Origin of the sequence: Geodermatophilus siccatus, from assembly GCF_900103785.1 — a bacterium.
Taxonomy (GTDB): Bacteria; Actinomycetota; Actinomycetes; order Mycobacteriales; family Geodermatophilaceae; genus Geodermatophilus; species Geodermatophilus siccatus.
Genome location: NZ_FNHE01000002.1, coordinates 170,775 through 401,460, shown reverse-complemented (window position 1 = coordinate 401,460; position 230,686 = coordinate 170,775). Strand labels below are relative to the sequence as shown.

General features: G+C 74.3%; 197 protein-coding genes, 1 tRNA gene and 2 pseudogenes (2 of these 200 only partly in view). 109 read left to right on the top strand and 91 right to left on the bottom strand.

What is annotated here, in order from left to right:
- The 10 genes from sbnA to BLS21_RS05040 all read left to right on the top strand — a co-directional run.
- On the top strand, positions 1-970 hold the 3' portion of the coding sequence (gene sbnA / locus BLS21_RS05090) for a 2,3-diaminopropionate biosynthesis protein SbnA (protein WP_091214661.1). It extends 68 nt beyond the left edge of the window; 970 of the gene's 1,038 nt are visible here — the last part of the coding sequence; the start codon falls outside the window, past its left edge; the stop codon is at positions 968-970.
- A gap of 79 nt (positions 971-1,049) precedes the next feature.
- Complete coding sequence (locus BLS21_RS05085) at positions 1,050-3,914, top strand: Pls/PosA family non-ribosomal peptide synthetase (RefSeq protein WP_091214658.1); 2,865 nt, start codon at positions 1,050-1,052, stop codon at positions 3,912-3,914.
- A gap of 14 nt (positions 3,915-3,928) precedes the next feature.
- Positions 3,929-6,448 (top strand): non-ribosomal peptide synthetase, encoded by a 2,520-nt coding sequence (locus BLS21_RS05080; protein ID WP_091214656.1) that lies wholly within the window; start codon positions 3,929-3,931, stop codon positions 6,446-6,448.
- 967 nt (positions 6,449-7,415) lie between these two features.
- Positions 7,416-8,927 (top strand): carboxylesterase/lipase family protein, encoded by a 1,512-nt coding sequence (locus tag BLS21_RS05070; protein WP_091214651.1) that lies wholly within the window; start codon positions 7,416-7,418, stop codon positions 8,925-8,927.
- A gap of 236 nt (positions 8,928-9,163) precedes the next feature.
- Positions 9,164-9,865, top strand: a complete 702-nt coding sequence (locus BLS21_RS05065; RefSeq protein WP_175479425.1) for a Crp/Fnr family transcriptional regulator — start codon at positions 9,164-9,166, stop codon at positions 9,863-9,865.
- Between the two features lie 285 nt (positions 9,866-10,150).
- The gene (locus tag BLS21_RS05060; protein ID WP_139177018.1) at positions 10,151-10,747 is read left to right on the top strand and encodes an RNA polymerase sigma factor; all 597 of its coding nucleotides are present in this window, start codon (positions 10,151-10,153) and stop codon (positions 10,745-10,747) included.
- A gap of 150 nt (positions 10,748-10,897) precedes the next feature.
- Positions 10,898-14,071, top strand: coding sequence for an ATP-binding protein (locus tag BLS21_RS05055; RefSeq protein ID WP_217635988.1), 3,174 nt, complete (start codon positions 10,898-10,900; stop codon positions 14,069-14,071).
- A gap of 105 nt (positions 14,072-14,176) precedes the next feature.
- On the top strand, positions 14,177-14,521 hold the full coding sequence (locus BLS21_RS05050; RefSeq protein WP_091214640.1) for a hypothetical protein: 345 nt from the start codon (positions 14,177-14,179) through the stop codon (positions 14,519-14,521).
- Between the two features lie 311 nt (positions 14,522-14,832).
- Positions 14,833-16,845 (top strand): S41 family peptidase, encoded by a 2,013-nt coding sequence (locus tag BLS21_RS05045; RefSeq protein WP_091214637.1) that lies wholly within the window; start codon positions 14,833-14,835, stop codon positions 16,843-16,845.
- A 257-nt stretch (positions 16,846-17,102) separates the two neighbouring features.
- Positions 17,103-18,245 (top strand): patatin-like phospholipase family protein, encoded by a 1,143-nt coding sequence (locus BLS21_RS05040; RefSeq protein WP_091215133.1) that lies wholly within the window; start codon positions 17,103-17,105, stop codon positions 18,243-18,245.
- 103 nt (positions 18,246-18,348) lie between these two features.
- Here BLS21_RS05040 and BLS21_RS05035 read toward each other — a convergent pair whose 3' ends face one another.
- From BLS21_RS05035 to BLS21_RS05020, 4 genes are all read right to left on the bottom strand, one after another.
- Positions 18,349-18,639 (bottom strand): hypothetical protein, encoded by a 291-nt coding sequence (locus tag BLS21_RS05035; RefSeq protein ID WP_091214635.1) that lies wholly within the window; start codon positions 18,637-18,639, stop codon positions 18,349-18,351.
- A gap of 65 nt (positions 18,640-18,704) precedes the next feature.
- On the bottom strand, positions 18,705-19,847 hold the full coding sequence (locus tag BLS21_RS05030) for a M14 family metallopeptidase (protein WP_091214632.1): 1,143 nt from the start codon (positions 19,845-19,847) through the stop codon (positions 18,705-18,707).
- A 289-nt stretch (positions 19,848-20,136) separates the two neighbouring features.
- A complete protein-coding gene (locus tag BLS21_RS05025; RefSeq protein ID WP_091214628.1) occupies positions 20,137-20,982 on the bottom strand; it encodes a MurR/RpiR family transcriptional regulator in 846 nt (281 codons plus the stop codon).
- 4 nt (positions 20,983-20,986) lie between these two features.
- Positions 20,987-21,799, bottom strand: a complete 813-nt coding sequence (locus BLS21_RS05020) for a class II glutamine amidotransferase (RefSeq protein WP_281241903.1) — start codon at positions 21,797-21,799, stop codon at positions 20,987-20,989.
- Positions 21,800-21,908: 109 nt separating this feature from the next.
- Here BLS21_RS05020 and BLS21_RS05015 point away from each other — a divergent pair, with 109 nt between their 5' ends.
- The 4 genes from BLS21_RS05015 to BLS21_RS05000 all read left to right on the top strand — a co-directional run bounded on the left by BLS21_RS05015 (position 21,909) and on the right by BLS21_RS05000 (position 27,233).
- Positions 21,909-23,279, top strand: a complete 1,371-nt coding sequence (locus BLS21_RS05015) for a type I glutamate--ammonia ligase (protein ID WP_139177017.1) — start codon at positions 21,909-21,911, stop codon at positions 23,277-23,279.
- Between the two features lie 68 nt (positions 23,280-23,347).
- Positions 23,348-24,790: an APC family permease gene (locus BLS21_RS05010; RefSeq protein ID WP_091214618.1), complete on the top strand. Its 1,443-nt coding sequence runs from the start codon at positions 23,348-23,350 to the stop codon at positions 24,788-24,790.
- Positions 24,790-26,091 (top strand): aspartate aminotransferase family protein, encoded by a 1,302-nt coding sequence (locus tag BLS21_RS05005; protein WP_091214615.1) that lies wholly within the window; start codon positions 24,790-24,792, stop codon positions 26,089-26,091. The genes BLS21_RS05010 and BLS21_RS05005 overlap by 1 nt, the downstream gene beginning before the upstream one ends.
- 2 nt (positions 26,092-26,093) lie before the next feature.
- The gene (locus BLS21_RS05000; protein ID WP_245700067.1) at positions 26,094-27,233 is read left to right on the top strand and encodes an amidohydrolase family protein; all 1,140 of its coding nucleotides are present in this window, start codon (positions 26,094-26,096) and stop codon (positions 27,231-27,233) included.
- Positions 27,234-27,304: 71 nt separating this feature from the next.
- Here BLS21_RS05000 and hutI read toward each other — a convergent pair whose 3' ends face one another.
- From hutI to BLS21_RS04970, 6 genes are all read right to left on the bottom strand, one after another.
- Complete coding sequence (hutI, locus tag BLS21_RS04995; RefSeq protein ID WP_091214609.1) at positions 27,305-28,489, bottom strand: imidazolonepropionase; 1,185 nt, start codon at positions 28,487-28,489, stop codon at positions 27,305-27,307.
- Positions 28,486-29,841 carry a formimidoylglutamate deiminase gene (locus BLS21_RS04990; RefSeq protein ID WP_091214606.1) on the bottom strand — a complete coding sequence of 452 codons (1,356 nt, stop codon included), beginning with the start codon at positions 29,839-29,841 and terminating at the stop codon, positions 28,486-28,488. Before BLS21_RS04990 ends, hutI begins: the two co-directional genes overlap by 4 nt.
- Complete coding sequence (locus BLS21_RS04985) at positions 29,838-31,028, bottom strand: allantoate amidohydrolase (RefSeq protein WP_217635987.1); 1,191 nt, start codon at positions 31,026-31,028, stop codon at positions 29,838-29,840. The genes BLS21_RS04990 and BLS21_RS04985 overlap by 4 nt, the downstream gene beginning before the upstream one ends.
- On the bottom strand, positions 31,025-32,689 hold the full coding sequence (gene hutU, locus BLS21_RS04980; RefSeq protein ID WP_091214602.1) for a urocanate hydratase: 1,665 nt from the start codon (positions 32,687-32,689) through the stop codon (positions 31,025-31,027). Before hutU ends, BLS21_RS04985 begins: the two co-directional genes overlap by 4 nt.
- 27 nt (positions 32,690-32,716) lie before the next feature.
- Positions 32,717-34,255: a histidine ammonia-lyase gene (gene hutH / locus BLS21_RS04975; protein ID WP_091214599.1), complete on the bottom strand. Its 1,539-nt coding sequence runs from the start codon at positions 34,253-34,255 to the stop codon at positions 32,717-32,719.
- Positions 34,256-34,453: 198 nt separating this feature from the next.
- Positions 34,454-35,782: an MFS transporter gene (locus tag BLS21_RS04970; RefSeq protein ID WP_091214595.1), complete on the bottom strand. Its 1,329-nt coding sequence runs from the start codon at positions 35,780-35,782 to the stop codon at positions 34,454-34,456.
- 139 nt (positions 35,783-35,921) lie between these two features.
- On the opposite strand from BLS21_RS04970, the gene BLS21_RS04965 reads away from it, so the two are divergent.
- Positions 35,922-36,791 carry a PaaX family transcriptional regulator gene (locus BLS21_RS04965; protein ID WP_091215129.1) on the top strand — a complete coding sequence of 290 codons (870 nt, stop codon included), beginning with the start codon at positions 35,922-35,924 and terminating at the stop codon, positions 36,789-36,791.
- A 15-nt stretch (positions 36,792-36,806) separates the two neighbouring features.
- Here the strand turns inward: BLS21_RS04965 and BLS21_RS04960 are convergent, their stop codons facing one another.
- A complete protein-coding gene (locus tag BLS21_RS04960; protein WP_091214592.1) occupies positions 36,807-37,274 on the bottom strand; it encodes a MarR family winged helix-turn-helix transcriptional regulator in 468 nt (155 codons plus the stop codon).
- A 94-nt stretch (positions 37,275-37,368) separates the two neighbouring features.
- Between BLS21_RS04960 and BLS21_RS04955 the strand changes: the two genes are divergently transcribed.
- The 10 genes from BLS21_RS04955 (at position 37,369) to BLS21_RS04910 (ending at position 49,494) form a co-directional block, all read left to right on the top strand.
- On the top strand, positions 37,369-38,958 hold the full coding sequence (locus BLS21_RS04955; RefSeq protein ID WP_091214589.1) for an acyl-CoA synthetase: 1,590 nt from the start codon (positions 37,369-37,371) through the stop codon (positions 38,956-38,958).
- Entirely contained in the window at positions 38,955-39,791 is an 837-nt protein-coding gene (locus BLS21_RS04950; protein ID WP_091214586.1) for a crotonase/enoyl-CoA hydratase family protein, read from the top strand. Before BLS21_RS04955 ends, BLS21_RS04950 begins: the two co-directional genes overlap by 4 nt.
- Positions 39,788-41,755, top strand: coding sequence for an acetoacetate--CoA ligase (locus tag BLS21_RS04945; RefSeq protein WP_175479423.1), 1,968 nt, complete (start codon positions 39,788-39,790; stop codon positions 41,753-41,755). The genes BLS21_RS04950 and BLS21_RS04945 overlap by 4 nt, the downstream gene beginning before the upstream one ends.
- Positions 41,752-42,696: a 3-hydroxyacyl-CoA dehydrogenase NAD-binding domain-containing protein gene (locus BLS21_RS04940; RefSeq protein WP_091214583.1), complete on the top strand. Its 945-nt coding sequence runs from the start codon at positions 41,752-41,754 to the stop codon at positions 42,694-42,696. Before BLS21_RS04945 ends, BLS21_RS04940 begins: the two co-directional genes overlap by 4 nt.
- Positions 42,697-42,722: 26 nt before the next feature.
- Complete coding sequence (couO, locus tag BLS21_RS04935) at positions 42,723-43,592, top strand: 4-hydroxyphenyl-beta-ketoacyl-CoA hydrolase (protein WP_091215125.1); 870 nt, start codon at positions 42,723-42,725, stop codon at positions 43,590-43,592.
- 176 nt (positions 43,593-43,768) lie between these two features.
- Complete coding sequence (locus tag BLS21_RS04930) at positions 43,769-45,271, top strand: MFS transporter (protein ID WP_091214580.1); 1,503 nt, start codon at positions 43,769-43,771, stop codon at positions 45,269-45,271.
- Positions 45,272-45,311: 40 nt separating this feature from the next.
- Complete coding sequence (locus BLS21_RS04925; RefSeq protein WP_091214577.1) at positions 45,312-46,586, top strand: aromatic ring-hydroxylating dioxygenase subunit alpha; 1,275 nt, start codon at positions 45,312-45,314, stop codon at positions 46,584-46,586.
- Between the two features lie 14 nt (positions 46,587-46,600).
- A complete protein-coding gene (locus tag BLS21_RS04920; RefSeq protein ID WP_091214574.1) occupies positions 46,601-47,611 on the top strand; it encodes a PDR/VanB family oxidoreductase in 1,011 nt (336 codons plus the stop codon).
- A complete protein-coding gene (locus BLS21_RS04915; protein ID WP_091214572.1) occupies positions 47,608-48,399 on the top strand; it encodes an IclR family transcriptional regulator in 792 nt (263 codons plus the stop codon). Before BLS21_RS04920 ends, BLS21_RS04915 begins: the two co-directional genes overlap by 4 nt.
- A gap of 126 nt (positions 48,400-48,525) precedes the next feature.
- Entirely contained in the window at positions 48,526-49,494 is a 969-nt protein-coding gene (locus BLS21_RS04910) for an MsnO8 family LLM class oxidoreductase (RefSeq protein WP_091214569.1), read from the top strand.
- 14 nt (positions 49,495-49,508) lie between these two features.
- On the opposite strand, the gene thrS is transcribed toward BLS21_RS04910, so the two are convergent.
- Positions 49,509-50,744: a threonine--tRNA ligase gene (gene thrS / locus BLS21_RS04905; RefSeq protein WP_091214566.1), complete on the bottom strand. Its 1,236-nt coding sequence runs from the start codon at positions 50,742-50,744 to the stop codon at positions 49,509-49,511.
- Between the two features lie 893 nt (positions 50,745-51,637).
- Between thrS and BLS21_RS04895 the strand changes: the two genes are divergently transcribed.
- From BLS21_RS04895 to BLS21_RS25500, 3 genes are all read left to right on the top strand, one after another.
- The gene (locus BLS21_RS04895) at positions 51,638-53,710 is read left to right on the top strand and encodes a DEAD/DEAH box helicase (protein ID WP_245700062.1); all 2,073 of its coding nucleotides are present in this window, start codon (positions 51,638-51,640) and stop codon (positions 53,708-53,710) included.
- A 170-nt stretch (positions 53,711-53,880) separates the two neighbouring features.
- Positions 53,881-55,107: a phosphoglycerate dehydrogenase gene (gene serA, locus BLS21_RS04890; protein ID WP_175479422.1), complete on the top strand. Its 1,227-nt coding sequence runs from the start codon at positions 53,881-53,883 to the stop codon at positions 55,105-55,107.
- A 244-nt stretch (positions 55,108-55,351) separates the two neighbouring features.
- The gene (locus BLS21_RS25500) at positions 55,352-55,879 is read left to right on the top strand and encodes a DUF1707 SHOCT-like domain-containing protein (protein ID WP_217635985.1); all 528 of its coding nucleotides are present in this window, start codon (positions 55,352-55,354) and stop codon (positions 55,877-55,879) included.
- Between the two features lie 99 nt (positions 55,880-55,978).
- On the opposite strand, the gene BLS21_RS04880 is transcribed toward BLS21_RS25500, so the two are convergent.
- Positions 55,979-59,125, bottom strand: a complete 3,147-nt coding sequence (locus BLS21_RS04880) for a M14 family metallopeptidase (protein WP_091215119.1) — start codon at positions 59,123-59,125, stop codon at positions 55,979-55,981.
- Positions 59,126-59,460: 335 nt separating this feature from the next.
- Entirely contained in the window at positions 59,461-60,939 is a 1,479-nt protein-coding gene (locus tag BLS21_RS04875) for an amidase (RefSeq protein ID WP_091214558.1), read from the bottom strand.
- A 203-nt stretch (positions 60,940-61,142) separates the two neighbouring features.
- Here BLS21_RS04875 and BLS21_RS04870 point away from each other — a divergent pair, with 203 nt between their 5' ends.
- Both BLS21_RS04870 and BLS21_RS04865 read left to right on the top strand, forming a co-directional pair.
- Entirely contained in the window at positions 61,143-62,012 is an 870-nt protein-coding gene (locus tag BLS21_RS04870; RefSeq protein ID WP_091214556.1) for a patatin-like phospholipase family protein, read from the top strand.
- A gap of 1 nt (position 62,013) precedes the next feature.
- On the top strand, positions 62,014-63,117 hold the full coding sequence (locus tag BLS21_RS04865) for a lysophospholipid acyltransferase family protein (RefSeq protein ID WP_091215117.1): 1,104 nt from the start codon (positions 62,014-62,016) through the stop codon (positions 63,115-63,117).
- 58 nt (positions 63,118-63,175) lie between these two features.
- Here the strand turns inward: BLS21_RS04865 and BLS21_RS04860 are convergent, their stop codons facing one another.
- Positions 63,176-63,475, bottom strand: coding sequence for an antibiotic biosynthesis monooxygenase family protein (locus BLS21_RS04860; RefSeq protein ID WP_091214553.1), 300 nt, complete (start codon positions 63,473-63,475; stop codon positions 63,176-63,178).
- A gap of 286 nt (positions 63,476-63,761) precedes the next feature.
- Between BLS21_RS04860 and BLS21_RS04855 the strand changes: the two genes are divergently transcribed.
- Positions 63,762-65,708, top strand: a complete 1,947-nt coding sequence (locus BLS21_RS04855) for an acyl-CoA dehydrogenase family protein (RefSeq protein WP_091214551.1) — start codon at positions 63,762-63,764, stop codon at positions 65,706-65,708.
- Between the two features lie 164 nt (positions 65,709-65,872).
- On the top strand, positions 65,873-66,013 hold the full coding sequence (locus BLS21_RS24990) for a hypothetical protein (RefSeq protein WP_175479421.1): 141 nt from the start codon (positions 65,873-65,875) through the stop codon (positions 66,011-66,013).
- A 133-nt stretch (positions 66,014-66,146) separates the two neighbouring features.
- Here the strand turns inward: BLS21_RS24990 and BLS21_RS04850 are convergent, their stop codons facing one another.
- Both BLS21_RS04850 and BLS21_RS04845 read right to left on the bottom strand, forming a co-directional pair.
- The gene (locus tag BLS21_RS04850) at positions 66,147-67,646 is read right to left on the bottom strand and encodes a flavin-containing monooxygenase (protein WP_091214548.1); all 1,500 of its coding nucleotides are present in this window, start codon (positions 67,644-67,646) and stop codon (positions 66,147-66,149) included.
- Positions 67,647-67,747: 101 nt separating this feature from the next.
- A complete protein-coding gene (locus BLS21_RS04845) occupies positions 67,748-68,563 on the bottom strand; it encodes an alpha/beta fold hydrolase (protein WP_091214546.1) in 816 nt (271 codons plus the stop codon).
- Between the two features lie 196 nt (positions 68,564-68,759).
- Here BLS21_RS04845 and BLS21_RS04840 point away from each other — a divergent pair, with 196 nt between their 5' ends.
- Complete coding sequence (locus BLS21_RS04840; RefSeq protein WP_091214543.1) at positions 68,760-69,647, top strand: AraC family transcriptional regulator; 888 nt, start codon at positions 68,760-68,762, stop codon at positions 69,645-69,647.
- Positions 69,648-69,782: 135 nt separating this feature from the next.
- Here the strand turns inward: BLS21_RS04840 and BLS21_RS04835 are convergent, their stop codons facing one another.
- The 3 genes from BLS21_RS04835 to BLS21_RS04825 form a co-directional block, all read right to left on the bottom strand.
- On the bottom strand, positions 69,783-70,805 hold the full coding sequence (locus BLS21_RS04835; RefSeq protein WP_091214540.1) for an adenosine deaminase: 1,023 nt from the start codon (positions 70,803-70,805) through the stop codon (positions 69,783-69,785).
- A gap of 115 nt (positions 70,806-70,920) precedes the next feature.
- Positions 70,921-71,826: an SCO6745 family protein gene (locus BLS21_RS04830; protein ID WP_091214538.1), complete on the bottom strand. Its 906-nt coding sequence runs from the start codon at positions 71,824-71,826 to the stop codon at positions 70,921-70,923.
- 71 nt (positions 71,827-71,897) lie between these two features.
- Positions 71,898-72,218, bottom strand: a complete 321-nt coding sequence (locus BLS21_RS04825) for a putative quinol monooxygenase (RefSeq protein ID WP_091214535.1) — start codon at positions 72,216-72,218, stop codon at positions 71,898-71,900.
- Between the two features lie 141 nt (positions 72,219-72,359).
- Between BLS21_RS04825 and BLS21_RS04820 the strand changes: the two genes are divergently transcribed.
- The 3 genes from BLS21_RS04820 (at position 72,360) to BLS21_RS04810 (ending at position 75,356) form a co-directional block, all read left to right on the top strand.
- Complete coding sequence (locus BLS21_RS04820) at positions 72,360-73,526, top strand: DUF3500 domain-containing protein (protein ID WP_217635983.1); 1,167 nt, start codon at positions 72,360-72,362, stop codon at positions 73,524-73,526.
- 132 nt (positions 73,527-73,658) lie between these two features.
- Positions 73,659-74,546 (top strand): beta-keto acid cleavage family enzyme, encoded by an 888-nt coding sequence (locus BLS21_RS04815; RefSeq protein ID WP_091214532.1) that lies wholly within the window; start codon positions 73,659-73,661, stop codon positions 74,544-74,546.
- A gap of 105 nt (positions 74,547-74,651) precedes the next feature.
- Complete coding sequence (locus BLS21_RS04810; RefSeq protein ID WP_091214529.1) at positions 74,652-75,356, top strand: RraA family protein; 705 nt, start codon at positions 74,652-74,654, stop codon at positions 75,354-75,356.
- 105 nt (positions 75,357-75,461) lie between these two features.
- Here the strand turns inward: BLS21_RS04810 and BLS21_RS04805 are convergent, their stop codons facing one another.
- From BLS21_RS04805 to fxsT, 3 genes are all read right to left on the bottom strand, one after another.
- Positions 75,462-76,532 carry a DODA-type extradiol aromatic ring-opening family dioxygenase gene (locus BLS21_RS04805; protein ID WP_091214526.1) on the bottom strand — a complete coding sequence of 357 codons (1,071 nt, stop codon included), beginning with the start codon at positions 76,530-76,532 and terminating at the stop codon, positions 75,462-75,464.
- A 202-nt stretch (positions 76,533-76,734) separates the two neighbouring features.
- Positions 76,735-77,616, bottom strand: coding sequence for an alpha/beta fold hydrolase (locus BLS21_RS04800; protein WP_091214524.1), 882 nt, complete (start codon positions 77,614-77,616; stop codon positions 76,735-76,737).
- 281 nt (positions 77,617-77,897) lie between these two features.
- Positions 77,898-81,119, bottom strand: coding sequence for an FxSxx-COOH system tetratricopeptide repeat protein (fxsT, locus tag BLS21_RS04795; protein WP_091214521.1), 3,222 nt, complete (start codon positions 81,117-81,119; stop codon positions 77,898-77,900).
- Between the two features lie 504 nt (positions 81,120-81,623).
- Between fxsT and BLS21_RS24495 the strand changes: the two genes are divergently transcribed.
- The 6 genes from BLS21_RS24495 (at position 81,624) to BLS21_RS04770 (ending at position 87,353) form a co-directional block, all read left to right on the top strand.
- The gene (locus tag BLS21_RS24495) at positions 81,624-81,749 is read left to right on the top strand and encodes a lasso RiPP family leader peptide-containing protein (protein WP_139177016.1); all 126 of its coding nucleotides are present in this window, start codon (positions 81,624-81,626) and stop codon (positions 81,747-81,749) included.
- 253 nt (positions 81,750-82,002) lie between these two features.
- Positions 82,003-83,823, top strand: coding sequence for an asparagine synthase-related protein (locus tag BLS21_RS04790; RefSeq protein ID WP_175479420.1), 1,821 nt, complete (start codon positions 82,003-82,005; stop codon positions 83,821-83,823).
- On the top strand, positions 83,810-84,064 hold the full coding sequence (locus BLS21_RS04785) for a lasso peptide biosynthesis PqqD family chaperone (protein WP_217635982.1): 255 nt from the start codon (positions 83,810-83,812) through the stop codon (positions 84,062-84,064). Before BLS21_RS04790 ends, BLS21_RS04785 begins: the two co-directional genes overlap by 14 nt.
- Positions 84,061-84,522 (top strand): lasso peptide biosynthesis B2 protein, encoded by a 462-nt coding sequence (locus BLS21_RS26395; RefSeq protein ID WP_091214513.1) that lies wholly within the window; start codon positions 84,061-84,063, stop codon positions 84,520-84,522. The genes BLS21_RS04785 and BLS21_RS26395 overlap by 4 nt, the downstream gene beginning before the upstream one ends.
- Positions 84,515-86,332, top strand: coding sequence for an ABC transporter ATP-binding protein (locus BLS21_RS04775; protein WP_091214510.1), 1,818 nt, complete (start codon positions 84,515-84,517; stop codon positions 86,330-86,332). The genes BLS21_RS26395 and BLS21_RS04775 overlap by 8 nt, the downstream gene beginning before the upstream one ends.
- Before the next feature lie 520 nt (positions 86,333-86,852).
- Positions 86,853-87,353 (top strand): phosphohydrolase, encoded by a 501-nt coding sequence (locus BLS21_RS04770; RefSeq protein ID WP_091214507.1) that lies wholly within the window; start codon positions 86,853-86,855, stop codon positions 87,351-87,353.
- Positions 87,354-87,644: 291 nt separating this feature from the next.
- Here BLS21_RS04770 and BLS21_RS04765 read toward each other — a convergent pair whose 3' ends face one another.
- On the bottom strand, positions 87,645-88,595 hold the full coding sequence (locus BLS21_RS04765) for an alpha/beta hydrolase (RefSeq protein ID WP_091214504.1): 951 nt from the start codon (positions 88,593-88,595) through the stop codon (positions 87,645-87,647).
- Between the two features lie 142 nt (positions 88,596-88,737).
- Here BLS21_RS04765 and BLS21_RS04760 point away from each other — a divergent pair, with 142 nt between their 5' ends.
- The gene (locus BLS21_RS04760) at positions 88,738-89,415 is read left to right on the top strand and encodes a GntR family transcriptional regulator (RefSeq protein ID WP_091214502.1); all 678 of its coding nucleotides are present in this window, start codon (positions 88,738-88,740) and stop codon (positions 89,413-89,415) included.
- 95 nt (positions 89,416-89,510) lie between these two features.
- Here the strand turns inward: BLS21_RS04760 and BLS21_RS04755 are convergent, their stop codons facing one another.
- Complete coding sequence (locus BLS21_RS04755) at positions 89,511-91,148, bottom strand: flavin-containing monooxygenase (protein ID WP_091214499.1); 1,638 nt, start codon at positions 91,146-91,148, stop codon at positions 89,511-89,513.
- 501 nt (positions 91,149-91,649) lie between these two features.
- Here BLS21_RS04755 and BLS21_RS04750 point away from each other — a divergent pair.
- Complete coding sequence (locus BLS21_RS04750) at positions 91,650-93,266, top strand: amidase (RefSeq protein WP_217635981.1); 1,617 nt, start codon at positions 91,650-91,652, stop codon at positions 93,264-93,266.
- A gap of 283 nt (positions 93,267-93,549) precedes the next feature.
- Here BLS21_RS04750 and BLS21_RS04745 read toward each other — a convergent pair whose 3' ends face one another.
- The 3 genes from BLS21_RS04745 to BLS21_RS04735 are packed head-to-tail and all read right to left on the bottom strand — an operon-like array spanning position 93,550 to position 96,657.
- The gene (locus BLS21_RS04745) at positions 93,550-94,608 is read right to left on the bottom strand and encodes a ferritin-like domain-containing protein (protein WP_091214496.1); all 1,059 of its coding nucleotides are present in this window, start codon (positions 94,606-94,608) and stop codon (positions 93,550-93,552) included.
- Positions 94,609-94,618: 10 nt separating this feature from the next.
- On the bottom strand, positions 94,619-96,451 hold the full coding sequence (locus tag BLS21_RS04740) for a hypothetical protein (protein ID WP_091214494.1): 1,833 nt from the start codon (positions 96,449-96,451) through the stop codon (positions 94,619-94,621).
- Positions 96,448-96,657, bottom strand: a complete 210-nt coding sequence (locus BLS21_RS04735; RefSeq protein ID WP_091214491.1) for a hypothetical protein — start codon at positions 96,655-96,657, stop codon at positions 96,448-96,450. Before BLS21_RS04735 ends, BLS21_RS04740 begins: the two co-directional genes overlap by 4 nt.
- A 139-nt stretch (positions 96,658-96,796) precedes the next feature.
- Between BLS21_RS04735 and BLS21_RS26390 the strand changes: the two genes are divergently transcribed.
- A complete protein-coding gene (locus BLS21_RS26390) occupies positions 96,797-97,126 on the top strand; it encodes a tyrosine-type recombinase/integrase (RefSeq protein WP_425431579.1) in 330 nt (109 codons plus the stop codon).
- Between the two features lie 167 nt (positions 97,127-97,293).
- Here the strand turns inward: BLS21_RS26390 and BLS21_RS04725 are convergent, their stop codons facing one another.
- On the bottom strand, positions 97,294-98,091 hold the full coding sequence (locus BLS21_RS04725; protein ID WP_091214486.1) for a MerR family transcriptional regulator: 798 nt from the start codon (positions 98,089-98,091) through the stop codon (positions 97,294-97,296).
- Positions 98,092-98,169: 78 nt separating this feature from the next.
- Here BLS21_RS04725 and BLS21_RS04720 point away from each other — a divergent pair, with 78 nt between their 5' ends.
- The 5 genes from BLS21_RS04720 (at position 98,170) to BLS21_RS04700 (ending at position 103,063) form a co-directional block, all read left to right on the top strand.
- Positions 98,170-98,523, top strand: a complete 354-nt coding sequence (locus tag BLS21_RS04720; RefSeq protein WP_091214483.1) for a nuclear transport factor 2 family protein — start codon at positions 98,170-98,172, stop codon at positions 98,521-98,523.
- An 89-nt stretch (positions 98,524-98,612) separates the two neighbouring features.
- Positions 98,613-99,362, top strand: a complete 750-nt coding sequence (locus tag BLS21_RS04715) for an alpha/beta fold hydrolase (protein WP_091214480.1) — start codon at positions 98,613-98,615, stop codon at positions 99,360-99,362.
- A gap of 90 nt (positions 99,363-99,452) precedes the next feature.
- On the top strand, positions 99,453-100,361 hold the full coding sequence (locus BLS21_RS04710) for an NAD-dependent epimerase/dehydratase family protein (RefSeq protein WP_091215111.1): 909 nt from the start codon (positions 99,453-99,455) through the stop codon (positions 100,359-100,361).
- A gap of 257 nt (positions 100,362-100,618) precedes the next feature.
- The gene (locus BLS21_RS04705) at positions 100,619-101,419 is read left to right on the top strand and encodes an alpha/beta fold hydrolase (protein WP_091214478.1); all 801 of its coding nucleotides are present in this window, start codon (positions 100,619-100,621) and stop codon (positions 101,417-101,419) included.
- 396 nt (positions 101,420-101,815) lie between these two features.
- Positions 101,816-103,063, top strand: a complete 1,248-nt coding sequence (locus BLS21_RS04700) for a DUF4032 domain-containing protein (protein WP_091214475.1) — start codon at positions 101,816-101,818, stop codon at positions 103,061-103,063.
- A gap of 361 nt (positions 103,064-103,424) precedes the next feature.
- Here BLS21_RS04700 and BLS21_RS04690 read toward each other — a convergent pair whose 3' ends face one another.
- The 4 genes from BLS21_RS04690 to BLS21_RS04665 all read right to left on the bottom strand — a co-directional run bounded on the left by BLS21_RS04690 (position 103,425) and on the right by BLS21_RS04665 (position 109,121).
- On the bottom strand, positions 103,425-104,819 hold the full coding sequence (locus tag BLS21_RS04690; RefSeq protein ID WP_091214470.1) for a cytochrome P450: 1,395 nt from the start codon (positions 104,817-104,819) through the stop codon (positions 103,425-103,427).
- 51 nt (positions 104,820-104,870) lie between these two features.
- Positions 104,871-105,458, bottom strand: coding sequence for a TspO/MBR family protein (locus BLS21_RS04685; protein ID WP_281241902.1), 588 nt, complete (start codon positions 105,456-105,458; stop codon positions 104,871-104,873).
- A 641-nt stretch (positions 105,459-106,099) separates the two neighbouring features.
- Positions 106,100-107,020: a phosphotransferase gene (locus BLS21_RS04680; protein ID WP_091215109.1), complete on the bottom strand. Its 921-nt coding sequence runs from the start codon at positions 107,018-107,020 to the stop codon at positions 106,100-106,102.
- A gap of 919 nt (positions 107,021-107,939) precedes the next feature.
- Positions 107,940-109,121 carry a serine hydrolase domain-containing protein gene (locus BLS21_RS04665; protein ID WP_091214459.1) on the bottom strand — a complete coding sequence of 394 codons (1,182 nt, stop codon included), beginning with the start codon at positions 109,119-109,121 and terminating at the stop codon, positions 107,940-107,942.
- A 482-nt stretch (positions 109,122-109,603) separates the two neighbouring features.
- Here BLS21_RS04665 and BLS21_RS04660 point away from each other — a divergent pair, with 482 nt between their 5' ends.
- Positions 109,604-110,545, top strand: a complete 942-nt coding sequence (locus BLS21_RS04660) for a DUF1996 domain-containing protein (RefSeq protein ID WP_175479418.1) — start codon at positions 109,604-109,606, stop codon at positions 110,543-110,545.
- Positions 110,546-110,779: 234 nt separating this feature from the next.
- On the opposite strand, the pseudogene BLS21_RS04655 reads toward BLS21_RS04660, so the two are convergent.
- The 3 genes and pseudogenes from BLS21_RS04655 to BLS21_RS04645 form a co-directional block, all read right to left on the bottom strand.
- Positions 110,780-111,247: pseudogene (locus BLS21_RS04655) on the bottom strand (transposase); the annotation flags it as partial.
- A gap of 284 nt (positions 111,248-111,531) precedes the next feature.
- On the bottom strand, positions 111,532-112,566 hold the full coding sequence (locus BLS21_RS04650) for a methyltransferase (protein WP_139177014.1): 1,035 nt from the start codon (positions 112,564-112,566) through the stop codon (positions 111,532-111,534).
- A 325-nt stretch (positions 112,567-112,891) separates the two neighbouring features.
- A complete protein-coding gene (locus BLS21_RS04645; protein WP_091214452.1) occupies positions 112,892-113,512 on the bottom strand; it encodes a hypothetical protein in 621 nt (206 codons plus the stop codon).
- A 358-nt stretch (positions 113,513-113,870) separates the two neighbouring features.
- On the opposite strand from BLS21_RS04645, the gene BLS21_RS24985 reads away from it, so the two are divergent.
- The gene (locus tag BLS21_RS24985) at positions 113,871-114,032 is read left to right on the top strand and encodes a site-specific integrase (protein ID WP_175479417.1); all 162 of its coding nucleotides are present in this window, start codon (positions 113,871-113,873) and stop codon (positions 114,030-114,032) included.
- Between the two features lie 281 nt (positions 114,033-114,313).
- On the opposite strand, the gene BLS21_RS04640 is transcribed toward BLS21_RS24985, so the two are convergent.
- Positions 114,314-114,673: a hypothetical protein gene (locus BLS21_RS04640; RefSeq protein ID WP_091214450.1), complete on the bottom strand. Its 360-nt coding sequence runs from the start codon at positions 114,671-114,673 to the stop codon at positions 114,314-114,316.
- A 939-nt stretch (positions 114,674-115,612) separates the two neighbouring features.
- Between BLS21_RS04640 and BLS21_RS04630 the strand changes: the two genes are divergently transcribed.
- On the top strand, positions 115,613-117,844 hold the full coding sequence (locus BLS21_RS04630) for a malate synthase G (protein ID WP_091215107.1): 2,232 nt from the start codon (positions 115,613-115,615) through the stop codon (positions 117,842-117,844).
- Between the two features lie 783 nt (positions 117,845-118,627).
- On the top strand, positions 118,628-119,074 hold the full coding sequence (locus tag BLS21_RS04620; protein WP_091214444.1) for a hypothetical protein: 447 nt from the start codon (positions 118,628-118,630) through the stop codon (positions 119,072-119,074).
- Positions 119,075-119,311: 237 nt separating this feature from the next.
- On the opposite strand, the gene BLS21_RS04615 is transcribed toward BLS21_RS04620, so the two are convergent.
- Both BLS21_RS04615 and BLS21_RS04610 read right to left on the bottom strand, forming a co-directional pair.
- Positions 119,312-121,207 (bottom strand): L-lactate permease, encoded by a 1,896-nt coding sequence (locus tag BLS21_RS04615; RefSeq protein WP_245700061.1) that lies wholly within the window; start codon positions 121,205-121,207, stop codon positions 119,312-119,314.
- A gap of 147 nt (positions 121,208-121,354) precedes the next feature.
- Positions 121,355-121,439: transfer RNA gene (locus tag BLS21_RS04610), tRNA-Leu, on the bottom strand.
- Positions 121,440-121,525: 86 nt separating this feature from the next.
- Here BLS21_RS04610 and BLS21_RS04605 point away from each other — a divergent pair.
- Positions 121,526-122,854, top strand: a complete 1,329-nt coding sequence (locus BLS21_RS04605; RefSeq protein ID WP_091214436.1) for a M20/M25/M40 family metallo-hydrolase — start codon at positions 121,526-121,528, stop codon at positions 122,852-122,854.
- Positions 122,855-122,860: 6 nt separating this feature from the next.
- Here BLS21_RS04605 and BLS21_RS04600 read toward each other — a convergent pair whose 3' ends face one another.
- Positions 122,861-123,733 (bottom strand): LysR family transcriptional regulator, encoded by an 873-nt coding sequence (locus tag BLS21_RS04600; RefSeq protein WP_091214433.1) that lies wholly within the window; start codon positions 123,731-123,733, stop codon positions 122,861-122,863.
- A gap of 82 nt (positions 123,734-123,815) precedes the next feature.
- On the opposite strand from BLS21_RS04600, the gene BLS21_RS04595 reads away from it, so the two are divergent.
- Complete coding sequence (locus tag BLS21_RS04595; protein WP_091214430.1) at positions 123,816-124,514, top strand: aspartate/glutamate racemase family protein; 699 nt, start codon at positions 123,816-123,818, stop codon at positions 124,512-124,514.
- 7 nt (positions 124,515-124,521) lie between these two features.
- On the top strand, positions 124,522-125,331 hold the full coding sequence (locus BLS21_RS04590) for an SDR family oxidoreductase (protein WP_091214427.1): 810 nt from the start codon (positions 124,522-124,524) through the stop codon (positions 125,329-125,331).
- Positions 125,332-125,334: 3 nt separating this feature from the next.
- On the opposite strand, the gene BLS21_RS04585 is transcribed toward BLS21_RS04590, so the two are convergent.
- Both BLS21_RS04585 and BLS21_RS04580 read right to left on the bottom strand, forming a co-directional pair.
- Entirely contained in the window at positions 125,335-125,904 is a 570-nt protein-coding gene (locus tag BLS21_RS04585; protein WP_091214425.1) for a class I SAM-dependent methyltransferase, read from the bottom strand.
- A 101-nt stretch (positions 125,905-126,005) separates the two neighbouring features.
- Complete coding sequence (locus BLS21_RS04580; protein WP_245700059.1) at positions 126,006-126,248, bottom strand: DUF5703 family protein; 243 nt, start codon at positions 126,246-126,248, stop codon at positions 126,006-126,008.
- 85 nt (positions 126,249-126,333) lie between these two features.
- Between BLS21_RS04580 and BLS21_RS04575 the strand changes: the two genes are divergently transcribed.
- Positions 126,334-126,600, top strand: a complete 267-nt coding sequence (locus BLS21_RS04575) for a hypothetical protein (protein WP_091214419.1) — start codon at positions 126,334-126,336, stop codon at positions 126,598-126,600.
- A 41-nt stretch (positions 126,601-126,641) separates the two neighbouring features.
- On the opposite strand, the gene BLS21_RS04570 is transcribed toward BLS21_RS04575, so the two are convergent.
- Both BLS21_RS04570 and BLS21_RS04565 read right to left on the bottom strand, forming a co-directional pair.
- The gene (locus BLS21_RS04570) at positions 126,642-128,252 is read right to left on the bottom strand and encodes an alpha/beta fold hydrolase (RefSeq protein ID WP_091214417.1); all 1,611 of its coding nucleotides are present in this window, start codon (positions 128,250-128,252) and stop codon (positions 126,642-126,644) included.
- 195 nt (positions 128,253-128,447) lie between these two features.
- Positions 128,448-130,070, bottom strand: coding sequence for an alpha/beta hydrolase (locus tag BLS21_RS04565; RefSeq protein ID WP_091214413.1), 1,623 nt, complete (start codon positions 130,068-130,070; stop codon positions 128,448-128,450).
- A 196-nt stretch (positions 130,071-130,266) separates the two neighbouring features.
- Here BLS21_RS04565 and BLS21_RS04560 point away from each other — a divergent pair, with 196 nt between their 5' ends.
- Positions 130,267-131,028 carry a DUF2470 domain-containing protein gene (locus tag BLS21_RS04560; protein WP_091214410.1) on the top strand — a complete coding sequence of 254 codons (762 nt, stop codon included), beginning with the start codon at positions 130,267-130,269 and terminating at the stop codon, positions 131,026-131,028.
- Here BLS21_RS04560 and BLS21_RS04555 read toward each other — a convergent pair.
- The gene (locus BLS21_RS04555; protein WP_091214408.1) at positions 131,025-132,983 is read right to left on the bottom strand and encodes an AAA family ATPase; all 1,959 of its coding nucleotides are present in this window, start codon (positions 132,981-132,983) and stop codon (positions 131,025-131,027) included. The two genes, BLS21_RS04560 and BLS21_RS04555, sit on opposite strands and share 4 nt — an antisense overlap.
- Positions 132,980-133,960 carry an aldo/keto reductase gene (locus tag BLS21_RS04550; RefSeq protein WP_091214405.1) on the bottom strand — a complete coding sequence of 327 codons (981 nt, stop codon included), beginning with the start codon at positions 133,958-133,960 and terminating at the stop codon, positions 132,980-132,982. The genes BLS21_RS04555 and BLS21_RS04550 overlap by 4 nt, the downstream gene beginning before the upstream one ends.
- A 185-nt stretch (positions 133,961-134,145) precedes the next feature.
- On the opposite strand from BLS21_RS04550, the gene BLS21_RS04545 reads away from it, so the two are divergent.
- Positions 134,146-134,979 carry an undecaprenyl-diphosphate phosphatase gene (locus BLS21_RS04545; protein ID WP_091214403.1) on the top strand — a complete coding sequence of 278 codons (834 nt, stop codon included), beginning with the start codon at positions 134,146-134,148 and terminating at the stop codon, positions 134,977-134,979.
- 66 nt (positions 134,980-135,045) lie between these two features.
- Here the strand turns inward: BLS21_RS04545 and BLS21_RS24980 are convergent, their stop codons facing one another.
- Positions 135,046-135,189 carry a hypothetical protein gene (locus tag BLS21_RS24980; protein ID WP_175479416.1) on the bottom strand — a complete coding sequence of 48 codons (144 nt, stop codon included), beginning with the start codon at positions 135,187-135,189 and terminating at the stop codon, positions 135,046-135,048.
- A gap of 127 nt (positions 135,190-135,316) precedes the next feature.
- On the opposite strand from BLS21_RS24980, the gene BLS21_RS04540 reads away from it, so the two are divergent.
- The 4 genes from BLS21_RS04540 (at position 135,317) to BLS21_RS04525 (ending at position 138,016) form a co-directional block, all read left to right on the top strand.
- On the top strand, positions 135,317-136,018 hold the full coding sequence (locus BLS21_RS04540; RefSeq protein WP_091214400.1) for a histidine phosphatase family protein: 702 nt from the start codon (positions 135,317-135,319) through the stop codon (positions 136,016-136,018).
- 48 nt (positions 136,019-136,066) lie between these two features.
- Positions 136,067-136,618 (top strand): DUF3090 family protein, encoded by a 552-nt coding sequence (locus tag BLS21_RS04535; RefSeq protein ID WP_091214397.1) that lies wholly within the window; start codon positions 136,067-136,069, stop codon positions 136,616-136,618.
- Between the two features lie 19 nt (positions 136,619-136,637).
- Positions 136,638-137,393, top strand: a complete 756-nt coding sequence (locus tag BLS21_RS04530) for an SCO1664 family protein (RefSeq protein WP_091214394.1) — start codon at positions 136,638-136,640, stop codon at positions 137,391-137,393.
- Between the two features lie 236 nt (positions 137,394-137,629).
- On the top strand, positions 137,630-138,016 hold the full coding sequence (locus tag BLS21_RS04525; RefSeq protein WP_091214392.1) for a VOC family protein: 387 nt from the start codon (positions 137,630-137,632) through the stop codon (positions 138,014-138,016).
- A 9-nt stretch (positions 138,017-138,025) separates the two neighbouring features.
- On the opposite strand, the gene BLS21_RS04520 is transcribed toward BLS21_RS04525, so the two are convergent.
- Positions 138,026-138,742 (bottom strand): maleylpyruvate isomerase family mycothiol-dependent enzyme, encoded by a 717-nt coding sequence (locus BLS21_RS04520; protein ID WP_091214389.1) that lies wholly within the window; start codon positions 138,740-138,742, stop codon positions 138,026-138,028.
- An 85-nt stretch (positions 138,743-138,827) separates the two neighbouring features.
- Between BLS21_RS04520 and mshC the strand changes: the two genes are divergently transcribed.
- Entirely contained in the window at positions 138,828-140,126 is a 1,299-nt protein-coding gene (gene mshC / locus BLS21_RS04515) for a cysteine--1-D-myo-inosityl 2-amino-2-deoxy-alpha-D-glucopyranoside ligase (RefSeq protein ID WP_091214386.1), read from the top strand.
- Positions 140,126-141,154, top strand: coding sequence for an HD domain-containing protein (locus BLS21_RS04510; protein ID WP_091214383.1), 1,029 nt, complete (start codon positions 140,126-140,128; stop codon positions 141,152-141,154). Before mshC ends, BLS21_RS04510 begins: the two co-directional genes overlap by 1 nt.
- Positions 141,155-141,356: 202 nt before the next feature.
- Here BLS21_RS04510 and BLS21_RS04505 read toward each other — a convergent pair whose 3' ends face one another.
- On the bottom strand, positions 141,357-142,220 hold the full coding sequence (locus BLS21_RS04505; protein WP_091214380.1) for a PAC2 family protein: 864 nt from the start codon (positions 142,218-142,220) through the stop codon (positions 141,357-141,359).
- Positions 142,221-142,334: 114 nt separating this feature from the next.
- Between BLS21_RS04505 and metH the strand changes: the two genes are divergently transcribed.
- Positions 142,335-146,141: a methionine synthase gene (gene metH / locus BLS21_RS04500; protein WP_091214378.1), complete on the top strand. Its 3,807-nt coding sequence runs from the start codon at positions 142,335-142,337 to the stop codon at positions 146,139-146,141.
- Positions 146,134-146,844: an HAD family hydrolase gene (locus BLS21_RS04495; RefSeq protein ID WP_091214375.1), complete on the top strand. Its 711-nt coding sequence runs from the start codon at positions 146,134-146,136 to the stop codon at positions 146,842-146,844. Before metH ends, BLS21_RS04495 begins: the two co-directional genes overlap by 8 nt.
- Here the strand turns inward: BLS21_RS04495 and BLS21_RS04490 are convergent.
- The 3 genes and pseudogenes from BLS21_RS04490 to BLS21_RS04480 form a co-directional block, all read right to left on the bottom strand.
- A complete protein-coding gene (locus BLS21_RS04490) occupies positions 146,841-148,019 on the bottom strand; it encodes an amidohydrolase family protein (RefSeq protein WP_091214372.1) in 1,179 nt (392 codons plus the stop codon). The genes BLS21_RS04495 and BLS21_RS04490 overlap by 4 nt on opposite strands.
- 40 nt (positions 148,020-148,059) lie before the next feature.
- Positions 148,060-148,371: pseudogene (locus BLS21_RS04485) on the bottom strand (GNAT family N-acetyltransferase); the annotation flags it as partial.
- 157 nt (positions 148,372-148,528) lie between these two features.
- Positions 148,529-149,623: a RecB family exonuclease gene (locus tag BLS21_RS04480; protein WP_245700058.1), complete on the bottom strand. Its 1,095-nt coding sequence runs from the start codon at positions 149,621-149,623 to the stop codon at positions 148,529-148,531.
- A gap of 93 nt (positions 149,624-149,716) precedes the next feature.
- Here BLS21_RS04480 and BLS21_RS04475 point away from each other — a divergent pair, with 93 nt between their 5' ends.
- The 9 genes from BLS21_RS04475 to pafA all read left to right on the top strand — a co-directional run bounded on the left by BLS21_RS04475 (position 149,717) and on the right by pafA (position 158,684).
- The gene (locus tag BLS21_RS04475; RefSeq protein WP_281241901.1) at positions 149,717-150,655 is read left to right on the top strand and encodes a tRNA (adenine-N1)-methyltransferase; all 939 of its coding nucleotides are present in this window, start codon (positions 149,717-149,719) and stop codon (positions 150,653-150,655) included.
- Between the two features lie 206 nt (positions 150,656-150,861).
- Positions 150,862-152,586: a proteasome ATPase gene (gene arc / locus BLS21_RS04470; protein ID WP_245700057.1), complete on the top strand. Its 1,725-nt coding sequence runs from the start codon at positions 150,862-150,864 to the stop codon at positions 152,584-152,586.
- A 275-nt stretch (positions 152,587-152,861) separates the two neighbouring features.
- On the top strand, positions 152,862-154,367 hold the full coding sequence (gene dop / locus BLS21_RS04465) for a depupylase/deamidase Dop (protein ID WP_091214364.1): 1,506 nt from the start codon (positions 152,862-152,864) through the stop codon (positions 154,365-154,367).
- Positions 154,368-154,468: 101 nt separating this feature from the next.
- Positions 154,469-154,678 (top strand): ubiquitin-like protein Pup, encoded by a 210-nt coding sequence (locus BLS21_RS04460; protein ID WP_012948748.1) that lies wholly within the window; start codon positions 154,469-154,471, stop codon positions 154,676-154,678.
- 175 nt (positions 154,679-154,853) lie between these two features.
- Positions 154,854-155,237: an endonuclease domain-containing protein gene (locus BLS21_RS26385; protein WP_091214361.1), complete on the top strand. Its 384-nt coding sequence runs from the start codon at positions 154,854-154,856 to the stop codon at positions 155,235-155,237.
- 96 nt (positions 155,238-155,333) lie between these two features.
- Positions 155,334-156,176 (top strand): proteasome subunit beta, encoded by an 843-nt coding sequence (prcB, locus tag BLS21_RS04450; RefSeq protein WP_091214359.1) that lies wholly within the window; start codon positions 155,334-155,336, stop codon positions 156,174-156,176.
- Between the two features lie 5 nt (positions 156,177-156,181).
- Positions 156,182-157,045, top strand: a complete 864-nt coding sequence (gene prcA / locus BLS21_RS04445) for a proteasome subunit alpha (protein ID WP_091214356.1) — start codon at positions 156,182-156,184, stop codon at positions 157,043-157,045.
- A 55-nt stretch (positions 157,046-157,100) separates the two neighbouring features.
- Positions 157,101-157,244 (top strand): hypothetical protein, encoded by a 144-nt coding sequence (locus tag BLS21_RS24975; RefSeq protein ID WP_175479415.1) that lies wholly within the window; start codon positions 157,101-157,103, stop codon positions 157,242-157,244.
- Positions 157,245-157,325: 81 nt separating this feature from the next.
- Positions 157,326-158,684 carry a Pup--protein ligase gene (pafA, locus tag BLS21_RS04440; protein ID WP_091214354.1) on the top strand — a complete coding sequence of 453 codons (1,359 nt, stop codon included), beginning with the start codon at positions 157,326-157,328 and terminating at the stop codon, positions 158,682-158,684.
- Between the two features lie 132 nt (positions 158,685-158,816).
- On the opposite strand, the gene BLS21_RS04435 is transcribed toward pafA, so the two are convergent.
- Positions 158,817-159,917: a DUF3866 family protein gene (locus tag BLS21_RS04435; RefSeq protein ID WP_091214350.1), complete on the bottom strand. Its 1,101-nt coding sequence runs from the start codon at positions 159,915-159,917 to the stop codon at positions 158,817-158,819.
- A 107-nt stretch (positions 159,918-160,024) separates the two neighbouring features.
- Here BLS21_RS04435 and BLS21_RS04430 point away from each other — a divergent pair, with 107 nt between their 5' ends.
- From BLS21_RS04430 to tatC, 5 genes are all read left to right on the top strand, one after another.
- Positions 160,025-161,008 (top strand): helix-turn-helix transcriptional regulator, encoded by a 984-nt coding sequence (locus BLS21_RS04430; RefSeq protein WP_091214347.1) that lies wholly within the window; start codon positions 160,025-160,027, stop codon positions 161,006-161,008.
- A complete protein-coding gene (locus BLS21_RS04425) occupies positions 161,005-162,000 on the top strand; it encodes a helix-turn-helix transcriptional regulator (RefSeq protein ID WP_175479414.1) in 996 nt (331 codons plus the stop codon). The genes BLS21_RS04430 and BLS21_RS04425 overlap by 4 nt, the downstream gene beginning before the upstream one ends.
- Before the next feature lie 10 nt (positions 162,001-162,010).
- Entirely contained in the window at positions 162,011-162,205 is a 195-nt protein-coding gene (locus BLS21_RS04420) for a hypothetical protein (protein ID WP_091214345.1), read from the top strand.
- An 81-nt stretch (positions 162,206-162,286) separates the two neighbouring features.
- Positions 162,287-162,613: a Sec-independent protein translocase subunit TatA gene (gene tatA, locus BLS21_RS04415; protein WP_091214342.1), complete on the top strand. Its 327-nt coding sequence runs from the start codon at positions 162,287-162,289 to the stop codon at positions 162,611-162,613.
- Between the two features lie 20 nt (positions 162,614-162,633).
- On the top strand, positions 162,634-163,620 hold the full coding sequence (gene tatC / locus BLS21_RS04410; protein ID WP_091214339.1) for a twin-arginine translocase subunit TatC: 987 nt from the start codon (positions 162,634-162,636) through the stop codon (positions 163,618-163,620).
- A gap of 122 nt (positions 163,621-163,742) precedes the next feature.
- Here tatC and BLS21_RS04405 read toward each other — a convergent pair whose 3' ends face one another.
- Positions 163,743-165,128 (bottom strand): FAD-dependent oxidoreductase, encoded by a 1,386-nt coding sequence (locus BLS21_RS04405; RefSeq protein WP_091214335.1) that lies wholly within the window; start codon positions 165,126-165,128, stop codon positions 163,743-163,745.
- Positions 165,129-165,470: 342 nt separating this feature from the next.
- On the opposite strand from BLS21_RS04405, the gene BLS21_RS24970 reads away from it, so the two are divergent.
- The 3 genes from BLS21_RS24970 to BLS21_RS04395 all read left to right on the top strand — a co-directional run bounded on the left by BLS21_RS24970 (position 165,471) and on the right by BLS21_RS04395 (position 169,203).
- A complete protein-coding gene (locus BLS21_RS24970; RefSeq protein ID WP_175479413.1) occupies positions 165,471-165,629 on the top strand; it encodes a hypothetical protein in 159 nt (52 codons plus the stop codon).
- 96 nt (positions 165,630-165,725) lie between these two features.
- Positions 165,726-168,581: a DEAD/DEAH box helicase gene (locus BLS21_RS04400; protein WP_091214332.1), complete on the top strand. Its 2,856-nt coding sequence runs from the start codon at positions 165,726-165,728 to the stop codon at positions 168,579-168,581.
- Positions 168,582-168,609: 28 nt separating this feature from the next.
- Positions 168,610-169,203, top strand: coding sequence for a DUF4333 domain-containing protein (locus BLS21_RS04395; RefSeq protein ID WP_091214330.1), 594 nt, complete (start codon positions 168,610-168,612; stop codon positions 169,201-169,203).
- Positions 169,204-169,222: 19 nt separating this feature from the next.
- Here the strand turns inward: BLS21_RS04395 and BLS21_RS04390 are convergent, their stop codons facing one another.
- A complete protein-coding gene (locus tag BLS21_RS04390; protein WP_091215099.1) occupies positions 169,223-170,140 on the bottom strand; it encodes a 5'-3' exonuclease in 918 nt (305 codons plus the stop codon).
- 66 nt (positions 170,141-170,206) lie between these two features.
- On the opposite strand from BLS21_RS04390, the gene BLS21_RS04385 reads away from it, so the two are divergent.
- The 3 genes from BLS21_RS04385 to BLS21_RS04375 are packed head-to-tail and all read left to right on the top strand — an operon-like array spanning position 170,207 to position 172,974.
- On the top strand, positions 170,207-171,364 hold the full coding sequence (locus tag BLS21_RS04385) for a M24 family metallopeptidase (protein ID WP_245700055.1): 1,158 nt from the start codon (positions 170,207-170,209) through the stop codon (positions 171,362-171,364).
- Positions 171,339-171,821, top strand: a complete 483-nt coding sequence (locus tag BLS21_RS04380; protein WP_091214328.1) for an Lrp/AsnC family transcriptional regulator — start codon at positions 171,339-171,341, stop codon at positions 171,819-171,821. The genes BLS21_RS04385 and BLS21_RS04380 overlap by 26 nt, the downstream gene beginning before the upstream one ends.
- 34 nt (positions 171,822-171,855) lie before the next feature.
- Positions 171,856-172,974 carry an Rv2578c family radical SAM protein gene (locus BLS21_RS04375; RefSeq protein ID WP_245700053.1) on the top strand — a complete coding sequence of 373 codons (1,119 nt, stop codon included), beginning with the start codon at positions 171,856-171,858 and terminating at the stop codon, positions 172,972-172,974.
- A 380-nt stretch (positions 172,975-173,354) separates the two neighbouring features.
- On the opposite strand, the gene BLS21_RS04370 is transcribed toward BLS21_RS04375, so the two are convergent.
- Positions 173,355-174,212, bottom strand: a complete 858-nt coding sequence (locus BLS21_RS04370; RefSeq protein ID WP_091214325.1) for a hypothetical protein — start codon at positions 174,210-174,212, stop codon at positions 173,355-173,357.
- A gap of 147 nt (positions 174,213-174,359) precedes the next feature.
- Between BLS21_RS04370 and BLS21_RS04365 the strand changes: the two genes are divergently transcribed.
- Both BLS21_RS04365 and BLS21_RS04360 read left to right on the top strand, forming a co-directional pair.
- Positions 174,360-175,511 (top strand): carboxylate-amine ligase, encoded by a 1,152-nt coding sequence (locus BLS21_RS04365; RefSeq protein ID WP_091214322.1) that lies wholly within the window; start codon positions 174,360-174,362, stop codon positions 175,509-175,511.
- Positions 175,512-175,546: 35 nt separating this feature from the next.
- On the top strand, positions 175,547-176,404 hold the full coding sequence (locus tag BLS21_RS04360; protein ID WP_091214319.1) for a lysophospholipid acyltransferase family protein: 858 nt from the start codon (positions 175,547-175,549) through the stop codon (positions 176,402-176,404).
- Positions 176,405-176,492: 88 nt separating this feature from the next.
- Here BLS21_RS04360 and BLS21_RS04355 read toward each other — a convergent pair whose 3' ends face one another.
- On the bottom strand, positions 176,493-177,020 hold the full coding sequence (locus BLS21_RS04355; RefSeq protein ID WP_091214316.1) for a GNAT family N-acetyltransferase: 528 nt from the start codon (positions 177,018-177,020) through the stop codon (positions 176,493-176,495).
- Positions 177,021-177,152: 132 nt separating this feature from the next.
- Between BLS21_RS04355 and BLS21_RS04350 the strand changes: the two genes are divergently transcribed.
- From BLS21_RS04350 to BLS21_RS04335, 4 genes are all read left to right on the top strand, one after another.
- A complete protein-coding gene (locus tag BLS21_RS04350) occupies positions 177,153-178,676 on the top strand; it encodes an amidohydrolase (protein WP_091214313.1) in 1,524 nt (507 codons plus the stop codon).
- 246 nt (positions 178,677-178,922) lie between these two features.
- A complete protein-coding gene (gene lnt, locus BLS21_RS04345) occupies positions 178,923-180,542 on the top strand; it encodes an apolipoprotein N-acyltransferase (RefSeq protein ID WP_091214311.1) in 1,620 nt (539 codons plus the stop codon).
- Positions 180,539-181,327 carry a polyprenol monophosphomannose synthase gene (locus BLS21_RS04340; protein ID WP_091214308.1) on the top strand — a complete coding sequence of 263 codons (789 nt, stop codon included), beginning with the start codon at positions 180,539-180,541 and terminating at the stop codon, positions 181,325-181,327. Before lnt ends, BLS21_RS04340 begins: the two co-directional genes overlap by 4 nt.
- A 42-nt stretch (positions 181,328-181,369) precedes the next feature.
- Positions 181,370-181,891, top strand: a complete 522-nt coding sequence (locus BLS21_RS04335; protein WP_091214306.1) for an FxsA family protein — start codon at positions 181,370-181,372, stop codon at positions 181,889-181,891.
- Positions 181,892-182,112: 221 nt separating this feature from the next.
- Here BLS21_RS04335 and BLS21_RS04330 read toward each other — a convergent pair whose 3' ends face one another.
- The 4 genes from BLS21_RS04330 to BLS21_RS04315 form a co-directional block, all read right to left on the bottom strand.
- On the bottom strand, positions 182,113-182,457 hold the full coding sequence (locus BLS21_RS04330; RefSeq protein ID WP_089304327.1) for an RNA polymerase-binding protein RbpA: 345 nt from the start codon (positions 182,455-182,457) through the stop codon (positions 182,113-182,115).
- A 203-nt stretch (positions 182,458-182,660) separates the two neighbouring features.
- A complete protein-coding gene (locus BLS21_RS04325; RefSeq protein ID WP_091214303.1) occupies positions 182,661-183,392 on the bottom strand; it encodes a thymidine kinase in 732 nt (243 codons plus the stop codon).
- 73 nt (positions 183,393-183,465) lie between these two features.
- Entirely contained in the window at positions 183,466-184,818 is a 1,353-nt protein-coding gene (locus BLS21_RS04320) for an MFS transporter (protein ID WP_091214300.1), read from the bottom strand.
- Between the two features lie 125 nt (positions 184,819-184,943).
- Positions 184,944-185,720, bottom strand: a complete 777-nt coding sequence (locus tag BLS21_RS04315; protein ID WP_175479412.1) for a glycerophosphodiester phosphodiesterase family protein — start codon at positions 185,718-185,720, stop codon at positions 184,944-184,946.
- 154 nt (positions 185,721-185,874) lie between these two features.
- Between BLS21_RS04315 and BLS21_RS04310 the strand changes: the two genes are divergently transcribed.
- Entirely contained in the window at positions 185,875-186,297 is a 423-nt protein-coding gene (locus BLS21_RS04310; RefSeq protein ID WP_245700051.1) for a hypothetical protein, read from the top strand.
- 19 nt (positions 186,298-186,316) lie between these two features.
- Here the strand turns inward: BLS21_RS04310 and BLS21_RS04305 are convergent, their stop codons facing one another.
- The 3 genes from BLS21_RS04305 to BLS21_RS04295 all read right to left on the bottom strand — a co-directional run bounded on the left by BLS21_RS04305 (position 186,317) and on the right by BLS21_RS04295 (position 187,683).
- Positions 186,317-186,562, bottom strand: coding sequence for a hypothetical protein (locus BLS21_RS04305; protein ID WP_139177013.1), 246 nt, complete (start codon positions 186,560-186,562; stop codon positions 186,317-186,319).
- Positions 186,563-187,066: 504 nt separating this feature from the next.
- Positions 187,067-187,441 carry a type II toxin-antitoxin system VapC family toxin gene (locus BLS21_RS04300; RefSeq protein ID WP_091214292.1) on the bottom strand — a complete coding sequence of 125 codons (375 nt, stop codon included), beginning with the start codon at positions 187,439-187,441 and terminating at the stop codon, positions 187,067-187,069.
- Complete coding sequence (locus tag BLS21_RS04295) at positions 187,438-187,683, bottom strand: type II toxin-antitoxin system Phd/YefM family antitoxin (protein WP_091214289.1); 246 nt, start codon at positions 187,681-187,683, stop codon at positions 187,438-187,440. Before BLS21_RS04295 ends, BLS21_RS04300 begins: the two co-directional genes overlap by 4 nt.
- A 141-nt stretch (positions 187,684-187,824) precedes the next feature.
- Between BLS21_RS04295 and BLS21_RS04290 the strand changes: the two genes are divergently transcribed.
- Positions 187,825-188,187 carry a VOC family protein gene (locus BLS21_RS04290; RefSeq protein ID WP_245700049.1) on the top strand — a complete coding sequence of 121 codons (363 nt, stop codon included), beginning with the start codon at positions 187,825-187,827 and terminating at the stop codon, positions 188,185-188,187.
- Positions 188,188-188,193: 6 nt separating this feature from the next.
- Here BLS21_RS04290 and BLS21_RS04285 read toward each other — a convergent pair whose 3' ends face one another.
- From BLS21_RS04285 to BLS21_RS04250, 9 genes are all read right to left on the bottom strand, one after another.
- Positions 188,194-188,838: a LysE family translocator gene (locus BLS21_RS04285; RefSeq protein ID WP_091214284.1), complete on the bottom strand. Its 645-nt coding sequence runs from the start codon at positions 188,836-188,838 to the stop codon at positions 188,194-188,196.
- Between the two features lie 272 nt (positions 188,839-189,110).
- A complete protein-coding gene (locus BLS21_RS04280) occupies positions 189,111-190,286 on the bottom strand; it encodes a putative glycoside hydrolase (protein WP_175479411.1) in 1,176 nt (391 codons plus the stop codon).
- 211 nt (positions 190,287-190,497) lie between these two features.
- Positions 190,498-191,598 (bottom strand): glycosyltransferase, encoded by a 1,101-nt coding sequence (locus tag BLS21_RS04275; protein WP_091214278.1) that lies wholly within the window; start codon positions 191,596-191,598, stop codon positions 190,498-190,500.
- Positions 191,595-192,725, bottom strand: coding sequence for a glycosyltransferase family 4 protein (locus BLS21_RS04270; protein WP_091214275.1), 1,131 nt, complete (start codon positions 192,723-192,725; stop codon positions 191,595-191,597). The genes BLS21_RS04275 and BLS21_RS04270 overlap by 4 nt, the downstream gene beginning before the upstream one ends.
- Positions 192,726-192,765: 40 nt before the next feature.
- Positions 192,766-194,202 carry an oligosaccharide flippase family protein gene (locus BLS21_RS04265; protein ID WP_139177012.1) on the bottom strand — a complete coding sequence of 479 codons (1,437 nt, stop codon included), beginning with the start codon at positions 194,200-194,202 and terminating at the stop codon, positions 192,766-192,768.
- A gap of 55 nt (positions 194,203-194,257) precedes the next feature.
- Positions 194,258-195,274 (bottom strand): YveK family protein, encoded by a 1,017-nt coding sequence (locus tag BLS21_RS24485; RefSeq protein WP_139177011.1) that lies wholly within the window; start codon positions 195,272-195,274, stop codon positions 194,258-194,260.
- A complete protein-coding gene (locus tag BLS21_RS04260; RefSeq protein WP_091214269.1) occupies positions 195,271-196,380 on the bottom strand; it encodes a glycosyltransferase in 1,110 nt (369 codons plus the stop codon). Before BLS21_RS04260 ends, BLS21_RS24485 begins: the two co-directional genes overlap by 4 nt.
- Positions 196,381-197,556, bottom strand: coding sequence for an O-antigen ligase family protein (locus BLS21_RS04255; protein WP_217635976.1), 1,176 nt, complete (start codon positions 197,554-197,556; stop codon positions 196,381-196,383). It lies immediately after the preceding gene.
- A gap of 92 nt (positions 197,557-197,648) precedes the next feature.
- Positions 197,649-199,049 (bottom strand): sugar transferase, encoded by a 1,401-nt coding sequence (locus BLS21_RS04250; protein WP_245700046.1) that lies wholly within the window; start codon positions 199,047-199,049, stop codon positions 197,649-197,651.
- 324 nt (positions 199,050-199,373) lie between these two features.
- Here BLS21_RS04250 and BLS21_RS04245 point away from each other — a divergent pair, with 324 nt between their 5' ends.
- On the top strand, positions 199,374-200,078 hold the full coding sequence (locus tag BLS21_RS04245; protein WP_091214259.1) for a M50 family metallopeptidase: 705 nt from the start codon (positions 199,374-199,376) through the stop codon (positions 200,076-200,078).
- Positions 200,079-200,150: 72 nt separating this feature from the next.
- Here BLS21_RS04245 and BLS21_RS04240 read toward each other — a convergent pair whose 3' ends face one another.
- Positions 200,151-202,514, bottom strand: a complete 2,364-nt coding sequence (locus BLS21_RS04240; protein ID WP_091214256.1) for a glycoside hydrolase family 65 protein — start codon at positions 202,512-202,514, stop codon at positions 200,151-200,153.
- Positions 202,511-203,245 (bottom strand): HAD family hydrolase, encoded by a 735-nt coding sequence (locus BLS21_RS04235; RefSeq protein ID WP_091214253.1) that lies wholly within the window; start codon positions 203,243-203,245, stop codon positions 202,511-202,513. Before BLS21_RS04235 ends, BLS21_RS04240 begins: the two co-directional genes overlap by 4 nt.
- A gap of 173 nt (positions 203,246-203,418) precedes the next feature.
- On the opposite strand from BLS21_RS04235, the gene BLS21_RS04230 reads away from it, so the two are divergent.
- Entirely contained in the window at positions 203,419-203,964 is a 546-nt protein-coding gene (locus tag BLS21_RS04230) for a YbhB/YbcL family Raf kinase inhibitor-like protein (protein ID WP_091214251.1), read from the top strand.
- A gap of 111 nt (positions 203,965-204,075) precedes the next feature.
- Positions 204,076-205,212 carry a serine hydrolase gene (locus BLS21_RS04225; protein WP_175479410.1) on the top strand — a complete coding sequence of 379 codons (1,137 nt, stop codon included), beginning with the start codon at positions 204,076-204,078 and terminating at the stop codon, positions 205,210-205,212.
- 7 nt (positions 205,213-205,219) lie between these two features.
- Here the strand turns inward: BLS21_RS04225 and BLS21_RS04220 are convergent, their stop codons facing one another.
- Positions 205,220-206,026: a GNAT family N-acetyltransferase gene (locus tag BLS21_RS04220; RefSeq protein WP_091214248.1), complete on the bottom strand. Its 807-nt coding sequence runs from the start codon at positions 206,024-206,026 to the stop codon at positions 205,220-205,222.
- A gap of 123 nt (positions 206,027-206,149) precedes the next feature.
- On the opposite strand from BLS21_RS04220, the gene coaA reads away from it, so the two are divergent.
- Positions 206,150-207,112, top strand: coding sequence for a type I pantothenate kinase (gene coaA / locus BLS21_RS04215; RefSeq protein ID WP_091214246.1), 963 nt, complete (start codon positions 206,150-206,152; stop codon positions 207,110-207,112).
- A gap of 540 nt (positions 207,113-207,652) precedes the next feature.
- Here the strand turns inward: coaA and gcvP are convergent.
- The 13 genes from gcvP to BLS21_RS04150 form a co-directional block, all read right to left on the bottom strand.
- Positions 207,653-210,664, bottom strand: a complete 3,012-nt coding sequence (gene gcvP, locus BLS21_RS04210; protein ID WP_091214243.1) for an aminomethyl-transferring glycine dehydrogenase — start codon at positions 210,662-210,664, stop codon at positions 207,653-207,655.
- Between the two features lie 118 nt (positions 210,665-210,782).
- Entirely contained in the window at positions 210,783-211,355 is a 573-nt protein-coding gene (locus BLS21_RS04205) for a MerR family transcriptional regulator (RefSeq protein ID WP_091214241.1), read from the bottom strand.
- A gap of 441 nt (positions 211,356-211,796) precedes the next feature.
- The gene (locus BLS21_RS04200) at positions 211,797-212,291 is read right to left on the bottom strand and encodes a bifunctional nuclease family protein (protein WP_091214238.1); all 495 of its coding nucleotides are present in this window, start codon (positions 212,289-212,291) and stop codon (positions 211,797-211,799) included.
- A 121-nt stretch (positions 212,292-212,412) separates the two neighbouring features.
- Entirely contained in the window at positions 212,413-213,138 is a 726-nt protein-coding gene (ftsR, locus tag BLS21_RS04195) for a transcriptional regulator FtsR (RefSeq protein ID WP_245700044.1), read from the bottom strand.
- A gap of 135 nt (positions 213,139-213,273) precedes the next feature.
- Positions 213,274-213,786: an oxoglutarate dehydrogenase inhibitor Odhl gene (odhI, locus tag BLS21_RS04190; protein ID WP_012948792.1), complete on the bottom strand. Its 513-nt coding sequence runs from the start codon at positions 213,784-213,786 to the stop codon at positions 213,274-213,276.
- A 275-nt stretch (positions 213,787-214,061) separates the two neighbouring features.
- Positions 214,062-214,466 carry a glycine cleavage system protein GcvH gene (gene gcvH / locus BLS21_RS04185; protein ID WP_091214236.1) on the bottom strand — a complete coding sequence of 135 codons (405 nt, stop codon included), beginning with the start codon at positions 214,464-214,466 and terminating at the stop codon, positions 214,062-214,064.
- Between the two features lie 52 nt (positions 214,467-214,518).
- Entirely contained in the window at positions 214,519-215,427 is a 909-nt protein-coding gene (locus tag BLS21_RS04180) for a DUF881 domain-containing protein (RefSeq protein WP_091214234.1), read from the bottom strand.
- Positions 215,424-215,756 carry a small basic family protein gene (locus BLS21_RS04175; RefSeq protein ID WP_091214231.1) on the bottom strand — a complete coding sequence of 111 codons (333 nt, stop codon included), beginning with the start codon at positions 215,754-215,756 and terminating at the stop codon, positions 215,424-215,426. Before BLS21_RS04175 ends, BLS21_RS04180 begins: the two co-directional genes overlap by 4 nt.
- Positions 215,757-215,758: 2 nt before the next feature.
- A complete protein-coding gene (locus BLS21_RS04170; protein ID WP_091214228.1) occupies positions 215,759-216,694 on the bottom strand; it encodes a DUF881 domain-containing protein in 936 nt (311 codons plus the stop codon).
- Positions 216,691-217,341: a cardiolipin synthase ClsA gene (gene clsA, locus BLS21_RS04165; protein ID WP_091214225.1), complete on the bottom strand. Its 651-nt coding sequence runs from the start codon at positions 217,339-217,341 to the stop codon at positions 216,691-216,693. Before clsA ends, BLS21_RS04170 begins: the two co-directional genes overlap by 4 nt.
- A 210-nt stretch (positions 217,342-217,551) precedes the next feature.
- Positions 217,552-219,621, bottom strand: coding sequence for an elongation factor G-like protein EF-G2 (locus BLS21_RS04160; protein WP_091214224.1), 2,070 nt, complete (start codon positions 219,619-219,621; stop codon positions 217,552-217,554).
- Between the two features lie 5 nt (positions 219,622-219,626).
- Positions 219,627-219,824: a DUF1918 domain-containing protein gene (locus BLS21_RS04155; protein WP_091214221.1), complete on the bottom strand. Its 198-nt coding sequence runs from the start codon at positions 219,822-219,824 to the stop codon at positions 219,627-219,629.
- A gap of 70 nt (positions 219,825-219,894) precedes the next feature.
- Positions 219,895-220,779 carry an alpha/beta fold hydrolase gene (locus tag BLS21_RS04150; protein ID WP_091214218.1) on the bottom strand — a complete coding sequence of 295 codons (885 nt, stop codon included), beginning with the start codon at positions 220,777-220,779 and terminating at the stop codon, positions 219,895-219,897.
- Positions 220,780-220,847: 68 nt separating this feature from the next.
- On the opposite strand from BLS21_RS04150, the gene BLS21_RS04145 reads away from it, so the two are divergent.
- Positions 220,848-221,051 (top strand): hypothetical protein, encoded by a 204-nt coding sequence (locus tag BLS21_RS04145; protein WP_091214215.1) that lies wholly within the window; start codon positions 220,848-220,850, stop codon positions 221,049-221,051.
- A gap of 302 nt (positions 221,052-221,353) precedes the next feature.
- The gene (locus BLS21_RS04140) at positions 221,354-221,614 is read left to right on the top strand and encodes a hypothetical protein (protein WP_091214213.1); all 261 of its coding nucleotides are present in this window, start codon (positions 221,354-221,356) and stop codon (positions 221,612-221,614) included.
- A gap of 27 nt (positions 221,615-221,641) precedes the next feature.
- On the opposite strand, the gene BLS21_RS04135 is transcribed toward BLS21_RS04140, so the two are convergent.
- Both BLS21_RS04135 and BLS21_RS04130 read right to left on the bottom strand, forming a co-directional pair.
- Positions 221,642-221,923 carry a hypothetical protein gene (locus BLS21_RS04135; protein ID WP_091214210.1) on the bottom strand — a complete coding sequence of 94 codons (282 nt, stop codon included), beginning with the start codon at positions 221,921-221,923 and terminating at the stop codon, positions 221,642-221,644.
- Between the two features lie 146 nt (positions 221,924-222,069).
- Positions 222,070-222,792, bottom strand: a complete 723-nt coding sequence (locus BLS21_RS04130; RefSeq protein ID WP_281241909.1) for a GntR family transcriptional regulator — start codon at positions 222,790-222,792, stop codon at positions 222,070-222,072.
- A 229-nt stretch (positions 222,793-223,021) separates the two neighbouring features.
- On the opposite strand from BLS21_RS04130, the gene iolC reads away from it, so the two are divergent.
- From iolC to BLS21_RS04095, 7 genes are all read left to right on the top strand, one after another.
- Positions 223,022-223,984, top strand: coding sequence for a 5-dehydro-2-deoxygluconokinase (iolC, locus tag BLS21_RS04125; protein WP_217635975.1), 963 nt, complete (start codon positions 223,022-223,024; stop codon positions 223,982-223,984).
- Positions 223,977-224,915 carry a class I fructose-bisphosphate aldolase gene (locus tag BLS21_RS04120; RefSeq protein ID WP_217635974.1) on the top strand — a complete coding sequence of 313 codons (939 nt, stop codon included), beginning with the start codon at positions 223,977-223,979 and terminating at the stop codon, positions 224,913-224,915. The genes iolC and BLS21_RS04120 overlap by 8 nt, the downstream gene beginning before the upstream one ends.
- An 82-nt stretch (positions 224,916-224,997) precedes the next feature.
- Positions 224,998-225,909, top strand: a complete 912-nt coding sequence (gene iolB, locus BLS21_RS04115) for a 5-deoxy-glucuronate isomerase (protein ID WP_091214204.1) — start codon at positions 224,998-225,000, stop codon at positions 225,907-225,909.
- Positions 225,906-227,855: a 3D-(3,5/4)-trihydroxycyclohexane-1,2-dione acylhydrolase (decyclizing) gene (gene iolD / locus BLS21_RS04110; RefSeq protein WP_091214202.1), complete on the top strand. Its 1,950-nt coding sequence runs from the start codon at positions 225,906-225,908 to the stop codon at positions 227,853-227,855. The genes iolB and iolD overlap by 4 nt, the downstream gene beginning before the upstream one ends.
- Before the next feature lie 30 nt (positions 227,856-227,885).
- Positions 227,886-228,878, top strand: coding sequence for a sugar phosphate isomerase/epimerase family protein (locus BLS21_RS04105; RefSeq protein WP_091214198.1), 993 nt, complete (start codon positions 227,886-227,888; stop codon positions 228,876-228,878).
- A complete protein-coding gene (locus tag BLS21_RS04100) occupies positions 228,875-229,963 on the top strand; it encodes a Gfo/Idh/MocA family protein (RefSeq protein WP_091214195.1) in 1,089 nt (362 codons plus the stop codon). The genes BLS21_RS04105 and BLS21_RS04100 overlap by 4 nt, the downstream gene beginning before the upstream one ends.
- Positions 229,960-230,686: the 5' portion of a sugar phosphate isomerase/epimerase family protein gene (locus tag BLS21_RS04095; protein WP_091214193.1), read on the top strand. It continues 230 nt past the right edge of the window; the window shows 727 of its 957 coding nt (coding positions 1-727); its start codon is at positions 229,960-229,962; the stop codon falls past the right edge of the window. Before BLS21_RS04100 ends, BLS21_RS04095 begins: the two co-directional genes overlap by 4 nt.

The following is a 230,686-nucleotide window of genomic DNA, read 5'->3' as shown; positions in this document are numbered from 1 at the left end:
CGGGCGATCGCTGTTCCTCAAGTGCGAGGGCTTCAACTTCGCCGGGTCGGTCAAGGTGAAGGCTGCCACCCGGATGGTGGAGCTCGCCGAACGCCGCGGCCTGTTGCGGCCCGGATCGGTCCTGGTGGAGTCCTCCTCGGGCAACCTGGGCGTGGCCCTGAGCATGATCGCGGCCAGCAAGGGCTACGGGTTCCGGTGCGTGACCGACTCCCGGTGCAACCTGTCGACCAGGCTGCTGATGGAAGCGCTGGGGGCCGAGGTGCACATCATCACCGAGCCCCACCCGGTCACCGGCCTCCTCGGGGCGCGCATCGAGTACGTGCAGGCACTGTGCGCCTCCGACGACCGGTACGTCTGGCTCAACCAGTACGACAACGTGGGGAACTGGGGAGCCCACTACGAGACGACGGCGCCCGCGATCGCCCGCCAGTTCCCGGAGCTGGACGTCCTGTTCGTCGGAGCGGGCACGACCGGCACCCTGATGGGCTGCGCCCGGTGGTTCTCCGACCACCGTCCCTCGGTGCGCGTCGTCGCCGTCGACGCGGTGGGCTCGGTCTCCTTCGGTGCGCCGCCGGCCCGCCGGATGATCCCCGGCCTGGGCATGGGGGTGCGCCCCCCGATGCTCGACGAGTCCGTCGTCGACGACGTCGTCTGGGTCGAGGAGGCCGACACCATCCGGACCTGCCACCAGCTGGCCCGGCGCGGCTTCCTCTTCGGCGGCTCGACCGGGACCGCGGTCAGCGGCGCGGTGGACTGGCTGACCCGCCACGACGCGGAGGGCCTCACGGCGGTCACCATCGCGCCGGACCTCGGTGAGCGGTACCTCGACACCGTCTACCAGCGCACCTGGGTCCAGGACCTCTTCGGCGAGGACGCGCTCCGTCCCGACGAGGGAGCCGCGGTCGAGCGGGCAGTGCCCCGGCCGCGGCAGCCTGAGTCCCCGTCGCCCGCCCTGTCCGCCCTGCGGTGAGACGGCAGCGGCACGGGTGACGGCACACCCCCGGGCACGTGCCCGGACCTCTCCTCCACCGACGCAAGGAGCTCAGCACGTGGGACGCCCGATCGAGGTCCGGACGGCCGCCCCTGCAGCGGTCCCGGCCGTCCACGACGCGCAGGCCGCCACGACCGGGGACGTCCAGGCCGTCCTGGCCGGGCTGCTGGCCGACCTGCTGGGCGTCGAGCGGGTGCCCGCGGACAGCCACTTCTTCGAGGACCTGGGCGCCGACTCGATGGTGATGGCGCGCTTCTGCGCCCGGGTCAGGAAGCGCCCGGACCTGCCCGCGGTCTCGATGAGGGACGTCTACCAGCACCCGACCGTCTCCGGGCTGGCGACGGCCCTCGCGCCGGTGCCGGCTCCGAGGCCCCCGACCGGCGCACCGGTCGAGACCGAGCTGGCCGCCGTCCTGGCCGAGGTCCTGCACGTGGACTCGGTGCCGGTCGACAGCCACGTGTTCGACGACCTCGGCGCCGACTCCATGGTGATGGCCCGGTTCTGCGCCCGCGTCCGCAAGCGGCCCGACCTGCCCTCCGTCTCGATGCGGGACGTCTATGCCCACCCGACGGTCCGCGGCCTGGCGACGGTGCTCGGCGCACCCCCGCCGGCCCCGGCCCCGGCCGCGGCGCCGGTCGCCGCGGCACCGGCGAGCACGCTCCGCTGCGGCCTGGTCGGGTCGCTGCAGGTCCTGGTCTTCCTCGGGTACCTGTACGCCGCCGCGGTCGTCGCCGACCTCGGCGTCGACTGGATCTCCGGGGGCGGGGACCTGGTCTCCCAGTACCTGCGGGCGGTCGCGTTCGGCGCCATGACCCTCGGCGGCACGGCGATCACCCCGGTCGTCGCGAAGTGGGTGCTGATCGGCCGGTGGAGGCCGCAGGACTTCCCCGTCTGGAGCCTGGCGTACGTCCGCTTCTGGGTGGTCAAGACGCTCGTCCGCAGCAGTCCGCTGCTGCTGTTCTTCGGCGGCTCACCGCTGCACGTGCTGTACCTGCGGGCCCTCGGCGCGAGGATCGGGCGCGGCGTCACGATCCTCGCCAAGCAGGTGCCCGTCGCCACCGACCTGCTCACGATCGGGGACGACACGGTCATCCGCCGGGAGTCGGCGTTCCCCTGCTACCGGGCGCACGCCGGGCTCATCCAGACCGGTCCGGTCACCATCGGCCGGGACGTGCTGGTCGGCGAGGCGACGGTGCTGGACATCGACACCTGCATCGGCGACGGCGCCCAGCTGGGCCTGCGTTCCACGCTGCAGCGCGGCCAGACCGTGCCCGCCGGCGAGCACTGGCACGGGAACCCGGCGCAGCCGACCGAGGTCGACTACAGCGTGCTGCCGCCGGCTCCGTGCGGCACCCGCAGGCGGGCCGTCTACTCGCTGATGCAGGTGCTGTCCGTCGTCCTGGTGACCCTGCCGCTCGGCATCGGCGGCATCTCCGTGCTGCTGGTCCTGTGGCCGGGGATCGGCACGCTGCTCGACGCCGGTCCGCTCGCGTTCACGGACCCGTCGTTCTACCTCCACGCCGCGGGGATCTCCGCCGTCCTGTTCGCCGGCGGGCTGCTCCTCGGCCTGCTGGCCGCGACGACGGTCCCCCGCGTGCTCGACCTCGGGATCAGGCCGGACCGGGTCTACCCGCTGTACGGCTTCCACTGGGCGCTGCACAGGGGGATCTCGCGGCTGACCAACCGCAAGTTCCTGACCGGTCTGCTCGGCGACAGCTCCTACATCGTGCACTACCTGCGGTGGATCGGGTACGACCTGTCCGAGGTCGTGCAGACGGGGTCGAACTTCGGCACCAACGTGACCCACGAGAGCCCCTACCACGTCACCGTCGGCACCGGGACGATGGTCGCCGACGGGCTGACCGTCGTGAACGCCGACTTCTCGGCGACGTCCTTCCGCGTCTCCCGGGCGTCGATCGCGCCGCGCAGCTTCCTCGGCAACGGCATCATCTACCCGCCGCAGTCCCGGATGGGGGAGAACTGCCTGCTCGCGACCAAGGTGCAGCTCCCGATCGAGGGACCGGTACGCGAGAACGTCGGGCTGCTCGGGTCGCCGGCCTTCGAGATCCCCCGGTCGGTCGAGCGGGACAGCACCTTCGACCACCACAGCAGCGCCGAGGAACTGCCGGGCCGGCTGGCCGCCAAGAACCGCTACAACCTGCGGACGATGGGGCTGTTCCTGCTGCTCCGGTGGAGTTCCTACCTCGGGATCACGCTGATCGGGCTCGCCGCTGCGCAGCTGCACCACAGCATGGGTGCGGTGTCGATCTTCACGGCGGAGGTCGGCGCCCTCCTGTTCACCGTCGTCCTCGGCGTCCTCGTGGAGCGGGCGAACCTGCGGTTCGGCCGGTTGCGACCGCAGTTCTGCTCGATCTACGACCCGTACTTCTGGTGGCACGAGCGCTACTGGAAGCTGATGTGGAACCCCGCCCTCTTCAACGGCACGCCGATGAAGGGCTTCATGTGGCGGCTGGTGGGGGTCCGCGTCGGTCGCCGGCTGTTCGACGACGGGGCCGACATCCCGGAGCGGACGCTGGTCACCATCGGCGACGACTGCACCCTCAACGCGCTGACCTGGCTGCAGGCGCACTCGCAGGAGGACGGCGCCTTCAAGTCCGACACCATCACCCTGGGATCGGGCGTCACCCTGGGCCCGTCGGCCTGGACCCACTACGGCGTGACGCTGGGCGACGGCGCCGTGCTCGCCGCCGACTCCTTCCTGATGAAGGGCGAGGAGATCCCGCCGGGCGGGCACTGGGGGGGCAACCCGGCCCGCGCGCTGCCGGAGACCCCGGTCGCCCCGCCGGCCCGCGCCGATCGCCCCACCGCGCCGCCGCCGCGGACCGGTGCCCCGACCCCCGTGTCCTCGTCCGGCGGACCGCATCCTGCGGCCGCCCGAGCCCTGACCCGGGCCCTGCAGTGAGGGAGACCCACCCGATGACCACGGCACCGACCGAGGCCGGCCCGGCCTCCCGGCGCGGAGTGTTCCCCGCCGGCGGCTCGACCGCGATCCCACGGTGGACCCGCGACCCTCGACCGGGCGTCGCCCGGCTCGACACGACCCTCCCCGGCAGCCTCGCGGTCGGGCTGCGCCGCCGGGCCGGCGAGCTGGGGGTGCCGCTGCGGTCGCTGTTCCTGGCCGCGCACGCCCGGGTGCTCGGCGCACTGTCCGGGGAGGCCGACGTCGTCACCGGTGTGGTGACCCGCACCGGGGACGACCCGGTGCCGTGCCGGCTGTCGAGCGACGCCGGGTCGTGGCGGCGGCTGGTGCGCCACGTGGCCGAGGTCGAGGCCGGGCTGCGGGTGCACCGGGGCGTCCCGCCGGACGACCTGCGACAGGAGCTGGACCTGACCGGTCCGGTGCCCGACGTGGTCATCGACCTCGGCGCCGAGGGCGACCTCGGCGGGGACGCCGTCCTGCGGGTGGGCATCCTCGGGGACGGGACACGCCTGGCGCTGCGGTACCGCGAGGACGTCCTCGACGCCGGCGCCGCCGCCCGGATCGCCGGGTACCACCGTGCGGCGCTGTCATCGCTCGCCTCCGACCCCGACGCCGAGCCCGGAGCGGCGGGCCTGCTCTCCGCGGCCGAGCTGCGGTTCCAGCTCGACGGACTGGCCGGGCGGCACCGCGAGCTCCCCGGCCGCGCGGTGCACGAGCTGTTCGAGGAGCAGGTGCGGCTGCGCCCGGACGACGTCGCGGCCGTGCACGAGGACGAGGAGCTGACCTACGGCGAGCTCGACGGCCGCGCCAACCAGGTCGCCCGCGCCCTGCTGGCCCGGGGCCTGCAGCCCGAGGACGTCGTCGCGGTGGTCACCGAGCGCGACCTGGACTGGCTGACCGCCGTGCTGGCCGTGTTCAAGGCCGGCGGCGCGTACCTGCCGGTCGAGCCGCACTTCCCGGCCGACCGGATCGCCCGGACCCTCTCCCGCGCGGAGTGCCGGCTGGTGCTCACCGAGCCGGGCAGCACCGCCTCCCTCGACGCGGCCCTCGAGGAGCTGCCCGACGTCGAGGTGCTGCGGGTCGGCGCGGCCGTGCAGGAGGGCCACCCCGACGGGGACCTCGGCATCGCGGTCGCCCCCGACCAGCTCGCCTACGTCTACTTCACCTCCGGCTCGACCGGCGAGCCCAAGGGCGCGATGTGCGAGCACGCGGGCATGCTCAACCACCTCGTCGCCAAGATCGACGACCTCCGGATCGGCGAGGGGCTGACCGTCGCCCAGGTCGCCCCGCAGTGCTTCGACATCTCGCTGTGGCAGCTGGTCTCCGCGTTGCTGGCCGGCGGGCGGACCCTGATCGTCCCGCAGGAGGTGGTCCTCGACGCCGAGCGCTTCGTCGACCGGATCGTCGAGGGCCGGGTCGGCGTCCTGCAGGTGGTGCCGTCCTACCTCGAGGTCGTGCTGACCTACCTGGAGGCGCACCCCCGTGCGCTGCCGGACCTGCGCTGCGTGTCGGTCACCGGGGAGGCGCTGAAGAAGGAGCTCGTGCAGCGCTGGTTCGCCGCGCAGCCGGACATCGCGCTGGTCAACGCCTACGGGCTGACCGAGACCTCCGACGACACCAACCACGCGGTGCTGCGGTCGGTGCCCGACACCGACCGGGTGCCGCTGGGCCGGCCGATCGCCAATGTCGAGGTGCGGGTGGTCGACGAGCACCTGGTGCCGGTGCCCCTGGGCGCGCCCGGGGAGATCGTCTTCTCCGGCGTCTGCGTCGGCCGCGGCTACGTCAACGACCCCGAGCGGACCGCGGCCGCCTTCGTGCCCGACCCGTACCGTCCGGGCCGGCGGCTCTACCGCAGCGGCGACTCCGGGCGCTGGCTGCCCGGCGGCGAGCTGGAGTTCCTCGGCCGGCGGGACAGCCAGGTGAAGATCTCCGGCTTCCGGATCGAGATCGGCGAGATCGAGAACACCCTGCTGCGCGTGCCCGGCGTGCGCGACGGCGCGGTCGTCGTCGCCGAGGGCCCCGACCGCAGCCGGCACCTGGTCGCCTTCTACGCCGCTCCCCGGCCGATCGAGGCGGACGCGCTGCGCACCCGGCTGGCCGCGACGCTGCCGGGCTACATGGTGCCGCGGACCTGCCACTGGCAGGCATCCCTGCCGCTGACGCCCAACGGCAAGATCGACACCAAGGCGCTCACCGCGCTGGCCGGCGAGCTCGCCCCGACCGAGGCGGACCCCGCGGCGCTGCGCACGCCGACCGAGCAGCGCGTGGCCGCCGCCTGGGCGCAGGTGCTCGGCATCCCGGCCGACCGGATCGGCCGGCGGGACTCCTTCTTCGACCGCGGCGGCACGTCGCTGTCGGCCGTGAAGCTCGCGGTGGCGCTGGACCGTGCCGTCACGCTCAAGGACCTCGTCGGCCACCCGGTCCTCGCCGACCTGGCCGCGCTGGTCGACGAACGGACCGGCACACGACCGGTTCCCGACCCGATCGCCTCCCGGGACACGGGAGGGACGGCGTGACGTCGTCCCCCGCCCGGGCGGGTCGTCGTGACGCACCCTGGTGCAGGTCCGGGATGACCGGTGACGAGCCTCGGCCCGAGGGCGACTGCCCGGCCCTGGTGTCGTCGGAGTTCGAGGACGTCGTCAGCCGACTGGAACGGAGCCACGGCATCCCGCTGTGCCCCGAGGTGGCCCGGTGCAGCCCTCCCGTGGAGCTCGTGGCACCCATCCACCGTCGGTGACGTCCAGCGGATGAGCCGACCGCGCCGCGGACGGTCGCCTGGCGCGGCCGGCGACGCGCGAGGCGTCAGCCCCCTCGTCGCCGGGGGGTCTCCCCCCGCTGGAGAACGGGGGCTCCTCGCGGCAGGGCGGGGGTCAGCGCCATGTCAGGTGGGTCCGGGCCCGGCGATCCTCGTCCCAGGAGCACCACAGGCCACCGCCGGCCTCGTCCACCCGAGAGCCGTACAGACCGGGAGGGGATCGTGATGAACACCTACGACCCTGCAGACAGCATCGTCTACGTGCACATGGCTCCGGAGTCCGACCCGTGGAGCCGCCCGGTGGTCCAGACGCAGCGGTGCACCACGCTCCCGACCGGTTACGCGAACCAGTCCCCGCGGACCCGGTTGCGGACCGACTCCAGGTCGGTCGGGATGCCCTCCCGCCGCTCTCGTCGGAGCGCGTGACGCGGAAGCCTCCGGGATGACCGGCACGGGGCGAACGACACGACGGATGCACCGAGGACGAGCCCGGTGCCCGTGGTGCCCAGGCGGAGGAGCACCCGGTCGGTCAGGTGGGCGGTCCCGCCGACCTCCTCGGCCAGCGCCGTGACCGGGGAGACGAGACCGGCGCCACCAGCAGCAGCCAGAACGGCGGCGAGGACGGGACGAGCACGCGACAACGCCCGTCCTGCAGGCGGGGAGGACGTCGTGGCCGGGCCGCCGGGCGGTTCCCCGGTGCGCACTCGACGGGGGCTAACGTCCGCGCTGTGACGGCGACGACACCGACGGTCCAGACCTCCGGCGGCGCGGTGCGCGGCACCACCCTCGACGGCGTGCACGCGTTCCTCGGCATCCCCTACGCGGCCCCGCCCTTCGGCCCCCGGCGGTTCGCCGCGCCCCAGCGACCCGAGCGCTGGGACGGGGTCCGGTCGGCCACCGAGTACGGACCGACGGTGCCCAAGCCGCCCTACGCGCCGCCGTACGACGTCCTGCTGCCGGAGCCGCAGATCCCCGGCGAGGACTGCCTCAACCTCAACGTCTGGACCCCGGACCCGGGCGCGTCCGGGCTGCCGGTGTTCGTGTGGATCCACGGCGGCGCCTTCGTCAACGGGTCGGGCGCGGTCCCGGTCTACGACGGCACGGCCTTCGCCCGCGACGGCGTCGTGTGCGTGACGATCAACTACCGGCTCGGCGTCGACGGCTTCCTGCACTTCGCCGACGACGGTCCGGCCAACCGCGGCCTGCTCGACCAGGTGGCCGCGCTGCGCTGGGTGCAGGAGAACATCGCGGCCTTCGGCGGCGACCCGGCCAGGGTCACGATCGGCGGTGAGTCGGCCGGCGCGATGAGCGTGGGCTCCCTGCTGGCGATGCCCTCGGCGCGCGGGTTGTTCCACCAGGCCGTGGCGCAGAGCGGCGCCGGCCACCACGCGCTGACCGCGGCCACGGCGACCAGGATCGGCGGCTACGTCGCCGAGCGGCTGGACGTGCCGGCCACGCGGGAGGCGCTGGCCGCCGTCCCCGTCGGAGAGCTGATCGCCGCCCAGCAGGGGCTGGCCCGGGAGGTCGCGGTCATGCCCGACCCCGGCCGCTTCGGCGAGGTCGCGGTCAACCTCCTGGCCTTCGAGCCGGTGGTCGACGGCGACCTGCTGCCCGACCTCCCGATCCGGGCCGTCGCGGACGGGTCGGCCCGCGACGTCGCCGTCCTCGTGGGCGCCAACCGCGACGAGCAGCGGCTGTTCCTGGTGCCCAACGGGGTCGTCGACCTGGTGACCGACCAGGTGCTGCACCTGACCGTCGCCGGGTACGGGCTGCCGGCCGACCGGGCGCTCGAGGTCTACCGCGCGGCTCGCCCCAGGGGGACGCCGGGGGACCTGCTGGCCGACATCGCCACCGACTGGTACTTCCGGCTGCCGGCGATCCGGCTGGCCGAGGCGGTGACCCAGCAGGGCGGGGCCGCCGGCGGGCGGGCCTGGGTGTACGAGTTCTCCTGGCCCTCGCCGCAGTTCGGTGGTCGGCTCGGCGCCTGCCACGCCCTCGAGCTCGGCTTCACCTTCGACACGCTGGAACACGAGGCGCACGGCGCGCTGATGGGCGACGCCGCCCCGCAGGAGCTGGCCGACGCGATGCACGGCGCGTGGGTCCGCTTCGTCACCGACGGCGACCCCGGCTGGGCGCCCTACGAGACCCGGCGCCGGCCGGTGCAGGTCTTCGGTGAGCAGGTACGGGTGGTCGACGACCCGAGGGGTTCCGAGCGCGCGCTCTGGGACGGGATCCGCTAGGTGTACCGACCCGGGACATCGGTCACCCGGCGGGTGCGCGGGTCGTCCGCGCGATGCCGCCGGGCGCCGACGGGTCGGCCTCGGACGATGCTCCGGACGCGGCACGGGCGACCTCGTCCAGCCACGTCCCGGTGGCAGATCCCTCACCGTGCGTGAGTCGAGGGCGGGTCCGCGACCCCGGATCGGCAGTACCGTGCTCCGGTGGACGGGCCGTCCCCGGGGCCGGAGATCGCGTCGTGAGGCCGCACCTCAGCCTCGACCAGGCGGCGGAGGTGCTCGGGTCGACGCAGGTCTTCGGCGCGCTCGACCGGCGCTCACTGCTCGATCTGGCCGCGGGCAGCAGGCAGCGGACCTACGGCCGGGGGCAGTACCTCTGGTACCAGGGTGATCCCGGAGACCACCTGGTCGTGGTCTGCACGGGCCTGGTCAAGGTCGTGCTGACGTCGGAGCAGGGCGACGAGATCGTGCTCGTCACCCTGGGCCGGCACGAGACCGTCGGCGAGCTCGCCATCCTCGACGGTTCACCGCGCTCGGCATCGGTCATCGCCGTCGAGCCGACGACCGTGTTGATGCTCACGCGGGCGGCGGTGCTGGAGACGATGGCCGCCCATCCGGCGGTCCTCGACGCCGTCCTCCGCTCGCTCGGGCAGCTGGTCCGCCGGCTGACCGAGCAGACCGGCGGCCTCGTCTTCCTCGACCTCGCAGGCCGTGTCGCGAAGGTCCTGCTCCAGCTCGCACAGCGCCATGCGCGGGACGACCAGCACACGGTGCTCGACGTCGGGCTGTCGCAGTCCGACATCGCCGCGATGGTGGGAGCGACCCGACCCGCGGTCAACCGGATCCTGCAGCTCTTCGCGGCCCGGGGCCTGATCTCGGTGGACGGCCGCGTGATCGTCCTCCGTGACCCCTCCGCGCTGCGCCGCCGCGCCGGCATGTGACGCACCCGGGCCCGTCGTGGCCGAGGCGGCGTCCGGTGCCCGGGCGGCACCGACGTGCCTGTCATCCGGATGACAGCCGGCGTGTCCGCGGGCTGGCAGCCCGGCGCAGGCCCCGGCCATAGCGTCCTCCCCGCAGCCGGACCCGGTGCAGCGCCACGACCACCACGACGGTCACCCGATCGGTCGTGGGAGGCCGGCGGAACTGCGCCCAGGCTGTTCACCCACCCAACGATCCGCTGATCGCCCCGCATCGTGCGGATCCGTCGAGAACGGGACTGCTGCGTGATGGCCACACAGCTCTGCCGCACGACTGCGCACGCCGCCCGCGGATGCGACAACGCCACGTTGCTCGCACAGGTGGCGGCGGGCGACCAGTCGGCCTGGAGACGACTGATCGACGAGTACGACGGCCTCGTCCGGTCCGTTGCCGCGTCGTTCCGCCTCCAGACGGCGGACGTCCACGACGTGGCGCAGACGACCTGGCTGCGCCTGCTCCAGAACGTGCGGACCATCCGCGACCCCGAGCGGCTGGCGGGATGGCTCGCGGTCACCGCGTCGCGGGAGTCCTTGGCGCTCCTGCGCCGGTCCGCTCGGCTGCGCCCGCTGCCCATGGTCGACGAGACGCCGGATGCCACGGCCGGTCCGGAGGAGGACGTCATCGACCGCGACGAGGCACGGGACCTGTGGGCCGCCGTGGCCGAACTCCCGCCGCGGCAGCAGCGTCTGCTCGTCGCACTCTTCCGGGACGAGCTGGACTCGTACAACGACGTCGCCGCCAGGTGCGCCATGCCCGTCGGCAGCATCGGCCCGACGCGGGCACGCGCACTGTCCCGCCTCCGGAGCAAGCTCGCCGACCGCGGCCTGGGTCCGGCCGTCGCCTGAGCCGGTCGGCCCGCCGTCGCCGTTGGGGGGCGGTGCCCTGGTCGGGCCGTGTCGCTTCGCAGGGGCACCCACCGCGGGGACAGCGCGCCGATGGGGTCCCGGGTCCTCGGACCCCTTGAAGCCAGGGACGACAGCGGTAGCGTCGTCTCGGTGGCGGCTCCCCTCGCTCCGGCCGGGCCCGGAGCGAGGCCGCCCGCACCGGACGTCCGCAAGACGGTCACGATCCTCTTCGCCGACCTCGTCGACTCGTCCCGGTTGAGCCTCACCCTCGACCCGGAAGCGCTCCGGAACCTGCTCGCGCGCTACTTCGGCGAGATGAGCGCCATCGTCGGCAAGCACGGCGGAACCGTGGAGAAGTACATCGGTGACGCGATCATGGCGGTGTTCGGCGTACCGACCCTCCACGAGGACGACGCCCTGCGTGCGGTGCGGGGAGCCATCGAGATGCGCGACAGGCTCACCGTCCTCAACCGCGATCTCGAGGCCGGCTGGGGTGTCCGGTTGGCCAGCCGGATCGGCGTCAACACCGGCGAGGTCATCGCCGGCGACCACCGGCAGGGACACCTCTTCGTCACCGGAGAGGCCGTGAACGTCGCCAAGCGCCTCGAGGAGGCGGCAGCGGCGAACGAGATCCTGATCAGCAGGTCGACGCACCAGCTGGTGCGCGACGCGGTCGACGTCGAGCCGAGCGGGCCACGCGCACTCAAGCACGGAGCGGTCGTCGACGCCCTGGTCGTCAGGCACGCCCGCGCGCACGCCCCCGGCCTCGCGCGCCACTTCGAGTCACCGTTCATCGGGCGACAGGGCCCCCGCTCGGTGCTCAGGACCGTGTTCGGCGGGGCGGTCAGCCAGGGGAGTTGCCACGTGCTGACCGTGCTCGGCGACGCCGGCGTGGGGAAGTCGCGGCTCGTGCGGGAGTTCACGGCCGAACTCGGCGACGACGTCGTGGTCCTGCACGGTCGCTGCCTGCCCTACGGCGAGGGGATCACCTACTGGCCCCTGGCGGAGATCGTCCGGGGGATCGCCCGGGCCAAGGGTCTGGAGCCCGATGAGCAGTCCGCGGCCACGATCGCGGCGCGGCTCGCCGCGGAGGAGCTCGCCGGGGAGGAGAAGGCCCAGCTGATCGCCCAGCGCGTGGCCGAGACGCTCGGGCTCGGCAGCGCGGGGGGAGGGACGAGCGAGGAGACCTTCTGGGCGGTCCGGAGGCTGTTCGAGGCACTGGCGCGAGCGGGGCCGCTCGTCGTCGTGGTGGACGACCTCCACTGGGCCGAGCCGACCTTCCTCGACCTGGTGGAGCACGTCGCCGACTTCTCGCGCGGGTTCCCGATCCTGCTCGTCTGCATCGCCCGGAGGGACCTGCTGGAGATCCGCCCGGGTTGGGGGAGCCGCAAGCCGAACACGACGTCGATCGCGCTCGAGCCACTGAGCGAGGCGGAGTGCCGCGAGCTGGTGTCCAACCTGCTGGGCCGCGCGCCCGTGCCGCCCGCCGCCGCCTCCGTGATCGCGGGCTCGGCCGAGGGCAACGCGCTCTTCGCGGAGGAACTCGTGGCGATGCTCGTCGACGACGGGCTGCTCGTGCGCGAGGACGACCGCTGGGTCGCCCCGGCGGACCTCTCCGAACTCCCCGTTCCCTCGACGATCCACGCGCTCCTCGCCGCGCGCCTGGAGAGCCTCCCGGCCGACCAGCGGGCGATCCTGACGACCGCAGCGGTCGAAGGGGTGGTCTTCCACCGGGGTGCCGTCGGCGAGCTCGCCCACCCCGCGCTCGACGCGGCGCTCGAGGACGGCTTGCAGACGCTGGTCCACCGGGACCTGATCCGCCGGAACGCGGCGGACTTCGCCGGCGAGGAGGCCTACCGCTTCCGGCACGGGCTGATCCGCGATGCCGCCTATCGCTCACTGCCGAAGGGCGATCGGGCCGACCTGCACGAGCGCTACGCGGGCTGGCTCGAGGCGATGGCCGACGACCGCTCGCGCTCGCGCGAGTTCGAGGAGATCGTCGGTTACCACCTCGAACAGGCCTTCCGGTACCGGGTCGCGGTCGGATCGCTCGACTCGCGTGCCGCCTCGCTCGCCACACGGGCGTCCGAGCGTCTCGAGGCGGCAGGACGACGAGCGCTCGCTCGCAGCGACCTGCCTGCGGGGATCGGCCTGCTCGAGCGCGTGACGGAGCTGCTCCGGACCGAGGACCCGAGGCGGCCGCTGGTGCTCGCCGAGCTCGGCGCCGCGATGATCGAGTCCGGCCGGCTGGCCCAGGCCGGGCGCGTGCTCGACGAGGCGGAGCGGCTGGCCGCGGCCGGAGACGACACGTGCACGGCGTCGCACGTGCTGGTCCAACGGCAGTTCCTGCGGCTGCTCCACGTCGAGGAGGGCGGGACCGAGGAAGCCGCTCGGACGATGGCCCTGGTGATCCCGGTCTTCGAGCGGTGTGCGGACGACCTCGGCCTGTGCCGCGCACGGCGGCTCGAGGCATGGCTCCACTGGAACGAGGCTCGTGCCGAGGCGGCAGCAGCGGCGTGGGAGCGCGCGGCCGCGCATGCGCGCGAGGCAGGGGATCGTCATGTGCGGAACGAGATCCTGACGTGGGTCGCGTCCTCGCTGTGGTTCGGTCCGACACCCGCCGACGAGGGTGTGCGCCGCTGCGAGGCGATGCGCGAGGAGGTGCACGAGAGCCCGGAGTCCGAGGCGGCGATCCTCCGTCACCTCGCCGGCCTGCACGCGATGCTCGGTCGCTTCGACCTCGCCCGCCGGCTGCTGGCGACGAGCAACGCCGCCTACGCGGACCTCGGCCTCACCCTGAACGCGGCGACCTCCCAGAACGAGGCCGTCATCGAGCTGCTCGCGGGCAACCCGGCGGCGGCCGAGGAGAGCCTGCGCACGGGATGTCGCGCGCTCGAGGAGATGGGGGAGCGCATGTTCCTCCCGACGACCGCCGCCTTCCTCGCGCGAGCGGTCTTCGACCAGGGGCGCGACGTGGAGGCCGAGGAGCTCGCGGGTCTCAGCGCCCGACTGGCCGGGCCCACCGACCTGCTGTCGCAGGTCCTCTGGCGCGGGGTCCGCGCGCGCGTGCTCACCAGGCGTGCCGAACTCCAGGAGGCCGAGGCGCTGGCGCGCGAGGCGGTGGCACTCGCCGGGGCGACCGACTTCCTCAACCACCGGGCCGACGCGCTGCTCGACCTGTCACACGTGCTCGAAGCCTCCCGCAGAGCCGACGAAGCCGTCACCGCTGCCTCGGAGGCGCTGCGTCTCTATGGGGTGAAGGGGAACGTGATCGCCGCGGCCGCGACCCGACGGCGGCTCGAGGAACTCGGCAAGAGGACATGATGGCCATGCTGTGCGCGGGGTCCACTGCGTACCGGCACACCTGTGAGCCGCGGGGCTCGGATTGGCGGTGACGCGATGGCGTCAGCCGGAGGCAACTTCAACCGGGTGCTGACGATCGACGCGGGGAGAGGCGTCTGGCTCCGCGGTCCTCTCGAACTCGAGGACGACCAGACGCTGCGGAGGATGTACATCTGGCTCTGGCAGTCGAACCGTGACGGGACGGGGGCTGCCGCCACAGCCGTGCTGGACGATGCCGACTTCGACAGCGAGGCCGCCCGGAGGCAGGGTGGTGCGGAGTGGAAGACGATGGCGCAGTCCGAGTACGGCGAGTTCCGGGTCGGGCCTGCGACCGGGATGGCGCTGGCGATCCTGAGACGAGCAGATGGATCGACGACTCCGTACTGGTGGTCCGACAGCAACGTCCGTCTGGAACGAGGCGTGAGGTACTGATGGGGCCCCACCACCGCTGAGCGCACCCGACGGGCGGGACCGGAGCCGGGGGGCGACGCGCTGCGCCGGGTCGTGGCCGACCTCCTCGGGACCCCGTCGGCCGTCTCCGCACGGGCATGCCCGAGGCCCCGTCCGGCTCGACGACACGCAGTCCCGGAAGACCGCCGCTGGAGACGCCCCCGCCGCACGTCCTGCCCGGGTCGAGCGCCCGGGGACGGTCCGGTGACGTCTGCGTGACGGGTCTCTTGGTCTGCTGCTGCCGGGCGGCCGTCCGACCTCCGGCCGCGATGCCACGGGAGGAGCCAGGAACCATGACCACGAGCACCCGCGTCGAGGTGCTGGCGCCACGGCGTCCGCTGGACGACCTCGTCGCCGACGAATCCCTGCCCGCCGACCTGACCGTGCAGGTCGGCAACGCGGGGGCGCCGATCGCCGACTCGGTGCCGCTGCAGGAGTTCGTCGCCTCGGCCGGCAACCTCAGCCACGCCCAGCGCATGACGATCGTCCAGCAGGCCCTGCTCCTGCTCGAGGGCAACTACGTGCACCTGCCCCTGAAGGCGGCCATGCACGCAGTGAACCCGGTGCAGCGGCTGCGGCTGCTGCGGGCCCGGCTGGGGCAGCAGACCGACGCGACGATGGCGCCGGAACGGGACTTCCACCGGGAGGTGTTGAGCATCTTCCACTCGGTGCGCGACCTGCACACCAACTACGTGCTGCCGGCCCCGTTCAGCGGGAAGATCGCCTACCTGCCGTTCCAGGTGGAACGCTGCGTGGACGGCGGGGCGGAGAAGTACATCGTCAGCCATCTGGCGCAGGGCGTGAGCACCGCGACGTTCACGCGCGGTGTCGAGATCACCCACTGGAACGGTGTGCCGATCGCCCTGGCCGCGGCCGTCAACGCCGACCGGTTCGCCGGCAGCAACCGGGCGGCCCGCCTGGCGCGGGGGATCGATGCCCTGACCCTGCGCTCGCTGCGGCTGCACCTGCCCCCGGACGAGGAGTGGGTGACCATCACCTACCTGGACGCCGGCGGGGTGCGCCACGAGCTGCGCCAGCCCTGGCTGGTCGGGCCCAACCTCCCGCCCATGGCCGACGCCGACGCCCCGACCGTCGCCGCCGCCTCGCGGGGGCTGGACCTGTTCGCCGACGAGATCAGCCGCGCCCGCGCGCTGCTGTTCGCGCCGCAGGCCGTGGACCAGCAGTTCTCCGACGTCCAGGCCGAGGTCGAGACCGAGCCGGCCGAGGCAGGGGCCGAGCTCACCACGACCATGCCGTTGTTCTTCCGGGCACGCAGCGTCGTGACCCCCTCGGGCACGTTCGGCCACGTGCGGATCTTCTCGTTCGACGTCGAGGACGCGCTCGTCGAAGCCTTCGTCGACGAGTTCGTGCGGCTGATCGGGCTGCTCCCGCAGGACGGGCTGGTCCTCGACGTGCGCGGCAACGGGGGTGGGCACATCCACGCCAGCGAGTTCCTCCTGCAGACGCTGACGCCGCGGCCGATCACCCCGGAGCCGGTGCAGTTCATCTGCACCCCGCTCAACCTGGCCGTCGTGCGCCAGCACAAGGACAACCCGAGCGGCATCGACCTGGGGCCGTGGTTCCGGTCCATGGAGCAGGCCGTGGAGACCGGGTCGGCCTTCTCCTCGGCGTTCCCGATCACCCCGGTCGAGGGCGCCAACCGCCGGGGACAGCAGTACTGCGGCCCGGTGGTGCTCGTCACCGACGCGCGCTGCTACTCGGCGACGGACATCTTCGCCGCCGGCTTCCAGGACCACGGGATCGGTCCGGTGCTCGGCGTGGACGACAACACCGGGGCGGGCGGCGCCAACGTGTGGACGCACAGCCTGCTCAAGCGGCTGCTCGAGCTGCCGCAGCCGAACCCGGAGAGCCCGTACCGGGCCCTGCCGAACGGAGCCGCCATGCGGGTCTCCATCCGGCGGACCCTCCGCGTGGGCGAGCTGGCCGGTACCCCGGTGGAGGACCTCGGCGTCGTGCCGGAACACCGGCGCGAACTGACCCGCCGCGACGTGCTCGAGGGCAACCTCGACCTGCTCAACGCTGCGGGGGCGCTGCTGGCGGCGATGCCTGGGCGCGCTCTGCGGCTGACGTCCTCGCTGGACGGCGGCGGCACGCTCACCCTGCAGGTGACGACGGCGGGCATCCAGCGCCTCGACGTCTACGTCGACGGCCGGCCACGGGCCAGCACCGACGTGGCGGACGGCACCTCGACCGTCACCGTGACCGGGGTGGCCGGCGCCGACGTCGTCCGGGTGGAGGGGCACGCCGGCGGGGAGCTGGTCGCCGCGCGCACCCAGCAGATCTGACCGGCATGCCGCCCGCGTCCCCTCCGCCGACGCTCCGGCGCCGGGTGCCCCACCGGCCGGAGGGGGGTGGGGTTCGAGCGCGGCCGTGCGACGTCGTACTCGGCCTGCGGCGTCCGGACGCGGACCGAGGTCGACACCGACCTCGGTCCGCCGGCCCGCCGCCGCCGGCGTGACGTCGACGGCGGCGGGCCGGTCGCCGACCTCGTCCACCGAGGACGTGGACACAGCCGATCGCGAGGACCTGTCCCGAGGTGACCATGACCGACACGACGCCGGAGACGGAGCGGCAGCGACGGGTCGTCCTGGCGTGCCAGGGCGGCGGGAGCCACACGGCCTTCACCGCCGGTGTGCTCACCGAGCTGCTGACCGATTCCCGGAGCGAGATCCGCGCGTTGAGCGGCACCTCCGGTGGCGCCGTCTGCGCGCTCCTGGCCTGGTGCGGCCTCCTGCGGGGTGACCCCCGGGACGGCGTGGACCGACTCGCCGCGTTCTGGGACGACAACACCACGCGCGGCCTGCCCGCGGCGTCGATCGAGGCCGCCGTCATGACCACGCTGCGGCTCGCCGGAAGGGTCGGGCTGGTCTTCGAGCCCAATCCGTACCTGAACCCCTTCGAGGCGCACCAGGCGTTCCTGCGCCTGCTCGAGCGGCACGTGCCCTTCGACGAGATCCGACCGGAGGACATCGACCCGTCGGCACCACGGCTGCTGGTGAGCGCCGCGGACGTGCGGACGGGGGAGTTCCGGGTCTTCCGCAGTCACGAGCTCAACGGCCACCCCGCCGACTGGATCACGAGCAGGGTCATCCTCGCGTCAGCCGCGGTCCCCACCCTGTTCAGAGCGGTCCCGCTGGGCGCCGGGTCGTACTGGGACGGCCTCTTCGCCCAGAACCCGCCGATCCGCGAGCTCGTCGACGCGGGACGGGTCCCGGAGCGCGACGGCACACCCGGGTCTGCTCCGGACGAGGTGTGGGTGATCCAGATCAACCCCGATGAGCGAGCCGGCGAGCCGAAGCGCTCGGACGACATCAGGGACCGACGCAACGAGCTGGCGGCGAACATCTCCTACCAGCAGGAGGTCTCCCACATCGGTCACCTGAACAAGCTCATCCAGCAGGGGATGCTCACCGAGGAGGCGCTCGCGCGGTACCGCCTGGTCAAGATCCGCGCGATCACCATGAGCGACGCGGTGGCGGCCGGACTCGACTACGAGTCGAAGATGTCCCGCAGCCCCGGGTTCATCCACGACCTCATCGCTCATGGGCGCGAGCGTGGCAGGGAGTTCCTCGACCACCTCGAGTCACCCGACGCCGATCGGGCGACGGCTCTCCGGAACCGCGACATCTGGGGCCGGTGGACGGCCCGGACACCTCCCTACGTCGGGGAGCGGCCACGCTCGTGATCGCCGTCGGTGTGCTGCGGTGTCGTGGCGGCGCTGCACGCGACGCCTCCCGGTCGATCGGCCCCCACGCCCCTGGGCGGCCACCACCCTCCTCCTGCCGTGGTCACCGGGTCCGCTCGTCGTCCTCCGGTGGCGCCCCTCCGCCGTCCTCGGCCGGTGGTCGGGTCTGCATCCGTGTCACGTAGTCCGCCACCGTGGCCCAGCGGTCGACCCGGGCCAGCCGCCGCCGCTCCAGCTCGCCGAGCCGGCTCTCGGGCGCGGCGACGACGAGGAAGTCGGCGTGGCGTTCCCAGACGTCGAGTCCCAGGGACATGCCGAGCAGCTCCGCGACGCTGCTGCCTGCCTCCGGCACCACGCGGGCGACCACCGGCTCGTCGCCCCTGCCCGCGTTCACCGGCCCTCGGCCGCGGCCGACCCCGTCGCGGCGCTGCCGGTGCGATCCGGGGGAGCCACGACCGGTCAGCGCTCCGGCCGCTCGAGGACGTGCTGGATGAACCCGAACGCCGCGGGCCGGTTCTCCTCCCAGCAGGGCTGGATCTCGCTGGACGGCACGATGAACCCGCCCTCCTCCGCGGAGGCCGGGCGCAGCTCGATGGTCAACGACACCGCGTCGTACTCGCCGTAGGTCCAGTCGCTGCTGTCACCCGCCGTCGGGTACAGCTCCGAGGACTGCTGCGCGACGTAGGTCCTGCCGTGCACCTTCCGGATCAGCTGCTCCATGTCCTGGGCCAGATCCCGGTGCTCGGCGAAGTCGTCCCGGTCCGCGATCGGCTCGGACGTGTAGCCCCACGGGTACAGGATCAGCTGCGAGTAGCTGTGGTAGCTGAGGACGCCGCTGAAGCGCTCGCGGGCGACGAGGTCCCGCACCGCGCGCACCTCGGGCTCGGAGAAGGCCCGTGGGCCGACGTACGTCTGGTCGGACGGGACGTGGCTGGAGGTGTTGATGTCCAGCGAGCCCCACATGTAGCCGTAGTTGCGGTTGGGGTCGACGCCGACGCTGCCGTCCCGGTTCGGGCGCCGGTTCTTGCGCCACAGCCGGTGGTCGACGCGCGTGTACTCGTGGCCGTCCGGGTTCACCATCGGCGCCACCCAGACCTCGCCCTGCTGCAGCCACCGCTGCACGGGGTCGGACGAGGAGTTCTCGAGCAGGTGCTCGGCCAGCAGGTAGGGGACCTCGACGGCCAGCCACTCCCGCGCGTGGTGACAGCCGAGGACGGCGACCTTGCGGGTGCTGTCCCGGCGCTCGCCGATGCGCAGGGCCCAGAGCGGGCGGCCCTCCACGCTGCGCCCGATCTGCTGCAGCTCGGCGATCTCCGGGTGCTCCTCGGCCAGGCGCCGCATGTCCTCCTCCAGGCTCGCCACCGAGTGGTAGCCGGTCGCGGCGGCGTCGGTGGCGAAGGCCGACAGGTAGGGCTCCAGCATCTGCACCTGCTCGACGCCGTACCCCATCGCCTCCAGCCGGGCGGCCTGGGCCTCGTCGGCCTGGAGCACCAGGTGGTCGGGCTTGACCTCCCACACGTCCAGCCCGAGGGGGGCGGTGAGGAGCCGGGCGAGCGGAGCCCGCGGGCCCGTGGACGTGACTCTCGCGATCAGGCTGGCCATCGGTCTCTCCTGACTCCGTCGACGGGGTGCCGGCGCACGGTGCGCACACCCCGGCCGGACGGGGAGCCCGTCCGCTCGAGCCCCACCCGGCGCGGAGCCGCAGCACCGTGCGCGTGCACGCAGTAGAGGCCGACCACGTCGCGCCAGATACAGGGCAGCCCCATGTGCGGCGGGCCCGGACCAGGTGCGCCGACACCTGCCGCTCCCGACCCGCACGCACACCGGGGTGGAGCTGCCTGTGCATGGGGCCGCGCCGACGGTCGAGGAGCTGCCCCTGGCCGTGCTCGCCTCAGGCCAGCACCTCGTGGGCGCTGGCCGCCTCCCACCGGCGCATGCGCTCGACGGCGGCCGGTCCGAGCCGGTCGAGGACGGCGTCCACCAGCAGCTCGGTGAGCACGAAGGCGGCCGCGGCGGAGTCGAAGGCGCCCGTGGAGCGCACCGAGGTGGGCAGGACGACCTCGGCCGCCTGTGCGACGGGGGAGAGCCACTCGTCGGTGACGCAGACGATGTGCGCACCGGCGTCGGCCAGCTCGGTCGCGCGCTCCACCGTCGACGTCTGGTACCGCCGGAAGTCGTACACGACGAAGACGTCCCGCCGGTCGGCGTCGATCACGTCCGCCGCGTCGATCGTCTGCCCGTCGTCCGGTGCCGAGACGTTCGTGCGGATCTGCCGCAGGTGGCGCGCGAGGTAGCCGGCCAGGTGGCCGGAGAACCGGCCGCCCACGGCCCTGACCCGCATCCGGGGGTCGGCCAGGAGGGTGACCGCGGCGTCGAGCTCGGCGGTGGGGATGGCGGTCAGGGACTGCGTGATCGAGGCCGTCGCGACCTGGACCCCGCGGTCGAGCCAGTGGCCCTCGGCACGGTCGGCCCGGCTGTCCTCGTAGAGCGACAGGGGGGACGCCACGCGTTCGGAGAGCTCGTCGAGCAACGCCTGCTGCAGAGCGGGGAACCCCGAGTGGCCGAGGCTCCGGGCGAAGCGGACGACCGTCGGCGGGCTCACCCCGGCCGCCGCCGCGAGCTCGGCGCTGGTGCCGAGCGCCGCCCGGGGGTAGTCGGCGAGCAGGACCCGGGCGACCCGTCGCTCCTGGGGGCTGAAGGACGACAGGTCCGCCTTCAGGGCGTCACCGATGGACACCTGGTCACCGTCCAGAGGTCACGATCCGGGGCTCGAGCACCTCGACCTCGCGGGAGGCCAGGTCGATGGCCAGGATGCTGTCGCTGGGGACCGGCGTCCACCCCTCGTCCGGCAGACCGCTGGAGATCACGTGCACCGCGGTGGGGGAGACCCGGTACGCCATGTCGAAGTACGCGGCGGCGTGCCCGTGCGGCATGGCGTCGTCGGACCCGAACAGCTCCCGGAGGTCGTCGAGCGGGGTCGCCGCCTGCGTGTTGACGTGCACCGCGTACAGGTGCGTCGGGGTCAGGAAGAGCGCGTTGAGACTGGCCTCGGGGAAGTGCTCGTGCAGCAGCCCGACCGCGTGGACCAGGCCGGCCCGCTCGTCCCCGTGCGCCTCGATGCACTGCAGGACGAGACGGAAGTAGCGCTCGCTGTCGGTGGTGCCCCGCAGCCGCGCCCGGCCGGCCTCCGACAGCAGGCCCTCCAGCGCGTCGACCGGCGAGATGCTGCCGTTGTGCGCCAGCGCGTGGGTGCCGTCGCTGAACGGGTGCGTGTTCATGGGGTGGACGGCGAGCCCGTCCGTGGCCCAGCGCAGGTGCACCAGCCCGGCCGAGCCCAGGGCCTGCCCCGCCAACTCGGAGTAGGCCGGGTCGTCAGCGGCCGACATGGGGGAGGTGGCGGTCTCGATCCCGGTGCCGCCCGGCCGGGACCACGCCATCCCCCAGCCGTCCCCGTGCAGGGCGGACAGCGAGGTGAAGGTCTGGAACCCCTCGGCGCCGAGGCTCTCCACCGCGGACTCCGGCCCCTCGGACACGTATCCCAGCAACCGACACACGTCGACAACACCCCTTCTCAACGCCGTTGGAGACCCGGTATAAAGGCGCGGCTGTGTAACAGAGGTTACATCGGCATGGAGAATTGCCCTCACGAAACGGACGCGTCAAGTGCCAGTGGTCCCTCCGACCGAGTCGTCGGTCCACCGCCGTGACATCGACGTGCACGCCGAGCGGCTCCGGGAGGCCGGCCTGCGCACCCTGACCGGGGTCGTGAGCGACAGCGGCGGGGTCATCCGGGCCAAGACCGTCCCGGCGCGGCGGATCGAGTCCTTCGCCCGTTCGGGCATGGGCGCCTCGCTGACGTGGCCGGTCTTCTGCGTCGACAACGGCATCGCGATGACCCCTGAGGTCGGCGTCGTCGGGGACCTGCGGCTGACCGCGGACCTCGAGCGGGCGGTCGTGCTGGACTCCGGGTTCGGCTGGGCTCCCGCGGACGTGCGGGACCAGGACGGCGAGCTGTCCCCGTACTGCTGGCGCAGCGTCGCCCGGCGCCAGGTCGACCGGCTGGCGGCGCTCGGCCTCGAGGCACTGGTCGGCCACGAGCTGGAGTTCGGCCTGCTGGACGAGGCCGGGCGGCCGCTGGGGGAGCGCGACGGCTGGCCCTGCTACGGCGCCGGCGTGTACAGCGCGCTCAGCGGGTTCGCCGCGGACGTGTGCGAGCGGCTGGACGCCGCCGGTGTCCCGGTCGAGCAGATCCACGCCGAGTACGGGCTCGGGCAGTTCGAGCTCTCCCTGCCGCCACGCGACCCCGTCCGCGCCGCCGACGACGTGCTCCTCGCCCGTGCCGTCCTCGGCCGGGTCGCCCGGGAGCACGGGCTCCGGGTCACCTTCTCCCCGGTGCCCTTCCCCGGCGGCTCGGGCAACGGCGCCCACATGCACGTCTCCCTCACCCGGGACGGCGTCCCGCTGCTCACCGGCGGTCCGCTCGACGAGGGCCTGACCGCCGAGGGCGCCTCCGCCGTCGCCGGGATCGTCCGCGACCTGCCCGGCGGCATCGCCGTGCTGGCCGGCACCGTCGTCTCCGGGGAGCGCATGCAGCCGGGCCACTGGTCCGGGGCGTCGGCCTGCTGGGGCGTCGAGAACCGCGAGGCCGCCGTCCGCCTGCTGCTCGCCAACAACGGCAACCCCCACGGCGCGAACGTCGAGGTCAAGTGCGTGGACGCCGGCGCCAACAGCTACCTCGCGACCGGCCTGGTCCTCGGCTTCGCCGCCGAGGGCATCGAGCGGGGGCTGGACCTGCCCCCTGCCGTCGACGTCGACCCGACGCAGCTGTCCCCGGAGGAGGCGCGGGCGGCAGCGGTGGTGCCGCTCCCGAGCGACGCGGCCACCCGCATCGAGCTGTTCGCGCGCAGCGAGGCGGCGCGCGCCGTCCTGGGCCCGGAGCTGCACGCCGCCGTCCTCGCCGTCCGCGAGTACGAGGCCGCGCTGTTCCAGGGCGAGGACGCCCACGCGCAGACCAGGTTCGCCTGGTCCTCCTGAGATCCCGTCGTCCCGGAGCACCCGCCCGCACCACACCGGCGCACCACCCGTCCGAAACGAGGAGTGTCATGGCCAAGCGGAAGCTGCGACTGTGGGAGGCGCTCGCCCTCTCACTCGGCCTCATGGGTCCCACGCTGGCCATGGCCGGCAACGGCCAGGGGATCATCGGCACGGTCGGCAAGGCCGTCCCGCTCGTGTTCCTCCTGGGCTTCATCGGCGTCGCGCTGGTCGCCTACGGGTTCATCCGGCTGACCCAGCGGTACAACCACGCCGGCAGCGCCTACGCGCTGGTGGGCGCGACGCTCGGGCCGCGGGCCGGCTTCGTCGCCGGCTTCGCGCTGTTCGGCACGTACCTGTTCTTCACGATCTGCACGGCGGCGGTGTTCGGGGCCTTCCTCAACGCGCTGCTCGCGTCGCTCACCGATGAGGGCACCAGCCTCGGCTACGGCATCGCGGCCGTCCTCTGCCTGCTCGTCACCGGCTACATGAACACCCGCGACACCACGACGGTGTCGCGCTCGCTGCTCGCCATCGAGGGCGTGGGCATCGCCGCCATGCTGGTCCTGGTCGTCGCCGTCCTCGGCCAGGGCGGCGCGGAGTCGACCGGCGTCGACCTCTCCACCTTCACGCCGGACGGCATCGGGCTCGGCGCCGTGCTCGCCGCGGTCGTCGCCGCCTTCCTCTCCTGGGCCGGCTTCGAGGCCTGTGCCGCGCTGGGCGAGGAGACCGACGACCCCCGCCGCAACATCCCGCGCGCCCTCTTCGGCTCCGTCCTGCTCACCGGCGTGCTGTTCGTCGTCGTCATGTTCGCCCAGACGATCGGCTTCGGCACCGACGAGGAGGGCCTGGCCGCCTTCCAGGGCTCCGGGAACACCCTCGGCGACCTGGGCGAGGGCTTCGTCGGTCACTGGTTCGCCCTGCTGCTGCTGGGAACGGCGGTGCTGTCGGCGTTCGCCTCGAACCTCTCCTCGGTGATGGCCTCGGCGCGGCTGGCGATGGCGCTGGCACGCGACGGCTTCGGTCCGCGCCAGTTCGCCCGGATCGACCCGACGCACCGGATCCCGCGCAACGCCGTCCTGGCCATGGCCGGTGTCGGCATCGTCGTCAACCTGGTCACCTGGCTGACCGGCTGGCCGGTCATGGGCACCGGTGACGCCGCCATCGACGCGTACTTCTTCTTCGCCGTCGTGGGGGCGACCTGCCTGCTGTTCGCCTACCTGCTGGTCGAGCTGGCGGTGTTCGCCGCGTGGCGCAGGGGTCAGGTCACGCTCAACCCCGCCGAGCTCGTGCTCCCGGCGCTGGGCGGCCTGTTCATCGTGGTCGTCATCGTCTACAGCGTGAAGGACGCCAGCGGCCTGTCGCCGGCCTTCGTCGCCATCGGCTGGGTCGTGCTCGGCCTCCTGGTCGCCGCCTTCGCCGGCGGCCTCGCCCAGCGGATCGGCGCCTCGCTGACCCGGGAGCTCGAGGACGTCGACAGGGACGCCACCTTCGCCGACACCGAGGCCCGCTGATGCACCGGACCGCACAGCGGCTGTACGACCGCGACCGGGTCGTCGCCGGGGTCGAGAAGCTGCGCTTCTTCCCGCTGGCACTCGAGTCCGGGCAGGGGTCGTGTCTGGTCGAGGCCGGCGGACGCCGGCTGCTCGACCTGTCGGCGACCTGGACCGCGTGCGGTCTCGGGCACGGCCACCCGGCGGTGAGGGACGCCCTGCTCCGGGCGGCGGCGGCGCCGCCCGGAGCGGGTGCACTCAGCGCCGTCCACGAGGACGCCGTCGCGCTGGCCGAGGAGCTGCTCGAGCTCACCCCCGGCACCGGGGACCGGCGGGTGTACCTCGGCCACGCGGGATCCGACGCCAACGACGTGGCCATCCGCAGCGCCGTCCACGCCACCGGCCGCCCCGCGGTGCTCGCGTTCGAGCACAGTTACCACGGCGGCATCGGGGTGGCGATGAAGGCCTCGGGCGTGCACGTCGAGGCCGGCAGCGTCGCCGCGGACGAGCAGGTCCGCTTCACGCCCTACCCGGATCCGTACCGGGAGCCCGAGCGCCACGACCAGGTCCTCGTCGCCCTCGACGAGGCACTGGCCGGCCAGGACGTCGCCTGCCTGGTGGTCGAGCCGATCCTGTCCGACGGTGGCCTGGTCGTCCCGCCCGACGGCTTCCTGGCCGAGGTCGCCGCCCGGTGCGCGGCGGCCGGCACCCTGCTGATCTGCGACGAGGTCAAGGTCGGCCTCGGCCGGCCCGGGACGTGGCACGCGTTCGAGCACGACGGGATCACCCCCGACATCGTCACCTTCGGCAAGTCGCTGGGCGCCGGGGTGCCCATCTCGGCGGCGGTCGGCCCGGCCCCCGTGCTCGACGAGCCCGGTGCGTCCGCGCTGCTGACCCAGGCGGGCAACCCCTACAGCACCGCCGTCGCCCGGGCGGTGCTCGCCACGTACCGGGCGGAGGGCCTGGTGGAGCGGGCCGCGCAGGCCGGCGAGCGGCTCCGCCAGGGCCTGCGGGAGGCGACCGCGCACCTCGACGTCGTGGGGGACGTGCGGGGGCGCGGGCTGGCCGTCGGCGTGGACCTCGTGACCGACCGGGCCGGCCGCGGCCGCGACCCCTCGCTCGCGGCCAGGGCCGTCTACCGGGTGTGGGAGCTCGGTGGCGTCGTCTTCTACGTCGGCGGCAACGTCCTCGAGGTCACGCCGCCGCTGGTGATCACCGACGACGAGGTGGACCGCGCCGTCGAGCTGCTCGCGCAGGGCATCGAGGACGCGGCCGCCGGCCGGGTCAGCGACGCCCAGGTCGCGCCCTACGCAGGATGGTGACCGTGGACCAGCACGCACAGCCCGGACCGCTGGACGAGGTGGTGGCCGGCCTCCCGCTCGTCGACCACCACGTGCACGGCGCGCTGCGGGCGGCGGTCGACCGACCGACGTTCGAGTCGATGATCACCGAGGGGCCCAGACCGCACTCGGCGGGGACCGCGTTCGACTCGCAGGTCGGCTTCGCCATCCGGCGCTGGTGCGCCCCACTGCTCGGCCTGCAGCCGCACGCGCCCGCGGAGGAGTACTGGGCGCGCCGGTGCGAGCTGGGGGAGGACGAGGTCAACCGGCGGCTCCTCGGAGCGGCCGGCACCGACACCTACCTCGTCGAGACCGGGTACCTCGGGGACGCCGTCCTGACGCCCGCGGAGCACGCCGAGGCCGCCGGCGCGGCCGCGCACGAGGTCGTCCGGCTCGAGACCCTGGCCGAGGGGCTGCTCGGGGAGGTGGACTCGGGACGCGCCTTCGTCGCCGAGTACCCAGCGGTGCTGGAGGAGGCGACCCGCGCGGCGGTCGGCACCAAGAGCATCATCGCCTACCGCGCCGGCTTCGACGTCGACCCGGCACGCCCCGGCGAGGCCGAGGTCGCCGGGGCCGTCGACCGGCTCCTCGGCTCCGCGTCCGGCCGGGTCCGGGTCGAGGACCCGGTGCTGCTGCGCCACCTGCTGTGGTGCGGGGTCGACCGCGGCCTGCCCCTGCAGCTGCACAGCGGCTACGGCGACCCCGACCTGGACCTGCACCGGGCCAACCCGCTGCTGCTCATGCCCTGGCTGCGCCGCGTGGAGCCGACCGGCGTCCCGGTGATGCTGCTGCACAACTACCCGTACCACCGCGAGGCCGGCTACCTGGCCCAGGCCTTCGACAACGTCTACTTCGACGTCGGCCTCGGCCTCTTCTACTCCGGCAGCCAGAGCGCGCAGATCGTCGCCGAGTCGCTCGAGGTCGCCCCCTTCACCAAGCAGCTGTACTCGTCGGACGCCTGGGGGCCCGGCGAGCTGCACCTGCTCGGTGCGCTGCTGTGGCGACGGGGCATCAGCCGGGTGGTCGGGCAGTGGGTGCAGGACGGGGAGTGGGCGCGGTCCGACGCCGAGCGCGTCGTGCACCTCATCGGCCACGAGAACGCCCGGCGGGTGTACCGGCTCTGATCCGCCGCTGAGCCGCGACGCCGACCGCCGCACCCCGGTGCCCACGGGTCCCGGCGGCCGGCGGTCGCACCTCAGGGGTCGGTCGACGGCCCGCTGTCGTCCGTCGCGAGTGCCCGGGCGAGGGGCACGCCGGGGCGGTAGGCCAGGTACCGGTGGGACGGCGCGTCGAGGACGGCCAGATCGGCCCGCGCACCGGGACCGAGGTGCCCGACGTCCGGCCGCCGCAACGCCGCCGCGCCGCCCGCGGTCGCCGCCCACAGCGCCTCGGCCGGGGTCATCCCCATCTCGCGGACGGCGAGCGCGATGCAGAACGGCATCGACGACGTGAAGCTGGTGCCCGGGTTGCAGTCGGTGGCCAGGGCCACCGGAACGCCCGCCGACAGCAGCCGCCGGGCGTCGGGATAGGGCGAGCGGGTGGAGAACTCGGCGCCGGGCAGCAGGGTCGCGACCGTGCTGCCATCGGCGAGGGCGTCGACGTCGGCGTCGGTCAGGTGGGTGCAGTGGTCGACGCTGGCCGCGCCGAGCTCCACCGCGAGCCGCACACCCGGGCCCGCCGAGAGCTGGTTGGCGTGCACCCGCGGCTGCAGACCCCGGGTGAGCCCGGCCTCCAGCACGACGCGCGCCGCGTCGCCGTCGAAGGCGTGCGGCGAGGCCGGCTCGCAGAAGACGTCGATCCACCGGGCGAAGGGGGCGCACGCCGCGAGCATCGGCCCGGTGACCAGGGCGACGTAGTCCTCGCGGCGGCCGGCGTACTCGGCCGGCACCACGTGCGCGCCCAGGAAGGTGGTCTCGGCCGTGACCTCCCCGGCCAGCCGCAGGCAGCGCGCCTCGTCCTCGACGGTCAGCCCGTAGCCGCTCTTGACCTCCGCGGTCGTCGTGCCCTGGCGACGCATCTCCGCCACCAGACCGCGCAGCCGGCCGCGGAGGGTGTCGTCGGAGGCGGCGCGGGTCGCGGCGACGGTGGCCGCGATGCCCCCGCCGTCGTAGCGCGCGCCCGACACCCGGGCCTCGAACTCCGCGGCCCGGTCGCCGGCGAAGACCAGGTGGGTGTGGCTGTCGACGAAGCCCGGGACGACCGCGCGGCCACCGACGTCGATCGACGCATCGGCGGCCGGCGCCCGGCGTCGCGGCCCGGTCCAGGCGACGGCGCCGTCCGCCACGACCACGGCCGCGTCGGCGACCGGGCCCAGCGGGCCCGGTCCCCGGGAGGGGTCGTTGGTGACCAGTTCGGCGATGCCGGTGACCAGCGTGCTCATGCGTCGGCCCAGAGCGGGTCGATCGCCGAGGCGAGGAGGCGGCCGACGTCGCCCAGCCCGTGCCTGCCCTCGGCGACGACGACCCGGCCGTCGACGACCACGGTGTGCACGTCCGCGGCGGCCGCCACCATCGGCAGCTGGGCCGGTGCGCAGCCGGCCGTCCGCGGGCTGTCCAGCCGGACGGCGACCAGGTCGGCCCGCCGGCCCGGGGCGATGCGACCGGCATCGGGCCAGCCGAGGGCGCGGTGCCCGTCGACGGTGAGCGCGGCGACGAGCCCGGCCGGGGTGAAGCGACCACGTTCGGAGCTGCGCAGCCGCTCGTGGTGCTCGAGCAGCTGGGCCTCGGCCAGCAGATCGGTGACGACGTGCTGATCGCTGCCCAGGCTGAGCGGCGAGCCGGCGTCCCGGAGCTCCCGGAGGGGGGCCATCCCGTCGGCGAGGTCGGCCTCGGTGCTCGGGCAGGCGCAGACCCCCGTCCCGGTGCGCCCGAGCGTCGCGACGTCGTCCGGGGTGAGGTGGACGGCGTGCACGACGGTGGTCGACGGACCGAGGACCCCCTGCTCACGCAGCAGCCCGGTGGGCGTCGTGCCGTAGCGGGCCAGGCAGGCCTCGTTCTCCGCGGGCTGCTCGGAGAGGTGCACGTGCAGGGGGCGCCCGGCGGCGGCGTGCACGACCGTGGGCAGCTGCGCCGCCGGTACGGCTCGCACGGAGTGCACGGCGGCTCCGACCCGGACGCCGTTCCGCTCCGGGAGCAGCTCGATCCGTGCGGCCCAGCCCTCGGCGTCCCCGTCGGAGAACCGGACCTGGACCTCGTCGAGGGGCAGGTGCCCGCCTCCCTCGAGGCCGCCGGCGAGGTAGCAGGCGTCGAGCAGGGTCAGCCGGATGCCGGCGTCGGCCGCCGCCTGCACCAGCCCCTCCGCCATGGCGTTCGGATCGGCGTACCGGCCGCCGCCGGGCGGGTGGTGCAGGTAGTGGAACTCGCCGACGCAGGTGATCCCGGCGAGCGCCATCTCGGCGTAGGCGGCGCGGGCCAGGGCGAGGTGCCGGTCGGGGTCGAGCCGCGCAGCGAGGCCGTACACGCGCTCCCGCCAGGTCCAGAACGTGCCGGCCCGGTCGTGGGTGCGTCCGCGCAGGGCCCGGTGGAACACGTGCGAGTGCGCGTTCGCCAGACCGGGCAGCACGACGCCGCGCAGCCGGGAGTCGCCGGGGGACGCGACCGGCGTGCACGTGACGTCGGTGATCCGCCCGGCGTGCACGACCACCCGCACGCCGGCCACGACCGCGTCCGCGAGCCAGGCGCGCTCGCACCAGAAGGCCGTGCCGGGCCCGGGCGTCGGCGCGCGCCCGCTCACACCAGTGCCTCGACGGCCCGGGCCAGGGCCTCGACACCGGCGAGGCAGTCGTCGCGCTCCGCGTGCTCGGCGGGGGAGTGGGACACCCCCGTGGGGTTGCGGACGAACAGCATCGCGGAGGGGACGCCGGCTGCGGCCAGGATCCCGGCGTCGTGCCCGGCGCCGGTGTCGAGCAGCGGTGCCGGTCCCCGGTCGCCCCCCGCGGCGGCCGCCACCACGTCGCGCAGCTCCGGGTCGAAGACGGTCGCCGGGGTCCAGGACTCCTCGACCGGGTCGATCCCACCCGAGGCGCCCACCTCGGCCACCACCGCCCGCACGGCGGCCTCCGGCAGGCCGCGGGCGTCCAGCCACGCCGTCACGGCCGAGGGGATCGCGTTAACCGCGTTCGGGGTGACCAGCACCTTCCCGACGGTGGCGAGGACGCCGTGCGCCGCCGCGGCGTCCCGTGCGGCCCGGATGACGGCGGCGAGCGGCAGCAGCGGGTCGCGGCGGTCCTCGAGACGGGTCGTGCCGGCGTGGTCGGCGCGGCCGGGCAGGTCCAGCCGCCAGCGCCCGTGGGGGCGGATCGCGGTGGCGATCCCGACCGGCGCGTCGCCGTCGGCCAGCCCACGGCCCTGCTCCACGTGCAGTTCGAGGAACGTGCCGATCCGGCGCAGGGCCTCGTCGTCGCGGTCGAGGCTGCCCGGGTCCCCACCCGCCGCGGACACCGCCTCGGCCAGCGTGGTCCCGTCGTCGTCGGTCAGCCGCCGCGCCCGGTCGGGGTCGAGCGCGCCGGTGAGCAGCCGCGACCCGGCGCACGCGACGCCGAAGCGGGCCCCCTCCTCGTCGCTGGAGCAGACGACGCCCAGCGGGCGCCGCGGCGAGAGGCCGCGGGCCCGGACCAGGTCCAGCGCGGCGAAGGCCGACACCACGCCCAGCGGTCCGTCGAACGCGCCCCCGTCGGGGACCGAGTCCAGGTGGCTGCCCATCACCAGGCCCGGTCGTCCGGCGTCCGGGTCCGCCGTCCAGGCCCAGAGGTTGCCGGCCCGGTCGGGCACGACGTCCAGCCCGCGCTCCGAGGCCTCGCCGCAGAACCACTCGCGCAGCGCGGCGTCGGTGCGCGTCCAGGCGTACCGGCGGTAGCCGCCGGTCGCCGGGTGCCGGCCGACCGGTGCCAGGTCCGACCACATGGCGTCGAACCCGCTCACCCGCCCGGCTCCTCCGCCATCGGGATCCGCAGGCCCCGCTCCTCCGCGACCTGCGCGGCCGCCTCGTAGCCGGCGTCGGCGTGCCGGAGCACGCCCGTGCCGGGGTCGTTGCGCAGCACCCGCGCCAGCTTCCGGGCGGCCAGCTCCGTGCCGTCGGCGACGCTGACCTGGCCGGCGTGCAGCGACCGGCCCATGCCGACGCCGCCGCCGTGGTGGACCGACACCCAGGTCGCGCCGGACGCGGTGGTGACCAGCGCGTTGAGCAGCGGCCAGTCGGCGATGGCGTCCGATCCGTCGGCCATGGCCTCCGTCTCCCGGTAGGGGGAGGCGACGGACCCGGCGTCGAGGTGGTCACGGCCGATGACGATCGGTGCGCTGATCTCCCCGGAGGCGACCAGCTCGTTGAAGCGGAGGCCGGCGGCGTCGCGCTCGCCGTACCCGAGCCAGCAGATCCGGGCCGGCAGGCCCTGGAAGGCGACCCTGTCCCGGGCGGCCCGGATCCAGCGCTGCAGGTGGTCGTCGTCCGGGAACAGGTCGAGGACGGCGCGGTCGGTCGCGGCGATGTCGGCCGGGTCCCCGGACAGGGCGACCCAGCGGAAGGGACCCTTGCCCGCGCAGAACAGCGGCCGGATGTAGGCCGGTACGAAGCCCGGGAAGGCGAACGCCCGGTCGCAGCCGCCCTGGCGGGCCTCGTCCCGGATCGAGTTGCCGTAGTCGAAGACCTCGGCCCCGGCGTCGAGGAACCCGACCATCGCCTCGACGTGCCGGGCCATCGACGCCCGGGCCCGGTCGGTGAACTCCTCCGGCTTCGCCTCGGCGTAGCCGTGCCAGTCGTCGGGGTCGACCCCTTCCGGCAGGTAGCTGAGCGGGTCGTGGGCCGAGGTCTGGTCGGTGACGACGTCGACCTCGACCCCGCGGCGCAGGAGCTCGGGGACCACCGTGGCGGCGTTGCCGACCAGCCCGACCGACAGGGCCCGCCGGTCGCGCCTCGCGGCCAGGCAGCGCGCGACGGCGTCGTCCAGGTCGGACGCCACCTCGTCGAGGTACCGGTGCTCGACCCGCCGGTGCAGCCGCGTCGCGTCGACGTCGACCACCAGGCAGACGCCGCCGTTCAGGGTCACCGCCAGGGGCTGGGCACCGCCCATGCCGCCGCAGCCCCCGGTCAGGGTGAGCGTGCCGGCGAGGGTGCCGCCGAAGCGCTTCGCGGCGACGGCGGCGAACGTCTCGTAGGTGCCCTGCAGGATCCCCTGGGTGCCGATGTAGATCCAGGAGCCGGCGGTCATCTGCCCGTACATGGTCAGCCCGAGGTGCTCGAGGCGTCGGAACTCCGGCCAGGTGGCCCAGTCGCCCACCAGGTTGGAGTTGGCGATCAGCACCCGGGGCGCCCACTCGTGCGTGCGCAGGACGCCGACCGGCCGGCCGGACTGGACCAGCATCGTCTCGTCGTCGGCGAGGGTCGTCAGCGTGCGCACCATGGCGTCGAAGCTGCGCCAGTCGCGGGCGGCACGACCGGTGCCGCCGTAGACGACCAGGTCGTCGGGCCGTTCGGCCACGTCGGGGTCGAGGTTGTTCTGCAGCATCCGCAGCGGCGCCTCCGTCTGCCAGCTGCGGGCCGTGCGGGTGGTGCCGCGCGGTGCCCGTACGGGTCGTGCTCCGTCCATGAGGGGCTCTCCTCGTCTCGGCGCAGGTCAGCTCAGGGGCAGGTCGGTGGCCCGGAGCAGGGCTCCGTCGGCCACCAGGTCGACGACGGCCTCGATCTCCGGGGCCAGGTGCCGGTCCGGTCCGGGCCCGTCGACGCCGGCCGCGCGGACGGCGTCGCGCACCGCGGCCGTGGCCCGGGCCGGTCGCAGCGGGGCCCTCAGGTCGAGGGCGCGGGCCGCGGTCAGGATCTCGATGGCGAGCACTCGGGTGAGGCCGTCGATCGCGCGCCGCAGCTTGCGGGCGGCGGCCCACCCCATGGAGACGTGGTCCTCCTGCATCGCCGAGGAGGGGATGGTGTCGACGCTGGCCGGGACGGCGAGCCGCTTGAGCTCGCTGACGATCCCGGCCGCGGTGTACTGGGCGATCATGTGCCCGGAGTCGACCCCCGGAGCGTCGGCGAGGAACGGCGGCAGTCCGTTGCTGCGGGCCACGTCCAGGAACCGGTCGGTGCGTCGCTCGCTCATGCCGGCGACGTCGGCGGCCGCGATCGCGAGGAAGTCGAGGACGTAGCCGACCGGCGCGCCGTGGAAGTTGCCGTTGGACTCCACGCGGTCGTCGAGGGTGATCACCGGGTTGTCGATGGCCGCGGCGAGCTCGCGGCCGGCGACCGCGGCGGCGTGGGCGAGCGTGTCGCGGGCCGCGCCGTGCACCTGCGGCGCGCAGCGCAGCGAGTAGGCGTCCTGCACCCGCGTGCACCCGGGCCCGCGGTGACTGGCCACCACGCCGCTGCCGCTCAGGAGCATGCGCAGGTTGGCGGCCGAGGCGGCCTGCCCCGGGTGCGGGCGCAGCGCCTGGAGGTCCGCGGCGAACACGGCGTCGGTGCCGAGCAGGGCCTCGACGCTCATGGCCGCGGCGACGTCGGCCGTCGTCAGCAGGCGGCGCAGGTCGGCGAGGGCCAGGACCAGCATGCCGAGCATGCCGTCGGTCCCGTTCACCAGCGCGAGCCCCTCCTTCTCGGCCAGCTCCACCGGCTCGATGCCGTGCTCGCGCAGGGCCTCCGCGGCCGGGCGGAGCGCACCGGCGCCGTCCCGGACCCGCCCTTCCCCCGTGAGGGCGAGCGCGACCGAGGCCAGCGGGGCCAGGTCGCCGGAGCACCCGAGCGAGCCGAACTCGTGCACCACCGGCGCGAGTCCGGCATCGAGCACGGCCGCGTAGGCTTGGGCGGTCTCCGGCCGGACGCCGGTGCGGCCGGTCGCGAGGGTGGACAGCCGCAGCAGCATGAGGGCCCGGACGACCTCGCGTTCGACCTCGGGACCGGATCCCGCGGCGTGGGAACGGACGAGGCTGCGCTGCAACCAGCCGCGCTGCCCGACCGGGATGTGCAGGGTGGCCAGCGCCCCGAACCCGGTCGACACGCCGTAGTGCGGCCGGTCGTCCCCGGCCAGGGCGTCGACGACGGAGCGGCTCCGGGCGATCTCCGCGAGGGCCTCGGCGGTCAGGCGGACGCCGCACCCGTCCCGGGCGACGCGGACCACGTCCTCGGGCCTGAGCGGGCCGGTCCCGACGGCCACGCGTTCGGGAGGCATGGGGCCATGGGACACCGGAACCGCCGGGCCGCCTAGACCTGTCGGCCCGCTCGACGTCGGCCGCCGCAGCGACCGTGGCCCGGTCCTCGGGGGAGTGGCGGGAGGGCCCGGTGGCGGGACGCCGGCCCCACGCGCAGCGGCCGGACCCGGGACCCGGGTCCGGCCGCTGCGTGCGGGAGGCTCAGCCGGCTGCGGACCTCAGCGCGCGAGCACCCGGTCGGTGGACGGCTGCTGCTCCGGATCCGTGGTGAGGTCGGCACCGGCGGTCTCCCGCAGGGCCAGCAGGCAGCCGACGGTCACCAGCAGCGACGCCGCGATGATCGACGAGACGGTGAGGGTGCTCCCGCCCCCGCTGAGCACCGAGGCGAAGACGACCGGGGCCAGGCCGGCGCCGGTCCCCGCGATCTGGTAGCCCAGCGAGGCCCCGGTGTAGCGGGCCCGGGTGCTGAACAGCTCGGTGTAGAGCGCCGCGAGCGGGCCGTACATGGCCGCGTGCACGACGCCCTGGCCGACGACGACCGCGACGGTGAGCAGGAAGGCCGAGCCGCTGTCGATCAGCGGGAAGAGCAGGAAGCTCCACACCGCCATCGCCAGCGCGCCGGTCAGCACGACCGGGCGGCGGCCCAGCCGGTCGGAGAGGGCCGAGAAGCCGATGATGCCGGCGACGGCCGCGATCGAGGACAGCGTCAGGGCGTTGAGGACCGTCTGCCGCGGGAAGCCGGCGCCCACCGCGTAGGCGATGACGAAGGTCGTCAGCGTCCCCTGCGCGACGAACGCGCCGAAGCCGACGCCGATCGACAGCAGCAGGTTGCGCGGGTGCTTGCGCAGCACCTCGAACAGCGGCGGCCGGGCCGGCGCGTCGCTCGCCGCCTCCACGAAGACCGGCGTCTCCTCGACCTTGGCCCGCACGAAGAGGCCGACGGCCAGCAGCACGGCGCTGAGCAGGAAGGGGATCCGCCAGCCCCAGGCGAGGAAGCCCTCCTCGCCGGTCGCACCGGCGGCCAGGGCCAGCACCACGGTGGAGAGGACCATGCCGCTGGGGGCTCCGGCGTTGGTGAAGCTCGCCCACAGGCCGCGCCGGGACGTGGCGTGCTCGGCCGACATCAGCACCGCGCCGCCCCACTCGCCCCCGACCGCGATGCCCTGCGCGACGCGCAGCAGCACCAGCAGGACCGGGGCCCAGACGCCGATCGTGGCGTAGGACGGCAGCACGCCGATCAGCACGCTGGCCACGCCCATCAGCGCCATCGTGAGGATCAGCATCCGCTTGCGGCCGATGCGGTCGCCGAAGTGGCCGAAGACGGCACCGCCGAGCGGCCGCGCGAGGTAGCCGGTGGCGAGGGTGCCGAAGCTGGCGACCGTGCCGGCCAGCGGGTCGAGGTCGGAGAAGAAGACCTGGTTGAACACGACCGCGGACGCCGTCGCGTAGAGCAGGAAGTCGTAGTACTCGATCACGCTGCCGAGGTAGCTGGACAGCACGGCGCGGCGGAGCTGGAGCCGGGCGTGGCGCTGCTGGGGAGGAGTCATCTGCAGTGGCCTGTCTGGGGAGGGGCGGAGACGGCGGTCGTCCGGAGTCACATGGGTCACATGCGGGAGTGAGACTAGGCAGAACCGTGCCCGCCGTCAACGAACTGCCCAACATCGCTACGGATCTACAGTGATCGACATGGCGGTGCCAGGCGTCGATGCGCCGGAGGACGAGGACCGGGAGCCGGCCGGTGCGCCGCGCCCCCAGTCGCTGCTCCTGACCTTCTTCGGCGGCTACGTCCTCGGCCGCGGCGTGGCCGTCTCCACCGGCAGCGTCCTGGAGGTGCTCGGCCGCGTCGGCGTCTCCGAGCACGCCGTCCGCTCGACGCTGAGCCGGATGGCCCGCCGCGGCCTGCTGCGCCGGGTGCGGCAGGGCCGCCAGGTGTACCTGGGGCTGACCCCGCGGTCGCGCGAGGTCCTGCGGGACGGCGAGACGCGCGTCTGGCGGGTCGGCGCGGTCAACACCCGCTGGGACGGCGCCTGGACCCTCCTCGGGTTCTCCCTGCCCGACGCGCAGCGCAGCCAGCGGCACGAGCTGCGGTCCCGGCTGCTGTGGGCCGGGTTCGGCCCGCTCCAGGGCGGGCTCTGGGTCGCGCCGTCCGGCGCCGACGTCTCCGCCGTGGCCGGGGACCCGGGCCTGTCCGCCCACATCCGGGTGTTCACCGCCCGCGCGCTGCCGCCGACGGACGTCGACGCGATGGTGCGCGACGCCTGGGACCTCGACGCGATCGCCGCGCGCTACCGCGGGTTCCTCGAGCGCTGGGAGGTGCCCGAGCGGCGCCCGGAGCTCCCCGACGCCCTGGCCTGGCAGCTGGCGCTGCAGACCGACTGGCTGCGGGTGATCCGGCAGGACCCGCGGCTGCCGGTCCAGCACCTGCCGGAGGGGTGGCCTGCCGAGCGGGCCCAGCGGCTGTTCCTCGGCCTGCACGCCGAGCTCGACGACGAGGCGCGGGCGGTCGTCGCCGACGTCCTCGACGTCGTCCCGGACGACGCGCCCGCCCGGAGCTGACCCGGCGTCGGCCGGTCAGCGCGCCGGCTCGGCGGCCAGCGCGGCCCGGGCGCGGTTGAGGTGGTCGGCGAACGCGGCCCGCTCGTCGGCGGTGAACGCGGACACCATCCGCTCCTCGAGCCCGCGCACCGGCTCGTCCAGCCCCGCGAGCAGCTCCGCGCCCGCCCCGGTCAGGCTGATCAGCAGCCGGCGGCGGTTGCCCGGGTCCGGCCGCCGCTCGATCAGCCCGCGGCGCTCCAGGGCGGTCACCAGCTCGCCCATGGCCTGTGGCGTGACGAACGAGTTGCGGGCCAGCTCGGCCGTCGTCAGCCCGTCCCGCCTGGCCAGCACGGTCAGCGCCGTGTACTGCAGCACGGTCGTGCCCGACACCCGCAGCAGCTCGTCGAGGTGGGCCCGCACGGCCAGCTCCACCTGCTTGACCGCGTAGAGCAGGGACGGCGTCCGCGGTCGCGCGGGCAGCGCATCCGCCGGTCGTGCCGCCATCGGTCCCACCTCCGTCGCTCGTGGACCGAGGCTACCGCAGATAGAAGGAACCCTGTTATCGTTTCGGCCACACCCACCCCAGCGGAGGACCGTGATGGAGACTGCGATCCGGCAGGCGCCCGTCGCCGGCCTGGGCGGCTGGCCGGCCCGGCGGGCGCGCATCGCCCCCGACCGGACGGCGCTCGCCGACCCGCACCGGACGCTGACCTACGCCCAGCTCGCCGACCGCACCGCGCGGCTCGCCGGCGCGCTGGAGCGCCTCGGCGTGCAGCGCGGCGACCGGGTCGCCTACCTCGGGGTCAACGCCGTCGAGGTCTTCGAGACCTTCTTCGCCACCTGGCTGCTGGGCGCGATCGCCGTCCCGCTGAACTACCGGCTGTCCGGCCCCGAGATCCGCTACATGCTCGAGGACTCCGGCGCCTCGGTCCTCGTGCACAGCGCCGACACCGACGCGCTCGTCGACGCCGCCGCGCCGCTGCCGGCCGGGGTGCGCGACGTCGTCGCGGTGCACCCGGCGAGCTGCCCGGCCGGCGGCCGGGACTACGGGGCCGAGGTCGCCGCCGGCCCCGCGCTCGCCGAGGAGCCCTCCGTCGGCCTCGACGACGCGGCGCTCATCCTCTACACGTCGGGGACGACGGGCCGCCCCAAGGGCGCCGTCCTCACGCACGGCAACCTCACCTGGAACACGATCAACTACCTGGCGCACGTCGACGTGCTGAGCACCGACCGCGCGCTGTGCATCGCCCCGCTGTTCCACTGCGTCGGCCTGGGCCAGGTCACGCTGCCCACGCTGTTCAAGGGCGGCAGCGTCGAGCTGGTCCCGAAGGCCGACCCCGGCGTGGTCCTCGAGCGGGTGTCCGCGGCGCGGATCACCAGCTTCTCCGCCGTCCCCACGATGCTGCAGATGATGTGCGAGCACCCGGCCTGGGACACGGCCGACCTGAGCTCGCTGGCCGTCGTGCAGTACGGCGGGTCCCCGGTCCAGGAGCGGGTCGCCCGCGCCTGGCTGGACCGCGGGGTGCGGCTCCTGCAGGGCTACGGCATGACCGAGGCATCCCCGGGCGTGTACATGAGCACCCACGACGGCACCGCGGCCCACCCGACGGCCGTCGGGGTGCCGCACTTCTTCACCGACGTGGCCCAGCTGCGCGACGGCCGGCCGGAGCCGGTGGGCGGCGAGCCCGCCGAGCTGCTCGTCCGGGGGCCGCACGTGTTCCCCGGCTACTGGGGCCGGCCCGAGGAGACCGCCGCGAGCTTCGTGGACGGACAGTGGTTCCGCACCGGCGACGTGCTGCGGGTCGACGAGGACGGCTGGGCGCACGTCGTCGACCGGGTGAAGGACGTCTTCATCTCCGGTGGGGAGAACGTGTACCCGGCCGAGGTCGAGGCGGTCGCCGTCCAGCTGGACGAGGTGGCCGGTTGCGCCGTCGTCGGCCTCCGGGACGAGCGCTGGGGCGAGGTCGGCGTCGGGTACGTCGAGCTCCGCGACGGCGCCACCCTCACCGAGGAGCAGCTGCGCGCCCACCTCGAGGCCCACCTCGCCCGCTACAAGGTGCCCCGGCACCTGGTCGTCGTGGGCGAGCTCCCGCGCAACGCCACGGGGAAGATCCGCCGGGTCGAGCTGCGCACCCGCGCCGCCGACGAGCACGCCGTGGTGTCCCCGCGGCCGGAGGGAGTGTCATGAGCCAGGCCGCCGAGACCCCGCAGGGGCTGCCCGCGCCGTCCGACGACCAGGTGCGGGCGCTGCTGCCGCCGTCGCTGCAGGTGGAGCGGCACGGGGAGGTCGCCGTGCTGCGGCTGACCCGCGCCGCCAAGCGCAACGCCCTGAACGATCCCACCGTGCTGGGCATCGAGACGTTCTTCAGCACCCCGCCCGCCGGCGTGAAGGCCGTGGTCCTCGACGCTGAGGGCGACCACTTCTGCGCCGGGCTGGACCTGTCCGAGCTGACCGAGCGGGACGCCTTCGAGGGCCTGGAGCACTCGATGATGTGGCACCGCGCGTTCGCCCGCCTGGAGCGCGGCCGGCTGCCGGTCGTCGCGGTGCTCAAGGGAGCGGTGATCGGCGGCGGGCTGGAGCTGGCCTCGGCCGCGCACATCCGGGTGGCCGAGCCGAGCGCGTTCTACGCCCTGCCCGAGGGGCAGCGCGGGCTGTTCGTCGGCGGCGGCGCGTCGGTGCGGGTGCCACGGCTGATCGGCGTCCACCGGATGGCCGACATGATGCTGACCGGCCGGGTGGTCGGCGCCGACGAGGGGCAGGCCCTGGGCCTGTCGCACTACCTGACCGGGCCCGGCGGGGGCCTGGCCAAGGCGCTGGAGCTGGCCCGCGCGATCGCCGCCAACTCCCCGGTCACCAACTTCGCCGTGCTCCAGGCGCTGCCGCGGATCGCCGAGGCCAACCCCGCCGAGGGCTACCTCATGGAGTCGCTCATGGCCGCCGTCGCCACCGGCAGCACCGAGGCCAAGGAGCGGATGCAGGCATTCCTCCAGGGCCGGGCCGGGAAGGTGCAGGGGCGGTGAGCGGGCCGGAGCTGCTGCGCCCGCCGGCGGACGACGTCCGCGAGACCACCGAGATCGGCCGCTTCCTCGGCTGGCTGGAACGCGAGCGCGGGCTGCGCTTCGACGGCTACGCCGACCTGCACCGCTGGTCGGTCGAGGACCTCGAGGGCTTCTGGTCGGCCGTCGCGGCCTTCTTCGACGTCCGGTTCGCCACGGCACCGGAGCGGGTGCTGGGCCGGCGGGAGATGCCGGGCGCCGAGTGGTTCCCGGGCGCGACGCTGAACTACGCCGAGCACGCCGTCGGCCTGCTCGACGGCTCCGACGCCGACGAGGTCGCGGTGGTCGCGCACTCGCAGACCCGGCCGCCGGTCGAGCTGACCTGGGGGCAGCTCCGGGAGCAGGTCGCCCGCGCCCGCGCCGGCCTGCAGCGGCTCGGCGTCGGCCGCGGGGACCGGGTCGTGGCCTACCTGCCCAACACGCCCGAGACCCTGGTCGCCTTCCTCGCCACCGCCAGCCTCGGTGCGGTCTGGGCCAGCTGCGCCCCCGAGTTCGGCGCCCGCAGCGTCGTCGACCGCTTCGGCCAGGTCGAGCCGACCGTGCTGCTGGCCGTGGCCGGGTACGGCTACGGCGCCAAGGACGTCGACCGCCGCGAGCAGGTGGCCGAGATCCGGGCCGGGCTGCCCACCGTGCGACACGTGGTGCACGTCCCCTACGGGCCGGACGCCCTGCCCGACGCGGTCGGCTGGGACGAGCTGCTCGCCGGACCCGCCGAGCTCGCCTTCGACCCGGTGCCGTTCGCGCACCCGCTGTGCGTGCTGTTCTCCTCCGGCACCACCGGCAGGCCCAAGGCGATCGTGCACGGCCACGGCGGGATCCTGCTGGAGCACCTGAAGAACCACGGCCTGAGCTGGGACCTGCGCGCCGGCGACCGGATCCTCTGGTTCTCCACCACCGCCTGGATGATGTGGAACGCGCTGGTGTCGGCCCTGCTGGTGCGCGCCTCGATCGTGATGGTCGACGGCAACCCGCTGCACCCGGACCTGCGCTGGCAGTGGCAGCTGGCCGCCGAGACGGGGGCCACGCTGATGGGCGCCAGCCCCGGCTACCTGATGACCTGCCGCAAGGAGGGCGTGCGACCGGCCGAGGAGTTCGACCTGTCCCGGATCCGGCAGCTCGGCGCCGCCGGCAGCCCGCTGCCCGCCGAGGGCTACCACTGGGTGCACGAGCACCTCGGCCCCGGCGTGCTGCTCAACGTGGGCAGCGGCGGCACCGACGTCTGCAGCGGGATCGTCCAGGGCAGCCCGCTGCAGCCGGTCTGGGCCGGCGAGATCTCCGGGCCCTGCCTGGGCGTGGCCGCGCAGGCGTTCGACGAGGAGGGCAACCCGGTCGTCGGCGACCTCGGCGAGCTGGTGATCACCGCGCCGATGCCCTCGATGCCGGTCGGCTTCTGGGGGGACGACGACGGCAGCCGCTACCGCGCCACCTACTTCGCGGACTACCCCGGCGTCTGGCGGCACGGGGACTGGATCCGCTTCTCCGAGGTCGGCAGCTGCGTCATCGCCGGCCGCTCCGACGCCACCCTGAACCGCGGCGGCGTCCGGCTGGGCACCGCGGAGTTCTACCGGGTCGTCGAGGAGCTGCCCGAGGTCGTCGACAGCCTCGTCGTGCACCTCGAGGACCCGGCCGGCGGCAACGGGGAGCTGCTGCTCTACGTCCAGCTGCGCGACGGCGTCGAGCTCGACGACGACCTGCGCCGCCGGATCGCCGGCGCGCTGCGCACGGCGCTGTCCCCGCGGCACGTCCCGGACGGCGTCGTCGCCGTCCCGGCGGTCCCGCGCAACCGCACCGGCAAGAAGCTCGAGCTCCCGGCCAAGAAGATCCTGCTCGGCGCCCGGCTGGACGACGTCGCCAGCCGCGACGTGCTCGCCGAGCCCACGTCGCTGGACACCTTCGTCCGGCTCGCCGCGGCGCGGAGGCCGTCGTGAGCACCGGGGGAGTGGAGCGCGTCGCGGTCGTCGGCACCGGGGTGATCGGCGCCAGCTGGGCCGCGCACTTCCTCGCGCACGGCCTCGACGTCACCGCGACCGACCCCGGACCCGGCGCGGAGGAACGGCTGCGCGCCGACGTCGCCGCCCACTGGCCGGTGCTGGAGCGGCTCGGCCTGGCCGAGGGTGCCTCGACCGACCGGCTGGCCTTCACCGCGGACGCCGCCGAGGCCGTGGCCGACGCCGACTTCGTGCAGGAGAACGGCCCGGAGCGCGAGGACGTCAAGCACGCCCTGTTCGCCGTGCTGGACGTCGCCGCCCGGCCCGGTGTCGTCCTCGCCAGCAGCTCCTCGGGCCTGCTGCCCAGCGTCATCGCGCGCGGCTGCCCGCGGCACCCGGAGCGCGTGGTGATCGGCCACCCGTTCAACCCGCCGCACCTCATCCCGCTGGTCGAGGTGGTCCCGGGGGAGCGCACCTCCCCGGAGGCCGTCGAGCGGGCGATGGCGTTCTACGCCGCCGTCGGCAAGCGGCCCATCCGGCTGCGCCAGGAGCTGCCCGGCCACGTCGCCAACCGGCTCCAGGCCGCCCTGTGGCAGGAGGCCTACTCGCTCGTCGAGCGCGGCGTGGCGACCGTCAGCGACATCGACACCGCGATCTCGCAGGGCCCCGGCCTGCGCTGGGCGGTCCTCGGGCCGTTCCTCAACCAGCACCTCTCGGGCGGCCCCGGCGGCATCGCGCACGTGCTCGAGCACCTCGGCCCGCCGACCGAGCGCTGGTGGCGCGACCTCGGCCGGGTCACCCTCACCCCCGAGCTGGTGCAGCAGCTGGTGGCCGGGGTCGACGAGGAGCTCGCCGGCACCGACGAGGCCGACCTGGTCGCCCGCCGCGACGCCGTCCTGGACGCCCTGCTCGCCGCCAAGGCCGACAACGGCCTGACCTGACCGGGAGGACCCCCGTGACCACCACCCTGGACCCCGCTGCCCTGGACGCCATCGACGTGCACGTGCACGTGGAGCAGGACGCGCACGGCTGCTTCTCGCTCGACCGGGAGCTGATGGACGCCTCGGCGAAGTACTTCCGCGCCGACCAGGACCGCACCCCGACCGTCGCGTCGATCGCCGAGCACTACCGCGCCCGCCGCACGGCCGCCGTGGTGTTCACCGTCGACGCCCCGGCCGGCACGGGGCACCCGGCGCTGTCCAGCGAGGAGATCGCCGATCAGGCCGCCGAGCACCCCGACGTGCTCATCCCGTTCGGCTCGGTCGACCCGCACGCCGGCAAGGCGGCCGTCGCCCGCGCCCGGCGGCTGGTGACCGAGCACGGGGTGCGGGGGTTCAAGTTCCACCCCAGCCTGCAGGCGTTCGAGCCCAACGACGTCCGCTTCTCCCCGCTCTACGCGGCCCTGGAGGAGCTCGGCGTCCCTGCGCTGTTCCACACCGGGCAGACCGGGATCGGCGCCGGCCTGCCCGGCGGGCGCGGCATCAAGCTGCGCTACTCGGATCCGATGCTGCTCGACGACGTCGCCGCCGACTTCCCGGGCCTGACGATCGTGCTGGCCCATCCGTCGGTGCCGTGGCAGGACGAGGCGATCTCGATCGCCACCCACAAGGCCAACGTCTACATCGACCTGTCCGGGTGGTCGCCGAAGTACTTCCCGCCGCAGCTGGTCCGGGCCGCCAACACCCTGCTCAAGCGCAAGGTGCTGTTCGGCTCGGACTTCCCGGTCATCACCCCGGACCGGTGGCGCGCCGACTTCGAGGCGCTCGAGATCAAGGACGACGTCCGCCCGCTGATCCTGAAGGAGAACGCCCTCCGGGTGCTCGGCCTCACCGGCTGAGCGGGAGGCACCCCGGCGGCCCCCGGTGCGTCGTCCGCGCTCGGGACGGACACCCGGCCGAATACGTCTTCCACCACACGGAAGTGGCGTACACCCGCGGCGGTGTCCTGCGTCACTCTTTCCCCTCCATCGGTCGCCGATCCGTGGCGACGTCCTCGGTCGGGAGGGAGCGGCACATGGCGTCAGGGAGTTCCGAGAGCGACACCGCCCGGGAGGAGCAGCTGCTCGACGCCGGCCGTGACGACCACCCCGTCGTGCCCTACCGGGCACTGTGGGCCGTGCTGCTGCTCGGCTGGGTGGTCAGCTACGCGGACCGGACGGTCACCGGCCCGGTCATCGCGTGGATGATCCAGAACCAGGCGGGCTTCATCGGCGACGCGTCCAACCCGGCGACCCTGGGCGGCCTGGTCGGCTCGATGTTCTTCCTGGGCTACATGCTCACCCAGTACCCGGGCGGGCGGCTCGGCGACCGGTTCGGGCACCGCGAGATGATCATCGTGTCGCTGCTGGCGGCCGGCGTCCTGACCGTCGTCTCCGGCCTCATGGCCGGGCTGGTGGCCTTCGTCGCGGCCCGCGTGCTCACCGGGCTGGGCGAGGGCGTCTTCTACTCGAACGACCGGACCCTGATCATCGCGCACACCCCGGCGGCCCGGCGCACCCTCGGCCTGGGCATCGTGATCACCGGCCTGTCCATCGGCCTGACCGTGGGGATCATCCTCACGCCGATCCTCATCGACTGGGGCGCCTCCCTGGGCATGGGCGACGGCGCCTGGCGGATGCCGTTCTTCGTCTTCGCCGCCTTCACCTTCGTCGTCGCCACGGTGGCGTTCGGGTTCTTCCGGTCCCGGCTCGGCGGCGCGCTGCGGCTGGGCCCGCCGTTCCTGCGGCTGATCCTGTTCTCGGCCCCCACCTTCGTCGTCATCGTCGCGCTGTTCCTCATGGCCGAGAGCTTCGAGTGGCCGGAGTGGCTGACCGCGACCATCGCGTCGGTCATCGCCCTGGTCTACATCGGGATCATCGTGCGCAGCGTGCAGCGGTCCGGCCGCGGCGCCGCCCTGCTCAACCGCAACATGTGGCTGATCTACGTCGCCTACATCGCGATCCTCTGGAACCTCTGGTTCTTCAGCTTCTGGTCGGTGCAGATCGTGCGCGAGGCGGCCCAGAGCAGCCTGCTGGCCGCCGCGCTGACCGCGGCGTTCAACGCCGGTGCCGGCATCCTCGGCTTCCCCGTCGGCGGCTGGCTCGCCGACCGCGCCGTCCGCCGCGGCCGCGGCCGGAAGCCGCTCGCGCTGGTCTGCACGGCCGTCTACTCGGTGCTCGTGCTCGTCTTCGGCTGGAGCATCTCCGGCGGGGAGGGCGACCAGCTGCCCTCGCTGGCGCTGCTCGGACTGCTGCTGTTCAGCTCCGGTGTCTTCTTCAACGCGCTGCAGCCGATCGTGCAGGGCATGACCGGCGACCTGGTGCCCCCCAGCGAGCGCGGCTCGGCCTTCGGCATGCTCAACCTCGTCTCCGAGATCGGCGCCGTGCTCAGCCCGGTGGTCAGCGGGATCCTCCGGGACGCGACCGGCAGCTGGGCTCCCGGGGTCTACGTCGCCGCCGGGATCATGATCGTCTCCTTCTTCCTCTACGCGATGGTCCGGGAGTCCCCGGCCCACCACGAGGACCCCATCCCCGCCTGACCGCCCCCGACCCCTCCGAGACCTCTGAAGGGACCCCGACATGACCGGTTCGACCTCTCCCGCCTCCATCGGCCGCCCGACCGGGCACGCCTCCTTCCGCTCGTTCCCGCTCAACGCCTGGTACGCGGCGGCGTGGGACCACGAGGTGGGGCGCAACCTGCTGGCCACGACGGTCGCCAACCGGCCGATCGTCCTTTACCGGACCACGGGCGGCCGTCCGGTCGCGCTGGCCGACGCCTGCTGGCACCGGCTGGCGCCGTTGTCGATGGGCAAGCTGCGCGGCGACGACGAGATCATGTGCGGCTACCACGGCATCTGCTACGACCCCGACGGCCGGGCCACCTTCATGCCGGCGCAGGAGACGATCAACCCGAGCGCCTCGGTGCACTCCTTCCCGGTCGTGGAGCGGCACCGCTACGTGTGGGTCTGGCCCGGCGACCCGGCGCTGGCCGACCCGGCCCTGGTGCCCGACCTGTACTGGAACGAGCACCCCGACTGGGCCGGCGACGGCAAGACGATCCACGTCAACTGCAGCTACCAGCTCATCGTCGACAACCTCATGGACCTCACGCACGAGCAGTTCGTGCACGGCTCGAGCATCGGCCACGACGCGCTCTCGGAGTCGGAGTTCACCGTGACCCACACCGACCGGACGGTGACGGTGACCAAGTGGATGCTGGGCATCGAGCCGCCGCCGTTCTGGAAGCGCAACCTGCAGGACCGCTTCCCCGGCTACGAGGGGCCGGTCGACCGCTGGCAGATCATCCGCTACACCGCCCCCTCGACGATCGCGATCGACGTCGGCGTGGCCAAGGCCGGGACGGGCGCACCCGAGGGCGACCGCAGCCAGGGGGTCACCGGCACGGTGATCAACACGATGACGCCGGAGACCGACAACACCTGCCACTACCTGTGGGCGTTCGCCCGCGACTGGTGCCTGGACAAGCAGGTGATCACCACCCGGCTGCGCGAGGGCGTGTCCAACGTCTTCTTCGAGGACGAGCTGATGCTCGAGGCCCAGCAGCGGGGGATCGAGGCCAACCCCGACTACGACTTCTACAACCTCAACATCGACGCGGGCAGCATGTGGACCCGCCGGATCGTGCAGCGCATGATCGACGCCGAGCTCGGCTCGGACACCGGGGCGGTGGGGGCCGTGGCCGGGCACGCCGCCGCCGCGATGGCCGAGGTCACCGCCGCGGCCAACGCCGAGCCGCCGGGGGACGGCGGAGCCGGCCAGGCGGCCGAGGTGGCCAGTGGCGTGGCCCGTCACCGGGAGCAGCCGACGGCCGGCCTCATGGGCCGCGGCCTGTAACCGGAGCGACCGACATGGCAGCCACGAGCGCCAAGCGGTGGGGGCGGGCGCGGGTGATCGACGTCTGCGAGGTCGCGCAGCACGTCCGGCGGATCGTGCTGGAGCCCGAGCAGCCCGACGTGCCCGCGCCCCCCGGCAGCCACATCGACATCGGGGTCTACGTCAACGGCCGCGCCGACGTCCGCTCGTACTCCGTCGTGGGCATGAGCGGCTACGGCACCGAGCTGGTGCTCGGCGTGCAGCTGGCCCGGCAGAGCCGGGGCGGCTCGGCCTTCATGCACGGCCTGCGCCGGGGGCAGGAGGTGTCGATCACCCAGCCGCTGCAGAACTTCCCGCTCAACTACGGCAGGCCCGGGTACGTGCTGGCCGCCGGGGGGATCGGCGTCACCGCTCTGGTGGCCATGGGCAGGGCGCTCAAGACCCGCGGCGCGGACTACCGCTTCGTCTACGGCGCCCGGTCGCGGGGCCTCATGGCGTTCCTCGACGAGCTGGTCGCCGAGCACGGCGACCGCCTCGACCTGCGGATCGACGACGAGGGCGGCTCGCTCGACGTCGGCGAGCTCGTCGCCGGCGTCCCCGACGGCGGGGAGCTGTACGTCTGCGGTCCCACCCCCATGCTCGACGCGATCAAGGCCGCCTGGGCCCAGGCCGGACGGCGCCCGGCCGACCTGCGGTTCGAGACGTTCGGCAGCAGCGGCCGGTTCGCCCCCGAGGCGTTCACCGTGCGCATCCCGCGGCTGGGCCTGGAGACCCTCGTGCCGCACGACGTGTCGATGCTCGAGGCGCTGGAGGCCTGCGGCGCGGACATGATGTTCGACTGCCGTCGCGGCGAGTGCGGCCTGTGCGAGGTCAAGGTCCTCGACGTCGACGGGGTCATCGACCACCGCGACGTCTTCCTCAGCGACGAGCAGCACCGGGTGGGCGACCGGCTGCAGTGCTGCGTGTCGCGCGTGGTCAGCGCCCGCACCGGGGGGTTGGCCGGCGGCGACGGGCGGCCGGGGGTCGTCTCCATCGACGTCCCGTGACCAGCGGCCTGCGCGCCGGTCCGCTGCCGGCGCGACGGACGGCGGGCGGCAAGCTGCTCGCCGTCCTCGACGCCTTCACGCGGGAGCGGCCGGCACTCACGCTGTCGGAGATCGCCCGGGCCGTCGGCGTGCCGCTGTCCACCGCCCACCGCCTGGTCGGGGAACTGTGCGCCTGGGGCGGCGTCGAGCGGGACGAGGACGGCCGCTACCGGGTGGGCCTGCGGGTGTGGGAGCTGGGCGCCCTCGCGCCACGCGGTCTGGGGCTGCGCGAGGTGGCGCTGCCGTTCATGGAGGACCTCTACGAGGTCACCCACGAGAACGTGCAGCTCGCCGTGCGCGACGGCACCGAGGTGGTCTTCGTCGAGCGGATCGCCGGGCGCTCGGCCGTCGGTGTGCTCACCCGGGTCGGCGGCCGCTTCGCCCTGCCTCCGACCGGGGTCGGCCTGGTGCTGCTCGCCCACGCCCCGGCCGAGGTGCAGGAACGCGTGCTGGCCGAGCCGCTGACGGCCCACACCCGGCACACCATCACCGATCCGCGGCGGTTGCGCCGGGTGCTCGCCGAGGTCCGCCGGACCGGCATGGCGATCAGCGACCGGCAGGTCACCGAGGACGCCGTCTCCGTCGCCGCACCGGTCGAGGTCAGCGGCGCCGTGGTGGCCGCGTTGTCCATCGTCGTGCGCGGGAGCTCCCCGGCCGCCGTCCGCGACTTCGCGCCCGGCGTGCGGGCTGCCGCCCGCGGCATCGGCCGCACCCTCGCCTCGCCCGGCGCGGGCTGGCGGGCTCCCTGACGGCCGTGTCCGCGGGGAGTGCCGGCGGCTGTCCGCAGCGACGACCGCGCTCGACGTGTCCCGGGCGATCGCGCGCCGCCGCCCCCCGGCCGGAAGCCGGGCGAGGGGTCCCGGGTTGGCCCCGGTGTGAGGCTCTCGCTGCTCGACCGCTCCCGGACCCGCGCCGGCTCCCCCGAGGGGGCCGCGCTGACGCACACCGTGGAGCGGGCGGTCGCGGCGGAACAGCTCGGCTACCACCGGTTCTGGGTGGCCGAGCACCACGGCGTGCCCGGCGTCGCGTCCGGGGCGCCGGCGGTGCTGCTGGCGGCCGTCGGGGCGCACACGGCGACGATCCGGCTCGGGTCGGGCGGGGTGATGCTGCCGCACCACCAGCCTCTCGTCGTGGCCGAGCAGTTCCTGATGCTCGCCGCGCTGTACCCGGGCCGGGTGGACCTCGGCCTGGGCCGCTCGCTCGGCTTCACCGCCCCGGTGCGCCGTGCCCTGCGCCGCTCCGGCGAGGCGCCGGACACGTTCGCCGACGACGTCGTCGAGCTCCGCAGCTACCTCGAGCGGACCGCACCGGTCACCGCCCGGCCGGTCATCGAGGCGCCGGTCCCGCTCTTCGTGCTCGCCACCGGCCGCGGGGTCGAGGTCGCCGCCCGGCTGGGCCTCCCGGTCGTGCTGGGCGGCCCGGTGCTCGACCGGCCGGACCTGGGGGACCTGCTCGCGGGCTACCGACGGAACTTCCGTCCGCACCGGGACGGCCGCCCGCACGTCACCGTCGCGCTCGACGTGCTGGTCGCCGACACCGATGCCGAGGCCCGCGAGCTGGCGCTCCCCGAGGTCTGGGCGATGGTCGACTCGCGGCGCACCGGCGTGTTCGGCGCCCTGGAGCCGGTGGCGGCCATCCGCGACCAGCGCTGGGACGACCAGGTCGCCGGCCGGGTCGAGCGCGGCCTCGACGCCGTTCCCGCCGGCAGCCCGGGGACGGTCCGCCGCCGCCTCGAGCAGCTCGCCGAGCGCACCGGGGCCGACGAGCTGCTGGCCACCGGTTCGACCCACGACCGCGCGGCGCTCGCCGACTCCGACGCCTCCCTCGCAGCGCTGCTGGCCTGAGCGGACCGGACGGGTCAGCCGGCCACGGTCCGGTCGCGACGGCGGGCAGCGATCTCCCCGACCAGCCGCTCGACCAGTTCGGGCACCGGGAGGCAGGACCGGCCCGATGAGCCGGGCGCGGACACGGTGACCGCGTCGTCCGCGGCCTCCGCGTCGCCCACCACCGCGACGTATGCCGCCCGCCGGTGGTGTGCCTCCTTGATGCGGACCGACAGCGAGCCACGTCCGGACAGCTCCGCGCGGATGCCCGCCCTGGCGAGTCGGGTCACCACCGAGCGCGCGGCAGCTCCGTGCGCCTCCTCGCTGACCGGCAGCACGCGGACCTGCTCCGGGGACAGCCAGGTGGGGAAGCGACCGTTGCCGCCGTCCAGGAGGATGGCGGTCATCCGCTCCATCGAACTCAGCAGCCCCCGGTGGACCATGACCGGGCGGTGCCTCCGGCCGTCCTCGCCGACGTAGTGCAGGTCGAACCGCTCCGGCTGGTTGTGGTCGACCTGCACGGTGGAGAGGGTCTCCTCGCGGCCGCGGTGGTCCACCACCTGGACGTCGATCTTCGGACCGTAGAAGGCGGCCTCACCCGGCGCGACGTCGTGGTCGAGGCCGGTGGCGTCCAGAGCGGCACGGAGGTCGTCCTCAGCGGTGCGCCACTGCTCGTCCGACCCCAGGTAGCGGCCGCCGGGTCCGCGGACGGAGAGCCGGAACCGGTGGATGTCGATGCCGAGCACCTCGTAGCAGTGCCGGATCGCGTCCAGTGCCAGACGCACCTCGTCCACGACCTGGTCGGGACGGCAGAAGGAGTGCGCGTCGTCGAGGTTGATCTGCCGGACCCGGCTGAGCCCGACCAGGACGCCGGACAGCTCGCTGCGGAACATCGAGCCGATCTCCGCCAGCCGCACCGGCATGTCCCGGTAGCTGTGCGGGCGGGCCGCGAACACCTGGGTGTGGTGCGGGCAGTTCGCCGGGCGGAGCACGAGGCTCTCCCCGCCCACCCGCATCTCCGGGAACATGTCGGCGGAGAACTTGTCCCAGTGTCCCGAGCGTTCGAACAACTCCCGCTTGCCGAGCACGGGGGTGAACACGCGGCGGCACCCCGACGCGAGGGCCTGTTCCACGGCGAACCGTTCCAGCTCGGCGCGTACGACGGCGCCGTCGGGCAGCCACAACGGCAGCCCGGCACCCACCGAGGGGGAGGTATCGAAGAGATCCAGGGCACGTCCGAGACCGGAGTGCTCGGCAGGGCTGGGGGACATCTCGGTTCCTCTCACGAGGGGAACCGACCGCCGACAGCACACCCGGGGTTGGCTCCCCGGGACTGGTAGCGCGCTGCTACGCGAGACGCCGGAGGACCTCCGACGTGGTCGTCTGCTGCAGCGCGATGAGCACGTCGCCGACCATGACACCCGGAGGTCCGAGGAGCAAGGGCATTACCCGGGCGGCCCACGGGAGGCTGCCCGATGACGACCCGGGCACGAGGCGAACGGCGGACGCGCTGTACCTGCACCCCGCCACCGTGGGGCTGCGGCCGAGGACGACCGGGGAGCTCGTGGGCGTCTCCCTCGGACGACCCGAGGCCCTCCTCCAGCTCCGGGCAGCATCCGTGGCCGAGCACGCGGTCGGCTCCACGCGACCGCAGCACGTCGTCCCGGACCGGCGGCGAGCCGCGGGCACGGCGGCTGCGGGCGCGCCGCGCCACCGGCGACCGTCACCCGGCTGCTCGGCGGTGGACGTGAGATGCTGCTCGGGCGCCGAGCGGTGGACGTCGGGAATCATGCGCTCCCGCTCGCGTTGACACGATCGAGGCACCGACCACGAGAACCGGACCGGTCGCCTGAGGACGACCGTCTCCGTGCCGTGGTCACCGGCCCGCCCACCGGCGGCCCCGGGTCCCCGTAGCAGGCCTGTCCGGGCCAGCGGCGTCGATCCTCGGGGATCCGCGAGCCGGCTCGGCGTTCGGAGCACCAGGCCCTCCGTTCGGGACGTCCCTCGTTCTGTCCGCGGGACCGTGCGGCATGCTGCCGCGGCCACCGTGCCCGGCATCCCAGAGGAGGAGTTCGTGGTCCGACCAGGCCAGCGCCAGACCGGCGCTCGCCGTACCGCCTCGCGGAAGCAGCGACGCGTCCACCACCGCGGCGACGTCGTTTCGGTGCTCGCCCGCACCGTCCGTGAGGTCGAGGCGGCCGCCCGGCGCGGCCGCGTCACGTCTGCCGTGCGCACGACGTTCCAGGCCGTCGCCCTGCTGCTGCGCGAGGAGCGCGCCCGCGTCCGCGCGGCGGCCGGCAGCGACGGTCATCGAGCCGAGCAGCTCAAGCGCCTGGACGGCATCGCGACCGTCCTCGCGACGACCGCCGTCCGGGACGCCGGGCTGCTGGCGCTGCTCGCCGAGGACGCCGTCGTCTCCGACGCGGCCCGCTCGCTCGCGCGGGAGATCCTGCGCGACCTCGGCATCGAACCGGCGGCCGAGGAGATCATGCCGGCGGAGACCGCGACCGCTCCCGCCGGCACGGAGCGTCGGGTCGTGCCGCAGTCGGTGGTCTCCCGGCAGCTGGCGAACCCCTTCCTCGCCCCCGACTTCTCCGCCGTCCCGCAGCGCACCGCCCGCCCGCGCCGCCTGGCCGGCTGGGAGCTGCTCGGCCCGTTGCTGAGCTCGTTCGAGCGCGCCGCCGGAGGTGCCCCGGCGTGCATGGCGCTCCCGGTGCCGACGGCACGGTTCACCCCGGCGGGCCGGGAGCTGATGCCGCACCAGGGGCAGCTGGTCGCCGCAGCCGCTGCCGGCCACCGGACCTTCCTGCTCGCCGACGAGCCGGGGCTGGGCAAGACGGCCCAGGCACTGCTCGCCGCGGAGGCGGCGAACGCCTACCCCCTGCTCGTCGTCGTGCCGAACGTCGTCAAGACCAACTGGGCCCGTGAGGCGGCCCGCTGGACGCCCCACCGCGCGACCACCGTGGTGCAGGGCGACGGCGAGACGGTCGACGGCTTCGCCGACGTCGTCGTGGTCAACTACGAGGTGCTGGACCGCCACGTGGGCTGGCTCGGCGACTTCGGCTTCCGCGGGATGGTCGTGGACGAGGCCCACTTCATCAAGAACAAGACCTCCCAGCGCTCCCAGCACGTCCTCGCGCTCTCCGACCGCATCCGGTCCCGCACCCCGCGGCCCCTGCTGATGGCGCTGACCGGTACCCCGCTGATCAACGACATCGAGGACTTCCGGACCATCTGGCAGTACCTGGGCTGGATCGACGACAGCAAGCCCCTCGACGAGCTGATGGAGGCGCTCGACGACACCGGCCTGACGCCCGCCGACCGGGGTTTCCACGCGGCGGCGCGCCAGTGCGTGATCGACCTCGGCATCGTGCGCCGCCGCAAGGTCGACGTGGCCGCCGACATCCCCGCCCGCCGCATCGCCGACCTCCCCGTCGAGCTGGACGGACCTGTCGGCCGGTCGATCCGGGCGGCCGAGCGGGACCTCGCCCGCCGGATGACGGCGCGGTACGAGACCGCGCTCGCGCACCGGTCCTCCGACGCCGTCGTCGACGGCATCGACGGTGGCATCGACATGGACATCGTCCGCCGGGTGGCCCGGTCGGAGCTGAAGGAGGCGGCGTCCGCGCAGTCCGGCGAGAACGTGTTCACCATGCTGCGGCGCATCGGCCTCGCGAAGGCCGAACTGGCCGCGGACTACGCGGCGCAGCTGGCCCGCAGCGCCGGCAAGGTCGTCTTCTTCGCCAGGCACGTCGACGTGATGGACGCCGCCGAGGAGGCCTTCGCCCGGCAGGGGGTGCGCTTCTCGTCGATCCGTGGCGACCAGACCCCCACGGCGCGGCAGGCGAACATCGACGCCTTCGTGGGCGACCCGGACGTCGCCGTCGCGGTGTGCTCGCTGACCGCGGCCGGCGTCGGGGTGAACCTGCAGGTGGCCTCGAACGTCGTGCTGGCCGAGCTGTCCTGGACCGACGCGGAGCAGACGCAGGCCATCGACCGCAGCCACCGCATCGGGCAGACCGAGCCGGTCACGGCGTGGCGCATCGTCGCCGCGCAGACCATCGACGCCCGGATCGCCGAGCTGATCGAGAGCAAGGCGGGTCTGGCCGCCCGGGCGCTGGACGGGTCCGACGAGGAGGTCTCCGCGTCGGCCGACGTGCAGCTCGAGGCGCTGGTCGCGGTGCTGACCGATGCGCTGCGTGCGTCGCACGGACGAGGGGACGCCCCGGGTTCCTGAACGGGCGCGGTCCCGGGCGTGCGGGGGCCCGCTGTTCCGGTCCCGTCGCGACGGCCGGCCGGTGCGTGCCTCGTGCCTGTATCTCGGCGCGGACATCCGCCTCCTAGAGGGGGAGTTCGCAGGGCCGAGGCGGTCCCTGCGGCAGTCGGACCGAGGCAAGGAGGCCTTGCATGACCGTCCCGGTGTCCCCACGTCCGGTGCGGGCCCTGTTGGTCGAGGGTGTCCACCCGATCGCGGCCGACCTGCTGGCCACGTGCGGCGTCGCCGTCGAACAGGTGGACCGTGCCCTGGACCCCGGAGAGCTGGTCCGACGGCTGCACGGGGTGCAGGTGCTGGGACTGCGCTCGGGCACGCAGGTGACCGCCGACGTCCTCGCGCAGGCCCCGGACCTGCAGGTGGTCGGAGCCTTCTGCATCGGGACCAACCAGATCGACCTGCAGGCGGCCACCGCGCACGGGGTGGCGGTGTTCAACGCCCCGTTCTCGAACACCCGCAGCGTGGTCGAGCTCGCGGTGGCCGAGATCATCGCGCTCACCCGCCGCCTGACGGTGCACGACGACGCCATGCACACGGGGATCTGGCGCAAGTCGGCGAAGGGCAGCCACGAGGTGCGCGGACGGCGGCTGGGCATCGTCGGATACGGCAAGATCGGCAGCCAGCTCTCGGTGCTCGCCGAGGCGCTCGGCATGCGGGTGTCCTTCTTCGACACCGCGGACCGCCTCGCGCTCGGCAACGCCCGCCGGTGCGCGACGCTCGACGAGCTGCTCGCCGACTCCGACGTGGTGTCGCTGCACGTCGACGGCCGGCCCGGCAACAGCGGCATGTTCGGCGAGGAGCAGTTCGCGGCCATGGTGCCCGGCGCGCTGTTCCTCAACCTCTCCCGCGGCTTCGTCGTCGACCACGCCGCCCTCCGCCGGCACATCGACAGCGGTCACCTGGCCGGCGCCGCGGTCGACGTGTTCCCGGACGAGCCGGCCGCGGCCGGTGACCCGTTCGAGTCCGACCTCCGCGGGCTGCCCAACGTGATCCTCACCCCGCACGTCGGCGGCTCCACCGAGGAGGCGCAGCAGGACATCGGCCGGTTCGTGGCCACCAAGCTGATCGGGTACCTGCAGCACGGCACCACCGGGCTGAGCGTCAACCTGCCCGAGGTGCAGCCGGCCCGCCCGGCCGGGACCGTGCGCCTGGTGCTCCTGCACCGCAACCAGCCGGGCACGCTGGCCCACGTCAACGAGCTGCTCGCCGGTGGCGACCTGAACGTCGAGCAGCAGGTGTTCGCCACCTCCGGGCCGGTCGGCTACGTGGTCACCGACGTGCGCGGCCCCCTCGCCCCGGCCGTGGTCGACCGGATGCGCGGCATGCCCGAGACCATCCGGGTCCACGTGCTGCCCGGCTGAGTGCCGTGGGCCGGATCGGACCGTCGCGGCCGGCACGGGCGGTGCGGCCGGCGGGTACCCGGCAGCCGCTCCGGGCACCGGCGGGCGCCTGAGGACACGGAGCGGCACGAGGCCCCTGCGTGGCGCACCCGTCGCGCGGGGCCTCGTGTCGTCGCGGACCCGCGCGCGCCGGGACCCGCCCCGTGCCCCGGGCGCGGGTGCAGGCTGTGGCCCTCTCCGCGTCGCCTCCCCGGGAGGAGCAGCCATGCCACCCCTCATCGACCCGGACAGCGCGGGCAGGTCCGCACCGCGGGTGCGCGCGTCGGACGCCGACCGGCTCGCCACCGTCGAGCGCCTGCAGGACGCGGTGGCCCGCGGCCTGCTCACGCCGGACGAGGGCAGCGAGCGGATGGCCGACGCCTTCGCCGCCGTCCACCTGACCGACCTCGCCCCCCTGACCGACGACCTCCCGCCGGCGCCGCCGGAGCGCACCCCGCCCGGCTGGCGGGCGCTCGGGACGCTCGCGGTCGAGCAGGTGCGGGCCTCCCTGGCCACCGCCACCACCGGCCGGCTGCGTCCGGCGCGGGTGGCGGTCGTGCTCCTCGTCACCGCGCTCTTCCTCGTCCTCGTCGGCGCACTGAGCGGGGTGGCGCTGTCCGACAGCGGTGGCGGCGGGGGCGGCGGCGACTCGCACGGGGGCTGGGAGCACCACCCCTGGGACGACCACCACCCCTGGGACGACCACCCCTGGGACGACCACCCCTGGGACGACGACGAGTGGGGCGACGACTGAGCTGCTCGGCGGTCCGCAGCCGTCCGGGCACCGGTCACCCGGGAGCACCGCGACCTCCGGTCGTGCCCGTCGTCTCCCCGACGCCGGGGTGCGGGGATCTCAGCCCGCCGTCGCAGCCCCGGTGATGAGGCTGCGCACGATCCCCCCGAGGAGTGCTGCCCGGGCTGCCGGGTCGGGCACCTGCTCGATCCCGAACCCGAGCAGCACGGTGTCCTCGGTGGTGATCGCCGCGCCGACCTGTGACTGCGCCCGCACGAAGTCCCCGACGTTCGGCGGGCTGCCCTCGGGCGCGCCGGGCACCGTCCACGGCCCGAGGTCGGTCTCGAAGCCCTGCGGCTCGACGGCCGTGCCACCGACCACCAGCCGCGTCTGGTCCACGAACACCCCGGCCCCGCCCGTGGACGGGTCGGTGACGTAGCTGATCGCCACCTCGACCTGCCCGCCCGCGTAGGCGGACAGGTCGAAGCCGACCTGCTGCCAGCCCTCGGAGGTACCGGTGATCCGGTTCCACACCCCTGTGGTCCCGGTCGGCCGGCAGGGGGCGCCGCCGGTCAGGTAGTGCGAGAGGAACGGGTGGCGCTCCAGCAGGACCCCGACCTCGCACGCCGTCGGCGGCTCGCTGTCGCTGAGCCCGCCGACCTCCGGCAGCGTCGTCCACGCGTCGGTGCCGACGGGGTGGGCCTCGACGATGACGTTGTCGTAGCCGCTCTCCACGTCGTGGGACAGCGCGAACTGCAGCGTCGGCGTCTGCGCCGCGGGAACGTCCGTGAGGTCGACGGTGCGGGTGAGCCTCATGTACGAGTTGTCGGCGTGCGCCGCCGCGGCGAACCACTCGCCCTCGAAGGTCTCGAGGTTGCCCGGCGGGCCACCCCGGTACTCGCCGGACACGGCACTCGCGAACTGCGGGAACCGGTCCGGGGGCAGGACGGCGCTCGTGGGGAGGAACGTCCCGGCCTCGTCGATCGGGTTGCTCGGCGTGGCCCCCAGCTCCGTGCTGGTGCCGCGGATCGGCGTGCCCGTCCCGTCCAGGAACTCCGGTGCCGACCGCGGCGACCGGGTGAACGCGCCCAGGTAGTACTGGACAAAGTCGTCCTTGAGCAGCAGGCAGTCGCTCAGCGGGTCGACCGTCACCACGCAGTCCTGGTCCGGCGCGCCGTCCAGTCCGAAGTAGATGCCGCCGAGCCCGGTGCCGAGCACGCCGTGGTAGGCCGCCGTCTCACCGGTGAGCGTGAGGGTGCCGCCTCCGTTGAGGTAGTCGCGGACCGCGAGGGTCAGGTACTGCTGCCGCTCGGCGACGGCCGCGTCCTCCAGCGGTGCGCCGAGGACATCGGTGACGACGTCCTCGGCGTCCTGGGTCAGCCGGTTGTCGCCGAGGTACCAGACCACGCTGTCGAAGTGGCCGAGCACCCCGAGGTCGTGCGGCACCCCCTGGGCGGACACGTCCCACACGGCGGAGCCGAGGCCGGCGTCGGCGAGCGCGTCGACGTACTGCTGCGCGTACCGGGGTGCGGTGGTGGCCCCCGGCTCTCCGGGGTTGTAGCCCTCGTAGTCCTCGTTGGCCAGCACCAGGACCGACCCGCCGTCGTGTGCCACGGTGTAGCTGAACCGCTCGCTGCTCACCGGGCCGCGGCCGGGCCGCACGCCGGTGAACCACACCTCGACGTCCTGTCCCACGCGTGCGCCGCTGACGTCCCCGCGGAACTCCGCGTAGTAGGTGTCGCCCTCGTCCCCGTAGCGCTCGCCGCCGCCCCACTCGCGCACGGTCGCGCGCTGCTCGGGCCCGCCGTCGACCCGGTAGCGCAGCTCGAGGTCGCGCAGGTCGCGCCGCGCTGTGACGGCGACCGGCTGCGGGGTCCCGTAGGAGACGGGGAAGGGGTCGAGCACGAAGTCCGGCACCGTGCGGCCCACGACCGACACCGGGTTCGACGGGTCCTGCGCCGACCGGGCCACGGCCAGGGCGAAGGGGAGGTTCTTGTCGAACTCCGCCTGGACCAGCGGCTCGGAGTCGGGGAACTCGAACACGCTCCCGCAGGCGCCGGGCTCGAAGGCGTCGCCGGGGTCGGCCGCGCTGGCCGTCTGGCACGTCGCCATCTCCGGGGTGAAGGCGAGCGTGCCGTACGCCTCCTGGGCGTGCTCGGTCGTCTCGCCGTTCGTGGTGTACAGCTCTGCGGAGATGTCCGGGTCGTAGCCGGGCACCGCGGGATCGGCGTCGTCGCCGGCCATCGCCTCGTAGACGACGTCGTCGGGCGTCGGGGTGGCGACCTGCCAGCCGGTGCCGTAGAGCAGCAGCTCGGCCGCGGAGTGGTAGTTCACGAGGAACTCGAAGCCCACCCGGCGCATGAGCCCGTCGAGGGCGCGCGTCTCGGGTTCGGACGCCGGCGCCGGACCACGGTGGACGTCGCTGTCCGGCGACGGGGACGAGCCCTCGTTGTCGTAGCCCCAGCGGGTCGGGAAGTTGCGGTTGAGGTCGACGCCGTCGACCGCGGTGATCACGCCGTCGCCGTCGTTGTCCCGCAGGTTCTTGCGCCACAGCCGGTCGGTGGTGAACGTGTGGTCGTAGCCGTCCGGGTTCGCCACGGGGACGAACCACAGCTCGGTGCGGTCCAGCAGCCCGCGGAGTCCTGGGTCGGTGCGGGAGCCGTCGAGGACGTGGCGCATCAGCCGCCGGGTCATCTCCGGGGTGATCCACTCGCGGGCGTGCTGGGTCGAGACGTACAGCACCGCGGGGCGACTGCCGTCGGGCGTCCGTCGGGCATCCGCGGTCACCTTGAACGCGAGGATCTCCTGCCCGGTGACGGAACGGCCGATCACGACCTGCTCCACCAGGTCCGGGTGCGCCTCCGCGAGCGCGACGAACTCCTCGCGCAGCCCGCCCGCACCGCTCCACGGACGGAACACACCGGCCGTCGCCGCAGCGGTCTGCGCGGTGGCCGTCCGGGCCCGCAGCGGCACGCCCTCCGCCATCAGGGCGTCCGCCCTGCGCTCGCCGAGCACGACCTCCACCCGTACCGAACCGGGTGCACCACCGGGCGCGGTCAGCACCTCCCGGCGGTCGAGCCCGCTGTCCAGCACCAGGGCCAGCTGCTCGGGCGTCAGCTCGCCCGTGTAGGCGACCGCGCCCTCGCCGCCGGCCGAGGGCGCGGCGCTCGCGGCGGTCCCCGTGCCGGTGAGTCCCCCCAGCACGAGCAGCAGGACCAGGAGGGCGGGAACGGGCCCGCCGCGAGGGCGTTCAGCGCCAAGCACCATGTCGACCGTCCAGACCACGAGGCAGGGGAGCGGGACCCGATAGCCCGTCACAGCGTCCGCGCGGAACAGCACGTCCATCCCTCACCCACGCGCGAGCCGGGGCGGGGCGGGAGCGGCTCCGGGGCGTGCTGCCGCAACGGCCGCGCCCGGTCACGAAGCGTGACGAGTGGGCGTGGTGGTGCTCGACCCGGGGGCGACCCCGAGGGGTCCGCCGGGCGAGCTCGAGTCGCCGCTGGCTCAGCGAGCCCGAGACCTCGGACGGTCGGACGGATCCCGGTGGTCGCGACGCCTCCTGGTGGGCGCCTACGAGGTGTCGGGCACTCCAGCGCGGCGGATCACGCGAGCGGACGGTGGGCGCAGCGGGCGTAGGCGTCGTGCCAGGGCCGGAGGCGTTCGTAGGCCGCGCTCGCGGCGAGCACGTCGGCGTCGCCGTAGCGGCGGCCGATCAGCTGCATGCCGACCGGCAGCCCGTCGACGTCCCCGGCGGGGACCGAGGCGGCCGGATGGCCGGAGAAGTTGACGACGTAGGTGAGGCACCAGCCGATGAGCGGGTCGACGTCCACGCCCTCGATGTTCCTCGGGCCGACCGTGTTGCCGTCGTCGGCGTTGTCGACGGGCAGTGCCGCGAGGGTCGGGGTGACCAGGAGGTCGTGGGAGCGCAGCACCTGCTGGATCCGGTCGTAGACGGAGGTGCGCTTCCGCTGGTCGCTGAGCACGTCCTGCGCGCTCAGCCGGTAGCCCTCGTCGACCCAGCGCAGGTACTCCGGGGGGAAGTCGTCCCGGTGTTCGCCGAGCAGGTCGATGCCCTGCGCCGTGAGTCCCTCGAGGCCCTCGATGTTGAGCGGCATGATCAGACGGCACCACAGGTCGCTCAGCTCGCGCTGGTCGTGGTCGAAGGTGAGGTCGACCTGCTCGACGGTGGCGCCCGCGTCCTCGAACGCCCGCACTGCTCGCTCCACGACGGCGGTGACCCGGTGGTCGACCGGGTAGACGCCGAAGTCGGGGGTGAAGGCGATCCGCCAGCCACTGATCGACCGGCGCGTGGCTCCCGCGAAGGAGGCGGGGTCGTCGAGGGCGAAGGGGTCCCGGTCGTCGTAACCGGCGAGCACGTCGAGGGCGAGGGCGGCGTCGTCCACGGTGCGGGTCAACGCCCCCTCGAACAGGAACGGGTTGATCGAGCCGAAGGCGTTCGGCCGCGCCGTGTAGGGCACGCGGCCGAAGGAGGCCTTGTAGCCGTACAGGCCGCACCAGGAGGCGGGGATGCGGATGGAGCCACCGCCGTCGGTGCCCTCGGCCAGGGGCAGCAACCCGTCCGCGACGGCGGCAGCGCTCCCGCCGGAGGAGCCGCCGGTGTTCTTCGTCGTGTCGAAGGGGTTGCGCGAGGGGCCGAACAGGTAGTTGTCACACGTCCCGCGGAACCCCATGACGGGGCTGTTGGTCTTGCCGACCAGAACGGCGCCGGCGGCCTCCATCCTCTCCGCGTACGTGCAGTAGGCGGGGACGCTGAAGTCCCTCAGCGCGCGTATCCCGCCGAACGTCGCCGGCCATCCGGGCTTGAAGTCGAACAGGTCCTTGATGGCGGTCGGGACCCCGTGCAACGGGCCGAGCGCCTCGCCGGACGTGACCGCCTGCTCGGCCCTCCGCGCCTGCTCGCGAGCCTCGTCGAACGCGGTGAAGACGAGTGCGTTCAGGCTGGGGTTCCGCGCCTCGATGCGGGCGATGACGGCGTCGACGACCTCGACGGGGGAGAGGTCACGGCGTCGGATGCGGGCAGCCAGCTCGGTGGCGGTGGCGTAGGCAAGGTCGTCGGACATCGTCGTCCGCCCCCTCGTCGTCTCGGCACGTCGAGGGGCCGGAGTCTGCCGAGCCTCGTCGGCCGCGACAAGGTCCGGGCGCCGGTCGACGAGGCCGGAGCCGTCGGTCCACCGCCTCGCGGACGCCCGCGCACTCTCCGGCTGCCGGGAGCGGGCGCCCCGTCGGGCTGCTCCCGTCCTGCCGTGGGTGGCACGATGCGGCCATGGCCTCGCCGCGGGTGCCTGCCGGGCGGGGCAGCACGGCATTCGTCCTCGGTGGCGGGGGAGTGCTCGGCGCGGCCGAGGTGGGGATGCTGCAGGCGCTGCTCGAGCACGGCGTGCGCCCCGACCTGGTCGTGGGCACGTCGGTGGGCGCGATCAACGGGGCGCTCGTCGCCGCAGACCCCACCCCGGGCGCGGTCGACCGGTTGCGCGCCGTGTGGGGGGAGGTGGCCTCCCGGCGGGTCTTCGCCGGATCCGCGCTGGGCCGTCTGGGCACCCTGGCGCGGACCCGCACCCACCTGCACCCGCGCGAGCCCCTGCGGGACCTGCTCGAGGCCCACCTGCCGGTGCGGACCTTCGCCGAGCTGCGCGTTCCCTTCCAGTGCGTCGCGGCCAGCATCGAGCGGGCCGCCGAGCACTGGTTCACCGACGGCGACCTGGTCGACGCGGTGCTCGCCTCCTGCGCCGTCCCCGGGCTGCTGCCGCCGGTGGAGATCGACGGCGAGCACTACCTGGACGGAGGACTGGTGCACAGCATCCCCGTGGGCCGGGCGGTCGCGCTCGGCGCCGACACGGTCTACGTGCTGCACGTCGGGCGGATCGACCGTCCGCTGCGCCCGCCGGCCCGGCCGTGGGAGGTGGCCGCGGTCGCCTTCGAGATCGCCCGCCGGCACCGGTTCGCCGCCGACCTCGCCGCGCTGCCGCCGGGCGTCACGGTGCACGTGCTGCCCGCGGGGGACCCGGCTCCGCCCGGCGCCGGCAACCTGCGCTACCGCGACTTCTCCGCCGTGCCCGCCCGGATCGAGCGTGCGCACGCCGCCGCCCGCGAGCACCTCGGCCGGATCGCCGCGTCCCGGGACGGGGCGGTCTGAGGTGCTGCCCCCACGCCGCGTGCGCCGGGTCGCCGGTCCGCTGCTCGTCGGCGCGCTGGTGGTCGCCGTCGTCCTGCTGCCCGTGCTCGCGGTGGTCGCGGTGCTCGCCTCGGTGTTCCTGCCCGGGCGGCTGCGCGCGCTGCGGCTGCTGTGCTTCGGCCTGGTGTACCTCGGGCTGGAGGTCGCCGGGCTCGTCGCCGCGGCGGTGCTGTGGGTGGCCAGCGGCTTCGGCCGCCGCGTTCGGACCCCGGCGTTCCGGCAGGCGCACTACACCGTGCTGCGCCTGCTGCTCGACGCCCTGATGCGGGCGGCGCAGCGGCTGTTCGCCCTGCGGCTGGTCACCGACGGCGAGTCCTGGTCGCCGCTGGACGACGGGGTGCCCGGGTCGACCAACGCCATGGTCGTGCTCTCCCGGCACGCCGGTCCGGGCGACTCGTTCCTGCTCGTGCACACGCTGATGAACCGCGACCACCTGCGCCAGCCGCGGATCGTGCTCAAGGACGTGCTGCAGCTGGACCCGTTGATCGACGTCTACCTCAACCGGCTGCCCAACCACTTCGTCTCGTCGGACCCTGCGGTGGGGTACACCTCGGAGGAGGCCATCGCCGACCTCGCCCGCGACCTGGGGGAGGAGGACGCGCTGCTGATCTTCCCCGAGGGTGCCAACTTCACCCCGCGGCGCAAGGTCCGGGCTCTCCAGCGACTGCGCGACCGTGGGCTGGTGTCCGCGGTGCGCCGGGCCGAGGCGATGCGGCACCTGCTGCCGCCGCGTCCAGGTGGCGTCGTCGCGGCGCTGCAGTCAGCCCCGCACGCCGACGTCGTCCTCGTCGCGCACACCGGACTGGAACACCTGAGCACGGTCCGCGACCTGTGGCGGAGCCTGCCCATGGACAAGACCCTGCACCTGCGCTGGTGGTTCATCCCGGCCGCCGAGGTGCCGCGGGACGAGGCGCAGCTGACCGACTGGCTGTACCACTGGTGGGAGACGATCGACGCCTGGATCACCACGACCTCCGCCGCGGCTCAGCCGGCGCGCGGCGTGCGGAGGGCCGGTGTGCCGCGGAGCCCCGACGTGGCCGGCGCGACCGGGAGCGAGCCGTCGTAGTCGGCGCTGGTGGCGTCCGCCCGGAGTCCTCCACCGGGGGCCGGGGGGACCGGGCGGGTCAGCGGTGACGTGCGTCCGCGACGACCTCGAACCACTCCGTCCGGCTCTGCTCCTCGAGCCGCTCGAGCGTCGACCGCTGTTCGAGGAACGCGGGGTCGTGGTGCCAGGCCTCCCAGTCGTCCCGGCTCTGCCAGGTGCCGACGATGACCCGTGTGTGGGGTTCCTCCGTCGGGGTGAGCAGCTGTCCCGAGACCCAACCCGGCCGGTCCTGCGCGGACTCGAACCGGTTCCGCACGGCCGCGTCCCACTCGTCCTCCCCGCCCGGACGCAGCCGGGTGGTCGTCACCACGGTCATCATCGAGAACTCCCCTGCTGGACGGTCGCCTGATCGGTCAGTCTCGTCCGTCGGTCGTCCCGCCGCACCCGCCGGACGGGCGGCCGGGGCACAGCGCGCCACCTGCCCACGTGCGACCGACGCCGCCGCGCCGCCCCGTCCTCGCCGCGGCGTAGGGGGGCCGGGCGTCGGCAGCGGGTACAGGCCCGCGGAGCAGCGCGCCACGACCGCGATGGCCACGGCCTCGGGGCGGTTCTGCGCTGCGCCGTCGCCTGTTGCCGGGCGGGAAGGTGGCGGGCGATCCTCACTCATGGCGTCGAGTCCGTCGTACGAGCAGTCGAAGCAGGTCGCCGAGGCCAGCCGCGAGACGGAGTGGACCAGGCCGTCGTTCGGCAAGGAGCTCTTCCTCGGCAGGTTCCGCCTGGACCTGATCCACCCGCAGCCCGAGCTCGATCAGGCCCAGGTCAGGAAGGGGGAGGCATTCCTCGAGCGCCTCCGCGTCTTCCTCACGGAGCGCGTCGACCGGCAGCGGATCGAGCGCGAGGCGAGGATCCCCGCGGACGTCATCCGGGGCCTCGCGGACCTCGGCGCCCTCGGCATGAAGATCCCCGAGGAGTACGGCGGGCTGGGGCTGAGTCAGGTCCACTACAACAAGGCGCTCGCCATGGCGGGGACGTGGCACTCGTCGATCTCGACCTTGCTGTCCGCGCACCAGTCGATCGGCCTCCCCGAGCCGCTGCGTCTGTTCGGCTCGGAGGAGCAGAAGCGCGAGTGGCTGCCCAAGCTCGCCGAGGACCACGTCTCGGCGTTCCTGCTCACCGAGCCGGACGTCGGCTCCGACCCAGCGCGCATGAGCACGACCGCGATCCCGACCGAGGACGGCACGGGTTACCGGATCAGCGGCACGAAGTTGTGGGCGACCAACGGCGCGATCGCCGACGTCGTGGTGGTCATGGCCGTCGTCCCGAAGTCAGACGGCCACCCGGGCGGCATCACCGCCTTCATCTGCCCGTACCACCGGGACGGCATCACCGTCGAGCACCGCAACGAGTTCATGGGGCTCAGGGGCATCGAGAACTCGGTGACGCGCTTCGACGACGTCTTCGTCCCGAACTCGGACGTCGTCGGCGGCGAGGGCAAGGGTCTGCGGATCGCGCTCACCACGCTCAACACCGGCCGCCTGTCGCTGCCGGCGTTCTGCCTGTCGGCGGTCAAGTACTCGCTGAAGATCGCACGCGAGTGGGCGGCCGAGCGCACGCAGTGGGGCAAGCCCATCGGCGAGCACGACGCGATCGCGCAGAAGCTCGCCTGGCTGACGGGCACCGCCTTCGGCCTGGAGGCGATGCTCGACGTGTCGAGTCGCCTGGCCGACGACAAGCGCAACGACATCCGCATCGAGGCCGCGCTCGCGAAGCTCTACGGGTCGGAGCTCGGCTGGATCGCCGTGGACGAGATGGTCCAGATCCGCGGCGGCCGCGCCTACGAGACCGCCGAGTCCCTCGCCCGACGCGGCGAGAAGCCGGTGCCGGCCGAGCAGATGCTGCGCGACATGCGCATCAACCGCATCTTCGAGGGCTCGACGGAGATCATGCACCTGCTGATCGCCCGTGAGGCGGTCGACCGGCACCTGAAGGTCGCGGGCGACGTGGTGTTCGGCGACTCCGGCCTGGCCGGCAGGGCGAGGGCCGCCGCGAGGGCCGCCGCTTTCTACGCCTCGTGGTTCCCGACGCTGATGACGGGCGCCGGCCAGCGTCCACGCTCCTTCTCCGAGTTCGGGGACCTGGCCGGACACCTGCGCTACGTCGAGCGCCACTCGCGCAAGGTCGCGCGGTCGACCTTCTACGCGATGGCCCGCTACCAGGCGCGCCTCGAGCAGAAGGGCCACCTGCTCGGCCGGATCGTCGACATCGGCGCAGAGCTCTACGCCATGGCGTGCGCGTGCGTCTACGCGGACACCGTCGCGCGCGGGGACCCCCGACGCAGGCAGGAGGCCTTCGAGCTGGCCGACCTGTTCTGCTGCCAGGCCCGGCGTCGGGCCGACCGGCTGTTCACGGAGCTGTGGGCCAACGACGACGCGGCGCAGTACGAGGTGGCCCAGCAGGTGCTGAGCGGCCGCTACGGGTGGTTCGAGCAGGACGTGCTCGACCCGGCGGGCGATGGCCCCATGATGCCGCTGCGCACACAGCCGGCGGCCGAGCAGTTCGAGGACGAGCGGGCCGGGACCACGCCGGAGGTGGAGACCGCGGCCGCGCAGTAGCGGAGCCTCACGCCTGGGCGGTGAGCCCCGGGGCCTCGGCGCCTGTTCTCCGCCGCCGACAGAGTCAGGAGCCGACGTCCACGGTCCCTCGGCCGCACGCCGTCCGGCGGCCACGACCTCCCGGAGTGCCTGGCCGTCCCGGGACGGACTCGTACTCCCCGCCGGTGGACGGCGGGTACGAGGCCGAACACATCCCGGGCGCGGAATCCCGCCCCATCCCGACGATCCGAGGACACCTGGCTCCGTTCAACCCGGAGGACCAGGAGTTCATCGACGGCGCTCTCGGGGAGCTGTTCGAGGACTGACACCTGACAGCTCTGCGCACGGGCGGAGGTGGGGCCCGCCGACGCGTACCAGGACCACGCCGGACGCCGTCGTCCACGCCGGGGCCGTGCCGCTCGGTTCCGGGAGTGCCGGACCGAGCGGCACGGCTCCCGGTCAGGCGGTTGCGGGCACCAGTTCGTAGTCGCTGAGGTCGAGGTCGGCGGTGCGCGCCCGGTAGTCCTCGACGCTGCCGGACCAGTTGTTCGTGATGCGGCCGTCCGGCGTCTTGTACCAGCTGTTGCAGTTCCCGGCGAAGGAGCTGTTCCGGAGCTCGTCCTGCAACTGCGCGTTGTAGTGCTCGAGCACCTCGGGCTTCAGGTCCAGTGCAGCACCCTTCTGCTGGGCGGCCTGAACGGCCTTGAGCACGTAGTCGAACTGGCACTCGAGCATCGCGATGATCGAGTTGTGGCCGAGGTTGGTGTTCGGGCCGTACAGGATGAAGAGGTTGGGGAACCCGGACACGGTCATCCCGAGGTAGGCCTCTGGAGCCTCCCGCCATGCATCCCGGAGTGAGACGCCCTCGCCGCGTCGCGGCGGCCAGCTCCTCGGGGAGCGGCCGATGATCTCGACGTGGCCGATGAACGACAGCGTCTCGAAACCGGTGGCGTAGATGATCACGTCCATCTCGTGCAGCCGGCCGTCGGCCGTCCGGACCCCGGCGGCCTCGATGCGGTCGATCCGCTCGGTGACCAGGTCGACGTTGTCGCGCATGAGCGCCGGGTAGAAGGTGTCGGCGATCAGCAGCCGCTTGCAGCCGATCGGGTACTTCGGCCAGAGCTTCTCGCGCAGCTCGGGGTCGGGGACCTGGGACTCCAGGTGTTCTCGGGCGAGCCGGGTGAACTCCTGGGCGACCGGGTTGTCCTCCAGCTTCATCGCCCCGATCCAGCCCTCGTGCTCCCAGTAGAACCCGTCGCGGCTCTCCCGCAGCTTGGCCGGGTCCTCGAGGAACATCCGCCGCTCCTCCTCGGTGTAGGGGCGGTCCAGCCGGGGGACGCAGTAGTTCGGCGTCCGCTGGAACACCGACAGGTGCCCGGCGACCTCGGCGACCTCGGGGATGAACTGGACGGCGCTGGCGCCGTTGCCGATGCTGGCCACCCGCTTGCCCGTCAGGTCGACGTCGTGCCGCCACCTCGCCGAGTGCCACGAGATGCCGTCGAAGTGCTCCCGGCCCTCGATGCCCTTGAAGCTGGGCCGGTTCAGCTGCCCCCACGCCGCCACGAACGCCCGCGACCGCACCTGCTCTCCGGTGAGGGTGGTGATGAGCCAGTGCCCGCTGTCCTCCAGCCACACCGCCTCGGTCACCTCGGCGTTCAGCCGGATGTGGTGGTTCAGGCCGCGCCGGGCGACCAGCCGCTCGATGTTGGCCTGGATCTCCGGCTGCAGGGCGAAGACCCGGCTCCAGTCCGGCTGGTCGTCGAAGGAGAACCAGTAGAGGTGTGACTGCACGTCGCAGCTGGCGCCGGGATAGCTGTTGTCCCGCCAGGTGCCGCCGACGCGGTCCTCCTTCTCCAGGATGACGAAGGACTCCTCGCCGGCCATCTTGAGCTTCATGCCCATGCCCAGCCCGGCCAGGCCGGCTCCCAGGATGGCGACCTCGTAGACCTCGGTGTCCATGGGTTCCCCTTCTGTGTCGTGCTCGTGCGGAGCGGGTCCACTGCTGGATGGGTGCCCTCGATCTCGGCGGTGGGCGTCTGCGTCGCCGGACGGGGCGGCTGTCAGTCCTCGAGGGGGTGCTCGGTGAGGAAGTCGTTGACGACGCCCACCAGGTCCTCCGGCCGTTCCAGGTGCAGGCAGTGGCTCGAGCCGGGCCCGGTGAGCAGTTCGTAGCGAGCGCCGGGGATCCGGTCGGCCACCGCCTCGGCCTGCCACGGTGGGGTGAGCAGGTCCTGCTCACCCACGACGACCAGGGTGGGCGCGGTGATGCCGCCGAGCCGGTCGAGCGTGTCGTGTGCCAGGTCCGCGTCCCACTGCTCCGTCGTGACCGCCATCTGCTCCTCGTCCTGCGGGAAGAAGGGCGCCATCGGTTCCAGGAGCTGCAGGAAGTCGGGGTGGTCGAGGATCTGCGGTGAGAAGGCGAGTCCGGCGGCCGTCAGCGCTGCCTCCATGTCGCGGGTCGCGTAGGGGTGCCGCAGGGCGGTGAAGACGCTGCGCTGGAAGCCGTCGCAGCGGCCCCACGTGGCGTAGAGGACGGCTGTGGCGACCTGCTGCGGGTGGGCGAGCGCCATCTCCTGGGCCACCGCCGAGCCGAGCGACCAGCCGAGGACGTGCGCCTTCGGCACCTCCAGGGCCTCCAGCAGGGCCGACGCGTCCTCGGCCATGGACGCTGCGGTGATGGGTCCCTCGCCGCGTTCGCTGCCGCCGAGTCCTCGGTTGTCGAAGGCGATGACCCGGAACCGCTCGGCGAGGCGCGGGACCGCCTCCGCCCACAGCCCGATCGCCCCCGACGTCCCCATGACCATCAGGAGCGGCTCTCCCTCCCCGGTGATCTCGTGGTGCAGGCCGACACCGGTACGGACGCGGGTGAGGGGCATGCCACGACCATGCCCCTCGATCCCCGGCCAGGGCTTGAAGCCCGGGTGGCCCGGTTTGAAGGAACGTGCGGGGGAGCGGGCCGCACGTCGGCTGCCCGACGGGGCAGCGGATCGGCGACTGTCGTGACCTGCGTTCCCGGACCTACTCTCTGAGCAGGTCGTCGGCGTCGATGCCGGGCGGACCGGGAGGCCCACCATGGCGCAGCAGTTGATAGCCCCCGACCAGCTGCCGGCCTGGGTGCCCGGACGGCTGACCGTCCACAGTCCCGACGTCGGCTGGGACGGGTTGTCGGTCCGCGGGTACCGCTACGGGCCGTCGGACGTCGTCGTGCCGCCACTGCGCGACTACACGATCGTCGCCTACCGGCGGGGCACCACCCCGATGCGCCGGTGCGTGCGCGCGAGCTGGGCGGCCGAGGACCTGCGCCCGGGCGACGTCTCGCTGCTCACCCGCGCCGCCGGATCCCACTGGGTGTGGCCCCGGGACATCGAGGTCGTGCACGTCTACCTGACCCACGCCGAGCTCGCCGCGACGTGTCGCCAGATGTACGAGCGGGACGTGGACGACATCGAGCTGCACGACACCGTCAAGGCCGGCGACCCGGCGATCCACCGCACCGTCATGCAGATCGCCCGGGAAGCCGCCCAGGGCGCCGCCGGCAGCAAGCTGATGGTCGACTCGCTGTCCTGCCAGCTCGCCGTGCAGCTCCTGCGCAATCACGCGCACGTCCTCTTCCGGGAGACCGGCGGCTCCGACGGGCTCACCTTCGCGCAGGACCGTGAGGTCCGCGACTACATCCACGACCACCTCGCCGAGACCATCTCCCTGGACGACCTCGCCGCCGTCGCCGGGCTGAGCCGCTTCCACTTCACCCGAAAGTTCCGCACGACGATCGGCACGACCCCGCACGCATTCGTCCTGCAGCAGCGTGTGGAGCGCGCCCGCACACTGCTGGAACGCACCGGTACCTCCCTCCTCGACATCGCAGCGAACTGCGGTTTCGCCGATCAGCCGCACCTGACCCGCGAGTTCAAGAAGCGGGTCGGCGTCACGCCGGGCCGGTACCGGAGCCGACAGCGGTGAGGGCTCGTGCGAGCTCGCGAGCGGGCGAGTGGGGCGCAGGACGGATCGAGGAGCGTGCACGGCCCGAGTGGTGACCCACCTCAGGGGGCAGGAGAGGGCGGCGGGTCCGCCACGTGCACCACGAGGGCGACGCCGTCAGGGCCGGCTCGCCGCCAGGGCGGCCAGGTGCTGCGCCTTGTCCGCCTCGGGCAGGAAGCTCGCGCGGAAGCTGTTCTCGGCCAGCCGGCGCCGGTGCTCGGGGGTGAGTCCCAGGGCGCGCGAGGCGGCGACGACGTTGTCGTGGAGGTAGCCGCCGAAGTAGGCCGGGTCGTCGGAGTTGACCGTGGCGACCAGGCCCTCGTCGAGCATCCGGCGCAGCGGGTGCTCGACGAGCCGGTGGACGCAGCGCAGGGCCACGTTGGACAGCGGGCACACGGTCAGCGGCACCTGTTCCTCACGCAGCCGGGCCACCAACGCGTCGTCCTCCAGGCTGCGGATGCCGTGGTCGATCCGCTCCACCCCGAGCCTGTCCAGCGCCGACCGGACGTAGTCGGGCGGGCCCTCCTCACCGGCGTGCGCCACGCGGCGCAGGCCCTCGTCGGCGGCACGGGCGAAGACCCGCTCGAACAGCTCGGGTGGCCGGCCGAGTTCCGCGCTGTCGAGTCCGACGCCGATCACCAGGTCGCGGTACGGCAGCAGTCGCGGCAGCAGTTTCTCGGCCTCGGCCGGATCGCGGTCGCGGAGGAAGCAGGCGATCAGTCGAACGGTGACCCCGTGCCGCTCCTCGCCGCCGCGGCACGCCTCGTCCAGGCCTTCCAGGACGGCCTCGAGCGGGACCCCGCGGGCCAGGTGTGCCTGCGGGTCGAAGAACACCTCGGCGTGCCGCACCCCCTGCGCGGCCGCCCGGGCCAGGTAGGCCTCAGCGAGGTCGGTGTAGTCCTGCGGCTGCCGGAGGACGGCGGTGAGCTCGTAGTACAGGTCGAGGAAGGACTGCAGGTCGCGGAAGTCGTAGGCGCGCCGCAGCTCGTCCAGGCCGGCGAAGCGCAGCGGCACGCGGTTGCGGGCGGCCAGCGACAACGCCAGCTCGGGCTCCAGCGTGCCCTCGATGTGCAGGTGCAGCTCGGCGGTGGGCAGCGGCGCCGGGTCGGCCACCGCATCCGGCCTGCTCGACGGCGCCATGGCCGGGAACGTAGCGGGACGGGACCCGGCGCACCACGGTCGCCGTCTGCCCGGATGCCGGTCGACCCCGGCGCGCCGGGCCGTCCTCCAGCGCGGCGGCGCCGGGTGCCGCGGATCAGCCGCTGATCCGCTTGTAGACGTCGGGCGGAGCCGCGCCGCCGGTGACGATCGCCGCCGACCACTCGTCGAGCTGCCGGGTGAGCGTCGGCAGCTCGGGGCCGATCGCGTCCAGGACCGGCGCGAGTGCGGCCTCGGTCTGCTGCTCGATGCCGTCGCGCAGCCGCCGTCCCCGCTCGGTCAGCGCCCCGTCGGCGACCAGCCCGCGCCGCACGAGGTCGGCGTCCGCCTCGGCCATCGCCTCGGCCGACCAACCGCGGGTGCCCGCGTACTCGGTGTGCGCCCAGCCGACCCAGTACTCGGTCATCAGGTTCATCTGCACGCCGGTGAGGTCCGCGGCGACGCCGGCGGCCAGGTGGACGTCCCCCCGGTACTCGCGCAGCATCACCGCGGCGTGCCAGAGCTGGCCGAGGGGGTCCTCCGGCCAGGGCAGCGACACGAGGCCGGCGAAGAGCGGGCGGCCGACCAGGTGCCGCGCGGCGACGTCGGTGCCGCGGCGCAGCGCAGCGGCCGCGTCCGTCACGTCGGCGTCCGGGAGCAGTGCGCGCAGGGACTCCACCGCTCCCCGCTCACGTGCGGCGAGCACGGCGTCGCGGCTGGCCCTGCTGCGCGCCTCCGCGTAGAGCCCGGTGACGAGCCCCGGCTCGAAGACGCCGAAGGCCGCGACGACCACGGGAGCGGTCGGCTCGCCCATCGGCGCGGCTCGCGCCCAGACGTAGCCGGTGAGGAAGTCCAGCCCCAGGGCGGACAGCCGCTCGTTGAGCTGCCGGCCCCAGATGCTGATGGTCGCGATCGGCTCCGCGGCGTCGCGCAGCCTGCGGGCGGGGGTGTCGGGGACCCCGGCAGGAGGCCGTTCGGAGTCCGGGGGAGCGAGGAAGACCTGCTGCGCCTGGGCGAAGTCCACGCCGGGATGGTGCCCTGTCCAGCCGGGCGCGACCATGCGCCCAGCGCCGGGCTCGCCGCCCGGGCTGCCGGTCAGGCGATGCGGCGCACGCGGTTGACCGACAGCCCGCTGTCGTCGAGCAGCTCGGGGATCCGGGCGGCGAAGTCGCGGAGGTGCGGCGCGTCCAGGTGGGCGTCCAGGTCGGTGCCGGACTCCCAGTTCTCGTAGAAGAAGAAGCGGTCGGGGTCCTCGATGCTCTGGTGCAGGTCGTAGTTGACGTACCCCTGCTCCCTGCTGGTGGGCTCGACCAGCGCCTCCAGCGCCGCGCGCAGCTCGTCCCGCTTGCCAGGGGCCGCACGCATGGAGGCGATGACGGTGAGCAGGTCGCGCCGATCATCAGTGGGAGTGGGCACGGGTCACCTCCGAGGGATCCGGTGGCCGCTGGCAGGGCGAGAGGTGGTCGACCTTAGGGCCGGGACGCCGACGCCGCAGGCCGGGACGGAGCAGCGCCGCTGCTGCGGCGGGCTGACGGGTCGCGGGGCTAGATTGCGGCCGTGACTGCTGCTGGGAGCGTGGCCGACGGCGTCCCCGCTCACGACGTGGCGCACCGGATGGCCGAGGCGGCCGGCGCCTGGTTGGACGGCCTGGACGCCGAGCAGCGACGGATCGCCGTCGGGGCGGCGCCGGGGGACGACCCCTCGGACGCCGAGCGCCGGCGCTGGTTCTACACCCCCACCGACCACGGCGGCCTGACCTTCCACGCCCAGCAGCCGGCCCAGCAGCGGGCGGCGATGCGGCTCGTCGCCACGGGGTTGTCCACGCCCGGCTACGTCACGGTGGCGACGATCATCGGCCTGGAGAACGTGCTCGACCAGGTCGAGGGCTTCGTCACCCGGTTCGACCGGGAGCGCGGCCGCGACCCCGGCCTGTACTACCTGCGCGTCTTCGGCGAGCCGGGCGGCAGCGGGGTGTGGGGCTGGCGGTTCGGAGGACACCACGTCTCGCTGAACAACCTGGTCGTGGACGGCGCGCTCGTCGCGACGACGCCGTGCTTCCTCGGTGCCGACCCCGCCACGTCGCCGTTGCTCGGCGGTGCGGTCAACCGGCCGCTGGCCCGCGTCGAGGACCTCGCGCGGGACCTGGTCCGCTCGTTGCCACCGGAGCTCGCGACCCGTGCCGTGCTGCTGCCGAAGGCCCCGCCGGACCTGGTCACCGCCAACCGCACCGTCGTGTCCCCGGGGGACCGGGTCGTCCCGCTCGCCGGCATCTGGCGGGACGAGCGGTTCCCGGACGCCGGCGAGCAGGCCAAGCTGCAGGCCCTGAGCGACGCGATCGACGAGGCCGCCGGCTACGAGGACGCCGACCACGCGGCCGTCGAGTACACCGCCGAGCCGCGGGGCGTGCCGGCGTCCGAGCTGGACGCCGAGCAGCGCGGGATGCTGCGGGCACTCCTGGGGACCTACCTCGAGCGCGTGCCGCCCGAGGTGTCCCCGGTGCGTCGCTACGACGACGAGGCCGCGCTCGACGCCGTCCACGTCGCCTGGGCCGGTCCGACGACCCCCGGGGCGCCGCACTACTACCGCGTGCAGGGACCGCGCCTGCTGGTCGAGTGGGACAACACGCAGCGCGGCGCCAACCACGCGCACTCCGTGTGGCGCGATCCCGGCTCCGACTTCGGCCTCGACGTGCTCGCCCGGCACCGCGCGGCGCACCACGGCTGACCCGACGTGCCCGTGGCGTGCCCCGGCCCGGCGATGCGCTGGAGCGGCCGCGGCGGGGCCCGGCGACCGTGCGGGCCGCGGCCGGCCCGCCGACACTGAGGCCCGACGGCTGCCGAACACGGTGGAGGTGCCATGGCCGAGGGGGTGTGGCTGGAGGCGGCGCTGAACGGTCCGTGGACCCGGCAGCGGCAGCCGGGGATCCCGGTGACCCGGGCGGAGATCGTCGAGCAGGCGGTCGCCTGCGCGGACGCCGGAGCGGCGATCGTCCACCTGCACGCCTACGACGAGGGCTCCGGCCGTCCGAGCGAGGCGTACGACCTCTACGCACCGGTCTTCGAGGCGGTCCGCAGCCGCCGCGACGTCATCTGCTACCCCACCGTGCCGATGGGCGCGCGCCCGTCGCAGGGACGGGCCGAGGCCCGGGCGCGCTACGAGGTGGTGGAGCGGTTGGGCCGGGCCGGCCTGGTCGAGTGGAGCGTCGTGGACCCCGGATCGGTCACCCTGGCGACCTTCGCGGAGCTGCGCGACGGCGAGGACGGCTTCCTCTACGCCAATTCGGCCTCGGACGTGCGCACCGGGCTGGAGCTGTGCGGCGAGCACGGCCTGGTGCCCAGCTACGCCGTCTACGAGCCGGGCTTCCTGCGCACCGGCGCGGCCCTGCGTGCCGCCGTCCCCGGCTCGCCGAGCCCGGTCTACCGGTTGATGTTCTCGACGGCGTTCACCTTCGGCCTGCCGCCCACCGAGTGGGCGCTGGACGGCTACCTGCGCCTGCTCGACGCGTCGGATCCCGGGGCACCCTGGATGATCGCCGGTCTCGGCGTCGAGCTCGACGGGCTCTGGGACGTCGCCATGGCGCGCGGCGGCCACCTGCGGGTCGGGCTGGAGGACGCACCCCTCGGCTGCACCAGGACGAATGCGGAGATGGTCGCCGAGGCCTGCCGCGCCGTGCAGCGGGCGGGCCGGCCGCTCGCCACCGCCTCGGAGGTCCGCCGGGCCACGGCCGGGGCAGCGCGGGCCTGACGAGAGGGAGGCACCGACGATGACGACCACCGCCGTGGGGCTGACCGTCCCGGGCAGTCCGGCGGCCCCGGGGACCATCGACACCGCGCAGTCGGAGGACGTGGCATGAGCAGGTGGCACGCGCAGCAGTGGACGGTGGTCGAGGCGATCGAGCGCCCGCCGGCCGAGGCGGTCACGGCCCTGGCGGGGTTCGCCACCACCCAGATCGCCGACTGCGGTGGCCCGGTGGGGGTGGTCGGGCCCGGGCTCGGCCGGATCGCCGGGGGAGCGGAGTTCTGCGGCCCCGCGGTCACGGTCTGGACCAAGCCGGGGGACATCCTCTTCGTGCTCAAGATGCCCGACCTGACCCGCCCCGGCGACGTGGTCGCCGTCGACGGTGGTGGCAGGGCGGACGCCGCCGTCCTCGGCGACATCGTCGCGGGAGCCCTCGCCAGGAGAGGCGTCGTGGGCGTCGTCGTCGACGGGGCGGTGCGCGACGTCGAGGGGATCGACGAGGTCGGCCTCCCGACGTTCGCCCGCGGCACCCATCCCGCCACGGGGTCCAACGAGGGGCCGGGGGCCATCAACGTCCCGGTGCAGGTCGGCGGGGTCGTGGTGCGTCCCGGTGACGTGGTCCGCGGGGACGCCAGCGGCGTCGTCGTCGTCCCGCGGGAACACCTCGACACCGTCATCGCCATGACCCGTGCGGTCGAGCAGCGGGAGATGGCATGGCGGCAGGCCGTGGCGGACGGCGTCAGCATCGCGGCGGCGACCGGGGCGGACGCCGTCATCGCCGAGCGGGGCGACGCAGCCGCGACTCCACTCCCGTGACGACGCCCGCGGCCGCGCTCCCGCTCCCCGTCCGCCGGCACGTGCACCCCGCCCGGGGGGAGCCGCCGACCGCTCCGCGGCGCTGCTCCAGGAGTGGGCAGCCCCTCACTGAGGTCGGTCGAACACCGCGAAGCACTTGTTGGAGTTGAAGACGTCCGTCTCGACGAAGGTGGACCAGCTCGGCGTGCAGCCCAGCTCGGCCATCGCCCCCAGCAGGCAGAACCAGTTGAGCACCTCGTGCTGGCCGGCGGCGACGACGTCCTCCGTGGTGACCTCGAGCCAGGAGCCGTAGTCGCCGGCTGCCAGTGCGGCGTAGAGCTCCCGGTCGGCGGCCGTGTCCGGGCGCAGGTGCCAGTTCTCGTCCACGAGGAAGGCGTGCGACCAGCTCGACGACGCCACGAGTGCCACTCGATGCGGCCCGTCGCGCAGCGCGGCGGCCAGTGCACCACCGAGCGCGTAGCAGCGGGCTGGGCTGGGACCTGGCGGGTCGAGTCGCTCGCCCGCGATGTCGGCGCAGCGGACCCTGCCGCCCTTGCGGGCGATCACGTGCCGGCCGTAGCAGTTCACCGCGATCGGCACCACGGGATAGGGGAACCGGGTGCCGGCGTGCTCGTAGTCGAGGAAGAGCTGGGTGTTGACGAAGGCGTGCGGGAACGGGGCGTCTGCGGGCTTGCGGTAGGCGTAGGCCACGTCGAAGCCGGCCTCGAGCAGGGCCGCGGCGATCTCGCGGCCGATGTCGGGCGCGCCGCGCACGGTGAGGGTCAGATCGCCGGGGAGACCCCAGGCGTTGGGCTTGCCGCGGGCGGCCGACCTGGCCAACGGCCGGACCTCCAGGTCGTCGTAGGCCAGCACGCAGAACGCCGGGACGAGTTCCTCCCGGAAGATCTCGTACTGGTCGTCGCCCCAGACCACCACGACGTCCGGGGCGAACGCGTCCAGCGCAGCCCGGCAGCGGGCGAGACCCGCGCACAGCGCGGCGCGGTGCCGGGCCGCCGCGGCCGTGCCTCCGTCGGCGCCCCACTCGGTGCGCATCAACTCCGGCCACGACGTCGGCTCCTTGCGCTCGGCCGGGATGTCGGGATCGGACAACGTCCACCGCAGGACGTCGGCCATGTCCTCGTCGGTCCCGATCAGCGGCGGGTAGTGCGTCAGGCCGATGCCCAGGATGTCTGCCACGGCGGGTTCTCCTGTTCGATCCGAGGGTCTGTGTGCGCCGCCTGTTCGCCGGGCGACGCGAGAGGTGGCTCAGGAGCGCGGACGTCGCACCGGCGGTCCTCTGCGCGAGTGGGTGGTCCCGGCTGGGCAGGACCGCGTCCGCCACTGCCCTGTCTCGACGGGGGCACCTGAGCCGGCTGGCAGGTCGCGGCGGTGCGGGTGCTCAGACCCGCGTGACGAAGTCGGCGATGAGCGCGGCTGCGCGCTCCGGCTGCTGCACGTGCAGCAGGTGGTTCGCGTCGGGCAGCGTCGCCCGCTCCACCCGTGGCAGCCACGAGCACAGCAGCTCGGCACCCGCACGGAACACCGGCAGGGTGCCGGACCCGAGGACGTGGAGCGCCGGACGGACGACGGCCGCCGCCTGTTCCGCTCCGAACCGCCACGCGGGAGCCGAGGGGACGTCGGAGTCGAACGCGGCGGCCGCGTCGACCACCGCCTGCTCCGGCGCGCCAGGGACCGTGCGGCTCATGTCCTCCCGCCAGTCCGGGCCACCCACGAACGACCAGAAGCCGTCGACCGCTGCGGCGTCGTCGCCGGCCCGGTGCAGCGCGACGAAGCGACCCAGCTCGCTCCGCAGGGGTCCTTTGTCGGGCTCGCGGAACACCGCGGGTTCGAGCAGGACCAGACTGCTCACCACCTCCGGGTGGTCGACGGCCGCCTGCAGGGCCACGCAGCCGCCGTAGGAGTGGCCCACGAGGTGCGCTCTCGGAACACCGAGCGCCGCCAGCAGGGCCACGCAGTCGGCGGCGTGCTCCTCGATCGAGGTGCGGCGACCCTGCCGGGGACCGCTCCCGCCGTAACCACGGCGGCGGTAGCGGATGAGCCGGTGGGTGCCGGCGGACGCCAGCTCCTCGACCACGGGTGCGAAGGTGTCCGCCACGCCGAGGCCGTGGATGAACACGACCGCGTCCCCCGACCCCCGCACGTCGGCCTCGAGCTCCGCCACGCCGGCCGTGACCCGCTCCATCGTGCGCACCGGCACCCCGGGTGGTTGCAGACCCGCCCGCCCCGGGTGCAGGTCCGGGGTGCGAACTCCCTCGGTCATGCTCTCGCTCCTTCCGCGTCGTCGGACCGGTCGCGGTCCGCAACGGTCCGGAGACGGAGGTCGCGAGGAGTGGCGTGAGGGGTCTCTCGCTCCGGCCCGGGACCTCCGTCGTCGGGGCCCAGCCCGACGACAGGACGGTCGCTGCTCCCGATAGCGGTCGGCTTGCGGAGTGGTTGCGGTCGGCGTCGAGCCCCGTCGGGACGACGCCACGACCTGCTCCTGGACCTCGAGGCTCCGTCCTGCCTCGCGGTCGCCGGGGCGGGGGCGAGCAGCTCCCCGACTCAGGGCTCGGTGCGGGGACGGGGGGCAGCGCTGGCGGCCTCGGTGAGGTACGGGGTGGTCGGGTGGTCCGGGCCGAGCACCCGGCAACAGCGCTGCAGGGTGGCCTGACCCAGGGTGCCGGCGGGCTCGGCGTCGCCGAGCCGGGCCAGGGCGACGGTCAGGGCGGTCGCCGCCCACAAGGCGATCACGTGGTCCGGGTCGAGCACCCGGTGACAGCGTCCGAGGGTGTCCTGGCCGAGGGTGCGGGCGGGCTCGACCTCGCCGAGCCGGGCCAGGGCGAGGGTCAGGGCGGCGGCCGCCAACAGGGTCGTCGCGTGGTCCCTGCCCAGCGCCCGGCGGCAGCGCCGGAGGGTGTCCTGGCCGAGGGTGCGGGCGGGCTCGACCTCGCCGAGTTGGACCAGGGCGAGGGTCAGGGCGGCGGCCGACCACAGGGTCCTCGCCTGGTCCGGGCCCAGCACCCGGCGGCAGCGCCGCAGGGTGTCCTCGCCCAGGGCACGGGCGGGCCCGACGTCGCCCACCTCGACCAGAGCGCGGGCCAGGACGGTCGCCGCGTGCAGGGTGGTGGGGTGGTCCGGGCCCAGCACCCGGCGGCAGCGCCGCAGGGTGTCCTCGCCCAGGGCACGGGCGGGCCCGACGTCGCCCACCTCGACCAGAGCGCGGGCCAGGACGGTCGCCGCGTGCAGGGTGGTGGGGTGGTCCGGGCCCAGCACCCGGCGGCAGCGCCGCAGGGTGTCCTCGCCCAGGGCACGGGCGGGCCCGACGTCGCCCACCTCGACCAGAGCGCGGGCCAGGACGGTCGCCGCGTGCAGGGTGGTGGGGTGGTCCGGGCCCAGCACCCGGCGGCAGCGCCGCAGGGCGTCCTCGGCCAGGGGACGGGCCGACCCCACCTTCCCCAGCCCGAGCAGGGCGTGGGCGAGGACGGTCGCCGCGTGCAGGGTGGTGGGGTGGTCCGGGCCCAGCACCCGGCGGCAGCGCCGCAGGGCGTCCTCGGCCAGGGCGCGGCCCGGCTCCACCTCGCCCAGCTGGACCAGGGCACGGGTGAGGCTGCTGGCGGCGCTCAGCGTGTCGGGGTGGTCCGGGCCGAGCTCCTGCCGCCAGTGGTCGAGCAGCTGCTCGGCGACGGCTCGGCTGCCGGAGCTGTCTCCGCGTGCTTGCAGGTGGCGGCTGAGGTCCAGGGCCAGTCGTCGGCCGCCGGGATGGTGAGCACTCAGTGGGGCGGTGGCCAGTACGTGCGCGGCGAGCCGGGCGTAGGCCGCCCGGCTGACCGGATCCTCCGGGTCGCCCGGGGAGGCGGCGGCGAGCAGCGCGACCACGTGGTGCGTGGTGGTCTGCAGCCGCTCGGCGGGCAGCTGGCGGCGGATGACCGCCTGCACGAGCCGGTGCACCTGGAAGCCGTCGGGGGAGCGGCGGGCCAGGGAGTACCCGACCAGCGCCCCGACGGTGTCGGCCAGGGCGTCGGGGTCGGCGGCGGCGCTGCGCAGCGGCTCGTCCAGCAGCTCCGGGTGGTCGCCGAAGAGGGTCAGGGGGACGGGTTCGGGCGCCAGGTGGGCGGCCAGCTGCAGCAGCTGCACGGCGGCCGGGTCCTCGTGGCGCAGCCGCTCCAGCGACAGCTCCCAGGTGGTGTCGAGCCGCCCGGCATAGCCCACCACCTCACCGCGGTGGAGCAGATCGGCGCGGTGGGCGCGGAAACGGCGCAGGTAGTCCGCCGCCGGTAGCGCGGTCTGCTCCAGGTAGGCGGCGGCCTGCGCCGCGGCCAGCGGCAGGTCGCCGAGTTCGGCGGCGAGGGCGTCGGCCGACTCGTCGTCCAGCCCCGGGATCCGGGCCCGCAACAGCGCGATGGTCTCGGTTCGGGCCAGCACGTCGACCTCCAGCCGCCCGCCGAGGGCGCCCCAGCCGGGGGAGCGGGAGGTGATGAGCACGTGTCCTGGCCCGCCGGGCCGGAGATCGGCGACGTCGGCCGGCCGCTCGGCGTTGTCGAAGACCAGCAGCCAGCGGGTCCGATGACGCAACTCCGCGAGCAGCCGGTCCACCGTGTCGGCGACCGTGGTCCCGGCCGGCACGTCCAGCCGAGCGGCGAGGACGGCCAACTGGTCGGGGATGAGCACCGGCTGCTCGGCGTCGATCCACCACACCAGGTCGTAGTCGGCGGCGAACCGGTGCGCGTACTCGAGCGCCAGCTGGGTCTTGCCCACTCCGCCCATCCCGTACAGGGCCTGCACCACCAGCGTGGCCCCACCGGCGCCCAGCCGTCGGCGCAGCTCGCGGAGCATGCCCTCCCGGCCGGTGAAGCGCGGATTGCGGGCCGGCACGCGCCACACCCGCGGCAGGGCGCCGGGGAGCCCCGGCCGGCCGCCGGACCCCGGCGGGCACCACGGCTCCCGGCCGGCCGGGTCGTCGTCGGCCTGACGGGGTCCTGCTCCGGCGAGAGAGGGGTCCTGGGTCAGGACGGCGGTCTCCAGGCGGCGCAGCTCGGGGCTGGGGTCGATGCCGAGCTCGTCGGCCAGGGTGGCCCGCAGCTGCTGGTAGGCGCCCAGCGCGTCGGCCTGGCGCCCGCAGCGGTAGAGAGCGGTGATCCGGTGGGCCCACAGCCGCTCCCGCAGCGGCTGGGCCCGGCACAGCAGCTCCAGCTCACCGACCAGCTCGGCGTGCCGGCCGCAACCCAGATCGGCCTCGATGCGGGCCTCCACCGCGGCCAGTCGCGCCTCCTCCAGCCGGGCTGACTCGGCTCGCAGCGCCGCACTGCCGGTCTCGGCCAGCCGGTCGGCCCGCCACAGCGCCAGCGCCTCGCCCAGCGCGGCGGCCGCCGCCTGAGGGCGCCCGGCCGCCAGCTCCGCTCGCCCCCGGGCGTTGAGCCGTTCGAACAGCTGCGTGTCGACCTCTGCGCCGGCGAGGAGATAGCCCGGCGCCCGGGTCAGCACCACGTCCCGCGCCCCGGCTCCGGCCAGCGCCTTGCGCACCCGCGCCACCAGGACCCGCAGCGACGCCTCCGCCGAGACCGGGGGTTCGGGACCCCACAACGCCTCGATCAACGTCTCCGCCGGCACCACGCGTCCGGCGTGCAGCGCCAGCAGCACCACCAGGGCGCGCTCCTTGCGCCCGCTGATGGCGACGGGGGTCGCGTCGCAGAGTACCTCCAGCGGCCCCAGCACCCGGATGCGGACCGGCCCGGATGGTGAGGCGGACGGTTCCTGGCGGCACGGCGACGGGGAGGGAGCGGTCATCGCGACGGGGCCTCCAGCGGTGTGCCGCAGGGATCCTGCAGAACAGACCCCGGCGGCGACCTGCTGATACCTGCTGGGCCGGATCCCGCCGGGCTGCGCAGGGGCCGGATCGCGCTCCGGTGCCTCGATCGAGGTCGACGCGGAGAGGCACGTGGTGGCCTCGTGCGCGCCAGGACCGCTGACAATTCCTCCGGCCGGCTGCACTCCTTCCGGGAACGTCACCATGCGGCTCCTCCGGTGTTCTCCGAATGGCTGGAGAACACGTCGCCACCGAGGTGGCCATCCCTACCGTCTCGGGGGAACAACCCGTCGACCACGGTAGGGCCATCTCTAGACTTCACGGTGACCGAGGTCCGCGGTGTTGACAGTCGGTGGCCATTGATCGATCGTCATCCTCCCGAGAGGAAAAGGGTGCGAACCCGAATCAATCCGATCGAGGCCCGAATCCACTGTGCATTCCTCTCGGGCAGGACCGGGCCGGGTATCCAGAAGGGAGGGAAGAACATGTACGAGACGCCGACGCTGGTCGAGACCGGGTCGTTCGCCGATCTGACGCGCGCCCCCAAGCGGAAGCGCGGCCATGACCACCGCTGCAAGAACCGTCGTCCGAAGGGCGGGCACGGCTACTGATCGCCAACCCCTCCCCACCCGGTGGGGAAGGGAGCGCAGGTGGGCGCCTGACTGTTCCGGTCCGCGGCGTCGCAAACCGCGGACCGGAACGGCGCGATCCGGCATCACCGGCGTGTGAGCAGGAGGCGGCATGAACAACACTGCGCCATTCCATGGGGAACCGCGCCCGCATGCGGCCGAGTGGTTCCTCGCATTACCTGACAGCGTGGCCGGCTGCGAGATCCTGGCGGTGCTGCCGCCCACGGCCTGTCGCGTGGACCATCCCTCCGGGCGCCCCTGGCTCATCGGCCACTGGGACGTACGCGATCTGCGGGTCGCGAGCGCCGGACGGGTCCGGATCGCGGTCCTGGGAGCGTGCGCCGCAGAGGTTGCCGCGCTCGAGAGAACTGCAGCGCGAATCCACGACGTCACCGATCTCGCGGCCGCGTTCGCGCGCATCCCGGGGAGCTTCCACCTGCTCGCCTCGGTCGATGGGACCACTCACGTGCAGGGCACGCTGTCCGGAGAGCGGAGGGTCTTCTGCGCGACGATCGCCGGGGTCACGGTGGCCGCCGACCGCGCGGACGTGCTCGCGACGCTCACCGGCGCCCGGCTCGACGAGGGCCTCCTGGCCGCGCGGCTCCTCCTGCTGGGCGACACGTTGCCGAGCATCACGACGAGCCACTCCCTGTGGCAGGGGGTCGCCGCGATCGCCTCCGACAGCTACCTGCGCGTCGCGCCGAGCGGGCACGGCAGCGTCGGCACCCGCTGGACCCCGCCCGACGCCGACCTGGGCCTCGACGAAGGCGCCCTCGTGCTCCGGCAGGCGCTGGACGCAGCCGTCACTGCGCGTCGCTCGAGCGGACGGGTGCTCGGCTCCGACCTGTCAGGGGGGCTGGACTCGACATCGCTGTGCTACCTGGCGGCGGCCGGCGGGCGGCCGTTGACCACCTTCACCTCCGACACGGGCGACCCCCGCGACGACGATCCGATGTGGGCGGATCTGGCAGCCGAGGGGATCCCGCACGTGCAGCGGCTCGTCGTCTCGGCATCGGAACTCCCGCTGCACTACACCGGGATCACGGGACCGGCAGAGCCGCTGGACGAGCCGCACCCCGACATCGTCGACCAGGCCGCCGAGCGTGCGGTCGCCGCGCTGCTGAGGGAGCGGGGCGTGGAGTTGCGCCTGAAGGGGGAAGGCGGGGACGAGTTGCTCGGCGACTCGGAGAGCTACCTCCCCGGCCTGGTGCGCCGTCGGCCACTGCTCGCGCTGTCACACCTCCGTGCCTTCCGCGCGTTCGGCCGCTGGTCCTGGCGGACGACCGTACGAGCGCTCCGTCCGCCCGACCCGCGAGAACTGCTCCAGCGGAGCGCCCGGTGCCTGCGTGCCGGACTCGTCGACACGAGGGACCTGCCCAGGGACGACCGAGCGCCGGTGGCGGCGAGCCTCCCGGCATGGGTGACCCCGAGAACCGTGGAACTGGTGCGCAGCCGCATGCTCCGGGCCGCCGACGAGTTCCGGGTGCTCTCGCGGGACGCCGCCCAGGACGAGCTCCTGCGGGGAGCCGTCGAGACGGGGCAGAAGATCCGTCGCGCCGCCCAGTTCGCGGCGTCGATCGGACTGCCGGTGAGCAACCCGTTCCTCGACGACGCCGTCCTCGAGGCGTGCCTCGCGGTACGTCCTGAGGAACGTGCCCACCCGTGGCGGTACAAGCCACTGCTGACCGCGGCCATGCGCGGGGTCGTTCCTCCCCGCTCCTTGGCACGGGTCAGCAAGCCGGACGGCACGAGCCTCGTGCTCCGAGGCATCCGCGAGAACCGGGAGGAGCTGGTGGCACTCTGCGAGGACTCGCGCCTCGCCCGGCTCGGGCTGATCGACGCCGGCGCCCTGCGGACCGCTTGCTCCACGTCACTGTGGACGTCGGAGGACGTCCCGGTGGCCTTGTCGGACACGTTCGCCTGCGAGCGGTGGCTCCGCGACCTGGAAGAGCTCCGGTCCCCGCAGGAACGCATCCCCGCGCACCCTCCGCGGCTCGCCCGAGGGCCGCACCAGGCACAGGACGGAGACGTGGACCATGCCCATGCGGCTACGTGAGGCGGTGTCCCTGGTGGCGACCGACGACGGTGCCGTCCTCCTGGACCAGGATGCCGGTCGGTACTGGCAGGTGAACCGGACGGGGTTCCTGGTCCTCAGCACCCTCCTCGGCGAGGGCGACCGCGACGACGCCGTCGAGGCGCTCGTGTGCCGGTTCGGTGTCGGTGCAGAGCACGCCAGGAACGACGTGTCCGGGCTCGTCGCGCAGCTGACCGCGGCGCGGCTGCTGGTGGCGTCATGAGCACCGGGCGCGACGCGGAGCACGCCTCCCGGCACCGGTGGGCTCCACGAGCTGCGGTGGTGCTCGGCAGGCTGCTGTCCCGCCTGCCGCCGCGTCGCCTCTCGGCGACCTTGACGGTCCTCCGGCGGGGAGCGCGGCCTGCCACGTACGAGCAGGCGAGCAGAGCGCGGGCGGCCGTCGTCCGCTCGAGTCCGACCTGCTCGGCGAACGGCTGCCTGCCCCGGTCGATCGCCACGGCGCTGCTGTGCCGTGTCGAGGGGGCCTGGCCGACCTGGCGGGTGGGGGTCGTGACCGGACCGTTCGCGGCGCACGCGTGGGTGGAGGCCGAGGACCGCATCGTCGACGAGCCGCCGGGCGTCGAATCCTTCCGGGTCCTGATGACGGTCCCCCCGGAGCCCGTGGGGCCCGGGGGGAGCGACCCGATGGCCGACCGGCGGCGCGGACACGGCAGTGCTTAGACGCCAGCGGGAACGCCCGGAACCCGTCGACGGCGCTGACGCCCGACCGGGCACGCCCGAGGCCGTCGACGACCCCGGCGCGGACGACCCCGACCAGGAACGGCTCGAAGCCGGCCTCAAGGCCCTCCTCGCCGTCACCAGAGGCCACCGGAAGGGCATCGCCCAGGCTCTCCTGCTCGCGCTGGCCAGCGGTGGCCTCGGCCTGCTCGAGCCCCTGGTGGCGATGCAGGCGATCGATGCGTTCTCCGCCGGCCGGCCCATCGGGCTGCTGCTGGCCCTGCTGGCCGCGGTCTTCCTGCTCGAAGCCGCCGTCGAGGCACTCGCTCGGTACCGGCTGGAACGCTCCGGTGAGGACATCGTCCTCGGCCTGCGGCTGCACCTCATCGACCGACTCCTGCGGCTCCCCCTGAGGACGTACCACCGGCAGCGCATCGGGGACCTGATGTCCCGGGCCACCAACGACACCACCGTGCTGCGTGATGCGATCGCCTACGACCTCGTCGACTTCCTCACGGGGGTCTTCGTGATCGTCGGTGGCGTCGCGTTGATGGTGTGGATCGACCCGGTCCTGTTCCTCCTCGTCTTCGGCATCGTCGCGGCGATGGGCGGCCTCACGCTGTTCGTCCTGGCGGGCATCCGGTCCGCCGCCGAACAGGCGCAGAGCAGCCTGGGGGCGATGGCCGCCGAGATGGAGCGCGCGCTGAGCGCCATCCGCACGGTTCGTGCGATGCGAGCGGAAGACCGGGAGTGCCGTCGGATCGGCGAGCGGGCGCGGGCGGCCCGCTCCGAGAACCTCCGGGTGGCGAGGCTCGAGGCGATCGCCGAACCGGTGGTCAGCTTGTCGGCCAACGGGTCGCTGATCGCCGTACTGGTCGTCGGCGGTATCCGGGTCGCCAGCGGCCACACGACGATCGCGGATCTCGTCGCCTTCCTGTTGTACGTCACGTACATGGCGGGGCCGATGTCCGCCCTGTTCGAACTCCTCGCGACCCTGCAGAAGGGCATGGCCGCGCTGCAGCGGGTCAACGACGTCGCGAAGCTCCCGGTGGAGACCGACGTCGCCGAGCGACGGATCGCCACCACGAGGCGACCGTCCGTCCCTCGGGAGGATGCGCCGGCGCTGGACGTGCGGGATGTCTGGTTCGCCTACGACCGGGGCCACCCGGTGCTCCGCGGGGTCTCCTTCGAGGTCCCCGGGCGCACGGCTGTGGCGCTGGTCGGGCCCTCCGGCGCGGGCAAGTCGACGATCTTCTCCCTCCTCGAGCGGTTCTACGAACCTGATCGCGGGCAGATCCTCCTCGGCGGTCTCGACATCGCCACCGAGCTGACGGTGCGCCAGTGCCGGGAGCGGATCGGACTCGTGGAGCAGAGCTCCCCGGTCCTCCACGGGACCCTCCGCGAGAACATCGCGTACGCCCGGCCTGACGCGAGCGAGGACGACCTCCGTCGGGTCGTCGAGCTGGCCAACCTGACCGACCTGGTCGAGAGGCTCCCCCGCGGGCTCGAGACGCCGGTCGGTGAGCACGGGTCCATGCTCTCGGGCGGCGAACGCCAACGCGTCGCCATCGCTCGGGCGCTGCTTCCACGGCCGCGGCTGCTCCTGCTCGACGAGCCCACCTCGCAGCTGGACGCGGCCAACGAGGAGGCACTCGCGCGCACCATCCACCTCGTCTCGGCCGAGTGCGCGCTGCTCGTGATCGCACACCGGGCATCGACGATCAGGACCGCGGACGTGGTCGTCGCGCTCGATGGCGGACGGGTGACCGCGGTGACTCCCCACGCCGGCTCCAGGGCCCTCGCACAGTCCTGACTGCGCCGATCGGCCGGGCGGGTCGGTCCTCCGCCCAGGCGGCGGGCCGGTGGAGGCGCCCCTGGCGAGCCACACCGTCTGCGGCGACGAGGCCGGAGCGGGGATGAGTCGCACGGTGCCGCCGCCGGGAACGTGGCGACGCCGCCGCCCCGGCATCGCCGGGGCGAGGAAGGTCTGCACGTGGACGGCTCATGCGTCACGCCGGGTCGGTGCCGGATGACGCTCTGCTGCTGGGCCGCGTTGAGAAGTGACCCGAGCCGGGGATAGGGTCGGAGTGCGCCACGGAGACTGCGTGGCAGGCATTCCAGCCGCGGGCGCCCCGCCCTGACCTGACTCGCAGTGGGGCGATCGAGAGCATCCGACTCCGGATCCTCCCCGGCTGTCCTCGACCGGATGGGCCGGAGCGGTGCGGTGGACGCCACGGGCTCCGGGCCCGGGGACCTCGTCGAGCTCCCGGTACCCCCGCACCACCGCCCCTCGCGGAGAGGCGACGTCCGATGCCCTGAGGGGGAGCCCACCCGTGCTGTTCTCCGTTGCCTCCGCCCACCTCCTCGCCATGGAGGCACACGAAGGCCAGGTCGACGAGCAAGGCCGTGACTACTACCTGTACCAGCTGGTGCCGATCGCCGATGCGGCCCGTCCGCACGGGAAGCGCGCTGAGATGGTCGCGGTCCTGCACCACATCATCGAGGACACCCGCGACCACCCGGACCCTGCCCGCCGCTACGACACGGACCGGCTGCGCGCCCTCCACGTGCCCGAAGACGTCGTTCGAGCGATCGACGCGATCACCCCGCGCCCCGGCGAGCCCTACCTGGGTGGGTTCATCCAACGCGCCGCTGCCGACCGGCTCGGCCGCCTGATCGAGCTGATCGAGAACAAGCGTCACCTCGACGAGAGCGAGCACTTGGCCAAGACGGACCCGAACAAGGCGCGCACCCTCCGGGAGGGCCGCTTGCTCCCCGCCCGGCGGATCCTGCTGAAGGCCGAAGCCGCTTCCGAGCCCCGCATCCTCGCCTGACCCGTACCGCTGATCACGGCACGACCGGGCCCGCGGTCGACCGGGGGGCGAGCCGAGGCCTCCAGCAGCGGCGCGGTCGTCGAACCCATCCTGACCATGCCCCGCTGAGACCGGCCTCCCCGGCAGGCGGGGCGGTCGGCCGGCGCCCTCGCCGAGCTGGAGGCGGTCTTCGCGGGGCCGCCGGCGGAACCCTGCCCGGGCGGCACGCCGTGCCGGCACGGCCCGCCGGCATGACGCGCGTCGAACGGCGCCTGGCCGATCGGTGTTCGCCCAGGCGCCGTTCTGCTCGTCTCAGGCGAGAGCGCTCCTGAGAGCCTCGATGCGGGCGGCCCAGATCCGCTGCGACAACGCCGCCTCAGCGGCGAGGGTCTCCGAGGCGTGGTAGGCGCCGGGGTACACGTGCAGTTCGCAGGGCACGCCGGCCTGCATCAGCCGCTGGGCGAAGGCGATGTCCTCGTCGCGGAAGAGGTCGACGGTGCCGACGTCGATGAACGCCGGCGGCAGGCCGGTGAGGTCCTCGGCCCGCGTGGGCGCGGCGTACCGGTCCGCCGGCCGACCGCCCAGGTACCAGCCCCAGGCCTCGATGTTCCCGGCCCGGTCCCACACGCCGATGTCGGTGATCTCGTGGCTGGAGGCCGTCTCGTTGCGGTCGTCGATCATCGGGTAGATCGGCATCATGAACCGCAGGGCCGGGCCACCGCGGTCCCGGGCCAGAAGCGCGGTGGCGATCGTCAGGCCGCCCCCCGCGCTGGCGCCGTAGACGGCGATCCGGGTGGGGTCCACTCCCAGCTCCGTGGCGTTCTTGGCCATCCACACCAGGCCGGCGTAGCAGTCCTCCACCGGCGCCGGGTGGGGGTGCTCAGGGGCCAGGCGGTACTCCACGGAGACGACGACGGCGCCGACCTCGTCGCAGATCCGGGTGGCGGCGGCGTCCTCGCCCTCGATGTCGCCGAGGATCATCCCGCCGCCGTGGATGTAGTAGATGCCCGCCAGCTCACCGCTGGCCGCGGCGGGCCGGTAGATGCGCACCGTGACGTCCGGCTCGCCGTCGGGTCCGGGAACGGCGCGGTCCTCCCTGGTGACGTTCGGGTTCTCCGGCACCTCGATGGCGGCGAGCATCTGCTGCACGGTCGCTCGCCGGGCCGCGATGTCCGGGATCGCGTTGAAGCCGCCTGGGATGGCCTCCAGCAGCGCGTCGAGCGTGCCGCGGGACTCGGGGTCGATCAGGTCACGACGGGACATGGGCCCTCCATCGGTCGAGTGGTGCGGGTGAGTGGGCGAGTGGTACCGGGACCGGCCCGTACCGGGGCCGGGGCATGGGGCAGCCGGTCGGACTGTCAGGTGGGGGACCGGCTGGCACGATGACCGGGAAGGGGGTGGGTCGGTGACGTCGTCGTTCGAGGTGCCGCTCACCCGGCGCGAGGCCGTCGTCCAGCAACTCCGCCAGGAGATCGCGTCCGGGCAGCTGCCACCTGGCACCGTGCTCAAGGACGCCGAGATCGCGTCGCGGCTCGGGGTGAGCATCACCCCGGTGCGCGAGGCGATCACGCAGCTGACCGCCCAGGGCCTGGTCGACGTCGCACCGAACCGCACCCGCAAGGTGTCGGGGCTGACGCAGAAGTCGGCGCTGGAGCTGGTCGACGTCATGCAGCTGCTCGCCTGCGCCGGGTTCGCGGGGGGTGTGGAGAACCTCACTGCCGAGCACATCGCCAGCCTGCGCAAGCGCTACGCCGAGTTCACCGGCGCTCTGGAGCGCGGCGACGTCACGGCGGCGTCGGCTGCTGGGGCCGACTTCAGCACCATCGTCGTGATGGCGAACGGCAACCGGGAACTGCAGTCGCTGCTCGACCAGGTCGTGGTCCGCACGGGGCGGATGATGGCCATGGAGCCGGGCAGCAGCCTCTGGCACCCCTGGGTCACCGGGTACGGCGAGGTCCTGGCACTGCTCGAGCGAGGCGACCGAGCCGGGGCCGTGGCGCGCTACCGGCAGATCTACGTCGAGTACCGGGCCGCGGTGGAGGAGATCCTGTGGCACGGCGACGCGGAGGGCGCTCCGAGCTGACCCTGTCGCCCGGAGGCTGATGCCCCCGCGCGGGCGGCTCCCGTCCGGGCCGCGGACGGCGTCGTCCGCGGCCCGGACGAGAGCGACGGCGCTGGTCACGCGCTGAGCACGAAGCCCGGGTAGCCGTCCGCCGCGATCTGGTCGCACTTCTTGCGGTACTCACCGACGCCGCCGGCGTAGGGCATGAACACGCGGGGCTTGCCGGGGACGTTCGCCCCCATGTACCAGGAGTTGGCCTTCGGGTAGAGCGTGTGGGAGGCGATGAGGTTGACGTGGTCGACCCACTCGTCCTGCGCCTGCTGGCTCGGCTCGATGGTGGTCAGCCCCTGCTGCCGCAGGTGGTCGATGGCGTCGCAGACCCAGTCGACGTGCTGCTCGATCGACACGATCATGTTCGACAGCACCGACGGGCTGCCGGGTCCGGTGATCATGAACAGGTTGGGGAAGCCGGCCGAGCCGATGCCCAGGTAGGTCCGAGGACCGGCGCTCCACGTCTCCTTGAGCGACGCGCCGCCCCTCCCGCGGATGTCCACGTTGGTCAGCGACCCGGTCATGGCGTCGAAGCCGGTGGCGTAGACGATCGCGTCGAAGACGTACTCGTCGGCCGCCGTCCGCACGCCCTTGTCGGTCACCTCCACGAGCGGCTCGCGCTGCAGGTTCACCAAGTGCACGTCGGGCCGGTTGTAGGTCTCGTAGTAGTGGGTGTCCAGGCACGGGCGCTTGGTGCCGACCGGGTACTCCGGGCACAGGTCCGCGGCGGTCTGCGGATCCTCGACGATCTCGTGGATCTTGCGGTGGATGAACCGCTTCGCCGTGTCGTTGGCGTCCTGGTCGAGGGCCAGGTCGGTGTACGTGGTGAGCAGGTTGACCAGGCTCCCGCTCTCCCAGGCCTCCTCGAACCGGGCATCCCGTTCCTCCTCGGAGACCTCCAGCGCCGACTTCGTCGGCACCGGGGTCGGGATGCCGAACCCGGACTCCTTCTGAGCCTGCCGGTAGGCCCGGTAGTTCTCCTTCATCTCGCTGATCTCGTCCGCGCGCAGCTTCCGGTTGCGGGCCGGCAGCGAGTACGCCGGGGTGCGCTGGAAGACCGTCAGGTCGGCGGCCTGCTCGGCGATGACGGGGATGGACTGCACCCCCGAGGACCCCGTCCCGATGAGGCCGACCCGCTTCCCGGTGAAGTCGACGCCCTCGTGGGGCCAGTGCGCGGTGTGGTACGTCTCGCCCTTGAAGGAGTCCAGGCCGGGGATCTCGGGCAGCTTCGAGGACGACAGGCAGCCGGTGGCCATGACGACGAACCGCGCGGTCACCGCGTCCTCGTGCTCGGTGCGCACCTGCCAGGTCCGGCTGTCCTCGCCGTAGTGCGCCGCCGTCACCCGGGTGCGGAAGACGATGTCCTTGCGCAGGTCGAAGCGGTCGGCGACGTACTGGGCGTACCGGAGGATCTCCGGCTGGGTGGGGTAGCGCTCCTGCCACTCGAAGTCCTGTTCCAGGTCCGGGTCGAACGAGTACGAGTAGGCCAGGCTCTCCACGTCGACGCGGGCACCGGGATAGCGGTTCCAGTACCACGTGCCACCCACGTCCGTGCCGGCCTCGAACACGACGGCCGACATCCCCATGGTGCGCAGCTTGTGCAGCAGGTACATGCCGGAGAAGCCGGCTCCGACGATGACGACGTCGACGGACGACGGGACGGGAGGGGTCTGGGCCTGGGGGTCGGCGGCGGGTGCGGACATGGTCGTCCTCCTGGGGCAGGGAAGGGAGTCCAGAGGGCCGGATGCGGGAAGGGACGAGGGGAGGCCGGCGTCAGGCCGGCTGAGGCGTGCAGCGCGGGTCGAGGACGTCGGCGCCGTGGTCGATCACGTCGCCGCCGCCCGGCCGGAGGCCGACCACCGTGGAGGAGCCGTGCCCGTCGGACCCGGGCGATACGGGTCGCGGAGCGCCGTGGTCGAGCGCCATGGGCGTCACCTCAGGGGGGTCGATCTCTGACCGGAGGTGCGTTCACCCGTTCGGGTGTGACCGCCGCCACAACGTAGGATGCATCCTGCATCTGGGTCAACCCCCTGCGGCTCAGCCGGGTCACGGTGCGACGGGGCGGGGCTCCGGGATGGCGGCGGACCGGGCACGCGTGCTGTCACCCCCAGCAGCGCCGGCGCGACGGCGGGATGACGGAGCCGGCCGGTCAGCGGCGCGGGTGGGGAGTCGAACGCCCGCCGTCGTTCGGCACAGGCACAGGCGTGCACGTGCGCTCCGCCTTCCCGGGGATCGCGGGCTCGCTCGTGACCCACGCGTTCCTCGTCGAGGCCTACGGTTCCCGGACGGGAGCCGAGGAACCGACCCCCGACGACACCGCGGAAGCGGACGGCATGACCGAGGCCGGCGCGCCCGGCGTCGTCGCGCGATCGAGAAGGGGATCGTCGACCATGACCGACATCTGTGCCATGCCCGCGACCGACCTCGCCGCGGCGGTCAGGGCGGGTGAGATCTCGCCCGTGGACGTCGTGCGAGCGGTGAGCGACCGGATGGATGCCGTGGAACCCGTGCTGCACGCGTTCTGCACCCCGACCCTCGACCTCGCCCGTCAGCAGGCCGAGGACCTCGCGGATCGCATCGCCGCCGGGGAGGAGGTCGGTCCGCTGGCGGGTGTGCCGGTCGGCATCAAGGACCTCGTGGCGACCAAGGGCATCCGGACGGCGATGGGCTCGAAGGCGTACGAGGACTTCGTACCCGACGAGGACGACATCGTGGTGGAACGCCTGAAGGCGGCCGACGCCATCATCATCGGCAAGACCAACGTGCCGGAGTTCGGCTACAGCGGGGTCGGGCACAACCCGGTCTTCGAGACGACGCGCAACCCGTGGAACCCGGCGATGACCCCTGGAGGGTCCAGCGCCGGCTCGGGTGCCGCTGTCGCGGCCGGCATGGGCCCCATCGCCGTCGGCAGCGACGGTGGCGGGTCGGTGCGCATCCCGTCGGCCCACTGCGGACTGTTCGGCATGAAGGCGTCGATGGGACGGGTTCCGCTGTACCCGGGGTGCCGTGACGAGCGGTACCCCGGGGTCTCCAGCTGGGAGTCCCTGGAGCACATCGGTCCCATGTCGCGGACCGTGGCCGACAGCGCCCTGATGCTGTCGGTGATGGCCGGGCCCGACCCCCGGGATCGGCACACGATCCCGACCTCGGACGTGGACTGGACCGGCTGCCTCTCCGGCGACGTCCGAGGTCTCCGCGTGGCCTTCAGCCCCGATCTGGGGTACGCCGCTGTGGACCCCGCGGTGCGCGAGGTCGTCCAGACCGCCGTCCGGGTCTTCGAGGAGGAACTGGGCTGCCACGTGGAGCAGGCCGACCCTGGCTTCGACGACCCGTACGCCGCCTTCTGGGGCATCGTCGCTCTCGACACGGATCTGCGGGGGATGCGACGCCTGGCCGCCGAGACCGAGATGTCCCCGCACCTGGTGGAGTTCCTCGCCCGGCCATGGACGGCTGAGGACCTCACCGACGCGGTGATGACGCGGAAGGCGGTCAACAACAGGATGTGGCGGTTCATGGAGGACCACGACCTCCTCCTCACCCCCACGCTGACGGTTCCGCCGTTCCCGGTGCACGTGCAGGGGCCGGAGAAGGTCGACGGCCGGATGGTGCCGTCCTTCCAGTGGCTGTCCTTCACGCTGCCGATCAACATGACCGGTCAACCGGCGGCCACCGTTCCGGCGGGCTGGACGCAGGACGGCCTGCCCGTGGGCCTGCAGATCGTCGGCCGGCACCTCGCGGACGAGACGGTCCTGCGCGCAGCCGCGGCGTTCGAGGCGGCTGCTCCCTGGAGCGACCGGTGGCCCGCCCTGGTGCGCAGCTGACGTCCTCGGCTGCGCCGACGGGACGTCGTCCGTCCGCCGGCGCAGCCCCGCCCGTCGCCCGTGACAGGTGGTCCTGGCGGGGGCCTCCCGCGCCCCTTCCCGTCGGGACCGGCGGGTCGTCGAGGGTGACCCGTCGCGGGTCCCCGCGGCCGGGCGGGGTGGCTCGGCCGCGGTCGTGAGAGGTGGCGTCCTGTCCCGGGCGCAGGACTCCGCGGACGTTCCCCCCGGACGAGAGAGGATGCGTGCCCGATGCGGCCCGATCGGCCTGTGGGCCTCGTGCTGATCACTCGTTGACGACCGCGTACCCGAACACCGGGCCGGCCGTACGGCCGGTCGGCACGCCGCCGACGATGGCGGGCAGGCCCGCGAGGACCTGTCCGGCGATCTTGAGCTCGAACATGATGCCCATCGCGACGTCCAGGCGCTCGGGCTCGCCGTCGAAGACGCGCTGCAGCGCCATCAGCAGGCGGGTGAAGGTCACCTGGAACTGACGGGCCCGCCGGCAGGCCTCGGTGTCGGCGTCGAGGTCGCAGATGCGCTGGTTGGCCGTGAGGGGCCAGACCCCATCGGGCTGGAACGGGTACTCCGGGCCCGTGAACGAGTAGCCCTCGGGCACGGTCGGGTCGCGCACCAGCCGCCGACCGCGCCAGATCGCTTCGAAACGGTAGTAGTGCGCGACGTCCCCGTCGGGATCCACCGGGGCGGTCCCGGTTCCCTCGCCCTCCTCGACGACCAGGGTGAGCGCGCGGACGGCCGAGTCCACGTCCGTGATGGCGAACAGCCGCTCGGTCGGGAACCACCGCGGCGACACGAGCTGGCGTGCCGGGTCACCGACGAACACGTCGTCCCCGAGGTCGATGAGCTTGCTGCGCAGTGTCCGGTAGAACTCACCGATCGTCGCGAAGGTCGCTCCCTCCGCCGCGAGGGAGTGGTGGGCGGGGAAGACCAACGGGTCCTCGGGCTCCTCGATCTCCATGAAGACCTGCTTGACGAGGTCGCGGGAGAAGGGCAGCAACCCCACGACGAGTCCGGTGCCGATCCCGAGGGGAAGTGTCGACGGGTATCTCGGGACGAACTCGGCACGGGCGATCGCCGGCGTCCGACCGAGCGCGTTGAGCAGGTTGCAGCCGATCGCCATGTGCAGCATCTCGTCCACGACGACGTCGTGGACGTCCCGCCAGATGTCCCGGTTGGTACCCGGCTTGAGGGACAGCATCGCGGTGAGATAGGGCGGGATGGTCGAGAACTCGAGTCTGATGGCCTCGTGGATCAGGTCGGCGAGCTCCTCGGCCGAGCCGGCTCGATGGAGCGCATCCACCGCGGCGCGTTCGATCTGCAGCATGGCGGGTTCCTCAGCCCTCCGGCTCACCACGGCGGAGAGCGGCCTGCCGTGTCAGGATGCGCCTGGACGCGGCGGCGGCCTCGGCGCTGTGCGGGTCAGGACCGAGCGGATCATCGACCGGCTCGTCGGATGCCGATGGCGCCGGACGTTGCGTCGGACCCATCTCGAGCCACGTGACGATGGCCGCGAGCTTCTGCGCCGAGAGGTCCCTGCTGACCGGCATGTAGTTCGGGTCGGTGATGGAGCGGGTCAGCGCGAACACCATCGCTCGTCGACACGAGAGCACGGCGTCGCGGTCACCGAGGTCGGCGATGTGTTCCCGCATGACCGGGTACAGCCTGGCGTACTGGGCCAGGATGGGGTGGATGTCCCGCACCCAGTCCGGTTCGTCGGGGACCTCGAACGGATCGCGGACGTGGGCGACGATCAGGTCGAGGCTGGAGTCCAGCCCGCTCCCGAGGTAGTCCGGCGATCCGTTGGCGGCCAGCCGGGCCGAGTAGGCGATCCGCACGACCTCGCCGTCGAGGGCCAAGGCACCGCGAGGGTTGCCGGGATCGCCGGCGGTGAGCGGGATCGACGCGAAACCCCGGGCATCCGTCTCGACCTGGGCCGGGAACTGCAGCGCCGCACCTGAGCGCGCGAGGTGGACGACCACGCCCGCTGCCGGACTTCCCCGCCGGACCGCGCACACCGAGGCGACCCCGGCGCTGTGCGCGTCGAGCCGATGCACGAACTCGTCGGCCCGGACGTAGAGACCGTCGGCGGTCTCCCGGCACACCACGCGTCTACTGAGATCCGGGCGCCGCGCCAGCACAGCCAGCGGACGCTCACCCGCGGCCGAGGCCGCGGCGGCGGTCAACGGGAAGGAGAACACACCTGCGCGTCCGGGCGCCTCGGTCAGGTCGATCGTGCCGATCACGACGATGTCGGCATCGCTCAGGACGTCCCCCGGCGCGATGTCCTCACCGCTCAGCACACCGACCTCGAGCGCATCGACGGTCTCCGCAGACCCCGAGACGCGGGCGAGCGTCGCCGGCGTCCCGGCGTGGTCCACGATCGGATACGCGTTGCCCAGGTCGACCACCAGGCGGGAGTTCGGCCGGTCCAGCGCGGCGGTCGTCGGGCCGAGGACGACCGGCGGGTCCTCCTCGGCCGAGAGCACGCCCGCCTCGATCCGGCGTCCGGCCACGAACCCGGCGGGCTCGCCGGCGCGCCATGGGCCGATGCACCCGGTGAGCGAACCGGTCGCGAAGGAGTCCCCGACGTGTGCCCTGAAGAACCCGAACGTGTTGAGGACGATGGACAGCCGGTCCGCAGAGCTCTCCGCACGGATCGCGGCGAGAGCAGGGGATGCCGCACCGGCGGACCCGTAGGCGACGTCCTCGAGCACGGAGACGAAGGAAGCACCGGCGGGTTGGCCGTTCACGTCGGCGCCGTCGATCTGGCGGGACGTGATGTCGCGGAAGCCTGACACGCGGAACGACCCGGAGAGCACCTCCGCACCACTCGTCGGGTCGATCAGCCGGACCACCAGACCCCAGATCTCCGACGAGTTCTGCCAATCGGGGTCGAGGTCGACCAGCTTGGCGCTCGGACGGTCAGCGGCGCCGACGACGGCGAGACCCCGCACGGGGTCGTCGACGGCGACCGGCGCGCCACCCAGGTGCTCGCCTCCGCAGACGCGGCAGCCCAGGAAGTCGAAGGTCGAGCCGCCGCCCGGATTCCAGAGCTGGGTCGGGGGAGTGGATGACGGCGGGTAGTTCGTGGCGCGGTTGTTCACCGTCGACACGTCACCGAAGAACCGGCCGGAGAACGTTATCCGCGTTCCGTCGAGATAGCTCATCCGCTCGTCCTCACGGTGCTCAGCTCAGCCAGCGCGCCGATGTCGTCGAGATGCACGACGAGCCCGGTGCCGGTCCGCACCGGCAACCGCTCGGCCCTCCCACGTCCGTTGACGACGGTGTCCGGATCCGCGGGCGGGTGAACACCCGTCAGCGGGTCGATCAGCAGGTCTTCGCCCGGATGCAGGTCCGCGTCGCGCTCGTCCACGGGACGAGGTGGTCCGACGTCGACGATCCACCTCGTCGGGGGAGACGAGGGTACGAGCGGGTGCGTCACGGCAGCGTCACCACCGTGCTGGAGCTCGCCAGCCTGCCGGGCGAGAGGCCGGCCCCGCATCTGTCGTGAGGTGTGCCGACCGCCGGGCGTCACCCGGGCGGGCGGGAGCTGCAGGCGCCGGTCGAACCGACCGGCGCCCCGAGCGGTTCTCCCGCCGCTCCGCCGGCCAGGTCGTCCAGTCCCGCAAGGCGCTGGGGGAGAGCTGCTGCCGGTGATCCGGCTGCACGATCTGCGGCACACCCACGCCACCCTGCTGCTGGCCGACGGTGTGCCGGTCGACGGCGTCGCGGAGCGTCTGGGCCACGCCAGGGCCACCGTCACGCTCACCGTCCACCGGCACGTCCACCCCGGCCCGGGCCGCGAGGCGGCCGACTTCTTCGCCGCGCCGCTCGAGGGCTGATCCGGCGCGGGGGTGTCACGCGGGTGTCACGAGGGCCTCAGGAGCCCCGACAGCACGACACCCCGGGCTCCGGACCTGCGGGAACACCGGGGTGAGGCGGTGCCCGAGGAGGTACACACGCACACGGCTGCCGACCGTCGACCGTTCCCGCCCATGCCACCGGCGGCTCAGCGTGGGGCCACCCGGAAGACGGGCCAGCCGATCTCGGTGCGCCAGGCGGCCGGGTCGGTCGTGTCGCGGGGACCGACCAGGTAGGTCTCCCGCACCGGCCCCGCGACGGCGAGTGCGTTGGCCACCGCCCAGGCGCCGAGCTCCCCGTAGGTGACGTCGATGTCGTCGTGCTGCCCGACATGGGTGGTGACGGCCAGCTCGACGGCCGGCAGGGTCACGGGGTGGACCCGCCCGCTGCGCGGCGGGTCCGTCGTCGGCCGGTACAGGAGCAGGTGTCCCCGGCCGGCCTCGAACAGCGCGTTGTCGTACAGGCCGCCGGGGACGCCGGTCGGGTCGCGGACCACCGCATCGAGCTCGGCCATGGCGCCGGAGTACCAGGCGAGGACGTCCTCGTGGTCGACGTCGTCCTCGACGGCCGCCACCGTGCTCGCCGGCACCGCGCGGAGCTCGACGTCCAGGGGAGGGGGTTCCGGCTGCAACAGGCGGCGCAGGGACGCAACGGCGGCGCGCGTCCGGTCCAGCTCCGACTCGAGGCGCTCCAGGTGCTCGGCCACGAGCGCGCCACGGGCGCTCGGGTCGGGGAGGCGGAGGAAGCGCTGGACGTCGGGCAGCGGGACGTCGAGCTCGCGCAGGCGGTGGATGACCTGGGCGGTCGGGATCTGGTCCGCGCTGTAGTACCGGTAGCCGCTCGCGGGGTCCACGGTCGCGGGCTCGAGCAGCCCGGCGTCGTGGTAGCGGCGGAGCGTGCGCACGCTCAGATGGGTCAGCCGGGAGAACTCGCCGATCGCCAGCACGCGAGCACTGTGCACCCTCTCCCCGGGGGAGGGTCGAGTGCTTGACCCTCCCGGTGCGGGAGGCCGCACGGTCCCGACATGACCACACCGACCAGCATCCAGCCCAGCGAGCTCCCTGCCACGATCCGCGGCTTCCTCGCCGCCCACGCGGCCCGCGACGTCGACGTCGCCATCCGCGCCTTCACCCCCACGGCCGTGGTCGTCGACCAGGGCCAGACCTTCCGCGGGAGCGACGAGGTCCGCGACTTCCTGCGGAACGCCGGAGCCGAGTTCACGTACACGACCGAGCTCGTCGGCGTGCGGCGCATCGACGGGACACGGTGGGTGACCGTCAACCGCCTGGAGGGGAACTTCCCAGGCGGCGTCGCGGAGCTGCAGTACCGCTTCGCGATGGGCGGCGACCTCATCGCCGAGCTGGTCATCGCCCCCTGAGCCGGAGGCCTTCCGCGGACCCGCAGCCTTCCAGCTGCGGCGTCGGACCCGGGCGGCCAGGCCGCCCACGACTGGAGAGGAGACGACCCGTGTCCCTCAGCACCGCAGCGCCCCGCACGGACCCGCCGAGGCCCACGGTCGTGCTCGTCCACGGCGCCTTCGCCGACTCCTCGAGCTGGAACGGCGTGATCGCGCAGCTCCGAGGAGACGGTCATCCGGTGATCGGGGTGGCCAACCCGCTCCGGGCCCTGCGCAGTGACGCCGAGTACCTCTGCCGCGTCCTCGACAGCCTGGACGGGCCGCTCGTGGTCGCGGGCCACTCCTATGGCGGCAGCGTGATGAGCGAGGCCGCCGACGGCAACCCGCGGGTGAGGGCGCTCGTGTTCGTCGCCAGCTTCCTCCTCGACGAGGGCGAGAGCACCGGCGAGCTGGCCGGGAAGTTCCCCGGCAACGAGCTCGGGCCGGCGCTGCGCCCGGTACCCGTCGCCGGTCCCGACGGGCAGCCGGTGCACGACCTGTACATCGAGCAGGGGAAGTTCCGACAGGTCTTCGCCGCGGACGTGCCGGAGGACGTCGCCGCGCTCCTCGCTGCCACGCAGCGGCCCATCGTCGCCGACGCGCTCGAGGGGAAGGCGACGAAGGCGGCCTGGAGGACCATCCCGTCCTGGACCGTGGTCACGGGTCAGGACCTCGCCGTCCCGGCCCGGTCGCAGCGCTTCATGGCCGAGCGTGCGAAGTCGCACGTCGTCGAGGTCGACGCCTCCCACGCCGTGACGGTCTCCCGGCCCGACGCCGTCGCACGGGTGATCGACGAGGCCGCACGCGCGACGGCCGGCTGACCGGACGCCGACCGCCCACCGGGGCCGCCCCGACGCCGCGACGTGCGGCGCAGCGGGCGCCGTCGTGTGGTCGCTGGCAGTGTGGACGGCATGGCCCCTTCCGCTCCCGTCGTCGTGGTGACCGGTGCGAACGGGTTGGTGGGCGCCGCGGTGTGCCGGGCGCTCGTCGAGCGGTCGGCGCAGGTGCGCGCCGTCGTCCGACGCGTCGGCAGCGCGCCTGCGCTCGACGGAGTCACCGAGCACGTCGGCGACTTCGCCGACGAGGGCCTCGCCCGCGCGGTGACCCAGGGCGCCGACGCGGTCGTCACGACGGTCCACCCGATGGGCGCGTCCCGAGAGGTGCAGCACCGGGTGGGCGTCGAGGGCACGCCGGTCCTCGCTCGGGCTGCCCGGGACGCCGGCGTCGCCCGGTTCGTGCACGTGTCCACGGCCGGGGTCTACGACCGCTCGGCCGGTGTCGGGGACGTGGCCGAGGACGGTGCTCTCCTGCCCGAGGGCAGCGGCGACTACCCCGACACCAAGAACGCCACCGACGTCGCGCTGGCGCAGGTCGGTGGGCTCACGACCGTTCTGGTCCGCCCGCCGGCGATCATGGGCGTCGGCGACACGTCGGTCTGGAACACGCTGCGACCGCAGGGGATCCGTGACGGTGAGCGCCGAGCGAACCCGGCCAAGACCTGGGCCTGGGTGCACGTCGACGACCTGGCGGCCCTGATCGCGGACGTCGCCACGGGCGCCGTCGCGACCGCCGACGACCCGGCGCGAGGCCCCGTGGCCGGTGGCACGACGCCGGTCATCGTCGCGGGCGAGGCTGCGACGTGGCGGGACTACCTCGGCACGGTGACCGACGCGTTGGGCGTCGTGCCCGAGTGGACCGACGAGCCGGTCTGGACCGGGCAGCTGCTCACCGGGCGCGCGCGGGGGTGGGGCTGGGTGCCGCGGGTGAGCCTCGCGCACGCCATGGGCGAGCTGCGGCAGGGCCTGACGACGCGCGAGTGACAGCAACGCCGGGTCTGCCACCGGCAACTGGAAGCACACCGAGCCGTGCACCTCGACTGTGTCCGAGGGGGCGACACGCTACATGCGCACACGGCTGCACGTGGCGCCGAGGTCGTGCTACAGAATGGACCGAGTCCCGGTCTCCCGAGAGTCCGGTGCCGTTCTCGGGCCCGGACCCGACCTGTCGAGGCGCGGTGCACCTCAGGAGCTGCAGCTCCGTTCCGGGCCGCGAGACCTCACGATGAAGGGAGCGACCCGTGCCGGTCATCGAGCGTCCTGACACGGCCCGCATCTCGTGGGAGTCCGACGGGCCGGAGGACGCTCCCGCCGTCCTGCTGCTCATGGGGCTCGCCTACCCGGCCGCGATGTGGTTCCGGCTGGTCCCCGCCCTGGCCGAGAGCCACCGGGTCATCCGGATCGACAACCGGGGTGCCGGCCGCACCGGTGACGTTCCTGGGGCGCCGTACACGGTCGAGACCATGGCGGCGGACTCCCTGGCCGTGTTGGACGCCGCGGATGTGGACACCGCCCACATCGTCGGCATCTCGATGGGCGGCCTGATCGCCCAGGAGATCGTGCTCACCGCTCCGGAACGGGTCCGCTCGCTGTGCCTGCTCGCCACGCACCCGGGCATCGCGCACGCCGTCATGAACCCCCAGGCGGTGGCGATGCTGACGCAGCGCGGCCAGATGACGCCCCAGGAGGCGGCCGAGGCCTCCATCCCCTACAACTACGCGCCCGAGACACCTCGCGAGCGCATCGAGGAGGACTGGGCGGTGCGGTTCCCGCTCGCCGCCTCCAACGAGGGTTACCTGGCGCAGGTGGTCGGGTCGTCGCGATGGGACGGCTACGGCCGCATGGAGGGCATCACCGCGCCGACGCTGGTCGTGCACGGGGAGCTGGATGCGCTCGTCCCGCCGGAGAACGGCCGCATCATCGCCGGCCGGATCCCCGGCGCCGAGCTCGTGATGATCCCGAACGCGAACCACGTGCTGATGACGGACCAGCCCGAGCACGTGTCGAAGGTGCTCCTCGAATGGCTCGATCGGAACCGGTGACCAGTCCGACAGCCTGCCCGGTTCGGATGACGGATGACCGGCGTACGGTTCGGGCCGGTCCGCAGCCCCCCGCCCCGGCGCGCGCGGCCGTTCCCCGGCGTGGCGGCGCCGGGTGCCGCGCGGATCAGCCGCTCATCCGCCTGTAGACGTCGGGCGGAGCCGCGCCGCCGGTGGCGATCGCCGCCGACCACTCGCCGGCGACCAGCCCGCGCCGTACGAGTCGGCGCTGGATCGTGACACCGCCGGGCGTCCGTTCCGTCGGACTCGGTCGTCGGCGCCGGGCGCAGGCCTGAGCGGACCGGATCGGGTCTGCGCACACCACCCTGACCGCCCGGCAGCTGGACCGCCGCGCGCTAGCCTCACGGGAGAACCGAGTCCGAGGACCGGAGATCCGGGATGCGCTTCGTGTTCAGCCCTCCTGCCGAGGCAGCGGCCGATCTGGTGACCCTGCCCTGGGACGTCCCGCTGTCGCAGTGGAGCGACGACCGGATCGTCGAGATCCCGCAGCAGGGACGCTCCCGCCACGTCGTCCGGTTCGTGGCCGAGGCCGGACGCGTGTTCGCGCTCAAGGAGCTGCCCGAACGACACGCCCGCCGCGAGTACGAGGTGCTGCGCCGACTGCACGAGCTCGGCATCCCGGCGGTCGAGGTCATCGGCGTGGTCGTCGACCGGCCCGGTGCCCAGGAGGCCGTGCTCGTCACCCGCTTCCTGGACTACTCATCGTCCTTCCTCGCCCTCTTCGCCAACCCGCGAGGGGTGCAGCTGATCGACCGGGTGATGAACGCCCAGGTCGAGCTGTTGGTCCGTCTCCACCTCGCCGGCATCGTCTGGGGCGACTGCTCCCTGGCCAACACCCTGTTCCGGTTCGACGCCGGGACGTTGGCCGCCTATCTCGTGGACGCCGAGACGGGGGAGGTGCACGAGCGCCTCACCCAGAGCCAGCGCGACCACGACACCGATGTCGCCTATGCGCGGGTCGTCGACGAGCTGACGGACCTGCGGGAGCGCGGCTCCCTGGCCGGGGACCTCGACCCGGCCCTCGCGGCGGCCGACCTGGTGGCACGGTACGAACAGCTGTGGGCGGAGCTGACCAGCGAGGAGGTGATGCCCCGCGACGAGCAGCAGTTCCGCGTCGCCGAGCGCATCCGCAGGCTCCAGGACCTGGGGTTCGACGTCGGCGAGATGGAGCTCGTCGACGACCCGGCCGGCGGGAGCCGGCTGCGGCTCACCACCCGCGTCACCGAACCCGGCAACTGCCGGCGGGCCCTGTTCGCCCGGACCGGGCTGGACGTGCAGGAGAAGCAGGCCCGCCGTCTCCTCGCCGACATCGCGAGCTACCGGGCCGGGCTGGAACAGGCGGAGGACGGCCCGGTCTCCGAGACCGCGGCCGCCATCCGCTGGCTGACCGAGATGTACCAGCCGACGATCGCCGCCATCCCGGCGCACCTGCGCAGTCGGCTGGACGCCGCCGAGATCTTCCACGAGATCCTCGAGCACCGGTGGTTCCTGTCCGAAGCGGCCGGCCGGGACGTCGGGATGCAGGCCGCGGTGCGGGACTACGTCGAGAGGGTGTTGTCGGCGGTGCCCGGCGACCTGGTGGCACCGACGCCACGGATCGCCGACCGGAGCCTCTCCCGGCCGTAGTCCTCCGCGGCCGCAGCGTGGGCGCGCACGTCGTCGGGCAGCGGGTAGGACAGCAGGTGGAACTCGGCGGCGGGCACGTGAGCTCCCTCCTCCCGACCGCGGACCGGAACGGCCGGGTGCGGACGCCCATCGCGATGACCGTCCGCGAGGTGCCGTCGGGCGGCGCCACCTGTCGGGTGAGCGCAGCGACCACGCTCAGCACCGCAGCGGTGCATGGGTGTCGCGGCCAGGGGTTCAGCGACCTCGGCGGCACCGATCTGCACGCGGAGCGGCGTCCCCTGCTCGCCGGCCGGTGATCCGGCTGCACGGCTCACGGCTCCGCCAGGAGGACGAGGGAGACCGTGGCTGCGCCGCCGCGGGGTCAGGCGGAGCCCGTCCCGACCGGCTCCTGGTCGGGCCGGCTCCCACCGGACGCGGACCGGGCTCGCCAGGTCGTGGAGCTGAGGGTGACGGGCAGGGACTCGTGGCCACGCAGGATGACCGTGTCGCGGCGGCGCCCGGAGCCCGCGGGGCCGAGGTCGGGGAAACGCTCGAACAGCGCCTGGAGCGCGACCTCGCCCTCCATCCGCGCGAGCGCGGCCCCGAGGCAGAAGTGGATGCCGCTGGAGAAGGCCACGTGGTCGCGGGCGTTGCTGCGCGTGACGTCGAAGGTGTGCGGGTCGGGGAACACCCGCGGGTCCCGGTTGGCCGCGGCGAGCAGGAGGACCAGCCACTCGCCCTCGGCGACGGGGACGCCGTGGACGGTGGTGGACCGCCGGGCCCGGCGTGCGGTCCGCTGCACGGGCGGGTCGACGCGGAGGACCTCGTCGACCGCGTTCGGCCACAGCGACGGGTCCTCGGCCAGCAGCCGGCGCTGGTCGGGGTGGGCGAACAGCAGGGCGGCGCCGTTGCCGATGAGGTTGACGGTGGTCTCGAACCCGGCGCCGACGACCAGTGCGGCGGTGGCCCGCAGCTCGGTCTCGGTGAGGCCGCCACCGTCGTCGTCGACCGTGGTGACCAGGCTCGACAGCAGGTCCGGGCCCGGGTCCCGGCGCAGCCGCCGCAGGTGCTCGCGCCACCAGGTGTCGAGCTCGGCGAGGGTGCGCTCGACGTCGCGGTGGGTGGCCCAGTCCAGACCCAGGTCCAGGACCGGCGCGGCGCGGTCGCCCCAGGCGAGGAACTGCTCGCGCATCGCCACCGGGACGCCCAGCATCTCGGAGATGACCGTGACCGGCAGCAGGCTCGCGTAGCGGGCCGCGAGGTCCACCTGCCCATCGTGTGCCGCGGCCTCTCGCTCGAGGTCGTCGAGGAGCTCGTCGGCGATCTGGCGGGTGCGCTCGCGCAGCCCGGCGACGGCCCGGGCGCTGAACGCCCGGCTGACCAGCCGGCGGTAGCGGGTGTGCTCGGGCGGGTCGACGGCGACCATCGACGGCGGGTCGATGGGGCTCACCCCCGGCCGGTCGCCGGCCAGCCGCAGCGCCAGCCGGAACGCCGCCGGCAGCCGGTCGGTCCGGTGGGCGCCGATCTGCCCGAACTCCTCGCTGCGCAGCACGTCGGTGCACACGTCGTGGTGGACGCTGACGCGGGCCAGGGCCCCGTCGGCGAGGGGGGCCGCCGTCCGCAGCCGTTCGTAGTGCGGGTACGGGTCCGCGCGGAGTGCCGGGTCGGTCATGACCTGGGCGTCGGGGTTGCCCGCGCGGGCGCGTGCCCGGATCGCGAGCCGCAGCGCGCCGTGGGTGGTGGTCCAGCGGACCGCGCTGCGCACCAGTTCGTCCATCGCCCTCGCCCGTCCCCTCGGCAGCCGGGTCCGCCCGCGGCCGACGCGAACTCATCCTCGGGGACGCCGCCTCCGGGTGCCAGGGTCGAGGGCTCCGATCACGGTCACCGCGGTGCCCGGTCCCCACGTGCCTCGGCACAGCAGCGGCACCAGCACGCCCACCGTCCACCGGCTCGTGCACCCCGGCATGGGCCGCGAGGGGGCCGACCGCTCCGCTGGAGCCGGGTTGAGGCGCCAGAGCCGGTATGTCCACGGGAGGTCGTAGCCGATGACGTAGGCGGTGTAGGCACCCAGGGTGAGCGAGGACCTCCGGTCCTCGATGATCGAGATCTGCAGCAGCCCCAGGGGGCAGAGGAAGGCCAGCAGGCCGAGGAAGCCGTTCCTGGTACTGCGGCGACCGAAGAACGTGGCGTTCCACAGCTCGTTGGCTGCGAGGACCGCCATGGCCAGGCGGTAGGAACGCCTGTCCCCGCGGGTCACCGATCTGTGGACGACCACTCCCATGAGCAGGTAGTAGGCGCCACCGACCGCGTAGAACGCTGCCATCGGCAGCTGCAGCGCAGGACGCCGGAGGTCCTGGAACCATCGCAACGAGTCCCGGCCGATGGAGGCATTGCCGACCACAGCCGCTCCGATCACAGGCGACGCTGTCTTGAGCAGCACTGATCGACGCACAGCCGGACCGTAGAACGGGGACGGCGTGCGGGTGCCCGCGCAGAGGCCCCGTGGCCGGACCAGCAGCCGCGCACGACGGCTCCTGACCCCGGCCGCTGTCCACCGTGTCGTGTCGGGTCCGCACGCCGGGAGCCCGCCGAAGCCGGCGATGCCGCCGGGTCCGGCGGGCTGCTGCCCGCCCCGCAGTCGCGCTCGTACGCCGCCTGCGGGGCGTCACAGTCTCCCTGCACCGGCGCCGTCGGCGATGCCGGACCCTGCCCGCCAGGAGGGACCATGACCACCGCCCTCGTCACCGGCGACACCGGACCGGATGCCGCGCTACACAGCCTGCGGAAGTCCTGGTCACGTGGGAGGCGTGAGCGAACAGCCGACCTGGGCGGCCACTCGATCCACCACGGAGGATCCGCAGCGGAGGTCGCGGGCCGCGGCGTCCCGGGCCGGGTCGTCGACGGCAGGCCGTGGTACACGGTCGGGTCGGGAACGGCGGCGTCGACGGGACGTGCAGCAGGGCGGCGCGGACGCCACCTGCGACGCGGTCCGGGTCGCCGGTGAAGCGCTGGTCCACGCCGGCCGGCCCGAGCGCCGGGGCAGGGCGCTGCCGGTGGTCAGGCCACCGCCCGGCGCAGGCCGGCGAGGGCTTCGGTGAGCAGGGCGGGGCGTCCGACGTCGGCTGCGTAGGCGGCGAGGAAGCAGCTCAGCCGCACGCCCAGGGCACGGGCGCGCAGCTCCCGGTCGGCGTCCACCTCCCCGTACGCGGTGAGGAAGGCCGCCCGAGCCGACCCCGAGAAGCCGGTGTAGGCGAGGGCGAGGTCGACCGCGGGATCGGCCAGGCACACGTCGCCCCAGTCGATGACGCCGACCGCGCCGCCCCCGTCGTCGAGGAGGAGATGCCGCACGTGCAGATCACCGTGCACGAGGACGGGTGGCCGGGCCGGGGCGTCCAGCCGCTCGGCCTCGGCGAGCAGTGCCTCCACGCCCGCGTCCCCGGCCCACGTGCCCTCCTCGACGAGCTGCCGCAGCTGGGCCCGGGTGTCGTCGATCCGGGCCCGCGGCCACGCACGGCCCATGGGGTCCAGCGGCAGCCCCGTCGGCACGGCCTGCCGGGTCGGGGCGGCGTGCAGCACCCGCAGGAACGCACCCACCGTCGCAGCCGCCGCCCGTCGCCGGTCATCCGGCAGCCCGGTGTCGGCCAGTTCCCGTCCCGGCAGCAGCCGGGCACCCGCGAACGGCCAGGGGTCCACCGGGTCGTCGTCCTCGGCCACGAACTCCGGCTCGGGAACGAGGAGGGGGAGCAGTGTGGCGATCCGGGGGAGGACGGCGAGTTCCCGCCTGAAGCCGGGCACCGCGAGCTGCCGGCGCGGGAAGCGGAAGACCCAGGTCCCGTCCACGAGGAAGACGGTGTTGTCCCAGCCCTCCGCCAGCGGCTCCACGGGCCGGCCGCGCAGCGCGGGGAAGGCCGCCGCGATCAGCGTGGCGGCCCGCAGGGTCGCCGAGGGACGCTCGGGCGCCCACCGCGGCCGGCTCACCACACGGCGCCGAGGACGGCGACGCTGATGGCGCCCGCGACCATGGGCAGCGCGACCCCGCGGATCCGCCAGGCACCAGGCCGGTCAGCAGAGCCCCGGCGGGGGAAGCCGGGGTCGCGCAGCCCAGCGCACCGAACACGGCCGCAGCGACCAGCACCGCCGACCCCACGTTCGCCAGCGAGCGACCGCACCCCGGCCGGCAGCCTGGTGCCCGGCCCGGGAGCGATCGGCAGGATGCGCAGCACGCAGGTGACCGCAGCCGCCGCTCCGGCGCACGCGGTCAGCGCAGTCATGACGCTCTCCTCTCCGAGGAGGCGTGCACCGCGACGCTCGCGGCCACGCCGGCCAGGGACTCCCGCACCGGCCGGCGCGGCACCGTCTCGGTCAGGGCACCCGTGACCAGGTGTCGGCCCAGCGGGGCGCTGTCAGTTCGATGGTCACTCCTCGACGGACGTGGTACGGGTGCGCACCACGGTGCCGGTGACCCGGTGGTCGGGTCCCAGGGCTCGACGCCGGCGATGGTCATCGGTTCGGCCGTGCCTGTGAGGTCCTCGCACAGCCCACACACCGAGAGAGCCCCCGGATCGGTCAGCTCCTGGGCGATGGCGGCGTGGACCTCGCACGTACCGGCCAGCTTCCCGTGTTCGGCCGCGCAGGTCAGGATCAGGAGCCGAGTGGTCGGCGCGCCACACCGCGGCCCTCCGGGAGAGGCGTGGGCGGCGCACGTCGCGAACCGCTGGGCCATCTCGCCCGACGGCGATCGCTCGTGGTCCGTCGACGGTCTCCAGGTACCTCTTGAGGAATCACGGCAAGGCCCGCTGAGATGGTGGCAGTCCTGCACCGCGTCCCGCGTGGACGCGTGCTGGGCCGGGCCCACCCTGGTGCCACGGGGTCGGAGCGGACCGCGGTGCTCTGCCGGTCACCAGGTCGGCAGGCTGTCGGGGTACAGCAGCCTGACGATCCCGGCCCAGAGGTCGTCCGCGGGGACGGCCTCGCCGTCGGCCGCATTGACCATCACCACCACGCTCGCCTCCTCCTCCGGCAGGTGGGAGACCATGTCGCTGTAGCCGAAGATCGACCCGTTGTGGCCGACCCAGTCACCGAGCTGGAGGACGCCGAGGCCGTACTGCACCCGGATGCCGGTCGAGGTGAGCGGCGTCCACTCCTGGCGCAGCCGGGCGGTCTCCGGGGCGAGGCCCGTGCCGGTCGCCAGCTGCTCGGCGTAGTGGGTCATGTCCGGCACGGTGGAGATGACTGCACCGGCGGTGAACGGGACCACGGGGTTGCTGAGCGTGACGTCCCGCGGCTCCTCGGCGGCGGGGTCGGTCGGTGCCAGCTGACTGTCGGTGTTCATGTAGCCGTGGGTGAACGGCTCCGGCAGGGCCGCGGTCGCGGGATACGACGTCTCCGGGAGGCCGAGGTCCTCGATCACCGAGGTGGTGTACTGCTGTGCCGAGCGGCCGGTGACCTGCTCGATGACCAGCCCGAGCAGTACGTACTCGGAGTTGGAGTACACGGTCGCCTGGCCGGGTGGGGTGGCCTCGTCGGCGTGCGCGCGGATGATCTCGAGAACGTCGTAGGGGGTCCACCCCGGCAGGAGCGGATCGGCGACGTACTGCGCCATGAACTCCTCGTCTGCGACGAAGTCGTACACGCCGCCGCGCATCCCCAGGAGGTGATGGACGGTGATCTCATCCCCGTGGGGGATGTCGGGGACGTACTTCTCCAGGGGGTCGTCGAGGGACAGCTTCCCCTGGTCGGCGAGGCGGAGCACCGCCTGGGCGGTGAAGGTCTTGGTCACGCTGGCGATGCGGTAGTGCACGTCGGTGGTCATCGGGGTCCCCGCGGCGTCCGCGGTCCCGTAGGCCTGGAGGTAACTCCCCCGGTCCGGGTCGGAGACGCCGACCACCGCACCGGTGACGCCGTTGGTCAGCGCGGCTCGGGCCAGTTCGTCGACCTGTGCGGCGAGGTCCGGGTCGAGGGGCGGGGCCGGGGGAGGAGCGGACCCGGCCGGGGGAACGGGGTCGGCCGTGAAGCCGGTCGTCCCGGCCCCGGCGAGCAGGGCGAGTACGAGGGCGGCGGGGCGCATCCATCGGCGCATGAGGAACAGCTCCTCGCGTGGAGGTGACGATGTGGTGTCCCCGTGGCCGGGCCCACCATGGCCGCGACAGCACTCCCTGTAAAGCGTCCTACTTGCTGCACGAGGTCGGGAGTGGCCGCGGTGGGACCTCCCCGTCGCCGGGCCGCACGACCTCCCGGCGGGCACGCCGGGGGCGCGGCGCGCTCAGCGGCCGAGAGGAGACACTCCCGGGCAGGAACGCGTGCGAGCGGTGCCTCGTGCGGGACCGTGCCCCGGGCCCCGCTCCGGTGCGCCGGATCTCGGTCCGAGGAGGATCCATGGTCACGACCGCGAGAGCCATCACGGCCGCCACTCGGAGCCGGCCAGCAGCCGATTCGCCGAGCTGAGTGGCCTTGTGTCGGTGCAGCTCGGCGACGGGCGGCATGGGGAGGGCCAGCGTCCGCTGGTTCCGGCGGGTGCTGGGTGACGTGACCCCGTCGGCCGAACACCTCCAGACTCGGCCCATGTGGGGTCGTGTGACTGCGTCGGTGGCGGCGGTGTTCGTGGTGGCGGCGGCGATGACTCCCGCCCCGGACATGGCCGCCGTGCGGGCCGTGCCGGTGGACGTGCACTGGATCGTGGAGTGCGACCAGGTCGGCACGGCGCACATCGACCCGATCCTGAACCCGGGCGGGTCGTGGCCACATCTGCACACGTTCGGGGGCAACCCCGCGGTGCACGCGTCGTCGACGGCCGGCCAGTTGTTCGAGGGTGGCTCGGGGTGCAAGGACTCGGCGGACCGGTCGGCGTACTGGCAGCCGACGTTGGTGGACGAGGCCGGTCAGCCGGTGGTGCCGGAGTCGTTCCGCGCCTACTACCGGGCGGGTGAGGTGAACCCACAGCTGATCGAGCCGGCACCGTTCGGTCTGCGTCTGGTGGCGGGGGATCCGATGGCGACGTCGCGGCAACCGCTGGACATCGACTACCTGTGCTTGGGGACGTCGTATGCGCTGGTGAGCTCCGTCCACGACACCGCGGCGGACTGTGGGCCGGGGGAGTTCCTGCGGTCGGATGTCCAGTTCCCGCAGTGCTGGGACGGGGTGAACCTGTGGCTGGAGGGGGTGGCGCACATGGCGTACCCGCGGGGCGGTGAGTGCCCGGCGTCGCATCCGGTGGCGATCCCGCAGCTGTCGCTGGAGTCCTCGTACGCGGAGGGGTCGACGTACGAGGGGATGGAGTTCGAGGGCGGGCTGTCGCCGTACGGGCTGCACGCGGACGCGATCCTGGCGTGGGACCCGGGGGAGATGCAGACGTTGGTGGAGGGGTGTCTGAACGCGGGCCGGGTGTGCGGGGACGTGACCGATGACGTGCGGCCGTTCTCGGGTGCGGATCGGCGGGGGACGTTGCCGCTGCCGACGGTGCCCGACCTGCCGACGACCGGGTCGGCATCGACCGGGCACGGGTAGTACGCGACCACCCCGAGCGGGAGTCGGAGTTGCCGCGGCGACGGCGCCAGGACGTGCCCGGTGATCGGTCAACCACATCTCCCCGGGTGTACGTGTCCACGGAGGACAAGACGCAGCTGCGCGCCCTGGCGGCGGCGCATGGGACATCACGATCCCCTTGGACGCCGGCCGCGCCCCGGTGGGTGAGGGCCTCGCGCACCGGCTGGACCTGGTCGACGCCGTCCCGGCGCAGGGGCGCGGTGATCGCCGGGGCCTGCCGGTCCGAGGGACCGCCCGCGCCGTCCCCGATCGGCGGGACGGCATCAACCAGCAGGAGGAGATGGCCGACGTCGTTGCGGTTGTCTCCCGTCAGGCTGACCGCGAGCGGAATGCCATCGGCATCGCAGATCAGGTGGTGCTTGGAGCCCGGCCGGCCGCGGTCGACCGGCGACGGGCCGACGTGGTCCCCCTCTCGAGGGCTCGCACATGGGAGCCGTCGACCGCGCAGCGGTCCAGGTTCAGTCCACCGAGGGCGCGCAGCTGGTTCCAGGTGATCCCGGTCTTGAGCACGAACACGATGCCGGCCAGCGCGGCCCGGTCATCGATCGGCCGGCGGCCCGGATGGCGGTAGCGACGGGGCTTGGGCGGTGGAGGCAGCGGGGCGATCCGCGCCCACAGCCCGTCACAGCCTCGGCAGGCCGACCTGAACCCCGCGGAGGGCACGCCGATCTCATCTTGGATTGATCTCTGAGCCGCAGCGCCAGGGGACTCAGCGTTCTCGCGACGAGGCGCATGAGTTGCCGTCGACACCCCCACGTCACCGCGAGGACCCGGGCGGTCTCGCCCGGCTCGGTGAGAATGGGCCACGAAGCTGATGGCTCGATGCAGCGGTCGTCCCGGCATGCGCCCGGAGACGACCGTGGAGGGCGGCACCGACACGGCGGTGTTCGCAACCCATCGGGATCACTTCCTGCTCCCCGCGCTCTGCGGCGCCGCGTCACCGGGGGTCATGACAGCCGGCGCGCCCTCACGCCCTCGAGGATGCTGTTGGGTGAGTTCGTCGGGATGATCCGGGCGAGTTCCAGGCCGGCGGCGGCGAACAGGTCGGCGAACTCAGCCTCGGTCCGGATGCCTGCTCCCGGATGCTGCAGCAGCATGAGGACGTCGAACGTCTTGGCGGGGCTCGGCTCGTTGCCCACGGGCAGCACCATCTCGACGGCCAGCACCTTGCCGTCAACGGGCATGGCGGCTGCGCATCTGCGCAAGACTGCGGTCGCGGTTTCGTCGCTCAAGGTCATCAGGGTGCGTTTGATCATGTAGGCGTCGGCGCCGGAGGGCACGCCGTGCAGCATGTCGCCGCCGATGACCTCGCAGCGGGACATGAGCCGGGCCTCGTCGAGCGGGATGGGATGCCTGACCACGTCGGGCAGGTCGAACAGGATGCCGCGCAGTGAGGGATGAGCCCCCAAGATCGCGGCCAGCGTGGCGCCTTGCCCGCCGCCCACGTCGGCGAGCACCCGGAACGGTGAGAAGTCGTAAGCGGCAAGGACAGCGGCGTTGTGCAACTCGGACTGTCGGCTCATCCAGCGCTGGAACGGGGCCGCGAACTCCGGGTGCTCGGCCATGTAGTCCCACACGGTCACGCCGTGCAGCCGGGGAAACGCCGGCTGGCCACTGCGCACCGTCTCCAGCAACGTGCCGATGACCTCCCACAGCTCGGGAGAGCCGAGATAGAGGGCCCAGTCCCGGACCGACTCCGGTCCCTCCCGGCGCAGGCACCGGCCGAGCGGGGTGAGGGCGAACCGTCCGTCCGGTTGTTCGCGGAAGACGCCGGTCCCAGCGAGCAGCCGCAACAGCCGGTACAGCGCGCCGGGATGCGCGCCGGCCGCCGTCGCAAGGTCGGGAACGCTGCGCGGCCCGGCAGCCAGTTCGTCGGCGACGCCCAGATCGGCGGCCACGTAGAGGGCCTGCACGGTCAGGACGCCGCTGAGCATCCGCAGCATTTGCACCGCCGGCTCTTCGGATGAAGCGGCGGCATCCATCGTGGTCACCTGCTCTCAGCCCGAAGGCTGCCAAGTGTGCGCCGGTCGGCTTCCTCCGGGTGTCCGGCGACGCTGAGTCATCGGGGTGGAGGTGAGCCGGCAGACCGCTGCGCCGTCGGCCAGGCGAGCTGATCACGCAGCGTGGGACCGAGCAGCCGCCCGCGGCTCGGGTGCGCGGGAGGGGAGACTGTCGCCGCAGGAGGCCGGCGGCGGGACGGGGGTGGGGCACGGCGCGGCGGTTCGGGGGGCGCTGGCCGCGGGTCCACGGGTTCTGCCGCGGCACTCCTGTCGTCGTGCAGGCCGCCGCCGCGCCGGGTCGCCGCGGTCAGCTACAGCGAGCAAGCCCGAAACGCAGATCGTACGAATCGATGTAGGCGCGGACATCTGCATTCAGGTCAGCGCGGGTGATCCCGATGGCGATCGAGATGTCCAGCGGCAGTGGCTGACCGGGACGTTGGATAGAGGGCGGAACAGTGACGGTCGGGATGAGGTCCGTGCGCTCCCCAGTGGTGTTGTTCGTCGACGGCAGCGCGAAGCCGCCCAGCGTCGACTCAGTGGTGACCGCGGCGGTCGCGTGCGTCGGAACACTCACTCCGACAACGCCGCTGGTCACGCTGCCGTTGACTTCGGTGAGCCGGTAGCCGCAAGCCGGTCGGACGGAGGCGCGTACCTGGCAGTGCAGGGTGCTCTGCAACGGTTCTTCGCCGGGGCGCAGTTCGATCCCGAGACCCTCCACCACCAGGGCGAAGTCCCAGCCGTCGGACGAGCTGCCGGCCTGCTGGAAGAAGAAGGACGGGGAGGTGAGGCTTCCCGGCTCCGCTGTGATGCGGAGATGATCGAGCGTGACGAGCGGCTGGTCGTCAGGCAACTGCGAGGCATCCAGCGCCGCGCCAGCGGTGGGCCGCTCGCTGGATGGCGTGCCGGCACGGTCGGTGGTCGTGGTCATGGTCCGTCCCCAATCGTGGTGGATGTCGGAGCGGTGCTCGGCGACGCCCAGAGCCTGGGCACGAGACGTAGCGCTACGGTGGCGGCCCCATGGCGGAAGTGTTGCGGTGCGTCGGCACTGCGACACGGGACTGCCTGAGGAGCTGGTCGTGGGGCCACGAAGCCCCGGGCAGTCGCGGGTCGTCGATCTGGACTCCGGCCTGGACTGGTCCGCGACACGGCCCTGTGCACGGCAACCTGGACGGCCCCCCCGTCGACCCGAGCGGTTCTCCCGACGGTTCCAGGCGCTGGTCGGCCACGCCCGCAGAGCGCCAGGCGAGGAGCAGCTGCCGGTCATCCGGCTGCACGACCTCTGGCCCATGCACGCGCCCCTGCTGCTGGCCGCCGGCGTGCCGGTCAAGGTCGTCTGCGAGCGCCTCGGTCACGCCAGCGCCACGATCACGCTCACCGTCTGCCAGCACGTGCACCCCGGCATGGGCCGCGAGGCGGCCGACCGCTCCGCCGCACTGCTCGAGGGCTGATCCGAGACGCGGAGTATCACGCGGGTATCACGAGGCCCTCCGGGGCCCTACAGCAAGACACCCCGGGCTCCTGACCTGCAGGAACACCGGGGTGAGGCTGTGTCCGAGGGGCGACACGCTACATACGCACACGGCTGTCGCGATGTGAGAATTGACCTGCCCCATCCATTCGACAAGCCAACCGAAACGGAGAGAAGCCGTTCATCCCGAGCTCTGATGACACGCGGTGTGCGTCATCAGGGTTCGATCCGCCGGCGATCCTGAGCCCGACGGGCGGCTCGTCAGAGGCCGGTGTCGTACAACCCGTGGTAGTAGCCCGACAGCCGGTCCTGGAAGCGGGCCGCCCGCATCGCCGCGCGCGTGACGTCCGGCGCGTCCTCGATCTCCTTGCGGGTGCGGTCCACGAAGACGACTCTCTTCTCGGGATCCATCCGTTCCACCGTGAAGGCCGGAAGAATGACCTGGTGGTCCGGGTGCCAGTCACCGGTGTCGATGACCAGATAACTGGCACTCACCTTGTTGGTCGCCTTGTCCACGACACCGATCGAACCATCGCGCCCCCTCACCTCGAAACCGGAGAGGTCTACATCCCCGGCGGAGACGGGCCGAAAGTCGCGAAAACTCCAGACGTCCGCGGTCATCGCCTTTCCTTTCCGTTGGGAATTCTCCTCTCGTGGTCGTGGGTCGACAAGACCCTCGGCCTCCGCTGATCACAATGTGGCGTGTTGCGAGCAGGCCTCAGCCGTCCAACCGACGTGGAGGAGCGATGCCCGGCACGCCCGTCCTCCAGCTCGGGACCGGTCGAGTGACTGCCGGGGGAAGGGCAGGGGAGAGTCCCGTCACGGGACCGGTGGGCCGGACAGCGCACACATCGCTCGTCGACATCAAGGCCATGACGGTCCTGCTGACTGACGGCTGCTCTCCGCCCTGCGCCAGTCAGCATGGCCGTGCTGGACCGCTGGCTGCGCCGGTGACCGGCAGGTGCATGAGGCGTTCGCTTCGATCCCGCTCACCTGGGCCCAGGAGTGCGCGGTCGACGAGGAGCGGCTGAACCCCACCGGGGGGGCGCGATCGGGCTGGGACACACTCTGCCGCTGGCGGCGCCCGGTGATGACCACCATGGTTGACCAGGTGCGCGGCACCAGGATCCCGCTACGGCTTGCAGGTTCTGTGCGAACGCGGTGGCATGGCCAACACCACGCTCGTCGAGTTGCCCTGGACGATGGCGTCGAGCGAGCTCAGCGCAAGAGTGGGGACAAGCGTGACGACGTGCGCCGAGGAGTACCGCGAGCTGGCGGCGGAAACCTCCGGAGGAGCGGGCACGGGGCATCCGGGAGTGCGTCGCCAGAGCCCGGGACGCCTGGTCTCCGAGCTCGCCCAGCCGAGGACCAACGAGTGCGACGGGCTGACCACCCCGTCGAGCTGCTGGACGTCTCGATCCGCGAGGAGGACCGGGTCGCCGCGACCAGGGGTCACGGGACGGCCGCACATGTCGTGCTGGCACGCCCGCGGCTCGGGGAACGAGACGGACGACGAGCGGGACGTGGTCCCGAGCTACGAGAGGAACGAGGGTGGAGATCGTGACCGACGGAAACGAGACTGCAGGGCTGCGAGTGGACCCCGCTCTGCGGGACTTCGTGGCCGACGAGCTGCTCGTCGGCCTCGACCTGGAGCCGGCGTGGTTCTGGTCGACCGTCGCCGAGCTGCACGGGCGGTTCGCCGGGCGGGTCGAGCAGCTGCTGCGCCGCCGGGACGAGCTGCAGGAGCGCATCGACGGCTGGCACCGCGAGCACGGGACCGGTGACGTCGAGGCGCTGGAGGCGTTCCTCACCGACATCGGCTACCTGCTGCCGCTGGAGGAGCCCGCCGTCCGCGTGGAGCGCGTGGACCGCGAGATCGCGGAGGTGCCCGGCCCGCAGCTGGTGGTGCCGGCGACCGTGTCGCGGTACGCGCTCAACGCCGCGAACGCCCGCTGGGGGTCGCTGTTCGACGCGCTCTACGGCACCGACGCGCTGCCGACGGAGCACCAGCCGGCACCGGGCTACGACGAGCGCCGCGGTGCCCAGGTCATCACCGAGGCCGACCGCCTGCTCGACCGCTTCTTCCCGCTGGTCGAGGGCAGCCACGCCGACGTCGTCGCCTACCGGGTGCCCTCGGCGGGCGAGCTGGCCGTCGAGACGGGGTCGGGGACCACCGGCCTGGCCGACCCGGCCCAGTTCGCCGGCCACCGGCCCGGCGACGGCGACCGGCCGGCCGCGGTCCTGCTGCGCCGGCACGGGCTGCACCTGGAGCTGACGATCGACCCCTCGACCCGGGTGGGCGCCCAGCACCACGCCGGGGTGTCCGACGCCGTGCTGGAGTCCGCGGTGACCACCATCGTCGACCTGGAGGACTCGGTCGCCACGGTCGACGGGCCGGACAAGGTGGGCGCCTACCGGACCTGGCTCGGGCTGCGCACCGGAGAGCTGACCGCGTCGTTCAGCAAGGGCGGGCGCACCGTGACCCGCACCGTCCACGGCGACCGCAGCTACGTCGGGGTCGACGGCCAGGAGCTGACCCTGCCCGGCCGGGCGCTGCTGCTCGTGCGCAACGTGGGGCACCACATGCGGCTGGACGCCGTCCGCACCGCCGACGGCGAGCCGCTGCTGGAGGAGGTGCTCGACGCCCTCGTCTCCGCGGTTGCCGCGCTGCACGAGCTGCGCGGCCACGCCCGGGTCTCCAACACCCGGACGGGCAGCGTGTACATCGTCAAGCCCAAGATGCACGGCCCCGACGAGGTGGCCCTGTCCGTGGAGCTGCTGGCCGCCGTGGAGGAGGCGCTCGGCCTGGAGCCGACGACCCTCAAGATCGGGATCATGGACGAGGAGAAGCGCACCTCGACCAACCTGGAGGCCTGCATCGCCCGCGCGGCCGACCGGGTCATCTTCATCAACACCGGGTTCCTCGACCGCACCGGCGACGAGATCCACACCGACTTCGAGGCCGGGCCGGTGGTCCGCAAGGACGACCAGCGGTCGCAGACCTGGCTGAGGACCTACGAGGACCGCAACGTCGACGTGGCGCTGCGCGCCGGCTTCGCCGGGCAGGCGCAGATCGGCAAGGGCATGTGGGCCAAGCCCGCTGCCATGCGGGAGATGCTCGACACCAAGGGCGCGCACCCCAGGGCCGGGGCGAACACCGCCTGGGTGCCCTCGCCGACCGCGGCGACGCTGCACGCGCTGCACTACCTGGAGACCGACGTGCTCGCGGTGCAGGAGCAGACCAGGAAGCGCCCGCTGGCCGACCGGCGGGGCCTGCTCGTGGCCCCGGTGCTGCCCGACGGCGGCGCCGGCCTGACCGACGAGGAGAAGCGGCACGAGCTGGAGACCAACGCGCAGTCCATCCTGGGGTACGTCGTGCGCTGGGTCGGCCTGGGGATCGGCTGCTCGACCGTGCCCGACCTGGAGGGCGTGGGCCTGATGGAGGACCGCGCGACCCTGCGGATCTCCAGCCAGCAGATCGCGAACTGGCTGCACCACGGGCTGGTGGACGAGGCCCAGGTCCGCGAGACCTTCGCCCGGATGGCCGCCGTGGTCGACGAGCAGAACGCCGGCGAGCCGGGTTACCAGCCGATGTGCGCCGACCTCGACGGCAGCCCGTCCTTCCAGGCCGCGCTGGACCTGGTCTTCTCCGGACGCCGGGAACCCAACGGCTACACCGAGCGGGCGCTGACGACATGGCGGCAGCGGGCCAAGGCGACGGCCGGCAGCGGCGAGGAGCCGCGGACCCGGGAGGCCGTCCTCGACGACAGTGCACCGAGTCCGGCCTCCTGAACCGGTCCCACGCCAGACGACCCCAGACGGGGAGTGCCTGACCATCGACCTGCGGACGGCCCGCACGGTCGGCGGGGATTGGCGGGCGTCCGCGCAAGGCCTGGAGCCGCTGACCGTCGTGGTCCTCGACGCCTGTGGGCAGGTCCTCGACGAAGAGGTTCGAGACCGCGTCGGCCACGGCCCACGGGCGCTCGCTCTCGGCATGGTCCCGGGCGCTCATGGCCAGGGCCGAGCAGCAGCCCTACTCGATCGCCGTGGCGACCGCGGCCGTCAGCGGTTCGCTGATCCCGGTCCCTGGCGGCGTGCTCGTCCAGGACCCGGCCGGACCCTGCTCGGCGCCGTGGGTTCCTCCGGTGAAACGTCCGACAACGACGAGGGTTGCCGCCGTGGCCGGCATCGAGGTGGCCGGTCGGTGGGCGCAGCCGGACCGAGCGGACCCGCAGGTGCACGTACGGCGACAGGCGCCCGCCTCGATGGGAGGAAGACCCCGACCCCGGCTCTGACCACGCCACGGGCGGCGAGCCGATCCGGGGACACCAGGGTCCGTCCAGACAGAGAACGGGCGTGTCCGACGACTGCGTCCTCCTTCGCCGTGCTCCACGAAGCGGGTCAGGTCTGCGGTGCCCCGGCGCCGCGACGACCAGCGCTGGGCTGGGCCTCACGCTGCCGCGTGGCCATGTCCTTGCAGCGGGAGGAGCTACGCGCAGGCGGACTCGCGCTCGCCCCCGTGGCACCATTGCCGGCACGACGTGCCCTTGGACATCGGCGTTCGCAGGAGCGGAGATGACTCGCTATCTCGTCGTCGCACACGAGACGGTCACTAATCCGGAATTGCTCGATCAGGTTCGCGCCGTCCGAGAACAGGATGCAGAGGCGGAGTTCGTGCTGCTCGTACCGGCGACGCCGGTGCGGCACCTGCTGTTCCGGCGGGGCGACGAGCACGACGCCGAGGTCGCGGCCCGCAAGCTCGCAGACCGGGCCAGGGCACTCTTCGCCAAGAGGGGGGTGCCGCTCAGCGACGTCCGGGTAGGCGCGCCCGATCCGGTCGCGGCGATCGACGGGGAGGTGGAGGTGGACCCGGGGTACGCCGGGTTCATCATCTCCACGTTGCCGGAGGAGAAGTCCCGTTGGCTGCGGATGGACCTGCCTCGCACGGTCCGGTCAAAGTACGGCCTCCCCGTCTACCACGTCGTGGCCCCCCAGGACTTCTCGCTCGGCGATCTGCCCTGACCGTGGCCGCGCCACGGCGAGCGCTGCCGCCGATCCCGACGAACACTCACCCGGGGGCATCCGGACCAGCCCGCACGGTCCGCCGACGTCGACCCCCTGCTGTTCGAGGAGTTCCACCATGGCCTTGGCGAACTCCGGGAACGTCGGTCGTCGATGCAGGTCACGAACAGGGCGACCCTCGCGGGGCTTCCTCGTCGAGCACGTGGTGGAAGATGCGCGTCGGGTCGCTCCATCAGGTCACGGCAGCATCCAGGACAGGACATTGGACTGCAGGAAGATCAGCACGCAGAGCACGAAGATCAGGCCGATGCTCCAGAAGATCGTCTTGCGGAACAGGTCGGCCTCCCGCCCGACGATGCCCACGGCCGTCGCCGCGATCGTCAGGTTCTGCGGGCTGATCATCTTGCCCACGACGCCGCCCGAGGTGTTGGCGGCGACGAGCAGGGTCGGGTCGAGCCCGGCCTCCTGGGCCGCGGTCTGCTGCAGGGTCGCGAAGAGGGCGTTGGCCGAGGTGTCGGAACCGGTGACGGCGGTGCCCAGCCAGCCGAGGATGGGTGAGAGGAACGCGAACGCCGCGCCGGTGCCCGCGATCCAGGTGCCGATGGTGATCGTCTGACCGGAGAGGTTCATCACGTAGGCCAAGGCGAGCACCATGGCCACGGTCAGGAAGGCCCAGCGCAGCTTGACGGCGGTGGCCACCAGCTCGCGCAGGGCCCGCCCGAGCGGCACGCGGTAGACCAGCGCGACGATGAACCCGCAGATCAGCAACAGCGAGCCCGGCGACGACAACCACTGGAAGTTGTAAACCGTGGAGGTCACCGGCGTGCCCGCGGCGCTGAGCACGTTCTGGTCCAGGCCCGGCCACGGGATCTTGACGTCACGGCCGACCAGGAAGCTCGACAGCGGCGTCCACAGCTTCGCCAGCGAGAACACCACGATCACCAGCAGGTACGGGAAGAACGCCATCAGCACCTTGCCACGGGTGAGGCCCGCAGCGTGCTCGGCGAGCGCCTCCTGCTGCGTCTGCGTCTGCACGCCTGCACCCGCCGCCGTCACGGAGCCGGCCTCCCGCCGGTCCTGCGGGCCGGCCACCTCGGTCTCGTGCTCCCTGTGCAGTCGCGCCGCGGCCTCCTCGCCACCCCGCGGGGTCCACACCTTGAGCGTGACGACCGCGGCGACGAGGCCGGCGAGCGCGGCGACGATGTCGGTGAGCTCGACGGACAGGTAGTTGGCGGCCACGAACTGGCCGACCGCGAACGTCACACCGACGGACAGCGCCACCGGCCAGGTCTCCCGCAGCCCGCGCTTGCCGTCGACGAGCAACACCAGCAGCGCCGGCACGATGAACGCGAGCAACGGCGTCTGGCGGCCGACGTAGGCGCCGATTTCGGCGTACGGGATACCCGTCAGAGTGCCCGCGGTGATGATCGGGGTGCCGATCGCGCCGAACGCGACAGGCGCGGTGTTGGCCAGAAGCACCACCACGGCCGCGCGGACCGCGGAGAAGCCGAGCGCCATGAGCATCACACCTGTGATCGCGACCGGAGCGCCGAAGCCCGCGAGCGCCTCGAGCAGCCCGCCGAAGCAGAACGCGATGATGATCGCCTGCACCCGCGGGTCGTCGGAGATCAGGTGGAATGCGGCGCGCAGGTCCTCGAACCGCCCGCTGACCACCGTGACCTGGTAGAGCCAGATCGCGGTGAAGACGATCCACATGATCGGGAACAGGCCGAACACCGCCCCCTGCGTGGCCGACAGGAGCGCGAGGCCCACCGGCATGCCGTACGCGGCGACGGCCACGATGATCGCGACGACGAGCGACGCGAGGCCGGCCCAGTGCGCCTTCCACCGCAGAGCCCCGAGCAGGACGAAGATCGTCAGCAACGGGAGGAGCGCGACGAGCGCTGAGACGGTGACGCTGCCGAGTGGGGCGAGTTCCTGCTGGAACATGAGGTCTCCCGGGCGGTGTCGATAGTGACATGCAACTCGGTTCAACCAGCAGGAAGGACTTACCGCATAGCTGGCCGAAGAGCCACCTGAGCCCGACAGCCCGTCTGGTGCCCCGTCGCCACCACGAGAGCCGGAGCAGGTCGAGGCCCTGAGGTGCGGCGACAGGAGTCTGTCCCGCAGCACAGGACATCGGACTGCTGGGATTCTGCGACGGCGCTGGAGGGGCTGAGCCGGCGCGCGGAGTATCACCCAGGTATCACGGGGGCCTCAGGAGCCCCGACACCAGAACACCCCGGGCTCCTGACCTGCAGGAGCACCGGGGTGAGGCTGTGTCCGAGGGGGGACTTGAACCCCCACGCCCGATAAAGGGCACTAGCACCTCAAGCTAGCGCGTCTGCCATTCCGCCACCCGGACAGGTGAGCCGCTCTCGCGAGCGTCGGGAGTCAGCATAACCGAGCCTCGGCCAGGGTCTGCAGACCCCCGGTGGCACGATCGTCGGCATGTCAGAGACGACTCCCGCGCCCCTGTCCCGAGCCCAGGACGAGGTCGCGGAGCTGCTGTCCGACCTCATCCGCATCGACACGACCAACACCGGGGACACCGCCACGGGCAAGGGCGAGCGGGCAGCGGCCGAGTGGGTCGCCGGCAAGCTCGGCGAGGTCGGCATCCCGTCGGTCATCCACGAGTCCGAGCGGGGGAGGGCCAGCCTGGTCGCCCGCATCGAGGGCCAGGACAGCAGCCGCCCGGCGCTGCTGGTGCACGGCCACCTGGACGTCGTCCCCGCCGACCCGGCCGAGTGGAGCGTGCACCCGTTCTCCGGCGAGGAGCGCGACGGCTACGTCTGGGGCCGCGGCGCGGTCGACATGAAGGACATGGACGCGATGACTCTCGCGCTCGTGCGCGACTGGGCCCGCACGGGGGTCCGGCCGCCGCGGGACGTCGTCCTGGCCTTCGTCGCCGACGAGGAGGCGGGCGGGAAGCTCGGCGCCCGCTACCTCGTCGAGGAGCACCCCGACCTGTTCGACGGCTGCACCGAGGCGATCAGCGAGGTCGGCGGCTTCAGCATCACCGTCCGCGACGACCTGCGCCTCTACCTCGTCCAGACGGCGGAGAAGGGCCTGGCCTGGATGCGGCTCACCGCGGGCGGGAGACCCGGCCACGGCTCGTTCGTCCACGACGACAACGCCGTCACGCGGCTCTGCTCGGCCGTCGCCCGGCTCGGCTCGGCCCGGCTGCCCACCACGCTCACCCCGCCGATGCGCTCGTTCCTCGCCGCGGTCGAGGACGCCTACGGCATCGAGATCGACCCCGACGAGCCCGAGCAGGCCCTGGCGCGGCTGGGCAGCATCAGCCGGATGATCGGCGCGGCCCTGCGCAACACGGTCAACCCGACGATGCTCGAGGCCGGCTACAAGGCCAACGTCATCCCGGGCACCGCCAGCGCCACCGTCGACGGCCGCTTCCTCTACGGGCAGGAGGAGGAGTTCGAGCGGCAGCTGGCCGGCCTCATCGGCGAGGGCGTGCAGCGCGAGTGGCTGGTGCACGACCAGGCCGTGGAGACGACGTTCGACGGCCCGCTGGTCGACGCGATGGTGGCCGCGCTCAGGGCCGAGGACGACGGCGCCCGCCCGGTGCCGTTCACCATGAGCGGCGGCACCGACGCCAAGAGCTTCGAGCGGCTGGGCATGCGCTGCTTCGGCTTCTCCCCGCTGCGGCTGCCCCCGGACCTGGACTTCGCCTCGCTGTTCCACGGCATCGACGAGCGGGTGCCGGTGGAGTCGCTCCGCTTCGGCATCCGGGTGCTCGACCGGTTCCTGCGCGCCTGCTGACGCCGCTCAGGCCGCGGCGCGCAGCGCGGCCAGCAGGGCGGCGACGCCGGGCACCCGCCGGGCGTCCGGGCGCGCCAGCGTCTCGACCACCCGGCCGTCGACGTCGGGCAGGTCGACGGTGGCCACCCCGGGCTGCGTGCTCGCCGCCAGGGCCCAGCTCGGCAGCAGTGCCACGCCGAGCCCCTGGGCCACGAGGCCCTGCACGACGACGTGGTCGTCGGTGGCGAAGCGGACGTCCGGGGTGAAGCCGGCCCGGCGCGCGCAGCGCAGCAGGTGACCGCGGCAGCGCACGCACCCGGCTATCCACGGCTGGTCGCGCAGGTCGGCCAGTGTCGTGGGCAGCGGCTCCCCCGCCCGGACGACGGCCACCACCGGGTGGCGCGCCAGCGGCTCGCGCAGCAGGTCACCGGGGACGGCGTCCTCGTCGTCCTCGTGGCGGAACACCAGCGCCAGGTCCGCCGCGCCGCTGCGCACCGCCGCCTCGGCCTCCGGCGGTTCCTCCTCGGTGAAGCGCACCTGCAGGGCCGGCGCCCGCTCCCGCAGCGCGACCAGCGCGGACGGCAGCAGGACCGCCGCGGCCGTCGGGAAGGCCGACAGCCGCACCGTGCCCGCGGCCAGGCCGGTCAGCGCCGCGATCTCCTGCTCGGCCGCGGCCAGCCGGTCGGCGACCCCCTCGGCGTGCCGCAGCAGGACCCGGCCGGCCTCGGTCAGCGCCACGCCCCGGCCCTGGCGCAGGACGAGGGCCGTGCCGATCTCGCGCTCCAGCTGCCGTACCTGCTGGCTCACCGCCGGCTGCGTCCAGCCCAGCGCGCGGGCCGCCCCGGCCAGCGACCCGGCGCGGGCCACCTCGCGGAAGACGAGCACCCGGCGGGGATCCACGGCACATATCCAAGCAGCGCTTGGGTCAGGACGTCGACATCCCGGCCTGGACGGCACCCTCCCCGGGGGCGAGCCTGGGCGCATGAGGACCATCGGGCTGCTGGGCGGGATGAGCTGGGAGTCGACGGCGCTGTACTACCGCATCGCCAACGAGCTGGTGCGGGACCGGCTGGGCGGGCTGGCCAGCGCGTCGCTGCTGGTGCGCAGCCTGGACTTCCGCGTCGTCCGGGAGTGCCAGCTGGAGGACCGCTGGGACGACGCGGCCGCGCTGCTGGCCGCCGAGGCGCGAGCGCTGGAGTCCGCCGGTGCCGAGCTGGTGCTGCTGTGCACCAACTACATGCACCGGACGGCGCCGGCGATCGAGGCGGCCCTGAGCGTGCCGTTCCTGCACATCGCCGACCCGGTGGCCGCCGCCGCGCCCGGCCCCACGATCGGCCTGCTCGGCACGGCGGGCACCGTGCGGGCGCCGTTCCTCCGCGAGCGCCTGGGCGCTGCGGGGCTCAGCGTGCTCGTACCGCCGGAGGACGACGTCGACCGCGTGGACGCGGCCATCTTCGACGAGCTGTGCCGGGGCGTGCTCTCCGACGCCACCCGCGCCGACCTGCGCGCCGTCATCCGCCGGCTGGCCGCGCGGGGCGCGGACGCCGTGGCGCTGTGCTGCACCGAGCTCGAGCTGCTGCTCGGCGCCGGGGACAGCCCGGTGCCGCTGCTGCCCTCGGCCCGGCTGCACGTGACCGCGGCCGTCGACGCCGCGCTCGCCCCGCGGCCGGCCGTGGTCTGATGGCCGGGTGACCGCTGCCGCTCCCGCTCCCCGTCCCGGATCCGTCGCGCTCATCACCGGGGGGACCGGCGGCTTCGGCCGCGCCCTCGCCGCCAAGCTGGGGGAGCGGGCGGTCACCGTCGTCCTCGCCGACCTCGACAGCGAGCGCAACCGGCAGGTCGCCGCCGACCTGGGTGCGGAGTTCGAGGTCCTCGACGTCACCGACCGGGCGGCCAACGTCGCGCTCGTCGAGCGCATCGAGGCCCGGCACGGCCGGCTCGACGCCGCCTACCTCAACGCCGGCATCTCCGCGGCCAAGTCCGACGACGAGCTCGACCTCGACGAGTTCCTGCGGGTGGTCGACGTCGACCTGTTCGGCGTCGTCTACGGCGCGGTGGCCGCCCGCCCGGCGATCAAGCGGGCCGGCGGCGGCGCGATCGTCGTCACGGCGTCCCTGGCCGGCCTCTCGCCGATGGCCACCGACCCCGGCTACAGCGTCGCCAAGGGCGGCGCGATCGCCTTCGTCCGGTCGATGGCCCCGCGCCTGGCGCGCGAGGGGACGACGATCACCGCGATCTGCCCGGGCTTCGCCGACACCGCGATCATCGACCGGATCCGCGACCAGTTCACCCAGGCCGGTTTCCCGGTGCTGTCGGCCGAGGAGGTGGCCGACGCGATGGTCGCGGCCTGGACGTCGGGCGAGCCGGGCGCGGCCTACGTCGTCCAGCCCGGCGTCGGCACGGTGCCCTACCGGTTCAAGGGCGTGCCCAGCGCCAAGACCGCCGGCGGTGAGACGGCCGTCGTCCCGGAGGCGCTGCGCCCGCCGTCGATGCGGTGAGCGTCAGGCGGGGTCGGTGCGGCAGGCGTACAGGAACGCCGGGGGCACGTTCCACGGCGTGATCTTCTGCTGCACCGACGGGAACCGGCGGCGCAGCTCGCGCAGGATCAGCGGCGAGTACTGGATCACCAGCAGCACGCCACCGGGCGCCAGCGCGACCGGCAGCAGGTCCAGCACCCGGCGGCGCAGCCCCGCCTCGAACGAGGTGTAGGGCAGCGCGGAGACCAGCACGTCGGCCCGCTTGCCGCCGAGGTGCACGTCGAGGTTCTCCGCCGAGTCGCAGACCACCTGCAGCCGGGGGTCGTCGTAGCGCTCCTCGAGCAGCGCGGCCAGGTCCGGGTCGATCTCCAGCGCCACCAGCCGGGCGTTCGGGCTCAGCCGGGCGAGGACCTCGCCGGTCTGCACCCCGGTGCCCGCGCCCAGCTCGACGACCAGGTCGGCTCGGCGGAGGTCGGCCAGGTCCAGCATGTCCCGTACCGCCCAGCGGGAGGTCGGCAGGACGGCGCCCACCTGACGGGGGTTGGCCAGGAAGGCGCGCAGGAAGCGGAACCGGTCGGTCAGGGTCTCTCTCATGCCGCCCTCCCGGGCCGCCCGGGCGGCGGCGACCCAGCCCCGACCCTGACACGCCCGTGCCGGGTCGGCGACCGCAGGGGGCCGCCCCGGCACCGGCAGCGCTAGATGTGCGGCTTGGGCAGGTAGGACAGCCGGGCCCGGCGGCGCAGGATGACCTTGCGCGTGCCGTCGGCGTGCAGCTGCAGCCGGGCGAGTTCCCAGCCACCGGTGTCCGCCTGCAGGCTCAGCATGGTCGCCGCTGCGGACCGGGACGTACCCGGCGGGATCCGCAGCGGCGCGAACTCGTAATCCCCGGCGACCGCCTCCATCTGGCCGATTGTGCCCGCCGGACGCCCGCTGGTCACGTGACCGTCACCTCCCGGACTGCCCCGGCCCCGGGCCGGGCGGCAGGATGGGGCCGACCCCATCCCCGACGACACGGAGGACGACGTGACCGCTCCCGGCAACGACGTGCCCGACGCCGACCGCGCCGAGCAGGAGGCCCCGCTCGACCCGCCGGTCGTCGCCCTCGCCGGTGACGCCACCCCGCCGGGTGAGGGCGTTCCCGAGGCCGACGCCCTCGAGCAGCAGCTGGCCGCCCGCCCGGGCGAGGCCGGCAGCCCGCTGCGCCCGGTCGGCGACCGCGAGGCCGACCCCGCCGACGTCCTCGAGCAGGAGGCCGACGTCCCCGTCGACGACGACGACATCCCGCTGTAGGCCCGCGGCACGGGCCCGCCGGTGCGCCGCGGGCCCGGGTCTCAGGGGAGCAGCAGGCCGGTGAGCGCCTGTGTGGCAGCGGCCGTGCCGGTCGGCGTCGGCAGGGGCGCCTGGAACGGCGTCTCCTGGCGGCACACGGTGCCCGCGGCCGGCAGCACACCGTCGATCAGGTAGGCCTCGGTGCTGCTGTCGATGCAGGCGGACTTGCCGCCGTGGGCGGTGTGGCCGTCGCCCTCCATCGTGAGCAGCCGCGCGTTGCCCAGGTCCGCGACCAGGCGGACCGCCCCCGAGTACGGCGTGGCCGGGTCGTAGGTGGTGCCGATGACGAGCGGGGTCGCCGAGGACTCCGGCACCTCGAACGGCCCGCCGAACGCGTCCTCGTCGTGGGCCGGCCACAGCGCGTAGTTGATCTCGGCGTACCCGCTGTTGAACCAGAAGTGGGGGAAGGACGCCCAGGACTCCGCGCCGCGGTCGAGGTAGACCTCGAGGTCGCCCTGCGGATAGCGCTGCTCGGACGCGCCGATGGTGAAGTAGCGGTCGGTCGAGGCGGCGTCGGCGTGGACCACCTGGTCGAGGAGCGCGCGGACCGTCGACCCGTCCCCGGCCGCGGCCTCTGCGAGCGCGGCGCCCAGCAGGCCCCAGTTCCGCTTGGCGTAGAGCAGCTGCGAGGTGACGATCCGGATGTCGTCGGCGGTGACCGGCCGCGGGTCGGCGGGGTAGGCGTCGGCCGGGATGGGCCTGGCCTCGGTCGCGGCCAGCAGCTGGTCGTAGGCCAGGAGGGGGTCGGCGCCGCCGAACCCGGAGCAGGCCACCTGGTCGACCGCGCAGGCCTCGGTGAAGCGCGCGAGCGCCGTCTCGAACCCGGCGGTCTGCGTGGCGATCCCGCTGAGCGGGTCGTTGACGTACTCGTCGGCGTCCAGGGCGCCGTCGAGGACCATCGCCCGGTGGTCGTCGGGGAAGAGGCTGGCGTAGGTGGCGCCGAGGAAGGTCCCGTAGGAGTAGCCCAGGTACGTCAGCTGCTCGTCGCCGACGGCGGCGCGCAGGGCGTCCATGTCGCGGGCGACGTTGGCCGTCGAGACGTGCTCGAGGATCTCGCCGTTGTTCGACAGGCACGCGTCGACGTAGCCCTGCACCTTGGCGACGTAGGCGTCGACGTCGATGTCCAGCGGGCTCGGTACCGGCGTCGAGTAGATGCTCTGCGTCTCGGGGTCGACCTGGCAGTCGATCGACGGCGTGCTGGGCGCGGCCCCGCGCGGGGCGAAGGCCACGATGTCGAAGCGCGCGTTGAGGTCGGCGAACCGGCCGGCGCCGGCCTGCTGCAGGTAGGTCACGAACTGGCCGCCGGGGCCGCCGGGGTTGACGAACAGCGAGCCGATGCGGTTGGCCGGGTCGGTGGCCGCGACGCGCGCGACGGCGATCTGCACCCGCTCACCGCCCGCCTCGTCGTAGTCCATCGGGAGGTCGGCGGTGGCGCACTCCACCCCGGCCGCGGTCGCCTCGGCCGTCGTCCCGCAGGGCGCCCACGCCAGCAGCGGCACCGGCGTGGTGGGCGGCTCGGCGGCCGGGCCCTGCGCCGATGCGCCGGGTACCTGGCCGGCCAGGACCAGGGCGGTCAGCGTGCTGACGACGACAGCAGCGCGGCGGGTGTTCATGCGAACTCCTCCAGGGCGGGCGGGCGCGGCCCGGAGGAGTCCGCCGGGGGCCCGGTCATGCGGCACCCGGTGACGGCCTCGTGACACGCGTCGGGACAGACCATGCCGTCTCGCTGTGCGAGCCGGGAACGCAGGATGGTGCCGACGCCCGGCGGCGGGTCGGCTCCCCGCCGGACGCCGCCCCCACCTGGGAGCTCAGCGCAGCCATGCGGTGACCGGGGGGCCGAGGACCAGCTGGGTGGCCGTGGCGGCTCCCACCGGCACCGGGGCGGGCGCGGTGAACGGGACCGTCTGCGGGCACACCGTCCCCGGTGCAGGCAGCGTGCCGGCGACCAGGTAGGCCTCGGTGGTGCTGTCGATGCAGGGGGACTTGCCGCCGTAGGCGGTGTGGCCGTCGCCCTCCATCGTGAGCAGCCGTGCGTTGCCCTGGTCCGCGACCAGGCTCACCGCATCTGCGTAGGGCGTCGCGGGGTCGTAGGTGGTGCCGATGACGAGCGGGGTCGGCGAGGAGGCCGGGACGTCGAACGGCCCGGCGAAGGCGTCCTCGTCGCGTGCCGGCCACAGCGCGTAGGGGATCTCGGCGTACCCGCTGGTGAACCAGAAGTGGGGGAAGGACGCCCAGGACTCCGCGCCCCGGTCGAGGTAGACGTCGAGGTCCCCCTGCGGGTAGCGCTGCTCGGATGCGGTGATGGCGAAGAACTGGTCGCCCGACGCGCCGTCGGCGTGGACCAGCTGGTGGAGCAGGGACCGCACGGGGGAGCCGTTCCCTGCCGCCGCCTCGGCCAGGGCGGCGCCGAGCTGGCCCCACAGCTCCTTGCCGTAGAGCAGGTTCAGCGTCAGGACGCGGATGTCGTCGGCGGTGACCGGGCGCGGGTCGGGCGGATAGCCGTCGGCGGGGATGGGGGACTCCTCGGCCGCGGCCAGCAGCTGGTCGTACGCCAGGTAGGGGTCGGCGCCGCCGAAGCCGGAGCAGGCCACCTGGTCGACCGCACACGCCTCGGTGAAGCGGGCGAGGGCGGTCTCGAACGCCGCGGTCTGCACGGCCCTCGTGCTGAGCGGGTCGTTGATGTACTCGTCGGGGTCGACCGCGCCGTCGAGCACCATGGCCCGGTAGTTGTCGGGGAAGAGGCTGGCGTACGTCGCACCGAGGAAGGTCCCGTAGGAGAACCCGAGGTAGGTGAGCTGCTCGTCACCCACCGCGGCGCGGAGGGCGTCCATGTCCCGCGCGACGTTCGCGGTCGAGAGGTGCTCGAGGATCTCGCCGTTGCTCGCCAGGCACGCGTCGACGTAGGTCTGCGCCTCGGCGACGTAGGCGTCGACGTCGATGTCGAGCGGCGTGGGGAACTGCGGGGACTGCTGGTCCTGCACCTGCTGGTCGCTCTGGCACGCGACCGCCGGGGTGCTCTGCCCGACGCCTCGCGGGTCGAACCCGACGATGTCGAAGCGCTGGTTCAGCGCCGCGAACACGCCCGGGCCGACGGCCTGGAGTGCGTCCACCGCGGAGCCGCCGGGGCCGCCGAGGTTGAAGAACAGCGACCCGATCCGGTCGGCCGGGTCGGTGGCCGGGACGCGCGCGACGGCGATCTGCACCCGCTCACCGTCCGGCTCGTCGTAGTCCATGGGGAGGTCGGCGGTGGCGCACTCCACCCCGGCCGCGGTCGCCTCGGCCGTCGTCCCGCACCCGGCCCAGGCCAGTGGCGCGACCGGGCTCGCGGGGAGCTCGCCGGTGGGGCTCTCCGCTCCCGCGACCCCCGTCCCCGCTCCGAGGACCAGGACGGTCAGCGTGGTGACGGCAGCGGCGCGACGGGGTGCGCTCACGGCGGCTCCTGAGGCAGGGGCGGCCGGTGGGCGCCCGGGACCGCCATGCAACACCCGCGGGCGCGTGGGGGACAAGGCACCTGAACGGGACCATTCCGTAACGGCCCGGCGCGTCGCCCGCGGCACTCCGGAGAGCTGCCGTCCCCCGGTCGGTCAGGTTAGGCTTCCCTAACCGACCGCGACCCGAGGGAGCCCCGTGACGTCGAGCCCCGCAGCGCCCGTCCTCCGCGCCGACGCCGCCGAGCGCGCCCGGACCGTCGGCGCCCGCAGCTCCGCCGCGCTGTGCGTGCGCGGGTTGGACGCCGGCCGCCCGCTGGCGCACGCCACGACCACCACGGGGACGACCCACGTGCTGGTGCCGACCGGCGGGGAGGTCGACGCCGCGCTCGCCGGCCACGACGACCTCACCGCCGTCCTGATGGTCAGCGACCGGGCGCCGGTGCCGCTGCGGGACCCGCTGCGCGCCCAGCTGTGGCTCTCCGGCTGGCTCACGCCGGTGCGCCCGGCCGCCATGCGCGCGGCGGTGCTCGCCTTCGCCGAGACCCGGCCGGTGGGGTCGCTGCTCGACGTGGGCCGGGGCGCCACGCTGCTGCGGCTGGACGTCGCCGAGGTCGTGCTGCGGGAGGGCGGGCGCTGCACCGAGGTCGGCCCGCAGGCCTACGCGCAGGCCCGTCCCGACCCGCTGGCCGCCGTCGAGGCGCGGGTGCTGCAGCACCTCGACCGCGACCACCCCGAGGTGCTCGACCTGCTGCGCAGCCGCATCCCGGCCGGCGACCTCGGACCGCGGGACGTCGTCCGCCCGCTCGGGCTGGACCGCTTCGGCTTCCGGCTGCGCATCGAGCGCGCGGCCGGCACGCGTGACCTCCGGGTGCCGTTCTCCCGGCCGCTGACCTGCCCGGGCCAGCTGCAGGCCGCCACCCGTCAGCTCGTCTGCGCCGCCCGGGCGGCCCGGCGCTAGTCGCCCGCGTTCTCGGCCAGCAGCCGGGCCAGCCGGGTGCGGCGCGGCCGGACGTCGACCTGGCTCACCGCGCGGGCCAGCGCGGCCCCGGAGGCGTGCACGACCGACAGGTGCCGCTGGGCGCGGGTCAGCGCGGTGTACACGAGCGGCCGCGACAGCATGCCGCCGGCCTCCGGCGGCAGGACGACGACCACGCCGGGCCACTCCGAGCCCTGCGCGCGGTGCACCGTGATCGCCCAGCCGTGCCGCAGGTCGCTCATCGCCGACCCGGTCACGGTCACCGGCCCGGAGGCGAAGTCCACGTCGAGCGTGCCGTCACCGGTGCCGGTGACCACCCCGACCTCGCCGTTGGCGAACCCGATCGGCTCCAGGTCGAGGTGGTTGGCGGTGGCCACCACCCGGTCGCCGACGTCGAAACCCCACACCGTGCCCTCACCCGGGTTGAGCCTCGCCTTGAGCGCCTTGTTGAGCTCGATCGTCCCGGCCGGGCCGCGGTGCACCGGCGTGACCACCTGCACGGTCGCCGGGTCGATCCCCAACGCCCGCGGGATCGAGTCGGTGACCAGCTGCACCACCCGCTTGGCGGCCTCCGCGCTGCCCGACGCCGGGACGACCACCACCTCGCGGTCGGGGGAGTCCACCGGCGGCAGCTGACCGGCCCGGACGGCGTTGGCCAGCCGGGCGATCGCCCCGCCCTCGGCCTGCCGGTAGAGGGTGGTCAGCTCGGTGACCGGCACGGCCCCGGAGTCGATGAGGTCTCCCAGCACGTGTCCCGGGCCGATCGAGGGCAGCTGCGCCGGGTCGCCGACGAGCAGCAGGTGGGTGCCGTCCGGGCAGGCCTCCAGCAGGGCGGCGGTGAGCTCGACGTCGAGCATCGAGGCCTCGTCGACCACGACGACGTCGGCGTCGAGGGGCCACTCCTCGTTGCGGGCGAACCCGCCGGAGGTGCCCTGCGCGCCCAGCAGCCGGTGCACGGTGACGGCCGGGTGGTCGGTGAGCTCCTCGAGCCGCTTGGCCGCCCGGCCGGTGGGCGCGGCGAGCGCGACCTCGGTGCCCTTGGACCGCAGCAGCGTCACCACGGCGGCCACCGTGCGGCTCTTGCCGGTGCCCGGGCCGCCGGTCAGCAGCGAGACGCCGGCGCCGAGGACCTGCGCCACGGCCTGCTTCTGCGCGTCGTCCAGCCCCTTGGCCACCGAGCGGACGGCGGCGGGGTCGGCGATCCGCTCGGCGGTGGCGGCCAGCCGGGCCACGTTCTCCGCGACCGCCTCCTCGGCCATCCCGTAGCGGGCCAGCGAGAGCGTGCGCAGCGCCGGATCGGGCTCGGGCAGCTCGTCGAGGTCCGCGTCCTCGTCGTGTTCCGGCTCCGGGGGCTCGTGCTCGAGCACCTCGCCGGACTCGACGGCGGCGATGATCGCCGCGGCCGGGTCGGCGACCCCCTCGGCGCGCAGCGCGGCGACCACCAGGTCGGCGGGGAGCACGGTGTGCCCGTCGCGGGTCGCCGTCCGCAGGGTCTGGGCGACGATCGCGCGGCCGCGCCGGGAGTCCTGCCTGTCGGCCCCGGGCAGGACGGCGATGGCCAGCCGGTCGGCGTCGCCGAGGGTGACCCCGGTCAGGCCGAGCAGCGCCCACGGGTCGTCGCGCAGCCGGCGGGCGGCGTCGTTGCCCAGCGCGTCGGCTGCGGTCGAGGCGAGCTTGGCGTCCAGGCCCGCGCCGACCAGCAGCGCCACGACCTCGTAGGTCGGCTGCGCGGACAGGAAGCTCGAGAACAACCGCTCGGCCCGCTGCCGGCCCACGCGGGGCAGCGCGAGCAGCCGGTCGGCGGTGACGTCGTCCGGGGAGGTGATCCCGGCGGCCGGCAGCTCGGCGGCCGCCCGCTTGCCCAGGCCCGGCCACAGGCCCGCGGCGCAGAAGGCGGCGAAGACCGGGTCGGTCGTCGTGGTCGGAGCCGCGCTCACCTGTCGTACCTCCGCTCGGGGTAGCCGAAGTAGGGCGCCGAGACGTCCTCGAGCGCGGTGCGGATCGCCGCGGGCAGCCGCACCGCCTCGGCGTCCAGCGAGGACTGCAGCTGCGCGGCGGTGCGCGCGCCCACCACCGGTGCGGTGACCCCGGGGCGGTCGCGCACCCAGGCCAGCGCCACCGCCAGCGGCGTGGTGCCCAGGCCCTCCGCGGCGGTGACCACGGCCTCCACGATCCGGTCGGCCGTCGCCGAGCGCAGCCCGTCGATGAAGCCCTGCCACTGGGGCGAGGCACCCCGCGACCCGTCCGGCGCGCCCTGCCGGTACTTGCCGGTCAGCAGCCCACGACCCAGCGGCGACCAGGCCAGCACACCCAGGCCCAGCGCCTCGGCCGCGGGCACCACCTCGCGCTCGACACCGCGCTGCAGCAGCGAGTACTCCACCTGGGTGCTCACCAGCGGCACGCGGCCGGGCCAGGCCCGCTGCCAGGTGACCGCCTGCGCGGTCTGCCAGCCGGTGAAGTTGCTGATGCCGACGTAGCGCACCCGCCCCGAGGAGACGGCGGTGTCGCAGGCGGCGAGGGTCTCCTCCAGCGGGGTGGTCTCGTCCCAGGTGTGCAGCTGCCACAGGTCGACGTGATCGGTGCCCAGGCGCGCCAGCGAGGCGTCGAGGGCGGCGAGCAGGTGGCCCCGGGACGCGCCGCGGCCCATCGGCCCCGGCGTGGTGCGCCCGACCGCCTTGGTGGCGACCAGCACATCGGAGCGGGGGACGACGTCGGCCAGCAGCCGGCCCAGGAGGCGCTCGCTCTCCCCGTCGCAGTAGATGTCGGCGGTGTCGACCAGCGTGCCGCCGGCGTCGACGAAGGCCGCCAGCTGCATCGCGGCCTCGTCCTCGTCGGTGTCCCGGCCCCAGGTCATGGTGCCCAGTGCCAGGCGCGAGACCACCAGGCCGCTGCGCCCGAGTGCGCGTTGCTCCACGGGAGGCCAACCTACCGGCGGCTCCGGACGGGTCCCGGGGACCGCGGTGGTCCCTGCGTGCCGCGCGGGGCGCGGGCCGGGCGCGGCCTAGGGTGGCCTCCCGTGCTCCTGCTGACCAGCCCGCCCCGGCGCCCGTCCCCGCCCACCCTCCCGACCGCTCGCGGCCGACGGGGGTACGGCGGGCGATGAGCTGGATCGAGGCCGTCGTCCTGGGGCTGGTGCAGGGCCTGACGGAGTTCCTGCCCATCTCCTCCAGCGCGCACCTGCGGGTGGTGGGGGAGGCCTTCGGCTGGGGTGACCCGGGCGCGGCGTTCACCGCCATCACCCAGATCGGCACCGAGGCCGCGGTGCTGCTCTACTTCCGCCGCGACATCGGCCGGATCATCAGCGCCTGGGTCCGCTCGCTGGGCGACCGCAGGATGCGCAGCGACCCCGACGCCCGCATGGGCTGGCTGATCATCGTGGGCACGCTGCCGATCGGGATCCTGGGCCTGCTGTTCCAGGACCGCATCGAGACGACCTTCCGCGACCTGCGCATCGTCGCGATCGCGCTGGTCGCCTTCTCGCTGGTCCTCTACTGGGCCGACCGGGTGGGCCGCAAGAAGCGCGAGCTGGACCAGCTGACCGTCGGGCACGGCATCGCCTTCGGGTTCGCCCAGGCCATGGCGCTGGTACCCGGCGTCTCCCGCTCGGGCGGCACGATCACCATGGGCCTGTTCCTCGGCTACTCGCGGGCCGCCGCGGCGCGGTACTCGTTCCTGCTCGCCGTCCCCGCCGTCCTGGCCTCGGGCTTCTTCCAGGTGTACGAGGCGCTGACCGGCGGCGTCGCGGGGGAGGCGGTCTCCTGGGGGCCGACGATCGTGGCCACGGCGCTGGCCTTCGGCGTGGGCCTGGCGGTCATCGCCTGGCTGCTGCGCTACCTGGACCGCGGCAGCTTCACGCCGTTCGTCGTCTACCGGGTGCTGCTCGGGCTGCTCATCCTCGCCCTCGTCGGCGCCGGGGTCCTCGCCCCGCAGTGACGCGGGCGAGCGGGGACGGGTCGTGCGCCCGGCTGCGCCCCGCGACCAGCACCAGGGTCGGCGTGGTCAGCCGGGCGAGCCGCTCCGTGACGGACGGCGGGTCCGGACGATCGGCGCCGACGCGAACTCGGTCGAGCCCCGGACGAAGGCCTCCAGCCGGGTCGGGTCCAGCGCGCGCCCGCGGGTCTCCCAGGCCAGGAAGCGCCCCACCCGACGCCTTCCTCGACGACATGGTCGTCGCGCTCGCCGCGGCGGGGGAGCGCTGAGCCCTCCCGCCGGGGCCCGGGCCGAGCGTGCGAGGCGTGGGCGGAGGGCGGTCCTTCTAGGCTCGGGCGTCGTGACCACCGTGATCCTGCTGCGGCACGGCCGCACGACGGCCAACGCCGGCGGCGTGCTCGCCGGCTGGACCCCGGGCGTGCAGCTCGACGAGACCGGCGAGCAGCAGGTGAGGGCGGTGGGGGAGCGGCTGGCACCGGTGCCCCTGGCCGCCGTCGTCAGCAGCCCGCTGGAGCGCTGCCGGCAGACCGCCGGCGCCGTCCTCCCCGGGCGCGACCTGGAGGTGGCCCTCGACGACCGGCTCGGCGAGGCCCGCTACGGCGACTGGACCGGCCGCCCGCTCAAGGAGCTGGTCAAGGAGCCGCTGTGGAAGGTCGTGCAGCAGCACCCGTCGGCCGCGGTCTTCCCCGGCCCGGAGGGGGAGGGCCTGGCGCAGACGCAGGCCCGCGCGGTGGCCGCCGTCCGCGAGTGGAACGCCCGGCTCGGGCCGGACGCGGTCTGGCTGGCCTGCAGCCACGGCGACGTCATCAAGGCCGTGCTCGCCGACGCGCTGGGGCTGCACCTCGACCAGTTCCAGCGGATCGTCGTCGACCCGGCGTCCGTCTCGGTGGTCACCTACACCGACACCCGCCCGTTCGTGGTGCGCGTGAACGACACCGGCGGGGACGTCGCCGCCCTCATCCCGCCCAGGAAGAAGGGACGGCGCCGCCGCAAGGCCGACTCCGACGCCGTCGTCGGGGGAGGCGCGGGCGCGACCGTCTGACCTCGCCGCCTGGCTCGCCCACCGCGCCCGCCCGCGTAACCTGATGCCGTGCCGCGCCAGCTGTTCCTCTTCGACCGCCCGTCCCGGTTCGTCGCCGGCACGGTGGGCCAGCCCGGCGACCGCACCTTCTACCTGCAGGCCGCCGACGCCTCGGGCCGCGTGGTGAGCGTGGCGCTGGAGAAGGCGCAGGTGCAGGTGCTCGCCGACCGGATGAACGAGCTGCTCGACGAGGTCGCCACCCGGCCGGGCACCGTCGTCCCGCCGGACGCCGAGGTCGACGACCTCGAGCCGCTCACCGCCCCGGTCGACGAGGAGTTCCGGGTCGCGGCCATGGGCCTGGCGTGGGACGGCGAGTCGCAGGCCGTCGTCGTCGAGGCCGTGGCCGCCGGCGACGAGCCGGTCGAGGAGGACGTCATCCTCTCCGACAGCGAGGAGGGCCCCGACGCGCTCCGGGTGACCATCACGCCGGCCGCCGCCCGCGCGTTCGTCGTCCGGGCCCGCCGGGTCGTGGCCGCCGGCCGCCCGGCCTGCCCGCTGTGCTCGCTCCCGCTGGACCCCGCCGGGCACGTGTGCCCGCGGCAGAACGGCTACCGCCGCTGAGCGCCATCCGGCCGCCCCGATGACCGAGCGCCCCGCCGACCCGGCCGCGGGTCTGCGCGCCCCGGCCGACGACGCCGAGGCGCGCGCCCTGCTGCTCACCGGCGAGATTGACCTCGAGGGCCGGATGCTCGACGCGAGCAACGTCACGCTGGTCGGCTACGTCCGCACCGGCGAGCTCGAGGCCGAGTGCGTCTACAAGCCGGTGGCCGGCGAGCGGCCGCTGTGGGACTTCCCCGACGGCACCCTCGCCGGGCGCGAGGTGTCCGCGGCGCTGGTCAGCGAGGCGACCGGCTGGCGGGTCGTGCCGCCGACCGTGCTGCGCGACGGGCCGTTCGGTCCGGGCATGGTGCAGCTGTGGGTGGACGGCGACCCCGACGTCGACCTCGCCGCCTTCGTCCGCTCCGACGACCCCGGCCTGCGGCGCATGGCGGTCTTCGACGCCGTCGTCAACAACGCCGACCGCAAGGGCGGGCACATCATCCCGACCTCCGACGGGCACGTGTACGGCGTCGACCACGGCATCTGCTTCTCCGTCGACCCCAAGCTGCGCACCCTGCTGTGGCGCTGGGCCGGGCAGCCGCTGCCGGCCGAGGCGGTCGAGGCGCTGGAGAAGCTCACCGGCGACCTGATGGGCGACCTCGGCGACCAGCTGCACGAGCACCTGACCCGTCGCGAGGTGCGGCGCACCCAGCAGCGGGTCGCCGAGCTGCTGCGCACCGGCCGGCACCCCCAGCCCAGCGGCGACTGGCCCGCGCTGCCCTGGCCGCCGTTCTGAGCGACCTGTCGGCCTACCGGCCGACACCGCGGCCAAGAGCCGTACCCCTGCTGCGCGGAGCCCGTCCCGGTCCTCGTCGGGGAGCCTCCGGCCCCCACTCCTCGGACCGCCCCGCGGCCAGGAGCCGTACCCCTGCTGCGCGGAGCCCGTCCCGGTCCTCGTCGGGGAGCCTCCGGCCCCCACTCCTCGGACCGCCTCGCGGGGCGCCTCACCTGCCCCTGCGGCACCATCTCCCCGTGCCGCACCGCAGCCGACTGGCCGTCCTCATGCTCGACCTGCCGCCCGAGCTGCACGACGCCGGGCGGGCCTTCTGGTCCGGCGCCACCGGTCACCCGGTCGAACCGGACCGGCTGGACGACAACTGGTCGTCGCTGGGCTCGTTCGCCGGCGGCTTCCACCTCGAGGTCCAGCGCACGGGGACCGGGACGCCGCCCCGCTGGCACGTCGACGTCGAGACCGACGACGTCGAGGCGGAGGTGGCCCGGCTGGAGGCCCTGGGGGCGCGGCGGATCGCGGACATGGGCGGCTTCTGGCAGATGAAGGACCCCGCCGGGATGGTCTTCGACGTCGTCGGCGTCCAGACCGGGGAGGACTTCGAGCGGAACGCCACCACCTGGCCCTGAGCCGGGGCGCTACTCCAGGCGCACCAGGTCGATCATCGCGGCGGCCTGCAGCCCGTCGCCGTCCACCGTGAGCACCTCCAGCGGCACCCGCCGCCAGACGGCGAGCAGCAGGTCGCCCGCGGTGCCGGTGAGCCGGGCGATCGGCACCGGCCGGGAGCCGGGGAACAGCACCCGCTCGACGCCGACGTCCACGGCGTGCAGGACGACGGGGTGCGCGCCCTCCGGCGGGCCGTCCGGCAGCGCGCCGGGGACCATCACCTCCAGCCACTCGTCGAGTCCGTCCAGGCCGACGTCGGTCGGGATCGGGCGGACGTCGCCGAGCACCTGCTCGACGTCGGCGGTGTGCACCACCGCCTCCATGACCTGCCGGCGCAGCACGAAGGCGACGTCCTGCCGCGGCGCCCAGGTCCACACCCGCTCGGCCGGGTCGGCGCCGTCGAGCACCGTCTCCAGCTCCGCCGACTGGGCGAGGCCGAAGCCGAGCAGCTCGTCGTCCGGGTGCCGGACCGGTGGGGTGTAGGTCCCGGGGTCGGTGGCGCGGGTGCGCACCACCCACGCCCAGAAGTGCTGCACCACGGCGAGGTGCCAGACCAGGTCGGCGAGCGTCCACCCGGGGCAGCCGGGCACCGGTGCCTGCCAGCCCCGGGCCAGCACCGCCTCGGCGGCGGCGTCGGCGAAGCGGGCGTCGGTCTTCTGCAGGACCGGCAGGTACTCGTCGAGCTCCACGGTTCCTCCTCCGCAGCGGCGGCGCCGCCCCTCGACAGGATGAGGGCCGACCGGGCGCATCGGTAGCCGCATCTAGGCTCGGTGCGTGCTCGCCTGGCCCGCCCCGCTCCTCCCGACCCTCCCGGGCACCGGTCCGGTCCTCAAGCTGCACGACACCGCGCGCGGCGAGGTGGTCGCCACCTCGCCGGACACGACGGCGCGGATGTACGTCTGCGGCATCACCCCCTACGACGCCACGCACCTCGGTCACGCCGCCACCTACCTGGCCTTCGACCTGGTCAACCGGGTGTGGCGGGACGCCGGCCACGCCGTGCACTACGTGCAGAACGTCACCGACATCGACGACCCGCTGCTCGAGCGGGCCGAGCGGGACGGCGAGGACTGGGTCGTGCTCGGCATGCGCGAGACCGCGCTGTTCCGGGAGGACATGACCGCGCTGCGCGTGCTGCCGCCCGACGACTACGTCGGCGCGGTCGAGTCGGTGCCGCGCATCGTCGCCCACGTGGAGACGCTGCTCGACGAGGGCCTGGCCTACGTGCTCGACGACGGCACCGGCGACGTCTACCACGACGTCGCGCAGGCGCCCGGCTTCGGCAGCGAGTCCGGCTACGACGAGGCGACCATGCTGCGGTACTCCGCCGAGCGCGGCGGCGACCCCGACCGCCCCGGCAAGCGCAACCGGCTGGACCCCATGCTGTGGCGCGGCGAGCGGCCGGGGGAGCCCTCCTGGCCCGGCCCCCGCGGCATCGCCGGGCGCCCCGGCTGGCACATCGAGTGCGCCACGATCGCGCTGGAGACGATCGGGATGGGCTTCGACGTCCAGGGCGGCGGCAGCGACCTGGTCTTCCCGCACCACGAGTTCTCCGCGGTCCACGCCGAGGCGCTCACGGCGACGGTGACCGGGGAGAAGGTGCCCTTCGCCCGGGCCTACGTGCACGCGGCCATGATCGGCCTGGACGGCGAGAAGATGAGCAAGAGCCGGGGCAACCTGGTCTTCGTCTCCAAGCTGCGCGGCGAGGGCGTCGACCCGATGGCCGTCCGCCTGGCGCTGCTGGCCGGGCACTACCGCACCGACCGCGCCTGGACGCCGGACCTGCTGGCCACCGCCGAGCAGCGGCTGGACACCTGGCGGCGCGCCGTGGCCCGCGACGCCGGCGCCCCGGCCGCCCCGGTGCTGCACGGGCTGCGCGAGCGGCTCGCCGACGACCTCGACAGCCCCGCCGCGATCGCGCTGGTCGACGAGTGGGCCGCGCGGACGCTGGCCACCGGGCCGGACGACGACCCCGACGACGGCGCCCCGCGGGTCGTGGCCGACGCGGTCGACGCGCTGCTCGGCATCGCCCTGGACCCCGCGATGGACGGCCCCGCGTCCCGGTCGCGCTGATGGGCGGGGGGTGCTTCCGCCTGGTCGACCGGGCGGCCCGGGAGCGCGAGGAGCAGGCCCTGGCGCCGGCGGCCACGCGTTCGACGGCCACCCGCGGCCGCGCCGTCCCCGAGCCCGAGGACCCCCTGCGGACCGCCTTCGAGCGCGACCGCGACCGGATCCTGCACGCCAAGGCCTTCCGCCGGCTCAAGCACAAGACGCAGGTGTTCCTCAACCCCGACGGCGACCACTTCGTCACCCGGCTGACCCACACGCTGCAGGTCACCCAGGTCGCCCGCTCGCTGGCCCGCGCGCTGGGGCTCAACGAGGCCCTCGCCGAGGCCATCGCGCTCGGCCACGACCTGGGCCACTCGCCGTTCGGCCACATCGGCGAGGACGCGCTGGAGCCCTACGTCCCCGGCGGGTGGCACCACGCCGCCCAGGGCGTGCGCATCGTCGAGGTGCTCGAGCACCTGAACCTCACCTGGGAGGTCCGCGACGGCATCCGGGCGCACAGTTGGAAGATCACGCCGCCGCCGACCACCCGCGAGGCGGAGTGCGTGCGCTACGCCGACCGCATCGGCTACCTGTCCCACGACGCGCTGGACGCCGTCCGCGCCGGGGTGCTGCAGGTCGGCGACCTCCCGGCCCGGGCGCGCGCCGTCTTCGGCGAGCCGGGCAGCCGGATGGTCGGCGCGATGATCGACGCCGTCGTCGCCGGGTCGCTCGCCGACGGGGGAGTGGTGGTCATGGCGCCCGAGCCGCTGGAGGCCATGCACGAGCTGCGGGCCTTCATGTTCGAGCGGGTGTACGCCTCGGAGACCGCGGCGGGGCAGAAGCAGCTGGCCATCGACGTCACCCGCCGGCTCGTCGACCACCACCTGGCCCACCCCGAGCTCATCCCGGCGACCTACCGCGACACCTCGGCCGACCCGGTCACCCAGGTCGTCGACTACGTGTCCGGGATGACCGACCGGTACGCGCTGTCCACGCACGACCGGCTCTTCGACGCCGACGCGACGACCCGGATGCGCCCGCTGCTGCGCTGACCGCGGTCCTCCGGACCGCACCGCGGCCGGACCACCTGCGGACGACAACCGTTATCCCCAACTGCGCCGCCAGATCGAGGAGCACGCCGCCAGGTCGAGGAACTCGTGGCGATCAAGCCCTGATGACCACGGGGTCGTCGATCCCGTCGACCGCAGCGTGGCCCCGGGAATCCGCCGCGAGCGGGGGCGCAGGGGTCCGTGCTCAGTTGGGGGAGGAGCCCCGCCGGCGCAGGTAGCGCTCGAACTCGCGGGCGATCTGGTCGCCGTTGGCCTGGGAGAGGTCGTCCTCGGTGGCCCGCTCCTCGAGCGAGCGCACGTACTCGACCACCTCGGCGTCCTCGTTCGCCATCTCGTCGACGGTCTTGACCCACTCGTCCGCCTGCTGCGGCAGGGCGCCCAGCGGCACCGTCAGCTCTAGGACCTCCTCCACCCGCCGCAGCAGCGCGACCGTCGCCCGGGGGGACGGCGGCTGCGACACGTAGTGCGGGACGGCGGCCCAGAAGCTGATCGCCGGCAGCCCGGCCTGCACGCAGGCGTCCTGGAAGACGCCGAGGATGCCGGTGGGCCCCTCGTAGCGGGAGGTCTCCAGCCCCCACCTCTCGGCCGACTCGGCGTCGTAGGCCGAGCCGGTGACCGGGGTCGGCCGGGTGTGCGGGGTGTCGGAGAGCAGGGCGCCGAGGCCGACCACGGTGCGCGCGTCGAGCTCCTGGCACAGCTCGATCAGCTCCTCGCAGAAGCTGCGCCAGCGCATGTTGGGCTCGATGCCGCGGATCAGGACGACGTCCCGGCCGGAGTCCGGCGGGCGGGCCACCGAGATGCGCGTGGTGGGCCACTCGATCCGGCGGCTGATCCCGCCGATGAGCGAGACGGTGGGCCGGTTGACCTGGAAGTCGTAGTAGTCCTCGGGGTCGAGCGCGGCGAGCGGGGTGGCGTCCCAGATGAGCTCGAGGTGCTCCAGCGCCCCGGTGGCGGCGTCCCCGGCGTCGTTCCAGCCCTCGAAGGCGACGACCACCACCGGGTCGTTCAGCCGGGGCAGGTCCTCAGGGGTGGACTTCGGGTCGATCACCCCTGCGAGCCTACGTCGATCGCGCTCCCCGGCCGTGGTGCTCGGCCGTGCGGCGGGGCCGGCGTCCCCCGCGCGGGCGACCGGCCCACCCCGGCGGGCGGCTACCCTGGCTCGGTGCAGTCCCGCAACGTGTCGCCCGACCTCCGCCCGGACGCGACCGCGGAGCTCACGGCCGTGCTCCGGCAGCGCATCCTCGTGCTCGACGGCGCCATGGGGACGGCGATCCAGCGCGACCGGCCCGACGAGGCCGGCTACCGCGGCGAGCGCTTCGCCGACTGGCACACCGACGTCCAGGGCAACAACGACCTGCTGGTGCTCACGCAGCCCGAGCTGATCGCGGGGATCCACCGCGAGTACCTCGAGGCCGGTGCGGACGTCATCGAGACCAACACGTTCAACGGCACGGCGATCTCGCTGCGCGACTACGCCATGTCCGACCTGGCGTACGAGATCAACGTGGCGGCCGCGCGGCTGGCCCGCCGCGAGGCCGACGCGATGACCGCGCGCACGCCGGACAGGCCGCGCTACGTCGCCGGGGCGCTCGGCCCGACGAGCCGGACGGCGTCCATCTCCCCGGACGTCAACGACCCGGGCGCCCGCAACGTCACCTTCGACGAGCTCGCCCTCGCCTACCTGGAGCAGGCCGACGGCCTGGTCGACGGCGGGGTCGACGTCCTGCTGATCGAGACGGTCTTCGACACGCTCAACGCCAAGGCGGCGATCTTCGCGCTGGAGACGCTGTTCGAGCAGCGCGGCCGGCGCTGGCCGGTGATGGTGTCGGGCACCATCACCGACGCGTCGGGCCGCACGCTCTCGGGCCAGGTCACCGAGGCGTTCTGGCACTCGATCCGGCACGTCCGCCCGCTGCTGGTGGGCCTCAACTGCGCCCTGGGTGCCGCGGAGATGCGGCCCTACCTGGCCGAGCTCTCGCGGGTCGCCGACACCTACGTCTCCTGCTACCCGAACGCCGGCCTGCCCAACGCCTTCGGCGAGTACGACGAGTCGCCGGAGGAGACCGCGGCCGTCCTCGCCGAGTTCGCCGCCGCCGGCTTCCTGAACATGGTCGGCGGCTGCTGCGGGACCACCCCCGCGCACGTCGCCGCGGTCGCCGCCACCGTGCAGGGCCGTGCCCCGCGGACGCCGCCGCGGGTGCGCCCCGCACTGCGGCTGTCCGGGCTCGAGCCGCTGACCGTCGACGAGGACTCGCTGTTCGTCAACGTCGGCGAGCGCACGAACATCACCGGCTCGGCCCGCTTCCGCAACCTCATCCGCGCCGGCGACTACGCCACCGCGCTGGCCGTCGCCCGCCAGCAGGTGGAGGCCGGCGCGCAGGTCATCGACGTCAACATGGACGAGGGGATGATCGACGGCGTCGAGGCGATGGACCGCTTCCTCAAGCTGGTCGCCGCCGAGCCCGACATCTGCCGCGTCCCGGTGATGGTGGACTCCTCCAAGTGGGAGGTCATCGAGGCCGGCCTGAAGTGCGTGCAGGGCAAGTCGATCGTCAACTCCATCTCCCTCAAGGCGGGGGAGGAGGAGTTCGTCCGGCACGCGCGGCTGTGCCGCAAGCACGGCGCCGCCGTCGTCGTCATGGCCTTCGACGAGCAGGGCCAGGCCGACTCGCTGCAGCGGCGGCAGGAGATCTGCCGGCGGGCCTACGACATCCTCGTCGAGCAGGTCGGCTTCCCGGCCGAGGACGTCATCTTCGACCCCAACGTCTTCGCCGTCGCCACCGGCATCGAGGAGCACGCCCGCTACGGGCTGGACTTCATCGAGGCCACCCGCTGGATCAAGCAGAACCTGCCCGGCGCGCTGGTCTCCGGCGGCGTCTCGAACGTCTCGTTCTCCTTCCGCGGCAACAACCGCGTGCGCGAGGCCATCCACGCGGTGTTCCTGTTCCACGCCGTCGCCGCCGGCATGGACATGGGCATCGTCAACGCCGGCGCCCTCGAGGTCTACGACGAGGTGCCCGAGCGGCTGCGCGAGCGGATCGAGGACGTCGTCCTGGCCCGCCGCCCCGACGCCACCGAGCGGCTGCTGGAGATCGCCGCCGAGTACGCCGGGGACGGCGCCGCGAAGGAGGCGGCCGGCGAGGAGTGGCGCGCCCTGCCGGTGGAGGAGCGCATCACCCACGCCCTGGTGAAGGGCATCGACGGGTTCGTCGAGGCCGACACCGAGGAGCTGCGGGCGCAGATCGCCGCGCGCGGCGGCCGGCCGATCGAGGTCATCGAGGGCCCGCTCATGGGCGGCATGAACGTCGTCGGCGACCTGTTCGGCGCCGGCAAGATGTTCCTGCCCCAGGTGGTGAAGTCCGCCCGCGTGATGAAGAAGGCCGTCGCCTACCTGGTGCCCTTCATCGAGGCGGAGAAGCAGCCCGGCGACGCCGAGCGCAGCAACGGCAAGGTCGTCATGGCCACCGTGAAGGGCGACGTCCACGACATCGGCAAGAACATCGTCGGCGTCGTCCTGCAGTGCAACAACTACGACGTCGTCGACCTCGGCGTCATGGTGCCGGCCCAGCGGGTCCTCGACACCGCCAAGCAGGAGGGCGCCGACGTCATCGGCCTGTCCGGGCTGATCACGCCGTCGCTGGACGAGATGAGCACCCTGGCCGCCGAGATGGAGCGGCAGGGCTTCGACATCCCGCTGCTCATCGGCGGGGCGACGACGTCGCGCGCGCACACCGCGGTCAAGGTGGCGCCGCGCTACCACGGGCCGGTCATCTGGGTGAAGGACGCGTCCCGGTCGGTGCCGGTCGTGGCCGCGCTGCTGTCCAACGAGCAGCGGCCCAAGCTGCTGGCCGACGTCGAGACCGAGTACGCCGGCCTGCGGGAGCGGCACGCCGCCCGGCAGGACACCCGCGCGCTGCTGCCGCTGGAGGCCGCCCGCGCCGCCGCGCCGGCGCTCGACTGGTCCTCCTACGCCCCGCCGCGGCCGCGGATGCTGCTGCAGCAGGCCCGTGACATCTGCTCGGGTGCGGCCTGCGACCACCGGCAGGGGGCCACGCAGTTCACCCGCGTCCTCGACGACTACCCGCTGGAGGAGCTGCGCCGGTACATCGACTGGCAGCCGTTCTTCAACGCCTGGGAGATGCGCGGCCGGTTCCCCGACATCCTGCACAACCCGGCGACCGGCGAGGCCGCGCGGCGGCTGTACGAGGACGCGCAGGAGATGCTCGACCGGATCGTCGGGGAGCGGTGGCTGCAGGCCCGGGGCGTGTTCGGCCTGTTCCCGGCCAACCGGGTGGACGGCGAGGACATCGAGGTCTACACCGACGAGTCGCGCACCGCCGTCCGGGCGACGCTGCACCAGCTGCGCCAGCAGACCGAGGGCCGTGACGGCTCGCCGCGCACGTCCCTGGCCGACTTCGTCGCGCCCAGGGAGACCGGGCTGCGCGACCACGTCGGGGCGTTCGCCGTCACCGCCGGCATCGGCGCGGCCGAGCGGGTCACGGCGTTCAAGGCCGCGAACGACGACTACAGCGCGATCATGCTCGAGGCGCTGGCCGACCGCCTGGCCGAGGCGTTCGCCGAGCGGCTGCACGAGCGCGTGCGCCGGGAGTTCTGGGGCTACGCCGCCGACGAGCACCTCGACAACGACGCGCTGATCGCCGAGCGGTACCGCGGCATCCGCCCGGCGCCGGGCTACCCGGCCTGCCCGGAGCACACCGAGAAGCGCACCATCTGGGAGCTGCTCGACGTCGAGGCGACCACCGGCATCACGCTCACCGAGAGCATGGCCATGTGGCCCGGCGCCGCCGTCAGCGGCCTCTACTTCGCCCATCCGCAGTCGCGCTACTTCGTCCTGGGGCGGCTCGGCCGCGACCAGGTCGAGGACTACGCGCGGCGCAAGGGCTGGACGCTGGCCGAGGCCGAGCGTTGGCTCTCACCGAACCTGGGGTACCGCACCGACGATGAGTGAGCACACCGGTCTGCGGGCGCTGCTGTTCGACATGGACGGCACGCTCGTGGAGACCGAGCAGCACTGGGGTGCGGCGATGTTCGCCCTCGCCCGCCGGCTGGGCGGGGAGATGTCGGCGGAGGCGCGCGAGCGGACCGTCGGCACCAGCATGGCGACGGCGCTGGGGATCCTGTACGCCGACGTCGGGGTGACCCGCACCGAGATCGAGGCCCGCGCCGACGCCCGCTGGATCGAGGACACCGTCGCCGAGCTGCTGACCGGCCCGCTCACCTGGCGGCCCGGGGCCCGCGAGCTGCTGCTGGAGGCCCGGCACGCCGCGCTGCCGACGGCGCTGGTGACCACCACGCCGCGGCGGCTGGCCGGCGTGGTGCTCGCGAAGGTGGACCGTGACCTCGACGGGCTGCCCGCCTTCGACGTCACGGTCTGCGGCGACGAGGTGCCCGCCCGCAAACCCGACCCGGCGCCCTACCGCCAGGCGATGGCCGCCCTGGAGGTGGCCGCCGCCGGGTGCGTGGCCGTGGAGGACTCGCTGTCCGGGGCCACCGCGGGGCTCGCCGCGGGCGCCGCCGTGCTGGGGGTGCCGTCGCTGCAGCCGCTGCCGGAGCTGCCGGGGCTGGTGCTGCGCGACACGCTCGCCGGGGTGCGGCTGGCCGACCTGGCCGAGGTGCTGGCCGTCCGCGACGCCGTGGACGCCCGCGCCTAGAGCGGCACCTCGCGGCCGCGGGAGACGACGACGCGGGGCCGTCGCAGGGCGGTCACGTCGGCCCGGACGTCGCCGTCGGTGACCAGGAGGTCGGCGTCGTACCCGGCCGCCAGCCGCCCCGTGCGGCCGCCCAGCCCGCAGGCGCGGGCCGCCCGGGCCGTCGCCGCGGTCAGCGCGTCCTCCAGCGGCACCCCGCAGGGCCCCACCAGGTCGGCCACCGCGTACGCCACCTGACCGTGCCGCTTGGTGGGGCCGATGCCGGCGTCGGTGCCGGCCAGCAGGCTGACGCCGGCCCGGTGCAGGTCCGCCACGTGCAGCAGGTGCTGCTCGATCGTCACGCCGACCGCGGCCATCCGCGCCTGCACGTGCGGCGGCGGGTCGACGCCCGGCAGGGAGCCCACGGTCGGGCAGACCAGTGGGCCGGCCGCGAGCGCGGCGGCCAGCGCGAGTGGCAGGGAGGGGCCGGAGCCGGTCAGGCAGCTGCAGTGCTCGATGCCGTCGACGCCGGCCGCGACGCTGCGTTCGACCGCCGGCAGACCGTGCGCGTGCGCGGTCACCGGCAGGCCGAGCCGGTGCGCCTCGTCGACCAGCGCCTGCAGCTCCTCGAGGGTGAACTGGCACGCGGTGAGGTCGGTGCCGGGGGTGAGCACGCCCCCGCTGGCCATGACCTTGACCACGCCGGCGCCCCGCTCGGCCCGCTCCCGCGCCGCCCGGCGCAGCGCCTCGACGCCGGACGTCTCGCCGCCCATCGACCAGCAGTGCCCGCCGGGTGAGGTGATCGGCGGCCCGGCGGCGACGACGGTCGGCCGCACGCCGTCGCGCCCGGCGCGCTCGAGGACGGTCCAGCGGTGGTCGCCGAGGTCGCGGACGGCGGTGACGCCCGCCCGCAGCGTCTCCTGCTCGGCGGCGGTGACGACGGCGTCGAGCTCCGCGGGGTCCAGCTCGGGGACCTGCTCCAGCGCCCGCGGGCCGCCGTCCCCGCAGAGGTGGACGTGGGTGTCGACCAGCCCGGGCAGCAGCGTGCCGTCGGGGAGGTCGGTGACCGCGCAGCCCTCGGGAGCCGGCGCGGTGGCGGGCTCGACGCCCACGATGGTGCCGCCCTCGACCAGCACCAGCGCCCCGCGGTCGAGGAAACGCTCGCCGTCGAAGGCCCGCGGCGCCCGGTAACCGCGCATGGGCGATGCTCCCGCGGTCCGGCGCGACCGGTCCAGCGGGTCAGGGACGGGCGTCGCCGTCCAGGTACCGCTCGTCGGTGCGTGCCGCGGCCTGCAGCCCGGCGGCCTCGTAGGAGGGGAACGCCTCCGGGTCGTCGGCGGACGACTGCAGCTCGTCGCAGCCGGCGGCCTCGCCGTGCGCTCGGGCTGCGGCGAGCAGGGCCCGGCCCACGCCGGCCCGGCGCGCGCCCGCGTCCACGACGACGTTCGCGACCAGCAGGTACGGCCGGTCGGCGCGGGCGGCGTCGGCCGGCACCGTGAGGTCCGCGGTGCCGACGACCGCGTCGCCGAGCCCGGCGAGCAGCACCGTCCGCCGTGGCGTGGCGAGTGTCGCGCCCCAGGCGGCCTCGACGCGGCGTCAGCCCGCAGGCCCGGCTCCGGGTGGAGCTGCACCCCGGGCGGTCAGGTCGTCGGCCCCCTGCAGGGGCCCGCCGCGAGCTCGCGAGCGGTGGGGAGCAGGGAGTCGTCTCTCAGTCGCGCTCGACGACCGGCAGCGTCTGCCACCCGGCCGCGGCCGCGGCTTCCGCGGGGAAGGGCGGGGGCGTGCCGCCGAACGACGGGCACAGTGCCTGGTGGTCGCACCAGTCGCACAGCCGGGTGCGGTTGGGCCGGAAGTCGCCGGTCGCCACCGCGCGCTCGATGGCCGCCCAGATCGCCTGCAGCGTGCGCTCGAAGCGGACCAGCTCGGCCTCGTCGGGCGCGTAGGTGAGCGCGTCGCCGTTGCCCAGGTAGAGCAGCTTGAGCTGGCTGGCCACCACGCCGCGGGTGCGCCACAGCACCAGCGCGTAGAACTTCATCTGGAACAGGGCCTTGCCCTCGAACGCCTCGCGCGGCACCGAGCCGGTCTTGTAGTCGACCACCCGGATGGCGCCGTTGGGCGCGACGTCGAGGCGGTCGACGTAGCCCCGCAGCAGCAGCCCGTCGGGCAGGGTGACCTCGACCAGCTCCTCGCGGCCGTGGGGCTCGATCCGCGACGGGTCCTCGAGGGTGAAGTAGGTCTCCACCAGCTTGCCGGCCGACGCCAGCCACGCCTCCAGGGACGGCGCCTCCAGGGACGGCGCCTCCGGGGACGCCTCCGGGGACGGCGCGTCCGCGGACGGCGCGGCGGGCGCGTCGTCAGCGGCGGCGCCCCCGGCGAACAGCTCGGCGACCTCCGGGTCGGCCCGCAGCTCCTCCCAGGCCGGGGCGACCAGCTCGCGGGCCGCCTCGGGCGTGCGCTGGCGGGCGGGCAGGTCGTAGAGCCGCTCGAGCACCGAGTGCACCAGCGTGCCGCGGGCCGCGGCCAGGCTCTTGCGCTCGGGCAGCCGGTCGATCGTGCGGAACCGGTACAGCAGGGGACAGGTCTTGAAGTCGGCCGCCCGGCTCGGGGACAGCGAGGGGCGGCGCGGGGCCCGCTCCTCGGCCGTCCCGGCGTCGCCGACGGGGGCGTCCGGGGAAGAGGCAGCCGCGTCGGCGGGCTGCCCGGTCTCCATCAGGCCCGGTCGCGCGGAGTCCTGCGCCATGCCGGGCCGCGCCGAGTCCTGCGCCATGCCAGGCCGCGCCGAGTCCTGCGCCGTCGTCGTCACCCCTCCGAGGCTAGGCGCGGGCACCGACAGTTCCGAGAGCGCGCGCCGGGCGGCGGGGAGGCGGCGGCTCCGGCCTCCGTAGGCTGGCCGCCCGTGGACGAGCAGCAGCAGACCGCCGACACGACCGACGAGGCCACCGACGGGAACGGCCCTCGTGCAGGGTCCCGCCGCGAGCGTGCGAGTGGTGGGGGGCAGGAGGGCCCCCCTGCGGTCGCGGGGGCCTTCGTGGCCGGCGACCGGGTGCAGCTGACCGACCCCAAGGGCCGGCTGCACACCGTCGTGCTCGAGCCGGGCAAGCTCTTCCACACGCACCGCGGCGCGATCGCGCACGACGACCTGATCGGCGCGCCGGAGGGCTCCGTCGTCCACTCGACGGCCAACACCGGCTACCTGGCGTTCCGGCCGCTGCTCGCCGACTTCGTGCTCTCGATGCCCCGGGGCGCGCAGGTCATCTACCCCAAGGACGCCGCGCAGATCGTCGGCTTCGGCGACATCGGCCCGGGCATGCGGGTGCTCGAGGCCGGCGCCGGCTCCGGGGCGCTGACCTGCTCGCTGCTGCGGGCGGTGGGCGAGCACGGCCGCGTCACCAGCTACGAGCGCCGCGAGGACTTCGCCGACGTCGCCCGCGCCAACGTCGGCGCCTTCTTCGGCGAGGTGCCGGCCACCTGGTCGCTGCGGCTGGGCGACCTCGACCAGCACCCGGCCGAGGACGTCGTGGACCGGGTCGTGCTCGACATGCTGGAGCCGTGGGCGGTGCTGCCCACCGTGGCCGCCGCCCTGCGCCCCGGCGGCGTCCTGGTCGGCTACGTGGCCACGACGACGCAGCTGTCCACCTACGTCGAGGCCCTGCGCGCCCAGGGCGTGTGGACCGAGCCGCACGCCTGGGAGTCCCTGCTGCGGCCCTGGCACGCGGTCGGCCTCGCCGTCCGCCCCGAGCACCGCATGGTGGCGCACACCGCCTTCCTGGTCACCGCGCGCCGGCTGGCCGAGGGCGTCGTCGCCCCCCTGCGGCAGCGACGGGCGCAGAAGTGAAGGACGCCGCTGCCCCACGCCTCGCACGCTCGGCGCGGAGCCCTGCACCGGGGCCGCTTGCGCGCCTCTCGCCTGCGCGCCCCGGGCACGCTGTGGCCGGGCGTGTATAGATTTGCGTCCTGGCTCTCCCGATGTGTCGGAGGTGCGCGATGGGCCCCGGTCTTGGCAATGGTCCCGACGAGTTCAGAGCGCGGCGCGAGCGTGACGTGACGGCGCTGCTCAGCCAGATCTCCTACCTGGAGGAGGAGATCGGCCTGCTGCGCCGCAAGGTGGCGGAGAGCCCCCGCCAGCTGCGGTTGCTCGAGGAGCGGGTGGCGGAGGCGGAGGGCCGCGCGGCGTTCCTGTCCGAGCGCAACGACAAGCTCGCCGGCACGCTGCGCGACGCGCGCGACCAGCTGGTCACGCTCAAGGAGGAGGTCGACCGGCTCGGCCAGCCACCGTCGGGCTACGGCGTCTTCCTCACCCGTCACGACGACGGCACGGTCGACGTCTTCACCGGCGGCCGCAAGCTGCGCGTCTCGGTCTCCCCGGCGGTGGAGCTCGAGGAGCTCCAGCACGGCCAGGAGGTCATGCTCAACGAGGCGATGAACGTCGTCGAGGCGTGCGGGTTCGAGCGCGCCGGCGACGTCGTCATGCTCAAGGAGCTGCTCGAGCCGGTCGAGGGCGAGGCGCCGCGCGCGCTGGTCATCGGGCACACCGACGAGGAACGCGTCGTGCACCTCGCCGACTCGCTGGCCGACCAGCCGCTGCGCAGCGGCGACTCGCTGCTGCTGGAGACCCGCTCGGGCTACGTCTACGAGCGGATCCCCAAGAGCGAGGTCGAGGAGCTCGTCCTCGAGGAGGTCCCCGACATCGACTACAGCGACATCGGCGGCCTGTCCCGGCAGATCGAGCAGATCCGCGACGCCGTCGAGCTGCCGTTCCTGCACGCCGACCTGTTCCGCGAGTACGAGCTGCGCCCGCCCAAGGGCATCCTGCTCTACGGCCCGCCCGGCTGCGGCAAGACGCTCATCGCCAAGGCGGTCGCCAACTCGCTGGCCAAGAAGGTCTCCGCGGTGAAGGGGGAGGGGCAGGCGAGGTCCTACTTCCTCAACATCAAGGGCCCCGAGCTGCTCAACAAGTACGTCGGTGAGACCGAGCGGCACATCCGGCTGGTCTTCCAGCGGGCCCGCGAGAAGGCCGGTGAGGGCACGCCGGTCATCGTCTTCTTCGACGAGATGGACTCGATCTTCCGCACCCGCGGGTCGGGGGTCTCCTCGGACGTCGAGTCGACGATCGTGCCCCAGCTGCTCAGCGAGATCGACGGCGTGGAGGGGCTGGAGAACGTCATCGTCATCGGCGCCTCCAACCGCGAGGACATGATCGACCCCGCGATCCTGCGGCCCGGTCGCCTGGACGTGAAGATCAAGATCGAGCGGCCGGACGCCGAGGCGGCGCGCGACATCTTCAGCAAGTACCTGACGACCACGCTGCCGTTGCACCCCGACGACCTCGCCGAGCACGGCAACAGCCGCGAGGCCACGGTCGCCGGGATGATCCAGCGCACCGTCGAGCGGATGTACACCGAGAGCGAGGAGAACCGCTTCCTCGAGGTGACCTACGCCAACGGTGACAAGGAGGTCCTGTACTTCAAGGACTTCAACTCCGGCGCGATGCTGCAGAACATCGTCGACCGCGCCAAGAAGATGGCGATCAAGGAGCGGCTGGAGACCGGTGCCGGCGGGCTGCGGGTCGGCCACCTCATGCAGGCCTGCGTCGACGAGTTCAAGGAGAACGAGGACCTGCCCAACACCACCAACCCCGACGACTGGGCGCGGATCTCGGGCAAGAAGGGCGAGCGGATCGTCTACATCCGCACGCTCATCAGCGGCAAGGGCACCGAGAGCGGCCGCGCCATCGACACGGCGACCAACACCGGCCAGTACCTGTAGGGGGAGGACCTCTGGACGGACCCCGTCCTCCCCACCGCCCGCAGGCTCGCGGCGGCGCCCGGGACGGGGCCGTCACACCCGTCGCGACCCCAGGGCGGCCCCCTCTTCGAGGCCGGACGACGGCCCGGTCCCCGCGCGACGGCGGGGGCCGGGCCGTCCGCCGTCCCGGGGCCGTGCGCCCGCCGGCGGTCCGGCCCGGAGGTGGGTGGCCGGCCGCCCGCCGGACGGTGTCGCCCCGGGTCCGGGCGCGGAGCGCCCACGCCTAGGGTGGCGGCATGAGCGTGCGGCGGGTCATGGGGACCGAGGTCGAGTACGGCATCTCGGTGCCCGGGCAGCCGACGGCGAACCCGACGACGCTGTCCAGCCAGGTCGTGAACGCCTGGGCGGTGGCCGAGGCGCCGACGCCGCGCCGGCCGCGCTGGGACTTCGAGGAGGAGTCGCCGCTGCGCGACGCCCGGGGCTTCGACCTGTCCCCGGCCCAGGCGCTGGACCACAACGACCTGGAGGAGGACTCCGGGATGGCCAACGTCATCCTCACCAACGGAGCCCGCCTCTACGTCGACCACGCGCACCCGGAGTACTCGACGCCGGAGGTCACCAACCCGCACGACGTCGTCCTGTGGGACAAGGCGGGGGAGCAGGTGATGGCCGAGGCGGCGCGCCGCGCCGCGCGCGTCCCCGGCACCCAGCCGATCCAGCTCTACAAGAACAACACCGACGGCAAGGGCGCGTCCTACGGAGCCCACGAGAACTACCTGATGGACCGGCGGACGCCGTTCCTCGAGATCATCCGCGGGCTCATCCCGTTCTTCGTGACCCGCCAGGTGGTGGCCGGCTCCGGGCGCGTGGGCATCGGCACCGAGAGCCGCACGCAGGGCTTCCAGCTCTCCCAGCGCGCCGACTTCTTCGAGGTCGAGGTGGGTCTGGAGACGACGCTCAAGCGGCCGATCATCAATACCCGCGACGAGCCGCACGCCGACGCCGACAAGTACCGCCGGCTGCACGTGATCATCGGCGACGCCAACCTCGCCGAGCTGTCGACCTACCTCAAGGTCGGGACGACGGCGCTGGTGCTGGACATGATCGAGGCGCGCACCCTGACCCAGGACCTCTCGATCGAGGAGCCGGTGGCGGCGCTGCAGGCGATCAGCCACGACCCGTCGCTGACCCACCAGGTGCGGCTGCGCGACGGGCGCCGGATGACGGCCCTGGAGGTGCAGCAGGCGTACCTGGAGATGGCACAGCGGCACGTCGACCGGCGGGGTGAGGACGACGGCCAGACCGCCGACGTGCTGCGCCGGTGGGCCGAGGTGCTCGAGGACCTCGCGGTCGACCCGATGCGCTGCGCCGACCGCCTGGACTGGCCGGCGAAGCTGCGGCTGCTGGAGGGCTACCGCTCCCGCGACGCCCTGTCGTGGGGTGACTCGCGGCTGCACCTGGTCGACCTGCAGTACTCCGACGTCCGGCCGGAGAAGGGGCTGTACCACCGGCTGGTGTCGCGCGGCTCGATGCAGCGACTGCTCACCGACGACGAGGTGCTGCAGGCGATGGTGCGCCCGCCGTCGGACACCCGGGCCTTCTTCCGCGGGGAGTGCCTGCGCCGCTACCCGACCCAGGTGGCCGCGGCGTCGTGGGACTCGGTGGTCTTCGACCTGGGCCGGGAGAACCTGGTGCGGATCCCCACGATGGAGCCGCTGCGCGGCACGCGGGACCACGTCGGCGCGCTGTTCGAGTCGACGTCCTCGGCGCAGGAACTGGTCGACACGATCACCGGCGGCTGACCACGCCGGTCGGTCGGCCTCCGTTCGTCGCACCTCGCGGGTAGCTTCTGCACCAGGCACCTGCCACGGCACCAGCCACGACCTGCACCGGGAGGAACCCCATGGCCACGAGGGACAGCGGCGGTCAGCAGCGCTCGACGCGCAGCCGGGAGGAGACCGAGGAGGTCGAGGCCTCGGTCGACACCGAGGTCGCCGAGCGGCACAAGGAGGTCTCCGAGGACCTCGACTCCATCCTCGACGAGATCGACGAGGTCCTCGAGGAGAACAGCGAGGAGTTCGTCCGGTCGTACGTGCAGAAGGGAGGCCAGTGATCACTCCGGTAGTCGTCCGACGCGACGGTGATCACTGAGAAACGCCGTCCGTCGTGCGGGGTCGTCAAGCCGGTCAGCGACTGCGTGGGGCGAGGAGATCCGCGACCACTCGTGGGTCCCGGCTGGCTTGCGCCGGTGTCCGTCCTGTCGTCGGGCGGTCGCCCATGACGACCACATGCGCAGCAGCCGCGCTGCGTCGGGCGTCGCGAGTCGTTGCAGACCGTGCCACAACGCCGCGAACGGTGAGTACTACGTCCAGCGGGAACACCGGCTGACCATGAGCCAGGTCGCCGACCTGACGGCGGCCCGGGGCGGCCGCTGCGCGATCTGCGGCGACCCGGCGCCGCACCTGGACCACGACCACGAGACCGGTGCGACGCGCCCGATGCTGTGCCGGCGCTGCAACCGGGCCTGGGCCTCGTCCGCGACGACCCGACGCTCCTGCACGCGGCCGCCGTCTACGTCGACGCGCATCTCCAGCGGCAGCTGCTCGCGCGACCCCAGGAGACGCTCGTCGTCGGGCCGGCCACCGGGAGCCCGACCGCGGAGCCGCCGGTAGGGTCGTGGCGGCGTCCTGACCGGCCCCGCGCGGGTCGTCGAGGAGGCCTCTGTTCGAGCGAGGCTGCTGCTCCACAGCGGCGAGAGAGGCGGATGGGTGAGCGAGTATTCGGCTGGTCGGAGCGGGTTCCCGCCCGCGTACCTGGACCGGGTGGGTTCCTCGTTCACCGACTTCCTCGCGGCGGCCGCGCCCGACCTGCTGCCGGGCCGCCGGCCGGTGCCGCAGCTGCCCGTCGGTGACGTCACGCCGCACGGCACCACGATCGTCTCGGTCACCTACGACGGCGGCGTCCTCATGGGCGGCGACCGGCGGGCCACCATGGGCAACCTGATCTCCAGCCGCGACATCGAGAAGGTCTACCCGGCCGACGCCTGGTCGGTCATCGGCATCGCCGGTGCTGCCGGCATCGCCATCGAGATGGTCCGGCTCTACCAGGTCGAGCTCGAGCACTACGAGAAGATCGAGGGCCTCACGCTCTCCCTCGACGGCAAGGCCAACCGGCTGGCCCAGATGATCCGCGGCAACCTCGGCGCCGCGCTGCAGGGCCTGGCCGTCGTCCCGCTGTTCGCCGGCTTCGACCTCGACGCCGCGCCCGGCACCACGCCCGGGCGGATCTTCAGCTACGACGTCACCGGTGGGAACTACGAGGAGCGCGGTTACGCCGCCGTCGGCTCGGGCTCGCTGTTCGCCCGCAACTCGCTGAAGAAGACCTGGCGGCCCGGCCTCGACGGGGACGCCGCCACGCGCAGCCTGGTCGAGGCGCTCTACGACGCCGCCGACGACGACTCCGCCACCGGCGGCCCCGACCCGGTGCGCCGGCTGTACCCGATCGTCTACCGGGTCGACGCCGAGGGCGCCGTCCGGCTGACCGACGACGAGGTCGCCGCCGTCGCCAAGATCATCACCGACGAGCGGGCCGCCGCCGAGGGGCAGGGCTGATCGCCATGACCATGCCGTACTACGCATCGCCCGAGCAGCTGATGCGCGACAAGTCGGAGTACGCCCGCAAGGGCATCGCGCGTGGTCGCAGCGTCGCGGTCGTCACCTATGCCGACGGTGTGCTGTTCATCGCCGAGAACCCCAGCTCCACGCTGCACAAGGTCGGCGAGCTCTACGACCGGATCGGCTTCGCCGCCGTCGGCCGGTACAGCGAGTTCGAGAGCCTGCGCGTGGCCGGGGTGCGGTTGGCCGACGTCCGTGGCTACAGCTACAACCGCCGCGACGTCACCGGCCGGGTCATCGCGAACGCCTACGCGCAGACCCTGGGCGAGGTCTTCACCCAGCAGCTGAAGCCCTTCGAGGTGGAGCTGTGCGTCGCCGAGGTGGGCGACACCCCCGAGACCGACCAGCTGTACCGGTTGACCTTCGACGGCTCGGTCGTCGACGAGCCCGACTTCGTCGTCATGGGCGGCCAGGCCGAGGCGGTCAGCGCCAACCTGCGCGAGCACTTCCTGCCCGGCATGGGCCTGGCCGAGGCGCTGCGGGTCGGCGTCCAGGCGCTGTCGGCGGTCAGCCCGGCCACCAGCGCCGGCAACGGCGGTCCCTCGCTGCTGTCGGCCGAGCAGCTGGAGGTCGCGGTCCTGGACCGGCGGCGGCCCAAGCGGGCCTTCCGGCGGATCACCGGTGCCGCGCTGCGCCCGCTGCTCGACCGGCAGGAGGAGTCCGCGGCCGTCGGCGGCGAGGAGCCGCACACCGCGGCGCACTCCCCGAGCGTGCCCCAGCCGGGCACCCCGGCGGGCCTCGGCGAGCCGTCGGCCCCCGACAGCGGCGGGACGGCGGGCAGCGGGGGAGAGGCACCCACCACCTGAGACGGGACCTCCCCTGGTGCGGCGACGAGCCGTCCCGGAGGAGCAGGACGGACGCATGCCGGAGCACCGGGTGAACCGGGCCGCCGTCCGCCAGGCCAGGCGGCTCATGGACGACGGCCGGTTCGACGACCTCACCGAGTGGTCCGAGGCCGCGCCGGACACCGCCGTGGCCGACGACGTCATCGAGCGGGAGGGCTGACGCCCGCCCGCCCGCCACGGCGCGGGGTGGCGCGAGCGCGGACAGGGAGCTTTCGTCGGGTCCGGCGCCTAGAGTCGGTGCGTGGAGCGACGCATCTTCGGCATCGAGACCGAGTACGGCGTGACGTGCACCTTCCGGGGGCAGCGGCGGCTGTCGCCGGACGAGGTGGCCCGCTACCTGTTCCGTCGCGTGGTGTCGTGGGGGCGCAGCTCGAACGTCTTCCTGCGCAACGGCTCGCGGCTGTACCTGGACGTGGGCAGCCACCCGGAGTACGCCACGGCCGAGTGCGACGACCTGACCGAGCTGGTGGTGCACGACAAGGCCGGCGAGCGGATCCTCGAGGGGCTGCTGGTCGACGCCGAGCAGCGGCTGGCCGAGGAGGGCGTCACCGGCGACATCTACCTGTTCAAGAACAACACCGACTCGGCCGGCAACAGCTACGGCTGTCACGAGAACTACCTGGTCGGCCGGCACGGGGAGTTCAGCCGGCTGGCCGACGTGCTGATCCCGTTCCTGGTCAGCCGGCAGATCGTGGTGGGCGCGGGCAAGGTGCTGCAGACCCCGCGGGGGGCGATCTACTGCATCAGCCAGCGCGCCGAGCACATCTGGGAGGGCGTCTCCTCGGCGACCACCCGCTCGCGGCCGATCATCAACACCCGCGACGAGCCGCACGCCGACGCCGAGCGCTACCGGCGGCTGCACGTGATCGTCGGGGACTCGAACATGAACGAGACGACGACGTTGCTCAAGGTCGCCGTCACCGACCTGGTGCTGCGGATGATCGAGGCCGGGGTGCCGATCCGGGACATGAGCCTGGAGAACCCGATCCGCGCGATCCGCGAGATCAGCCACGACATGACCGGACGGCGCAAGGTGCGGCTGGCCAACGGCAAGGAGATGTCGGCGCTGGAGATCCAGTCCGAGTACCACTCCCGGGCCGCGGAGTTCGTCGACCGGGAGGGCTTCGGCCCGGTGCACCGGCAGATGCTCGAGCTGTGGGGGCGGGTGCTCAAGGCCGTCGACACCGGCGACCTCTCGCTGATCGACCGGGAGATCGACTGGGCCACCAAGTACCAGCTCATCGAGCGCTACCGGGCCAAGCGGGACCTGCCCATGAGCTCGCCGCGGGTGGCCCAGATGGACCTGGCCTACCACGACATCAGCCGCACCCGGGGGCTGTACTACCTGCTCGAGCGCAACAACGCCGTCGACCGGGTGGCGCACGAGCCGCGGGTGTTCGAGGCCAAGAACGTGCCGCCGCAGACCACCCGCGCCCGGCTGCGCGGGGAGTTCATCCGCAGGGCCCAGGAGAAGCGCCGCGACTTCACCGTGGACTGGGTGCACCTCAAGCTCAACGACCAGGCCCAGCGCACGGTGCTGTGCAAGGACCCGTTCAAGGCCGTCGACGAGCGCGTCGACAAGCTCATCGCCAGCATGTGACGACGACATCGCGGTCCTACCGGACCGCACCGCGGCCAGGAGCCGTCCCCCTGCTGCGGTGAGCCCTGCCATCGCGGACCCCTCCGGGGCCCACTCGGGCACGACGCCTGCGGCAGCCCCTCACCCTCGTCGTCAGTCCAGCGGCACCTGCAGCGCGGCGTACCGTCCCGCGGCCGCGGCGGCCAGGAAGTAGGCGCGCTCCTCGGGCCAGCCGCGCCCCATCGTCGACAGCGGCACGGGCGACAGGCCGAGGGCCTCCTCGAGCCCGTCGACGTCCATCCACACCACCCGGTTGCGCTCCGGCTGACCGGCGAGGTCCTCCTCGACCTGACTGCCCAGCTCCGAGCCCAGCCCCCGCGGCGCGATCAGCGTCACCCCGCCCAGCGCGACCCGGCCGAACGCGGTCAGCGAGTGGTGCGAGACGCCGCGGTGCCGCGGCCGCGGGTCGGCGTCGGAGATGCGCAGCGCCCCGACCGGCTCCCCGCCCAGCACGGTGACCGCGTTGCACGCCTCGCCGGCGGCCACCCCGGAGAAGCCCCACGGCGTCCCGGTGCCGAGGTTGCCCGGCCCCTGGCTGACGATCGTGACGTCGGCACCGAGCACGTGCTTCGCGGCGAGCAGCCCGGTGTGCAGGGTGACCGCCTCCAGGTCCCCGCCGAACGCCTGGCCGACGGTGACCACGCCGGCCAGCGAGGTCGCCAGCGCCGACAGCGTGCGGGAGAACCCGGCGACCAGCGCGCCCCCGTCGGTCATGACGTAGGCGACCCTCAGGTCGGGGTCGGTGGCCAGGACGCCGATCAGCGCGGCCGGCAGCGCCGAGTGCAGGTCGGCGACGACGACCGGCATCCCGGCGAGGTCCTCGGCGTCGGCGATGGTGCGGTGGTGCTCGGTCTCCTGCTCGTCGACGCCCTGCACGGTCACCTGCAGCGGCGTGTACCGGGCCTTGACCAGGTGGCCGGGGCCGGTGGGGTCCGGCGGCAGCCGGTCGGGGACGGCGACGACGAGCGCGTAGCCGCCGGTGCCGAGCCCCTGCGCCCAGGCGGTGGTGTTGAGCAGCACGGCGTCGCCGACCTCCGGGACGCCGACCAGCGAGGGGTGCGCCAGCGCCCGCACCTCGCCGTCGCCGTCGACCGCGGCGGTGAGCTCCTGGGCGTCGCGCCAGGCCCGCCCGAGGGCGGTCACCGTGCCCCGGCGCCACCGGATCCGCTGCTGTGTCGTCCCGCGTTCCCCCACCCGGGCAGGCTAGCCAGCGCCCTCCCGCGCCGCCCGGCCCCCTGCAGGGTCCCGCCGCGAGCTTGCGAGTGGCGGGGGGCAGGGGGTCCTTCAACTAGCCTGGGCGCGTGGCGGCGAAGCGGGCGGAGCGGCTGGTGAACCTGGTCATCGCCCTGCTCGGCACCCGGCAGTACGTGACCGCGGCCAGGATCCGGGCCACCGTGCCCGGTTACGAGCCCGACGACGGCACCGCCCGCGCCGACGAGGCGTTCAAGCGCATGTTCGAGCGGGACAAGGCCGAGCTGCGCGAGATGGGCGTGCCGCTGGAGACCGGCCGCACCAGCGTCTTCGACACCGAGGACGGCTACCGCATCGCCCGCGCGAACTACGAGCTGCCCGAGATCACCCTCACCGGTGAGGAGGCCGCGGCGGTGGGCCTGGCGCTGCGGCTGTGGGAGTCCGCCCAGCTGGCCGGGGCCGCCCAGAGCGCGCTGGTCAAGCTCAAGGCCGCGGGGGTGGACGTCGACACCTCCCGCGCGATCCCGCTGCGCCCGCGGCTGGACTCCGACGAGCCGGCCTTCGAGCCCTGCTACGCCGCGGCCCGCGACCGGCGGGTGCTGACCTTCGACTACCGCCGTCCCGACGAGGACGCCCCCACCCGCCGGCGCGTGCAGCCGTGGGGCGTCGTCGCCTGGCACGGCCGCTGGTACCTCGGCGGGCTGGACCTCGACCGGCAGGCGCCGCGCGTCTTCCGGCTCTCCCGCGTCGTCGGCACGCCCAGGGCCACCGGTCCGGCGGGGGCCTTCGAGCCGCCGGAGGACGTCGACCTGGCGGCCATGGTCGCCGGCCAGTCCCGGGGGGAGGAGCAGCTCGTCGTGGTGCGGGCGCGTCCCGGCACCGCGGTGGGGCTGCGTCGGCACGCGGTCCCGCTCGGCCCGGCCGAGGACGGGGACGACCGGCTCGAGCTGCGCACCACCGAGCCGATGCGGCTGGCCGGCGAGATCGCCTCCTACGGGGCCGACGTCGTCGTCGAGGCCCCGGCCGCGGTGCGCGCGGCCGTCGTCGAGCGGCTGACGCGCCTGGCCGCGATGGCGCCGGAGGGGGCGGCGTGAGCGCTCCCACGACCACCGAGCGGATGACCCGGCTGCTCTCGCTGGTCCCGTACCTCACCGCGCGCCCCGAGGGGGTGCCGCTGGCCGAGGTGGCCCGCGACTTCGGCGTCCCGGAGCGGCAGCTGCGCCGCGACATGGAGCTGCTGTGGATGTGCGGCCTGCCCGGCTACGGGCCCGGGGACCTCATCGACCTGGCCTTCGAGGGCGACCGGGTGCGGGTCACCTTCACCGCCGGCATGGTCCGCCCGCTGCGGCTGACCACCGACGAGGCCGTCGCGCTCGTCGTCGCGCTGCGGACCCTGCTCGAGCTGCCCGGCCTGGCCGAGCGGGAGGCGGTCAGCCGCGCGCTGGCCAAGGTGTCGGCCGCCGCCGGGCACGCCGGTGAGCGGGTCACGCCGGTGGCGTTGTCGGTCGACGCGCAGGAGCAGGCGCTCGCCGTCGTCCGCGAGGGGCTGGAGCGCAAGCGGGCGCTGCACCTGCACTACTACGTGCCCACCCGCGACGAGCGCACCGAGCGCACCGTCGACCCGCTGCGGCTGCTGCTGGTCGACGGCCGCTGGTACCTGGAGGCCTGGTCCCGGGAGGTCGGCGGCGTCCGGCTGTTCCGGCTGGACCGGATCGACGACGTCGAGGTCCTCGACGAGCCGTCGGCGCCGCCACCGGGGGTGCCGCTGCGCGACGTGGACGCCGGGCTCTACCAGCCCGAGCCGGGCTCGCCGGTGGTGCGGCTGCGCCTGGCCCGCACCGCCCGCTGGGTGGCCGAGTACTACCCGGTCGAGGACGTGCGCGAGGTGCAGGACCCGCCCGGCGGTCTCGCGGTCGCCCTGCGCACCGCCGACGTGGCGTGGGCGCGGCGGCTGGTGGCCTCCCTCGGCGGGGCCGCCACCGTCGACGAGCCGGCCGAGCTGGCCGCGGCCGTCGCCGCCGACGCCCGGGCCGCGCTCCGCCGCTACGCAGCCGAGGGGCAGCTGCCCTCCAGCTCCGGCGACTAGGGTCGGGCCCGTGCTGCTGACCGTCGTGTGGATCGCCGTCGCCGTCCTGGCCGTCGTCGTGCTGGGCGCGCTGGCGTACGGGGTGCTCGGCGCGGCCGGCCGGCTGCGGCGGGAGGTCGCGGCGTTCGAGCGGGAGGTCCGGCCGCTGCTCACCGAGGCGCAGCAGACGGCCGCGCGCGCGGCGGAGATCCAGCGGCCGTCCTGACCCCACCCCCCGTTTCGGGGGCGGCAGGACGCCCGCGGGCACGTAGCATCGACGACGCCACCCGCTGACCTGGAGGACGACATGGCCGGACTCGGCCCCATGGAGATCGGCCTGATCATCCTGGCCATCCTGCTGCTGTTCGGTTACAAGAAGCTGCCGGACGCCTCGCGCTCGCTGGGCCGCTCGCTGCGCATCTTCAAGGGCGAGATGAAGGGCATGAAGGACGACGACGTCCGCACCAAGGACGCCGCGAAGACCTCCCCGGTGCGCGGTGAGGTCCTCCCGCCGGCGACCGCGGCCGACCGCGAGCGTGAGGCCCTCGAGGCCGAGGCGCGGGCCGCGGAGGCCCGGGCGGCCGAGCTGCGGGCACGCGCCACGCAGGCCGGCCCGGCCGACCGCACCCGCTGACCCCTCTCCCCGGCACCACCATGAGCGACCCCGCCCGCCGGTCCGGCCTGCGCCGGCGCCGCCGTCCCCCTCGGGACCCCGCGGCGACGATGACGCTGGTCGCGCACCTCACCGAGCTGCGCAACCGGGTCGCCAAGGCGCTGCTCGCGTTGCTGGTCGCCACGGCCGTCGCGTTCTGGTGGTACGAGCACGGCCTCGGCGACTTCATCCGGGCGCCCTACTGCGGACTGCCGGCCGAGCTGCGCTACGGCGGGTCGGCCGACGGCGGCTGCGGACTGCTGATCACCGACGTGTTCGGCGGCGTCTTCATCCGGCTCAAGGTCAGCCTGCTGGCCGGCGCCGTGCTGTCCGCGCCGATCTGGCTCTACCAGCTGTGGGCGTTCATCACCCCGGGGCTCAAGCGCAACGAGAAGCGCTACGGCTTCGGTTTCGTCGCCGTCTCCACCACGCTGTTCGCCCTCGGCGCGGTGCTGGCCTACGTCTCCCTGTCGGCCGGCCTCGAGCTGCTGCTCGGGCTGGCCGGCGAGGGCACGGTCATCGCGCTGACCGCCCCGGACTACATCGGCTTCATGCTCTCGCTGCTGGTGGCGTTCGGGGTGAGCTTCGAGGTGCCGCTGGTGGCGGTGGCGCTCAACCTGGTCGGCGTCCTTTCCTACCAGGTGCTGCGCGGCGCCCGGCGGTGGATCTTCTTCCTGACCATCGTGTTCGCCGCGTTCGTCACCCCGACGCAGGACCCGTTCACCATGCTGCTCATGGCCGGGCCGATGATCGTGCTGTTCGAGCTGGCCATCCAGGTGGCCCGGTTCGTCGACCGGCGCCGGGCCAAGCGGGACGCCGTGCAGCACTTCCACGACCTCTCCGACGACGAGGCCTCGCCGCTGGACGCCGCGCCGTCGGCGCTGGACGCGACGCCGTCGGCGCTGGACGGGCAGCCGGCCCCCTACGACGACCTCCGGCGGGAGGACGACGCCGCGCCGCTGGACGGCCCGGCGCGCTCGCGCGGCTGAGAGAGGACCCCACCGGGAAGGACCCCGTCCCTCCCACTCCTCGCACGCTCGGGGCGAGCCTCTGGACGGGGCCGAGCCGGCCCGGGCCGCGGCGGGCCCCTGCACGGGGGCCGGCGCCGGCGTCAGGCCGGCTGCGCGGCCGCGACCGCCGTGAGGTGCTCCACCAGCCGGCTGCGCGGGGGTGCCGCGAACCCCGCCGTCGGCCCGGGCACCCCCGGCGTGGGACGACCGGGCGCCCAGCCGGCGGCCAGCAGCGCGGCGACCCGCGGGTGCACCGCCTCCAGCGCCGCGGGCGGGTCGGCCATGTGCATGTGCCGCAGCACCGCCCGGCCGACGAGTGGGTCGGCGGCGGCCGCGGCCAGCACCAGCAGGGTGGGCAGCCCACCGCCCGGCGCGCCCTCCACGGCGGGGGAGCGGCCGTCCCGGACGGCCCGCCACACGGCGGCGCGGGCGCGGTCGATGGCCCGGGCGTCCTCGAACCAGGCACGCAGCTCGCCGTGCTCCCACGCCTCCACCCCGGTGCGCCACGCCCGGGCGTCGTCCGGTGCGGCCGCGACGGCGCCGGCCAGCCGCAGCGCGTGCGCCACGGCGAGCGCGCAGCCGCGGCCGAAGTGCGGGTTCGTGGTGCAGACCGCGTCGCCGAGCGGGTGCAGGCCCAGCGGCGCCGCGTCGTCGAGCGTCCGGAAGGTGTTGCGCAGCCCGCCCATGACCATGACCCCCGACTCCGGCCGGGCGCGGTCCGGATCGGTCCACACGGCGGCCAGGGGCACGGCGCGGACGGCGGCCTCGAAGGAACCGAGCTCGCGCACCGCGCCCAGCTCGGCGTCGTCGGGGAGCCGGGTGACGCTCACCGAGAACGTGCCCGCGTCGTGCGGGAAGACCAGCACGGCGTACCCGTCGCCCTCCGCGACCGAGATGACCCCGCGGTTGACCGGGCCGGGGTGGGCCCCGGGCAGGAGCCGGTACCGGCGCGACGTGTAGACCTCCTCCGCAGGCTCGTCGGCCACGACCCGCAGCCACGGCGCGGACAGCCGCCCGCGGCGGCCGGAGGCGTCGACCACCAGCTCGGCGGGGACGACGGCGCCGTCGGCCAGCCGGACCCCGCGCACCGCTCCACCGGCTGTCTCCACCCCCGCCACCGCCGCCGTCCGCACCCGCACGCCGGGCTCCGCCTCGAGGGTGCGGCGGAGGACCCACTCCAGGGTGCTGCGCCGGCACCACACGGTCCGCAGCCCGTCGGGCAGCGGCACCTCGGGGACGCCGAGCGCGCGCAGCGCCTCGAGCACGTCCGGCAGCCCGGCGGCCAGCTCCGCGTGCAGCCGGGCGAGGAGGGCGTGCGGCTGGCCGAAGTGGGCCACGCCGCGACGCTCCCAGGCCGCGGCGTCGGCGACCGCGGCCGGTCGTGGCCCGTCGTCCCGGTCGAGGACCTGCACGCGGTGACCCTGGCGGGCGAGGGCGAGGGCAGCGGTGGCCCCCGCGACCCCGGCACCGGTGACGACGACGCGCATGACTCCTCCTGAGGCTGGGACGGTGATCACGAGTGCGGGTCAGGATGCCGCGCTGACCAGCGGATACACCCCGTCGTGACCTCTTCGTGATCTAGGTGCCACGGCCGGGACCCGCCTGCCGGGCGGGTTCGGCGACAAAGTCCATCCCCGGGTCGCGCCGGGGTCCTACCTCGGTCGCGGGCCGGGGGTCGCAGGGTCCGGGCGCTCCGCCCCCGACCTCCGGAGGACCCGCTTGCCCGCCGCCGAGGTCGCCGACCTGGTGAGCCCGGCGTCGGGGCGTGGACGGGCCCGGGCCGCCGGCGGTGCGGTGCTCGAGGTGCTGCGCGCCGCCGGGCCCGCCGGGTGGAGCCGGCCGGGGAGGGACTGCGCGTCTACGCCGACGGGGAGCCGGTCGCGCCGCTGCCGGCCGCCGGCGTCCGCGTGCCCGGCGCGCTGTCGGTGGTGGGCACCGGCCGCTGGGCCGGGTCCCCGACGACGACCCGCGGCGACCAGCCGCGCTGATCACCGGGCGCCGGGGCCAGGTCCACCGTTATCCCCAACGCCCGCGCCGACGGGGTCGGCCGCGCCGAGGAGAGGAGACGCGCCTAACGTGGAGGCATGTCCAGCCCCGCTGAGCGGTACGCGGCTGCCCGGCGGCGCGGTGCCCACCCTGCACTGGCCGACTTCACCGCGGAGCTCGGCTTCTCCCTCGACCCGTTCCAGGTGGAGGCCTGCGAGGCCCTCGACGAGGGCGCGGGCGTCCTCGTCTGCGCGCCGACCGGTGCCGGCAAGACGGTGGTGGGGGAGTTCGCCGTCCACAAGGCGCTGGCCGAGGGGCGCAAGGCCTTCTACACGACGCCGATCAAGGCGCTGTCCAACCAGAAGTACAACGACCTGGTCGACCGCTACGGCGCCGACCGGGTCGGCCTGCTGACCGGTGACAACGCGGTCAACGGCGACGCGCCCGTGGTGGTGATGACCACCGAGGTGCTGCGCAACATGCTCTACGCGGAGTCCCCGGCGATCGACGGCCTGGGCTACGTGGTCATGGACGAGGTGCACTACCTCGCCGACCGCTTCCGCGGCGCGGTGTGGGAGGAGGTGATCATCCACCTCCCGCAGTCGGTGACGCTGGTGTCGCTGTCGGCCACGGTCAGCAACGCCGAGGAGTTCGCGGACTGGCTGGTCACCGTCCGCGGCCACACCAAGGTCGTCGTCAGCGAGGTGCGGCCCATCCCGCTGTGGCAGCACATGCTGGTCGGCAACCGGGTGTTCGACCTGTTCAGCCTGCGCCCGGCCGCGCACGCCGCCGAGCAGGGCGACGACCCGCGGGGGCTGTCCACCCGGGAGCGCGGCGCCAGCGTCGTCGACCCGGAGCTGGTCCGCTACGTGCGCGAGTACGAGCGCCGGCTGGACACCTGGGGCGGCGGCAACGGGGGCGCGCGCCGCGAGCGGGACTGGCACAAGCCGCGCTACCGCCCGCCGGCCCGGCCCGACGTCATCGAGCGGCTGGACCGCTCCGGGCTGCTGCCGGCGATCACCTTCGTGTTCAGCCGCAACGGCTGCGACGCCGCCGTCGACCAGTGCCTGCGCTCCGGGTTGCGGCTCACCGACGAGCACGAGCGCGCCGAGATCGCCGCGATCGTCGACGAGCGCACCGGGTCGCTGCCGGAGGAGGACCTGCACGTCCTGGGGTTCTGGGAGTGGCGCGAGGGGCTGCTGGCCGGGATCGCCGCGCACCACGCCGGCCTGGTCCCGGCGTTCAAGGAGACCGTCGAGGAGTGCTTCGTCCGCGGCCTGGTCAAGGCCGTGTTCGCCACCGAGACCCTCGCCCTGGGCATCAACATGCCGGCGCGCACCGTCGTCCTGGAGCGGCTGGTCAAGTGGAACGGCGAGGCGCACGTCGACGTGACGCCGGGGGAGTACACCCAGCTCACCGGCCGGGCCGGCCGCCGCGGCATCGACGTCGAGGGGCACGCCGTCGTCGTCTGGGCGCCGGGTATGGACCCCTCGGTCGTCGCCGGGCTGGCCAGCACCCGCACCTACCCGCTGCGGTCCAGCTTCCGGCCCAGCTACAACATGGCCGTCAACCTGGTCAGCTCCTTCGGCCGGGCCCGCGCCCGCGAGCTGCTGGCCTCCTCGTTCGCCCAGTTCCAGGCCGACCGGTCGGTCGTGGGGCTGGCCCGGTCCGCGGCCCGGCACGAGCGGGACGCCGAGCGGTGGGCCGCGGAGATGCACTCCGAGGGCGGGGACGTCGCCGGGTACGCGCGGCTGCGCCAGGAGATCGCCGACCGGGAGAAGGAGCTCTCCCGCGACTCGGCGGCCAAGCGCCGGATGGAGGCCTCCGAGGCGCTCGCCGCGCTGCGGCCCGGCGACGTCATCCGGGTGCCGTCGGGACGGCGGCAGGGGCTGGCCGTCGTCCTCGACCCGGGGGTGACCGACCTGACCGAGCCGCGCCCCCTGGTGCTCACCGAGGACAAGTGGGCCGGGCGCCTGGGCAGCGTGGACTTCCCGACGCCGGTGACCGCCCTGGCCCGGGTGCGGGTGCCCAGGAACTTCAACCACCGCAGCCCGCACGCCCGCCGGGACATGGCCGCCACGCTGCGCAACGCGCGGGTCGAGCACGACCTGGGCGCGCGGCGGGTCAAGCAGCGCTCCGCGGCCGCGGACGACCCGGTGCTGCACGACCTGCGCCGGGCGTTGCGCGCCCACCCGGTGCACGCCCTGCCCGACCGGGAGGAGCGGGTGCGGGCGGCCGAGCTCTGGCTGCGGGCGACCCGGGAGGCCGAGGCCACCCACCGGCGGATGGCCGAGCGCACCGGCTCGCTGACCCGCCAGTTCGACCGCACCTGCGACGTCCTGGAGGAGCTGGGCTACCTGGTCCCCGACCCGGCGGCGCCGCCCGTGGTGGAGGGGCAGGACCCGGTGGACCACGAGATCGCCGACGTCACCCCGGTGGTGACCGACGACGGCCGCCGGCTGGCGCGCGTCTGGTCGGAGGCCGACCTGCTCGTCGCCGAGTGCCTGCGCTCGGGCGTGTGGCGCGGGCTCACCCCGGCCGAGCTGGCCGCCGCGGTCTCGACGCTGGTGTTCGAGGCCCGCCGCGAGATGCCCGGCCAGCCGGCGGTCCCGGCCGGCAAGGTGGCCGCGGCGATCGCGGAGATGCGCCGGATCCGCGCGCGGCTGCAGGACGTCGAGCTCGACCACGGCGTCCCGGCGACCCGCGACCTGGACCTCGGCTTCGCCTGGGCGGCCTACCGCTGGGCCGACGGGCAGAGCCTCGACCGGGTCCTGGCCGGTGCCGAGCAGGCCGGCACGGAGCTCTCCGGCGGGGACTTCGTGCGCTGGGCCCGCCAGCTGCTGGACCTGCTCGACCAGCTGGCCAAGGTCGCGGACACGACACTCGCGGTCACGGCCCGGACCGCGGTGGAGCGGGTGCGGCGCGGTGTGGTCGCCGTGGCGGTCGGCGGCTGAGCCGTGGGTGGGGCAGGATCTGTCGACGATGACCAACCCCCCGCACGGCGGCCCGCCGCCCGGTGAGCCGGGCCGGCCGCCGCAGCCGTGGCCGCCGCAGCAATGGCCCCAGCAGCCCGGGCCGCAGCAGCCCGGGCCCTGGGGACCGCCCGGCCCGTACGGCGGCCAGCCGCCGTACGGGCAGCCGGTCCACGGCCCGCCGTCCCCGCAGTACGGGCAGCCCTGGGGTGGGCAGCCGGCCGCCGGCCAGCCGCCCTACTGGACGGGGCAGCCCCCGTACGGCCAGCCGCCGTACGGGCCGCCGCCTGCTCCGCCGCGCCGGTCACGCAGGGGGCTGGTCGCCGGCATCGTCGTCCCGGCGGTCCTGCTGCTGCTCGCCGTGGTGTTCGCCCGCCTCTTCGCCGACACCGTGCTCGACCCCGAGCGGGTCGAGGCCGACGTCGCCGCCCAGTTCGAGGAGCGGGAGGGCGTGGCGATCGACCTGACCTGCGACGACGAGATGCAGGTCGAGCAGGGCTCCGACTACGAGTGCACCGGCACCACGGCCGACGGCGAGGAGGTCACCCTCCGCATCGTCATCATCGACGAGACCGACGCCTCCTACACGTGGGAAGAGGTCTGAGGGCTCCGGGGCGGGCGGGTCAGGCCATGGCGTCCTGCGGCCAGCCCAGCGCCGCACCGAGCCGCCGCAGCGAGGACTCGATGCCGTGCGCGGCGGCCAGTGCCGCCAGCGCGTCGGGGTCGGCCGGACGGCGGGGGAGCGTGCCCTCCACCGCGGGCAGGTCGACGTCGCGGGCGACGGCCACGACCACCGGGGCGGCGTCGAGGTAGTCCGCGCCGGCGTGCAGCTTCCTGAGGACGGCGGCGGTGAGCGGCGGCTCGGGCACGACGGTCCGCGCGGCGGCCGCCCGGATGCCGGCCAGGTCACCGAACTCGGTGATCAGCGCCGCCGCGGTCTTGGCGCCGATGCCGGCCACCCCGGGCAGCCCGTCGCTGGGGTCGCCGCGCAGCACCGCGAAGTCGGCGTAGGCCCGCCCCGGGATGCCGTACTTCGCCGTCACCGCCGCCTCGTCGACCAGCTCGAGGTCGGTGATGCCGCGGGCGGTGTAGAGGACGCGCACCCCGCGCCCGTCGTCCACCAGCTGGAAGAGGTCGCGGTCGCCGGTGACGACGTCGACCGGGCCGCGGGCGCGGGTGGCCAGCGTGCCGATGACGTCGTCGGCCTCGTAGCCGGGGGCGCCGACCCGCGCCAGTCCCGCCGCGGCGAGCACCTCGACCAGCACCGGCACCTGCGGGCCGAGCTCCGCGGGGGTCTCCTCGCCGCCGTCGGGGGAGAGCCGGTGCGCCTTGTAGGAGGGCAGCGCCTGCACGCGGAAGGCCGGGCGCCAGTCGTCGTCCCAGCAGGCGACGAGCCGGTCGGGGGCGTGGGCGGTGACCAGCCGGGCGGTCATGTCCAGGAAGCCGCGGACCGCGTTGACCGGGCGCCCGTCGGGTGACGTGACGCTGGTCGGCACCCCGTAGAAGGCCCGGAAGTAGAGGGAGGCGGCGTCGAGCAGCATCGTCGTCACGACTCGGGACGGTAACGGCGGGGGGTGCACGGCGTACCGCCTGGTTAGGCTCCGATCGTGCCCTCTCCGACCGCCGCCGCGACCGCCGGTGCGCCGCTGGTGACCATCGACCGCGTGCACGCCGCGCGGCAGGTCGCCGCGGAGGCCGGGGTCGACCTGCTCGTCGTCACCCCGGGCTCGGACCTGCGCTACCTCTGCGGCTACTCCGCCCACGCGATGGAGCGGCTCACCGCGCTGGCGGTGCCGCGGCGGGGCGAGCCGTTCCTCGTCGTCCCCCGGCTGGAGGCCCCCATGGTCGACGCCAGCCCGGCCGGCGGCCTGGGCCTGGAGGTGCTGGCCTGGGACGAGACCGACGACCCCTTCGCCCTGCTGGGCCGCACCGCCACCGCCCGGCTGGGTGCCGCGCCGGCGCGGGTGGCCGTGGGCGACCGCACCTGGGCGCTGCACGCACTCGGCGTCGCGGGCGCCCTGCCCGGGGCGGCGCTGGAGCTGGCGGGCCCGGTCGTCGACCGGCTGCGGATGGTGAAGACGCCGGCCGAGGTCGCCGAGCTCGCCGCGGCCGGCGCGGCCATCGACCGGGTGCACGCCCGGATGGGGGAGTGGCTGCGGGCCGGGCGCACCGAGGCCGAGGTGGGTGCCGACATCGCCGCGGCGATCCTCGCCGAGGGGCACGTGTCGGTGGACTTCACCATCGTCGGGTCCGGGCCCAACGGCGCCAGCCCGCACCACGAGCTCTCCGACCGGGTGGTGGAGGAGGGGGACGTCGTCGTCGTCGACATCGGCGGCGAGACGGTCACCGGCTACCGGTCGGACTGCACCCGCACCTACGCCGTCGGCCGCGCGCCGGGTGCCGAGGTCGCCGAGTGGTACGCCGTCCTGCAGGAGGCCCAGCGCGCCTCGACCGCCGCCGTCCGGCCCGGGGTGACCGCCGAGGCCGTGGACGCCGCCGCGCGCGACGTCATCGCCGCCGCCGGGTGGGGCGAGTACTTCATCCACCGCACCGGGCACGGCATCGGCCTGGACACCCACGAGGCGCCCTACATCGTCGCCGGCAACGGCCTGCCGCTCGAGCCGGGGATGGCGTTCTCCGTCGAGCCGGGCATTTACCTGCCCGGCCGCTGCGGCGCCCGCATCGAGGACATCGTCGTCTGCACCGACGACGGCGTCACCGCGCTCAACGAGGGTCCGCGTGAGCTCGTCGTCCTCCCCGGCTGAGGGCGGCGGGCCGCTCACCTCCGGCGACGTCGACCGGGCGCTGCTGGCCGCCCTGGCCCGCGACGGGCGGGCCAGCTACACCGAGCTCGCCGAGCGGGTGGGCCTGTCGGTGTCGGCGGTGCACCAGCGGGTGCGCCGGCTCGAGCAGCGGGGACTGATCACCGGCTACCACGCCAAGCTCGACGCGGCGGCCCTCGGCCTGGGCCTGACCGCGTTCGTCGCGATCACCCCGTCCGACGCCGCCACGCCGGACGAGGCACCGGCGCTGCTGGCGCACCTGACCGAGATCGAGGCCTGCCACTCGGTGGCGGGGGTGGAGAGCTACCTGCTCAAGGTGCGGACGTCGTCCCCGGACGCGCTGGAGGCGCTGCTGCGGACCATCCGGCAGACCGCCAACGTCACCACGCGCACGACGGTGGTGCTCTCCACCTTCTACGAGGACCGCCCGCCGCTGTAGCGCCGGCTGGACACCGGGTCGAACGTGTGTTCGGATGACCGGCGTGCGGTGGGACGCCCAGCGGCTGGACGCCGAGGAGCCGGCCACGCTGCCCGGCATGCCGACGATGCGCGGCCTCCTGCGCAGCGTCCAGGTGCCGGAGTTCCCCGGGCTGACCTTCCACGAGGTCCGCAGCAGGAGCGCGCTCAACGAGGTCCCGGGCGACTCGCGCATGCCGTTCCGATGGACCATCAACCCCTACCGGGGCTGCTCCCATGCGTGTGGTTACTGCTACGCCCGCAGCACGCACCAGTGGTTGGAGCTGGACACCGGCCGGGACTTCGACACCCAGGTCGTCGTGAAGACCAACCTGGTCGACGTCCTGCGCCGCGAGCTGGCCCGGCCCTCGTGGCGGCGCGAGCACGTCGCCCTGGGCACCAACACCGACCCGTACCAGCGGGCCGAGGGCCGCTACCGGCTGATGCCCGGCGTGATCTCGGCGCTGGCGGGCTCCGGCACGCCGTTCTCGATCCTGACGAAAGGCACCCTGCTGCGCCGGGACCTGCCGCTGCTGGCGGCCGCTGCCCGCGACGTCCCCGTCGGGCTCGGGGTGTCCCTGGCGATCCGGGACGACGAGCTGCAGGCCTCCCTCGAGCCCGGGGCGCCCAGCCCGCGGGCCCGGCTGGAGCTGGTGCGGGCGCTCACCGACGCCGGCCTGACCTGCGGGGTGTTCCTCGCCCCGGTGCTGCCCGGCCTCACCGACCGGCTGGCGGACCTCGACGCCGCGCTGCGAGCCGTCGCGGAGGCGGGGGCCACCGGCGTCACCGTCGTCCCGCTGCACCTGCGCCCCGGCGCCCGGGAGTGGTTCTCCGCCTGGCTGGCCCGCGAGCACCCGGCACTGGTGCCGCGCTACCGGCAGCTCTACCGCCGCGGCGCGGTCGTCGCACCGGAGTACCGCAGCTGGCTGGCCGGCCGGGTGGGCCCGCTGCTCACCCGGTACGGCCTGGACGGGCAGGCCGGGGGAGCGGCCCGTGGGGTGGACGGCGACAGTACGCCGGGCGGCATCCCCGCGGACGGGGACCGCGACTTCCCGTCAGGCAGCCTGCCGGCGACCCGGCCGGCGCAGGTCCGCCCCGCTCCGGCACCGGTGGGCGAGCAGCTCGCGCTCCTCTGACCCGACGCGCCGGCACCGGCGCGGTCGCCCGGGGCCGCGCAGCGGCCATGTACCCGTTATCTCCAACTGGCGCACCATCGACGACGGAGAGGGCCAGGCAGCAGCAGGGGAGGGGGGCCCCGCTCGGCGCCCGACGTGCCGGGTGAGAGCGGCACGGGGCACCTGGCGGCGGCCAGCGGGCACGTCATCCGGGCCCGCGGGGCCCGCGCGCGTGCCCCGCCCCGACACCGGCCGACGAGCCCTCCTGCCGGCCCGACCGGGGAGGCCCGGCTCGGCGTCGGCCTCGCGCGCCACTCCCCACTACCGTTATCCCCAACTAGCCGTCCGACAAGAACAGGAGAAAAGGCCGACAGCGAGGCCAAGAGCAGCCCGCGCACTGATCAGGAGGGGCGGCCCTCGGCCTCGCGCGCCGCTCGGGCCGCACTGCGCTTGGCGCGCACGGCGCCGCGCGGGGCGACCGGCTCGGCGCCGCCCGCGAGCGCGAGCCGGCGGTAGGAGTCGTAGGAGAGGGTCAGGTACTGCACCGCCAGCGCCTCGGCCCACTCGCGCCTCGACGGTGGTGCGGTCATCCGAAGGTGCTGCGCCGTCCGCACGGCGTGCTTGGCGAAGGTGACCTGCAGCGCCTGGGTCGACAGTCGCGCCCCCACGGCCGAGGTGAGACCGGGGCCGCGGCGCAGCGCCGGCAGCACCCACGGGCTGTCGGCGAGCGCGGGGAACCGGGCGCGGCAGGACTCCCAGGCGTGCCACGCGGTGAGCGCGCCCGGCACCGACCACTCGCCGTCCTCGGTGCGGACGACGACCCGCCGCGCCGTCGGCTGCACCTGGTCGCGGCGCAGCGACCGGAACTGCCCCACGGTCCCGGGCCAGCCCAGGGCCAGCGCGCACCACGCCACGGTGCGCAGGTGTTCGGGGTCCTCGGACCTGATCTGGGAGAGTGGCCGCAACTCCAGGGTCTGCGGGTCGGGCTCCGGCGTCCGCACCACCGGCAGCGCGATCCCGCCGTACCGGGCGACCTTGCTGTAGAGGGCGACGGTGGCCGGCTTCCAGTCGCGGGCTTCGGCGATGGGGTCCATGCCCTCCTCGACGAGGGCGTCGGGCCCCATGCCGAGCTCGAGCGCGGCGTCGACGAGCCGGCGCCACTGGGCCTCGTAGCCGGGCGGCACGGGCAGCCGGCGCCAGGCCCGCTCGGGAGGCGGAGCCGGCATCGCCGGGAGAGGCGGTTCCCACCGGTCGCTCATGCACTCATCGTACCGTTATCCCGAACAGTTGTAGGAAACTTCCAGGGAGGGAAGGCGGCGCCTCCGGCGCCGGGCCACCGACAAGGACTTCCGGTTCCCCATCCCGTTCGCCGCGCGGCACCGCAGCCTCCTGGGAATGCTGTCGGCGTGCGGACGGTGGGTGTCGAGGAGGAACTGCTGGTGGTCGACCCCTCGGGGCGGCCGGTGCCGCTCGGGCCGGCCGCGCTGGAGGTGGCGGCCCGTCGTGGCGAGGGCGAGACGGTCGAGGAGCACGACCGTGCCGAGCGGGAGGACGGCGACACGCGCGTGGTCGACGACCCGGCCGCCCGGCTGGTCCCCGAGCTCAAGGCGCAGCAGCTGGAGTTCGGCACGCCCGTCTGCACGGGTCTGGAGGACGTGGCCGCCGACCTGCGGCACTGGCGGGAGCGGGCGGACGCCGCGGCCCGTGGTGTCGGCGCCCGGGTGGCCGCGCTGGCCAGCTCCCCGGTGCGGGTCGAGCCGCGGAGCACGCCGGGGGAGCGGTACACGCAGATGGCCGAGACCTTCGGGCTGACCGCGGCCGAGCAGCTGACCTGCGGGTGCCACGTGCACGTCGCCGTCGACGACGACGAGGAGGGCGTCGCCGTCCTCAACCGGATCCGCGTGTGGCTCCCGGTGCTGACCGCGCTGACCGCGAACTCGCCGTTCTGGCTGGGCCGGGACAGCGGCCACGCCAGCTACCGCGCCCAGGCGTGGAACCGCTGGCCGTCGTCGGGCCCCACCGAGCTGTTCGCCGACGCCGCCGCCTACCACCGGCTCGTGCAGGAGCTGCTCGCCACGGAGACGATCGTCGACACCGGGATGGTGTACTTCGACGCCCGGCTGTCCGAGCGCTGGCCCACCGTCGAGGTGCGGGTCGCCGACGTCGCGCTGCGGGCCGAGGACGCCGTCACCCTCGCCGGCCTGGTGCGCGGGCTGGTCGGCACCGCCGCGGGCGAGTGGCGGGCCGGGGTGCCGGCGCCCGCCGTCCGCAGCGAGGTGGTGCGCATGGCCGCGTGGCGCGCCAGCCGCTCCGGGCTGACCGGGGACCTCGTGCACCCCGCCACCGGCCGTCCCGCGCCGGCCGCGCAGGTCGTGACGGCGCTGCTGGAGCACGTGCGGCCCGCGCTGGCCGCCGCCGGCGACGAGCAGCGGGTATCCGGCGGCGTCGCCGCGGTCCTCGACCGCGGCACCGGCGCGGACCTACAGCGCCGGGTGTTCGCGCAGACCGGTGACCTCACCGCGGTGGTGCGGGCGGCGGTCGAGGCCACGCACTCCTGAGAGCGGTGCCGCGGGACGGCGGTTATCGTCCCGCCATGTACACCGCCAGCTGGGGCGACGTCGTCCGCCGCGACCTCTTCGGTGCGCACCCGGACCCCCGCGACCGTCCGTACCGGTTCGTCATCCGGCTGGCGCTGGCGGTGTTCCGGCTGCTGCGCTTCCGCTTCGACGTCCGCGGCGCCGAGCACGTGCCGACGTCGGGCGGCGCGGTGGTCTGCAGCAACCACGTCAGCTACCTCGACTTCACCTTCCTCGGGCTGGCGGCGCTACCGCAGCACCGGCTGGTGCGGTTCATGGCCAAGGCCTCGGTGTTCGCCCACGGTTTCTCCGGGCCGTTCATGCGGGCGATGCACCACATCCCGGTCGACCGGAAGGCCGGAGCGGCCGCGTTCGACCTCGCCGTCCGCGCGCTCAAGGACGGCGAGGTGGTCGGCGTCTTCCCCGAGGCGACGATCAGCAGCAGCTTCCGGGTCAAGGAGCTCAAGGCCGGCGCCGCGCGGATGGCGATCGACGCCGGGGTCCCGGTGATCCCCGCGGCGGTGTGGGGCGGCCAGCGGCTGTTCACCAAGCACCACCCGATCCAGCTGACCCGCGGCGTGGCGGTCACCGTCGTCCTCGGCGAGCCGATCCGCCCGGAGCCGGGGGAGGAGCCCCGCGCGCTGCTGACCCGCATCCGGGCGGCGATGGAGGCGTTGCTCGACGAGGCCCAGCGCACCTATCCCCAGCCGCCGGCCGGCCCCGAGGACCTCTGGTGGCAGCCGGCGCACCTGGGCGGCACCGCACCGACGCCGGAGGAGGCCGTGCGCCTCGACCACAGCGACGTCAAGGGCGCCCGCCCCAAGGCGAACCCGGTCGCGACGGTGCGCCGGCTGCTGCGCCGCCGCGCCCGCTGAAGGGTGGCCGCCGAGCCGAGCCCTGGAGCGGCCCCGCCCGGAGGCTCGCCGCGAGCCCGCGAGCGGTGAGGGGGGACGGGGTCCTCTCTCAGTCGACGACCGTCGGTGCCATGAGCCGGAAGGCGTCGAGCTCGACGTCGTACCAGCGGCGCATCCGGCCCAGCGGGGTCATCCCCAGCCGGGTGCACACAGCCACCGACGCGGTGTTGCCGGGCCGGACCACGGCGTACACCTCCGGCAGGCCCGCCTCGAAGCCCCGCTCGATGACCGCCCGCGCCGCCTCGGTGGCGTAGCCGCGGCCCCAGCTGTCCGGGTGCAGGTGCCAGCCGACCTCCACCTCGCCCACGCCGCGGGGGAGGGGCTTGAGCAGCACCGTGCCGGCCACGATCCCGGAGTCCAGCTCGATCGCCCAGACGCCGAAGCGGTCGTCGGCCTGCGCCACCGCGCGCCACCGGGCGACCAGCTCGGCCGGCGGGACCGACGGCGTGCCGCCCAGCCAGCGGGTGACCTCGTCGCGGCCGTAGAGGTCCACCAGCCGCGCCAGGTCGTCCCGGCGGGTGGTCCAGGGCCGCAACCGCAACCGTGCGGTGCGCAGGTCCCCGCCCTCGGCCGCCACGCCGTCCTGCCTACCGCCGGGGGCGGCCCGCGGCCACCGGACGCCGGCCGCCCCCCGGGACGCCTCCGGCGGAGGCGCCGTGGTGTCCTTCCCCGGGCGCGGTCGGCGCCCGCGCGACAGGGAGGACGGGACGTGACCGAGAGCCTGCTGGTCACCGACGTGACGGTCGGCGATCGCACCGGCCGGGCGGTGCTGGTGGAGGACGGCCGGATCGCCTGGCTCGGGGACGCCGCCGCCGCGCCGTCCGCCGCCCGGGTGGTCGCGGGGGAGGGGGCGCTGCTCACCCCGGCCTTCGTCGACGCGCACGTGCACGCCACGGCGACCGGTCTGGCGCTCACCGGTCTCGACCTCCACTCGAGCCTGAGCCTTGGAGATGTGGTTGCGTCGCTCCGGGCCCACGCCGCGGCCACTCCGGGCGGTGTCCTGCTCGGCACCGGCTGGGACGAGACCGGCTGGCCGGAGGGTCGCGGGCCCACCCGTGCCGACGTCGACGCCGTCGTCGGCGACCGGCCGGCCTACCTGGCACGGGTCGACGTCCACTCCGCCACCGTCTCGACCGCGCTGCTGGACCGGATCCCGGGGATCGCCGACCTGCCCGGCTTCTCCGCGGACGGGCAGCTGCGCCTGGATGCCCACCACGCCGCCCGGCAGGCGGCCTACGGGGCGGTGGACGCCGTCCAGCGCGGCGCCGCGCAGCGGGCCACCCGCGCGGCGGCGGCCGCCCTGGGCATCGGCAGCCTGCACGAGATGGCCGGACCCGAGGTCTCCGGCGCCGACGACCTGGCCGGCCTGCTGGCGATCGCCGCCGCCGAGCCCGGTCCGCGGGTGCTCGGCTACTGGGGTGAGCTGGCCGAGCGCGGAGGCCTGGACGTGGTGCGCGAACTGGGTCTGACCGGCGCCGGGGGCGACCTGTTCTGCGACGGCGCCCTGGGCTCGCACACCGCCGCGCTGAGCCGTCCCTACAGTGACCGACCCGAGACGGTCGGGCACCTGCGCTTCGAGACGGCGTCCCTGGTCGAGCACGTGCGGGCCTGCACCCGCGCCGGCGTGCAGGCGGGGTTCCACGTCATCGGGGACGCCGCGGTCGACCAGGTGCTCGACGCGGTCGGCGCGGTCGTCGACGAGCTGGGCGCAGCCGCGGTCCGGGCGTGCCGGCACCGCCTCGAGCACGTCGAGATGGCGTCCCCGGCAGCGGTGGTGCGGCTGCGCGACTGGGGGATGGTCGCCAGCGTGCAGCCGGCGTTCGACTCGGCCTGGGGCGGGGACGCCGGGATGTACGCCGAGCGGCTCGGGGTGGACCGGGCGCTGGCCACCAACCCGTTCGCCGAACTCGCCGACGCCGGGGTCGCGCTCGTCCTGGGCAGCGACACCCCGGTCACCCCGCTGGACCCGTGGGGCGGGGTGCACGCGGCGGTCGACCACCACGCGCCGGGATCGGGGCTGCGGCCCTTCGACGCCTTCGACGCGGCCACGCACGGCGGCTGGCACGCCGTCCGCGCGGAGCACCCACAGGGGCCGCTGGCCGTCGGGGCTCCGGCCGACCTGGCGCTGTGGGCGACGTCGGAGACGCTGTCGGCGGTGCTCGCCGGGCGGGGCCGGCCGGCCTGCCGCCTGCTGCTGGTGGACGGCGCCCCGGTCGGGGACCGAGGCGCGTAGGGCACGGACGGCTCACGGTCCGTCCGCCGTCCGCGAGGCCAGGGACCGCGGCGGAGTGTCCCTACAGCGACTGCAATCACCCGCCGCGGTCCCCCGTCGGGGGACGGCACGGACGGGGGACCCCGGAACGGGTTCCTCGCCGATCCCCGGCGGGATGGGATGCTGGAGGCCGCGACCCCGTCCGACCGGCTCGGGGCAGGTCAGCGACCGGAGGCTCCCGGCCGCACGGGTCCACGGGAGGCACGGGTGCCGTCAGCGACGCCGACCGGCACCCTCGAGCGGCCCGCCGGGTCCTCGGGTACGAGCTCCGCGGGTGGGTCCCGGCGGCGCTGGGTGGGTGGGCAGCTGGCAGGGCGGACGCTGCTGGCGGCCGCCGCCGGGGGACTGCTCCTGCTCGCCTTCCCCGGCTCCTCGCTGCCGCTGCTGGCACCGCTGGGCCCGGCCGCCCTGGCCCTGGCCGTCCACGGGCAGCGCGCCCGCACCGGCGCCTGGCTGGGCCTGGTCGCCGGCCTGGCGTTCTTCGTGCCGCTGCTGTCGTGGAGCGGCATCGTCGTCGGCGCGCTGCCGTGGCTCGCACTCGCCATCTCGCAGGCCGCCTCCGTCGCCCTGCTCGGCGCGGCGACGGCCGCCACGTCGCGGCTGCCGCTGTGGCCGCTGTGGGCGGCGGCTCTCTGGGTGGCCCAGGAGGCGCTGCGCGGCCGGTTCCCGTTCGGCGGCTTCCCCTGGGGCCGGCTGGGCCTGAGCCAGACCGAGGGGCCGTTCCTGGCGCTCGCCGCCTACGGCGGGGTGCCCCTGGTCGGGTTCGCCATCGCGCTCACCGGCACGCTGCTGGCCGCCGCCGTCCTGCGGCTGGGCGCCGGGGGACGGCGCGCCGCGGCGCTCACCGCCCTGGGCGCGCTGGCCGTCCCGGCGCTGGGCGGGCTGGCCTGGCTGCCGCTGCCCGGCTCCTCGCTCACCGCCGGCGGGCCGACCCGGACTGTCGCGGTCGTGCAGGGCGACGTCCCGAAGCCGGGCCTGGAGTTCAACGAGCGCCGCCGGGCGGTGCTGGACAACCACGTGGGCCGGACGATCGCCCTGGCCGAGGCGGTCGCGGCCGGCGAGCAGCCGCAGCCCGACCTCGTCGTCTGGCCGGAGAACAGCTCCGACATCGACCCGTACCGCAACCCCGACGCCGCCCGTGAGATCAGCCGCGCCGCGGACGCCATCGGCGCGCCGGTCCTGGTGGGCGCCGTCGTCAGCGGCCCGGGTGCGTTCATCAGCAACACCGCGATCGTCTGGGCCCCGGGGACCGGGCCGGGCGACACCTACGTCAAGCGCCACCCGGTCCCGTTCGCCGAGTACATCCCCTTCCGCGACTTCTTCCGGCTGTTCAGCGACAAGGTCGACCTGGTCCGCCGCGACTTCGCTGCCGGCGACGAGGTCGGCCTGCTGGAGGTGGGCGGCGCCCGGATCGCCGACGTCATCTGCTTCGAGGTGGTCTACGACGGCCTGGTGCACGACGCCGTCTCCGCCGGCGCCGGGATGATCGTCGTCCAGACCAACAACGCCACCTTCGGCTACACCGCCGAGAGCGAGCAGCAGGTCGCGGCCGCCCGCGTCCGGGCGGTCGAGTTCGGCCGCTCGGTCGCCCTGGCCTCCACCAGCGGCATCTCGGCGGTCATCGCCCCCGACGGCTCCCTGGCCGCCGCCTCGGGGCTGTTCGAGCCGGCGGTGTTCGTCGAGGAGGTCGCGCAGCGCGACTCCACCACCCTCGCCGAGCGGCTGGGCGCCGGCCCGGAGTGGCTGCTGAGCGCGCTGGGCGCCGGGGCGGTGCTCGCGGTCGCCACGCCCGCGCTGCGCCGCCGGCTGCGGAGAGGGACGGCGTGAGCGCGCGCGTGCTGGTCGTCGTCCCCACCTACGACGAGGTGGAGAACATCGAGCCGATCCTGGAGCGGCTGCACGCGGCCCTCCCGGAGGCGCACGCCCTCGTGGTGGACGACGGCTCGCCCGACGGCACCGGCGAGCTGGCCGAGAAGCTGGCCGCGCTCGACCCGCGGGTGCACGTGCTGCGGCGGACCACCAAGTCCGGCCTCGGCCCGGCCTACGTCGCCGGCTTCCGCTGGGGCCGCGCGCGCGGCTACGACGTGCTGGTCGAGATGGACGCCGACGGCTCGCACCACCCCGAGCAGCTGCCCGACCTGCTGGCCGCGCTCGAGGACGCCGACCTGGTGCTGGGCTCGCGGTACGTGCCCGGCGGGCGGGTGGAGGACTGGCCGCTGCACCGGCTGCTGCTCTCCCGCGCGGGCAACCTGTGGACCCGCTGGTCGCTGCGGCTGCCCCTGGCCGACGCCACCGGCGGTTTCCGGGCGGTGCGCGGCGAGCTGGTCGACCGGCTGCCCTTCGACGACGTCGCCAGCCAGGGCTACTGCTTCCAGGTCGACTGGGCGTGGCGGGCGGTCCGCGCCGGCGCCCGCGTGGTCGAGGTGCCGATCACCTTCACCGAACGCACGTTCGGGCGGAGCAAGATGAGCCGCTCGATCGTTCAGGAGGCGTTGGTACGGGTCACCTGGTGGGGCCTGCAGGACCGGCTGGCCGACCGGCTGCCGGGCCGGGTCCGCCGCCCCGTGCCGCGACGAGCCCGCGACGGCGGGCGGTCGAGCGGGGTCCGGTAGGCGGACCTGGGGCCGCCGGCGCGTGCGGGCGAGAGGAGAACCGTGGGACACCGCGTGCGCGTGCTGGTGGGGCTGTGGGCGCTGGCCGAGGTCGTCGTCCTCGTCCTGGTCGCCTCGTGGATCGGCGTGGGGTGGACGGTGCTGGCCACCCTGGCCACGACCGCCCTGGGCTGGGTGCTGCTGGCCCGCCAGGGCACCCGGGCGCTGGCCGAGCTGCGGGAACGGGCCCGCGAGCGGCGGGCACCGGGGCGGGCCCTGGGGGACGCCGGGCTGATCGCCGTCGGCGGGCTGCTGATGGTGCTGCCCGGGTTCCTCGGGGACGTCGTGGGGCTGCTGTGCCTGCTGCCGCCGACGCGCTTCCTCGTCCGCGGGCTGCTGGGCCGCACGGTGGCCGCCCGGCTGCCGGTCGCGCTGCGCGGTCCGGTGCGGGTGCGCAGCGCCCGCGCGGAGGGGCCCCTCGGCGGTCCGTTCGGTTCGGGGGCGCACGCGTCCGGGTTCGGGCGGCCGCTGGTCATCGAGGGCGAGGTCGTGCGGGACGAGCCGGTGCGCGACGACCGCCCGTGACCGGTCCGGCTCCCGACGTCGCTGCCCCGGGCGCCGACGTCGAGACGATCATGGCGTTGGGGTTGGCCCGCTCGGCACGTCCGCGCGCGTCACCTGCACCGAGCCCATGACCAACTCCTGAGGGGGGCTGGGACCGGCGGACCTGCGCTCCGGGCCCGGAACGCGGAACGGCCCCGGTGGGGGATCCCACCGGGGCCGTCGCCTGCCGTCGTGCGACGGTGTCAGCTGGCGCGGGTCCGCCGACCGCGGAGCACCTCGAGGCGCTCGGCCAGGACCTCCTCGAGGTCCTCCACCGAACGGCGCTCCAGGAGCATGTCCCAGTGCGTCCGCGGGGGCTTGACCTTCTTGGGCGCGGGCTCGGTGCCACCGACCAGCTTGGCGGCCGAGCCGTCGAACTTGCACTCCCAGGTGTCGGGGAGCTCGGCGTCGTCCGCGAAGGGCACGGTGAACAGGTGACCCGACGGGCACCGGTACTCCGCGTACTGCCGCTCGATCGGCGCGGTGTTCCGTTCGGTCTCGTAGCTCACGCTGCCCAGTCGGCTGCCCCGCAGGGAACGCTCGCCCATGGCACACCGTCCTCTCGTGCTGGTGGTGTCGGTCCAGACTCACCGTCGCAGCAGGGGTCTACCCACTGCGCGGCGGGATCACGTGGACCAACGACAGAGTTCGCGGAGAGATTCCGCGGAATCGGTCCCGAATCATCGCATGGGGTGGTAGTGGGACGCTGGACCACCCCCTTCCGGGGGAGTCCCGGCCGGTCGCCGGGCCCTCAGCGCAGCGCCAGCTGCCCGGGGCCGGCCGCCGTCGGGCCCAGCTGGCCCAGCACGTGGTGGCGCCGGCAGAGCACCTGGTAGTGCACGTCGGCGTCCCGCTCGTCCGGCGCCGGGGTGGGCGCGGTGTCGGCGACGACGACGGTCTCGCCCTCGCGGACCATCTCGCCGTCCACCACCCGGGCGTTGAGCAGCCCGGGCAGCCCGCACCAGCACAGCACCTCGACCTGGATGCGCTGGACGTCGTCGGCGACCTCGAGCAGCCGCTGGGTGCCGGGGAACAGCCGCGCCCGGAAGTCGGTGGTGAGCCCGAAGGCGTAGACGTCGACGTGCGACTCGTCGACGAGCTCGGCGAGCTGGTCGACCTGCGCGGCGGTGAGGAACTGCGCCTCGTCGACGATCAGGTAGTCCACCCGGTCGCCCGCCGCCCAGGAGGCGCGCACCAGCAGCCGCAGGTCGGTGCCCGCCGCCACCTCCAGCGCCTCGCGGCACAGCCCCACCCGGGAGCTGATCTGCGGCTGCGCGGAGCGGTCCCCCTGGGTCAGCAGCAGACCCCGCCGTCCCTGCCGGCTCTGGTTGTGGTCGACCTGCAGGGCCAGCGTGGACTTGCCGCAGTCCATCGGCCCGTGGAAGAAGCGCAGGTGCGCCGGCGCCGGGTGGCGGCGGCGGTCGCCGGCGGCGGGGACGGCGGACAGCAGCGGTGCGCCGTCCGTGTCGGTCAGGGGTGTCACAGGATCTCCTCGCCGGCGCTCGTCGGTCCTGCGCCACGGGGTGCTCCGCTCGTCCGTGACCTCGCCGGCCTGGTCACAAACGCTCCGGTGGGGTGTTGCCCGCCGCGACCACCGCGCGGCGGACGGGCAGCGCGGCCAGCGCGACGAAGCCGGCCACGAAGAAGACGACGAGGCTGACGATGGCCAGCCGGTAGGACCCGGTCAGCTGGTAGGTCAGGCCGAACGCCAGCGGCCCCAGCCAGCTGGTGCCGCGGTCGCTGATCTCGTAGAAGCCGTAGTACTCGGCCTCCTTGCCCGCCGGGATGAGCTGGCTGAACAGCGACCGGGACAGCGCCTGCGTGCCGCCCTGCACCAGCCCGATGACCGCGGCCAGGGCGTAGAACTGCCCGACCGCGCCGGCCTGGAGGAAGTAGGCGACGACCAGCACGCCGATCCACGCCCCCAGGGCGCCCAGGACGGTCCGCTTGGCCCCGTACCGGGCGGCCAGCCGGCCCAGGCCCAGCGCGCCGGCGATGGCCACCACCTGGACCATGAGGATCGCGCCGGTGAGCACCGACTGCTCCAGGCCGAGCTCCTCGGTGGCGTAGGTGGCCGACAGCGAGATGACGGTCTGGACGCCGTCGTTGAACAGCAGGTACGCGCCCAGGAACCACAGCGTCAGCGGGAAGGCCCGCATCTCGCGCACCGTCGTCGCCAGCTGGCGGAAGCCGCTGCGCGGCCGGCCGGCGGCCTCGCGCACCGGCCGGTTGCGCAGCCGGGACACCGTGAAGACGGTGAACGCGCCCCACCACAGGCCGGCCGTGGCCAGGCAGATCCGCACCGCCTCGCCGGTGGTCAGCCCCAGGGACGGCGCGCCGAGCACCAGCCCCAGGTGGACGCCGAGCAGCAGCGCACCGCCGACGTAGCCGAACGCCCACCCGCGGCTGGAGACGGCGTCCCGCTCGTCCGGCGCGGCCAGGTCCGGCAGCCACGAGTAGTAGACGACGGTGGCCGCGCCGAAGCTGATGTTGGCCAGGACGAACAGGACGGCGCCGAGCAGGTAACGGCCGTCGGCGACGAAGTAGAGGGCCGTGGTGGCCAGCGCGCCCAGCGCGGCGGAGCCGGCCAGGAGCTCCCGCTTGCGGCCGGTCCGGTCGGCCACGGCGCCGGTCAGCGGCAGCACCAGGACCTGCAGGAGCACCGACGCCGACAGCACGTAGGAGAACCAGCTGCCCGGCGGGATGGACAGGCCCAGGAAGCCCAGCCGCCCGTCGGGCCCGGCCGCCTCCTCGGCGACCGACGTCAGGTACGGGCCGAGGAAGACCGTGGTGACGCTGGTGTTGAACACCGACATCGCCCAGTCGTAGGAGTACCAGCCGAACCGCTCGCGGCGCAGCGCGCGGTCGGCGGCGGGGCTGGTCGGCCCGGTGGCGGCGGCGGTCGTCACGGCCGCAGGGTGTCAGCCGTGATCGAGGTGGTCCAGCACGGGCTGGTCACGCCGGGATGTCGCGGGGACGACGCCGCGGTCGGCCGCCCGCGGCGCACCGTCCCACCACTCGGCCCGGATCCCGCTCACCGCGGCACCCACTGGCCGCGGCGCTCCAGCAGGGCCCGGAGCATCGCCGGGCGGTCGGTCATCACGCCGTCCACGCCGAGGTCGAGGACGGCCGCGGCCTCCTCCTGGGTGTCCACCGTCCAGACGTGCACCTGCAGCCCGCGGGCGTGCGCCGCGGCGATGAAGCGCTCGTCGACCAGCGCCCGGCCACCCAGCTGCAGCGGCACCTGCGCGCAGCCGGCGGGGATGCGCACCAGCCCGGCGGCGCGGGGGGAGTAGGAGGACAGCCGCAGCGCCGCCACCCCGCGCGGGCCGAGCGAGGTGCACACCGAGGGCCCGAACACCCGGCGGGCCGCGGCGACGCGGGCGTCGGAGAACGAGCCCAGGCAGATGCGGTCCTCGGCGCGCAGCCGGCGGACGGTGCGGGCCAGCGGGGCGACGACGCCCGGTGCCTTGATGTCGAGGTTGAACCGCACGTCGGGCCAGGCGCCGAGCAGCTCCTCGAGCCGGAGGATCGGCTCGCGCCCCCCGATCCGGGCGGGTGCCAGCTCCGCCCACCTCAGCTGGTCGACGCGTCCGGTGCGGTCGGTGACGCGGTCGAGGGTCGGGTCGTGGAACACGATCGGCACGCCGTCGGCGGTGACCCGGACGTCGGTCTCCAGGTACTGGTACCCCATCGCCACGCAGGCCTCGAAGGCCGGCAGCGTGTTCTCCAGGTGCTCGATCGCCCCGCCCCGGTGGGCCATCGCGATGGGGGTGGGTCCGTCGAGGAACGCGTACCGGACCGAGCCCACGCCGACACGCTAACGCCGCTGGTCCACGCGCCGGTCGGGGCCTGGTCGCACGTGCCGCCGAGGACCGGTCCGTCCCGCCCCGACCGGCTTCCCGCAGGCGCGGACCGGGCGTGTTCCGCGGTTTGTGTCGGTGGCGGCGTCTACGGTGCGCAGCGTGGCAGAGCGAGACACGATCCGGACGATCGACGAGGAGGCAACGACCGAGACCGGGCTGCCCAGCCCGCGGAGGGGGAGTGGCAGCGAGCGCCGGTGCGGCTGGTGTCGCCGGGTGCTGCCGCAGCAGGGGTCGGTCGGGCGCCCGCGCCAGTACTGCGGTCAGGCCTGCCGGCAGCGGGCCTACGAGCAGCGTTCCGCGACGGCTAAGGCGGGCCTGTCCGGTGACGTCGTGCTGGTCACCCGCGCGGAGCTCGACGGGCTGCAGGACCGGCTGTACCAGCTGCGCTGCGCGATCGAGGACGTGCAGACCCTGCTGGGCGAGCGGCACACCAAGGCCGAGTTGGAGCGTTCCCTGCAGGACCTGGTGCGGTCGACCGGCCGGCTCGACAAGCTCTGGGTCTCCGAGCGCGCCGCCGGCTGACCGCACCGGCCCGGGCGGATCAGCCGTCGTCGGCGTCGTCGTTGCTGTTGCCCTGCTCGACGCCGTCCTCGGGGTCGGACAGGTCGGGCACGTTGTCCTGCGACGGGTCCGACTCGTCGTTGGTCTCGACGTTCGGCGGGTTGTTCTCGTCGGTGCTGCCGTCGTTCTGGTCCTGCCCGGCTGCCTGACAGGCGGTCATCGTCGCACCGCCTCCGAACAGCGCCAAGGCGGTCATCAGTGCGGCGATCGGGCGTCGGAGTTGCATGTCTCCGACCCTAGGCAGCCGTCGCGCAGTGCGCCCGTCGAACAGCGCCCCGTCCGTCTTTCCGTCACAGTGACGTAAATACCCGCGGGTGACCGCCCGGGGAAGTGGTGACCGGGAGGGCGGCGAGGGTCGCCGGCGCGGTGCCGGCCGGCGGGTCGGCACCGCGGATCGGGTGGGCCGACGAGGGGTCGGGACGAGGAGTCGAGGTGGCGATCGGACCGACCGGACGAGCCGGACGGCGCACCGGCGTCAGCAGGACGACGGTCGGACGGGTCGCCGAGCTGCTGCGTCGACGCGGTCGTCCGGCGCCGTGCCGGGTCGGCCGGCGCCGTGCCGGCACGCGAGGCGACGAGACGACGCCGGCCACCGCAGGACGCCGTTCTGGCCGGTCCGAGTGCCGGTCGGACCGGCTGGCGTCCGCAGCCCCTGTTCGCCATCGGCGCCAACGCCGATAATGCACATTATGTCAAGTTGCTCGGCGGTGAGATCCCCCGTCCGACCTGGTCACGACAGGGTCGTCACGTCGTAGTCGGCGAAGCGACGGTCTGCTGTGACGAGGACGAATCGCCGGCGCGCGGCCTGGGCGATGAGCATGCGGTCGAACGGGTCGCTGTGGTGCCTCGGCAGCGCGCCCGCCGCCAGGCCGTCCTCGACGGTGACCGGCAGCGCGTCGAAACCCTCCTGACGCAACTGCTGGGTCAGGTGATCAGGAACGGCGAGCTTGCCGACCGCGGCCTTGATCGCCATCTCCCACGCCGTCACCGCCGACACCAGGACCGTCGACGTCGGGTCCGCGATCGCCTCCCGCATCGTCGCTGTCAGCCGCGGGTCGCCGAACAGCCACCACAGCAGGACGTGCGTGTCCAGCAGCAGCGTCACGAGTCGGCGTCACCGCGGAAGGCGGCGATCAGCTCCTCGGGCGTCTCGTCGAAGTCGTCCGCCATCCACCCCTGGCCCCGCCAGGCTCCAGGAGTCCGCGGTTCGGTCCGCACGCCGGCCGGCACCAGCCGGGCGATCGGTTTGCCGGCCCGGGCGATGACGACGTCCTCCCCCGCCTCGACGGCCTCGAGGAGCCGCGAGAGGTGGGTCTTCGCCTCGTGGACGTTGACGGTCGTCGCCATGCACCCAGAGTATGACCAAGCCGGACTAAGTCAACGCCGATGGTCCGGTCGTCACCCATTTCGTCACGTGACACTTGCGCACCGATGAGTTCCCCGGTGCGAGATGGTCCACCCCTCGACGTCCCGACCGAGAGGAACCCCGTGCCCAGCAGCGTCACCCCGATGATCGTCACGCACGACCTCGAGCGCCTGGCCCACTTCTACACCGGCGTCGCCGGCGCGACGGAGACCAGCCGGACCCCCGACGAGGGACCGACGTTCTACCTCGGCCTGCGCGTCGGCGACTCCGAGCTCGGCATCGTCTCCGACGGATCGGTCGAGGGGGCGCCGGCGGGCCGGGTGTTGCTCAGCATCGAGGTGCCCGACGTCGACGCCGCCCTCAACCGGGTCGAGGCCCACGGCGGACAGGCGCCGGCGCCGGCCAACGACATGCCGTGGGGCCAGCGCGTCGCCCACGTGCGAGACCCGGACGGTAACGCGGTCAACCTGACCACCACGCGATGACCGGCCTCAGCGGCTGGCGAACGCGACCCGCAGCCCGAGGGCCACGAGCACGGTCCCGCTGACGGTCTCGAGCCGCCGGCGGATCCGCGGCCGCCGGGACCACGACCCCGCGCGGGCGACCCCGGCGGCCAGGGCCAGGTAGAGACCGGTCTCCAGACCGACCTGCAGCAGGCCCAGCAGCGCCGTCGTGGCGAACACCGGCCCGTCCACCGGGACGAACTGCGGGTAGAACGCGATCACGAGGACGGCGGCCTTCGGGTTGGCCAGTTGCACCAGGAGGCCCTCGCCGAACGCCGTCCACCAGTGGCGGTGGCCCGAGGACGGCCCCGGCTCCCCCACCGTGTCCGGATGCCGTCCCTCGCGCCACGCCGTCCGCCAGGCCTGGATCCCGAGCCCGAGGAGAACGGCCGCGCCCACCCCGTGGAGCACCAGGTAGGCCACCTCCGAGGCGGTCACCAACGCGGCGAAGCCCGCACCCGCCAGGAGAGCCCACACGTAGAGGCCGGCCTCCAGGCCGAGCACCACGGGTACCGCCCCGCCGGTCCCCCGCAGCGCCGACCGCCGGATGGCGAACGCCATCGCGGGGCCCGGGGAGACCGACATGAGCACCACGGCCGGCACGAAGGCCGGCAGTGACGAGACGAGGTCCACGGCTGGTGATGGTCGCCCGCCCGGTTCGTCGCGTCGACCGGATGTCCGGGTTGCGATCGGTGTGCTGTTGGGTTATTTCCCGGGAATTTTTGGACGAATGTTGGGGATAACGGATGAAGTGTCATCGGCCGCAGAGCGCCGAGGCTCCCCGCCTCACATCGGCGGGGTGCGCTACCGGTGGGACCACCGAGAGCCGGCCGGTCGTGCGGCGCTCGCCGACGCCGGGACCTGCACGTCGCTGCCGGCCGCAGCCGGGACGGTGCCCGAGGTGCTCAGCGGCCGCACTCCACCCGCAGGACCACGCCGGACGTCGGCTGCAGGGTCACCGACCGAACGGACTTGCCGTTGCGGTCGACCGTCCCGCGCGGCGGGACCACCGTGACCGTCGCCTGGGTGGGGTTGACCGCCGCCCAGGCCGTCGTGTACCTGCGGGTCCAGGCGCCGGACGGCTCACGCAGCGCATCCGCGGCGGCCGGGCCGGTCGCGACGGCCATCTCGGGCAGCCACTCCGGCTGGGTGTAGTCCCCCGCCGCGGTGGTCGACGGGGTCCAGTACTCGTCGCCGTTGCCCCGCACGAGGACGCTGGCGTAGGCGTACAGCAGGGTCCGGTTGTCCCCGGGGGCCGCACGGGTCACGGTGAGGGCCAGGCCGGGGCCCGCCAGCTGCCCTGTCTGCGTCACCCAGCCGGTCCGGCCCCAGTCCCACAGGAAGCCCGCACCGGGGTCGGTCCCCCAGTGCGCGAAGTTCTCCTCCATGGCCCCGCCGAACGCCGCGTGCGCGTCCCACCGCCCGTCCTGCAGCCGCGCGTCCGAGGTGTTGGGGACCAGGAGCCTGCCCCGTTCCCGCAGGGCCTGCCCGGCCCGCGTGACCAGGCCGTCGAGTCCCTCCTGCAGCCGCGCGTCGGTCTCCGCTGCCGACGCCGTGCCGGCGAGCAGGCCTGCGTCGTACCACCGCAGGGTCGCCAGGTCGTTGTCGGCGAGGACCCCGTCCCAGCCGGCCGAGACGACCTCCGCGACGACGTTGTCGACCCAGCGCTGCTGGTAGGCCGGGTCCCACACCGCCATCTGCCAGTGCCCCGGGTAGGGGTCCCACTCGATCCGCTCCCCGGCGTCGTCGACGGCGAACCAGGACGGATCCGCCTCGCCGTACCGCACACCGGCCGGCGGGAGCGGGTCGGTGTGGTAGCTGCGCGTGCTGGCGAGGTCCTTGTACACGAGCACGACCACGGAGGGGTCCTGCTGCCTGATGCGCTCGAGGGCCCACGTCTCCCAGGGGTTGAGGACCACGACCCCGTACCGGGTGGCCGCGGCGTCGATCTCCTGCTCGGTCGGCCGGTCCCCGATGGCGTACCAGAAGCCGCGCCGTCCGGCGGGGTCGTCCGCCGCATCAGCGGGCTGCGGACAGGCCGACGCGTTCGGAGCCGGATCGCGGGTGGAGGCGCTCGGCATCGCGACGAGGGCGGCCGAGAGAACCGCACCGACGGATCGCCACAGTCTGCGCGTCCTCGAGGAGGTGATCACACCGGTGGGCATCGACGGGTCGGGCGTCCCGCTCGATCCCCCGTCGGGGTGACCCTGCCCGCGCGCCCGCCTCACGACCGTCCACCGACTACGTCGACAACACCGACCACCCGCAGCGGTCCCATCCGGGGCGCCCCCGTCAGGACCCGCTGAGCACCTCTCCGTAGACCTCGAGCATCCGGGCCCCACTGGCGGTGAGCCCGTAGTCCTCCACGACGTGGCGCCGGGCAGCGGCACCCTCGCGGTCGCTGGCCGCCCGGTCGCGCAGCCGGACCCCGACGGCCTCCGCCAGCGCGGCGGGGTCCTCGGCGGGCACCACCGCGCCCGTCCCGGGCAGCACGGCCTCCCGGGCTCCCGCGACGTCGGTGATCACGACGCTGCGGCCGCTGGCCCCCGCCTCCAGCGGGACGAGGGCCATCCCCTCCCAGCGGGACGGCACGACGACGACGTCGGCGGCCGCGTACCAGTCCCGGGGATCGGGGCTGTTGCCGACCAGGACGACGCCCTCCCCGCCGGTGGACGACAGCCGTTCCTGCCAGGGCCCCTCCCCCACCAGCGCCAGGCACGCGCCGGGTACCGACTCCCGGATCCTCGGCCAGGCCTCGAGCAGCACGTCCTGCCCCTTCTGCTCGCTGAGCCGGCCGACGCACACCGCCAGGGGCCCGGCGCCGAGGCCGAGCCTCGCGCGCGCCCCGTCGCGGTCCCCCGGTCGGAAACGGTCGGTGTCCACGCCGTTGGGCACCACGCGGGCCCGGCCGTCGAGCGGCACCCCCAGCTCCCTCGCGTCGCGGCACTCGGCCTCGCTCACGCACACCACCCGCTGGGCCCACCTCACCGCCCAGACCTCCCAGGCCAGGGTGGCCCGCCGGAGCGGCCCCTGGACGGCCAGGAAGGACCAGGCGTGCGGCTGGTACACCGTCGGCACCCGCCCGCGCACCGCCAGGCGGCCGGCGAGCCCGGCCTTGGCGCTGTGCAGGTGGACCAGCGACGGGCGCAGTCCCAGCAGGATCCGGCGCAGGCCGGCGGTCTCCCGGACGACGACCGGGCCGGGGCTGCGCTGCGCGGTCCAGGACGCGTGCCGTGCCCCGCCGGCGACGGCCTCGGACGCCAGCCAGCCCTCCTCCGGGCACACGACGGTGACCTCGAACCCGGCAGCCACCTGGTGGCGGACCAGCCCGGCCACGCAGCGGGCGACGCCCTCGGTCGTGGGCTGGGCGACGTGGACGACGTGGACGGTCACGAGTTCTCCCCCAGGAGGTCGGTGTAGAGCGCCAGGTGCCGGTCCAGCGCCGTGCCCACGGAGAACCTCTCCCTCGCCATGGCCGCCGCCCGCGTGCCCCACTGGGCGGCGTCGACGGTGGTCAGCTCCTCGAGCGCCCGGGCGAGGGTGGTGGCGTCGCCGGGCGGGACGACGATGCCCGCGCCGGCGACCATCTCCGCGACCCCTCCGACGTCGGTCGCGACGACCGGTTTGCCGGCGCCGAGCGCCTCGATGAGGACCAGCGGCTGCTGCTCCATCGCCGACGGCAGCACGAACGCGTCCGCCTCGGCCAGCAGGGCGGGCACGTCGCTGCGGAAGCCGAGGAACTCGACCCGCCCGCGCAGCCCCGACCCGGCGGCGAGCGCCTCGAGCCCGGCCCGTTCCGGGCCGTCACCGGCCACCTGCAGCGTCACGTCCGGGGGGAGGGCGGCGCGGGCCATGGCCTCGAGCAGGAGGTGCACGCCCTTGCGGCGCACGAGCAGGCCGACGAACAGCAGCCGCCGCACCGGCCCGCGGGGGACGGCGGCCGGAGGCAGGGGCATCCCGTTGTCGATGTGCACCACGCGGTCGGCGGGGACCCGCAGCCGCTGCCGCAGGAACCGGCCCATCGACGACGCGGGGACGACCGTGCGGGTCACGGCTCGCGCCACGAGCGCGTCGGCCGCCAGGACCGTGCGGGTGTACCGCGAGGGTCCTCCACCCCGCCCGCCCCGGAACCACGACTCGGTCACGTCGTCGGGGACCCCGTGGTAGGTGTGCACCACGACCCCCGGCCGGCCCCCTCGGGGCGCGCTCCAGGTGGCGCCGGCGCAGACCAGGCCCGAGCGGCGGTCCTGCGCGTGCAGCACGTCGGGTCGCCAGGCGAACAGCTGATGTCGTGCCCGGCGGATCGCACCTGCGGCCCCCTTCCCCTCGACCAGCACCTCGGTGTGGAGGTGGGCCACCCGGTCGGCACCCCGGGCCGGGCGTGGGCCGAAGACCCGGACCTCCCAGCCCGGGACCCGGCTCGCCGCCAGGGCGAGCTCGACGGTCACGTCCACCGGCCCGCCCCGGTCCTGGGTGAGCAGGTAGGCCAGTCGCCGGGTCCGTGCCGGGCCGCTGTTCATCGTCGGGTTCCCTCCGTCGCTCGATCCACCGGGCGCTCACTCACCGTGCCGCGGCCGCGCGCAGGTCGCGGACCAGCGGTCGGTCGACGAGCGCGAGGACCCCGCAGTACGCCACCAGGACGACGACCCCGGTGACCGCACCGCCGAGCAGGGAGTCGGCAGGTGGCAGCAGACCGGCCCAGCCGGCGGCCGCGTGCAGAGCGGATGCGGCCGCGGCCGCGAGCAGCGGCGCGAGGACGACACGGCCGAGGCCCGGCCCCAGCAGCCCTGCGCTGCGGAGCATCCCGCCGACGACGGCGGTGGCCACCACGACCGCGCCGACCTGGGCCCAGGCCACCCCGATGATCCCGAACCGCACCAGGCCGATCGCGGCGACCAGGAGGACCACCACGTGGACGACCTGCGCACGCAGGTACAGCCCCGGACGTCCGGATGCCCGGAGGGCCTCGTGCCCCATCAGCACGGCCCCGAGCAGGACGCCGTACAGGGCCAGCACCCGCAGCACCGGTGCGGACCCCGCCCACCGGGGGTCGATCACGACGATCCGGTCAGCGAGCAGCGCGACGGCGGTGTAGGCCCCGCCGGTCGTCGCCACGAGGACGTGGAGGAAGCGCACCACGGCCGGGGCCATGGCCTCTTCTCCACCCGAGGCCATGAGCCGGGCGTACAGGGGGAACGCGACACCCCCGAGCACGACGGCGCCCATGACGTACGGCACGAAGGCGATGCGGAACGCGAAGGAGTACACGCCGGTCGCGGCCTCCCCGAGGGCACGGGAGATCACGACGTAGTCCAGGTTCAGGAGCACCAGGCCGAGCACCGCACCCGGCCCGGTCACCGCCGCCCACCGCACGGTGCTGCGCGCGTGGGAGGTCGACCAGCGCAGCGGCACCCTGATCCCCACGACCAGGCCGAGCAGGGGGGCCAGCACGGCGGTGGTGACCAACCCGGCGACCAGCGACCACTCGCCCAGTCCGAGGGCGGCGGTCGCGACGGTCACCGCCGCCCCGGCGAGGGCGCTGCCGGCATCCGGCACCAGGCGCCGCCGGAAGTCCAGGTTGCGGTGGAGGTAGGCCATCTGCACCCCGGCGAGGGCGGTGAACGGCAGGCTGAGGACCGCCACACGGAGGAGGTCGGTCGCCCCCGGCGCCCCGACGGCCTCGGCGATCCGCGGTGCGGCGGCGGCGGTGACCAGCGCGATGGCGGCGCCGGCGGTGACCGACAGCGACGCCACCGTCCCCGCGAACCGGCGGGGCTCCTCGGAGGTCCGGGAGACGACGTCGTACACGCCGGCCGACTGCAGGACCAGGGCCAGGTTCACCAGCGCCACGGTGACGGTGACGGTCCCGAGCTCGCCGGCGGTCAGGAACACGCCCAGGGCGAGGGTCACCACGACCTGGGAGCCCTTGCTGAGCAGGTTGACCAGCCCGAGCCAGAGCGCCCCTCGCGAGGCCGCTCCGGCCAGCCCTCGGCTCACGGGCGGGCCCGGCTCGTGCCGCGGTCCCTCGGCGGCTCCGGTACACCCCGGGCGCTCACCGGGCCACCACCGCGCCCAGCTCGTGACCGGAGTCCACCGCCGCCAGGATCGCCGCGGTGAGCTCCTCGGTCGTCGTCCGTCGCAGCTGCACGGTGACGATCGCCGGCTCGGGCTGGACGGCCTCCCGGACCCGGTGCCGTGCGTCGGTGGCCGCTCGACCGTTGGCGGCGCCCGGCCGCTCGTGGTCCCCGAGGTGCTCGGGAGCGGGTGCCCGCTCCAGCGCACGCCGCGCCAGACGCTCGTCGATCGCCGCGGTGACGCCGTCCTCCGTCCCCGGCCCGGCCGGGAAGGTCCGGACCCGGGTCGCCCCGGGAGCCGCGAGGGCCAGCCGCGCGGCGAGGGCGTCCACCCCGCCGTGCCGGCCGCCCAGCGCCACGACCGGCACCGCCGACGAGGCCACCGACCGCACGACCTCCGCCACGTCGGCGACGGTGAGCAGCCGGGGACGCAGCACCTGGACGGCGGCGACCGCGAGGAGCCCCACGACGACCGCGGCGAGCACGCCCAGGCCCCCCGCGAGCAGCGGGTCGGGGCCCACCTGCACCGGTTCGGCGCCGACGTCCCCGAGGACGGTGAAGGTCCCCACCGGCGCGAGCAGGTTGCTGCCGACGATCTCGTCGACCACCGCCCGGAGGACGGCCGTCGCGGCCTCGGGGCTGTCCCCGGTGACGGTCACGCGGGCCACTCCCGACGCCGGCACGAGCTCGACGGCCACGGACTCGCTGAGCGTGGCCGCGTCCAGCTCCGGCAGACGTCCGGCCAGCCGGTCCAGTACCGGGGTCGAGACCGCGACCTCGGGGAGGGCCGGCATGATCGAGCTCACGACGGCCCCGTACTCGGGACCCTCGGCGCTGCCGACGGCGGCGGGGGTGGCCACGATGCCGACCCTGGCCTGGTACAGCGGGTCGCGCGTGAGGAGCAGGGCCAGGACCAGCGCCAGGGTGAGACCCGCCGCGAGGAGCGCGGGGACCAGGGCTCGGCGCAGCGCCGCCAGTGCCTGGGAGCGCGTCACCGCGCCTCCCCGGGTTCGGGGGTCGCAGCGGGTCCGGCGACGAGGTCGCGGAGGAGCGCGTCGTAGCGCCGGGTCATGTGCAGGGGGTCGTGCCTGTCGGCGATGGTCCGCCTCGCCGCGTCCGCGGCCGCCCTGCGGGCATCGGCGGCGGTGAGCAGTCGCTCCAGGGCGACGGTGAGCGCGTCGGAGGACCCCGGTGGCACCAGGAGCCCACCGCCGTCGCGGAGGATCTCCGTGAGACCGTCGACCTCCGTGGCGACGACCGGCCGCCCGGCCGCCATGGCCTCCAGCACGAAGACGGGCAGGCCCTCCCAGTCCGAGGCGAGTGTCGCGACGTCCGCGGCCGCGAGCAGTCGCGGGACGTCCGTCCGGTTGCCCAGCAGGCGCACCCGGTCCCCGAGTGCCAGTTCCCGGTGCAGGGTCTCGAGGGCGGGCCGGTTGGGGCCGTCCCCGGCCACGAGGAGGACGCAGTGCCGCGGCAGGTGGGCCCACGCCCGGAGCAGGACGTCGTGGCGCTTCTGGTCGACCAGCCGGGCCGCGCAGAGCGCCACGGGTACGCCCGGCTCCAGCCCCAGCTCGCGCCGGGCCTGCTGCCGGTCGGGGAGGACGGGGGCGGTCACGGCGTTGGGGATGACGACGGGTGGCCTGCGCAGGCCCGCGGCCTGCAGCCGGCCGGCGATGGCCTCGCTCACCGTCACCACGGCGCGGGGCGCGGTGCTCAGCAGGCGCGCAGCGGCGCGGTAGTCCTCCGCAGCCACGCCGTGGAACACGGTGACGACCGGGATCCTGCGCCGCCGGCTCAGCTGGGCGAGCGTCACGGCCGCCGTCACCCCGACGTTGTGGGCCAGGACGACGTCGGGGACGGCCTCGACGAGCGCCCGGCGGGTGGCCACGACCGCCCGGGCCAGTCCCGCGGGCCTGCGGCGGGACAGCGGGACGCGGTGGACGTCGGCCAGCCCCTCCGCGACGATCTCGTCCTCCCGGGCCCCTCCGGCGCTGGCCACGGTCGACCGCCAGCCCACCTCGGGCCCCCGTCGTACGAGCTCGACCACCAGGGACTCCGCGCCGCCCGTGCCCATCTCACCGATGGCGTGCAGGACGTGCATTCACGTGCTCCTCTCCCCGCCGCGGCTGCGCAGGTCGATCGCCGCGGCGATCGACAGTCCGGCCCACAGCGGCATGTAGTACTGCTCGGACAGGAAGACCGAGCTCACGCAGACGGCCAGCAGGCTGCCCTGGACGGCGAGGGCGGCGAGCACAGCGGCGTCGCGGACCCCTGCGCCCTCGGCCCGGCGCCGGCGGACCGCCTGCTCGCTGGCCACGAGCGCCGCGACGATCCCACCGACGAACAGCAGCAGGGCGACGGCCCCCAGCTCCGCCCCCACCTCCAGGTACATCTCGTGGGCCACCGGCGTCCGTTCGGCGAGCTCGGCGAAGCCGGAGTACTCCACGTAACCGCTGCGGAAGCCACCCGGCCCCACGCCCAGCAGGGGGTTGTCCGCCAGCATGCGCGCCGCGGCCTGCCAGCGCAGCAGCCGCGTGTCGACGTTGGTCGCGGCGATGTACTGCTTCTGGTCCAGCGCCTGCTGCACGACGTCCTGGGCCAGCAGCAGGATCGGCACCGCCAGCGCGGCGAGCAGGGCGCCGGCCGCGGCGAGGAACCGGGCCGGGACCAGCCCCCTGAGCAACGCCCAGACCAGGACCGCCGTGGTGGCGAGGATGCCGCCGCGCGACAGGGTGGCCAGCGCACCGACGAGCAGGAGGGCGAGGACCGCCCCCCACGCGAGGGCCCCCGACGGGCGGGCGGCCTTCCGGACGGCGAGCAGCACGATCGGGACGGCGGCCGTGATGACGTAGGCGAGGTCGTTGGGGTCCTCCAGCGGGCCGGTGGCGCGGGGGGACCCCAGGAACGCGAAGCTCACCACCGCACCGAGGGCACTCGCCGCGGCGCCGGCGACCAGCGCGTACAGGGCCACCCAGACGTCGACGTCGTGGGTCAGCACGTCGACCAGCGCCACGACCAGCAGCAGGAAGGGCAGCCACCGCACCGCGTAGGCCAGGGCGTGACCGTTGTCGAGGTTGACCGCCGTCGAGGCGAGGACCACGGGGAGCAGGCCGACGGCACACCAGGTCACGGGGTGGGAGGCCCCGATCGGACGGTCGTGGACCATCCGGTTCGCCACCCAGGCCAGCAGGAACAGCGCGGGGGCGACCTTGCCGAGGTTGGCGTCCACGGCCTGCAGGTAGCCCTCGAGCGGAGCGAGGGCCAGGGTGGCGACCAAGGTGACGCGGAGGAGCCCCGCCGCCGGCCTCCTCGACCGGGCGGCCGGCCCCGCACGCTCGGGGGCCCCTGGAGCGGCGGGCACGGGCGCCGTCAACCTCCCTGCCGTCGCAGCACCTGGCCCACGGTCTTGGCGATGATCTTCATGTCGAGCCAGGGCGACCAGTTCTCGATGTAGTAGTTGTCGAAGCGGGCCCGGTCCTCGATCGACGTGTCCCCGCGCAGCCCGTGCGCCTGCGCCCAGCCCGTGAGGCCGGCCGGCACCCGGTGACGGGCGGTGTACCGGGGGATGTGCGCGGAGAACTGCTGCACGAAGTGCGGGCGCTCCGGGCGGGGCCCGACCAGGCTCATGTCCCCCCGGACGATGTTCCACAGCTGGGGCAGCTCGTCCAGCGACGTCGCGCGGATGAACCTCCCGACGGGGCCGAGCCGGTCGTCGTGCTTGATGTTCCAGTTGGTCTGCGACTCGCTCTCGTCGACCGGCTTGAGCGACCGGAACTTCAGCACGTCGAACGGCCGCCCGTCGATCCCGACCCGCTGCTGCCGGAAGATGATGCCGGGACCGCCCTCGTACCGGACCGCGAGTGCGACCGCGGCCATGACCGGCGAGAGAGCCACCAGGGCGAGCCCGGCGACCACGGTGTCGACCAGTCGCTTGGCCTTCCACCAGGGGCTGCGGAAGACGGCCCGCCGCACGCGGATCAGGGGTATCCCCCAGATCTCGTCGGTGTAGCGGTTGGCGTTGTGCAACTCGAACAGCCGCGGCACGAGGAAGACCTCGACGTCCAGCCGGTCGCAGGTCCGCAGGACGTCGACGAGTTCGTCCTCGTCAGCCGACCCGAAGGCCACGATCACGTCCCGGATGGCCTGCTCCCGGATGATCCGCCCCAGTTGCTCGTACCCGCCGAGCACGGGCGCGGGCAGCAGTGCCGGGTCGTTGGTCGGAGGAGCGGAGTCGACGAACCCCACCGGGTCCAGTCCGTAGTCACCCCGCTCCCGGAGCGTGTCGGCGAGCCGTGTCCCGATCTGCCCGGCCCCGAGGATGAGGGTCCGGTGACGGACCTTCCCGCGGCACCGCGCCCTGCGGACGACGGTGTAGGCGATGCGCCGGACCACCAGGACGACACCCAGCAGTGCCACCGCGTGGACGACCTGCTGGCCGGGCGGGTCGACGTGGGGGAACAGGGAGATGAGCGCCAGTTTGATGGCGAAGCCGACGACGGACGCGGCCAGGATGTACGGCAGGTCGTCCAGGAGCGAGAGGTTCAGCCGGGACCGGTAGAGCCCGGCCACGTAGAAGACGACCAGGTACACCAGCAGCACCACGACGTGGACCGGGGACGTGGGCGAGGTGATCACGGTGGCGATGGCGAAGGCCGCGATGTCAGCCAGCAGCAGGTAGGGACGGACGCCGCCGCGCAGCCACCACGGTTCCGGGTTCCGCCACGGTGCCTCACGCGTCAGCGTGGTGGCGGTCCGGGCCGGTGGAGGCACCGTCCGCGGATCCTGGGCTGCCTCCGCCGGGGCGGCCGGGGCGTCAGTGCTCACCGGCCTGTGAACGTGCTCGGTCATCACTGTCCTCCTGCCACCGGGCCGGGAGACGCTAACCGAGGACTCGGTGGTCCGCTCTTCGAGGTCGCCCCAACTGATCGCACTCCAGGTGGTTCGAGCCGTCAGTTAGTTGGGGATAACGGTACAGGACGGGGTTCCGCCGTGCGGACGTCTCCCGCGCCGCCGTCGGCATCGACGGACGCGCCGCCCGGCGGGACCGTCGCCGGGCGCACGGCGTTCACAGCCGGGTGCGGTTGACTCCCCCGCGTGGACGTCGTCGAGGGGTTCTGGGTCCGCGTGAGCACTCCCCTGCCCCAGCTGCCGACGGCGGTCCTCGTGGGCGCGCTCGTGGCGGCCGGCGCCGTCGTCCTCGCGCCTGCCCTGTGGCGGCCGGCCCGGACGGTCGTGACCATCGCCCACGAGGGCGCGCACGGGCTGGTCGCCCTGGCCGCAGGACGACGGCTGTCCGGCATCCGGCTGCACTCGGACACCTCGGGGCTGACCGTGTCGGCGGGCCGGCCGACCGGGCCGGGCATGGTGCTCACCTGCGCGGCGGGCTACACCGGCCCGGCGCTGTTCGGGCTGGGAGCGGCAGCACTGCTGGCCGCCGGCCACGCGGTCGGGCTGCTGTGGGCGCTGCTGGGCCTGCTGGCGCTGCTGCTGGTGCAGATCCGCAACTGGTACGGGCTGTGGGCGGTGCTGGCCACCGGGGCCGTCGTCCTGGCCGTCACCGGGTGGCTCCCGCCGTCGGGGCAGGCTGCCTTCGCCGCTGCCGGCACGTGGTTCCTGCTGCTGGCCGCGCCGAAGACCGTGCTCGAGCTGCAGCGGGCCCGGCGCCGCCGCGCCGCGCCGGACTCCGACGCCGACCAGCTGGCGCGTCTCACCCGCCTGCCCGCGGTGCTGTGGGTCGGGTTCTTCCTGCTGGTCGACGTCGGCGCGCTGCTGCTCGGCGGCTGGTGGCTCCTGGGCTGACGGGAGCCCCCGTCGGCCCCGTCCAGGGGCTCGTCCCGAGCCTGCGAGGGACGAGGAGGACGGGGCCCTTCGTCAGCGTCGGCCGCGCCGCCGGGGGGCCACGCCGTAGGGCTGGGACACCGGCGCGACCTCCGGCGGGAGCGGGATCTCGGCGTTGACCTCGTCCTCGGTGACGGTCAGCCGCCGCCCGTGGTGGTGCACGTCCAGCGGGTCGCCGTCGAGGAGCCGGTAGGTGGCCTCGGTCGGGGTCACGGTGACCACCAGCAGTCGGCCCTGGTAGTTGAGCCGGAAGCGCAGCCGGGTGATCCGGTCGGGCAGCCGCGGGGCGAACGTCAGCCGCCCGTCGTGGTCCCGCATCCCGCCGAACCCCGCGACGGCCACCGTCCAGCCGCCGGCCAGCGAGGCGATGTGCAGGCCGTGCCCGGAGTTGCCGTGCAGGTTCTGCAGGTCGGTCAGGGTGGCCTCGCCCCAGTAGTCGTAGGCCAGCGCCAGGTGGCCGGTCTCGGCGGCGACCACGGCCTGCTGGGTGGCCGACAGGGACGAGTCGCGCACCGTCCGCGCCTCGTAGTAGGCGAAGTCGGCGGCCTTCTCCTCCGGGGTGAAGGCGTCCCCCCGCAGGTGCAGCGCCATCACCAGGTCGGCCTGCTTGACCACCTGCTTGCGGTAGATGTCGAAGTACGGGTAGTGCATGAGCAGCGGGTAGCGGTTCGGCGGGGTGGCCGCGAAGTCCCACTCCTCGTGGTGGGTGAAGGCGTCGGACTGCATGTGCACCCCGCGCCGGGTGTCGTAGGGCACCGCCATGAGGGCGGCCGCCCGGTCCCAGCAGTCGGTCTCCTCCGCCGTGACGCCCAGCCGGCCGGCCACGTCGGGCTGGCGCTTCACCGCCGCGATCGCCTCGCGCAGGTTCCGCTGCGCCATGAGGTTCGTGTAGACGTTGTTGTCCACGACGGCGGTGTACTCGTCCGGACCGGTGACCCCGTCGATCCGGAAGCCGTGCTCGTCGTCGAAGTGGCCCAGCGAGGCCCACAGCCGGGCGGTCTCGATGAGCAGCTCGGCGCCGTGGTCGCGGTCGAACTCCTCGTCCTCGGTGGCGTTGTGGTAGCGGACGACGGCGTCGGCGATGTCGGCGTTGATGTGGAAGGCCGCCGTCCCCGCCGGCCAGTAGCCCGACGTCTCCTCGCCGCGGATGGTCCGCCAGGGGAAGGCCGCGCCGTTCAGGCCGAGCACCCGGGCCCGCTCCCGGGCCAGCTCGAGGGTCGAGTGCCGCCAGCGCAGCGCGTCGCGGGCGGCCCCGGGGGCGATGTAGGTGAGCACCGGCAGCACGTAGGTCTCGGTGTCCCAGAAGGTGTGCCCGTCGTAGCCGGGGCCGGTCAGGCCCTTGGCCGGGATGGGCTGGCGCTCGGCGCGCAGGCCGGCCTGGAGCAGGTGGAAGACGCCGACCCGCACCGCCTGCTGCAGCTCGTCGTCCCCCTCGATCTCGACGTCGGCGTGCTGCCAGTGCTCGTCGAGCACCTCGCGCTGCTCGCGCAGCAACCGCTCGAAGCCGGCCAGCTTGGCGGTGGCCAGCGCGCCCTCGACCTGGTCGCGCAGCGCGGCCGCCGAGCGCCGGGAGGACCAGCCGTAGGAGAGGTACTTGACCAGCTTCACCGACGAGCCCTGGGGCAGCCGGGCGGCGAGGGTGAAGCGGGCGAGGTCCTCCCCCGCCTCGATGTCGACCGTGGAGGTGTCGGGCACCTCGACCACGTGGTCCATGCCGGCGGCCATCCGCAGCCGGCTGCGCTGGGTGCGGTGCACCAGCACCGCCCGCTGGCCGCGGGCCACGGCCATCTCGTTGAGCAGCGGGCGGGCCAGCGCGGCGGCCGCGCGCGGGTCGTCGGCCTCCGAGCCGCTGTCGACCGGCTCGTTGGCCAGCAGGTCCGACTGCAGGGCGATGTAGAGGTCGCCCTGCCCGTCGGTGCACTCGACGGTGTACTCGATGGCGGCGATCGAGCGGCGGCGCAGCGAGACCAGCCGGGTGCTGGTCACGGTCACCACGCGGCCGTTCGGGGAGCGCCACTCGGTGCTGCGGCGCAGCACGCCGCGGCGCAGGTCCAGCGTGCGCCGGTGCTCGATGATCTCGCCGTAGGCCAGGTCCAGCGGGGTGTCGCCGACCAGCAGCCGGATCAGCTTGCCGTCGGTCACGTTGACGACCGTCTGCCCCTGCTCGGGGAAGCCGTACCCGACCTCCGCGTAGGGCAGCGGTCGCTCCTCGAAGAAGCCGTTGAGGTACGTCCCGGGGACGACGACCGGCTCGCCCTCCTCGAACGAGCCGCGCATGCCGATGTGCCCGTTGGACAGTGCGAACACCGACTCGTGGACGGCGAGCGAGGCGTGGTCCAGGCCCGTCTCGCTCAGCGCCCAGGGCTCGATGGGGAAGTGCGGCCGACCCTCAGTCACGGTGTGCTCCCCTCGAGCAACTCGGCCAGGTCCTGGACGACGACGTCCGCACCCGCGGCCTTCAACCCGTCGGCCTGACCGACCCGGTCGACGCCCACGACGTAGCCGAAGGAGCCCGCCCGTCCGGCGGCCACGCCGGCCAGCGCGTCCTCGAAGACGACGGCCTCGGCCGCCGGCACCCCCAGCGCGCGGGCGCCGGCCAGGAAGGTGTCCGGGGCGGGCTTGCCACGCAGCCCCTGCGCCGCCGCGACCTCGCCGTCCACCCGGGTGTCGATGAGGTCGGCGAAGCCGCCGGCCTCGATCACCTGCCGGCCGTTGCGCGAGGCGGTGACCACCGCGGTGGCGAGCCCCGCCTCCTTGGCGGCCGCCAGGTAGCGGATCGAGCCGGGGTAGACCTCGACGCCGTGCTCGGCGAGCTCGGCGTGCACCAGCTGGTTCTTGCGCAGGCCCACCCCGTGCACCGTCGCGGCGTCCGGCGGGTCGTCGGGCGTCCCCTCGGGCAGCGTGATGCCGCGGCTGGCGAGGAAGTCGCGCACCCCGTCGAGACGCGGCTTGCCGTCCACGTAGCGGTTGTAGTCCTCCTGGGTGAACTCGGGCGCCCCGGGGTCACGGGCCCGCAGGAACTCGTCGAACGTCCGCTTCCACGCGGCCATGTGGACCGTCGCGGTCCGGGTGAGGACGCCGTCGAGGTCGAACAGGCAGGCACGGATCGAGCCGGGGAGACCGAGCACTCCACGACGCTACCGGCCTCCGCGGGCCCGCGCCGCGCCGGGAAACGCACTGTTCACCGGCCCGGGGTGGCCCCCGTCCCGAGCCTGCGGAGGGCGGGGAGGACGGGGGCCTCCTAGGGTCGGCGCGGGGGCATCCGTCCCCGCCGTCCGCCCGAGAGCCGAGGAGCCCGTCCATGGCCGAACGCCCGACGCCGCCCAGTCCCTACGACTTCCTGCCGCAGGTGCCGAGCTTCGAGGTCACCAGCACCGACGTCACCGACGGCGCGCCGCTGGGCCGGGCCCAGGTCAGCGGGGTGATGGGTGCCGGCGGTGAGGACCGCTCGCCGCAGCTGTCCTGGTCGGGTTTCCCCGAGGGGACCAAGAGCTTCGCCATCACCGTCCTGGACCCCGACGCCCCCACCGGCAGCGGCTTCTGGCACTGGGTGGTGGCCGACATCCCGGTCTCGGTCACCGAGCTGCCCAGCGGCGCCGGCGACCGGCAGGGCTCCGGGCTGCCGGAGAGCGCGGTCCAGCTGCGCAACGACGCCGGCTTCCCCGGTTTCGTCGGCGCCGCTCCCCCGGCCGGGCACGGGCCGCACCGCTACTTCGTCACGGTGCACGCCGTGGACGTCGAGCGGCTCGACGTGCCGCCGGACGCCTCTCCCGCGTTCCTCGGCTTCACCCTGTTCAGCCACACCCTGGCCCGCGCCGTGCTCGTCGGCACCTACGAACAGGACTGAACGGCCCCGTCTCGTACCGCACCGCGACCGGCCGGACGCGCAGCGCTCCGAACACACGGCAAGTGCTTGAGAGTTCTCCTACCCGCTCCCTGAGCCCGGCACGATGGGGTCATGGCGACGGCTGCGGCTCAGGGGAGCAGGCCGCGGCGTGCCCGCTGCAGCACGCCGTCGGCCGTGGTCGCCGTCGTGCTGCTCGCCCTCGTCTTCACCGGGGTCGCCGTGCCCCGGTGGGCCACGGCGACGGAGGACGACGCGGCGCCCGCGGAGACCGTCCCGCCCGCGGAGACCGTCCCACCCGCGCAGGGCGACGTCGCGCCCGCGGAGACCATCCCACCCGCGGAGACCATCCCACCCGCGCAGGGCGACGTCGCGCCCGCGGAGACCATCCCACCCGCGGAGACCATCCCACCCGCGGAGACCATCCCACCCGCGGAGACCATCCCACCCGCGGAGGAGGACGTCGCACCCGCGGAGGAGGACGTCGCACCCGCCGACATCGTCCCGGCGGTGACCGCCGCCCACGGCGACCTCGGGACCTTCGCCGTCGTCGTCGCCGACCAGGAGGAACGCCAGACGGACGTCTCCATCCGCGCCGCCGAGGCCCGCACCGCACGGGTGCTGGCGCGGACGGCGGGCAACGAGCTGGCCGACCGCCCCTTCCCCACCGCCTCGCTGGTCAAGCTGTTCATCGCCGCGGACGTGCTGCACCGCGCCCGCACCGGCGCGGTCACCCTGACCCCCGCCGACCGCGCGGAGCTCGAGGTCATGATCCGCCGCTCCGACGATCCCGCCGCGTCGGACCTCTGGGTCCGCTTCAACGGCGCGCAGGCCGTCCGCGACGTCGCCGTCCGCTACGGGCTGACCGACACCGCACCACCGCGGAGGTGGGGTCAGTGGGGCGAGACGACCACCACCGCCGACGACCTGGCCCGCTTCCTCACCCGGCTGCCGGTGATCGCGCACCCCGACGATGCCGCGGCGCTGATGGGGTGGATGCGCACGGCCACCCCGATCGCCTCCGACGGCTTCGACCAGGAGTTCGGCGTCTTCGGCACCCTGCCCGGCGCCGCGGTGAAGCAGGGCTGGATGTGCTGCCTCGGGGGCCAGCGCCACCTGCACTCGGTGGGCGTGGTCGGCGGACGGGTCGTCGTGCTGCTCAGCGAGGTGCCCTCGTCGGTGGGCTGGGACCGGGCCAGGGCGGCGCTGGACTCCGCCGCGGCTGCGGTCCCGGTCCCGCCGACCTCCTGAGGGCGGCTCAGCCCGCGTCGGAGAGGTCGGCCACGCCCACGGTGGCCAGGCGCGCGAAGCCGGTCCGCTCGTAGACCCGTGCCACGTCGTCGTCGCCGGCGACCAGGAACACCAGCTCGGCGGTCTCCCGCGCGTGCGCGGTCAGCGCCGAGGCCAGCCCCGCGCCGAGGCCACGGCCCCGCAGCCGCGGGAGCGTGGCGACGCCGACGATCTCGGTCACCTCGACGCCGTCCACGACGACCGGGTGGTGGGTGCCGACCGCGACCGGCTCGCCGTCCTCCACCGCGACCATCATGACCGTGCGACCGGTCGCGATCCGCTCGCGCAGCACCGCGGTGCGGGGCGAGCCGACGGCCACGCCGACCGAGGTCCCACCGGCCTCCGAGCGCGGCCCCGGGTGGGCGAAGGCGATCGAGGTCAGCTGCTCGTAGCGCGGCAGCTCGGGGTCGTCGGCGCCGACCAGGTAGAGCCGCACCCCGGAGGGCAGGACCAGCTCCACCGGGTCCGCGGCGACCAGCAGCGGCGAGGAGCCCACGGTCAGCCCCACGGCCCGGACGGCGGCCTCGACGGTGGGCGCGTCCTCGCAGATCCACTCGACCGCCACCGGCAGACCGGCGGCCTCCTGGAGCGCCACGGCGGCCCGGACGTCCTCGACGCCCACCGGCTCGCCAGGACGAGGCCGCGCCGGGTACGGCCAGGTGGGGCTGCCGATCGGCACGTCGAGACCGCCGGCGGGGTGGATGCGCGCGTCCGGCAGCGGCGCCGCGGCGAAGTACTGCTCGACGCGCTCGAGCAGGCCCGGGGGCAGGGACACACGGGCACCCTAGACGGGCGGCGCGACGACGTCCGCTCGATCGCCGGCCGGACGGCCCTCCCCCACCCGGGCGGGTGAGCCGGATAGGCCGGACGGCACGATGGAGTCCGTGACAGCAGTGGGATGGGCGGCGTGACAGCAGCGGCACGACCCCAGGTGTCGCCCTACGCGGTGTTCGACCGCGACTCGTGGCGTGCGCTCGCGGCGGGCAGCTCACTGCCGCTCGACGCGACGCAGCTGGAGTCGCTGGCCAGCCTCGGCGACCGGATCGACCTCGACGAGGTCGCGACGGTCTACCTGCCGCTGGCCGGGCTGCTGCGGCTGCACGTGGAGGCCAGCAGGCGGCTGTGGGCGGCCCGCAGCGAGTTCCTGGGCGACTCGACGGCCAAGGTGCCCTACGTCATCGCGGTGGCCGGCAGCGTCGCCGTCGGCAAGAGCACCACCTCCCGGCTGCTGCAGACCCTGCTGGCGGCCGGACCCGGCAACCCGCGGGTCGACCTGGTGACCACCGACGGGTTCCTCCTGCCCAACGCCGAGCTGGAGGCGCGCGGGCTGCTCGGCCGCAAGGGCTTTCCGGAGAGCTACGACCGGCGGGCGCTGCTGCGCTTCCTGGCCGAGGTGAAGTCCGGCCGGGGGCAGGTCAGCGCCCCGCTGTACGACCACCAGGCCTACGACGTCGTCCCCGATGGCCGGCAGGTCGTCGACGGGCCCGACATCCTGGTGCTGGAGGGGCTCAACGTGCTGCAGGCGGGCCGCCGGGCCGACGGCCGGGCGCCCGAGGTCTTCCTCTCGGACTTCTTCGACTACTCCGTCTACGTCGACGCCGCGGAGCCCGACATCCAGCGCTGGTACGTCGAGCGCTTCCTCGCGCTGCGGCGGACGGCGTTCGCCGACACCGGTGCCTACTTCCACCGGTTCGCCGGCCTGACCGACGAGCAGGCCCGCGAGACCGCCCTGGGCATCTGGGCGGCGGTCAACGGCCCCAACCTGCGCGACAACATCGTGCCGACCCGCTCGCGCGCCCGGCTGGTGCTGCAGAAGGCCGCCGACCACGAGGTCCGCCGCGTCCTGCTGCGCAAGATCTGACGCAGGCCCCTCCCTCTCGACCGCTCTGTCCGCCCTCTCGACATGCGACCGGCCTTGTTGGGGATAACGGCGTAGGAGTGAACCGCCCCCCGTCCGTGATCTCCGGCTTGGTGTCGCCCGCCGCGGTGCGTCGCCGCGGGTGGGCGGCGGCGACTCCGTGATCAACTCGGCAGCCGCCGCCGCGTCCTCGCTGCTGCGGCGTCAGCCGCCCGCGTCGCCCGGGCCCCGGCGCGTTCGGGGCGCCCGGCTCGAGCGCCGGCCCCTGGTCGCCCGCGACCAGCGGGCCGCCCCCGGGGGGACGCCGGTACGGCCCCGGCGGACGACAGCTCCCCTCCCCCGCGACCGCTCGTCCCCCGCGCCGCCGTCATCGACGCGCCAGTTGGGGATAACGGCGGCGCGCGGCGCGCGGGAGGGCCGCGGTACCGGCCGTCGACCGGCACCGCGGCGCGGGACCGTCAGGACCCGCCCACGCGCCCGACGCCGCTCCGGTTCGCTCCTCGCTCGCCGGACGCGCTGCGCTCCCCCGCGGGACGGCCGTCGTCAGGCCTGGGCGCCGGCGGGCACGGCGTCGGCCGCCGTCCCCAGGTCGTCCGGCGCGCCCTGGCTGCGGTCGGGGACGCGGGCCGCCGGCCCCGGCGCCGGCTCGGGCTCGGCGAAGGCCTCCGGCGAGGGGCAGGAGCAGACCAGGTTGCGGTCGCCGTAGGCCTGGTCGATCCGCCGCACCGGCGCGAGGTAGCCGCGGCCGCGCAGCTCCGGCACCGGGTAGACGGCGGTCTCCCGCGGGTACGGCCGCGCCCACTCCCCCGCCACCATCGCGAGGGTGTGCGGGGCGTTGCGCAGCGGGTTGTCGGTGCGGTCGCACTCGCCGGTGGCGACCTTCTCGATCTCGGCGCGGATGGCGACCATCGCGTCGACGAAGCGGTCGAGCTCGCCCTTGTCCTCGCTCTCGGTGGGCTCGACCATCAGCGTGCCGGCGACCGGGAAGCTCATCGTCGGGGCGTGGAAGCCGAAGTCGATCAGCCGCTTGGCGATGTCGTCGTTGGTGATGCCGGTGGCCTTGGTCAGGGGCCGGATGTCGAGGATGCACTCGTGCGCGACCAGCCCGTCGGCGCCGGTGTAGAGCACCGGGTAGTGCTCCCTCAGCCGCGCGGCGACGTAGTTGGCGGCCAGGATGGCGTGCTCGGTGGCCCGCAGCAGCCCGTCGGGGCCCATCAGCCGCAGGTACGCCCAGGAGATCGGCAGGATGCCGGCCGACCCCCACGGCGCGGCCGAGACCGCCGGGCCGTGGGTGCCCGTGTCGACCAGCGGGTGGCCGGGCAGGAAGGGCACCAGGTGCTCCCGGACGCCGATCGGCCCGACGCCGGGGCCGCCGCCGCCGTGCGGGATGCAGAAGGTCTTGTGCAGGTTGAGGTGGCTGACGTCGGAGCCGAACCGGCCGGGCTTGGCCAGGCCGACCATCGCGTTGAGGTTGGCGCCGTCGACGTAGACCTGCCCGCCGGCGTCGTGCACCGCGCCGCAGATCTCCTGGATGTCGGCCTCGAAGACCCCGTGCGTCGACGGGTAGGTGATCATGATCGCGGCCAGCCGCTCGGCGTGCTGGTCGACCTTGGCGTGCAGGTCCGCGACGTCGACGTTCCCGGCCTCGTCGCAGGCCACGACGACGACCCGCATGCCGGCCATGACGGCGCTGGCGGCGTTGGTGCCGTGCGCCGACGACGGGATGAGGCAGACGTCGCGGTGCGCCTCGCCGCGGGAGCGGTGGTAGCCGCGGATGGCCAGCAGCCCGGCGAACTCGCCCTGGGAGCCGGCGTTGGGCTGCACGCTGACCGCGGCGTAGCCGGTGACCTCGGCCAGCGCGGTGCACAGCTCGTCGATCAGCTGCCGGTAGCCGCGGGCCTGCTCGGCCGGCGCGAACGGGTGCAGCTGGGCGAACTCCGGCCAGGTGATCGCGGCCATCTCCACCGCGGAGTTCAGCTTCATCGTGCAGGACCCCAGGGGGATCATCGTGCGGTCCAGCGCGAGGTCCTTGTCCGCCAGCGAGCGCAGGTAGCGCAGCAGCGCGGTCTCCGAGCGGTGCGCGGAGAAGACCGGGTGGGTGAGGAACGGGGTGCGGCGGCGCAGCTCGGCCGGCAGCGCGTCGGCACCGCCGTCGGCGAGCACCGCCCTGCCCTCGTCGGTGCCGTCCGCCGGCACCCCGAAGGCCCCGGCGACCGCGCGCAGGATCTCCACGGTGGTCGTCTCGTCGCAGGCGACGCCGACGGTGTCGGCGTCCACCAGCCGCAGGTTGATCCGCTGCTCGGCCGCGGCGGCGACGACCTCGGCGGCCCGGCCGGGCACCCGGGCGTGCACGGTGTCGAAGAAGCGGTCGTGGACGACGTCCACGCCCCCGGCGCGCAGCCAGCCGGCCAGGGTCTGCGCGCTGCGGTGCACGCGGGCGGCGATCGCGGTCAGGCCCTCGGCGCCGTGGTAGACGGCGTAGGCGCCGGCCATGACGGCGAGCAGCACCTGCGCGGTACAGATGTTGCTGGTGGCCTTCTCCCGGCGGATGTGCTGCTCGCGGGTCTGCAGCGCCAGCCGGTAGGCGACGTCGCCGTCGGCGTCGACCGAGACGCCGACCAGCCGGCCGGGCAGCTGCCGGGCCAGGCCCTCGCGCACGGAGAGGTAGCCGGCGTGCGGCCCGCCGTACCCCATGGGGACGCCGAAGCGCTGCGAGCTGCCGCAGGCGACGTCGGCGCCCCACTCCCCCGGCGCCTCCAGCAGCGTCAGCGCCAGCAGGTCGGCGGCGACGACGACCGCGGCGCCGGCCTCGTGCGCTGCCGCGGCCAGCGCCCGGTGGTCGCGGACGGCGCCGCTGGCCCCCGGGTAGGACAGCAGCACGCCGAACGCCCCGGCCCCGGGCAGGTCGGTGGGCCAGCCGGCGGAGAGGTCGGCGACGTGCAGGTGGATGCCCAGCGGCTCGGCGCGGGTGCGCAGGACGGCCAGGGTCTGCGGCAGGGTGTCCTCGTCGACGACGAACACCGCGTCGGCCTTCGCGCGGCCGGCGCGGCGGACGAGGGTCATCGCCTCGGCGGCGGCGGTCGCCTCGTCGAGCATGGAGGCACCGGCGACCGGCAGGCCGGTGAGGTCGGCGACCACCGTCTGGAAGTTGATCAGCGCCTCGAGGCGGCCCTGGCTGATCTCGGGCTGGTAGGGGGTGTAGGCGGTGTACCAGGCAGGGTTCTCCAGGATGGTCCGCTGGATGACCGCCGGGGTGACCGTGCCGGAGTAGCCCAGCCCGATCATCGAGGTGTGGACCTCGTTGGCCTCGGCGCGTTCGCGCAGCAGCCGCAGCACGGTCGCCTCGTCGGCGGCCGGCGGCAGGTCCAGCGGCGTCCGGTCGCGGACCCCCTCGGGCACGCAGGCGTCGACGAGGGACTCCAGCGTCAGGTGACCGACAGCAGCGAGCATCGCCTGCGTCTCGTCGGGGCGCGGGCCGATGTGCCGGGCGGCGAAGGACCCGGCGGGGTCCAGCGCGGCGAGTGCGGGCAGGGGCTCAGGGGCACGGTCCGCCATTACCACGACGCTACCAGCGGGAGAGGAGGCAGCGAGATCGCCGCCCCCACCCGCCCGGGTCACCGCGTCCGGGCGGCACCACCGGTGTCGCCCGGAGGTGCGCGGGGGCTGCTCGCTCCTACACCGCGGCGCGGCGGCGGCGGCGGGCGGCGAGCTCGTCGTCCGCGGCGTGCAGCGGAGCGCCGTCGATGCGCTCGGCCGGCAGCTCGGCCAGCTCGCCGGAGAGCTCGCGCAGCGCGCCGGAGACGGCGATGCCGAAGACGCCCTGGCCGCCGGCGAGCAGGTCGACGACCTCCTCGGCGGAGGTGCACTCGTAGACCGTGGCGCCGTCGGAGAACAGCGTGACGTTGGCGAGGTCCTTGATGCCGCGGTTGCGCAGGTGGTCGACGGCCTTGCGGATGTTCTGCAGCGAGACGCCGGTGTCCAGCAGCCGCTTGACGACCTTGAGCACCAGGATGTCGCGGAAGGAGTACAGCCGCTGGGTGCCCGAGCCGGTGGCGCTGCGCACCGACGGGGCGACCAGGCCGGTGCGGGCCCAGTAGTCGAGCTGCCTGTAGGTGATGCCGGCAGCGGCACACGCCGTCGGGCCGCGGTACCCGAGGAGGTCGCTGTCGACCTCCTCGTAGGACGGCGCGCCCACGGCAGCGTCGCTGAAGAGCTGACCCTGGGAGCCCTTGCTCTGGTCGCTCACGTCAGCGTCCTCCTCTGCTCCCGCAGCTGACGCCGCGGTCCCCCGCGGTGCTGACCGTCACTCGGGTCGCTGCAATCGGCTGCCGCGTCGGGTTGCCGGTGTCACACCGCTGTTGTTCGCCGACCGTAAGCCGGGCCCTGGGGCGGGTCAACTGAGGAGGGCGGCGTGTCGCGGCACTCACCCATCGGAGGGGTATCGGCGCACCGGGGCCGTTCCTTGACCCGGAGCACGCCTCCGACCGTGGGAACTCACCGCACGTGCCCCGGCCGTCACAGCCGTCCCACGCACCCCGGTGCCGACGGCCCACCCGAGCGTGGTGACGTACTGGAACGGCCGCCCTCCAGGGTCCCGCCGGCCCCGTCCCGGGTCCCGGCCCGAGCCCGCGAAGGCCGGGGAGGGCGGGGCCCTGCGGCGAGGCGTGGGGGGAAGGGTGGTCCCTCTTCAGGCGGGGCCGCTGCCGCCCGAACCGGAGCCGGCGCCGAAGTCCTCCGGGGAGATCTGGTCGAGGAACTCGCGGAACTTCTCGACCTCGTCCTCCTGCTCGTCGGGGATCTCGATCCCGACCTCGTCGAGCAGGTCCTCGGCGCCGTAGATCGGGGCGCCGGTGCGGACGGCGAGGGCGACGGCGTCCGACGGGCGGGCGCTGACCACCCGGTCGTCGCCGAAGACCAGCTCGGCGATGTAGATGCCGTCGCGCATCTCGGTGATGTTGACCGCCTCGAGCGTCGCACCCAGCGCGCGGACGACGTCCTTGAGCAGGTCGTGCGTCATCGGCCGGGCCGGGCGCACACCCTGCTGCTCGAAGGCGATCGCCGCCGCCTCGACCGCACCGATCCAGATGGGCAGGTACCGCTCGCCCTGCGTCTCCTTGAGCAGCAGGATCGGCTGGTTCCCGGGCAGCTCGACCCGGACACCGACGACTCTGAGTTCCTGCACGGTGGGGCTCCCTCAGCTGCGGCCCGAGGACGGGCGGTGGATCGTTACGGGCGGCTGGTGGACGAGGTGCGGCGCCGGGGCCGTGGACTCGGGTCCCGACCCCGACCACGGTACGCCCGAGTCAGGGGCGCAGGAGATCCCGCAGGCGCGCCTCCAGCAGCGCACCGTGCAGCTGCGCGGAGAGGGCGGCCAGCTCCCGCAGCTTCTCGGTGGCCCGGTTCCGGGCCTCCTCGGAGCGCGCCCGCAGCACCGGCGCGACCAGCTGCTCGACCAGCCCGGCCTCCCGCTCGGCGCCGTTCTGGTAGACGCGCAGGTGCCGCGGCTCGATGCCGTGCCGGGCCAGCCCCGCCGCCGCCCGCGCGATCGGCAGGTCGGTCGCCGGGTGCCGGCCGTCGGCGTCGGGGGTCAGCAGCCCGAACTGCACGCAGTCGGCCAGCTGCCCGGCCTCCAGGCCGGACGCCCGCGCGAACTGCTCGCTGGTCAGGCTGCTGGTGTCGGCCTCCTCCTCCGGCGGCGGCGCGGCCGGCGGCGCGCTGCCGGGCAGCGGCTCGCCCCGGTCGAGCGCCGCGAGGTGCTCCTTGATGACCCGCAGCGGCAGGTACTGGTCGCGCTGGGCGGCCAGCACGTACCGCAGCCGGGCCACGTCGGCCGAGGAGAACTTCCGGTAGCCCGACGGCGTGCGCTGCGGGTGCACCAGGTCCTCGGACTCGAGGTAGCGGATCTTGCTGATCGTGACGTCGGGGAAGTCCTCGCGGAGCACGGTCAGCACCTCGCCGATGGTGAGGCGCGGCGTGTGCGGGCCGTCGGGCTCCCCGGATGCGTCGGCACGCGAGGGCACCGCGTTCACGCCGCCGTCCGTGCCGTCGGCACCGTCCCCGTCCCCGTCCCCGTGGCTGCGCGCCGGGTCACGAGCGCTCCTCGCCGGCGCTCGTCTCGCTCCTGCCCGGTGGTGCCGTGCCCACGCGCGACCTCGCGAGCCCGGTCACGCGCCGGCGGGCTCGCCCGTGCGCGGACCGGTCAGGTAGACGAGGCGGAACTTGCCGATCTGCACCTCGTCGCCCCCGGCCAGCGTCGCGACGTCGACCGGCTCACGGTTGACGTAGGTGCCGTTGAGGCTGCCGACGTCGTGCACGGAGAAGCCGCCGCCCTCGCGGTGGAACTCCACGTGCCGGCGGCTGACGGTGACGTCGTCGAGGAAGATGTCGCTGTCGGGGTGCCGGCCGGCGGTGGTGACGTCCTGGTCGAGCAGGAAGCGGCTGCCGGCGTTCGGGCCGCGCTTGACGACCAGCAGCGCCGAGCCCGCGGGCAGCGACTCGACCGCGCCGGCGTGGGCGTCGGCCTCGGTGACCTCGGGGGTCTCCGCGGAGTCCTCGCCACCCACCTTGGGGATGACGCTGGTGGACTCGCCGATCCGCTCCTGGGACAGCGCCGCGCCGCACTGCGCGCAGAAGCGACTGCCCTCGGGGTTGTTGTGGCCACAACGAGTGCAGTGCACGTCTGTCTCCTCCGGTGCAGGGGTGGCACCGCCGCGGACCTGGGGTCTGGCCGCGGGCGGCCGGCGGACGACGGGCCGGACAGCCCGTCGCGGGTCGGTCGCCGCGTCGAGCACGGCGGGCCGTGGGTCATGGAACCAGCGGCCGACCCGAGGGTCAACCGAACGTACAGGGTGAGGCTCAGCGGTCGCTCAGCGGCCTCCGCGGCGCCCCGATCGGCAGCATAGTGATCGCCGCCGGGGCCGGGGGGACCGCTGCCGCGGGCCCGGAGCGCCGGTCAGCTCGCCTCGACCAGCGCCTGGTAGGCGGCGGCGTCCATCAGGTCCGCGGTGGGGTCGCCGCCGTCCCCCGTGACGCTGATCTCGACCAGCCAGCCGGCTCCGTAGGGGTCGGCGTTGATGGTCTCGGGGGCGTTGGTGAGGGCCTCGTTGACCGCGGTCACGACGCCGGTGACCGGCGCGTAGACGTCGGAGACCGACTTGGTCGACTCCACCTCGCCCATGGGGGCGCCGGGCGCGACCTCGGCGCCGACCTCGGGCAGCTGCACGAAGACGATGTCCCCCAGGGCGTCCTGGGCGTGGTCGGTGATGCCGACCCGCACGACGGCGCCCTCGCCCCCACCCGGCTGCAGCAGCGCCCACTCGTGCTGCTCGGTGTAGCGGCGGTCGTCGGGCGTGGTCATGCAGCGGCTCCTCGTCGGTGAGGTCGGGTGCGGTGGTGCGGGCGGCGCGGCGTCATCCGCCGTCGTCGGTGTCGGGTCGAGCGTATTGAGGGCGGTCGAGCTGCCGCAACGCGTCCACGACGACGGTCTCGGACTGCTCGATGTCGACGCTGCCGCCCTGCCGGCCGACCCGGTCGACGACGCCGCCGGGGATGTTCATCGCCGTCTGCAGGTCCTGCGCGGACCCGATGACCCGGATCTCGTAGGGGCTGTCGACCTCGACGCCGTCGATCCGCAGCGCCCCGGGCTCGCCGGTGACCGCCGTCGACACCCCGACGCGGACGCCGCCGATCTGCATCGTCTCCGCGCCGGCGCCGCGCAGCTCCTGGACGGCGTCGAGCAGGTCGGCGACCCGCACCCGGCCCTCGGGGTCCCGGATGGTCATGACCAGTCCCGGGCCCTGGGCGGCGACGGTGCCGTTGAGGATGCCGAGGGCCTCGGCGCGCTCCTGGGCCTCCTGCAGGGCGGCCGCGGACTGGCTGTCGTCGTTGGTGAGCTCCCGCAGCGCCGTGCGCTGGTCGGCGATCTGCTCGCGCAGCCGGTCCTCGCGGGCGTCGAGGTCGTCGAGGATGCGGACGAGGTCCTCCTCGCGGAGGGTCGAGTAGTCCTCCCCCGTCCCCGTGGTGCGCACCTGGACGGCGAAGGCGAAGCCGAGCAGCAGGGTGAGGACCCCGATGAGCGCCGCGGCCAGCGGGTCCCGCCGGCGCCGCGGCCTCCCGGGGCGCTGCTGCGCCGGCTCCGCGGGGGGCTCCGGGGGCGGCACGGGCCGGTCGCCGGCGTCCGCGGCGGACGCGGGGGCGTCCTGCTCGGGGGCGTCCGGGTCGGCGTCGAGGTCGGGCGCGTCGAGGTCGGGGGCGTCGTCCCCGGGGTGGACGTCGTCCTCCGGCCGCCGGTCGGGCTCGGGGCGCGGCTGGTCGCTCATGCCCGGAACACGTGCCGGCGGATGGCCGCGGCGTTGCCGAAGATGCGGATGCCGAGGACGACGACCACCGCGGTGGACAGCTGCGCGCCCACGCCGAGCTGGTCGCCGAGGAACACCACGAGCGCGGCGACCACGACGTTGGACACGAACGAGATGACGAACACCTTGGCGTCGAAGATCCCGTCGAGGCGGGCGCGGAAGCCCCCGAAGACCGCGTCGAGGGCGGCGACCACGGCGATCGGCAGGTAGGGCTGCAGCCACAGCGGCACGGTGGGGTCGAACACCAGGCCGAGCACGATGCCGACGGCCAGGCCGAGGATCGGGATCACGGTCAGCCCCCCGGCGTGGGCTCGGGCGCCGCGTCGCCGGTGGGCACGGCGGGCGGCACCTCGGACACCGGGACGGCGGAACGGAGCTCGGGCGGGCTCCCGGCGGGAAGGGACAGCTCGTCCTCCTGGGCGAACTCGAAGCGCAGACCGTAGGTCTCGGAGATGACGGCCAGGGCGTTGACCTCGGGGCTGGCCAGGAACCGGCTGCGCAGGGTCGCGGGGTCGCCGACGGCGCTGACCAGGTAGGGGTTGGTGACCGGCCGGAAGTCGACCAGGACCGCCTCGCCGGCGAAGCGGATCGCCGTCGTCGGGCCCAGCCGCTGGCCGTTGATGCCGACCGCCTCGGCGCCGGACGCCCACAGCGCGTTGACCACCAGTTGCAGGTCGCCGTCGCGCACCTGACCGCGGGGGTCGGCCTCCGTCGTCCCGCCGACCGGGTCCTCGTCGGCGTCGGGCCCGGCGTCGGCGAGGGTGACCCGCAGGCCGGGGCCGCTGACCGGCAGCGCCCCGGCGGCCAGCTCGGCGTCCTGGACCCGGTCGCGGACGCGCTGCCCGACGGCGGTGGCGGCCAGCGCGTCGTCCCGGGCGGCGGCGACGTCGACGCGCAGCGACTCGAGGTCGGCGGCGAGCCGGTCGGTGGTCTCGGACTCCCCCTCGATCTCGGAGACCAGCGCCGAGCGCACCTCCTCGCGGCCCTGCGCGCCGGCGGCGGCCTGGTCGTAGGTGACCGCGGCCAGCAGCCCGGCGAGGGCCAGCACGAGGGCGACGGCGAGCTGCCCGCGGCGCCGCCGGGACGGCGGGGGCTCTTCCCCCTGGGCGTGGGCCTCGCGGGCCCGCGCGGCCCGCGCGTAGGCGGGGTCCAGGGTCTCGGCCAGCACCTGGTCGAGCAGCGAGGCGCCCAGCGAGCGCGGCCCGCCGCCGCGCTGCGCCGTCGTCATGGGGCCGCCCGCTCGGCGCGGACCAGCCCGGCCACCTGGACGACGTAGAAGACGCCGGCCAGCACGTACAGCGCACCGCCCCACACGGTCAGCGCCCAGGCGACCGGCTGGAGCACGGCCGCGACCGGGCCCTCGCCGTCGGCGAGCAGCAGCAGCGGGAAGGCGTAGAGCAGGATGAAGGTGGCCGCCTTGCCCAGGTAGTGCACCTGCAGCGGCGGGTAGCCGTGGGCGCGCAGCAGCAGCAGCGCCAGCCCCAGCACCAGCTCGCGGCCGACCAGGACGGCGACCACCCACAGCGGGACGACGTCGCGCAGCACGAAGGCGACCAGCGTGGCGACGATGTAGAGCCGGTCGGCGGCCGGGTCGAGCAGCGCGCCCAGCCGGCTGGACTGCCCGAGGGAGCGGGCCAGTTTGCCGTCGAGCCAGTCGGTGGCGCCGGAGACCATGAGCACGACCACGGCCCAGCCGTCGGCGTGCGGCCCCAGCAGCAGCCAGAGGAACAGCGGGACGCCGAGCAGCCGCAGCACCGACAGCGCGTTGGGCACCGTCCACACCCGGTCGGGCAGCACGTTGCGGTCGGGCAGGGCCGGCACGCTCGCCCCCGTCCGGGCCGAGGCGGCGGCCGACGGCCCGTTCGACGACGTCACGACACCTCCGCACCCGCTGGACACCGGCCCCCGAGGCTAGTGTCCCGCTGCGACACTCCCGCGGGCCGACACTCCCCCGCGGCCCCGCCCCGGGTCCTGGCGAGGTGCTGGAACGGCCCCCCTGCACGGCCCCGCCCCGGCCCCGCCCCGAACCTGCTGAGGGTGGGGAGGACGGGGTCCGTCCACGGTGGGGGGCAGGGGGGTCCTCCTTCAGGCGGGCACGGCGGTGAGCGACGCGGGCGCCGGCTCGTACCCCAGCGGACGGCGGGCGAAGCTGCCGGTGCCGTGGGACACCGAGCGCAGCGCCCCCGCGTAGCCGAGCAGCTCGACCTCGGGGATCTCGGCGCGCACCGTCGTCCGGTCGCGCTCGGGGTCGGCGTCGCTGCCGGTGACCCGCGCCCGCCGTCCGGACAGGTCGCTCATGACCGCACCGACGTACTCCCCCGGCACCACGACCTCCACCTCGCACCACGGCTCGAGCACCCGGGTGCCCGCGGCGCCCGCGGCCTCGCGGACGGCGAGCGCACCGGCGGCCTGGAACGCCGCGTCCGAGGAGTCCACGGAGTGCGCCTTGCCGTCGACGAGGGTGAAGCGGGCGTCGACGATCGGCCGGTCGCCGTTGACCCCCTTCTCCGCCTGCGCGCGGACGCCCTTCTCCACGCTGCCGTGGTACTGGCTGGGCACCGTGCCGCCGACGATGCGCTGCTCGAACACGATGCCGGTGCCCGGCTCGGCCGGCTCGGCCTCGACGACCACGATGGCGTACTGGCCGTGCCCGCCGGACTGCTTGACCAGCCGGCCGGTGACCCGCGCCGACCCGGCCAGGGTCTCCACCATGGGCACCCGCACCGGGACGGTGTTCACCGCGACGCCGTGCCGGGTGCGCAGCCGCTCCAGCAGCACCTCCGCGTGCGCCTCCCCGACGCACCACAGCAGCAGCTGCCCGGTGTCGGGACGGCGCTCGAGGCGGACCGTCGGGTCCTCGGCGACCAGCCGGGCCAGGGCGGTGGCCAGCCGGTCCTCGTCGGCCCGGGACGCCGCCTCGACGGCGACCGGCAGCTGGGGCGTGGGCAGGTCCCACGCGGGGACCAGCCGCGGGTCCTCGGGCGAGGAGAGGGTGTCCCCGGTCTCGGCCGCGGTGAGCCGGGCGACGGCGCAGATGTCGCCGGCCGGGCAGGCGGCGACCGGACGGAGGCTCGCGCCCAGCGGCGAGCTCACCGCGCCGATCCGCTCGTCGACGTCGTGGTCGGGGTGTCCGCGGTCGGCCATGCCGTGCCCGGAGACGTGCACCGCGGTGTCCGGGCGCAGGGTGCCGGAGAAGACGCGGACCAGGGAGACCCGGCCGAGGTAGGGGTCGGTCGTCGTCTTGACCACCTCGGCGACCAGCGGGCCGTCGGGGTCGCAGGACAGCGGGGGCGCCGGCGAGCCGTCGGGGCGGGTCACCGGTGGGCAGCCGTGCTCCATCGGGCACGGGAAGCCGTTGACCAGCAGGTAGAGCAGCGAGTCCATGCCGATGCCCTGCAGCGGGGCCGCGCAGAGAACGGGGTGGAAGTGGCCGCGCGCGACTGCGGTCTCCAGGTCGTTCATCAGGTCGCCCTGGACCAGCTCGTCGCCGGCGAGGTAGCGCTCCATCAGCGCCTCGTCCTCGCTCTCGCCGATGATGCCCTCGATCAGCTCGCTGCGCAGGCGGTCGGCGTCCGGGGCGTCGGCACCGGGCTGCAGCAGGTTGACCACCCCGGTGACGCTGCCGTCCGGGCCGCGGTCGACGAGGTGGACCGGGTAGACCCCCGCGCCGAGCATCGTCTGGCACAGCCGGACGGTCTCCTCGACGTCGGCCCGGGCACGGTCCAGCTGGGTGATGACCACCGCGCGCGGCATGCCGACCGCCGCGCACTCCTCCCACAGCTGCACGGTGCCCGCGTCGACGCCGTTCACCGCGGAGACGACGAACAGCGCGGCGTCGGCCGCGCGCAGCCCGGCCCGCAGCTCCCCGACGAAGTCCGGGGAGCCGGGGGTGTCCAGCAGGGTGATGCGGTGCCCGTCGTGCTCGACGGTGGCCACGCCGAGCGACACCGAGCGCTGCTGGCGGACCTCCACCTCCTCGCTGTCGAGGCAGGTGGTGCCGTCCTCGACCCGGCCGGCACGGGTCAGCGCGCCGCTGGCGACCAGCAGCGCCTCGGCGAGGGTGGTCTTGCCCGCGGCCGCGTGGCCCACCAGGGCCACGTTCCGGACCTTGTCGGCCGGCCGCGGGCCGGGTGCGGCGACGGTCTCCTTGGCCACGCCGCTCAGCCGTTCGCCGGCTCGGGGACGACGGCGCAGGTGCCCGCCGGGTAGAAGACGCCGGTGTGCCCGTCGGGGTCCCACCGGACGACGTAGGGCGGCCCTCCCCCCTCCCCCCGGACCTCGAGCACCCTGCCGGTGCGCTCGGGCTCTCCCTGGTGGGTGGAGTGGACGACGATCCGGTCCCCGACGCGTGCTTCCACGACGACCTCCTGGCGGCTGTCCCGTTCGTGTGTGGTGTGGCTCACAGCCTGCTCCCGGGGACGGGGCCGATCAAGGGAGTCGCGGCCCGTCCTCGGCGTCGACGGCGGCGGTGTGGGCGGCGATCGCGTCGGCCAGCGGCTCCACCACCGCGGCGGGCAGCGCGTGGCCCATGCCGGGGATCGTCACCAGGCGCGCCGAGCCGATGACCGCGGCCAGGTGGGCGGCGTGCGGCGGCGGGTTGACCGGGTCCTCGGGCGCCTCGACGACCAGGGTGGGCACCCGGACGGCGGCCAGCTCGGCCCCGCGGTCGATGCCGGCCGGGTCGGCGAGGGCGTGCGCGACGGGGCTGCGGGCGCTGCCGCTGTGCGCGACCACGCGCTCCTCGAGCGCGCGGAACTCGGCGGGGTCGAAGGGGACGCCGTCCCCGTTGAGCAGCCGCCAGTGCTCCACCCGCCAGGCGAGCTCGGCCTCGGGGTCGCGCTCCTCCCCCATGGAGGCCCAGTACCCGAGGACGTGCGGAGCGGGGCCGGGCAGGTCGCTGTCCCCCGCCACGTCGGCCAGTCCGCTGCCGAGCGCGGACGTGGCGAGGACGGTGGCGCTCCTCAGCCGGTCGGGGTGGTCCAGCAGCAGCAGCTGCACGAGCGTGCCGCCCATCGACATGCCGACGACGTGCGCCCGGTCGATGCCGAGCCCGTCGAGCAGGCGGACGGCGTCGGTGGCGAGGTCCCGGACCGCGTACGGCGCGACCGCGTACGCGCGGGTGGAGCGACCGGTGTCGCGGTGGTCGTACCGGACCACCCGGTGCTGCCGCGCCAGGCGGTCGACCAGCGCCTCGGGCCAGACCAGGCCGCTGGCGTTGGCGCCCATCACCAGCAGCAGCGGCGGAGCGGCCGGGTCGCCGCGCTCCTCGGCCCACAGTTCGACGCCCGGCGCCACGGGGATGCGGTGCTCCACGGACGGCAGCCTGGCGCGCGCCCCGGCCCCCGTCGACCGCGTTCCGGGTCGGCGCCCATGCTGGTCGCATGACGAGCCCCCAGCACGCGGCCGGCCGGGACCAGGGCAGGGAGCTCGCCCACGCCGTCCCCCGGGAGGCCGCCGACGGGCCACCGCCGTGGGTGGCCGTCTGCGGGACCCCGGTCGCCGTCGTCCAGGGCAGCTGGGCGGGGCGGCGCGGTCTGGGCTCGGCGTCGCCCTGCCCGGAGTGCGCCCGACTAGCGCCGGGCTGACCCTCCCCTGCTCCGCTGCGGTTCTTCCGGATCCGGCGAGGCGGACTCCTAAGTTGGGGATAACGGGCGACGGTGCTCCGCCGGCGGGCGTTCCCGGCTCGCCGTCCCGGAGGCCGGACCGGTCGGTGGTCGACGGGCGCCGGCGCACGGACGGGCTTCCCTCACCGGCCGACCCGGCGGCGTCGCGGGGGTCCGGACGAGCGGGCGCGGGGTTGCCCGCGCCGGTCGGACCGGTGTGGACTGACGGGGGCCCGCCCGTGCCCCACCGGGCGGGCTCCCCCTGCGTGTCGAGGAGACCGGACGTGACGCGTCGAGCGAGGCCCGGCCTCCAGGAGGAGCTGCTCCACCACCTGCAGCCGCCGGTGCCCCGGCGCAGGGAGCTGGTCAGCGAGCGGGTGGCGCCCGCGCTGGCCGACATCGGCGACGCGATGGCCGGCCGGGGGGCGGACGAGGTCCTCGCCGCGCTGGACGCCGCGATCCGGGAGGCGGGCGGGACCCCCGACGCGGCGGCGCTGCGTGAGTTCGCCGCCCGCATCGAGGCCGGCGAGAACCCCTTCAGCTGAACGAGGGCCCCCGGGAGGGGCCGGGGTTCAGGAGGCGCGGAAGAGGTCGCGCCGGGCCTGGCGGACGAGGACGTCGGCGGTGGCGCCGTCGGCGTCCCCGCGGCCCGCGATCAGGGCGGCGAGGTCGTCCCGGTCGCTGGCGGTGGCGTAGTCGGCGAGCTCGCGCTCCAGGGCGCGGCGGGCGCGCCGCTCGTCCCGGCGGCGGCGCAGCGAGGCCAGGAACCCGAGGTCCGGGGTGGTGGCGGTGATGGCGAAGGCGGTGCCCTGCATGACGGTCTCCGTGGGGTCGGCGGGTGTCTCCTCTCCCATGGTCGGCCGGATGCCTTGGCAATTCTCGCCGCTCCGCTGTGAGTGTCCCCACCACGAGTCGGCAGATGTGGCCGTCACCACGGCATCCGCCTGCTCCATCGGGGCGCAGGTCGTGCCGAAACGCCCGCCGCACGGGCTGGGTCGCGTCAGCGGCCGACGAGCGTGGTCTCGAAGTCGTAGCGCGAGGCGCGGTAGACGTGCCGGCCGTACTCGACGGGCACGCCCTGGTCGTCGAAGGCGGTGCGCTGCATGGTCAGCAGCGCCGAACGCGGCGGCTCCTCGAGCAGCCGGGCCTCCTCGGCCCGGGCCAGCCGCGCGCCGATGCGCTGGTGGGCCACCCGCAGGTGCACGCCCTGGGCCCGCAGGTACTGGTAGAGCCCGCGCTCGGTCAGCTCCTCGACGGTCGGCTCGAACCGGCCCGGGAGGTGGTTGGTGAGCAGCGCCAGCGGCTCCCCGCGCGAGCGGCGCAGCCGCCGCACCACGACGATCTCGTCGCCCTCGGCCACGTCGAGCTCCTCGGCCACGTCGGCCGGGGCCTCGATCCGCTCCAGGGACAGCACTTCGGTGGTCGGCGCCTCCCCGGACCGGGAGAGGTCGTCGTAGAGGCTGGTCAGCTCCACGGAGCGGCGCACGTGAGGCTGGATCACCTGGGTGCCCACCCCGCGCTTGCGGACCACGAGCCCCTTGTCGACCAGCTCCTGCACCGCCCGCCGCACGGTCGGCCGCGACAACCCGTAGCGCTGGGCCAGCAGGATCTCGTTCTCCAGGCGGGAGCCGGCCGGCAGGTCGCCCCCGGCGATGGCGCCCTCGATGGCCTGGGCCAGCTGGAAGTACAGCGGCGTGGGACTGGATCGGTCCAGGTCGATCATCAGCACGGGGTCCTCCTCCGGTGCGGTGCCACAGGCTGGGTCGCCGGCTCGGCAGCTCCGCGGACCGATGATCGCACCTCTGCACGTCCTGTTGTCCTCACCTCTCCGGGGGGCGATCGACGACCGGACGTTCTGTTGGCTTTATGTCCTTACAAAGTCTTGACACGTTGCTGTGTCGCGGAGCACAGTCCCAGGGGCAGCCAGACGACGAGCAGGGGGACGGAGCACCGTGGCAGACACCCTGGAGATGGTGGTGATGGGCCGTAGCGGGGTGGATGTCTACCCGCTGCAGGTCGGCGTCGGGCTGGAGGACGTCGAGACGTTCGGGAAGTTCCTCGGGGGCAGCGCGGCCAACGTCGCGGTCGCCGCGGCCCGGCTCGGCCACTCCAGCGCCCTGGTGACCGGGGTGGGCGACGACCCGTTCGGCCGCTTCGTCCGCCGGGCGCTGCGCGACCTCGGCGTCGACGACCGGTTCGTCGTGGTCGACCCGGAGCACCCCACGCCGGTCACCTTCTGCGAGATCTTCCCGCCCGACGACTTCCCGCTGTACTTCTACCGGCGGCCCACCGCCCCGGACCTGCAGATCCGCCCGGAGGACCTCGACCTCGAGGCCATCCGCGACGCCACGCTGTTCTGGGCGACGGTCACCGGCCTGTCGGAGGAGCCCAGCCGGTCGGCGCACCACGCGGCGTGGGAGGCCCGGGGACGCCGCCGGCACACCGTGCTCGACCTCGACTACCGGCCCGTGTTCTGGGCCTCGCGGGAGGAGGCCACCGCCCAGGTGCGGGCGGCCCTCCCCCACGTGACCGTCGCCGTCGGCAACCGCGAGGAGTGCGAGGTCGCCGTCGGCGAGACCGAGCCCGACCGGGCGGCCGACGCGCTGCTCGACGCCGGCGTGGAGCTCGCCATCGTCAAGCAGGGCCCGCGTGGCGTCCTCGGCAAGACCCGCACCGAGCGGGTCGTCGTCCCGCCCACCCCGGTCGAGGTGGTCAACGGCCTCGGCGCCGGCGACGCCTTCGGCGGCTCGCTGGCCCACGGCCTGCTCGCCGGGCTCCCCCTGGAGCAGGTGCTGCGCAACGCCAACGCCGCCGGCGCGATCGTCGCCTCCCGGCTGGAGTGCTCCACCGCGATGCCCACCACCACCGAGATCGAGCAGCACGTCACCGCGTCCCTGGAGGGCACCCGTGTCTGACACCGCCCTGTCCCCCACCGAGGCCCCCGCTCCCGACACCCGCGGTCCCCGCCCGGTGTGCACCACCTACGCCGAGGTCACCGAGCTCCGCAGCCGGGACCCGCAGGCCATCCGCCGGGCGCTGGTCGCCCGCCGCCGGCGGCCGGCCTTCCTGCCCGAGGACGGCCGGCTCATGCTGGTCGCCGCCGACCACCCGGCGCGCGGCGCGCTGTCGGCCCAGGGGCGGCCGACGGCGATGAACAGCCGCACCGAGATGCTCGACCGGCTGCGCACCGCGCTGGCCCGCCCGGGCGTGGACGGCCTGCTGGCCACCGCCGACATCGCCGAGGACCTGCTGCTGCTCGGCGCGCTCGAGGACAAGGTCGTCGTGGCCTCGATGAACCGCGGCGGCCTGGCCGGCGCCAGCTTCGAGCTCGACGACCGGATGACCGGCTACGACGTCGCCGGCGTGGTCGAGGCCCGCTTCGACGCCGCCAAGATGCTCAACCGGATCGACCTCGACGACCCCGGCACGGTGCAGATGCTCGAGACCGCCGGACGCGCGGTCACCGACCTGGCCCGGGCCGGCGTCGTGGCGATGCTCGAGCCGTTCCTGTCCCGGCGGGTCGACGGCCGGGTCACCAACGACCTGAGCCCGGACGCGGTCATCAAGTCGGTGCACATCACCCAGGGCCTGGGGGCGACGTCCGCCTACACCTGGATGAAGCTGCCGGTCGTCGCGGAGATGGAGCGGGTCATGGACGCCACGACCCTGCCCACGCTGCTGCTCGGCGGGGACCCCTCCCGCCGGCCCGAGGAGACCTACGCCGCCTGGCGCGACGCCCTCGCGCTGCCGTCCGTGCGCGGCCTGGTCGTCGGCCGCACCCTCCTCTACCCGCCGGACGACGACGTCGCCGCCGCCGTGGACACCGCGGTGTCCCTGGTCCATTGAGGACCCTCCCGCCCCCACCGCTCGCCCGCCCGCGGCGGGGCCCTGCAGGAGGGCCGCCCGCGCCTCTCACCAGGAGCAGCTGATGACCGCGACCACGGCGTCGCAGCACCTGCCCGCCGGTACCGCCGCTGCGGGCCCGTACGCCCTCGAGGTGACCCCGGAGTCCGCCGGGTGGGGGCACTCGAGCCTCCGGGTGCTCGAGCTGCCCGCCGGCGGCAGCCACGACCTGGACACCGGCCCCGACGAGGTCGTCGTCGTCCCGCTGGAGGGCGGCCTGACCGTGGAGTGCGACGGCGAGGTGCTCACCCTCGTCGGGCGCAGCGGCGTCTTCGCCGGGCCGACCGACTTCGCCTACCTCCCCCTCGGGGTCACCGCGACCCTGTCCAGCCGCGACGGGGGGCGGTTCGCCCTGTGCGGCGCCCGCGCCGGCCGGCGGCTGCCGGTCCGCTACGGCCCCGCCGCGGACGTGCCGGTGGAGCTGCGCGGCGCCGGCCGGTGCAGCCGCCAGGTGAACAACTTCGCCACCGCCGACGTCTTCGAGGCGGACGCGATCATCGCCTGCGAGGTCATCACCCCCGGCGGCAACTGGTCGTCGTACCCGCCGCACAAGCACGACGAGACCTCCGACGTGGAGAGCGAGCTCGAGGAGATCTACTACTTCGAGGTCGCCGCCGGACCGCAGGGCCAGCCGGGCCTGGCCTACCAGCGGGTCTACGGGACCCCCGAGCGGCCCATCGACGTGCTGGCCGAGGTGCGCGACCGCGACGTGGTGCTCATCCCCCACGGCTGGCACGGTCCCTCGATCGCCGCCCCGGGTCACGACCTCTACTACCTCAACGTCATGGCCGGCCCCGGGGACGAGCGCGCCTGGCGGATCGTCGACGACCCCGCGCACACCTGGATCCGCGGCACCTGGGCCGACGAGCCGGTCGACCCCCGCCTCCCCCTGCACTCCCCCGCCGGCACCGACGAGAACGGAGCCCCCCGACCGTGAGCGAGTACCCACCCCCGGCACGCACCGAGACCGTGCGGCTGACCGTCTCCCAGGCCGTCGTCCGCTTCCTGGCGCAGCAGCACACCGAGCGCGACGGGCAGCGGCAGCGGCTGTTCGCCGGCTGCTTCGGCATCTTCGGCCACGGCAACGTCGCCGGGCTGGGCCAGGCGCTGCTGCAGGCCGAGATCGACGAGCCCGGCGCCCTCCCCTACGTGCTGGGCCGCAACGAGCAGGCCGTCGTGCACACCGCCGTCGCCTACGCCCGGGCCAGGGACCGGCTGCAGACCTGGGCGGTCTCCACGAGCGTCGGCCCCGGCTCGACCAACATGCTCACCGGCGCCGCGCTGGCGACCATCAACCGGCTGCCGGTGCTGCTGCTGCCGGCCGACACCTTCGCGACCCGCTCGGCCGGCCCGCTGCTGCAGGAGCTGGAGCGGCCCGACAGCGGCGACGTGACCGTCAACGACGCCTTCCGGCCGGTGTCGCGCTACTTCGACCGCATCTGGCGGCCCGAGCAGCTGCCCGGCGCGCTGCTCGGCGCGATGCGGGTGCTCACCGACCCGGCCGAGACCGGCGCGGTCACCCTCTGCTTCCCGCAGGACGTGCAGGCCGAGGCGTTCGACTGGCCGGTCGAGCTGTTCGCCGAGCGCACCTGGCACGTGGGCCGGCCGCTGCCGGAGCCGGCCGCCCTGCAGCGCGCGGTCGACGTCATCCGCTCGGCCCGCCGGCCGCTGATCGTGGCCGGCGGCGGGGTCATCTACTCGCAGGCCACCGAGGCCCTCGACGCGTTCGTCAGCGCCACCGGCATCCCGGTCGGGCAGACCCAGGCCGGCAAGGGCGCCCTGCCCTACGACCACCCGCAGTCGGTGGGCGCCATCGGCTCCACCGGGACGACGGCGGCCAACGCCCTGGCCCGCGAGGCCGACGTCGTCATCGGGATCGGCACCCGCTACCAGGACTTCACCACCGCCTCGCACACCGCCTTCAACGACCCCGGGGTGCGGTTCGTCAACGTCAACGTCGCCGCCCTGGACGCCGTCAAGCACGCCGGCGTCGGCATCCAGGCCGACGCCCGGGAGACGCTGACCGCGCTCACCGACGCGCTGGCCGGCTGGTCGGTCGACGACGCGTACCGCACCCGCGCCGCGGAGCTCGCCGCCGCGTGGGAGGCCACCGTCGAGGCCGCCTACCACCCGGAGGTGCCCAGCGCCGGCGAGGGCGGCCGGCTCACGCAGAACGAGGTCATCGGCATCGTCAACGAGGTCTCCGCCCCGCGGGACGTCGTCGTCTGCGCCGCCGGGTCGATGCCCGGCGACCTGCACAAGATGTGGCGGGTCCGCGACCGCAAGGGCTACCACGTCGAGTACGGCTACTCGTGCATGGGCTACGAGATCCCCGGCGGCATCGGCATCCGGATGGCCAGCCCCGACCGCGACGTCTTCGTGATGATCGGCGACGGCTCCTACCTGATGATGCCGACCGAGCTGGTCACCGCCGTCCAGGAGGGCGTCAAGATCGTCGTCGTCCTGGTGCAGAACCACGGCTTCGCCTCGATCGGCGCGCTGTCCGAGCAGCTCGGGTCCCAGCGCTTCGGCACCCGCTACCGCTACCGCTCGGCGTCCGGACGGCTCGACGGCGACGTGCTGCCCGTCGACCTCGCCGCCAACGCCGCCAGCCTGGGCGTCGACGTGCTCGTCGCCCAGGACGGGCCGAGCTTCGAGGCCGCGCTGCGCAAGGCCAAGGCCAGCGACCGGACGACGGTCGTGCACGTCGAGACCGACCCGCTGGTCGACGCCCCCTCCAGCGAGTCCTGGTGGGACGTGCCGGTCGGCGAGGTCTCCACGCTGCAGAGCACCCAGGACGCCCGCGCGGTCTACGACCGCTGGAAGGCCGTCCAGCGGCCCGCCTACCTCGCGCCGTCCGAGCGCGGCACCTCCCCGTCCTGATCCGCCCGCCCCCTCCGGAAGAGAGAAGAGATGACCGTGCAGAACGCCGCGGCTGCCGACCAGACCAGCCGGCAGTCCAGCCGCAGCCGGATCCGGGTCGGGTCGGCACCCGACTCCTGGGGCGTCTGGTTCCCCGACGACCCGGCCCAGGTGCCGTGGCAGCGCTTCCTCGACGAGGTCAGCGCCTGCGGCTACGAGTGGATCGAGCTGGGTCCCTACGGCTACCTGCCCACCGACGCAGCACGGCTGTCCGACGAGCTGGCCGCCCGGGGCCTGCAGGTGTCCGCCGGCACCGTGTTCGAGCACCTGCACCGCCCCGACTCCTGGGACGCGGTGTGGAGCCAGGTCAAGGACGTCGCCGCGCTGACCCAGGCCATGGGCGGCACCCACGTGGTGGTCATCCCCGACACCTTCCGCGACCAGAAGACCGGCGCCGACGTCGAGTCCCGCGACCTCACCCCCGAGCAGTGGGAGGCGAAGACGACGGGGGTGACCCAGCTGGGCAGGGCGGTGCAGGAGGAGTACGGCCTGTCGATCGCCTTCCACCCGCACGCGGAGACGCACGTGGGGTGGCAGCGCGACATCGAGCGGTTCCTGGCCGACACCGACCCGCAGTACGTGCCGCTGTGCCTGGACACCGGGCACGTCAGCTACTACCGCGGCGACAACCTCGAGCTGATCGACAAGTACCCCGAGCGGATCGGCTACCTGCACCTCAAGCAGGTCGACCCGGCCGTCATCGACCGCGTCCTGGCCGAGGACATCACCTGGGCGGCCGCGGTGCCGATGGGCGCGATGACCGAGCCGCCGAACGGCGTCCCGGCCTATCCGCCGCTGTTCGAGGCGATCGAGGCGCACGGGCTCGACGTCTTCGCGATCGTCGAGCACGACCTGTACCCGTGCCCGCCGGACGTGCCCTTCCCCATCGCCCAGCGCACCCACCGCTACATCGGCAGCTGCGGCTTCCCGTCGCTGCAGATCGGCGCCCCCAAGACCGCCACCCCCCAGGAGGACCGGGCGTGACCACCGCAGAGACCCGCGCCGGGGCGCTCCCGGACCTCGCCGACGTCCCCGCCCGCGAGCTGCGGGTCGCCGTCCTGGGCGTCGGGATGATGGGCGCCGACCACGTCGCCCGCCTCTACAGCCGGATCTCCGGCGCCCAGGTCGTCGCGGTCAGCGACGCCTTCACCGAGAAGGCCGAGCAGGTGGCCGCCACCGTGCCCGGCTGCCGGGTGATCGGCGACCCGCTGGCCGCCATCGCCGACGACGACGTCGACGCCGTCCTGATCGCCACCCCCGGCCAGTTCCACGAGGAGCAGGTGCTCGCCTGCATCGAGCGGGGCAAGCCGGTGCTGTGCGAGAAGCCGCTGACCATGGAGGCCGCCAGCTCCCTGGCCCTGGTGCGGGCCGAGGACGAGTACACCGCCCGCACCGGCCGCCGGCTGGTCCAGGTCGGCTTCATGCGCCGCTTCGACCCCGAGTACGCGGAGCTCAAGGCGCTCATCGACGCGGGCGGTCTCGGGGAGCCGCTGGTCGCGCACTGCGCCCACCGCAACGCCGCCGTCCCGCCGCACTTCACCAGCGAGATGATGGTCAACGACTCGGTGGTGCACGAGGTCGACGTCGCCCGGTTCCTGCTCGACGAGGAGATCGCCGCGGTGACCGTGCTGCGGCCGCGGGCGACCCGCCGCGCCGTCGAGGGCCAGTCCGACCCGCTGCTGGTGCTGTTCGAGACCACCGGTGGCCGGATGGTCGACGTCGAGTGCTTCGTCAGCACCGGCGTCGGCTACGAGGTGCGCACCGAGGTGGTCGGCGAGGACGGCAGCGCGATGATCGGCCTGGACGCCGGGCTGGTGCGCACGTCCGGCGGGCAGGCGGGGGCGACCCGGTCGACCGGCATCGCCCCGGACTTCCGGCAGCGCTTCGGCCGGGCCTACGACATCGAGCTGCAGCGCTGGGTGGACGCCGCCCGCCGCGGCGAGGTCGACGGCCCGGGCGCGTGGGACGGGTACGCCGCCCAGGCGGTGTGCGCCGCCGGCGTGGAGGCGCTGCGCTCCGGCCGGCGCACCGAGGTCCGGCTGGAGGCGCGGGGGGGCACGCAGTCATGAGGATCGCCCTCGACCCGCAGATGCTGCGCACCGTCCCCCTGCTGGAGCTGCCCGACGTCGTCGCCGGCATGGGCTACGAGTGGATCGAGCTCTCGCCCCGCGAAGACTTCATCCCGTTCTTCAAGCACCCGCGGGTGGACACCGCCACCGTCCGGGCGTTCCGGTCCCGGCTGGCAGACGCCGGCGTGGGCGTCACCTCGCTGCTGCCGGTCATGCGCTGGTCGGGCCCCGGCGAGGTGGAGCGCCAGGCCGCCGTCCGCTACTGGAAGCGGGCGATCGAGATCTGCGTCGAACTCGGCGTGGACACGATGAACTCCGAGTTCAACGGCCGCCCCGAGGCACCGGAGCTCGCCGAGGCGATGTTCTGGCGGTCGATGGAGGAGCTGCTGCCGGTCTTCGAGCGGGAGGGCGTCAGGCTCGCGCTCGAACCCCACCCGGACGACTTCATCGAGCTCGGCCTCCCGGCGCTCGACATGATCCGCGGCATCGACTCCCCGTGCGTGTCCTTCCTGTACTGCATGCCGCACACGTTCCACCAGGGCGACGACGCGGCCGGGATCATCGCGAACGCCGGCGAGCTGCTCACCCACGTGCACGTGGCCGACTCGATGGACCACCGAGCCTCCGACGGGCTGCGCTACATCACCAACCCGCCGGGCAACACCACCCGCGTCCACCAGCACATGGAGCTCGGGCGCGGCGACGTGGACGCCGACGAGGCCT

Coding starts and splice junctions, on each gene's coding strand:
- BLS21_RS05080 (WP_091214656.1), top strand. CDS start 3,929: ATGACCACGGCACCGACCGAGGCCGGCCCGGCCTCCCGGCGCGGAGTG.
- BLS21_RS05060 (WP_139177018.1), top strand. CDS start 10,151: ATGGCCACACAGCTCTGCCGCACGACTGCGCACGCCGCCCGCGGATGC.
- BLS21_RS05045 (WP_091214637.1), top strand. CDS start 14,833: ATGACCACGAGCACCCGCGTCGAGGTGCTGGCGCCACGGCGTCCGCTG.
- BLS21_RS05040 (WP_091215133.1), top strand. CDS start 17,103: ATGACCGACACGACGCCGGAGACGGAGCGGCAGCGACGGGTCGTCCTG.
- BLS21_RS05030 (WP_091214632.1), bottom strand. CDS start 19,847: ATGGCCAGCCTGATCGCGAGAGTCACGTCCACGGGCCCGCGGGCTCCG.
- BLS21_RS05010 (WP_091214618.1), top strand. CDS start 23,348: ATGGCCAAGCGGAAGCTGCGACTGTGGGAGGCGCTCGCCCTCTCACTC.
- BLS21_RS05005 (WP_091214615.1), top strand. CDS start 24,790: ATGCACCGGACCGCACAGCGGCTGTACGACCGCGACCGGGTCGTCGCC.
- hutI (WP_091214609.1), bottom strand. CDS start 28,489: ATGAGCACGCTGGTCACCGGCATCGCCGAACTGGTCACCAACGACCCC.
- hutU (WP_091214602.1), bottom strand. CDS start 32,689: ATGGACGGAGCACGACCCGTACGGGCACCGCGCGGCACCACCCGCACG.
- hutH (WP_091214599.1), bottom strand. CDS start 34,255: ATGCCTCCCGAACGCGTGGCCGTCGGGACCGGCCCGCTCAGGCCCGAG.
- BLS21_RS04970 (WP_091214595.1), bottom strand. CDS start 35,782: ATGACTCCTCCCCAGCAGCGCCACGCCCGGCTCCAGCTCCGCCGCGCC.
- BLS21_RS04965 (WP_091215129.1), top strand. CDS start 35,922: ATGGCGGTGCCAGGCGTCGATGCGCCGGAGGACGAGGACCGGGAGCCG.
- BLS21_RS04960 (WP_091214592.1), bottom strand. CDS start 37,274: ATGGCGGCACGACCGGCGGATGCGCTGCCCGCGCGACCGCGGACGCCG.
- BLS21_RS04955 (WP_091214589.1), top strand. CDS start 37,369: ATGGAGACTGCGATCCGGCAGGCGCCCGTCGCCGGCCTGGGCGGCTGG.
- BLS21_RS04950 (WP_091214586.1), top strand. CDS start 38,955: ATGAGCCAGGCCGCCGAGACCCCGCAGGGGCTGCCCGCGCCGTCCGAC.
- BLS21_RS04930 (WP_091214580.1), top strand. CDS start 43,769: ATGGCGTCAGGGAGTTCCGAGAGCGACACCGCCCGGGAGGAGCAGCTG.
- BLS21_RS04925 (WP_091214577.1), top strand. CDS start 45,312: ATGACCGGTTCGACCTCTCCCGCCTCCATCGGCCGCCCGACCGGGCAC.
- BLS21_RS04920 (WP_091214574.1), top strand. CDS start 46,601: ATGGCAGCCACGAGCGCCAAGCGGTGGGGGCGGGCGCGGGTGATCGAC.
- thrS (WP_091214566.1), bottom strand. CDS start 50,744: ATGTCCCCCAGCCCTGCCGAGCACTCCGGTCTCGGACGTGCCCTGGAT.
- serA (WP_175479422.1), top strand. CDS start 53,881: ATGACCGTCCCGGTGTCCCCACGTCCGGTGCGGGCCCTGTTGGTCGAG.
- BLS21_RS25500 (WP_217635985.1), top strand. CDS start 55,352: ATGCCACCCCTCATCGACCCGGACAGCGCGGGCAGGTCCGCACCGCGG.
- BLS21_RS04880 (WP_091215119.1), bottom strand. CDS start 59,125: ATGGTGCTTGGCGCTGAACGCCCTCGCGGCGGGCCCGTTCCCGCCCTC.
- BLS21_RS04875 (WP_091214558.1), bottom strand. CDS start 60,939: ATGTCCGACGACCTTGCCTACGCCACCGCCACCGAGCTGGCTGCCCGC.
- BLS21_RS04870 (WP_091214556.1), top strand. CDS start 61,143: ATGGCCTCGCCGCGGGTGCCTGCCGGGCGGGGCAGCACGGCATTCGTC.
- BLS21_RS04860 (WP_091214553.1), bottom strand. CDS start 63,475: ATGATGACCGTGGTGACGACCACCCGGCTGCGTCCGGGCGGGGAGGAC.
- BLS21_RS04855 (WP_091214551.1), top strand. CDS start 63,762: ATGGCGTCGAGTCCGTCGTACGAGCAGTCGAAGCAGGTCGCCGAGGCC.
- BLS21_RS04850 (WP_091214548.1), bottom strand. CDS start 67,646: ATGGACACCGAGGTCTACGAGGTCGCCATCCTGGGAGCCGGCCTGGCC.
- BLS21_RS04845 (WP_091214546.1), bottom strand. CDS start 68,563: ATGCCCCTCACCCGCGTCCGTACCGGTGTCGGCCTGCACCACGAGATC.
- BLS21_RS04840 (WP_091214543.1), top strand. CDS start 68,760: ATGGCGCAGCAGTTGATAGCCCCCGACCAGCTGCCGGCCTGGGTGCCC.
- BLS21_RS04835 (WP_091214540.1), bottom strand. CDS start 70,805: ATGGCGCCGTCGAGCAGGCCGGATGCGGTGGCCGACCCGGCGCCGCTG.
- BLS21_RS04815 (WP_091214532.1), top strand. CDS start 73,659: ATGGCCGAGGGGGTGTGGCTGGAGGCGGCGCTGAACGGTCCGTGGACC.
- BLS21_RS04810 (WP_091214529.1), top strand. CDS start 74,652: ATGAGCAGGTGGCACGCGCAGCAGTGGACGGTGGTCGAGGCGATCGAG.
- BLS21_RS04800 (WP_091214524.1), bottom strand. CDS start 77,616: ATGACCGAGGGAGTTCGCACCCCGGACCTGCACCCGGGGCGGGCGGGT.
- fxsT (WP_091214521.1), bottom strand. CDS start 81,119: ATGACCGCTCCCTCCCCGTCGCCGTGCCGCCAGGAACCGTCCGCCTCA.
- BLS21_RS24495 (WP_139177016.1), top strand. CDS start 81,624: ATGTACGAGACGCCGACGCTGGTCGAGACCGGGTCGTTCGCCGATCTG.
- BLS21_RS04785 (WP_217635982.1), top strand. CDS start 83,810: ATGCGGCTACGTGAGGCGGTGTCCCTGGTGGCGACCGACGACGGTGCC.
- BLS21_RS26395 (WP_091214513.1), top strand. CDS start 84,061: ATGAGCACCGGGCGCGACGCGGAGCACGCCTCCCGGCACCGGTGGGCT.
- BLS21_RS04765 (WP_091214504.1), bottom strand. CDS start 88,595: ATGTCCCGTCGTGACCTGATCGACCCCGAGTCCCGCGGCACGCTCGAC.
- BLS21_RS04755 (WP_091214499.1), bottom strand. CDS start 91,148: ATGTCCGCACCCGCCGCCGACCCCCAGGCCCAGACCCCTCCCGTCCCG.
- BLS21_RS04745 (WP_091214496.1), bottom strand. CDS start 94,608: ATGCTGCAGATCGAACGCGCCGCGGTGGATGCGCTCCATCGAGCCGGC.
- BLS21_RS04740 (WP_091214494.1), bottom strand. CDS start 96,451: ATGAGCTATCTCGACGGAACGCGGATAACGTTCTCCGGCCGGTTCTTC.
- BLS21_RS04720 (WP_091214483.1), top strand. CDS start 98,170: ATGACCACACCGACCAGCATCCAGCCCAGCGAGCTCCCTGCCACGATC.
- BLS21_RS04710 (WP_091215111.1), top strand. CDS start 99,453: ATGGCCCCTTCCGCTCCCGTCGTCGTGGTGACCGGTGCGAACGGGTTG.
- BLS21_RS04700 (WP_091214475.1), top strand. CDS start 101,816: ATGCGCTTCGTGTTCAGCCCTCCTGCCGAGGCAGCGGCCGATCTGGTG.
- BLS21_RS04690 (WP_091214470.1), bottom strand. CDS start 104,819: ATGGACGAACTGGTGCGCAGCGCGGTCCGCTGGACCACCACCCACGGC.
- BLS21_RS04665 (WP_091214459.1), bottom strand. CDS start 109,121: ATGCGCCGATGGATGCGCCCCGCCGCCCTCGTACTCGCCCTGCTCGCC.
- BLS21_RS04660 (WP_175479418.1), top strand. CDS start 109,604: ATGTGGGGTCGTGTGACTGCGTCGGTGGCGGCGGTGTTCGTGGTGGCG.
- BLS21_RS04650 (WP_139177014.1), bottom strand. CDS start 112,566: ATGGATGCCGCCGCTTCATCCGAAGAGCCGGCGGTGCAAATGCTGCGG.
- BLS21_RS04645 (WP_091214452.1), bottom strand. CDS start 113,512: ATGACCACGACCACCGACCGTGCCGGCACGCCATCCAGCGAGCGGCCC.
- BLS21_RS24985 (WP_175479417.1), top strand. CDS start 113,871: ATGCACGCGCCCCTGCTGCTGGCCGCCGGCGTGCCGGTCAAGGTCGTC.
- BLS21_RS04640 (WP_091214450.1), bottom strand. CDS start 114,673: ATGACCGCGGACGTCTGGAGTTTTCGCGACTTTCGGCCCGTCTCCGCC.
- BLS21_RS04620 (WP_091214444.1), top strand. CDS start 118,628: ATGACTCGCTATCTCGTCGTCGCACACGAGACGGTCACTAATCCGGAA.
- BLS21_RS04605 (WP_091214436.1), top strand. CDS start 121,526: ATGTCAGAGACGACTCCCGCGCCCCTGTCCCGAGCCCAGGACGAGGTC.
- BLS21_RS04595 (WP_091214430.1), top strand. CDS start 123,816: ATGAGGACCATCGGGCTGCTGGGCGGGATGAGCTGGGAGTCGACGGCG.
- BLS21_RS04585 (WP_091214425.1), bottom strand. CDS start 125,904: ATGAGAGAGACCCTGACCGACCGGTTCCGCTTCCTGCGCGCCTTCCTG.
- BLS21_RS04570 (WP_091214417.1), bottom strand. CDS start 128,252: ATGAACACCCGCCGCGCTGCTGTCGTCGTCAGCACGCTGACCGCCCTG.
- BLS21_RS04545 (WP_091214403.1), top strand. CDS start 134,146: ATGAGCTGGATCGAGGCCGTCGTCCTGGGGCTGGTGCAGGGCCTGACG.
- BLS21_RS04530 (WP_091214394.1), top strand. CDS start 136,638: ATGACCGAGCGCCCCGCCGACCCGGCCGCGGGTCTGCGCGCCCCGGCC.
- BLS21_RS04510 (WP_091214383.1), top strand. CDS start 140,126: ATGGGCGGGGGGTGCTTCCGCCTGGTCGACCGGGCGGCCCGGGAGCGC.
- BLS21_RS04495 (WP_091214375.1), top strand. CDS start 146,134: ATGAGTGAGCACACCGGTCTGCGGGCGCTGCTGTTCGACATGGACGGC.
- BLS21_RS04490 (WP_091214372.1), bottom strand. CDS start 148,019: ATGCGCGGTTACCGGGCGCCGCGGGCCTTCGACGGCGAGCGTTTCCTC.
- dop (WP_091214364.1), top strand. CDS start 152,862: ATGAGCGTGCGGCGGGTCATGGGGACCGAGGTCGAGTACGGCATCTCG.
- BLS21_RS04460 (WP_012948748.1), top strand. CDS start 154,469: ATGGCCACGAGGGACAGCGGCGGTCAGCAGCGCTCGACGCGCAGCCGG.
- BLS21_RS26385 (WP_091214361.1), top strand. CDS start 154,854: ATGCGCAGCAGCCGCGCTGCGTCGGGCGTCGCGAGTCGTTGCAGACCG.
- prcA (WP_091214356.1), top strand. CDS start 156,182: ATGACCATGCCGTACTACGCATCGCCCGAGCAGCTGATGCGCGACAAG.
- BLS21_RS24975 (WP_175479415.1), top strand. CDS start 157,101: ATGCCGGAGCACCGGGTGAACCGGGCCGCCGTCCGCCAGGCCAGGCGG.
- tatA (WP_091214342.1), top strand. CDS start 162,287: ATGGCCGGACTCGGCCCCATGGAGATCGGCCTGATCATCCTGGCCATC.
- tatC (WP_091214339.1), top strand. CDS start 162,634: ATGAGCGACCCCGCCCGCCGGTCCGGCCTGCGCCGGCGCCGCCGTCCC.
- BLS21_RS04405 (WP_091214335.1), bottom strand. CDS start 165,128: ATGCGCGTCGTCGTCACCGGTGCCGGGGTCGCGGGGGCCACCGCTGCC.
- BLS21_RS04400 (WP_091214332.1), top strand. CDS start 165,726: ATGTCCAGCCCCGCTGAGCGGTACGCGGCTGCCCGGCGGCGCGGTGCC.
- BLS21_RS04395 (WP_091214330.1), top strand. CDS start 168,610: ATGACCAACCCCCCGCACGGCGGCCCGCCGCCCGGTGAGCCGGGCCGG.
- BLS21_RS04390 (WP_091215099.1), bottom strand. CDS start 170,140: ATGCTGCTCGACGCCGCCTCCCTCTACTTCCGGGCCTTCTACGGGGTG.
- BLS21_RS04375 (WP_245700053.1), top strand. CDS start 171,856: ATGACCGGCGTGCGGTGGGACGCCCAGCGGCTGGACGCCGAGGAGCCG.
- BLS21_RS04370 (WP_091214325.1), bottom strand. CDS start 174,212: ATGAGCGACCGGTGGGAACCGCCTCTCCCGGCGATGCCGGCTCCGCCT.
- BLS21_RS04360 (WP_091214319.1), top strand. CDS start 175,547: ATGTACACCGCCAGCTGGGGCGACGTCGTCCGCCGCGACCTCTTCGGT.
- BLS21_RS04330 (WP_089304327.1), bottom strand. CDS start 182,457: ATGGGCGAGCGTTCCCTGCGGGGCAGCCGACTGGGCAGCGTGAGCTAC.
- BLS21_RS04305 (WP_139177013.1), bottom strand. CDS start 186,562: ATGCAACTCCGACGCCCGATCGCCGCACTGATGACCGCCTTGGCGCTG.
- BLS21_RS04295 (WP_091214289.1), bottom strand. CDS start 187,683: ATGGCGACGACCGTCAACGTCCACGAGGCGAAGACCCACCTCTCGCGG.
- BLS21_RS04280 (WP_175479411.1), bottom strand. CDS start 190,286: ATGCCGAGCGCCTCCACCCGCGATCCGGCTCCGAACGCGTCGGCCTGT.
- BLS21_RS04270 (WP_091214275.1), bottom strand. CDS start 192,725: ATGAACAGCGGCCCGGCACGGACCCGGCGACTGGCCTACCTGCTCACC.
- BLS21_RS04260 (WP_091214269.1), bottom strand. CDS start 196,380: ATGCACGTCCTGCACGCCATCGGTGAGATGGGCACGGGCGGCGCGGAG.
- BLS21_RS04230 (WP_091214251.1), top strand. CDS start 203,419: ATGGCCGAACGCCCGACGCCGCCCAGTCCCTACGACTTCCTGCCGCAG.
- BLS21_RS04225 (WP_175479410.1), top strand. CDS start 204,076: ATGGCGACGGCTGCGGCTCAGGGGAGCAGGCCGCGGCGTGCCCGCTGC.
- coaA (WP_091214246.1), top strand. CDS start 206,150: ATGGGCGGCGTGACAGCAGCGGCACGACCCCAGGTGTCGCCCTACGCG.
- gcvP (WP_091214243.1), bottom strand. CDS start 210,664: ATGGCGGACCGTGCCCCTGAGCCCCTGCCCGCACTCGCCGCGCTGGAC.
- gcvH (WP_091214236.1), bottom strand. CDS start 214,466: ATGACCACGCCCGACGACCGCCGCTACACCGAGCAGCACGAGTGGGCG.
- BLS21_RS04180 (WP_091214234.1), bottom strand. CDS start 215,427: ATGAGCGACCAGCCGCGCCCCGAGCCCGACCGGCGGCCGGAGGACGAC.
- BLS21_RS04170 (WP_091214228.1), bottom strand. CDS start 216,694: ATGACGACGGCGCAGCGCGGCGGCGGGCCGCGCTCGCTGGGCGCCTCG.
- BLS21_RS04145 (WP_091214215.1), top strand. CDS start 220,848: ATGACGAGCCCCCAGCACGCGGCCGGCCGGGACCAGGGCAGGGAGCTC.
- BLS21_RS04135 (WP_091214210.1), bottom strand. CDS start 221,923: ATGGGAGAGGAGACACCCGCCGACCCCACGGAGACCGTCATGCAGGGC.
- BLS21_RS04130 (WP_281241909.1), bottom strand. CDS start 222,792: ATGATCGACCTGGACCGATCCAGTCCCACGCCGCTGTACTTCCAGCTG.
- iolB (WP_091214204.1), top strand. CDS start 224,998: ATGACCGCGACCACGGCGTCGCAGCACCTGCCCGCCGGTACCGCCGCT.
- BLS21_RS04105 (WP_091214198.1), top strand. CDS start 227,886: ATGACCGTGCAGAACGCCGCGGCTGCCGACCAGACCAGCCGGCAGTCC.